This is a genomic window from Pseudomonas sp. ChxA, assembly GCF_030263855.1.
Taxonomy (GTDB): Bacteria; Pseudomonadota; Gammaproteobacteria; order Pseudomonadales; family Pseudomonadaceae; genus Aquipseudomonas; species Aquipseudomonas fluorescens_CB.
The window spans coordinates 285,228-512,744 of sequence record NZ_JARPMK010000002.1 but is presented as its reverse complement, the minus strand read 5'-3'; the positions used below and the strand labels follow the sequence as shown (position 1 = coordinate 512,744).

The 227,517-nt window shown below is 60.4% G+C and carries 208 protein-coding genes, 1 other RNA gene, 2 pseudogenes and 1 riboswitch (1 of these 212 cut by a window edge); of the genes and pseudogenes, 113 read left to right on the top strand and 98 right to left on the bottom strand.

Annotated elements, in window-relative coordinates; genetic code table 11:
* The 8 genes from ptsN to P5706_RS28010 form a co-directional block, all read right to left on the bottom strand.
* Positions 1-125: the start of a PTS IIA-like nitrogen regulatory protein PtsN gene (gene ptsN, locus P5706_RS28045; protein WP_200430804.1), read on the bottom strand. Its footprint begins 340 nt before the window's first position; only the first 125 of its 465 coding nucleotides appear in the window; the start codon lies at positions 123-125; its stop codon lies beyond the left edge, outside the window.
* 9 nt (positions 126-134) lie between these two features.
* On the bottom strand, positions 135-440 hold the full coding sequence (hpf, locus tag P5706_RS28040; protein WP_056859024.1) for a ribosome hibernation-promoting factor, HPF/YfiA family: 306 nt from the start codon (positions 438-440) through the stop codon (positions 135-137).
* Positions 441-515: 75 nt separating this feature from the next.
* The gene (locus tag P5706_RS28035; RefSeq protein WP_138816831.1) at positions 516-2,009 is read right to left on the bottom strand and encodes an RNA polymerase factor sigma-54; all 1,494 of its coding nucleotides are present in this window, start codon (positions 2,007-2,009) and stop codon (positions 516-518) included.
* Positions 2,010-2,193: 184 nt separating this feature from the next.
* Positions 2,194-2,919, bottom strand: a complete 726-nt coding sequence (gene lptB, locus P5706_RS28030; RefSeq protein WP_016974288.1) for an LPS export ABC transporter ATP-binding protein — start codon at positions 2,917-2,919, stop codon at positions 2,194-2,196.
* Positions 2,919-3,491 (bottom strand): lipopolysaccharide transport periplasmic protein LptA, encoded by a 573-nt coding sequence (gene lptA / locus P5706_RS28025; RefSeq protein ID WP_099548390.1) that lies wholly within the window; start codon positions 3,489-3,491, stop codon positions 2,919-2,921. Before lptA ends, lptB begins: the two co-directional genes overlap by 1 nt.
* The gene (lptC, locus tag P5706_RS28020; RefSeq protein WP_200430805.1) at positions 3,478-4,050 is read right to left on the bottom strand and encodes an LPS export ABC transporter periplasmic protein LptC; all 573 of its coding nucleotides are present in this window, start codon (positions 4,048-4,050) and stop codon (positions 3,478-3,480) included. Before lptC ends, lptA begins: the two co-directional genes overlap by 14 nt.
* 8 nt (positions 4,051-4,058) lie before the next feature.
* Positions 4,059-4,583 carry a KdsC family phosphatase gene (locus tag P5706_RS28015; RefSeq protein ID WP_200430806.1) on the bottom strand — a complete coding sequence of 175 codons (525 nt, stop codon included), beginning with the start codon at positions 4,581-4,583 and terminating at the stop codon, positions 4,059-4,061.
* Positions 4,584-5,558, bottom strand: coding sequence for a KpsF/GutQ family sugar-phosphate isomerase (locus P5706_RS28010; RefSeq protein ID WP_285683404.1), 975 nt, complete (start codon positions 5,556-5,558; stop codon positions 4,584-4,586). It lies immediately after the preceding gene.
* A gap of 287 nt (positions 5,559-5,845) precedes the next feature.
* Between P5706_RS28010 and P5706_RS28005 the strand changes: the two genes are divergently transcribed.
* The 11 genes and pseudogenes from P5706_RS28005 (at position 5,846) to hisC (ending at position 13,898) form a co-directional block, all read left to right on the top strand.
* Positions 5,846-6,655: an ATP-binding cassette domain-containing protein gene (locus tag P5706_RS28005; RefSeq protein ID WP_005784851.1), complete on the top strand. Its 810-nt coding sequence runs from the start codon at positions 5,846-5,848 to the stop codon at positions 6,653-6,655.
* Positions 6,655-7,452 carry a lipid asymmetry maintenance ABC transporter permease subunit MlaE gene (gene mlaE / locus P5706_RS28000; protein ID WP_017138231.1) on the top strand — a complete coding sequence of 266 codons (798 nt, stop codon included), beginning with the start codon at positions 6,655-6,657 and terminating at the stop codon, positions 7,450-7,452. The genes P5706_RS28005 and mlaE overlap by 1 nt, the downstream gene beginning before the upstream one ends.
* Entirely contained in the window at positions 7,452-7,919 is a 468-nt protein-coding gene (gene mlaD / locus P5706_RS27995; RefSeq protein ID WP_005784855.1) for an outer membrane lipid asymmetry maintenance protein MlaD, read from the top strand. The genes mlaE and mlaD overlap by 1 nt, the downstream gene beginning before the upstream one ends.
* An 11-nt stretch (positions 7,920-7,930) precedes the next feature.
* Positions 7,931-8,578 (top strand): MlaC/ttg2D family ABC transporter substrate-binding protein, encoded by a 648-nt coding sequence (locus tag P5706_RS27990; RefSeq protein WP_138816826.1) that lies wholly within the window; start codon positions 7,931-7,933, stop codon positions 8,576-8,578.
* Positions 8,575-8,880, top strand: a complete 306-nt coding sequence (locus P5706_RS27985; RefSeq protein WP_285683398.1) for an STAS domain-containing protein — start codon at positions 8,575-8,577, stop codon at positions 8,878-8,880. Before P5706_RS27990 ends, P5706_RS27985 begins: the two co-directional genes overlap by 4 nt.
* A gap of 114 nt (positions 8,881-8,994) precedes the next feature.
* On the top strand, positions 8,995-9,234 hold the full coding sequence (locus P5706_RS27980) for a BolA family protein (RefSeq protein WP_285683395.1): 240 nt from the start codon (positions 8,995-8,997) through the stop codon (positions 9,232-9,234).
* A 23-nt stretch (positions 9,235-9,257) separates the two neighbouring features.
* The gene (murA, locus tag P5706_RS27975) at positions 9,258-10,523 is read left to right on the top strand and encodes a UDP-N-acetylglucosamine 1-carboxyvinyltransferase (protein WP_017138227.1); all 1,266 of its coding nucleotides are present in this window, start codon (positions 9,258-9,260) and stop codon (positions 10,521-10,523) included.
* A gap of 25 nt (positions 10,524-10,548) precedes the next feature.
* A pseudogene (locus P5706_RS37290) lies at positions 10,549-10,647 on the top strand (N-acetyltransferase); the annotation flags it as partial.
* Between the two features lie 112 nt (positions 10,648-10,759).
* Entirely contained in the window at positions 10,760-11,395 is a 636-nt protein-coding gene (gene hisG, locus P5706_RS27970) for an ATP phosphoribosyltransferase (RefSeq protein WP_003188599.1), read from the top strand.
* A gap of 127 nt (positions 11,396-11,522) precedes the next feature.
* Entirely contained in the window at positions 11,523-12,842 is a 1,320-nt protein-coding gene (hisD, locus tag P5706_RS27965) for a histidinol dehydrogenase (RefSeq protein ID WP_200430809.1), read from the top strand.
* A gap of 3 nt (positions 12,843-12,845) precedes the next feature.
* A complete protein-coding gene (hisC, locus tag P5706_RS27960) occupies positions 12,846-13,898 on the top strand; it encodes a histidinol-phosphate transaminase (RefSeq protein ID WP_200430810.1) in 1,053 nt (350 codons plus the stop codon).
* Positions 13,899-14,029: 131 nt separating this feature from the next.
* Here the strand turns inward: hisC and P5706_RS27955 are convergent, their stop codons facing one another.
* On the bottom strand, positions 14,030-15,304 hold the full coding sequence (locus P5706_RS27955; RefSeq protein ID WP_285683390.1) for a uracil-xanthine permease family protein: 1,275 nt from the start codon (positions 15,302-15,304) through the stop codon (positions 14,030-14,032).
* A gap of 2 nt (positions 15,305-15,306) precedes the next feature.
* Positions 15,307-15,945, bottom strand: coding sequence for a uracil phosphoribosyltransferase (gene upp / locus P5706_RS27950; protein ID WP_017138223.1), 639 nt, complete (start codon positions 15,943-15,945; stop codon positions 15,307-15,309).
* A 164-nt stretch (positions 15,946-16,109) separates the two neighbouring features.
* Between upp and P5706_RS27945 the strand changes: the two genes are divergently transcribed.
* The 4 genes from P5706_RS27945 (at position 16,110) to P5706_RS27930 (ending at position 18,137) form a co-directional block, all read left to right on the top strand.
* Entirely contained in the window at positions 16,110-16,667 is a 558-nt protein-coding gene (locus P5706_RS27945) for a hypoxanthine-guanine phosphoribosyltransferase (protein WP_003216150.1), read from the top strand.
* Between the two features lie 3 nt (positions 16,668-16,670).
* On the top strand, positions 16,671-17,138 hold the full coding sequence (locus tag P5706_RS27940; RefSeq protein WP_285683386.1) for a WbuC family cupin fold metalloprotein: 468 nt from the start codon (positions 16,671-16,673) through the stop codon (positions 17,136-17,138).
* Between the two features lie 35 nt (positions 17,139-17,173).
* Positions 17,174-17,659, top strand: coding sequence for a hypothetical protein (locus P5706_RS27935; RefSeq protein ID WP_285683384.1), 486 nt, complete (start codon positions 17,174-17,176; stop codon positions 17,657-17,659).
* Positions 17,660-17,849: 190 nt separating this feature from the next.
* Positions 17,850-18,137, top strand: coding sequence for a PA4642 family protein (locus P5706_RS27930; protein WP_065930292.1), 288 nt, complete (start codon positions 17,850-17,852; stop codon positions 18,135-18,137).
* A 92-nt stretch (positions 18,138-18,229) separates the two neighbouring features.
* Here the strand turns inward: P5706_RS27930 and mqo are convergent, their stop codons facing one another.
* Both mqo and P5706_RS27920 read right to left on the bottom strand, forming a co-directional pair.
* Complete coding sequence (gene mqo / locus P5706_RS27925; RefSeq protein ID WP_285683381.1) at positions 18,230-19,738, bottom strand: malate dehydrogenase (quinone); 1,509 nt, start codon at positions 19,736-19,738, stop codon at positions 18,230-18,232.
* A gap of 722 nt (positions 19,739-20,460) precedes the next feature.
* Positions 20,461-20,694: a hypothetical protein gene (locus P5706_RS27920; RefSeq protein WP_200430814.1), complete on the bottom strand. Its 234-nt coding sequence runs from the start codon at positions 20,692-20,694 to the stop codon at positions 20,461-20,463.
* Between the two features lie 182 nt (positions 20,695-20,876).
* On the opposite strand from P5706_RS27920, the gene P5706_RS27915 reads away from it, so the two are divergent.
* Positions 20,877-21,461, top strand: coding sequence for a YajG family lipoprotein (locus P5706_RS27915; RefSeq protein WP_159954279.1), 585 nt, complete (start codon positions 20,877-20,879; stop codon positions 21,459-21,461).
* A 102-nt stretch (positions 21,462-21,563) separates the two neighbouring features.
* Here P5706_RS27915 and P5706_RS27910 read toward each other — a convergent pair whose 3' ends face one another.
* Entirely contained in the window at positions 21,564-21,773 is a 210-nt protein-coding gene (locus tag P5706_RS27910; RefSeq protein ID WP_017138216.1) for a hypothetical protein, read from the bottom strand.
* Between the two features lie 182 nt (positions 21,774-21,955).
* Here P5706_RS27910 and P5706_RS27905 point away from each other — a divergent pair, with 182 nt between their 5' ends.
* The gene (locus P5706_RS27905) at positions 21,956-22,213 is read left to right on the top strand and encodes a hypothetical protein (RefSeq protein WP_200430815.1); all 258 of its coding nucleotides are present in this window, start codon (positions 21,956-21,958) and stop codon (positions 22,211-22,213) included.
* 169 nt (positions 22,214-22,382) lie between these two features.
* Here P5706_RS27905 and P5706_RS27900 read toward each other — a convergent pair whose 3' ends face one another.
* Positions 22,383-23,546, bottom strand: coding sequence for a 1-acyl-sn-glycerol-3-phosphate acyltransferase (locus P5706_RS27900; RefSeq protein WP_200430816.1), 1,164 nt, complete (start codon positions 23,544-23,546; stop codon positions 22,383-22,385).
* A 131-nt stretch (positions 23,547-23,677) separates the two neighbouring features.
* On the opposite strand from P5706_RS27900, the gene P5706_RS27895 reads away from it, so the two are divergent.
* From P5706_RS27895 to P5706_RS27885, 3 genes are read left to right on the top strand one after another with little or no spacing between them, the layout of a single operon-like run.
* Positions 23,678-23,860, top strand: coding sequence for a CPXCG motif-containing cysteine-rich protein (locus P5706_RS27895; RefSeq protein ID WP_200430817.1), 183 nt, complete (start codon positions 23,678-23,680; stop codon positions 23,858-23,860).
* Positions 23,861-23,872: 12 nt separating this feature from the next.
* Positions 23,873-24,133, top strand: coding sequence for a putative signal transducing protein (locus P5706_RS27890; protein WP_017138212.1), 261 nt, complete (start codon positions 23,873-23,875; stop codon positions 24,131-24,133).
* Between the two features lie 37 nt (positions 24,134-24,170).
* Positions 24,171-24,791: an SOS response-associated peptidase gene (locus tag P5706_RS27885; RefSeq protein WP_285683372.1), complete on the top strand. Its 621-nt coding sequence runs from the start codon at positions 24,171-24,173 to the stop codon at positions 24,789-24,791.
* Between the two features lie 113 nt (positions 24,792-24,904).
* Here the strand turns inward: P5706_RS27885 and P5706_RS37285 are convergent, their stop codons facing one another.
* On the bottom strand, positions 24,905-25,648 hold the full coding sequence (locus P5706_RS37285) for a methyl-accepting chemotaxis protein (RefSeq protein WP_502945540.1): 744 nt from the start codon (positions 25,646-25,648) through the stop codon (positions 24,905-24,907).
* A 114-nt stretch (positions 25,649-25,762) separates the two neighbouring features.
* Positions 25,763-25,957: pseudogene (locus tag P5706_RS37280) on the bottom strand (HAMP domain-containing protein); the annotation flags it as partial.
* Between the two features lie 1,312 nt (positions 25,958-27,269).
* On the opposite strand from P5706_RS37280, the gene P5706_RS27875 reads away from it, so the two are divergent.
* Positions 27,270-28,088, top strand: a complete 819-nt coding sequence (locus P5706_RS27875) for a M48 family metallopeptidase (RefSeq protein ID WP_056859003.1) — start codon at positions 27,270-27,272, stop codon at positions 28,086-28,088.
* Positions 28,089-28,205: 117 nt separating this feature from the next.
* Here the strand turns inward: P5706_RS27875 and P5706_RS27870 are convergent, their stop codons facing one another.
* The 3 genes from P5706_RS27870 to P5706_RS27860 all read right to left on the bottom strand — a co-directional run bounded on the left by P5706_RS27870 (position 28,206) and on the right by P5706_RS27860 (position 31,042).
* Positions 28,206-28,790, bottom strand: coding sequence for a TMEM165/GDT1 family protein (locus P5706_RS27870; protein ID WP_101266603.1), 585 nt, complete (start codon positions 28,788-28,790; stop codon positions 28,206-28,208).
* Positions 28,791-28,878: 88 nt separating this feature from the next.
* Positions 28,879-29,000: riboswitch (yybP-ykoY riboswitch) on the bottom strand.
* Between the two features lie 50 nt (positions 29,001-29,050).
* A complete protein-coding gene (locus P5706_RS27865; protein ID WP_285683363.1) occupies positions 29,051-30,049 on the bottom strand; it encodes a methyltransferase in 999 nt (332 codons plus the stop codon).
* Between the two features lie 30 nt (positions 30,050-30,079).
* Positions 30,080-31,042, bottom strand: a complete 963-nt coding sequence (locus P5706_RS27860; protein WP_285683361.1) for a 2-hydroxyacid dehydrogenase — start codon at positions 31,040-31,042, stop codon at positions 30,080-30,082.
* Between the two features lie 87 nt (positions 31,043-31,129).
* On the opposite strand from P5706_RS27860, the gene P5706_RS27855 reads away from it, so the two are divergent.
* The 5 genes from P5706_RS27855 to P5706_RS27835 all read left to right on the top strand — a co-directional run bounded on the left by P5706_RS27855 (position 31,130) and on the right by P5706_RS27835 (position 40,221).
* Positions 31,130-31,762 (top strand): LysE family translocator, encoded by a 633-nt coding sequence (locus tag P5706_RS27855; RefSeq protein WP_056859000.1) that lies wholly within the window; start codon positions 31,130-31,132, stop codon positions 31,760-31,762.
* 258 nt (positions 31,763-32,020) lie between these two features.
* Positions 32,021-33,703, top strand: coding sequence for a fatty acid--CoA ligase (locus P5706_RS27850; RefSeq protein WP_200430821.1), 1,683 nt, complete (start codon positions 32,021-32,023; stop codon positions 33,701-33,703).
* Between the two features lie 333 nt (positions 33,704-34,036).
* Positions 34,037-35,896: a DUF1302 domain-containing protein gene (locus tag P5706_RS27845; protein WP_285683357.1), complete on the top strand. Its 1,860-nt coding sequence runs from the start codon at positions 34,037-34,039 to the stop codon at positions 35,894-35,896.
* Between the two features lie 43 nt (positions 35,897-35,939).
* Entirely contained in the window at positions 35,940-37,304 is a 1,365-nt protein-coding gene (locus P5706_RS27840; protein WP_200430823.1) for a DUF1329 domain-containing protein, read from the top strand.
* 187 nt (positions 37,305-37,491) lie between these two features.
* Positions 37,492-40,221 carry a winged helix-turn-helix domain-containing protein gene (locus P5706_RS27835; protein ID WP_285683354.1) on the top strand — a complete coding sequence of 910 codons (2,730 nt, stop codon included), beginning with the start codon at positions 37,492-37,494 and terminating at the stop codon, positions 40,219-40,221.
* A gap of 153 nt (positions 40,222-40,374) precedes the next feature.
* On the opposite strand, the gene P5706_RS27830 is transcribed toward P5706_RS27835, so the two are convergent.
* From P5706_RS27830 to P5706_RS27815, 4 genes are read right to left on the bottom strand one after another with little or no spacing between them, the layout of a single operon-like run.
* Positions 40,375-40,935 (bottom strand): PqiC family protein, encoded by a 561-nt coding sequence (locus P5706_RS27830; RefSeq protein WP_285683352.1) that lies wholly within the window; start codon positions 40,933-40,935, stop codon positions 40,375-40,377.
* Positions 40,936-40,949: 14 nt separating this feature from the next.
* A complete protein-coding gene (locus P5706_RS27825; RefSeq protein WP_285683351.1) occupies positions 40,950-42,599 on the bottom strand; it encodes a PqiB family protein in 1,650 nt (549 codons plus the stop codon).
* On the bottom strand, positions 42,580-43,224 hold the full coding sequence (locus tag P5706_RS27820; protein WP_138816799.1) for a paraquat-inducible protein A: 645 nt from the start codon (positions 43,222-43,224) through the stop codon (positions 42,580-42,582). The genes P5706_RS27825 and P5706_RS27820 overlap by 20 nt, the downstream gene beginning before the upstream one ends.
* Positions 43,221-43,811 (bottom strand): paraquat-inducible protein A, encoded by a 591-nt coding sequence (locus tag P5706_RS27815; protein WP_285683348.1) that lies wholly within the window; start codon positions 43,809-43,811, stop codon positions 43,221-43,223. The genes P5706_RS27820 and P5706_RS27815 overlap by 4 nt, the downstream gene beginning before the upstream one ends.
* A 136-nt stretch (positions 43,812-43,947) precedes the next feature.
* Here P5706_RS27815 and P5706_RS27810 point away from each other — a divergent pair, with 136 nt between their 5' ends.
* Positions 43,948-44,592, top strand: a complete 645-nt coding sequence (locus tag P5706_RS27810; RefSeq protein ID WP_200430828.1) for an MBL fold metallo-hydrolase — start codon at positions 43,948-43,950, stop codon at positions 44,590-44,592.
* Positions 44,593-44,826: 234 nt separating this feature from the next.
* A complete protein-coding gene (locus P5706_RS27805; protein ID WP_200430829.1) occupies positions 44,827-45,609 on the top strand; it encodes a YiaD family glycine zipper/OmpA-like lipoprotein in 783 nt (260 codons plus the stop codon).
* A 68-nt stretch (positions 45,610-45,677) separates the two neighbouring features.
* Here the strand turns inward: P5706_RS27805 and P5706_RS27800 are convergent, their stop codons facing one another.
* The 4 genes from P5706_RS27800 to P5706_RS27785 all read right to left on the bottom strand — a co-directional run bounded on the left by P5706_RS27800 (position 45,678) and on the right by P5706_RS27785 (position 49,124).
* A complete protein-coding gene (locus P5706_RS27800) occupies positions 45,678-46,259 on the bottom strand; it encodes a BON domain-containing protein (RefSeq protein WP_017138196.1) in 582 nt (193 codons plus the stop codon).
* Positions 46,256-46,849 (bottom strand): phosphoheptose isomerase, encoded by a 594-nt coding sequence (locus P5706_RS27795; RefSeq protein ID WP_007904374.1) that lies wholly within the window; start codon positions 46,847-46,849, stop codon positions 46,256-46,258. The genes P5706_RS27800 and P5706_RS27795 overlap by 4 nt, the downstream gene beginning before the upstream one ends.
* 92 nt (positions 46,850-46,941) lie before the next feature.
* Positions 46,942-47,313 (bottom strand): YraN family protein, encoded by a 372-nt coding sequence (locus P5706_RS27790; protein ID WP_200430830.1) that lies wholly within the window; start codon positions 47,311-47,313, stop codon positions 46,942-46,944.
* Entirely contained in the window at positions 47,313-49,124 is a 1,812-nt protein-coding gene (locus P5706_RS27785) for a penicillin-binding protein activator (RefSeq protein ID WP_285683344.1), read from the bottom strand. Before P5706_RS27785 ends, P5706_RS27790 begins: the two co-directional genes overlap by 1 nt.
* A 165-nt stretch (positions 49,125-49,289) precedes the next feature.
* Here P5706_RS27785 and rsmI point away from each other — a divergent pair, with 165 nt between their 5' ends.
* The 18 genes from rsmI to lpxC all read left to right on the top strand — a co-directional run bounded on the left by rsmI (position 49,290) and on the right by lpxC (position 68,809).
* Positions 49,290-50,195 carry a 16S rRNA (cytidine(1402)-2'-O)-methyltransferase gene (rsmI, locus tag P5706_RS27780; protein ID WP_200430832.1) on the top strand — a complete coding sequence of 302 codons (906 nt, stop codon included), beginning with the start codon at positions 49,290-49,292 and terminating at the stop codon, positions 50,193-50,195.
* Between the two features lie 96 nt (positions 50,196-50,291).
* Positions 50,292-50,645, top strand: an RNA gene (gene rnpB, locus P5706_RS27775) — RNase P RNA component class A.
* A 355-nt stretch (positions 50,646-51,000) separates the two neighbouring features.
* A complete protein-coding gene (mraZ, locus tag P5706_RS27770; RefSeq protein ID WP_003171868.1) occupies positions 51,001-51,456 on the top strand; it encodes a division/cell wall cluster transcriptional repressor MraZ in 456 nt (151 codons plus the stop codon).
* On the top strand, positions 51,453-52,400 hold the full coding sequence (rsmH, locus tag P5706_RS27765; protein WP_017138192.1) for a 16S rRNA (cytosine(1402)-N(4))-methyltransferase RsmH: 948 nt from the start codon (positions 51,453-51,455) through the stop codon (positions 52,398-52,400). The genes mraZ and rsmH overlap by 4 nt, the downstream gene beginning before the upstream one ends.
* Positions 52,397-52,690, top strand: coding sequence for a cell division protein FtsL (gene ftsL, locus P5706_RS27760; protein WP_016974244.1), 294 nt, complete (start codon positions 52,397-52,399; stop codon positions 52,688-52,690). Before rsmH ends, ftsL begins: the two co-directional genes overlap by 4 nt.
* Entirely contained in the window at positions 52,690-54,432 is a 1,743-nt protein-coding gene (locus P5706_RS27755; RefSeq protein WP_285684906.1) for a peptidoglycan D,D-transpeptidase FtsI family protein, read from the top strand. Before ftsL ends, P5706_RS27755 begins: the two co-directional genes overlap by 1 nt.
* Positions 54,432-55,895 (top strand): UDP-N-acetylmuramoyl-L-alanyl-D-glutamate--2,6-diaminopimelate ligase, encoded by a 1,464-nt coding sequence (locus P5706_RS27750; RefSeq protein ID WP_285683340.1) that lies wholly within the window; start codon positions 54,432-54,434, stop codon positions 55,893-55,895. Before P5706_RS27755 ends, P5706_RS27750 begins: the two co-directional genes overlap by 1 nt.
* Positions 55,888-57,258, top strand: a complete 1,371-nt coding sequence (locus P5706_RS27745) for a UDP-N-acetylmuramoyl-tripeptide--D-alanyl-D-alanine ligase (protein ID WP_285683339.1) — start codon at positions 55,888-55,890, stop codon at positions 57,256-57,258. Before P5706_RS27750 ends, P5706_RS27745 begins: the two co-directional genes overlap by 8 nt.
* The gene (gene mraY / locus P5706_RS27740; RefSeq protein ID WP_017138188.1) at positions 57,258-58,340 is read left to right on the top strand and encodes a phospho-N-acetylmuramoyl-pentapeptide-transferase; all 1,083 of its coding nucleotides are present in this window, start codon (positions 57,258-57,260) and stop codon (positions 58,338-58,340) included. The genes P5706_RS27745 and mraY overlap by 1 nt, the downstream gene beginning before the upstream one ends.
* Positions 58,341-58,346: 6 nt before the next feature.
* A complete protein-coding gene (gene murD, locus P5706_RS27735; protein ID WP_285683338.1) occupies positions 58,347-59,693 on the top strand; it encodes a UDP-N-acetylmuramoyl-L-alanine--D-glutamate ligase in 1,347 nt (448 codons plus the stop codon).
* Positions 59,690-60,907, top strand: coding sequence for a putative lipid II flippase FtsW (ftsW, locus tag P5706_RS27730; protein WP_285683337.1), 1,218 nt, complete (start codon positions 59,690-59,692; stop codon positions 60,905-60,907). Before murD ends, ftsW begins: the two co-directional genes overlap by 4 nt.
* Positions 60,897-61,967, top strand: a complete 1,071-nt coding sequence (gene murG / locus P5706_RS27725; protein WP_285683336.1) for an undecaprenyldiphospho-muramoylpentapeptide beta-N-acetylglucosaminyltransferase — start codon at positions 60,897-60,899, stop codon at positions 61,965-61,967. Before ftsW ends, murG begins: the two co-directional genes overlap by 11 nt.
* Positions 61,960-63,405, top strand: coding sequence for a UDP-N-acetylmuramate--L-alanine ligase (gene murC, locus P5706_RS27720; protein ID WP_285683334.1), 1,446 nt, complete (start codon positions 61,960-61,962; stop codon positions 63,403-63,405). Before murG ends, murC begins: the two co-directional genes overlap by 8 nt.
* Positions 63,402-64,358 (top strand): D-alanine--D-alanine ligase, encoded by a 957-nt coding sequence (locus P5706_RS27715; RefSeq protein WP_138816786.1) that lies wholly within the window; start codon positions 63,402-63,404, stop codon positions 64,356-64,358. Before murC ends, P5706_RS27715 begins: the two co-directional genes overlap by 4 nt.
* 4 nt (positions 64,359-64,362) lie before the next feature.
* A complete protein-coding gene (locus tag P5706_RS27710; RefSeq protein WP_017138182.1) occupies positions 64,363-65,232 on the top strand; it encodes a cell division protein FtsQ/DivIB in 870 nt (289 codons plus the stop codon).
* Between the two features lie 15 nt (positions 65,233-65,247).
* Positions 65,248-66,513 carry a cell division protein FtsA gene (gene ftsA / locus P5706_RS27705; protein ID WP_017138181.1) on the top strand — a complete coding sequence of 422 codons (1,266 nt, stop codon included), beginning with the start codon at positions 65,248-65,250 and terminating at the stop codon, positions 66,511-66,513.
* Between the two features lie 66 nt (positions 66,514-66,579).
* Positions 66,580-67,785: a cell division protein FtsZ gene (ftsZ, locus tag P5706_RS27700; protein WP_056858975.1), complete on the top strand. Its 1,206-nt coding sequence runs from the start codon at positions 66,580-66,582 to the stop codon at positions 67,783-67,785.
* A 112-nt stretch (positions 67,786-67,897) separates the two neighbouring features.
* On the top strand, positions 67,898-68,809 hold the full coding sequence (lpxC, locus tag P5706_RS27695) for a UDP-3-O-acyl-N-acetylglucosamine deacetylase (protein WP_003171886.1): 912 nt from the start codon (positions 67,898-67,900) through the stop codon (positions 68,807-68,809).
* A 199-nt stretch (positions 68,810-69,008) separates the two neighbouring features.
* Here lpxC and P5706_RS27690 read toward each other — a convergent pair whose 3' ends face one another.
* The 6 genes from P5706_RS27690 to P5706_RS27665 form a co-directional block, all read right to left on the bottom strand.
* On the bottom strand, positions 69,009-70,499 hold the full coding sequence (locus tag P5706_RS27690; protein WP_285683327.1) for a diguanylate cyclase: 1,491 nt from the start codon (positions 70,497-70,499) through the stop codon (positions 69,009-69,011).
* Positions 70,500-70,703: 204 nt separating this feature from the next.
* Complete coding sequence (locus P5706_RS27685; RefSeq protein WP_200430839.1) at positions 70,704-72,026, bottom strand: OprD family porin; 1,323 nt, start codon at positions 72,024-72,026, stop codon at positions 70,704-70,706.
* A gap of 472 nt (positions 72,027-72,498) precedes the next feature.
* On the bottom strand, positions 72,499-73,863 hold the full coding sequence (locus P5706_RS27680) for a heavy metal sensor histidine kinase (protein ID WP_285683324.1): 1,365 nt from the start codon (positions 73,861-73,863) through the stop codon (positions 72,499-72,501).
* On the bottom strand, positions 73,853-74,530 hold the full coding sequence (locus tag P5706_RS27675; protein WP_017138176.1) for a heavy metal response regulator transcription factor: 678 nt from the start codon (positions 74,528-74,530) through the stop codon (positions 73,853-73,855). Before P5706_RS27675 ends, P5706_RS27680 begins: the two co-directional genes overlap by 11 nt.
* 10 nt (positions 74,531-74,540) lie before the next feature.
* Positions 74,541-77,636 (bottom strand): multidrug efflux RND transporter permease subunit, encoded by a 3,096-nt coding sequence (locus P5706_RS27670; RefSeq protein WP_200430841.1) that lies wholly within the window; start codon positions 77,634-77,636, stop codon positions 74,541-74,543.
* On the bottom strand, positions 77,633-78,799 hold the full coding sequence (locus tag P5706_RS27665; protein ID WP_138816780.1) for an efflux RND transporter periplasmic adaptor subunit: 1,167 nt from the start codon (positions 78,797-78,799) through the stop codon (positions 77,633-77,635). The genes P5706_RS27670 and P5706_RS27665 overlap by 4 nt, the downstream gene beginning before the upstream one ends.
* Before the next feature lie 215 nt (positions 78,800-79,014).
* Between P5706_RS27665 and P5706_RS27660 the strand changes: the two genes are divergently transcribed.
* From P5706_RS27660 to P5706_RS27650, 3 genes are all read left to right on the top strand, one after another.
* A complete protein-coding gene (locus P5706_RS27660; RefSeq protein ID WP_056858969.1) occupies positions 79,015-79,248 on the top strand; it encodes a hypothetical protein in 234 nt (77 codons plus the stop codon).
* A gap of 167 nt (positions 79,249-79,415) precedes the next feature.
* A complete protein-coding gene (locus P5706_RS27655; protein ID WP_200430842.1) occupies positions 79,416-80,198 on the top strand; it encodes a transporter substrate-binding domain-containing protein in 783 nt (260 codons plus the stop codon).
* Positions 80,199-80,530: 332 nt separating this feature from the next.
* Positions 80,531-81,694 (top strand): transporter substrate-binding domain-containing protein, encoded by a 1,164-nt coding sequence (locus P5706_RS27650; RefSeq protein WP_200430843.1) that lies wholly within the window; start codon positions 80,531-80,533, stop codon positions 81,692-81,694.
* A 10-nt stretch (positions 81,695-81,704) separates the two neighbouring features.
* Here the strand turns inward: P5706_RS27650 and P5706_RS27645 are convergent, their stop codons facing one another.
* The 5 genes from P5706_RS27645 to P5706_RS27625 all read right to left on the bottom strand — a co-directional run bounded on the left by P5706_RS27645 (position 81,705) and on the right by P5706_RS27625 (position 86,228).
* A complete protein-coding gene (locus P5706_RS27645; RefSeq protein ID WP_200430844.1) occupies positions 81,705-82,448 on the bottom strand; it encodes a YkgJ family cysteine cluster protein in 744 nt (247 codons plus the stop codon).
* A 108-nt stretch (positions 82,449-82,556) separates the two neighbouring features.
* Positions 82,557-83,039: a GNAT family N-acetyltransferase gene (locus tag P5706_RS27640; protein WP_200430845.1), complete on the bottom strand. Its 483-nt coding sequence runs from the start codon at positions 83,037-83,039 to the stop codon at positions 82,557-82,559.
* Positions 83,040-83,042: 3 nt separating this feature from the next.
* On the bottom strand, positions 83,043-83,945 hold the full coding sequence (locus tag P5706_RS27635) for a chemotaxis protein CheV (RefSeq protein ID WP_285683318.1): 903 nt from the start codon (positions 83,943-83,945) through the stop codon (positions 83,043-83,045).
* 197 nt (positions 83,946-84,142) lie between these two features.
* Positions 84,143-85,117 carry a 2-hydroxyacid dehydrogenase gene (locus P5706_RS27630; protein WP_200430847.1) on the bottom strand — a complete coding sequence of 325 codons (975 nt, stop codon included), beginning with the start codon at positions 85,115-85,117 and terminating at the stop codon, positions 84,143-84,145.
* A 142-nt stretch (positions 85,118-85,259) separates the two neighbouring features.
* Positions 85,260-86,228 (bottom strand): LysR family transcriptional regulator, encoded by a 969-nt coding sequence (locus tag P5706_RS27625; protein ID WP_017138167.1) that lies wholly within the window; start codon positions 86,226-86,228, stop codon positions 85,260-85,262.
* Between the two features lie 182 nt (positions 86,229-86,410).
* Here P5706_RS27625 and P5706_RS27620 point away from each other — a divergent pair, with 182 nt between their 5' ends.
* The 4 genes from P5706_RS27620 to P5706_RS27605 are packed head-to-tail and all read left to right on the top strand — an operon-like array spanning position 86,411 to position 91,180.
* Positions 86,411-87,922 (top strand): efflux transporter outer membrane subunit, encoded by a 1,512-nt coding sequence (locus P5706_RS27620; RefSeq protein WP_285683315.1) that lies wholly within the window; start codon positions 86,411-86,413, stop codon positions 87,920-87,922.
* Between the two features lie 10 nt (positions 87,923-87,932).
* A complete protein-coding gene (locus P5706_RS27615; protein WP_285683312.1) occupies positions 87,933-90,110 on the top strand; it encodes an FUSC family protein in 2,178 nt (725 codons plus the stop codon).
* Complete coding sequence (locus P5706_RS27610; protein WP_003171907.1) at positions 90,100-90,300, top strand: DUF1656 domain-containing protein; 201 nt, start codon at positions 90,100-90,102, stop codon at positions 90,298-90,300. The genes P5706_RS27615 and P5706_RS27610 overlap by 11 nt, the downstream gene beginning before the upstream one ends.
* 10 nt (positions 90,301-90,310) lie before the next feature.
* The gene (locus P5706_RS27605) at positions 90,311-91,180 is read left to right on the top strand and encodes an efflux RND transporter periplasmic adaptor subunit (RefSeq protein WP_285683310.1); all 870 of its coding nucleotides are present in this window, start codon (positions 90,311-90,313) and stop codon (positions 91,178-91,180) included.
* On the opposite strand, the gene P5706_RS27600 is transcribed toward P5706_RS27605, so the two are convergent.
* The 6 genes from P5706_RS27600 to P5706_RS27575 all read right to left on the bottom strand — a co-directional run bounded on the left by P5706_RS27600 (position 91,177) and on the right by P5706_RS27575 (position 95,787).
* Positions 91,177-91,635, bottom strand: a complete 459-nt coding sequence (locus P5706_RS27600; RefSeq protein ID WP_200430851.1) for a hypothetical protein — start codon at positions 91,633-91,635, stop codon at positions 91,177-91,179. The two genes, P5706_RS27605 and P5706_RS27600, sit on opposite strands and share 4 nt — an antisense overlap.
* Positions 91,636-91,639: 4 nt before the next feature.
* Positions 91,640-92,551 (bottom strand): Ssp4 family T6SS effector, encoded by a 912-nt coding sequence (ssp4, locus tag P5706_RS27595; RefSeq protein WP_200430852.1) that lies wholly within the window; start codon positions 92,549-92,551, stop codon positions 91,640-91,642.
* 173 nt (positions 92,552-92,724) lie between these two features.
* Positions 92,725-93,183, bottom strand: a complete 459-nt coding sequence (locus P5706_RS27590) for a hypothetical protein (protein ID WP_244657757.1) — start codon at positions 93,181-93,183, stop codon at positions 92,725-92,727.
* Complete coding sequence (gene ssp4 / locus P5706_RS27585; protein WP_200430853.1) at positions 93,173-94,099, bottom strand: Ssp4 family T6SS effector; 927 nt, start codon at positions 94,097-94,099, stop codon at positions 93,173-93,175. The genes P5706_RS27590 and ssp4 (P5706_RS27585) overlap by 11 nt, the downstream gene beginning before the upstream one ends.
* A 96-nt stretch (positions 94,100-94,195) precedes the next feature.
* Positions 94,196-94,606 carry a DUF4440 domain-containing protein gene (locus P5706_RS27580; protein WP_285683305.1) on the bottom strand — a complete coding sequence of 137 codons (411 nt, stop codon included), beginning with the start codon at positions 94,604-94,606 and terminating at the stop codon, positions 94,196-94,198.
* Positions 94,603-95,787: an MFS transporter gene (locus P5706_RS27575; protein ID WP_285683303.1), complete on the bottom strand. Its 1,185-nt coding sequence runs from the start codon at positions 95,785-95,787 to the stop codon at positions 94,603-94,605. Before P5706_RS27575 ends, P5706_RS27580 begins: the two co-directional genes overlap by 4 nt.
* Positions 95,788-95,898: 111 nt before the next feature.
* Between P5706_RS27575 and P5706_RS27570 the strand changes: the two genes are divergently transcribed.
* Positions 95,899-96,756, top strand: coding sequence for a LysR family transcriptional regulator (locus P5706_RS27570; RefSeq protein WP_200430856.1), 858 nt, complete (start codon positions 95,899-95,901; stop codon positions 96,754-96,756).
* Here the strand turns inward: P5706_RS27570 and P5706_RS27565 are convergent.
* The 3 genes from P5706_RS27565 to P5706_RS27555 all read right to left on the bottom strand — a co-directional run bounded on the left by P5706_RS27565 (position 96,753) and on the right by P5706_RS27555 (position 98,481).
* Complete coding sequence (locus P5706_RS27565; protein WP_285683301.1) at positions 96,753-97,565, bottom strand: SDR family oxidoreductase; 813 nt, start codon at positions 97,563-97,565, stop codon at positions 96,753-96,755. The genes P5706_RS27570 and P5706_RS27565 overlap by 4 nt on opposite strands.
* Before the next feature lie 14 nt (positions 97,566-97,579).
* Positions 97,580-98,044, bottom strand: a complete 465-nt coding sequence (locus tag P5706_RS27560; RefSeq protein ID WP_069786112.1) for a multidrug transporter — start codon at positions 98,042-98,044, stop codon at positions 97,580-97,582.
* 161 nt (positions 98,045-98,205) lie between these two features.
* The gene (locus P5706_RS27555) at positions 98,206-98,481 is read right to left on the bottom strand and encodes a DUF3077 domain-containing protein (protein ID WP_285683298.1); all 276 of its coding nucleotides are present in this window, start codon (positions 98,479-98,481) and stop codon (positions 98,206-98,208) included.
* A gap of 578 nt (positions 98,482-99,059) precedes the next feature.
* Here P5706_RS27555 and P5706_RS27550 point away from each other — a divergent pair.
* Positions 99,060-102,593 (top strand): hypothetical protein, encoded by a 3,534-nt coding sequence (locus P5706_RS27550; protein WP_285683296.1) that lies wholly within the window; start codon positions 99,060-99,062, stop codon positions 102,591-102,593.
* A 201-nt stretch (positions 102,594-102,794) separates the two neighbouring features.
* Here P5706_RS27550 and P5706_RS27545 read toward each other — a convergent pair whose 3' ends face one another.
* The 12 genes from P5706_RS27545 to P5706_RS27490 all read right to left on the bottom strand — a co-directional run bounded on the left by P5706_RS27545 (position 102,795) and on the right by P5706_RS27490 (position 119,333).
* Positions 102,795-104,246, bottom strand: a complete 1,452-nt coding sequence (locus tag P5706_RS27545; RefSeq protein WP_285683294.1) for a mannose-1-phosphate guanylyltransferase/mannose-6-phosphate isomerase — start codon at positions 104,244-104,246, stop codon at positions 102,795-102,797.
* Positions 104,247-104,473: 227 nt separating this feature from the next.
* The gene (locus P5706_RS27540) at positions 104,474-105,130 is read right to left on the bottom strand and encodes an alginate O-acetyltransferase AlgF (RefSeq protein ID WP_017135222.1); all 657 of its coding nucleotides are present in this window, start codon (positions 105,128-105,130) and stop codon (positions 104,474-104,476) included.
* Positions 105,131-105,146: 16 nt separating this feature from the next.
* Entirely contained in the window at positions 105,147-106,322 is a 1,176-nt protein-coding gene (locus P5706_RS27535; protein ID WP_285683291.1) for an alginate O-acetyltransferase, read from the bottom strand.
* Between the two features lie 11 nt (positions 106,323-106,333).
* Entirely contained in the window at positions 106,334-107,866 is a 1,533-nt protein-coding gene (locus P5706_RS27530) for an MBOAT family O-acyltransferase (RefSeq protein WP_285683289.1), read from the bottom strand.
* 219 nt (positions 107,867-108,085) lie between these two features.
* Positions 108,086-109,195, bottom strand: coding sequence for a mannuronate-specific alginate lyase (locus tag P5706_RS27525; protein ID WP_285683288.1), 1,110 nt, complete (start codon positions 109,193-109,195; stop codon positions 108,086-108,088).
* An 8-nt stretch (positions 109,196-109,203) separates the two neighbouring features.
* Complete coding sequence (locus tag P5706_RS27520) at positions 109,204-110,652, bottom strand: alginate O-acetyltransferase (protein WP_285683286.1); 1,449 nt, start codon at positions 110,650-110,652, stop codon at positions 109,204-109,206.
* A gap of 11 nt (positions 110,653-110,663) precedes the next feature.
* Positions 110,664-112,232, bottom strand: a complete 1,569-nt coding sequence (gene algG, locus P5706_RS27515; RefSeq protein ID WP_285683284.1) for a mannuronan 5-epimerase AlgG — start codon at positions 112,230-112,232, stop codon at positions 110,664-110,666.
* The gene (locus P5706_RS27510; RefSeq protein ID WP_285683282.1) at positions 112,232-113,719 is read right to left on the bottom strand and encodes an alginate export family protein; all 1,488 of its coding nucleotides are present in this window, start codon (positions 113,717-113,719) and stop codon (positions 112,232-112,234) included. The genes algG and P5706_RS27510 overlap by 1 nt, the downstream gene beginning before the upstream one ends.
* Positions 113,716-115,230, bottom strand: a complete 1,515-nt coding sequence (gene algK, locus P5706_RS27505) for an alginate biosynthesis TPR repeat lipoprotein AlgK (protein WP_502945513.1) — start codon at positions 115,228-115,230, stop codon at positions 113,716-113,718. The genes P5706_RS27510 and algK overlap by 4 nt, the downstream gene beginning before the upstream one ends.
* Before the next feature lie 18 nt (positions 115,231-115,248).
* Positions 115,249-116,415: an alginate biosynthesis protein Alg44 gene (locus P5706_RS27500; RefSeq protein ID WP_065912574.1), complete on the bottom strand. Its 1,167-nt coding sequence runs from the start codon at positions 116,413-116,415 to the stop codon at positions 115,249-115,251.
* Between the two features lie 36 nt (positions 116,416-116,451).
* Complete coding sequence (alg8, locus tag P5706_RS27495) at positions 116,452-117,933, bottom strand: mannuronan synthase (protein ID WP_200430869.1); 1,482 nt, start codon at positions 117,931-117,933, stop codon at positions 116,452-116,454.
* An 83-nt stretch (positions 117,934-118,016) separates the two neighbouring features.
* Positions 118,017-119,333, bottom strand: coding sequence for a nucleotide sugar dehydrogenase (locus tag P5706_RS27490; RefSeq protein WP_099548423.1), 1,317 nt, complete (start codon positions 119,331-119,333; stop codon positions 118,017-118,019).
* 1,015 nt (positions 119,334-120,348) lie between these two features.
* Between P5706_RS27490 and P5706_RS27485 the strand changes: the two genes are divergently transcribed.
* Complete coding sequence (locus P5706_RS27485) at positions 120,349-121,680, top strand: IS110 family RNA-guided transposase (protein ID WP_285679304.1); 1,332 nt, start codon at positions 120,349-120,351, stop codon at positions 121,678-121,680.
* Between the two features lie 161 nt (positions 121,681-121,841).
* On the opposite strand, the gene yaaA is transcribed toward P5706_RS27485, so the two are convergent.
* Positions 121,842-122,621: a peroxide stress protein YaaA gene (gene yaaA / locus P5706_RS27480; RefSeq protein WP_285683274.1), complete on the bottom strand. Its 780-nt coding sequence runs from the start codon at positions 122,619-122,621 to the stop codon at positions 121,842-121,844.
* Positions 122,622-122,741: 120 nt separating this feature from the next.
* On the opposite strand from yaaA, the gene P5706_RS27475 reads away from it, so the two are divergent.
* The 6 genes from P5706_RS27475 to moaE all read left to right on the top strand — a co-directional run bounded on the left by P5706_RS27475 (position 122,742) and on the right by moaE (position 131,026).
* A complete protein-coding gene (locus tag P5706_RS27475) occupies positions 122,742-123,866 on the top strand; it encodes a polysaccharide deacetylase family protein (RefSeq protein WP_200430871.1) in 1,125 nt (374 codons plus the stop codon).
* Between the two features lie 339 nt (positions 123,867-124,205).
* Positions 124,206-125,600 (top strand): PhoH family protein, encoded by a 1,395-nt coding sequence (locus tag P5706_RS27470; protein WP_012722339.1) that lies wholly within the window; start codon positions 124,206-124,208, stop codon positions 125,598-125,600.
* 308 nt (positions 125,601-125,908) lie between these two features.
* Positions 125,909-129,643 carry an autotransporter domain-containing protein gene (locus P5706_RS27465; protein ID WP_285683270.1) on the top strand — a complete coding sequence of 1,245 codons (3,735 nt, stop codon included), beginning with the start codon at positions 125,909-125,911 and terminating at the stop codon, positions 129,641-129,643.
* Positions 129,644-129,861: 218 nt separating this feature from the next.
* The gene (moaC, locus tag P5706_RS27460; RefSeq protein ID WP_017135207.1) at positions 129,862-130,335 is read left to right on the top strand and encodes a cyclic pyranopterin monophosphate synthase MoaC; all 474 of its coding nucleotides are present in this window, start codon (positions 129,862-129,864) and stop codon (positions 130,333-130,335) included.
* A complete protein-coding gene (moaD, locus tag P5706_RS27455) occupies positions 130,332-130,574 on the top strand; it encodes a molybdopterin converting factor subunit 1 (RefSeq protein ID WP_065912578.1) in 243 nt (80 codons plus the stop codon). The genes moaC and moaD overlap by 4 nt, the downstream gene beginning before the upstream one ends.
* A 2-nt stretch (positions 130,575-130,576) precedes the next feature.
* Positions 130,577-131,026: a molybdopterin synthase catalytic subunit MoaE gene (gene moaE / locus P5706_RS27450; RefSeq protein ID WP_285683265.1), complete on the top strand. Its 450-nt coding sequence runs from the start codon at positions 130,577-130,579 to the stop codon at positions 131,024-131,026.
* 121 nt (positions 131,027-131,147) lie between these two features.
* Here the strand turns inward: moaE and rhlB are convergent, their stop codons facing one another.
* Together rhlB and P5706_RS27440 are read right to left on the bottom strand one after the other, a co-directional pair.
* Complete coding sequence (gene rhlB, locus P5706_RS27445) at positions 131,148-132,611, bottom strand: ATP-dependent RNA helicase RhlB (RefSeq protein WP_425540560.1); 1,464 nt, start codon at positions 132,609-132,611, stop codon at positions 131,148-131,150.
* 101 nt (positions 132,612-132,712) lie between these two features.
* Positions 132,713-133,369, bottom strand: a complete 657-nt coding sequence (locus P5706_RS27440; protein WP_200430874.1) for an alpha/beta hydrolase — start codon at positions 133,367-133,369, stop codon at positions 132,713-132,715.
* Positions 133,370-133,714: 345 nt separating this feature from the next.
* Here P5706_RS27440 and P5706_RS27435 point away from each other — a divergent pair, with 345 nt between their 5' ends.
* From P5706_RS27435 to P5706_RS27420, 4 genes are all read left to right on the top strand, one after another.
* Positions 133,715-134,746, top strand: coding sequence for an amino acid ABC transporter substrate-binding protein (locus P5706_RS27435; RefSeq protein WP_017135202.1), 1,032 nt, complete (start codon positions 133,715-133,717; stop codon positions 134,744-134,746).
* 72 nt (positions 134,747-134,818) lie between these two features.
* The gene (locus tag P5706_RS27430) at positions 134,819-136,000 is read left to right on the top strand and encodes an amino acid ABC transporter permease (protein ID WP_285683263.1); all 1,182 of its coding nucleotides are present in this window, start codon (positions 134,819-134,821) and stop codon (positions 135,998-136,000) included.
* Positions 136,001-136,010: 10 nt separating this feature from the next.
* A complete protein-coding gene (locus P5706_RS27425) occupies positions 136,011-137,108 on the top strand; it encodes an amino acid ABC transporter permease (RefSeq protein ID WP_017135200.1) in 1,098 nt (365 codons plus the stop codon).
* Between the two features lie 11 nt (positions 137,109-137,119).
* Complete coding sequence (locus P5706_RS27420) at positions 137,120-137,884, top strand: amino acid ABC transporter ATP-binding protein (protein WP_003171943.1); 765 nt, start codon at positions 137,120-137,122, stop codon at positions 137,882-137,884.
* Between the two features lie 52 nt (positions 137,885-137,936).
* Here the strand turns inward: P5706_RS27420 and P5706_RS27415 are convergent, their stop codons facing one another.
* Positions 137,937-138,425: a type II toxin-antitoxin system MqsA family antitoxin gene (locus tag P5706_RS27415; protein ID WP_285683260.1), complete on the bottom strand. Its 489-nt coding sequence runs from the start codon at positions 138,423-138,425 to the stop codon at positions 137,937-137,939.
* Entirely contained in the window at positions 138,422-138,733 is a 312-nt protein-coding gene (locus P5706_RS27410; protein ID WP_285683258.1) for a type II toxin-antitoxin system MqsR family toxin, read from the bottom strand. The genes P5706_RS27415 and P5706_RS27410 overlap by 4 nt, the downstream gene beginning before the upstream one ends.
* Positions 138,734-138,892: 159 nt before the next feature.
* Here P5706_RS27410 and P5706_RS27405 point away from each other — a divergent pair, with 159 nt between their 5' ends.
* Positions 138,893-139,552 carry a FadR/GntR family transcriptional regulator gene (locus tag P5706_RS27405; protein WP_200430877.1) on the top strand — a complete coding sequence of 220 codons (660 nt, stop codon included), beginning with the start codon at positions 138,893-138,895 and terminating at the stop codon, positions 139,550-139,552.
* Entirely contained in the window at positions 139,542-140,807 is a 1,266-nt protein-coding gene (locus tag P5706_RS27400; RefSeq protein WP_285683255.1) for a CynX/NimT family MFS transporter, read from the top strand. The genes P5706_RS27405 and P5706_RS27400 overlap by 11 nt, the downstream gene beginning before the upstream one ends.
* Before the next feature lie 19 nt (positions 140,808-140,826).
* Here P5706_RS27400 and P5706_RS27395 read toward each other — a convergent pair whose 3' ends face one another.
* The 10 genes from P5706_RS27395 to P5706_RS27350 form a co-directional block, all read right to left on the bottom strand.
* Positions 140,827-141,453, bottom strand: a complete 627-nt coding sequence (locus P5706_RS27395) for a DUF1120 domain-containing protein (RefSeq protein ID WP_285683253.1) — start codon at positions 141,451-141,453, stop codon at positions 140,827-140,829.
* Between the two features lie 31 nt (positions 141,454-141,484).
* The gene (locus P5706_RS27390; protein ID WP_285683251.1) at positions 141,485-142,135 is read right to left on the bottom strand and encodes a DUF1120 domain-containing protein; all 651 of its coding nucleotides are present in this window, start codon (positions 142,133-142,135) and stop codon (positions 141,485-141,487) included.
* Between the two features lie 9 nt (positions 142,136-142,144).
* The gene (locus P5706_RS27385) at positions 142,145-143,275 is read right to left on the bottom strand and encodes a DUF1120 domain-containing protein (RefSeq protein WP_200430881.1); all 1,131 of its coding nucleotides are present in this window, start codon (positions 143,273-143,275) and stop codon (positions 142,145-142,147) included.
* An 11-nt stretch (positions 143,276-143,286) separates the two neighbouring features.
* On the bottom strand, positions 143,287-145,755 hold the full coding sequence (locus tag P5706_RS27380) for a fimbria/pilus outer membrane usher protein (RefSeq protein WP_285683248.1): 2,469 nt from the start codon (positions 145,753-145,755) through the stop codon (positions 143,287-143,289).
* Positions 145,756-145,816: 61 nt separating this feature from the next.
* Positions 145,817-146,560: a fimbria/pilus chaperone family protein gene (locus tag P5706_RS27375; RefSeq protein WP_200430883.1), complete on the bottom strand. Its 744-nt coding sequence runs from the start codon at positions 146,558-146,560 to the stop codon at positions 145,817-145,819.
* Positions 146,561-146,562: 2 nt separating this feature from the next.
* Positions 146,563-147,192, bottom strand: coding sequence for a DUF1120 domain-containing protein (locus tag P5706_RS27370; RefSeq protein WP_200430884.1), 630 nt, complete (start codon positions 147,190-147,192; stop codon positions 146,563-146,565).
* Positions 147,193-147,277: 85 nt separating this feature from the next.
* A complete protein-coding gene (locus P5706_RS27365) occupies positions 147,278-147,901 on the bottom strand; it encodes a DUF1120 domain-containing protein (RefSeq protein WP_200430885.1) in 624 nt (207 codons plus the stop codon).
* 36 nt (positions 147,902-147,937) lie between these two features.
* Positions 147,938-148,561: a DUF1120 domain-containing protein gene (locus tag P5706_RS27360; protein WP_200430886.1), complete on the bottom strand. Its 624-nt coding sequence runs from the start codon at positions 148,559-148,561 to the stop codon at positions 147,938-147,940.
* A gap of 28 nt (positions 148,562-148,589) precedes the next feature.
* Positions 148,590-149,222, bottom strand: coding sequence for a DUF1120 domain-containing protein (locus P5706_RS27355; RefSeq protein ID WP_285683244.1), 633 nt, complete (start codon positions 149,220-149,222; stop codon positions 148,590-148,592).
* 41 nt (positions 149,223-149,263) lie between these two features.
* Positions 149,264-149,902 carry a DUF1120 domain-containing protein gene (locus tag P5706_RS27350; protein WP_285683242.1) on the bottom strand — a complete coding sequence of 213 codons (639 nt, stop codon included), beginning with the start codon at positions 149,900-149,902 and terminating at the stop codon, positions 149,264-149,266.
* Between the two features lie 404 nt (positions 149,903-150,306).
* Between P5706_RS27350 and P5706_RS27345 the strand changes: the two genes are divergently transcribed.
* From P5706_RS27345 to dacB, 8 genes are all read left to right on the top strand, one after another.
* Entirely contained in the window at positions 150,307-151,125 is an 819-nt protein-coding gene (locus P5706_RS27345) for a response regulator (RefSeq protein ID WP_285683240.1), read from the top strand.
* Between the two features lie 199 nt (positions 151,126-151,324).
* A complete protein-coding gene (locus P5706_RS27340; RefSeq protein WP_200430890.1) occupies positions 151,325-151,960 on the top strand; it encodes a response regulator in 636 nt (211 codons plus the stop codon).
* A 166-nt stretch (positions 151,961-152,126) separates the two neighbouring features.
* A complete protein-coding gene (locus P5706_RS27335) occupies positions 152,127-152,840 on the top strand; it encodes a DUF1120 domain-containing protein (RefSeq protein WP_285683239.1) in 714 nt (237 codons plus the stop codon).
* Between the two features lie 99 nt (positions 152,841-152,939).
* Positions 152,940-153,410, top strand: coding sequence for a nuclear transport factor 2 family protein (locus tag P5706_RS27330; protein WP_200430892.1), 471 nt, complete (start codon positions 152,940-152,942; stop codon positions 153,408-153,410).
* A gap of 36 nt (positions 153,411-153,446) precedes the next feature.
* On the top strand, positions 153,447-153,722 hold the full coding sequence (locus P5706_RS27325) for a GIY-YIG nuclease family protein (protein WP_025855645.1): 276 nt from the start codon (positions 153,447-153,449) through the stop codon (positions 153,720-153,722).
* Positions 153,723-153,797: 75 nt separating this feature from the next.
* Positions 153,798-154,733: a glutathione S-transferase family protein gene (locus P5706_RS27320; protein ID WP_236446487.1), complete on the top strand. Its 936-nt coding sequence runs from the start codon at positions 153,798-153,800 to the stop codon at positions 154,731-154,733.
* 109 nt (positions 154,734-154,842) lie between these two features.
* Positions 154,843-157,257, top strand: coding sequence for a TonB-dependent siderophore receptor (locus P5706_RS27315; RefSeq protein ID WP_285683233.1), 2,415 nt, complete (start codon positions 154,843-154,845; stop codon positions 157,255-157,257).
* Between the two features lie 228 nt (positions 157,258-157,485).
* Positions 157,486-158,943 (top strand): D-alanyl-D-alanine carboxypeptidase/D-alanyl-D-alanine endopeptidase, encoded by a 1,458-nt coding sequence (dacB, locus tag P5706_RS27310; protein ID WP_285683231.1) that lies wholly within the window; start codon positions 157,486-157,488, stop codon positions 158,941-158,943.
* A 1-nt stretch (position 158,944) separates the two neighbouring features.
* On the opposite strand, the gene P5706_RS27305 is transcribed toward dacB, so the two are convergent.
* Positions 158,945-159,724, bottom strand: coding sequence for an IclR family transcriptional regulator (locus P5706_RS27305; protein ID WP_200430896.1), 780 nt, complete (start codon positions 159,722-159,724; stop codon positions 158,945-158,947).
* A gap of 120 nt (positions 159,725-159,844) precedes the next feature.
* On the opposite strand from P5706_RS27305, the gene hmgA reads away from it, so the two are divergent.
* The 4 genes from hmgA to P5706_RS27285 all read left to right on the top strand — a co-directional run bounded on the left by hmgA (position 159,845) and on the right by P5706_RS27285 (position 164,573).
* Positions 159,845-161,128: a homogentisate 1,2-dioxygenase gene (gene hmgA / locus P5706_RS27300; protein WP_285683229.1), complete on the top strand. Its 1,284-nt coding sequence runs from the start codon at positions 159,845-159,847 to the stop codon at positions 161,126-161,128.
* A gap of 3 nt (positions 161,129-161,131) precedes the next feature.
* Positions 161,132-162,418 carry a fumarylacetoacetase gene (gene fahA / locus P5706_RS27295; RefSeq protein ID WP_285683227.1) on the top strand — a complete coding sequence of 429 codons (1,287 nt, stop codon included), beginning with the start codon at positions 161,132-161,134 and terminating at the stop codon, positions 162,416-162,418.
* A 12-nt stretch (positions 162,419-162,430) separates the two neighbouring features.
* On the top strand, positions 162,431-163,066 hold the full coding sequence (gene maiA / locus P5706_RS27290) for a maleylacetoacetate isomerase (protein WP_285683225.1): 636 nt from the start codon (positions 162,431-162,433) through the stop codon (positions 163,064-163,066).
* 136 nt (positions 163,067-163,202) lie between these two features.
* Positions 163,203-164,573, top strand: a complete 1,371-nt coding sequence (locus P5706_RS27285) for an MFS transporter (RefSeq protein ID WP_285683223.1) — start codon at positions 163,203-163,205, stop codon at positions 164,571-164,573.
* Positions 164,574-164,769: 196 nt separating this feature from the next.
* Here the strand turns inward: P5706_RS27285 and P5706_RS27280 are convergent, their stop codons facing one another.
* Positions 164,770-165,573 (bottom strand): SirB1 family protein, encoded by an 804-nt coding sequence (locus P5706_RS27280; protein WP_200430901.1) that lies wholly within the window; start codon positions 165,571-165,573, stop codon positions 164,770-164,772.
* A 187-nt stretch (positions 165,574-165,760) separates the two neighbouring features.
* Here P5706_RS27280 and P5706_RS27275 point away from each other — a divergent pair, with 187 nt between their 5' ends.
* Complete coding sequence (locus P5706_RS27275; RefSeq protein ID WP_200430902.1) at positions 165,761-166,780, top strand: Glu/Leu/Phe/Val dehydrogenase family protein; 1,020 nt, start codon at positions 165,761-165,763, stop codon at positions 166,778-166,780.
* Between the two features lie 56 nt (positions 166,781-166,836).
* Here the strand turns inward: P5706_RS27275 and P5706_RS27270 are convergent, their stop codons facing one another.
* Positions 166,837-167,097, bottom strand: coding sequence for a YebG family protein (locus P5706_RS27270; RefSeq protein ID WP_200430903.1), 261 nt, complete (start codon positions 167,095-167,097; stop codon positions 166,837-166,839).
* 391 nt (positions 167,098-167,488) lie between these two features.
* On the opposite strand from P5706_RS27270, the gene P5706_RS27265 reads away from it, so the two are divergent.
* Positions 167,489-167,977, top strand: a complete 489-nt coding sequence (locus tag P5706_RS27265) for a phosphate-starvation-inducible protein PsiE (RefSeq protein WP_017135172.1) — start codon at positions 167,489-167,491, stop codon at positions 167,975-167,977.
* Here the strand turns inward: P5706_RS27265 and P5706_RS27260 are convergent.
* From P5706_RS27260 to P5706_RS27250, 3 genes are all read right to left on the bottom strand, one after another.
* On the bottom strand, positions 167,974-168,291 hold the full coding sequence (locus tag P5706_RS27260; protein ID WP_099548463.1) for a DUF3509 domain-containing protein: 318 nt from the start codon (positions 168,289-168,291) through the stop codon (positions 167,974-167,976). The two genes, P5706_RS27265 and P5706_RS27260, sit on opposite strands and share 4 nt — an antisense overlap.
* A 286-nt stretch (positions 168,292-168,577) precedes the next feature.
* Positions 168,578-169,882 (bottom strand): serine/threonine transporter, encoded by a 1,305-nt coding sequence (locus P5706_RS27255; RefSeq protein ID WP_285683217.1) that lies wholly within the window; start codon positions 169,880-169,882, stop codon positions 168,578-168,580.
* Between the two features lie 62 nt (positions 169,883-169,944).
* Positions 169,945-171,321, bottom strand: a complete 1,377-nt coding sequence (locus tag P5706_RS27250) for an L-serine ammonia-lyase (protein WP_285683215.1) — start codon at positions 171,319-171,321, stop codon at positions 169,945-169,947.
* 137 nt (positions 171,322-171,458) lie between these two features.
* Here P5706_RS27250 and P5706_RS27245 point away from each other — a divergent pair, with 137 nt between their 5' ends.
* Both P5706_RS27245 and P5706_RS27240 read left to right on the top strand, forming a co-directional pair.
* Positions 171,459-172,406, top strand: coding sequence for a LysR substrate-binding domain-containing protein (locus tag P5706_RS27245; RefSeq protein WP_285683212.1), 948 nt, complete (start codon positions 171,459-171,461; stop codon positions 172,404-172,406).
* 213 nt (positions 172,407-172,619) lie between these two features.
* Entirely contained in the window at positions 172,620-173,030 is a 411-nt protein-coding gene (locus P5706_RS27240; protein WP_017135168.1) for an HPF/RaiA family ribosome-associated protein, read from the top strand.
* 59 nt (positions 173,031-173,089) lie between these two features.
* Here P5706_RS27240 and P5706_RS27235 read toward each other — a convergent pair whose 3' ends face one another.
* Positions 173,090-174,601: an MFS transporter gene (locus P5706_RS27235; protein ID WP_285683207.1), complete on the bottom strand. Its 1,512-nt coding sequence runs from the start codon at positions 174,599-174,601 to the stop codon at positions 173,090-173,092.
* 106 nt (positions 174,602-174,707) lie between these two features.
* Between P5706_RS27235 and P5706_RS27230 the strand changes: the two genes are divergently transcribed.
* On the top strand, positions 174,708-175,580 hold the full coding sequence (locus tag P5706_RS27230) for a LysR family transcriptional regulator (RefSeq protein ID WP_200430910.1): 873 nt from the start codon (positions 174,708-174,710) through the stop codon (positions 175,578-175,580).
* Here the strand turns inward: P5706_RS27230 and fecA are convergent.
* The 3 genes from fecA to P5706_RS27215 form a co-directional block, all read right to left on the bottom strand.
* Complete coding sequence (gene fecA, locus P5706_RS27225; RefSeq protein WP_285683205.1) at positions 175,577-177,913, bottom strand: TonB-dependent Fe(3+) dicitrate receptor FecA; 2,337 nt, start codon at positions 177,911-177,913, stop codon at positions 175,577-175,579. The genes P5706_RS27230 and fecA overlap by 4 nt on opposite strands.
* Positions 177,914-178,006: 93 nt before the next feature.
* Positions 178,007-178,948: a FecR domain-containing protein gene (locus P5706_RS27220; RefSeq protein WP_200430912.1), complete on the bottom strand. Its 942-nt coding sequence runs from the start codon at positions 178,946-178,948 to the stop codon at positions 178,007-178,009.
* On the bottom strand, positions 178,945-179,433 hold the full coding sequence (locus tag P5706_RS27215; protein ID WP_200430934.1) for a sigma-70 family RNA polymerase sigma factor: 489 nt from the start codon (positions 179,431-179,433) through the stop codon (positions 178,945-178,947). Before P5706_RS27215 ends, P5706_RS27220 begins: the two co-directional genes overlap by 4 nt.
* Positions 179,434-179,604: 171 nt before the next feature.
* Here P5706_RS27215 and P5706_RS27210 point away from each other — a divergent pair, with 171 nt between their 5' ends.
* The 6 genes from P5706_RS27210 (at position 179,605) to P5706_RS27185 (ending at position 185,875) form a co-directional block, all read left to right on the top strand.
* Positions 179,605-179,907 carry a DUF3649 domain-containing protein gene (locus P5706_RS27210; RefSeq protein WP_200430913.1) on the top strand — a complete coding sequence of 101 codons (303 nt, stop codon included), beginning with the start codon at positions 179,605-179,607 and terminating at the stop codon, positions 179,905-179,907.
* Positions 179,904-181,472 carry a PepSY-associated TM helix domain-containing protein gene (locus P5706_RS27205; RefSeq protein ID WP_285683202.1) on the top strand — a complete coding sequence of 523 codons (1,569 nt, stop codon included), beginning with the start codon at positions 179,904-179,906 and terminating at the stop codon, positions 181,470-181,472. The genes P5706_RS27210 and P5706_RS27205 overlap by 4 nt, the downstream gene beginning before the upstream one ends.
* Positions 181,473-181,799, top strand: coding sequence for a DUF3325 domain-containing protein (locus tag P5706_RS27200; protein ID WP_169986968.1), 327 nt, complete (start codon positions 181,473-181,475; stop codon positions 181,797-181,799).
* A gap of 7 nt (positions 181,800-181,806) precedes the next feature.
* Positions 181,807-182,385 carry an RNA polymerase sigma factor gene (locus P5706_RS27195; RefSeq protein WP_169986970.1) on the top strand — a complete coding sequence of 193 codons (579 nt, stop codon included), beginning with the start codon at positions 181,807-181,809 and terminating at the stop codon, positions 182,383-182,385.
* Positions 182,382-183,359 (top strand): FecR family protein, encoded by a 978-nt coding sequence (locus P5706_RS27190; RefSeq protein WP_200430916.1) that lies wholly within the window; start codon positions 182,382-182,384, stop codon positions 183,357-183,359. Before P5706_RS27195 ends, P5706_RS27190 begins: the two co-directional genes overlap by 4 nt.
* 275 nt (positions 183,360-183,634) lie before the next feature.
* Entirely contained in the window at positions 183,635-185,875 is a 2,241-nt protein-coding gene (locus tag P5706_RS27185; protein WP_285683197.1) for a TonB-dependent receptor, read from the top strand.
* Positions 185,876-186,070: 195 nt separating this feature from the next.
* Here P5706_RS27185 and P5706_RS27180 read toward each other — a convergent pair whose 3' ends face one another.
* Positions 186,071-186,421 carry a glutaredoxin family protein gene (locus P5706_RS27180; RefSeq protein WP_200430920.1) on the bottom strand — a complete coding sequence of 117 codons (351 nt, stop codon included), beginning with the start codon at positions 186,419-186,421 and terminating at the stop codon, positions 186,071-186,073.
* Positions 186,421-187,425, bottom strand: a complete 1,005-nt coding sequence (gene yejK, locus P5706_RS27175) for a nucleoid-associated protein YejK (RefSeq protein ID WP_003171997.1) — start codon at positions 187,423-187,425, stop codon at positions 186,421-186,423. Before yejK ends, P5706_RS27180 begins: the two co-directional genes overlap by 1 nt.
* 396 nt (positions 187,426-187,821) lie before the next feature.
* Here yejK and P5706_RS27170 point away from each other — a divergent pair, with 396 nt between their 5' ends.
* On the top strand, positions 187,822-188,103 hold the full coding sequence (locus tag P5706_RS27170) for an HU family DNA-binding protein (protein ID WP_200430921.1): 282 nt from the start codon (positions 187,822-187,824) through the stop codon (positions 188,101-188,103).
* 196 nt (positions 188,104-188,299) lie between these two features.
* Here P5706_RS27170 and rlmF read toward each other — a convergent pair whose 3' ends face one another.
* On the bottom strand, positions 188,300-189,319 hold the full coding sequence (gene rlmF, locus P5706_RS27165; protein WP_285683192.1) for a 23S rRNA (adenine(1618)-N(6))-methyltransferase RlmF: 1,020 nt from the start codon (positions 189,317-189,319) through the stop codon (positions 188,300-188,302).
* Positions 189,320-189,559: 240 nt separating this feature from the next.
* Between rlmF and P5706_RS27160 the strand changes: the two genes are divergently transcribed.
* The gene (locus P5706_RS27160; RefSeq protein WP_285683189.1) at positions 189,560-189,988 is read left to right on the top strand and encodes a hypothetical protein; all 429 of its coding nucleotides are present in this window, start codon (positions 189,560-189,562) and stop codon (positions 189,986-189,988) included.
* Positions 189,989-190,109: 121 nt separating this feature from the next.
* On the opposite strand, the gene P5706_RS27155 is transcribed toward P5706_RS27160, so the two are convergent.
* From P5706_RS27155 to P5706_RS27140, 4 genes are all read right to left on the bottom strand, one after another.
* The gene (locus tag P5706_RS27155; RefSeq protein WP_285683187.1) at positions 190,110-192,956 is read right to left on the bottom strand and encodes a valine--tRNA ligase; all 2,847 of its coding nucleotides are present in this window, start codon (positions 192,954-192,956) and stop codon (positions 190,110-190,112) included.
* A gap of 150 nt (positions 192,957-193,106) precedes the next feature.
* Positions 193,107-193,493, bottom strand: coding sequence for a DNA polymerase III subunit chi (locus P5706_RS27150; protein WP_285683185.1), 387 nt, complete (start codon positions 193,491-193,493; stop codon positions 193,107-193,109).
* 7 nt (positions 193,494-193,500) lie between these two features.
* On the bottom strand, positions 193,501-193,929 hold the full coding sequence (locus P5706_RS27145) for a DNA polymerase III subunit chi (protein WP_138816703.1): 429 nt from the start codon (positions 193,927-193,929) through the stop codon (positions 193,501-193,503).
* A gap of 51 nt (positions 193,930-193,980) precedes the next feature.
* On the bottom strand, positions 193,981-195,471 hold the full coding sequence (locus P5706_RS27140) for a leucyl aminopeptidase (RefSeq protein WP_285683182.1): 1,491 nt from the start codon (positions 195,469-195,471) through the stop codon (positions 193,981-193,983).
* A 284-nt stretch (positions 195,472-195,755) separates the two neighbouring features.
* Between P5706_RS27140 and lptF the strand changes: the two genes are divergently transcribed.
* From lptF to tadA, 10 genes are all read left to right on the top strand, one after another.
* Positions 195,756-196,874, top strand: a complete 1,119-nt coding sequence (gene lptF, locus P5706_RS27135; protein ID WP_200434374.1) for an LPS export ABC transporter permease LptF — start codon at positions 195,756-195,758, stop codon at positions 196,872-196,874.
* The gene (gene lptG / locus P5706_RS27130) at positions 196,867-197,946 is read left to right on the top strand and encodes an LPS export ABC transporter permease LptG (RefSeq protein ID WP_200434373.1); all 1,080 of its coding nucleotides are present in this window, start codon (positions 196,867-196,869) and stop codon (positions 197,944-197,946) included. The genes lptF and lptG overlap by 8 nt, the downstream gene beginning before the upstream one ends.
* A 151-nt stretch (positions 197,947-198,097) precedes the next feature.
* On the top strand, positions 198,098-199,897 hold the full coding sequence (gene lepA / locus P5706_RS27125) for a translation elongation factor 4 (protein WP_138816700.1): 1,800 nt from the start codon (positions 198,098-198,100) through the stop codon (positions 199,895-199,897).
* A gap of 5 nt (positions 199,898-199,902) precedes the next feature.
* Positions 199,903-200,757 carry a signal peptidase I gene (gene lepB / locus P5706_RS27120; protein WP_017136294.1) on the top strand — a complete coding sequence of 285 codons (855 nt, stop codon included), beginning with the start codon at positions 199,903-199,905 and terminating at the stop codon, positions 200,755-200,757.
* A 152-nt stretch (positions 200,758-200,909) separates the two neighbouring features.
* The gene (gene rnc, locus P5706_RS27115) at positions 200,910-201,599 is read left to right on the top strand and encodes a ribonuclease III (RefSeq protein ID WP_017136295.1); all 690 of its coding nucleotides are present in this window, start codon (positions 200,910-200,912) and stop codon (positions 201,597-201,599) included.
* Positions 201,592-202,494 carry a GTPase Era gene (era, locus tag P5706_RS27110; protein ID WP_034102340.1) on the top strand — a complete coding sequence of 301 codons (903 nt, stop codon included), beginning with the start codon at positions 201,592-201,594 and terminating at the stop codon, positions 202,492-202,494. The genes rnc and era overlap by 8 nt, the downstream gene beginning before the upstream one ends.
* A 194-nt stretch (positions 202,495-202,688) precedes the next feature.
* Positions 202,689-203,378 (top strand): DNA repair protein RecO, encoded by a 690-nt coding sequence (recO, locus tag P5706_RS27105; protein WP_099486068.1) that lies wholly within the window; start codon positions 202,689-202,691, stop codon positions 203,376-203,378.
* A gap of 51 nt (positions 203,379-203,429) precedes the next feature.
* Complete coding sequence (pdxJ, locus tag P5706_RS27100; RefSeq protein WP_017136297.1) at positions 203,430-204,173, top strand: pyridoxine 5'-phosphate synthase; 744 nt, start codon at positions 203,430-203,432, stop codon at positions 204,171-204,173.
* Positions 204,174-204,456: 283 nt separating this feature from the next.
* Positions 204,457-205,833, top strand: a complete 1,377-nt coding sequence (locus P5706_RS27095; protein ID WP_200434372.1) for a multicopper oxidase family protein — start codon at positions 204,457-204,459, stop codon at positions 205,831-205,833.
* A complete protein-coding gene (tadA, locus tag P5706_RS27090; protein ID WP_200434371.1) occupies positions 205,833-206,330 on the top strand; it encodes a tRNA adenosine(34) deaminase TadA in 498 nt (165 codons plus the stop codon). The genes P5706_RS27095 and tadA overlap by 1 nt, the downstream gene beginning before the upstream one ends.
* A 140-nt stretch (positions 206,331-206,470) precedes the next feature.
* Here the strand turns inward: tadA and cmoB are convergent, their stop codons facing one another.
* From cmoB to lon, 5 genes are all read right to left on the bottom strand, one after another.
* Positions 206,471-207,427, bottom strand: coding sequence for a tRNA 5-methoxyuridine(34)/uridine 5-oxyacetic acid(34) synthase CmoB (gene cmoB, locus P5706_RS27085; RefSeq protein ID WP_200434370.1), 957 nt, complete (start codon positions 207,425-207,427; stop codon positions 206,471-206,473).
* On the bottom strand, positions 207,424-208,167 hold the full coding sequence (cmoA, locus tag P5706_RS27080; protein ID WP_285683169.1) for a carboxy-S-adenosyl-L-methionine synthase CmoA: 744 nt from the start codon (positions 208,165-208,167) through the stop codon (positions 207,424-207,426). The genes cmoB and cmoA overlap by 4 nt, the downstream gene beginning before the upstream one ends.
* 36 nt (positions 208,168-208,203) lie before the next feature.
* Entirely contained in the window at positions 208,204-208,860 is a 657-nt protein-coding gene (locus P5706_RS27075; protein WP_285683167.1) for a lysoplasmalogenase, read from the bottom strand.
* Between the two features lies 1 nt (position 208,861).
* Positions 208,862-209,251, bottom strand: coding sequence for a protease inhibitor I42 family protein (locus P5706_RS27070; protein WP_200434367.1), 390 nt, complete (start codon positions 209,249-209,251; stop codon positions 208,862-208,864).
* 194 nt (positions 209,252-209,445) lie between these two features.
* Entirely contained in the window at positions 209,446-211,869 is a 2,424-nt protein-coding gene (gene lon / locus P5706_RS27065; protein WP_244657910.1) for an endopeptidase La, read from the bottom strand.
* Positions 211,870-212,327: 458 nt separating this feature from the next.
* Between lon and P5706_RS27060 the strand changes: the two genes are divergently transcribed.
* A complete protein-coding gene (locus tag P5706_RS27060) occupies positions 212,328-212,591 on the top strand; it encodes a hypothetical protein (RefSeq protein WP_285683164.1) in 264 nt (87 codons plus the stop codon).
* A 365-nt stretch (positions 212,592-212,956) separates the two neighbouring features.
* Here P5706_RS27060 and P5706_RS27055 read toward each other — a convergent pair whose 3' ends face one another.
* Positions 212,957-213,946 carry a GntR family transcriptional regulator gene (locus P5706_RS27055; RefSeq protein WP_285683162.1) on the bottom strand — a complete coding sequence of 330 codons (990 nt, stop codon included), beginning with the start codon at positions 213,944-213,946 and terminating at the stop codon, positions 212,957-212,959.
* Between the two features lie 335 nt (positions 213,947-214,281).
* Here P5706_RS27055 and P5706_RS27050 point away from each other — a divergent pair, with 335 nt between their 5' ends.
* The 9 genes from P5706_RS27050 to P5706_RS27010 all read left to right on the top strand — a co-directional run bounded on the left by P5706_RS27050 (position 214,282) and on the right by P5706_RS27010 (position 224,725).
* Positions 214,282-215,613, top strand: coding sequence for an amidase (locus P5706_RS27050; RefSeq protein WP_285683160.1), 1,332 nt, complete (start codon positions 214,282-214,284; stop codon positions 215,611-215,613).
* 11 nt (positions 215,614-215,624) lie between these two features.
* Positions 215,625-216,503: a polysaccharide deacetylase family protein gene (locus P5706_RS27045; protein ID WP_003234086.1), complete on the top strand. Its 879-nt coding sequence runs from the start codon at positions 215,625-215,627 to the stop codon at positions 216,501-216,503.
* Positions 216,504-216,672: 169 nt separating this feature from the next.
* Complete coding sequence (locus tag P5706_RS27040) at positions 216,673-218,013, top strand: MFS transporter (protein WP_285683157.1); 1,341 nt, start codon at positions 216,673-216,675, stop codon at positions 218,011-218,013.
* Between the two features lie 10 nt (positions 218,014-218,023).
* The gene (locus P5706_RS27035; RefSeq protein ID WP_200434649.1) at positions 218,024-218,785 is read left to right on the top strand and encodes an SDR family NAD(P)-dependent oxidoreductase; all 762 of its coding nucleotides are present in this window, start codon (positions 218,024-218,026) and stop codon (positions 218,783-218,785) included.
* A 138-nt stretch (positions 218,786-218,923) separates the two neighbouring features.
* Positions 218,924-219,673 carry an SDR family NAD(P)-dependent oxidoreductase gene (locus P5706_RS27030; protein ID WP_285683155.1) on the top strand — a complete coding sequence of 250 codons (750 nt, stop codon included), beginning with the start codon at positions 218,924-218,926 and terminating at the stop codon, positions 219,671-219,673.
* 13 nt (positions 219,674-219,686) lie between these two features.
* Complete coding sequence (locus P5706_RS27025) at positions 219,687-219,983, top strand: hypothetical protein (RefSeq protein ID WP_017136312.1); 297 nt, start codon at positions 219,687-219,689, stop codon at positions 219,981-219,983.
* Positions 219,980-220,954: a CobW family GTP-binding protein gene (locus tag P5706_RS27020; RefSeq protein ID WP_200434651.1), complete on the top strand. Its 975-nt coding sequence runs from the start codon at positions 219,980-219,982 to the stop codon at positions 220,952-220,954. The genes P5706_RS27025 and P5706_RS27020 overlap by 4 nt, the downstream gene beginning before the upstream one ends.
* Complete coding sequence (locus P5706_RS27015) at positions 220,951-222,126, top strand: ABC transporter substrate-binding protein (protein WP_285683152.1); 1,176 nt, start codon at positions 220,951-220,953, stop codon at positions 222,124-222,126. The genes P5706_RS27020 and P5706_RS27015 overlap by 4 nt, the downstream gene beginning before the upstream one ends.
* Positions 222,127-222,388: 262 nt before the next feature.
* Positions 222,389-224,725 carry a putative bifunctional diguanylate cyclase/phosphodiesterase gene (locus P5706_RS27010; protein ID WP_285683150.1) on the top strand — a complete coding sequence of 779 codons (2,337 nt, stop codon included), beginning with the start codon at positions 222,389-222,391 and terminating at the stop codon, positions 224,723-224,725.
* A 173-nt stretch (positions 224,726-224,898) separates the two neighbouring features.
* On the opposite strand, the gene P5706_RS27005 is transcribed toward P5706_RS27010, so the two are convergent.
* Positions 224,899-227,316 carry a glucose/quinate/shikimate family membrane-bound PQQ-dependent dehydrogenase gene (locus P5706_RS27005; RefSeq protein ID WP_200434654.1) on the bottom strand — a complete coding sequence of 806 codons (2,418 nt, stop codon included), beginning with the start codon at positions 227,314-227,316 and terminating at the stop codon, positions 224,899-224,901.
* Between the last annotated feature and the right edge of the window lie 201 nt (positions 227,317-227,517).

Below are 227,517 nucleotides of genomic sequence, written 5' to 3'. Positions count from 1 at the left end.
TCATCCAGCTCAGGCACTTCACGGCTGATCAGGTTGGCGATGTGTTCGAGGGCTTTCTTCTTACTGCCGCCCGGCGCGTTCACGAGGGAACGGCCGGGGGTCAGGATGGTTTCAAGTTGGATCATGGGGGAGAGTTAACGACCTGTACCTTGCATCAGGTGCAGATTCTTTTCCTTATGCTTTAAGAGTTGGCGGTCAAGCTTGTCGGTGAGCAAGTCGATCGATGCATACATGTCTTCATGCTCGGCCTTGGCCTGCACTTCACCACCTGGAATCTGGAGGGTCGCTTCAATTTTCTGCTGAAGCTTGTCGACCTTCATGATGACCTCCGCGTTGGTGATCTTGTCAAAATGGCCCTCAAGCTTCTTCAGCTTCTGCACGACATAGTCGCGAAGTGGTGGGGTGACTTCCACATGTTGTCCACTGATGTTGACTTGCATACAGCTTCTCCTTCGTTGCCAGTGCATAAAGCGGTGGGTAGGAATACCCACCACTGGAACGCTATGGCCCGCCCGTCACATCAAACGCTTACGCTCGCTGGAAGGCGCGATCCCGAGGGACTCGCGGTACTTGGCGACGGTTCGACGGGCGACCTGAATGCCTTGTGCCTCCAGTAAACCAGCGATCTTACTGTCACTCAATGGCTTTTTCTGATTTTCCGCCGCAACCAGTTTTTTGATGATCGCGCGGATCGCCGTGGACGAGCATTCGCCGCCTTCGGAGGTGCTGACGTGGCTGGAGAAAAAGTATTTCAGTTCATAAATACCCCGTGGGGTATGCATGAATTTCTGCGTGGTCACCCGTGAAATCGTCGATTCATGCATACCTACCGCTTCGGCAATGTCATGCAGAACCAGTGGCTTCATCGCCTCATCGCCATATTCCAGGAAGCCGCGCTGGTGCTCGACGATCTGGGTGGCCACTTTCATCAGGGTTTCGTTACGGCTTTGCAGGCTCTTGATGAACCAGCGCGCTTCCTGCAATTGGTTGCGCATGAAGGTGTTGTCGGCGCTGGTGTCGGCGCGGCGTACAAAGCCTGCATATTGTGGGTTGACCCGCAGGCGTGGCACCGATTCCTGGTTCAACTCCACGAGCCAGCGTTCGTTGTCTTTGCGCACGATCACGTCGGGCACGACATATTCGGCTTCGCTGGACTCGATCTGCGAGCCCGGACGCGGGTTGAGGCTCTGCACCAGCTCGATGACCTGGCGCAGGTCGTCTTCCTTGAGCTTCATGCGGCGCATCAATTGGCTGTAGTCGCGGCTGCCCAGCAAGTCGATGTAGTCGGTGACCAGGCGCTGGGCTTCGGCGAGCCAAGGGGTCTTGGCCGGTAGTTGGCGCAGTTGCAGCAACAAGCATTCGCTCAAGGTGCGAGCGCCAATGCCGGCAGGCTCGAACTGTTGGATGCGATGCAGGACGGCTTCGATTTCGTCCAGCTCGATGTCCAGTTCCGGGTCGAACGCTTCCAGAATCTCGTCGAGCGTCTCGTCCAGGTAGCCCTGGTTGTTGATGCAGTCGATCAGGGTTACGGCGATCAGGCGATCGGTGTCGGACATCGGCGCCAGGTTCAGTTGCCACAGCAAATGGCTCTGCAGGCTTTCACCTGCGGACGTGCGGGTGGTGAAGTCCCACTCGTCGTCGTCATTGCTGGGCAGGCTGCTGGCGCTGGTCTGGTACACGTCTTCCCAGGCGGTGTCGACGGGAAGCTCGTTGGGAATGCGTTCGTTCCATTCGCCTTCCTCAAGGTTATCCACCGTAGGGGCGGTTTCCTGATAGGAAGGTTCCTGCACGTCGGCGTTGGGTTTTTGCTCGATGTTATCGGCCAGCGGGTCTGCATTATCGAAGTCGTCGCCTTCTTCCTGGCGTTCGAGCATCGGATTGGACTCCAGGGCCTCCTGGATTTCCTGTTGCAGGTCCAGGGTCGACAATTGGAGCAGGCGGATGGCCTGTTGCAGCTGCGGTGTCATCGTCAGCTGCTGGCCCATTCTCAGGACTAGCGATGGTTTCATGGCAGGGGCTTAACACCTTATTCGCCGGCGCAATGCGCCATCCACGACAGGGCGCGTGAGCGCCAAACATAAGCAAATTATATGCCTGATATCAGGGGCTTTGCCTAGAGCGCGGTAACAATAAAAAAACTGAGGTTTTTATTGACTTGCGCGCGCCCCGGGCAACGGCCTGATACCACCGTGATTACAGGCGGAACTCGTGACCCAGGTACACTTCCTTCACCAGTTCATTGGCCAGGATAGTCGCGGAGTCACCTTCTGCAATCAGTTGCCCATCGTTGACGATATAGGCGGTCTCGCAGATATCGAGGGTCTCACGCACGTTGTGGTCGGTGATCAATACACCGATGCCCTTGGCCTTGAGGTGATGGATGATCTGCTTGATATCGCCGACCGAGATCGGGTCGACACCGGCAAAAGGTTCGTCCAGCAGGATGAACTTCGGCGCGGTAGCCAGTGCGCGGGCGATTTCCACGCGGCGACGCTCACCACCGGACAAGCTCATGCCGAGGTTGTCGCGAATGTGGTTGATATGGAACTCCTGCAACAGGCTTTCCAGCTCTTTGCGACGGCCGTCACGGTCGAGTTCCTTGCGGGTCTCGAGGATCGCCATGATGTTGTCGGACACCGACAGTTTGCGGAAGATCGATGCTTCCTGGGGAAGATAGCCGATACCTGCGCGTGCACGACCGTGCATGGGCTGGTGGCTTACGTCCAGGTCGTCAATCAATACACGGCCCTGATCCGCCTGGACCAGGCCAACAATCATATAGAAGCAGGTGGTCTTGCCGGCGCCGTTGGGGCCGAGCAAGCCGACGATCTGGCCGCTGTCGATCGACAGGCTGACGTCGCGTACGACCTGACGGCTTTTATAAGCTTTGGCCAGATGCTGGGCTTTCAGGGTTGCCATCAGTTCGTCTTCTTCGCAGCGGGTTTTGGCGCAGGGGCGGCAGCGTCTTTCTGCTTCGGCTGGATAACCATGTCGATGCGCGGCTTCGGTGTGCCGATTTTTGTGCCATTGGCGCGACCGGCGGTAGCGATCTGCTTGACGGTGTCGTAGGTGATTTTTTCACCTTCGGTGGTATTGCCGTCAGTACTGACAACCCGTGCCTGGTCAATCAGGATAATGCGGTTCTGCTGGGCGTGATACTGGATGGTCTTGCCGTAGCCCTTCATCGGTGCTGGGTCAGCCGCCGCCTGCTTCTGTTCGAAGTAAGCCAGGTTGCCCACCGAAGTCACCACGTCGATGTCGCCAGCCGGGGTGCGAGTCAGCGTTACCGTGTTGCCGGTAATCTTCATCGAGCCTTGGGTGATGATCACGCCACCGGTGTAGGTCGCGACGCCTTGTTTATCATCCAACTGCGCATCGTCAGCCGAGATATGGATCGGTTGCTGGCTATCGTTCGGCAGAGCCCAGGCGCTCACGCTTCCCAGTGCTGCGCCCAGACCGAGCAAAATAGGGAGGGTTTTAACGAGCCTCATACTGTCCTCTTACGTTCGATAGCAGGTGTATCCTGCTTTCTTTCAAATACGCTTTCATTCCCTTGCCAGTCGATACACCGCCAGCGCCGTCAATTCTAACGTCTTGCTCGGTCTGCGCATATTGCTGTTGTGGGAAAACGGTCATGCGACTGCTGGTGATGATGGTGTCACGCTTCTGTTCATCGGTGCGCGCAACGCGTACCGAGTCGATCAACTCAACCTGGGTGCCGTCCGCGTTAACCTCGCCACGTTTGCTGGTGACGTGCCACGGAAAGTCGGTGCCGCGGAACAGGTTCAGGTCCGGGTTGGTCAGCAGGCTGACGTCGGAGGCTTTGACGTGCTCCACCTTGTCGGAGGTCATCTCGTATTGGACCTTGCCGTCAGGCATGAACTGCACCGTATAGGCATTGGTGGCGAAATTGTCGATCAGGCTCTCGTCAACCTGTGCTACAGGCTTGTCGAGAAAGCGCTCCGGGCTGATATTCCAGTAGCCCACCGCCAGGAACAGCGCGGCGATGACCCCGAATAACAGGAAGTTGCGAATCTTTTTGCTCAGCATAAAACGCTCTATAAGTAGGCGGCGTGGGCCGCTTCAAGACTGCCCTGGGCACGCAGGATCAATTCGCAGAACTCGCGGGCGGCACCTTCGCCGCCACGTGCGGCAGTGATGCCATGGGCGTGTTCACGAACAAATGCCGCCGCATTGGCGACGGCCATGCCCAGGCCGACTCGGCGAATGACCGGCAGGTCAGGCAGATCATCACCCAGGTACGCAACCTGCTCATAGCTTAGGTTGAGTTGGCCAAGAAGCTCGTCCAGAACCACCAGTTTATCCTCACGGCCTTGATACAGGTGAGGAATCCCCAGGTTTTGTGCGCGGCGTTCCACAACCGGTGTCTTTCGACCACTGATAATCGCCGTTTGCACACCGGCGGCCATCAACATTTTGATGCCCTGGCCGTCGAGGGTGTTGAAAGTCTTGAATTCGCTGCCATCTTCGAGGAAGTACAGACGGCCATCGGTCAGCACACCGTCGACGTCAAAAATCGCCAGTTTGATGTTTTTACCGCGTTGCAGCAGGTCGCCGGTCATTTACATCACTCCCGCACGCAACAAGTCGTGCATGTTCAGGGCGCCGATCGGGCGGTCGTCATTATTGACCACCACCAGCGCGCCAATCTTATGGTCTTCCATGATCTTCAGCGCTTCGGCTGCAAGCATCTCGGGGCGGGCGGTCTTGCCGTGGGGCGTCATCACCGCGTCAATGGTCGCAGTGTGGATATCGATGGTGCGGTCCAGGGTGCGGCGCAGGTCGCCGTCGGTGAAGACTCCGGCCAGGCGCCCGTCGGCTTCCAGGATCACGGTCATGCCCAGGCCCTTGCGGGTCATTTCCATCAGCGCATCTTTGAGCAGGGTGCCGCGTTGCACGTGGGGCAGTTCATCGCCCGAGTGCATGACGTTTTCCACTTTGAGCAGCAGGCGACGACCCAGCGCGCCGCCCGGGTGTGAAAACGCGAAGTCTTCTGCGGTAAAACCACGGGCTTCCAGCAACGCCACGGCCAGGGCGTCGCCCATGACCAGGGCGGCGGTGGTGGAAGAGGTCGGTGCCAGGTTGAGTGGGCAGGCTTCGTGGGCCACATGCACGTTCAAATTGACTTCGGCAGCCTTGGCCAGCGTGGATTCCGGGTTACCCGTGAGGCTGATCATCTTGATGCCCAGGCGCTTGATCAAGGGCAGCAAGGTCACGATTTCGTTGGTGGTGCCGGAGTTCGACAGCGCCAGGATAATGTCATCCTTGGTGATCATGCCCATGTCACCATGGCTGGCTTCGGCCGGGTGCACGAAGAACGCCGTGGTCCCGGTGCTGGCCAGCGTGGCGGCGATCTTGTTGCCGACGTGGCCGGATTTGCCCATGCCGACCACCACAACGCGGCCCGTGCTGGCCAGAATCATCTCGCAGGCGCGCACGAAATCTGCGTCGATATGGGCCAGTAAACCTTCTACGGCTTCAAGCTCGAGGCGGATGGTGCGTTGTGCGGATTGAATAAGGTCGCTGGATTGGCTCATGTCTGAAATCGTATAGCCTGACGAAAAGTCGGCGATTATAGCGGTAATGATCAAATCCCTCACGCTAGTTATTCTGCAGGTGCCTGGGATTTATGCTCAGTCACGTGTTTTCCCTGTCCCGAATCTGAACAAGGGCAGTTCCGGCCTTGGGGGCTCTGTACCAGCAGTGATATAGTTCGCCGCCAGTTCGGTCGGCCCAACCCATGCCGCTAACTTTTGTGCATCTGTTGCAAACGAAAGTCGCAAGCATGGTGTCTGAGTGAAAGGCTGCATCCCAAGGAGATTAGATGAGTGCCGATAACGCCTACGCGGTCGAGCTGAAGGGTCTTACCTTCAAGCGCGGTTCGCGCAGCATCTTCAATAACGTCGATATTCGCATTCCCCGCGGTAAAGTCACGGGCATCATGGGGCCTTCCGGTTGCGGCAAGACCACTCTGTTGCGCCTGATGGGCATGCAATTGCGGCCCAGCGCCGGTGAAGTGTGGGTCAACGGCCAGAACCTGCCGACGCTGTCGCGCAGCGATCTGTTCGATGCGCGCAAGCATATGGGCGTGTTGTTCCAGAGCGGTGCCCTGTTCACCGACCTCGACGTTTTCGAAAACGTAGCGTTTCCGCTGCGGGTGCATACCCAGCTGTCCGATGAAATGATTCGTGACATTGTGCTGCTCAAGCTGCAAGCCGTTGGCCTGCGCGGTGCCATCGACCTGATGCCCGACGAGTTGTCCGGTGGCATGAAGCGTCGTGTTGCGCTGGCGCGGGCTATTGCTCTCGATCCGCAGATCCTCATGTATGACGAGCCGTTCGTAGGCCAGGACCCTATCGCCATGGGCGTGCTGGTGCGCCTGATCCGCTTGCTCAACGATGCACTGGGGATCACCAGCATCGTGGTCTCCCACGACCTGGCCGAAACCGCGAGCATTGCTGACTACCTTTATGTGGTCGGCGATGGCCAGGTGCTGGGGCAGGGTACGCCTGAAGAACTGATGAACGCTGATAACCCGCGCATTCGCCAATTCATGACCGGCGATCCCGATGGCCCGGTGCCTTTTCATTTTCCGGCAGCGGACTACCGCTCAGATCTTCTGGGGAAGCGCTGATGCGCAAGACATCTTTACTCGAGAAGGTTCGCCTTTTCGGCCGCTCCGGCATCGACTTGGTCGAGGTCCTGGGGCGTTCGACAATTTTCCTGTTTCACGCACTGCTCGGGCGTGGCGGCATTGGCGGCGGTTTTGGTCTGTTGTTGAGGCAGCTGCATTCGGTGGGCGTGATGTCCCTGGTCATCATCGTGGTGTCCGGGATATTCATCGGCATGGTGCTGGCGTTGCAGGGGTTCAATATCCTCTCCAGCTACGGTTCGGAGCAAGCGGTAGGGCAGATGGTTGCGCTGACGCTGCTGCGTGAACTGGGGCCGGTGGTCACTGCCTTGCTGTTCGCCGGGCGCGCGGGTTCTGCATTGACCGCCGAAATCGGCAACATGAAGTCCACCGAGCAGTTGTCCAGCCTGGAAATGATCGGCGTGGACCCGCTCAAATATATTGTTGCCCCGCGCCTGTGGGCCGGCTTCATATCCCTGCCGCTGCTGGCGATGATTTTCAGCGTGGTGGGCATCTGGGGTGGTTCGTGGGTGGCGGTTGACTGGTTGGGCGTCTATGACGGCTCGTACTGGGGCAACATGCAAAACAGCGTGACCTTCAGCGGCGACGTGCTCAATGGCATCATCAAAAGCATCGTTTTCGCCTTTGTAGTGACCTGGATCGCCGTATTCCAAGGCTATGACTGTGAGCCCACTTCAGAAGGGATCAGTCGCGCCACCACCAAGACCGTTGTGTACGCCTCGCTGGCGGTACTGGGCCTTGACTTCATTTTGACCGCCTTGATGTTTGGAGATTTCTGATGCAAAACCGCACTGTGGAAATCGGTGTCGGCCTTTTCTTGCTGGCTGGCATCCTGGCTTTACTGTTGCTGGCCCTGCGGGTCAGTGGCCTTTCGGCCAGCCCCACCGCCGATACTTATAAACTTTACGCGTACTTCGACAATATCGCCGGTTTGACGGTCAGAGCTAAAGTGACCATGGCCGGTGTAACCATCGGCAAGGTCACGGCAATCGATCTGGATCGCGACAGCTTCACTGGCCGGGTGACCATGCAAGTCGACAAGAAGGTAGATAATCTGCCGACTGACTCTACTGCATCTATCCTCACTGCTGGGCTGCTGGGCGAAAAGTACATCGGCGTCAGCGTGGGTGGGGAAACAGCCCTGCTCAAGGATGGTTCGACAATCCACGACACACAGTCGTCGTTGGTGCTTGAAGACTTGATCGGTAAATTCCTGCTCAATACGGTCAATAAAGACGCCAAATGAGGAATCTGTTCATGATCTCTACCTTGCGACGTGGCCTGCTGGTGCTGCTGGCAGCACTGCCGCTGATGGCCAATGCGGCGGGTTCTGCGCACGATCTGGTGCAGGACACGACCAACAAGATGTTGGCTGACCTGACTGCTAACAAAGAGCAGTACAAGCAAGACCCAACCAAGTTTTACGACGCGCTCAATACCATCGTGGGGCCTGTGGTCGATGCCGAAGGCATTTCCCGCAGCATCATGACGGTCAAGTATTCGCGCAAGGCCACGCCTGCGCAGATGCAGACCTTCCAGGAAAACTTCAAGAAGGGCCTGTTCCAGTTCTATGGCAATGCCCTGCTTGAGTACAACAACCAAGGCATTACCGTTGCTCCTGCCGGGGATGAGTCGGGTGACCGCACCAGCGTCAACATGACCGTCAAAGGCAACAACGGCGCGGTTTACCCGGTTCAGTACACGCTGGAGAAGGTCAACGGCGAGTGGAAACTGCGCAACGTGATCATCAATGGCATCAACATTGGCAAGCTGTTCCGCGATCAGTTTGCTGATGCGATGCAGCGTAATGGCAATAACCTGGACAAAACCATCAATGGTTGGGCCGGTGAAGTCGCCAAGGCCAAGGAAGAAACCGACAAACAAGCCGGGAAGCCTGCGCAATGACCGAGTCGGCTGTTCGTCTTGGCGACGCCGGCGAGTTGTTCCTCAGCGGCGTGCTGGACTACCGCACCGGGCCTGAGCTGCGCAAGCAGGGCCAGGCGCTGATCAACGGCAGTAATGCGCCAGCGCTGGTGCTTGATTGCTCGGCGGTTACCAAGTCCAGCAGCGTTGGTCTGTCGTTGTTGCTGTGCTTCATGCGTGATGCGCAAGCGGTCAAAAAGCCGGTCAGCATCCGCTCACTGCCCGAAGACATGCGTGAAATCGCTCAGGTTTCCGGTATTGCCGAGCTGTTGGCGCACCCTTAATACACATTATTAAAGAAGCCCCCCGTCAGAGTCCTGCTATGCGGGGTTCGCAGGCGCGGGGCTTTTTTGTATGATGTGCGACCCGTGCGCACTGGGCGCCGATAGAGGTTGAGCATGCAGGCCCTAGAAGTTAAAAGCTTCCTTGAAGGAAAGCTGCCGGAAACGATCGTAGAAGTTGAAGGCGAAGGCTGCAATTTCCAGCTGAACGTGATTAGCGATGAACTGGTGGCATTGAGCCCGGTCAAGCGTCAGCGGCAGGTCTATGACCATTTGAGCCCGTGGATTACCGATGGCAGCATCCATGCGGTCACTATGAAATTTTTCAGCCGCGCGGCCTGGGCCGAGCGTACCTGAGCCCCCAAGGCGTCGAGATTCTTATGGATAAATTGATTATTACCGGTGGTGCCCGCCTTGATGGCGAGATCCGCATTTCCGGTGCAAAAAACTCCGCCTTGCCGATCCTGGCAGCGACCCTGCTGTGTGATGGCCCGGTAACCGTGGCCAACTTGCCGCACCTGCACGACATCACCACCATGATCGAGCTGTTCGGTCGCATGGGCATCGAGCCGGTGATCGACGAGAAGCTGTCTGTCGAAATCGACCCGCGCACCATCAAGACCCTGATCGCTCCGTACGAACTGGTGAAAACCATGCGTGCCTCGATCCTGGTGCTGGGCCCGATGGTTGCCCGTTTCGGCGAAGCTGAAGTAGCACTGCCTGGCGGTTGCGCCATTGGTTCGCGCCCTGTCGACCTGCACATCCGTGGCCTTGAAGCCATGGGCGCGGTCATCGACGTCGAAGGCGGCTACATCAAGGCCAAGGCGCCGGAAGGCGGTTTGCGCGGTGCCAACTTCTTCTTTGATACCGTCAGTGTTACCGGTACCGAGAACATCATGATGGCTGCCGCCCTGGCGAACGGTCGCAGTGTGCTGCAAAACGCTGCGCGCGAACCTGAAGTGGTCGACCTGGCCAACTTCCTGATCGCCATGGGTGCCAACATCACCGGCGCCGGCACTGACACCATCACTATCGACGGTGTGAAGCGTCTGCACTCGGCCACCTACAAAGTGATGCCGGACCGTATCGAGACCGGCACCTACCTGGTTGCCGCTGCCGTTACCGGTGGCCGCGTCAAGGTCAAGGACACCGATCCGACCATCCTGGAAGCCGTGCTGGAAAAACTCAAGGAAGCCGGTGCTGAAATCACTACCGGTGAAGACTGGATCGAGCTGAACATGCACGGCAAGCGGCCAAAAGCCGTGAACGTGCGTACGGCTCCTTATCCGGCGTTCCCGACCGACATGCAGGCGCAGTTCATTTCCTTGAACGCGATTGCCGAAGGCACTGGCGCAGTGATCGAGACCATCTTCGAAAACCGCTTCATGCACGTGTATGAACTGCACCGCATGGGCGCCAAGATCCAGGTCGAAGGCAACACTGCCATCGTTACCGGCATCGATAAGCTCAAGGGCGCGCCAGTCATGGCAACCGACCTGCGTGCCTCGGCCAGCCTGGTGATTTCGGCGTTGTGCGCAGACGGCGACACCCTGATCGACCGCATCTACCACATCGACCGTGGTTACGAGTGCATCGAAGAAAAACTGCAGATGCTCGGCGCTAAAATCCGCCGCGTACCGGGCTAGCTCCTGGAATTGTAAACACCGTCACCTGTGGCGAGGGAGCTTGCTCCCGCTGGGCCGTGAAGCGGCCCCCAACAACGGGACTGCTGCGCAGTCCAGCGGGAGCAAGCTCCCTCGCCACAGGTCTGTGTTTGCTGTTAGCTGAATTTGTTTCAAATCGAGGCTGTAATGGCCTCGATCTGTGTCTGGCGCCGTTTGCGACCGGGCAGCAATAGCCTGATGAAGGACTGACGTTTCCCATGTTGACCATCGCACTGTCCAAGGGCCGCATCCTTGACGACACTTTGCCGCTTCTGGCTGAAGCGGGCATCGTGCCGACCGAGAATCCGGACAAGAGCCGCAAGCTGATCATCCCCACGACCCAGGACGATGTGCGCCTGTTGATCGTGCGGGCTACCGACGTGCCAACCTACGTTGAACATGGCGCCGCCGACCTCGGTGTTGCCGGTAAAGACGTGCTGATGGAATACGGTGGCCAGGGCCTGTACGAGCCGTTGGACCTGCGTATTGCCCTGTGCAAGCTGATGACCGCCGGCCGTGTCGGTGACGTCGAGCCTAAAGGCCGCCTGCGCGTGGCCACCAAGTTCGTCAACGTCGCCAAGCGCTACTATGCCGAGCAAGGCCGTCAGGTCGACATCATCAAGCTCTACGGCTCGATGGAGCTGGCGCCGCTGATCGGCCTGGCCGACAAAATCATCGACGTGGTCGACACCGGCAACACCCTGCGTGCCAACGGCCTCGAACCCCAGGATTTCATTGCCGACATCAGCTCTCGCCTGATCGTCAACAAGGCTTCGATGAAGATGCAACACGCCCGTATCCAGGCGTTGATCGACACCCTGCGCAAGGCAGTGGAGTCTCGACACCGCGGTTGACTCACCCGCGCGGCCTTAGGTCGCGCCCGTCTATCCGCCTCATAGCCAGAATTCTCAGGTGCCCAAGCGGATCGACTGCTAACTTTCGGCGCTTGAGTATTTTTGCCATTCCTATGAGGCCCTCGCTATGACCACGTCCACTGCAATTGCCCGACTCAACGCTGCCGACCCGGATTTCGCCCATCATCTGGATCATCTGCTGAGCTGGGAAAGCGTGTCCGACGACTCGGTCAACCAGCGAGTGCTGGACATCATCAAGGCCGTGCGCGAGCGCGGTGATGCGGCGCTGGTGGACTTCACCCGCCAGTTCGATGGCCTTGACGTGGCGTCCATGTCGGACCTCATCCTGCCCCGTGAACGCCTGGAACTGGCCCTGACGCGTATCACCGCGCCTCAGCGAGAAGCCCTGGAAATTGCGGCGGCACGTGTACGCAGCTACCACGAAAAACAGAAACAGGACTCCTGGAGCTATACCGAAGCCGACGGCACTGTGCTTGGCCAAAAGGTCACGCCACTCGACCGCGCCGGTCTGTACGTGCCGGGCGGTAAGGCTTCGTATCCGTCATCGGTGTTGATGAACGCCATCCCGGCCAAAGTGGCAGGCGTGACCGAAGTGGTCATGGTGGTGCCGACGCCCCGTGGTGAAATCAACGAGCTGGTGCTGGCCGCTGCCTGCATCGCCGGTGTTGACCGCGTGTTCACCATTGGTGGCGCGCAAGCCGTTGCGGCCTTGGCCTACGGCACCGAAAGCGTGCCGAAGGTCGACAAGGTGGTTGGCCCTGGCAACATCTATGTCGCCACCGCCAAGCGCCACGTGTTTGGCCAGGTCGGCATCGACATGATCGCCGGCCCTTCGGAAATTCTCGTGGTGTGTGATGGCCAGACCGACCCGGACTGGATCGCCATGGACCTGTTCTCCCAGGCCGAACACGACGAGGACGCCCAGGCAATTTTGGTCAGCCCCGACGCCGAGTTCCTCGACAAGGTTGCTGCCAGCATCAACAAGCTGCTGCCGACCATGGAGCGCGCCGAGATCATCGAGAAGTCGATCAATGGCCGTGGTGCATTGATTCTGGTGCGCGACATGGAGCAAGCCATCGAAGTGGCCAACCGCATTGCGCCGGAGCACTTGGAATTGTCCGTAGCCGACCCACAAGCGTGGCTGCCGTCGATCCGCCACGCTGGTGCGATCTTCATGGGGCGTCACACCAGTGAAGCCCTGGGCGACTACTGCGCGGGCCCCAACCACGTGCTGCCGACGTCCGGCACCGCGCGTTTCTCGTCGCCGCTGGGGGTGTATGACTTCCAGAAGCGTTCGTCGATTATCTTCTGCTCGCCACAAGGCGCCTCCGAACTGGGCAAGACTGCCTCGGTGCTGGCTCGTGGTGAATCGCTGAGTGCCCACGCACGCAGCGCCGAATATCGCATCCTTGAAGAGGGGAAATAAGGCATGAGCAAATTCTGGAGCCCCTTCGTCAAGGACCTCGTGCCTTACGTACCTGGTGAACAACCGAAGCTGACCAAACTGGTCAAGCTCAACACCAATGAAAACCCCTACGGGCCTTCGCCCAAGGCGCTGGCGGCGATGCAGGCCGAGTTGAATGACAACCTGCGTTTGTACCCGGACCCCAACAGCGACCTGCTCAAGCAGGCGGTGGCCAAGTATTACGCGATCGATGCCAGCAAGGTGTTCCTCGGCAACGGTTCCGACGAAGTGCTGGCGCACATCTTCCACGGCCTGTTCCAACACGACTTGCCGCTGCTGTTCCCGGACATCAGCTACAGCTTCTACCCGGTGTACTGCGGCCTGTATGGCATCAAGTCCGCCCCGGTGCCATTGGACGAGCAATTCCAGATTCGCGTAGCCGACTACGCCAAGCCCAATGGCGGGATCATCTTCCCCAACCCGAACGCACCGACCGGCTGCGTACTGGCACTGGACGCGGTGGAGCAGATCCTCAAGGCCAGCCCGGATTCAGTGGTGGTGGTGGATGAGGCCTATATCGACTTCGGCGGCGAAACCGCCATCAGCCTGGTGGATCGTTACCCGAACCTGCTGGTGACCCAGACCCTGTCCAAATCGCGCTCACTGGCCGGTTTGCGTGTGGGCCTGGCCGTGGGCCACCCGGACCTGATCGAGGCGCTGGAGCGGGTCAAGAACAGCTTCAACTCCTACCCGCTGGATCGCCTGGCGATTGTCGGGGCGGCGGCGGCTTTTGAGGACCGTGAGCATTTCGAGAAGACTTGCCAGTGGGTGATCGACAGCCGCAACACGGTGGTTGCGCAGTTGGAGGGCAAGGGCTTTGAAGTGTTGCCGTCAGCAGCCAACTTCATCTTCGCGCGTCACCCACGGCACGACGCTGCCGGTTTGGCCGCAAAGCTGCGTGAGCAAGGGGTGATTGTGCGGCACTTCAAGCAGGAGCGGATTGCCCAGTTCCTGCGGATCAGCATCGGTACGCCAGAGCAGAACCAGGCGCTGATCGATGGCCTCGGTGAGCTTTAAGCCACACTGAAGAGCAAAAAATGTGGGAGCTGGCTTGCCTGCGATAGCGGTGTATCAAACGACGGATATGTCGACTGTTACACCGTTATCGCAGGCAAGCCAGCTCCCACACTTATTTTACGCTGGGCCAGTTAGATCAACGGCTCATCCGGCTTCTTGTTCTTCCAGCCATCATTGCCCGGCAGCAGCAGGTTCAAACCAATCGCTACCACCGCACACAGGGCGATGCCCTTGAGGCCAAAGTCATCCGGGCCGGTGCCGGTGCCGACCAGTACACCGCCAATCCCGAATACCAGGGTCACCGACACAATCACCAGATTGCGCGCCTCGCCCAGGTCGATCTTGTGGCGGATCAGCGTGTTCATGCCCACCGCCGCAATTGAGCCGAACAGCAGGCACAGAATCCCGCCCATCACCGGTACCGGGATGCTTTGCAGCAGCGCGCCGAACTTGCCGATAAACGCCAGGCTGATGGCAAACACCGCCGCCCAGGTCATGATTTTCGGGTTGTAGTTCTTGGTCAGCATCACTGCGCCCGTCACTTCGGCGTAAGTGGTATTTGGCGGGCCACCGAACAGGCCGGCAGCGGTGGTGGCAATCCCGTCACCCAGCAAGGTGCGGTGCAGGCCGGGCTTTTTCAGGTAATCGCGACCGGTCACGCTGCCTACCGCAATCACACCGCCGATATGTTCGATCGCCGGGGCCAGGGCCACCGGGACGATAAACAGGATGGCCTGCCAGTTGAACTCCGGCGCGGTGAAGTGGGGCAGGGCGAACCACGGCGCGGCGGCGATCTTCGCCGTGTCGACCACACGAAAGTAGAACGACATGGCAAAGCCGACCAGTACGCCGGAGATAATCGGCACCAAGCGGAAAATGCCTTTGCCGAATACCGCCACGATCAGGGTGGTCAGCAGCGCCGGCATCGAAATCAGCATTGCTGTCTGGTAGTGGATCAGTTCACTGCCATCACCGGCTTTGCCCATCGCCATATTGGCGGCAATCGGCGCCATGGCCAGGCCGATGGAAATGATCACCGGGCCAATCACCACTGGCGGCAGCAAGCGGTCGATGAACCCAGTGCCTTTGACCTTCACGGCCAGGCCCAAAAAGGTATAAACGAAACCGGCCGCCATCACCCCGCCCATGGTCGCCGCAAGGCCGAACTGGCCCTTGGCGAGAATGATCGGGGTGATAAACGCAAAGCTCGATGCCAGGAATACCGGCACCTGCCGCCCTGTCACCACCTGGAACAGCAATGTGCCCAGGCCTGCGGTGAACAGTGCGACGTTTGGATCAAGACCTGTGATCAGCGGCATCAACACCAGCGCGCCAAATGCTACAAAAAGCATCTGTGCGCCAGACAGGATCTGGCGCCAAAGCGGGTCGTTGAATTCATCCTGCATGCTTACGCGTCCTTCTGCTTGGTGCCGAAGATCTTGTCACCGGCATCGCCCAGGCCTGGGATGATGTAGCCATGTTCGTTCAAGCGCTCGTCGATGGAGGCGGTGTAGATCTGCACGTCCGGGTGAGCCTTTTCGACGGCAGCGATGCCTTCGGGCGCGGCCACCAGCACCATGGCGCGGATGTCTTTGCAGCCGGCTTTTTTCAGCAGGTCGATGGTGGCAACCATGGAGCTGCCGGTGGCGAGCATCGGGTCGATGATCATTGCCAGGCGCTCGTTGATTTCCGGGACGAGTTTTTCCAGGTAGGTGTGCGCCTGCAAGGTTTCTTCATTGCGGGCCACGCCCACGGCGCTGACTTTGGCGCCCGGGATCAGGCTGAGCACGCCTTCGAGCATGCCGATACCGGCGCGCAGGATAGGCACTACGGTGATTTTCTTACCGGCGATTTTCTCCACTTGTACGGGACCGGCCCAACCGGGGATCTCGTAGGTTTCCAGCGGCAAATCCTTGGTCGCTTCATAAGTCAGCAGCGCTCCGACTTCCTGAGCAAGCTCACGGAAATTCTTCGTGCTAATGTCGGCACGGCGCATAAGGCCGAGTTTGTGTCGGATCAGCGGGTGGCGGATCTCGCGAGTGGGCATGGGAAAGGCTCCGGCGGCGGGCAAAAAAACCGGCCTAGATTAATCTATCCGAGGGTGTTGTCCTATAGACATCTAGTACGTTAGTCCATTAAGGCTTGATCGTTGCGCCTCACATGCGTACCTTTGCCCGCTTTTCTTGCCACAGCACCCCCTTGGAGAGCGCCATGTCCGCTGATCTCGAGCATATCCGTCAAATCATGCGCGAGGCTGACTGCCTGTACACCGAAGCGCAAGTCGAAGAAGCGATCGCCAAGGTCGGCGCACACATCAGCCGCGAAATGGCCGACACCAACCCGGTGGTCTTCTGCGTGATGAACGGCGGCCTGATTTTCGCCGGCAAATTGCTGACTCATCTGCAATTCCCGCTGGAAGCCTCCTACCTGCACGCCACCCGTTATCGCAACGAGACCAGCGGCGGCGACCTGTTCTGGAAAGCCAAGCCGGAAGTGTCGTTCATCGACCGCGACGTGCTGATCATCGACGACATCCTCGATGAAGGTCACACCCTGGGCGCGATCATCGACTTCTGCAAACACGCCGGTGCGCGCAAAGTGCACACCGCGGTGCTGATCGACAAAGACCACGACCGCAAAGCCCGCCCGGACCTCAAAGCCGATTACGTCGGCCTGCCGTGCATCGATCGTTATATTTTCGGCTACGGCATGGACTACAAAGGCTACTGGCGTAACGCCAATGGCATCTACGCGGTTAAAGGGATGTAAGCCATGGCGCGCTTTCTTGATCAGACATTGTTCGCTGAATTGGCCGAGAAAGCGGCCGCCAGCCCCCGTGGCCGGCACCATCACAACTTCCATCAGATGGAAGAACCTTGCCATCGCCTGGCCGTAGGCCTGCAACCTGACACCTATGTGCCGCCGCATCGACACCTGAGCGCCGACAAGGCGGAAACCCTGTTGGTGCTCAAGGGCAGCCTCGGCGTACTGGTGTTCAGCGACACCGGTGAGGTGATTGCCAAGCGCATTTTGCAGGCGGGCGGCGAGTGCGCAGGCGTCGATCTGCCGCCAGGCGTGTTTCATGGCCTGGTGGTGCTCGAGCCCGACAGCGTGATGTTTGAATGCAAGGCCGGGCCGTATCGACCGATAGGCGAGGGCGAGTCACCCGACTGGGCGCCGCGCGAAGGCGAGGCCGGCGTGGCCGAATACCAACGCTGGATGCTCGCCCAGTTCGATTGAGCTACAGTGCTCGGCCATCCTCTACGGAGCGGCCCATGAGCCTGTTGACACGCACCTGCGCCGCCCTGGCGTTGACTCTCAGTTTGCCACTGGCTGCCGCGCCCGCGCCGATGCACAGCCAGTTCCTGCCGCCCGATGACCTGACCCTGCGCGCCGAAACGCCCGACCAGCAGCAACTGCTGCAAATCACCGAATATGCGGTGGTGGTGGGAAATCAGCGGCAGTCGACGCAACAACCCATCCCGGTGACCTCGCCGTTGATGATCCGCCTCAAGGGCAAACCCTTGAACAAAGGCGCAACCATCGCCCAGGTGGTGCTCAATTTTGACGCCGAAAGCAAAAGCCTGAAAAAGCCGGTGTTCGATGACGCCAGCAAAACGCTCACGCTGTCCTATCCGGTGGCCCAGTACCGCGTGATTGTCGACCTTCTGCGCAATGACACGGTGTATGTGCAGTTCCTCAGTTATGCCAATGGGCATATCTGGGCGGACCTGCATACCGGTGCCGTTCGCGCAAAGTAATTAAGCCGAATGCAGTCAATGTGGGAGTTGGCTTGCCTGCGATGGCGGCGGTTCAGTTGGCCCAACGGTCACTGATGCGCCGCCATCGCAGGCAAGCCAGCTCCCACATGTGTGTTTGGTTGTTTTCGAAGTCGGTGTCTGGCAGGTAGACTTCCTCTCCCGTGTAAATGTCTGCAGGCTGGAGTCGGTAATGCGTAAAGATAAGAAACAGGTGATTGGTGACGAGATCGGCGACGACCAGATCAAGTTGTTCCTGGATTTTGAGCCGGTTGACGCGACTTCACCGTCCCTGCACAAGCTGATCAAGGCCTACCGTGGCCTGCGTATCGACGACTTCGAGCGCTTCCTGGGCTTTTTCAAGGAAGCAGGCCTGGACCTGGACGGCAAGGACGAGCATGGCCAGACCTTCGTCGAGCTGATCAAGGACCAGCGCAACGCACCTGAGTACATCGAGCTGATCGAAAACGCTCGCGGCTGATTATTCCGGCCACAAAAAAACGCCCCGAGGGGCGTTTGATCGTTCCCACGCTCTGCGTGGGAATGCCTCCACTGACGCTCCGCGTCAAGACCTCAAGCGAAGCTTTCTGCCTCGTTGCTTTGCTCAACCAGTTCCAGGCTGATGTTGTTCTGCGCATTGATCTTGCGATACAGCTCAGCATCCGTCTCCAGCACTTTTTCCCGGGCCGGGAAGATCTCGTGCAGCTTGGCGGCCCACTCACCGGCAGCCTTGGCCGGGAAGCAACGCTCGATCAGTTCCAGCATGATCGAAACCGTCACCGAAGCGCCTGGGGACGCGCCCAACAGGGCGGCCAGCGAGCCGTCTTTGGCCGCGACCAGCTCGGTGCCAAATTGCAGCACGCCACCTTTTTTCGGGTCTTTCTTGATGATCTGCACCCGTTGGCCGGCCACTTCCAGGCGCCAGTCTTCGGCTTTGGCTTCCGGGTAGAAGCGGCGCAGGGATTCCAGGCGCTGCTCCATGGACTGCATCACTTCGCTGACCAGGTACTTGGTCAGGTCCATGTTGTCGCGAGCGACCGCCAGCATCGGGCCGATATTACCGGCGCGAACCGACAGCGGCAGGTCGAGGAACGAGCCGTGCTTGAGGAACTTGGTGGTAAAGCCGGCGTATGGCCCGAACAGCAGGGATTTCTTGCCGTCGACCACGCGGGTGTCCAAGTGCGGCACCGACATCGGCGGCGAGCCCACGGCGGCCTGGCTGTAGACCTTGGCCTGGTGGTGCTTGACCACTTCCGGGTTGTCGCAACGCAGCCACTGGCCACTGACCGGGAAGCCACCAAAGCCTTTGCTCTCTTCGATGCCCGAAGCTTGCAGCAGCGGCAGGGCTGCGCCACCGGCGCCGAGGAACACGAACTTGGCCTCGACTTCGCGGCTGTTGCCGCTGTTGACGTCCTTGATGCTCACGGTCCAGCCTGCGCCATTGCGCTTGAGGCCGGTAACACGCTTGCTGTACTTGACCTGGGCATCCGGTGCGCTGGTCAGGTGCGACAGCAGTTGATTGGTCAGGGCGCCGAAATTGACGTCGGTGCCGTTCATCACGCGGGTGGCTGCGATTTTTTCGTCGAGCGGGCGGCCCGGCATCATCAGCGGCATCCACTCGGCCATCTCATTGCGGTCTTCGGTGTAATGCATGTCCGAAAACGCGTGATGCTGGCTGAGGGTTTCAAAGCGCTTCTTGAGGAACGACACGCCTTTGTCGCCTTGCACGAAGCTCAGGTGCGGCACCGGGCTGATAAAGGACTTGGACGAGCCAAAGGTGCCCTTTTTGGTCAGGTACGCCCAGAACTGCTTCGACACCTCGAACTGGGTATTGATGTGCACGGCTTTCTTGATGTCGATGGAGCCGTCGCCGGCCTGCGGCGTGTAGTTCAGCTCACACAGCCCGGCGTGGCCGGTGCCGGCGTTGTTCCACGGGTTGGAACTCTCCGCGGCACCCGAATCCATCAGCTCAACGACTTCCAGCTTGAGGCCGGGGTCGAGCTCTTTGAGCAATACGGCCAGGGTGGCACTCATGATGCCGGCCCCTACCAGTACTACGTCGACTGCTTCGTTATGCGCCATTTAACGCGTCTCCAAAATCTGCAGCACCAAATTGACGGCATGGCTGCCAGGAGTGACGGGGCGGTTCACGTGTTGCCCCAGGTTACCCATGGCCAGGATCGCCATGTCCGTTTCGCAATTCTTTGCAACTTCAGCACACGCTTCCTGCCGGGCTAATCTGCCTATGAACGCATTCATGGGCGCCTGTGGCAATTCGACTTATGGTCAAAGCGTGCGATTCGTGCAGTCAATCCGTAGCGGACAGGCTCAAGCTCCGGTGTTTGAGGAGTACTCGGTCCTGTGTGGTTGGGCTGTTCCAGACGCTGATGGTGCTTGTACAAACGCCAAACTATTCATTTGCTCGCCACACTCTTGTGAAGTTGTGAAAACCCGTTTTTTCACGCTCTTTTGAAGACGTGAACCTCAAAAAAGGGCTGCCCCAGCCTGGCACCTGGCCCGTAAACCCCCGCCGACACGCGGCAAGACGGGCAAACAACTCAAGTGGCCGAGCGCAATGGCAGCTCTGGCAGATTCGGTAAAGAGAGGTGGTTTGCAAAGAAAACAGCAAGCGCGCCAGCTTCACTCGATCTGTGTGGGCGGCTCTCTGTGGGCGATTGGGGGGTTAATACCGAGGCATTAACGATGCTGCGAGGCCCGATCAGGAGACGTCCTTATAATCGGGGGGAGATTGTAGCGAAGAACGCCAGGGAAATGGGCGTGTTTTATGACTTTTATTAGGGCGTTCAGGAAGCCAGTGCGTGCCGCGAGTGCGTGTGGACAACCTGCGGGCTGATTCGAGCGCTCATCGGCAGTGGGCGGTGCATCCAGCCCAGATGGGGTTCCGAGACCTCCACCCAGCCGTCGCCCACGGGTGGCAGGCTGCACTGCTTGAACGCCACGCAATGGCCATTGGCATCCAGCCGTGCGTAGTGGCGATGACGGGGGTGGGACATGAACAATGATTTAAGAAGGCGCATGGCTTTGTACCTGTTACGTTACATGCTTGAAGGTTGCCAGTGTGCCATGACAGTGGAGTGACGAAATTACGCGAAATTGTAATTTGAACCCGCCTTCAGCTGCCGTTCAGGATGGCTGGTGAGTGGCACGCATGCGCCGTTATACTGGCGGCCTGTTTGCACCCAGTCCTGGAGAAATGAGTATGTTGCAACGCCTGTTGTTCGGTTTGATCACTGTGACCAGTTTGACCCTGGTTGGCTGCGCCAACAGCCCGCAACAACTCAGCCCGCAACCTAAAGTCACGGCGCAACTGGCGCCTGTCGGCCATGGCCAGCCGGTGTCGGTGCGCGTGGTAGATGGTCGTCCTTCGCCCACCCTGGGTTCCCGTGGTGGCCTGTACCCTGAGACTGCGCTGATTTCGGTACAAGGCCAGGACGTGCTGCCCAAGCTGCAAGCCCAGGCTGAAGCCGCCGTGCGCCTGCTGGGCTTCACCCCGGCTAACTCGCCGGGCGCGCCGCAGTTGACCATCACCCTGGCTGAGCTGAAGTACCAGTCGCCCAAAGAAGGCCTGTATGTGACGGAAGCCTCCATCGGCGCAACCTTCAAGTCCGACGTCAGTGCCGGTACACGCCGCTACAGTGGCCGCTACGGTGCGTCCCTGAACCAGCGCTTCGGTATGTCGCCGAACCAGGAAACCAACACCAAGCTGGTCAGCGACGTGTTGAGTGATGCCCTGACGCGCTTGTTCAAAGACCCAAGCATCGGTTCGCTTCTCAGCTCGCAGTAACTGTCAGGCGGGCGCGGAGCGCCCCGATCGCCGTTACCACGCAGCGCGTGGGAACGATCACCGGGCTCAGCAATGAGCCCGGTTTTTTTATGCCTGCAGCCTTCATGCAGCCGTTTCGACATAAAAGTCCAGCACACTCACGCCAGTGAGCAGGTCCAGCTCCGGCAGGTCGGCATGCTGGTGCCCGCCGAGGGCGCAATACACCAGCCAGTGACGGTCCTGAACGTTGAACGCAAGGCCGCCGACCAGCGCTTCCTGTTCATCGTTCTGGGCGATCAGGTACAGCCGATCCTGGTTTTGTGCGTGCAGCATGACAAGCTCCTAAGCGTCGAAGGGCAACAGAGTGGCTTGTTAAGGTGACGTTCAGGTGACGCTGTAAATTACTGGATACATTAACCGTACATGGGGGACGGAACGTTTCAGCGGCAGGAGGCCAATATCATTCAGGTTTGTATCTGAATAGATACCAAGACACTCGTCTACCGAGGTTTGCGATGGCGCTGCCCGCACTGCTGATCAATGCTGTGGCTTTATTGGTGGCCTGCCCGGGTGCAGCGCTGCTGTTCATTACCCGCCTGCGCGAGCAGCGAGCGCTGGCCGATCTGACCGCCCAAAGCGAAGACCGGGCAATCGACCAACCGATGTTGTTTCTGGATGTGCGAACCGAACGGTCGCATCGCCTGGCTTACCGCGTCGGGTTTGCCTGCCTCGCCCTGGCGCTGGCCGTCTCCTGGCTCAGTACGCACCTCTAAAACCACCGCAAAACCAAAATGTGGGAGCTGGCTTGTTGTGGCGAGGGAGCTTGCTCCCGCTGGGCAGCGAAGCGGCCCCAAAAAGATGGGAGCGCTACGCACTGGAGCGCCAGCCCGGTCCAGCGGGAGCAAGCTCCCTCGCCACAGATGCCCCACACCTTGGTGGTGTTTAGAGGGGAATTCCGGCTTTGACCCGGTATTGATTCCTCACCGGCGTCGCATACTGCACCACCAAAAACGGTCGGTGTTCCACCGGGCATTCATTCAAACGCCGTTCCCACTCCGCTTTGGCCTTGGCCAACTCATCGGCCGGGAACACCTCGGCTGCCGTCGGCACCTGCAATTGCGGGTCGGCGTCGCTCCACTGCGCATACGCCAGGTAGTGCACCGGGAACAGGCGATAACCGCCGAGAATCTGCCGGTCCATTTCCACGGCCAGCAGCTTGGTGTCTTCAAAACGCTCGGTAATCGGCGGTGCGAAGTTCACGTGAACGCGGCCCTTGTAGCCGGTAATGCCCAGCGCAATGCTCACATCGTCTTCGCCCGGCGCCTTGGTGTAGGTGCCGGTGGTGGCGCGGATGTACAGCTCGCGGGCCTTGGCGCTGTCGCATGGGTCGTATTCATAGCTGATCGACACCGGCGTCAGGTTCAATGACTGGATCACCTCGGCAAACGGCTCGTCTTTGCGGCTGACGTGGAACATCTTGAGGATCGCCGATTCGGTGCGATCATCGCCATCCTTCGCCCGGCCTTCGGCCTGGGCGATCCAGATCGACTGGCAGTCGTTGCGGATCGAATGGTTGATATAGGCTGACAGCAGGTTATACGCGGCCATCTTCTCCTTTCGCCCGGTGATCGAGCGGTGCACGATGAAGCTCTTGTTCAGGCGCATCAGGTCGCTGACAAACGGCTTTTGCAGCAGGTTGTCGCCGATGGCGATACGTGGTGTCGGCAGGCCGGCGTGGTACACGGCATAGTTGACGAAGGCCGGGTCCATCACGATATCGCGGTGGTTGGCCAGAAACAGGTAGGCTGTGCCGGATTTGAGCTGCTCGACACCGGTATAGGTCACGCCGTCGGTCGCGCGATCAATGGTGTGATCGACGTAATACTCGACTTTGTCCTGCAGCGTGGCCACGGTGGTGACGCCGGCAAATTCACGGCGCAGTTTGCGGGCGATCATCGGCTTGAGCAGCCAGCCCAGGGCGCCGGCAAAGCGCGGGAAGCGGAAGTGGGTCAGGATGTCCAGAAAGGCCTTGTCACTGAACAGACGCGCCAGCACGGCCGGGACTTCGCTGTCGTTGTAAGGTCGGATGGTATCGAATTCGCCCATCATGCTCTCTTGTTAGAAACGGCTAGGGTAAGTAAAGGAAACATCAGGGTGCGGCCGCAATAGTGGCGCTGCCGTGAATAGCCCTGTAAATAGACCGGCGATTATACGCACAAGTCACCTGGGAGACCGCGATGCTGGAAACCGAGTCGTACGATTGTCCTTATTGTGGTGAACCGGCTGAGGCGGTTCTGGACCTTTCCGGCGGCGATCAGTCATACATTGAAGACTGTCCGGTATGTTGCCGGCCGATTATTTTCGACCTGCAAGTGCACGATGACGAATGGATGCTGAACGTGCGCAGCGAGAACGAGTAACAGGTACACGCAATGCAGCGAATCTACGAACCGGAAAACCTGATGGAAGGCGAGCTGCTGCAACAGATGCTCGCCAGCGAAGGCATCGAGGCGCACCTGGTGGGGCGCCATTTGCTCGGAGGCACTGGCGAATTGCCGATCTTCGGCCTGCTGGGCCTGGAAGTGGACAACGACCAGGCCGCCTACGCCCGTGAATTGATAACGGCCTATAACGGCGCGCAACCCATGCCCGGCGATGAACCCGACAGCTTCCCTGACGTGTTGGTCTGTTAGGCTGTCGGTCGGTTTACCCCAAGAGTCGTGTTGCCCCATGTGTGGACGTTATGCCCTGTTTCGCTGGAACCCTTCCTTTGCTGCCTTGCCGGGCTTCCCGGCCGACCAGCAGGCCCAGTGGAATATTTCCCCGAATGATTCGGTGCTGATCCAGCGCCTGAGCGAAGGCCAGCGCACCCTGGCACGTGCGCGCTGGGGCCTCACGCCACCGTGGCTCACCGACCTTTCGCGCACGCCTGCCCATGCCCGCGCCGAAACCCTGGCCGAACAACCGATGTTTCGCGAAGCCTTGCGCCGGCGCCGATGCTTGCTGCCGGCCAATGGTTTTTACGAATGGCGTGGCACCCAGCGCAAGCGCCCCTACTGGCTGACGCCGGGTGAAGGCTCGACGCTGTTTTTTGCGGCGATTTGGGAAGCGTATCCGGTGCAGGAGCAGGTGTGGCTGAGTACCGCGGTGGTGACCCAAGCCGCGCAGAGTCAGCGGCGGCCGTTGATTCTGGATGCGGCGGGGCAGGAGGCATGGCTGAATCCTGAGACGCCGCTGCACGTTTTGCAGGGCTTGTTGGCCAGCGAGCCTGCGGCGTTGCGCGAGCGGGTGCTGGCGAATATGGTCAATGATCCCAAGTTGAATGGGCCGGAGTGCCTGACTCCGGGTTGAGGTTGGCTTTGCTGGCCTCATCGCAGGCAAGCCAGCTCCCACATTTGACGGTGTTCACAAATCAAAATGTGGGAGCTGGCTTGTCGGGTCGCCGCATCGCTGCGATAGCGGTCTCAGACCTTGAACTGATTGATCAACCGCCGCTGCTGCTCCGCCAACTTGGTCAAATCCGCACTCGCTGCACTGGACTCATCCGCACCACCCGCCACCTCATTGGCCACCTGGCCGATATTGATCACATTGCGATTGATGTCCTCGGCCACCGCGCTCTGCTCCTCGGCCGCGCTGGCAATCTGCGTGTTCATGTCGTTGATCACCGACACCGCCTGGGTAATCGTCTCCAGCGCTTCGGCCGCTTTCGCTGCGTGCTGCACACTTTCGTCGGTGCGGTGCTGGCTGTCCTCCATCACCCGCACCACATCCCGCGTGCCTTGTTGCAACTGCTGAATCATGGTCTGGATTTCTTCGGTGGCTTTCTGGGTTTTTTGCGCCAGGTTGCGCACTTCATCCGCGACCACGGCGAAACCTCTGCCTTGTTCACCGGCGCGGGCCGCTTCGATGGCGGCGTTGAGCGCCAGCAGGTTGGTCTGCTCGGCAATCCCGCGAATCGCCGTGAGGATCGCGTTGATGTTCTCGCTGTCCTTGGCAAGGGTTTGCACCACGCCGACGGCCTTGCCGATTTCTTCGGCCAGCGCGCCGATGGAGGTGGAGGTATCGCGCACAATGCGCATGCCTTGGCTGGCGGCCTGGTCGGCATGGTTGGCGGCTTGCGCGGCCTGGGTGGCGTTACGCGCCACGTCTTGCGCGGTAGCGGTCATTTCGTGCACGGCGGTGGCCACCTGGTCGATCTCGACCATCTGTTTATGCACGCCCTGGTTGGTACGAATCGCGATGTCGGCGGTGTGTTCCGATGAGTCGCTGACCTTCTGCACCGAACTCACGACCTGAGTGATCATGCCCTGCAACTTGATCAGGAAGGTATTGAAGCCGTTGGCAATCGCGCCCAGCTCATCGGCGCGATCACTGGTGAGGCGGCGGGTAAGGTCGCCTTCGCCCTGGGCGATATCGTTGAGCATCGCCACCATTTGCTTGAGCGGGCGGGCAATGCCATGGCCCACCAGCCAGATCACCAGCAAACCGATACCGGCGATTAACAGGCCGACCATGGCCATGCCGAAGGTGTCAGTCTTGCGTTGGGCTTGCAGGTCGCTTTGCAGCTTTTGCGAGTCGGCCATCACCGCGCTCAACGGCAACTGCAGCATCAGCGTCCAGCGCGCTTCGGCCTGGCCGATGTTGAAGGGCAGGAACAGCTCGATATGCCCGTGTTGCTTGTCGATGTCGTAGCGCACTTCGCCGACTTTCAACTGGCCCAGGTTGGCCAGTTCGTTGCTGTCGAGCAGGTCGCTGGCTTTTTCGCCGAGCTTGCTGGCGTCTTTGGTGTAGGCCACCAGGCGACCGTTACTGGAGATCAGCGCCAGTTCGCCCGCGCCGTTGTACAGGTTCTGGTCGGCGCGGGTGAGCATGTCCTGGATGAAGTTCACCGACAGGTCGGCACCGACGATGCCCTGAAACGCCCCGTCGACCATGATGGGTTCGATAAACGAGGCGAGCATCACCATCGCGTTGCCGACTTTATAAGGCGCCGGGTCGATGGCGCAGGGCTTCTTGCTCTCTTTGGAGCACAGGTAGTACTCACTGGCGCGCACGCCGGTGGACAGGATGTTCTGGTCGTTGACGTCGGCGAGTTTATCCAGGCCCAGGCTGCCATCGGCATTGCGGTACCACCACGGCAGGAAACGGCCGTCGGCGGCCATACCGACAATCGCGGTATTTACGTAGGCAGCGTCGTTATGGTCGATGGCATTGGGTTCCCAGCCAATGTAGGCGCCGAGGATTTTCGGGTTGCGCACCACGGTTTCATGCAACAGGTTGATCAACTGCTCACGGCCGACCTGCAGCGCGGGTTCGCCCTTGGCGTCTTTCATCGCCAGCAGCGCATTGGCGGTGGCCAGGCCTTTGGCGGTCACCAGTGGTGCCTCCAGTTCGCGCTGAATCAGCGTGGCCTGGGTTTGCGCCAGAGCGGTGAGGCGCTGCTCGATGATCTGCTCAAATTGCGTTTGGGTTCGCTCCTGCACCAGTTCCTGGGTGCGGGCACCGGCGAACACTGCATAGAGCACCAGCACTGCAACCACACTCAGCACGATGGCCCCGGTCAATGCGGCGACAGAAAACTGAATCGATTTGAATTTCATGGAGGCTCCAGGCGCAGGGCAGGTGGGCTGCCTTGTTGTATCGGCCATCGGCTCTGGAGGCTTAAGGCTTGGCGGGCAAAATAGTGCGAGATGTCGCAAACGGGCTGTTCGCCGCCGCTGTGGGTGTGTGGGATGTATCTGAAAGTTAGCGGTTACACGTCGTGTGTATCTGGCGTTGATACAAATGACCGCCTACGATACGCGCCAGGTTTTCAGGGAGAGCATCATGAAAAAGTCATTGGCAGTAAGCGTACTCAGTGCAGCGATGCTGCTGGCAGGTTGCCAGTCGGTTAACACCACCAGCGGCGGCGCCGTGGGCGTGGAGCGCAAGCAGTACATGTTCAGCATGCTGTCGAGCCAGGAAGTCGACCAGATGTATGCCCAGTCCTACCAGCAGACGCTGGGCGAGGCGAGTGGCAAGGGCATGCTCGACAAGACCAGCGCCAACGCCAAGCGCGTGCAGGCCATCGCCAACCGCCTGATCGCCCAGGCGCCGACCTTCCGCCCGGACGCGGCGCAGTGGAAGTGGGAAGTCAATCTGATCAAAAGCGATGAGATGAACGCCAACTGTGGGCCTGGCGGCAAGATCTTCGTGTACAGCGGGTTGATCGACAAGCTCAAGCTCACCGACGACGAACTGGCTGCCGTTATGGGGCATGAAATTGCCCACGCCTTGCGTGAACACGGGCGTGAGGCCATGTCCAAGGCGTATGGCATCCAGATGGCCAAGCAGGGCGCTGGTGCGTTGTTCGGTCTGGGCCAGGACAGCCTGGCATTGGCCGATACCGTGGCCAACTACGGTATGACGTTGCCTAACAGCCGTGCCAATGAAAACGAAGCCGACCTGATCGGCCTGGAGCTTTCGGCCCGCGCCGGTTACAACCCGAATGCCGCGATCACCTTGTGGAACAAGATGGCCAAGGCTTCTGAAGGCGCGCCACCGGAGTTCATGAGCACTCACCCGGCGTCCGACAGCCGAATCGCTTCGTTGCAGGCGGCGATTCCGAAGGTGATGCCGCTTTACCAACAGGCCAAAAAATCCTGAGTTAACGCGGTCCAGTGTGGGAGCCGGGCTTGCCCGCGATGCAGGCGACTCGGTTTGTAAGGTGTACCGAGGTGATGCCATCGCAGGCAAGCCAGCTCCCACAGGTTTACATCGGGTTTAGATCCAGCCGCTGCTTTGCATGGCCTTGTACACCGCCACCACTGCCAGGATGAAAAACGCCGTGGCCGCCAGTCGACGAATCAAGGTCAGCGGCAGTTTTTCCGCGGCAAAATTGCCCGCCAATACCACCGGCACGTTGGCAATCAGCATGCCCAGCGTGGTGCCGATAATCACCAGCCACAACTCCGGGTACTGCGCCGCCAGCATCACCGTGGCGATCTGGGTCTTGTCACCGATTTCGGCGAGGAAGAACGCAATCAGCGTGGTCAGGAACGGCCCGAACTTGCGCGTGGTACTGGCTTCGTCATCGTCGAGTTTGTCCGGCACCAGGGTCCACAGCGCCGTGGCACAGAAGCTCGCTGCGAGGATCCAGTGCAACACCGCATCCGAGAAGAAACTGCCGAACCAGGCCCCCACGGCACCGGCGGCCGCATGGTTGGCCAGGGTCGCGGCGACAATGCCGGCGATAATCGGCCAGGGTTTGCGAAAGCGTGCGGCAAGGATGAGCGCGAGCAGTTGCGTCTTGTCGCCGATTTCGGCCAAGGCAACGATTGCGGTAGGTACGAGTAATGAATCCAGCATCAGGTAAGTTTCCAGGGGCGGGTCGACACGGCTATGACACGTACAGCCTTCCCGCCCCGGGTAAGGTGTGCGTGTCATAGGTCTTGTCAAACCCCGGTCCGTCTGTGCGGACTCCTGGGTCGCATACGCCATGGTCTGTTGACCAAGTATGTTGACGTATGCCGGACGAGCATGGCGCTCGTGGGAGACTACTCCCCTAGGACGGAGCGGATTCTGCCTAGGCAAAATCCATTCGGCAAGCGTTCTTTTTCAAATCGCCATTAGCCGCGTTTGGCACGGTAAATGCGAAAACCATTGCCTTCAGCCTTGATCGCACACACGCCCAGGTGCTCTTCGATCAGCGGTTGATACTTGAGGAAGCTGTTGGCAACCAGTCGAAGTTCGCCGCCTTTTGCCAGGTGTTTCGCTGCTTTTCGCAGCAAGTTCTCCGTGGCGAAATAATCCGTGTGCACGCCTACATGGAACGGCGGGTTGCTCAAAATCGCGTTCAAACCCATCGGCGCGGCGTCGATGCCATCACCGGTCAACACCTCGGCTTGCAGGCCGTTGGCTGCGAGGGTCAGGCGGCTGCTGGCGGCGGCGAAGGCGTCCACGTCGAGCATCGTCACGCTGTTATGCGGGTAGCGGCGTTTGACCGCCGCCCCAAGCACGCCGGCGCCGCAACCAAAGTCGAGCAAATGCCCGCTTGGCAGCTTGTCCAGATGCTCCAACAGCAGCTCGGTGCCGCGATCCAGGCGGCCGTGGCTGAACACGCCGGGCAGGCTCACCACCTTAAGCGGCCCTTCGGCCAGTGGCACTTCGAAGACTTGCGCCAGGCTTTCCAGCTCGACCGCTTGTGGGGCAGTGGCCACGGTGACTTGCCACAGTTGGCAATGCCGCGCGTTGTCGAGCTTGCGCGGCTTGCCGAACGGGATCATCTGCTTGGCGGCACTTTCGATGCCGCCCTTTTTCTCCCCAACCAGAAACAGCTCGGCACCGGGCAAGCGTGCGGCCACGGCGTTGAGCAGGTAGTCGGTGAGGTCTTTGGATTTTGGAAGGAAAATCACCGCCGCATCAAATCCGCGTTCGGGCACGTTCACGCCGAACTGGCTGCGCTCGGGGAAGCGCGCATCCAGTGCCGCCTGATCGCCGGCGTGCCAACTCCAGCCGTGGGCATTGGGCAGGCGGCCGAGCAAGTCGTCGGCGGGCAAACCTACCAGCAGCAGGTTGCCTTGAAAAAGTTCGGCCTGACGAAGCAGTACTTCACTGCGCGGATCCATAGTCTGCTCCTTGAAAAGGGGCGCAGTTTATCAACTGACGACACGCAGCGGGGCGCCGCTGAAAAAGCCTTGGGCGTTTTCAGCCAGTTGGCCGACGATACGCTGGCGCGCTTCGCGACTGCCCCAGGCATTGTGGGGTGTGACGATCAAACGAGGAATGTCGCCGGCCAGCAGCGGGTTGCCATTCACGGGTGGTTCCACGCTCAGCACGTCGGTGGCCGCGCCGCCCAAATGGCCGCTACGCAAGGCATCCGCCAGCGCCTGTTCGTTGATCAAACCGCCGCGCGCGGTGTTGACGATAAACGCGCCCGGTTTGAGCAACGCCAGTTCGCGGGCACCGATGAAGTCGCGCGTGTGTTCATTGAGCGGGCAGTGCAAGGTCAGCGCGTCGACCTGTGCGAGCAACTCATCCAGCGGCACGCGGTCGGCGCGGGCAGGGCGCCCGGGAATGGCGCCGAGCACCACGCGCATGCCGAAGGCTTCGGCCAGGCGTGCCACCGCGCCACCCAGTTCACCATGGCCGAGCAGGCCGAGGGTTTTGCCTTCCAGCTCGACAATCGGGTAGTCCAGCAGGCAGAACTGCTTGGCCTGTTGCCATTTGCCGGCCGCCACATCCTGTTGATAGTCCTTCAGACGCGTCGCCAGGTTGAGCAGCAGCATGATCGTGTGCTGCGCCACCGAAGGCGTGCCGTAGCCGTGGCAATTGCTCACGGTAATGCCGTGCGCGCGGGCGGCGTCGAGGTCGATGTTGTTGGTGCCGGTGGCCGACACCAGGATCAGCTTGAGCTCGGGGCAGGCCGCCAGGGTTTGCGCGTTAAGGGCGATCTTGTTACTGATCACCACCTGGGCGCCGTGTACACGTTCAAGCACATTCTGTGGCGAGGTGTCGGTGAACAGCTCAAGGTCACTGAAGCTGTTGCGCAGCTCGCTGAGGTCGAGGTCGCCCAGGTCCAGGGACGGGTGATCAAGGAAGACGGCGCGGCGATTGTTCATTCTCAACTGTACCTTTTGCGACGAGGTTCGAAGGCGTAATCTGCCGAGCCTATCAGATGAAATAATCAGTTACTTAATGGAGTGAACATGTACGTCGCCGAGTTTTTGACCGTAGCCCTGATTCACTTGTTGGCGGTGGCCAGCCCCGGCCCGGATTTCGCCGTGGTGGTGCGCGAAAGTGTTACCCATGGCCGTCGCGCCGGCACCTGGACTGCGCTGGGCGTGGGCTCGGCGATTTTCCTGCACGTGGGTTACTCGCTGCTGGGCATCGGCTTGATCGTGTCGCAGTCCATTGTGCTGTTCAACGCGCTGAAGTGGGCCGCCGCTGCGTACCTGCTGTACATCGGCTTCAAGGCCCTGCGCGCGCAACCGGCAAAGCCGCCGGCCGAGGGCGAGTTGCACCGCGAAGTGGGCGAGCGCACCCCACGCGGGGCGTTTACCGCAGGTTTTGTCACCAATGGCTTGAACCCGAAGGCCACGCTGTTCTTCCTGTCGCTGTTCACTGTGGTGATCAACCCGCACACGCCGCTGGCGATCCAGGCCGGTTACGGTGTGTACCTGGCGGTGGCGACGGCGTTGTGGTTTTGCCTGGTGGCCATGCTGTTCAGCCAGCAGCGCGTACGCGCCGGGTTTGCGCGGATGGGCCATTGGTTTGATCGGACCATGGGCGCGGTGCTGATTGCCATTGGTGTGAAGTTGGCGTTTACCAGCATGAAATAACGCCACACGGGTAACACACGGTCCCTGTGGGAGCCGGGCTTGCCCGCGATGCAGGCGCCTCGATGTATCAGTTGCACCGAGGCGACGCTATCGCAGGCAAGCCAGCTCCCACAGGGAATCGCTATAAGGCTCCAGTAATGGCGCAAAGCTAGCATTCATTGGCCGCTGCAAATCATTCCTTTGGCTGATTTGGCTGAAACATTAGCGCTCTACAGTGCAGGTCTTAGCCAAGACCGTGCAGTCAGATAAGGGATTCGTATGTTGCAGACCCGTGTTATCCCGCCCGCCGAAGGCGCTTACCAATACCCGCTGTTGATCAAACGCCTGTTGATGTCCGGGGCGCGTTACGAGAAGACCCGGGAAATCATCTACCGCGACAAGCTGCGCTACACCTACCCAACCCTGATCGAGCGGGTCGCGCGCCTGGCCAATGTGCTCACCGAGGCCGGGGTCAAGGCCGGGGACACCGTGGCCGTAATGGACTGGGACAGCCACCGTTACCTGGAGTGCATGTTCGCTATCCCGATGATCGGCGCGGTGATCCACACCATCAACGTGCGCCTGTCGCCGGAACAGATTCTCTACACCATGAACCACGCCGAGGACCGCTTTGTGCTGGTCAACAGCGAGTTCGTGGGGCTCTACCAGGCGATTGCCGGGCATCTGACCACCGTCGACAAGACCCTGCTGCTCACCGACGCCGACGCCAAGACTGCCGATTTGCCCAACCTGGTCGGCGAGTACGAAACCTTGCTGGCGGCCGCCAGCCCCAAGTACGACTTCCAGGACTTCGACGAAAACTCCGTCGCCACCACCTTCTACACCACCGGCACCACCGGCAACCCCAAAGGCGTGTACTTCACCCATCGCCAATTGGTGCTGCACACCATGGGCGTGGCGACCATCATGGGCAGTGTCGACAGCGTGCGCCTGCTGGGCACCAACGACGTGTACATGCCGATTACGCCGATGTTCCACGTGCATGCCTGGGGCCTGCCGTATGTGGCGACCATGCTCGGTTTGAAGCAGGTTTACCCTGGCCGTTACGACCCGGAATACCTGGTGGAGTTGTGGCGCAAAGAAAAGGTCACCTTCTCCCACTGTGTGCCGACCATCCTGCAAATGGTGCTCAACGCAAAGGCCGCCCAGGACGTGGATTTTGGCGGCTGGAAAATCGTCATCGGCGGCAGCGCGCTTAACCGCACGTTGTATGAAGCGTCCAAGGCGCGGGGCATTCAGCTGACGGCCGCGTATGGCATGTCCGAAACCGGGCCGCTGGTGTCCTGCGCTCACCTCAACGAAGAGTTGATGGCGGGTACCGAGGACGAGCGCACCACCTACCGCATCAAGGCCGGCGTGCCCGGGCCGTTGGTGGAAGCGGCGATTGTCGACGGCGACGGCAACTTCTTGCCTGCCGACGGCGAGTCTCAGGGCGAACTGGTGCTGCGTGCGCCGTGGCTCAGCGAAGGTTATTTCAACGAGCCGCAAAAGGGCGCCGAGCTGTGGGAGGGCGGCTGGATGCACACCGGTGACGTGGCCACCCTGGACGCGTTTGGCGTGATCGATATTCGCGACCGCATCAAGGACGTGATCAAGACCGGCGGCGAGTGGATTTCGTCATTGGCCCTCGAAGATCTGGTCAGCCGTCACCCGGCGGTACGCGAAGTAGCGGTGGTGGGCATCGCCGACCCACAGTGGGGCGAGCGCCCGTTTGCGTTGCTGGTGGTGCGTGATGGCCATGTGATAGGTGCCCGCGAGCTCAAGGAGCACCTCAAGCCGTTCGTGGAGTTGGGCCACTTGAGCAAGTGGGCGATCCCAAGCCAGATCGCCGTTGTTACTGAAATTCCCAAGACCAGTGTCGGCAAACTCGACAAAAAACGTATCCGCGTTGACATTATCGAGTGGCAGGCCAACAACAGCACGTTCCTGTCCACGCTCTGACCCCCTTCGCCGCGCCCGTTCGGGCGCGGCAATGCTCTAACTCGCGGCTTCACTTGTGATTTCAGGATTTTCAGCCATCCTTCCCACGCCGACCGTTGTCGGCGTGGCGAAAGGGTTGTGGCAGACAGGTTGGTGATGCAAATCACACTTTAGAGGGATCAAGCGCTACCCCCTGCTGGCTATAGTCCATCTCAGAGTTTTTCACGGATGTTGCGCTGCGGGCCATGGGGGCCCGGTTGCCGTTCGGCATTGGAATCGTTGTATTCCGGCCGTTACATGCATCCAGAAGAAAGAACTCACTGCCATAACAATAATGCACATGGAGTAGCGTCGATGACCTCAGTAAACCAGTTCTGGCGCCGGGCAAGACTGCCCCTGGCCGTCAGTCTCGCTTCTACGCTCGCCGGGCCTGCATTCGGCGTCAGTTTCAACATCGGTGAAATCGAAGGCAGCTTCGACTCATCCCTGTCGGTGGGGGCGAGCTGGTCGACTGCCGGTCGCAATAAAGACCTGATCGGTGCCAACAACGGTGGCAGAGGGCTGTCGCAGACCTCCGATGACGGCCACTTGAACTTCGACAAGGGCGATTCCTTCTCGAAGATCTTCAAGGGTATCCATGACCTTGAGTTGAAATACGGCGACACCGGCATCTTCGTGCGTGGCAAGTACTGGTATGACTTCGCGCTGCAAAACGAAGACCTGGACTTCAAGAACGTCAGCAACAACAACCGCAAAGAGGGCGCCAAGTCTTCCGGCGGGCAGATCCTCGATGCCTTCATCTACCACAACTACACCATCGCCGATCAGCCGGGTAACGTGCGGTTTGGCAAGCAGGTAGTGAGCTGGGGTGAAAGTACCTTCATTGGTGGCGGTATCAACTCCATCAACCCGATCGACGTGTCCGCGTTCCGTCGTCCGGGCGCCGAAATCAAGGAAGGCTTGATTCCGGTCAACATGTTCTACGTGTCGCAGACCCTGACCGATAACCTCTCGGCCGAAGCGTTTTATCAGCTGGAATGGGACCAGACCGTCACCGATAACTGCGGTACATTCTTCTCCCAGCCGGACGTCATCTCGGATGGTTGCAGCAATAACCTTCGGGTGCTGAACAAGCGCTCCACCATCCCTGGCGCGGCCTTGCCGACCCTTAATGCCCTGGGCGTGGATGTAAACAACGAAGGTGTGCTGGTACGTCGCGGCGGTGACCGTGATGCACGCGACAGCGGCCAGTTCGGCGTGGCCATGCACTACAACTTCGAGCCACTGGACACGGAGTTCGGTGCGTACTTCATGAACTACCACAGCCGTGCGCCGATCTTCAGCGCCACCGGCGCGCCAAACTCGGCCTACACCCGTCCGCTGGGGCCGCTGGCGGCCTTGCGTCCATTGATCGTGGCAGGCAGCTCCCAGTACTTCGTTGAGTACCCGGAAGATATCCGCCTCTACGGCTTGAGCTTCTCCACCACGCTGCCTACCGGCACTGCCTGGAGTGGTGAACTGAGCTACCGGCCAAACGCGCCGGTACAACTGAGCACCACCGATATCCTGTACGCGGGCGTCACGCCGATTCCGGGCTTTGGCAATGCATCGGTGCTCAAGGGCACACCGGGCCAGGACCTGCATGGCTACAACCGTAAGGAAGTGACCCAGTTCCAGACCACCTTCACGCACTTCTTCGACCAAGTCATGGGCGCTACTCGCCTGACCACCGTGGGCGAAATCGGCGTGACTCATGTGGGCGGCCTCGAGAGCAAAAACCAGGCACGTTATGGCCGTGATCCGGTCTTCGGCCCTGGCACGCTGCCTGGCGGCTTCTGCAATGCGCTTAACAATTCGACAGCCAACGGCGCAGGCCTGCCGAATGCGTCCGGCCTGAACACCAACTGCAACAACGACGGCTACACCACCGCCACGTCCTGGGGTTATCGCGCCCGGGCCATCTGGGAATACCCGGATGTGTTTGCCGGTGTAAACCTCAAGCCCAACGTGGCCTGGTCCCATGACGTCAAAGGCTATTCGCCTGGCCCTGGAGGCAACTTTGAAGAAGGTCGCAAGGCCGTCAGCCTGGGTGTGGATGCCGAGTACCAGAACACCTACACCGTCAGCCTGAATTACACCAACTTCTTTGGTGGCAAGTTCACCACCGTGGATGACCGTGACTTCATCGCGCTGAGCGCCGGCGTGAACTTCTAAGCACAACCTCTTTAAGCAGTCTGTTTTCAGGAAGAACCAGAACATGAAAATAACTAAAAGTCTGTTGCACGTGGGTGTGCTTGGGCTGTCGATCCTGGCGAGCAACGTCATGGCGGCAGTCTCGGCGGATGAAGCCGCCAAGTTGGGCACGACCCTGACGCCGATGGGCGCCGAAATGGCCGGTAACGCGGCCGGCACCATTCCTAAATGGTCGCCGCTGCCTACCAATGCCGGCGCCGTTGATGCCCGTGGCTTCCTGGCCAACCCGTATGCCAGCGAACAGCCGCAGTTCACTATCACCGCGCAGAACGTCGAGCAGTACAAAGACAAGCTGGCGCCGGGGCAGTACGCGATGTTCAAGCGCTACCCGGACACCTTCAAGATGCCGGTCTACCCGACCCATCGCGGCGCTACCGTGCCGGCCGAGGTGTTTGCCTCGATCAAGAAGAACGCCACCAGCACCAACCTGGTGTCTGGCGGCAACGGCCTGGAAAACTTCGAAACCGCGGTTCCGTTCCCGATTCCGAAAAGCGGCGTGGAAGTTATCTGGAACCACATCACCCGCTATCGCGGTGGCAGCGTGACCCGCCTGGTAACCCAGGCCACGCCGCAAACCAACGGCTCGTTCAGCCTGGTGTACTTCCGCGATCAGTTCGTGTTCCGCGACAAGATGAAGGACTACGATCCGAAAAACCCCGGCAACGTGCTGTTCTACTTCAAGCAGCAAGTCACCGCACCGGCGCGTCTGGCCGGTGGTGTGCTGCTGGTGCACGAAACCCTGGACCAGGTTAAAGAGCCGCGTTCGGCGTGGGTCTACAACGCCGGCCAGCGCCGTGTGCGCCGGGCGCCGCAAGTGTCCTATGACGGGCCGGGTACCGCTGCCGATGGCCTGCGTACCTCCGACAACCTCGACATGTACAACGGCGCACCGGACCGCTACGACTGGAAGCTTGAAGGCAAGAAAGAAATCTACATCGCCTCCAACAGCTACAAGATCGACGATCCGAAGCTCAAATATGCCGACATCATCAAGGCCGGCCACATCAACCAGGACCTGGCCCGCTACGAGCTGCGCCGCGTCTGGCACGTGGTTGCGACCCTGAAGGAAGGCCAGCGTCACATCTATGCCAAGCGTGACTTCTTCATCGACGAAGACACCTGGCAAGCAGCGGTTATCGACCACTACGACGGTCGCGGCCAACTGTGGCGCGTCGCCGAAGCCCATGCCGAGAACTACTACGACAAGCAAGTGCCGTGGTACGCCATCGAAACCCTCTACGACCTGCAGTCCGGCCGCTACCTGGCCCTGGGCATGAAGAACGAAGAGAAGCAGGCGTATGACTTCGGTTTCACCGCCTCCACCGCAGACTTCTCCCCGGCGGCCCTGCGCCAGGATGGGGTTCGCTAAGCTGCTTTAACTGAGGCCGCATCCTCAGCGTTAAGCCCCGACTGGTTCGGGGCTTTTTTATGCGGGGATATTTTTTGTCGCAGTTCTTTTTCAGGCAAATGTCGCAAAGATCTACAAACCCGCCGCTTTTACCGCTAGTCTGCGGACATCTGCAATGCCGACAACAGCCTTCTACAAGAGCCCGGCGATGACTGATCTGTCCCGAATCCAAGGCCCTGCAAGCGCGGTGATTCCGACCCTGGAAGCGCGTTTCTACAGGCCGCCTTTGCCTGATGGCTATGTGCTGCGCCCGCGCCTGTGCGAACGCTTGAGCGCGGGTCTTGCAGGGCGACTGTTGCTGGTGAGTGCCCCGGCCGGGTTCGGCAAAAGTTCGTTGGCGGTGGAGTTTTGTCAGAGCCTGCCGGCGCATTGGCAAAGCCTGTGGCTGGGCCTGAGCCCGCGAGATAACGACCCCGGCCGTTTCCTTGAGCGCTTGCTCGACGGCTTGCAGCAATATTTCCCGCAACTCGGCGCCCAATCCCTGGGTTTGCTGAAAATGCGTCAGCGTCACCAACCCTTTGCCTTTGAAGAATGGCTCGACGGCTTGCTCGACGAGCTGACGCTGCACCTGTCCACGCGCGCGCCCTTGCTGCTGGTGCTGGATGACTACCATCTGGCCCAGGGCCCGGTGCTGGACCGCTGCCTGCAATTTTTCCTCAATCATTTACCCGATGGGCTGCTGGTTTTGGTCACCAGCCGCCAGCGCCCGGACTGGCACCTGGCGCGGCTGCGACTCTCGCGCCACCTGCTGGAGCTGCACGAACAAGACCTGCGCCTGACCCACGACGAATCGCTGGCCGTACTCGACAGGCACAGCAGCTCGTTGCGCGGCGAAGCCCTGGACAACCTGATCCGTCGCAGCGAGGGCTGGGTGGCTGGCCTGCGCTTCTGGCTGCTGGCCCTCTCCGAAGCTGGCAATGAAGCCGCGTTGCCGCAACATTTGCACGGTGGCGAAGGGCTGATCCGCGACTATCTGCTCGAAGAAGTCATTGATTGCCTGCCGGCAGAGGTGCAAGCCTTCCTTTACGACACCGCCCCGCAGGATCGTTTTTGCAGCGATTTGTGCGACGCCGTGCGCGAAGCCCACGACAGCGCGCACATCCTCGGTTATTTGCAGGCCCACCAAGTGTTTCTGGTGCCGCTCGATGAGCAGGGCCACTGGTATCGCTATCACCATCTGTTTTCCGACCTGTTGCGTACTCGACGTGCGAGCAGTTCCACCGTGCCGATTGCCAGCCTGCACCTGCGTGCCTGCCGCTGGTTCAACACCCAGGGCTTGATCGATGAAGCAGTGGAGCAGGCATTGCGCGCCGGCCATCTGGATGTGGCGGCGAACCTGGTGCAGAACCTGTCGGAGGAGCAACTGCTGGCCGAGCAGAATGTCGGCATGCTGCTGCGCTGGAAGATGGACTTGCCCGACAGCCTGCTGATCAGCACGCCGCGTTTGATCGTGCTCTACAGCTGGGCATTGGGCCTGGCCTGCCAACTGGATGCGGCCGAAGAACTCTCCGGTTACCTCAGCCGCTTCCTGCCGGCGCCATCGGCCACTGCGCAAAAGTCGATGCTGGCCCAATGGTTGGCGCTGAGCGGGATTATCGCCCGTGGCCGAGGCGATCGTGAGTCGACCCTGCGCTACTGCAGCGAGGCGTTGGAAAGCTTGCCGCAAAAACGTTATGGCCAGCGCCTGATGTGCCTGTCGACCTTGTCCAACCTGGCCATCGTCGATGCCGACTTGTGGCGTGCCCGTGGCCTGAATCGCGAATCCCTGGAGCTGGCGCAGCGCGTCGGTAACCCGCTGTTCGAGGCGTTGGCCCATTACGATCGCGCGCGGGTGCTGCAGGCGCGCGGCGAAATCCTGCGATCCCTGGACGAAGTGCGTCAGGGCCTGCAACGCCTGCACGGCTTGGCGCCGCAGCGGCTGTACGCGGTGCGCGCGCGGTTGTCGCTTTACGAGGGCTACTTATTGCTGGTGCGCTATCAGCCCGAGGCCGGCCTTGTCCGTTTACGCGCGGGTCTGAACGAAGCCCGTGCTTGCCGGGATATCAGCGTGCTGATCGGGCATTGTGTGATTGCCAGCTTTGAAGGGCGCCGGGGGGATTTTCCCACGGCGTTTGCCGAGCTTGCCGAAGCTGAGCGCTTGATGCACATCTGGGATGTGCCGCCGATCTACTACTTGGCAATGATCACCCTGATCAAATGCGAGCTGTGGCTGGCTCAAGGCCGCACTGACTTGGCCGAGGCCTGGTTGACCCGGCTGGGGCAAACCTACAACGGTGAACACGCCGCCGCCGCGCCGGAGTTCCACCCGCACTTGCCGCAACATATCGGGCTGCAACAGGCTGCGTTGGACGCCACCCGTCATCAGCCGGCCTCCGCGTTGCAACGCCTCGAGGAGCTGGCGCAGCAGGCGCACAACAGTGGGCGGCAAATGATTGCCCTGATGGCCCTGACCCAGCAGGCGCAGTTGCTGCTGGAGTGCGGGCAGCAAGACCAAGCCCGGCAAGTATTGGCCCGCGCCCTTGAGGCGGGCGCCGGTGGGGCGTTGCAACCCTTTCAGCGGTTGCTGGAGAGTTATCCGGATTGGATGCGTGAACAGCTTGGCCGGGAGGCTCATGGTTTGCTGAACCAGAGTTTGTTGGCGCTGTTGCCGGTGGCTGCGATCGTTGAGGCATCACCGAATCATGAAACCTTGAGCGCACGTGAACTGGCGGTGCTGAAGTTGATTGCCCAAGGGTGTTCCAACCAGGAAATCAGCAATCAGTTGTTTATTTCCCTGCACACCGTGAAAACCCACGCCAGCCATATCAACAGCAAGCTGGGTGTAGAGCGCCGGACTCAAGCAGTGGCACGGGCCAAGTCGATGGGGCTGCTGGCCTGATAATGCGGCAACTTTCCCGTGGGAGCTGATATGTGTGAGAGCTGGCTTATGTGGGAGCTGGCTTGCCTGCGATGCAGGCACCTCGGTCTACCAGTCAAACTGAGGTGATGCTATCGCAGGCAAGCCAGCTCCCACACTGGTCTGACTGTCTCGCTACGGCGCAGTCGGGCAGGCTTTCAGCGACGTGTCGGCGGTTTTGCTGACCAGCGCGGCGAAGCGCTTGAGGTTGTTCTGATGCGCCGCTACCAAGTCGTCAATACTCGGGCCTGCGGGTGTCTGCAAGGTGGTGCGGCAGGTCAGCGGTGCGGCATCTGCGCCGCTTGCGGGCCGCAGGCGCCAGCGCACATCGAGCAGTGCGTATTGGCCCGGCACCGAGTCAAATCGCTGCACTTCAAGGCGCAACGACAGGCGCTGCCGGGAGTGACTGTTGGCCAGTTGGTCCACCAGCGCGCTTTTCAGTTCATCCGCCAGGGTAGCGGCCCACCATTGGGTTTCAAGGATCGCCACACCACTGTCGCCCTGGCGAATCACGATCTGCGCGCGGTCGACCTGAGGCGGCACGCTGATGCTTTCAATGCGGATATCGCTGGCCTGTGCTTGTGTGCTGTTATTCCAGTGCGCCGGGGTAAGCGTGTGGAACGCAATCGGCTCACTGCGACACGCCGCGAGCAGCGCCAGCGCGGCGACCAAGGTGAGTTTCAAGGGGAAGGTCATGGCGGCTCCAATGGTCATTTGCGCGGTGGCCCTTGCAGGTCTGTTGGCGCGGCGCTGTCAGGGCGACCGCGAATCAGCGATTCCGGATGCCGGCCCAGGTAGTCCGACAGCTCACGCAAAGAGCGCGACATGCGCGCCAGTTCATCCAGGGTCTGGGTCAGTTGTTCACGCTGCGGTGAGTCTTCGGCCAGGGTTGAGTTGGCCGACTGCAAGGTCTTGCTCACGTCGCCCAGGGTGGTCTGCACGCCGGGCAGGGTCTTGGCGTTGAACTGGGCAAGGCTTTTGCGCAGCTCGACCAGGCTGCCGTCGAGGTTGCCGGCGATGCGCTCGATCGGCAGTTGGTTGACCTTGTTGACGATACCTTCGAGTTTCTCCTGCAATTGTTCAAGGTTGCCGGGGATGGTCGGAATGTTGACCGGGCGCAGGTTCGGGTCAAACACGACTTTGTCGGCTTTCGGGAAGAAATCCAGGGCGATGTACAGCTGGCCGGTCAGCAAGTTGCCGCTGCGGGCCTGAGCGCGCAGGCCGTTTTCGATAAAGGTGCCGATCAGGCGCACGCCGCCCGCTTCATCGTTGGGGTCATGGTTGGTAGCCTTGAGCAGCTTGGTGTTGGCTTCGCCGAGCAACTGCGGGTAAATCACGATGCCGACGTTGATCGGGAAACTGCGTTTCTTGGCATCGAAGTCCAGGTTGATCGACACCACTTTGCCGAACTCGACCCCAAGGAACTCCACCGGCGCGCCGACCTTGAGCCCGCGCAGTGCCTGATCAAAACGCAGGGCCATGTATTGCCCTTGACCGTTGGGCGGGGCGAGGGCGCTTTGCTGGTCGTCGAACAGCTCATAGGTGTGATCTTCGCTGGCCGATTTGTCGTTGGGGCTGTAGGGCGGCGCCTGGAACGCGATGCCGCCGGCCAACATCGATGACAAGGACTCGGTTTTCAGAGCGAAACCATTCGCGCCGACGCTCAGGTCGATGCCGCTGGCATTCCAGAAGCGGGTATTTTCGGTGACGTACACATCATTGGGCGCATGCACGAAGACCTCGATCTTCACGCCCTTGCCATCGTCATCCAGCTCATAGGCCACGACCTGGCCCACCGGGATCTTGCGGTAGTACACCGGCGAGCCGATATCCAGTGAGCCGAGGCCCTGGGTATGCAACGTGAAACGTTTGCCCGGTTCGCCATAGGTAATGGGTGGCGGGTTTTCCAGGCCTTTGAACTGTTTGGCGCGGGTGTCGGATTGGCCGATATCGGCGCCGATATAGTCACCGGACAGCAAGGTATCGATGCCGGACACGCCCCCGGCGCCGATGCGCGGGCGCACCACCCAGAATTTGGAGTCTTCACGGGTGAAGCTTTCCGCCTGCTTGGCCAACTTGATGGTGGCGTTGACGCTTTTCTGGTCATCGCTCAAGGCCACATCCGAGACTTGGCCGATCACCACGTTGCGGTATTTGACCTCGGTTTTATTCGCGACCAGGCCGTTGCCGGTCTTGAAGTTGAGGACGATCACCGGCCCCTGTTGCAGCACGTTGTGTACCACCAGCGAGATGCCCACCAGCACTGCCACAATCGGCACGATCCACACCAGCGAAACGCTGAAGCGCCGCGTCTTGATCGCCGGTGAGCCGGCAGGCGTGTCAGTGTTGTGTGAACTCATCCGAGATCTCCTCGTTGTGTGGGTTTTCCCAGATCAGGCGCGGGTCGAAACTCATGGCCGCGAGCATGGTAAACACCACCACAAGGCCAAAAAACAAAATACCCAGGCGCGGCTCGATGGTGCCCAGCGCCTGGAACTTCACCAACGCGGCCACCAGCGCGACCACAATTACGTCGAGCATGGACCAGTAGCCGATCAGTTCGACGAACCGAAACAGCTTCGAGCGCTCTTTGCGCGCCCACTGGCTGTTGCGCTGCACGGTGACCAGCAGCAGTGTCAGCGAGACAAACTTGATGCCCGGGACCGCAATGCTGGCAATGAAAATGATCAGGGCAATGTCCCAGGCGCCATGCTGCCAGAACTCCAGCACGCCGCTCATGATGGTGCTGTCTGCGCCGGAACCGAGCATGGTGGTGTTCATCACCGGCAGTAAATTCGCCGGGATATAAAATGCCAGTGCCGTGAGCATGTAGGCCCAGGTGCGGGTCAGCGAATGGAGTTTGCGCCGATGCAGCGGCGCGCCGCAGCGCTCGCACTCGCTGGGTTCGTCGCGCATGTCGCACGGCTGGCCGCAGGTGTGGCACAGGCACAGGTTGAGTTCGCGCGCGGTCGGTGGTGAGTTCATACGGCGTCCCACAAGTCGCGTACATCACGCCCGGCGATGCGAATCAGCAGCAAGGCGAGGGCGGCGAGGGCAAACAGGCCGGTGCCGGGGATCACGTCGAGCATGCCGGCCAACTTGAACACCGCGACCATCGCGCCCAACAGGCAGACTTCGAGCATGCTCCATGGCCGCAGCGCTTCAAGCCAGCGCATGCACACTTTGAACGCTGGCGAGCGCTTGCCGGTCAAGGCGAAACTCAGCACCCACAACAGCAATAGCAGTTGAAACACCGGAGCGATGATGATCGAGATCGCCGCCACCAGCGCAATAAAGGTGATCGGCCCCAGGCTCAGCGCCACCACCGAGTCCCACAAGGTCGCGCTGTTTTTAAGGCCTTGCAGGCTGATGCTCATCACCGGATAGAAATTGGCAAAGGTCCACAACACCGCTGCGGTGATGGTAAGCGCGAGGCGCTGTTGCACCGACAACCCGTTGTAGCGCTGCAACACGCCTGCGCAACGGGTGCACAGGGCTTTTTGATGTTTGGCGAGCGTGACCTTGTCGTACACGCAATCGCAGTGTTCACAGATGATCCGTTGATTGGCCATAAGCCTTGCTCCAAACGCGACGCTGCGGTGCGGGTTCCATGGCGCTCGAGTAGCTTAGCAGCTGATGCCCTTCGATTCCGGGGCAAGCTCCACCATACTGCGTCTGGAATGTGCCATAGAGCTTGCAGGAACGCCCATGAATATCGAAAAACCCGCGCTGATCCGCGAAACCTTCCCCGTCGGCCCTTTGCAGTGCAACTGCACCATCATCGGCGACCCGATCAGCAAAAAAGCCATTGTGGTCGACCCGGGCGGCAATCACGAACTGATCCTGGCGCGTCTGGATGCGCTGGGCCTCAAGGTGGTGAGCATTATCCATACCCACGCCCACTTGGATCACTTCCTGGCGTCCGGCCAGCTCAAAGAGAAGACCGGCGCCACGCTGCACTTGCACAAAGAAGATCAATTTCTTTGGGATAACCTGGAAATGCAATGCCAGATGTTTCGCGTGCCCTACACACCGGTACCGTCGCCGGATCGCTGGCTGGAGGACGACGAGGAGTTGGCCTGTGGCTGCGGGGTTGCGTTGCATACGCCGGGGCACACGCCGGGTTCGATGAGCTTCTGGTTTGCCGATGCCAAGTTGCTGATCGCCGGCGACACCTTGTTCAAGCGCGGCGTGGGACGTACCGACCTGTGGGGTGGCGACCAGGCGACTATCGTGCGTTCGATCAAGCAGCGTTTGTACACCTTGGACGAGGGCGCGACGGTGGTTACGGGGCACGGCCCGGATACCTGCTTGGGCGATGAGATGCGCGAGAACCCGTTCGTGCGGGCGTAACAGGCGCGGAGGGAATATTTGCGCGGGCGAGGCTGTTCTTCAGAAAGAATCGTCTTGGCAGGTCGCGTTCAGACTTGGCCTGCTACGGTTTATCTAGCGGGGATACTGTTCAATGTTTTGTTACAGGTGGGAAAGTGGCCACGGAATTTTTACCGTTTGTCGCGATCCAAACTCGGCACAGGCCCATTGCCAATGTCCTTTGCACCACAGAATGCAAAAGTAGGAGCTCCCTTCATGTTTACTCCGCGTCGTCTTCTTGTTGTTGCCACCGCCGTAGCCCTGTTGTCCGGCTGCGCTTCACCCAATCCTTATGACGGCAGCCAGGGACAGGCCAGCAATGGTTCCGAAGGGGGCATCAGCAAAACCGCCAAATACGGCGGCCTGGGTGCTTTGGCCGGTGCGCTGGCGGGTGCTGCCATTGACCATAACAACCGTGGCAAGGGCGCACTGATCGGTGGTGCCATTGCAGGCCTGGGCGCCGCCGGTTATGGCTACTACGCCGACCAGCAGGAAAAGAAACTGCGTGAAAGCATGGCCAACACCGGTGTTGAGGTGCAGCGCCAAGGCGACCAGATCAAGTTGATCATGCCGGGCAACATCACCTTCGCGACCAACTCCGACGCCATTGCCAGCAGTTTTTACCAGCCGCTCAATAACCTGGCCAACTCCCTCAAGCAGTTCAACCAGAACACCATCCAGATCGTCGGCTACACCGACAGCACGGGTAGCCGCCAGTTGAACATGGACCTGTCCCAGCGTCGTGCCCAGAGCGTGGCCAACTACCTGACCTCTCAAGGCGTGAGCCCGACCAACCTGAGTGCCCGTGGCGCCGGCCCGGATAACCCGATTGCCAGCAACGCCGACGTGAATGGCCGTGCCCAGAACCGTCGCGTTGAGGTCAACCTCGGCCCGATCCCTGGCCAGCAATACGGCCAGCCTGGTCAACAGCAGCAGCAACAACAGGCGCCGCAGCAGAACAACCAGTTCCAGGGCAACCCGTACCAGCAGTACCAGTAAACCCTGGGCATTAAAAAGGGCGCCGTGCAGTCAATGCACGGCGCCCTTTTTTGTGGCTGGCGATTACATCAGTCGATGTATTCGAACACCTTCACGATCTTCTGCACACCGGACACACCCTGGACCAGGTTGGCCGCACGGGTGGCTTCCGCCTGGGTCAGCAGGCCCATCATGTAGACGATGCCATTATCGGTGACGATCTTGATGCGCGAGCCGGGTACACCGCTGTCGGTGAGCATCTGCGCCTTGATCTTGGTGGTCAGCAACGCATCGTTGCTGATGGCCAGCAGCGTGATCGGGTCCATGACCTGCAGCTCGTTGTGGACCTTCTTGACCCGCTGAACCGTCGAGGCGGCTTGTTCGGCCTGGGCCTTGAGATCAGCTCGCGGCGTCTGCCCGGCCAGCAGCACCACGCCGTTGAAGCTGGTGACCACAATGCGCGAGGCACCGTTGCCCAGGTCGGTAGCGGCCTTGGCGACGTTGACCTTGACCTTGGTTTCGATCAGCGAGTCGTCGATGGTGCTGCCGAAAGTGCGTGTGCCCCGGTCATCCTGAATGGGTGTGTCACGTGTCGCAGTGATTGCCGTGCTGCAGCCGCTGATGGCGAGGCACAGCGTAATGGCCAAAAGGCTGAGGCGGTTAACGGTCATTCTTCACTCCCGAACAGTTGGCTGTCGATCAGATCGCACAGGCAGTGGATCGCCAGCAGGTGGACTTCTTGAATGCGTGCAGTGACGTTGGCTGGGACACGGATCTCCACGTCCTCAGGCAATAACAGCGAGGCCATGCCGCCGCCGTCGCGCCCGGTCAAGGCTACGACAATCATTTCGCGGTCATGTGCGGCCTGGATCGCTTGAATAATGTTCGCCGAGTTGCCGCTGGTGGAAATCGCCAGCAACACATCGCCGGGTTGGCCCAGGGCGCGGATCTGCTTGGAGAAGATTTCGTTGTAACTGTAGTCGTTGGCGATCGAGGTGATCGTCGACGAATCGGTGGTCAGGGCGATGGCCGGCAGGCTCGGGCGCTCGCGCTCGAAGCGGTTGAGCAGCTCGGAGGAAAAGTGCTGGGCATCACCGGCCGAACCGCCGTTGCCGCACGAAAGCATTTTGCCCTCGTTGAGCAAGGCATTGACCATGACCTGACTGGCTTGCTCGATGTGCGGTGCAAGTACGTCCATCGCCTGTTGCTTGGTGTCGATACTGGCCTGGAAAAGCTGGCGAATTCGGGATTGCATGTCCATCTGTGTGACCTTAAGTAGCGCGGCTGTTCGGCACAGAAATGTGCAGCCCGCAAAGCAAAGAGCAAAAGTGTGTGGTGAAGATATCCGGGGAATCAGCTGTCGAAGGCATTCTTGAGCCAGTTCAAATCAGCTGGGCCTGCCGGTGTGCTTTCCATGGCAACCACATCGAAACGGCAGGGGCTGTCAGCCCAGCGATGCTCTTTTTGCAGGAAAAACTGCGCGGCGAGTATCAGCTTCTGACGCTTGCGCCCGTCGATACTGGCGAGCGCGCCACCCCATTGTGCGTGTTTTCTGTAGCGGACTTCGACGAATACTACTGTATCGCCGTCAAGCATGACCAGATCAAGCTCACCGCGTTTACATAACCAGTTCTGCGCCAGAAGGCGCAGACCTTGTTGTTGCAGGTAATGGAGAGCTTGCAGTTCGGCGTCCTTGCCGCTTTGTGCGCTGGACCGCTCGGGCATCAGCGCGGGGTGTCCGGCAGGCGTTGAATCTCGCCACCGACGAACTTCGCCCATGGCATCTGGCGGTCGACACGCTGGTAGGCGCCGATGCCCAGGTTGCCCGACAGGCCGTCAACGCGGGTGTCCGGCAGTGCCTTGAGTTGGCCCAGGCGCGGCGCCAGGCGGTAGGCATCCACACCCATCGCATACAGGCGGCCAAGGCTGCCATTGGCCTGTGGCCATTGCGCGGCAACCTGGTTGCGCAGCGGGTCGGTGGTGTTAAGCAGCCATGGGGTTTCGCAGAACATCACGTTGGTCATGTCCAGGTACTGGTTTTTGTCGCCGCTGGCGCTGAACACATGGGACGTCGCATACACAGGCACATCACCGGCGTACTGGAAGTTCAGGGTCGGTTTGATCTGCTGGGCCAGTTGCGGGGTCACAGCCAGGAAGATGAACTCGATGTCCTGGCGGCGCGAAGGTTGCGCGGCGACGTCGGTGCCGACCGTGCTTTGCAGGCTCTTGGCGCGGCCTTCGCTTTTACGCAGTTGGAACAGGTCGGCAATCTGCTGGGCGAGGGCAACCGGCTGATCGACGTACTCGACACCCACCACGGTGCCGCCATTGGCTTCCCAGTCCTGACGGAAGGCTTTATAGACACGCTCGCCCCATTCGCCACGCGGCACCATGGCGGCGGCGCGGTGCAGGCCGTCGGCACGGGCGCGGCGCGAGACTTCGCGGGCTTCGTCTTCAGCGGCCAGGCCGAACTGGAACAGTTGCGGCGGGTTTTCGTTAAGTTCGCTGTAGTTGAGGCCCAGGGTGGTGATCGGCAATTGCCCGCGGGAAGCGAGCTGCTTGACCAGCGGTTTCTCCAGCGGGCCGACCACCAGTTGCACGCCGGCGGCCTGGGCCTTGGCGTAGAAGTCGTCGAGGGAGGTCAGGCGCGAGCTGTCATAGAACTCGATGACCGGGGGTTTCTGCCCGGCTTGTTCGGCCTGGAAGTGCGCGGCCATGAAGCCTTCACGCAGTGCCTTGCCGACCGCCGCCAAAGGGCCTTCCTGCGGCAGCAGCAACGCGATTTTGGTCAATGGCTGGCTGGCCAGCTCCTTGAGCTTGGTCAGTGGGGTCGGCAGGTCGACTGCCGCCGGGTGGCCTGGGTTCTGCGCGCGCCAGGTATCAATGGCGGCTTGCTGTTGTTCCAGGGTACCGGCGCCCTTGATCGCCTGGGCCAGGGTGATCCAGCCGTCGAGGGTCGGGTTGCCGCTGGCTTGCAGTTGCTCAGCAGGCAGCGCGGCGACCAGCGCCCAGATGGCTTCGTGGTTGTTCTTGGCGGCATCACCCGTCAGCAGGGGGGCCATGGCAACTCGCTCACGCGCGGCAGCCAGGGTCTGGCCATCGGCTTCATAGGCGCGGGCATGCACGGTGCCGGTGCGCACCTGCTGGTCAGTCGGCAGTTCCTTCAGGCTTTGCAGGCTGGGGTGGTTCAGGGCAGCCAGCGCAGCTTTGGGCTGGTTGCGCGCCATGGCCAGTTCCGCGGACAGGGTGCTGGCAAACACTTGTGCGGCCGGCTTCAGGACATCCAGGGGCACCTGCGCAAGAATCTGCGCCGAGCGGCCAGGGTTGTTCTGGTGGTAGGCCAGGTCTGCCGCACTCAGGCGCAACATCGCGGCCTTTTCTGGCGTACTGGCGTTGGTGGCCTGTTCGAGCAGTTGCTCGATACTGGCATCCGGGGTCCGAGGGAGGTCGCCAAGGCTGGACGAGGGCGAGCTGGCGCACGCGGCCAGTAAGGCAGCGAGGCAGAGGGCGGAGAGCAGCCGCAGGCAAGCGATCATGTAAGTGTTCCTGATACCGATCAAATTAGCGTGGAATTGTACCCAAGCACTGGCCCAGGCGCGATGTTACTGGCGTGAAACCATCGATTTAGGTCGTGTAAATGTTACGAGCCGGCATCGATGGCCGAACCCGAGGGCATATTATCGAGGCGCCTACGCGCTACAATGCGACTTTTCCTAACCATCGAGGTGTGCGTTTTGACTGCTCCAGGTCCTTTGAATTCCACTGCAGGCTCGCTTTTTGTCGTGGCGACGCCCATTGGCAACCTGGACGACATCAGTGCTCGGGCGCTGAAAGTGTTGCGCGACGTAAAATTGGTCGCGGCGGAAGACACGCGGCACTCCCAGCGTTTGATGCAGCATTTTGGTATCAGCACGCCATTAGCTGCGTGCCATGAGCATAACGAGCGCGAGGAAGGCAGCCGTTTCATCACGCGCTTGCTGGCGGGCGACGATGTGGCGTTGATCTCGGATGCCGGTACCCCGTTGATTTCCGATCCTGGCTACCACCTGGTTCGCCAGGCGCGTGCCGCTGGTATCAATGTAGTGCCAGTTCCGGGAGCGTGCGCGCTGATTGCGGCATTATCGGCTGCCGGCTTGCCGTCGGACCGTTTTATCTTTGAAGGTTTCCTGCCCGCCAAGGCGGTTGGGCGCCGTGCGCGCCTGCAAGCCTTAAAGGAAGAGCCGCGCACCTTGATCTTTTACGAAGCACCGCACCGCATCCTGGAATGCCTGCAAGACATGGAGTTGGTGTTCGGCGGTGAGCGTCTGGCGCTGTTGGCTCGGGAGCTGACCAAGACCTTCGAAACCCTCAAGGGCTTGCCGCTGGAAGAGCTGCGGGCGTTCGTCGAGGGCGACAGTAACCAGCAGCGCGGTGAGTGTGTGGTGCTAGTGGCTGGCTGGACCGCGCCGGAAAATGAAGATGCGGTGGGCAGCGAGGCGATGCGCATCCTCGATCTGCTGCTTAAGGAAATGCCGCTTAAGCGTGCGGCAGCCCTGGCGGCTGAAATTACCGGCTTGCGCAAGAATGTGTTGTATCAAGTTGCGCTGGATAAGCAGAAGGCCGAATAGTTCCGGGGTTAAACCGGTCTTCCGTCTGAACGTGATGGCATTGCTGCACTTTTAATACTTGTCCTGAAGCCGCCGTGCCGTTAACCTGCGCGGCGGAGAGTCGATTGGACAGTCGCTGCCCTCTATGAAAATTAGGGGGGGGAGGAAAGTCCGGGCTCCATAGGGCGAAGTGCCAGGTAATGCCTGGGAGGCGTGAGCCTACGGAAAGTGCCACAGAAAATAACCGCCTAAGCACTTCGGTGCCGGTAAGGGTGAAAAGGTGCGGTAAGAGCGCACCGCACGTCTGGCAACAGTTCGTGGCTAGGTAAACCCCACTTGGAGCAAGACCAAATAGGGTCCCAAGGCGTGGCCCGCGCTGGGACCGGGTAGGTTGCTAAAGATGTCCAGTGATGGCCATCGTAGACGAATGACTGTTCAAGACAGAACCCGGCTTACAGATCGACTCTCCACCTTTTTTCCTTCTGTCCGAATCTCGTACAGAAACCTGGTAGTAACGCAAGAATCCCTCCCTGCCAAATCATTGGCAGATGCATCTTCGTAATACCAAAAAAATCTTACTCTTAATAAATCACTTTAACTTTAAGCCATAGCTCCATGAGCTATTTGCGGTTGTTGAGTCAAAAACATCGCTGAACTCGCGTTTCTCCTCCTTTTACGTTCCTAAATCTCCGTTCTGTAAGGCTTTTCCTTGAATCCGCGCCTTGACGGTGTGGTGGGCGCATTCCTATAGTGTGCGCAAGTGGCGGAAAGTGGCACAAAGTGGGTTTTTTGAACGTAAAACGCTAAAATTTGGAGAAACGCATCTGTGTTTCGCGGAGCTAACGCTATCAGTCTCGATGCAAAAGGCCGTCTCGCCATGCCGAGCCGGTATCGTGACGAGCTCATTTCGCGAAGTTCAGGCCAGTTAATCATCACGATTGACGCCGTTGACCCTTGTTTGTGTGTTTACCCCCTCGATGAGTGGGAGTTGATCGAAACCAAGTTGCGCGCTCTGCCTTCATTGCGTGAAGAAAACCGCCGCCTGCAGCGTCTGCTGATTGGTAATGCCGTCGACCTTGAACTCGATGGCAGTGGTCGTTTCCTGGTGCCGCCGCGCTTGCGCGAGTACGCCAAGCTGGATAAGCGCGCAATGCTGGTGGGCCAACTGAACAAGTTCCAATTGTGGGACGAAGATGCCTGGGATGCTGTTTCTGCAGCAGACCTGGCTGCTATTCAACAACCGGGCGCTATGCCTGATGAACTGCGTGATTTGATCCTGTGACTATTGATAGCGGCTTTAACCACATCACCGTACTGCTTGACGAAGCCGTTGAGGCTCTCGCCGTACGCGCGGATGGCTGCTATGTGGATGGCACCTTCGGCAGGGGCGGACATAGCCGGTTGATACTCAGCCAGCTCGGCTCCGACGGTAAACTCCTCGGGTTCGACAAAGACCCTCAAGCGATTGCCACCGGGCAAGCGCTAGCGGCCGAAGACGGCCGCTTTGTCGTTGTGCAGCGCAGCTTTGCCGAGCTGGGTGCCGAAGTCGCCGAGCGCGGCATGGCAGGCAAGGTGGCTGGGGTTTTGCTCGATCTGGGCGTGTCCTCGCCACAGCTTGACGACCCCGAGCGCGGCTTCAGTTTCATGAACGACGGCCCGCTCGACATGCGCATGGACCCGACCCGTGGCATCAGCGCTGCGCAGTTCATCGCCACTGCGCCCCATGAAGAAATCACCCGCGTGTTCAAGGAATACGGTGAAGAACGCTTCGCCGGCCGCATGGCTCGTGCCGTGGTTGAGCGCCGTGAAATCCAGCCGTTCGAGCGCACCGCCGACCTGGCCGAAGTGCTTAAAGTCGCCAACCCTGCGTGGGAAAAGGGCAAGAACCCGGCAACCCGCGCGTTCCAAGGCCTGCGTATTCACGTCAATAACGAATTGGGTGATCTGGAAGCCGGCCTCGAAGCCGCTCTGGACGCCCTGGAAGTGGGCGGTCGCCTGGTGGTGATCAGCTTCCACTCCCTGGAAGACCGCATCGTCAAACTGTTCATGCGGCGTCTGGTCAAGGGCGAGTCCGACAACCTGCCGCGCAACCTGCCGGTGCGTTTCGAAGCCTTTGTGCCGAAAATCAAAATCCATGGCAAAGCGCAGTTCGCTTCCGAAGCCGAACTCAAGGCCAACCCACGTTCCCGTAGCGCCGTCATGCGCGTCGCGGAGAAGCTGCGGTGAGCAAGCTTTTCGCCAAGCCCCTCCCGGGCGGCAGCTTCTTTATGTTGCTGCTGTTTATCGGCGTGCTGGTGTCCGCGATTGCGGTGTCTTACAGCGCCCACTACAACCGCCAATTGCTCAACACCCTGTACGGGGAATTGAGCGTGCGTGATAAAGCGCAGGCGGAATGGGGCCGGTTGATCCTTGAGCAAAGCACCTGGACGGCCCATAGCCGCATCGAAGTGCTGGCCACCGAACAGCTGAAAATGCACATTCCTGGTGCGGCCGAAGTGCGGATGGTGGCGCCATGATGAAACTTGAAGGTGCACTTTACCCGTGGCGCTTTCGCCTGATGCTCGGCATCTTGGCTTTGATGGCTGGCGCGATTGCATGGCGGATTATCGACCTGCAAGTGATCGACCGCGACTTCCTGATCGGCGAGGGTAATGCCCGTAGCCTGCGGCATATCCCGATTCCTGCGCACCGCGGCCTGATCACCGACCGTAACGGCGAGCCTCTGGCCGTGAGTACGCCGGTGACCACCCTGTGGGCCAATGCCAAGGAGCTGCAAACCGCTAAGGACAAATGGCCTGAGCTGGCTGCCGCGCTGGGCCAGGACCCTAAAGCCTTGAGCGAGCGTCTGGAAGCCCAGGCCAACAAGGAATTCATCTATCTGGTGCGTGGGCTGACGCCTGAGCAGGGCCAGCAAGTGCTCGACCTTAAAGTCCCCGGTGTCTATGGCATCGAGGAGTTTCGTCGTTTCTACCCGGCGGGTGAAACCACTGCGCATATGGTTGGCTTTACCGACATCGATGACCACGGCCGTGAAGGTGTGGAGTTGGCCTACGACGAATGGCTGGCCGGGGTGCCCGGCAAACGGCAGGTCATCAAGGATCGGCGCGGCAGACTGATCAAAGATGTCCAAGTGACCAAAAACGCCAAGGCCGGTAAGCCCTTGGCGTTGTCGATTGACCTGCGCCTGCAGTACCTGGCCAACCGCGAGCTGCGTAACGCGATCATCGAGAACGGCGCCAAGGCCGGCAGCCTGGTGATCATGGACGTCAAGACCGGCGAGATCCTCGCCATGGTCAACCAGCCGACCTACAACCCGAACAACCGTCGCAACCTGCAGCCAGCGATGATGCGTAACCGCGCAATGATCGACGTGTTCGAGCCGGGTTCGACCATGAAGGCCGTCTCCATGAGTGCCGCCCTGGAAACCGGGCGCTGGAAACCCAGCGACAAAGTCGAGGTTTACCCAGGCACCTTGCAGTTGGGTAAATACACCATTCGTGACGTGTCGCGCAGCGAAGGTCCGGTGCTGGATTTGACAGGTATCCTGATCAACTCCAGTAACGTGGGCATGAGTAAGGTCGCCTTCGATATCGGTGGTGAAGCCATCTACCAGCTCGCGCAAAAAATCGGTTTGGGCCAGCCTACGGGCCTGGACTTCCCGGGCGAGCGCGTCGGCAACCTGCCGAATTATCGTGACTGGAAAAAGGCTGAAACCGCCACGCTTTCCTACGGCTATGGCCTGTCGGTGACCGCGATCCAATTGGCTCACGCTTTCTCTGTATTGGCCAATAATGGCCGGATGGTTCCACTGAGCCTGATCCACTTGGATGCCGCGCCGCCGGCCACTCAAGTTATCCCTGAAAACGTCGCCAAGACCATGCAGGGCATGCTGCAACAAGTGATCGAAGCACCGCGTGGCGTATTCCGTGCCCAGGTGCCGGCGTACCACGTGGCAGGCAAGTCCGGTACTGCGCGTAAGACGGCGGTGGGCACCAAGGGCTACGCCGAAAACTCTTACCGCTCGCTGTTCGCCGGCTTCGGCCCGATGAGCGACCCGCGCTACGCCATCGTCGTAGTGATTGATGAACCCAGCAAAGCCGGCTACTTCGGTGGCCTGGTATCGGCGCCGGTGTTCAGCAAAGTGATGTCCGGCACCCTGCGCCTGATGAACATCACGCCGGACAACCTGCCGCCGACTCAACAAGCGAACGCCGGACCACCGGCCGCAGCTGTCAAAGCCAATGGAGGGCGCGGCTGATGTCTCTGAGCCTGAACAAGATTTTTGCCCACGCCGGACGCGATCTGCTGATTCGTGAACTGAGCCTGGACAGCCGTAATGTACGCGCCGGTGACCTGTTCCTGGCGGTGCCTGGTGGCAAGCTCGATGGCCGTGCGCACATCGCTGATGCCCTGCAACGTGGCGCGGCCGCTGTCGCCTATGAAGTCGAAGGCGCCACCGTGCTGCCGATCACCGATGTGCCGTTGATTCCGGTCAAGTCACTGGCTGCGCAACTGTCGGATATCGCCGGGCGTTTTTATGGCGACCCGAGCCGTCAGTTGAACCTGATCGGCGTGACCGGCACCAACGGCAAGACCAGCGTGACCCAGTTGGTCGCGCAGGCACTCGACCTGCTGGGCCAGCATTGCGGCATAGTCGGCACCCTGGGCACCGGTTTTTACGGCGCGCTGCAAAGCGGCCTGCACACCACGCCGAACCCGATCGCCGTGCAAGCGACCCTGGCCGACCTGAAAAAGGCCGGAGCCAAGGCGGTTGCCATGGAAGTCTCATCCCACGGCCTCGACCAGGGCCGCGTGACGGCCTTGGCGTTTGACGTGGCGGTGATGACCAACCTGTCCCGCGATCACCTCGACTACCACGGCACCATGGAGGCGTACGCCGCCGCCAAGGCCAAGCTGTTTGCCTGGAATGACCTGAAGTGCCGGGTGGTCAACCTGGATGACGCATTCGGACGCCAACTGGCCGCCGAAGACAGCGAAGCGCGCCTGATCACTTACAGCCTGGAAGACTCCAGCGCGTATCTGTATTGCCGCGAAGCCCAATTTAATGACGAAGGCGTGCTCGCTACGCTGGTCACGCCCCAGGGCGAACACCACTTGCGCAGCACCTTGCTCGGGCGTTTCAACCTGAGCAACGTGCTGGCGGCTGTTGGCGCATTACTGGGCCTGGATTACGCCCTGGACGAAATCCTGCGGGTACTGCCCAAGCTCGAAGGCCCGGCCGGTCGCATGCAGCGTTTGGGGGGCGGCTCACAGCCGCTGGTGGTGGTCGATTACGCCCACACCCCGGACGCGCTGGAAAAAGTCCTCGAAGCCCTGCGCCCCCATGCCAAGGGCAAATTGCTCTGCCTGTTCGGCTGCGGCGGTGACCGTGATCGTGGCAAGCGCCCGCTGATGGCGGAGATCGTCGAGCGCCTGGCCGATGGCGTGCTCGTCACCGACGACAACCCGCGCAGCGAAGACCCGCGCCAGATTTTCGACGACATCCGTGTCGGCTTTAAAGACGCCTCCAAGGTCACCTTTGTTGCTGGTCGCGGCGCCGCCATAGCCCAACTGATCGCCAGCGCCAGTGCTGACGACGTGGTGGTGCTGGCCGGTAAAGGTCATGAGGACTACCAGGAAATCAACGGCAAACGCCATGCCTTCTCCGATCTGGTCGAGGCTGATCACGCCCTGACTGCCTGGGAGGTCGCCCATGCTTAAGGCGATGAAGTTCAGCGAGCTGACCCAGGCCTTGTCGGCCCGTGTAGTGTCGAGCGATTGCCGCTTCGACGGCGTCAGTATCGACAGTCGCAACATCCAGCCGGGGCAGCTGTTTGTTGCACTGGCGGGCCCGCGTTTCGACGGGCACGACTACCTGAACGAAGTCGCCGCCAAAGGTGCCGTAGGTGCCTTGGTGCAGCGAGAAGTGGCGGACTCCACTTTGCCGCAGTTGCTGGTCGCCGATACCCGCCTGGCCCTTGGTCAGTTGGGCGCGCTGAACCGCGCCGCATTTGATAAGCCGGTTGCCGCCATCACCGGCTCCAGCGGTAAAACCACGGTCAAGGAACTGCTCGCTGGCGTGTTGCGCACGCGCGGGCCGGTACTCGCCACCCGTGGCAACCTGAACAATGATTTCGGTGCGCCGCTGACCCTGCTCGAACTGGCCCCGGAACACACGGCGGCGGTGATCGAACTGGGCGCTTCGCGCGTCGGCGAAATCGCTTACACCGTGGCGCTGACCAAGCCCCACGTTGCAATCATCAACAATGCCGGCACCGCCCACGTCGGCGAGTTCGGTGGCCCGGAAAAAATCGTCGAGGCCAAGGGCGAAATCCTGGAAGGCCTGGATGCCTCGGGCACGGCTGTATTGAACCTCGACGACAAGGCCTTCGAGACTTGGCGTGTACGCGCTGCCGGGCGCAAGGTGCTGACGTTTGCCGTGCTCAACGCGGCCGCTGATTTCCACGCTGCCGACATCACCGTCGATGCCCGTGGCTGCCCGTCCTTTACCTTGCACACACCGCAAGGCAGCGAGCACGTGCAACTGAACCTGCTGGGCAACCATAACGTCGCCAATGCCTTGGCCGCCGCCGCTGCCGCATCGGCGTTGGGTGTGTCGCTGTTCGGTATCGCCACCGGCTTGGGCGCGGTACAGCCCGTCAAGGGTCGCACCGTGGCGCAACTGGCGACCAACGGCATGCGTGTGATTGATGATACCTACAACGCCAACCAGTCCTCGGTCTGCGCCGCTATCGACCTGCTCAAAAGCTTCGCTGGGCGCAAGGTGCTGGTGCTCGGCGATATCGCTGAACTGGGCGACTGGGCCGAGCAGTCCCACCGCGAAGTCGGTGCCTACGCGAGTGGCAAAGTCGACGCGCTCTATGCCGTCGGCCCGAATATGGCCCACGCCGTCGACGCCTTCGGCCTCGGTGCGCGGCATTTCGCTACCCAGGCCGAGCTGATCCAGGTGTTGGTGGCGGCTGAACACGACAAACAAACAACCATTTTGATCAAGGGATCGCGCAGCGCGGTGATGGAAAACGTCGTCGCGGCCTTGTGTGGCTCAAGTACGGAGAAACATTAATGCTGCTGCTGCTGGCTGAGTATCTGCAACAGTTCCACAAAGGCTTCGCGGTCTTTCAGTACCTGACCCTGCGCGGGATCCTGGGTGTGCTGACTGCGCTGTCTTTGTCGCTGTTCCTGGGGCCGTGGATGATCCGCACCCTGCAGAACCTGCAAATTGGTCAATCGGTTCGTAATGACGGCCCGCAGTCGCACCTGTCCAAATCCGGCACCCCGACCATGGGCGGCGCGCTGATCCTGTCTTCCATCGGCATCAGCACCTTGCTGTGGGCTGACCTGCACAACCGCTACGTGTGGACAGTGCTGCTGGTGACCCTGTTGTTCGGCGCGATCGGCTGGGTCGACGACTACCGCAAAGTGATCGAGAAAAACTCCAAGGGGCTGCCAAGCCGCTGGAAGTACTTCTGGCAGTCAGTGTTTGGCCTTGGTGCCGCGATCTTCCTTTACATGACCGCGCCAAGCGCCGTGGAAACCACCTTGATCATTCCGATGCTCAAGGACGCCAGCATTCCACTGGGCGTTGGCTTTGTGGTGCTGACCTACTTCGTGATCGTCGGCTCCAGCAACGCGGTGAACCTGACTGACGGTCTCGACGGTCTGGCGATCATGCCGACGGTGATGGTGGGCGGTGCGCTCGGCATCTTCTGCTACCTGTCGGGTAACGTGAAATTCGCTGAATACCTGCTGATCCCGTATGTGCCGGGCGCGGGTGAATTGATTGTGTTCTGCGGCGCGCTGATCGGTGCAGGCCTCGGCTTCCTGTGGTTCAACACCTACCCGGCACAAGTCTTTATGGGCGACGTCGGCGCGCTGGCGCTGGGCGCAGCCTTGGGCACCATCGCGGTGATCGTCCGCCAGGAAATCGTGTTGTTCATCATGGGCGGTGTGTTCGTGATGGAAACCCTGTCGGTGGTCATCCAGGTGGCTTCCTTCAAATTGACCGGGCGTCGTGTGTTCCGCATGGCGCCGATTCATCACCACTTTGAACTCAAGGGCTGGCCCGAGCCACGCGTGATTGTCCGTTTCTGGATTATCACCGTGATTCTGGTACTGGTCGGCCTTGCCACCCTGAAACTGAGGTAGAAACGAGTGTCCCTGATCGCTTCAGACCACTTCCGCATCGTTGTCGGCCTCGGCAAGAGCGGCATGTCCCTGGTTCGCTTCCTGGCGAACCGGGGCACGTCGTTTGCCGTGGCCGACACGCGGGAAAATCCACCGGAGCTGGTCACGCTGCGCCGTGACTACCCGCACGTGGAAGTGCGTTGTGGCGAGCTGGATGTCGAGTTTCTGTGCCGTGCCGATGAGCTTTACGTGAGCCCCGGCCTGGCCTTGGCGACACCGGCCCTGCAAGCCGCTGCGGCACGTGGCGTGAAGCTGTCCGGCGACATCGACCTGTTCGCGCGTAACGCGAAAGCGCCGATCGTGGCCATCAGTGGCTCCAACGCAAAAAGCACCGTGACCACCCTGGTCGGCGAGATGGCAGCTGCGGCCGGCAAACGCGTGGCCGTGGGCGGTAACCTCGGCACGCCAGCGCTGGACCTGCTCAGCGACGACAACGAGTTGTACGTGATGGAACTGTCGAGCTTCCAGCTCGAAACCACCCACGACCTGGGGGCTGAAGTCGCCACCGTGTTGAACGTGAGTGAAGACCACATGGACCGCTACAGCGGCCTGCCGGCGTACCACTTGGCCAAGCACCGGATTTTCCGCGGTGCCAGGCAATTTGTGGTCAACCGCCAGGATGCCCTGAGCCGTCCGCTGATGGGCGAAGGCATGCCCTGCTGGACCTTTGGCCTGGGCAAACCTGATTTCAAAGCCTTCGGGATTCGCGAAGAGAACGGCGAGAAATACCTGGCCTTCGAATTCCAGAACCTGATGCCGGTGCGTGAGCTGAAAATCCGTGGCGCGCACAACCAATCCAATGCCCTGGCGGCCTTGGCGTTGGGTCACGCCGTCGGCCTGCCATTTGATGCAATGTTGTCGAGCCTGCGCACTTTTGCTGGCCTGGAGCATCGCTGCCAGTGGGTACGCGACCTCAATGGCGTGAGCTACTACAACGATTCCAAGGCCACCAACGTGGGCGCCGCACTGGCCGCCATCGAAGGGCTCGGCGCTGATATCGACGGCAAGCTCGTGCTGATCGCCGGTGGCGACGGCAAGGGTGCCGACTTTAAAGACCTTAAAGGTCCGGTAGCTGCACATTGCCGCGCCGTCGTGCTGATCGGCCGTGACTCGGACTTGATCGCCGCCGCGCTGGGCGACGCTGTACCGCAGGTACGCGCCACCTCGCTGGACGATGCTATTGCCCAATGCAAAGCCCTGGCCCAGCCGGGCGATGCGGTGTTGCTGTCGCCGGCGTGCGCCAGTTTCGACATGTTCAAGAACTACGAAGAGCGTGGCCAGCTGTTCGCTCGCGCCGTGGAGGCCTTGGCATGAATTTCCGAAATATTATCAAGCCGTACCCATCGCCGATCATCACGGGCCGTGGCGTCGACCTCGACTTCCCAATGCTCGCCGGCTGCCTGGCGCTGCTGGGCCTGGGGTTGGTCATGATTACCTCGGCATCCTCGGAAGTCGCCGCCGTGCAGTCGGGCAACACCCTGTACATGATGATCCGTCACTTGGTGTACCTGGTGATTGGCCTCGGCGCCTGCATCGTCACCATGATGATCCCCATCGCCACCTGGCAGCGCCTGGGTTGGCTGATGCTGATCGGCGCGTTTGGTTTGCTGATCATGGTGATCCTGCCCGGCATCGGCCGCGAGGTGAACGGTTCGATGCGCTGGATCGGCTTCGGCGCGTTTAACGTGCAGCCGTCGGAAATCGCCAAGGTGTTCGTGGTGATCTACCTCGCCGGTTACCTGGTGCGTCGCCAAAAAGAAGTGCGCGAAAGCTGGATGGGCTTCTTCAAGCCGTTCATCGTGCTGCTGCCGATGGCTGGCCTGCTGCTGATGGAACCCGACTTCGGTGCCACCGTCGTTATGATGGGGGCGGCGGCGGCGATGCTGTTTCTCGGCGGTGTGGGCTTGTTCCGGTTCGCCATGATGGTGGTGCTGGCGGTGGTCGCGGTTTACCTGCTGGTGGAAGCACAACCGTACCGTATGGCGCGCCTGATTACCTTTACCGACCCCTGGTCCGATCAGTTCGGCTCCGGCTACCAGTTGACCCAGGCGCTGATCGCCTTTGGTCGTGGCGGATGGCTGGGTGTTGGGCTGGGCAATAGCGTGCAGAAGCAGTTTTACCTGCCGGAAGCGCATACCGACTTCGTGTTCTCCGTGCTGGCCGAAGAACTCGGTGCCGTGGGTTCCCTGTGCACCGTTGCACTGTTCATGTTCGTCTGCGTACGGGCGCTTTACATCGGTCTTTGGGCCGAGAAAGCCAAGCAGTTTTTCGCAGCTTATGTCGCCTACGGCTTGGCGTTTTTGTGGATTGGTCAGGTGCTGATCAACATCGGGGTAAACATCGGTCGCTTGCCGACCAAGGGTTTGACCCTGCCGTTTCTCAGCTACGGCGGCAGCTCGTTGGTTATCTGCTGCGTGTGCCTGGGCTTGCTGCTGCGCATCGAGTGGGAGAGTCGCACCCACCTGGGCAGCGAAGAGATGGAATTCAGCGAGAGCGATTTTGCCGAGGAGCCGAACCATGGGCGCTAACGTGCTGATCATGGCGGGCGGCACCGGGGGCCATGTGTTCCCGGCCTTGGCGTGTGCGCGTGAATTCCAGAACCGTGGCTACACCGTGCATTGGCTCGGTACGCCGCGCGGCATCGAAAATGAATTGGTACCGAATGCCGGTTTGCCGCTGCATTTGATCAACGTCACCGGCTTGCGCGGCAAGGGCAAATTGTCCCTGCTCAAGGCACCGTTTGTGTTGCTCAAAGCCGTGTGGCAAGCGCGCAAAGTCATCCGTGAATTGCAGCCGGTGTGCGTGCTCGGTTTCGGTGGTTATGTGACCGGCCCAGGCGGTGTTGCCGCCAAGCTCGCTGGCGTGCCGGTGATCGTGCACGAACAGAATGCCGTTGCCGGTACGGCCAACCGCCTGCTGGTGCCGTTGGCCAGCCGCGTGTGCGAGGCGTTCCCGAAGACCTTCGGCGCTTCGGACAAATTGCGCACTACCGGTAACCCGGTGCGCACCGAACTGTTCATGGCCATTGCTCGCCAGGCCCTGGAAGGGCGCAAGCCGCACTTGCTGATCCTGGGCGGAAGCCTGGGTGCCGAGCCGCTGAATAAATTGCTGCCCGAAGCCTTGGCGCTGCTGCCCGTGGACCTGCGTCCCGAGGTGTTCCACCAGGCCGGTAAAAACCACGATGAAATCACCGCTACCCGCTATCGCGAGGCCGGTGTCGAGGCGAACGTACAGCCTTTTATCAAAGACATGGCCCATGCCTATGGCTGGGCCGACCTGGTGGTCTGTCGCGCTGGTGCGCTGACCGTCAGTGAACTGGCCGCCGCCGGTCTGCCGTCCTTGCTGGTGCCTTTGCCCCACGCCATCGACGATCACCAGACCCGCAACGCCGAATATTTGGCCGGGGAGGGCGCTGCCTTCCTGCTGCCGCAAAGAACGACTGGCGCCGCCGATTTGGCCGCACGCCTGACCGAGGTTTTGATGCAACCGGAACGACTCAACAGCATGGCGAGCACCGCAAGCCGCCTGGCCAAACCTGACGCAACCCGCACCGTGGTCGATATCTGCCTGGAGGTGGCCCATGGTTGAGAATCAGAAAGCCATGCCGCAGCCGGAAATGCGCCGCATCCGTCGTATCCACTTCGTCGGCATCGGCGGTGTGGGTATGTGCGGGATTGCCGAAGTACTGCTGAACCTGGGTTATCAGGTGTCCGGCTCGGACTTGAAAGAGTCGCCGGTGACCGATCGCCTGAAAACCTTCGGCGCACAGATCTTTATCGGCCACCGCGCCGAGAACGCCGCCGAGGCTGACGTGCTGGTAGTGTCCAGCGCCGTGAACACCTCCAACCCGGAAGTGGCCACCGCCCTTGAGCGCCGTATTCCAGTGGTGCCACGTGCCGAGATGCTGGCCGAGTTGATGCGCTATCGCCACGGCATCGCCGTGGCCGGTACGCACGGCAAAACCACCACCACCAGCCTGATTGCCTCGGTGTTCGCCGCCGGTGGCCTGGACCCGACCTTCGTGATTGGTGGCCGCCTGAATGCAGCCGGCACCAATGCCCAGCTCGGCACCAGCCGTTACCTGATCGCCGAAGCCGATGAAAGTGATGCGAGCTTCCTGCACCTGCAACCGCTGGTCGCTGTGGTTACCAACATCGACGAAGACCACATGGCCACCTACGACGGTGACTTCAACAAGTTGAAGAAAACCTTCGTCGAATTCCTGCACAACCTGCCGTTCTACGGTTTGGCGGTGGTGTGCCTGGACGATCCGGTGGTGCGTGAAATCCTGCCATCGGTCAAACGCCCAACCGTCACCTACGGCTTCAGCGAAGACGCCGACGTGCGCGCGATCAATGTGCGCCAGGAAGGCATGCAAACCTTCTTCACCGTGCTGCGCCCTGACCGCGAGCCGTTGGACGTGTCGGTGAACATGCCGGGCAACCACAACGTGCTCAACTCGCTGGCGACCATCTGCATTGCTTCCGATGAGGGCGTCAGCGATGAAGCCATCGTCGAAGGCCTGTCGCGCTTTGCTGGTGTGGGTCGGCGCTTCCAGGTCTACGGCCAACTGCCGGTAGACGGCGGCGACGTGATGCTGGTGGACGACTACGGTCACCACCCGACCGAAGTGGCCGCGGTGATCAAAGCCGTGCGTGGTGGCTGGCCGGAGCGCCGTCTGGTGATGGTTTACCAGCCGCACCGCTACAGCCGCACCCGCGACCTGTACGACGACTTCGTGAATGTATTGGCCGATGCCAACGTGCTGCTGCTGATGGAAGTTTACCCGGCCGGTGAAGAGCCGATTCCGGGCGCCGACAGCCGCAAGCTGTGCAACAGCATCCGTCAGCGTGGCCAGTTGGACCCGATCTACATCGAGCGCGGTGTGGACCTGGCGCCGATCGTCAAACCGCTGCTGCGTGCCGGTGACATTCTGCTGTGCCAGGGCGCCGGTGATATCGGTGGCCTTGCGCCCAAGCTGCTCGCCAGCCCGCTGTTTGCGGCGGCAAAGGGGAGGTCGAAATGATCACTGACTACGCCTCCCTGTTCTCGACCATCACGCCCGCCGACTTCGGCCGCGTGGCCGTGTTGTTCGGCGGTAAAAGCGCTGAGCGCGAAGTCTCGCTCAAGTCCGGCAATGCCGTGCTCGAAGCGCTGCAAAGCGCCGGCGTAAATGCATTCGGCATCGATGTGGGCGATGACTTCCTCGCCCGCTTGCAAGCCGAGAAGATCGACCGTGCCTTCATCATCCTGCACGGCCGTGGCGGTGAAGACGGCAGCATGCAGGGCTTGCTGGAGTGCCTGGGCATTCCTTATACCGGCAGCGGCATCCTCGCGTCGGCACTGGCCATGGACAAGTTGCGCACCAAGCAGGTGTGGCACAGCCTGGGTATTCCAACCCCGCGTCACAGCGTGCTGTGCAGCGAAGACGATTGTATTTCTGCAGCCAAGGAACTGGGCCTGCCTTTGATCGTCAAACCTGCCCATGAAGGCTCCAGTATCGGCATGGCCAAAGTGAACTCGGCCGCCGAATTGATCGACGCATGGAAAGCGGCAAGTACCTATGATTCGCAAGTGTTGGTGGAACAGTGGATCCAAGGTCCCGAGTACACCATCGCCACCCTGCGTGGCCAGGTATTGCCGCCTATCGCATTGGGCACGCCCCACACCTTTTACGACTACGACGCCAAGTACGTGGCTTCCGATACTCAGTACCGGATCCCGTGTGGCCTCGACGCAACCAAGGAACAGGAATTGATGGACCTCACGGCGAAAGCCTGTGAGGCACTGGGTATCGCCGGTTGGGCGCGGGCAGACGTGATGCAGGATGACCAAGGGAATTTCTGGTTCCTTGAAGTCAACACCGCTCCGGGCATGACCGATCACAGCCTGGTACCTATGGCAGCCCGTGCCGCCGGTCTGGACTTCCAGCAGTTAGTGCTGGCGATCCTGGCCGCAAGCATTGAGCCAAGAGGCTAACCCCATGAACGGCGCATCGCTTCGTCATCAGCAACCTCCAGTGCCCAGCCGCAAGCCGGTGCCCCGAGGTGCCAGCCGAATGGTGGCTAAAGAGCCGATGTCGGCGCGCCTGCCGAAAGCCAACTTTGGTTTTCTCAAAGCGCTGTTCTGGCCGGTGTTGCTGGTGGCGTTGGGCTTCGGCACTTACGAGGGCGCACAACGCCTGTTGCCGTATGCCGACCGGCCGATCACCAAAATCAGCGTGCAGGGCGACTTGAGCTACATCAGCCAGCAAGCGGTACAGCAGCGCATCGGCCCGTACCTGGCGGCGAGCTTTTTTACCATCGACCTGGCCGGTATGCGCGCAGAGCTGGAACAGATGCCGTGGATCGCTCACGCCGAAGTCCGCCGTGTATGGCCGGACCAGGTGACGATCCGCCTGGAAGAACAACTGCCCGTGGCCCGTTGGGGCGATGGCGCGCTGTTGAACAACCAGGGCCAGGCGTTTGCGCCGCGTGAAGTAGCCAACTATGAGCACCTGCCGCAGCTGTTCGGGCCGCAGCGGGCGCAGCAACAAGTGATGCAGCAGTACCAGGCGCTGAGCCAGATGCTGCGGCCATTGGGTTTCTCCATCGCACGCCTGGAATTGCGTGAGCGGGGCAGCTGGTTTTTGACGACCGGGGCAGGCAGTTCCGGCCCGGGCATCGAGTTGTTGCTGGGACGCGACCGCTTGGTGGAAAAGATGCGCCGCTTTATTGCCATCTACGACAAGACCTTGAAAGAACAGATTACGAACATTGCGAGCGTCGACCTGCGTTACGCCAACGGCCTGGCCGTCGGCTGGCGTGAACCAGCTGCGCCGACGACAGCCAAACCCGCTGTCGCGAAGAATTAAGAAGAGGCAGGACCCATGGCAAACGTGCAAAGCGGAAAAATGATCGTCGGTCTCGATATCGGCACCTCCAAAGTGGTGGCGCTGGTCGGCGAGGTCGGGGAAGACGGTGTGATCGAAATCGTCGGTATCGGCACGCATCCGTCCCGGGGCCTGAAGAAGGGCGTGGTGGTGAACATCGAGTCCACCGTGCAGTCGATCCAGCGCGCCATTGAAGAAGCGCAGCTGATGGCCGGTTGCCGGATTCACTCGGCGTTCGTCGGCGTGGCCGGCAACCATATCCGCAGCCTGAACTCCCACGGCATCGTGGCGATCCGCGACCGTGAAGTCAGCTCGGCCGACCTTGAGCGCGTACTCGACGCCGCCCAGGCCGTGGCGATCCCGGCTGACCAGCGCGTGCTGCACACCCTGCCGCAGGACTACGTGATCGACAACCAGGAAGGCGTACGTGAGCCGCTGGGCATGTCGGGCGTGCGCCTGGAAGCCAAGGTCCATGTGGTGACCTGCGCCGTCAACGCTGCACAGAACATTGAAAAATGCGTGCGCCGCTGCGGCCTGGAAATCGACGACATCATTCTCGAGCAGTTGGCTTCGGCCTACTCGGTACTCACCGACGACGAAAAAGAGCTGGGCGTGTGCCTGGTCGACATCGGCGGCGGCACCACCGACATCGCGATCTTCACCGAGGGTGCGATCCGTCACACCGCCGTGATCCCGATTGCCGGCGACCAGGTCACCAACGACATCGCCATGGCGCTGCGTACACCGACCCAGTACGCCGAAGAAATCAAGATTCGCTACGCCTGTGCCCTGGCCAAACTGGCCGGTGCCGGTGAAACCATCAAGGTGCCAAGCGTGGGCGACCGTCCACCGCGCGAGCTGTCGCGCCAGGCCCTGGCCGAAGTGGTCGAACCACGCTACGACGAGCTGTTCACCCTGATCCAGGCTGAACTGCGCCGCAGCGGTTACGAAGATTTGATCCCGGCCGGCATCGTGCTGACCGGTGGCACCTCGAAGATGGAAGGCGCGGTCGAACTGGCCGAGGAAATCTTCCATATGCCGGTGCGCCTGGGCGTGCCCCATGGCGTCAAAGGCCTGGGCGACGTGGTGCGCAACCCGATTTATTCCACCGGTGTGGGCTTGCTGTTGTACGGGCTGCAAAAGCAGACCGACGGCATTTCCCTGTCGGGCCCGAGCATCCGTGACAGCTACCGTGGCGGCGACGATGAAGCCAAAGCGCCGTTGTTCGAGCGGTTACAGGCTTGGGTAAAAGGCAATTTCTAAAGATTTACCGCAACACCGCAGTAAGTAGTAGGCGAAAAAACTAGAGAAAACGAAAGGAGAGGGAACATGTTCGAACTCGTAGACAACATCCCCGCAAGCCCGGTTATCAAAGTAATCGGTGTTGGCGGTGGCGGCGGCAACGCTGTCAATCACATGGTCAAGAGCAACATTGAAGGCGTTGAATTCATCTGCGCCAACACTGATGCCCAAGCGCTGAAAAGCATCGGCGCGCGGACCATCCTGCAATTGGGCACAGCCGTGACCAAGGGCCTCGGCGCTGGCGCCAACCCGGAAGTCGGCCGTCAAGCCGCGCTGGAAGACCGCGAGCGTATTGCTGAAGTGCTGCAAGGCACCAACATGGTGTTCATCACCACCGGCATGGGCGGCGGTACCGGTACCGGTGCTGCTCCGATCATTGCCGAAGTGGCCAAGGAAATGGGGATTCTGACCGTTGCTGTCGTGACGCGCCCGTTCCCGTTCGAAGGTCGCAAGCGTATGCAGATCGCCGACGAAGGTATCCGTCTGCTGTCTGAAAGCGTCGACTCGTTGATCACCATTCCCAACGAGAAGCTGCTGACCATCCTGGGCAAGGACGCCAGCCTGCTGTCGGCTTTCGCCAAGGCTGACGATGTACTGGCCGGTGCCGTTCGCGGTATCTCCGACATCATCAAGCGTCCAGGCATGATCAACGTCGACTTTGCCGACGTGCGTACCGTGATGAGCGAAATGGGCATGGCGATGATGGGCACTGGCTGCGCCAGCGGTCCGAACCGTGCACGCGAAGCCACTGAAGCGGCGATCCGCAACCCATTGCTCGAAGACGTGAACCTGCAAGGTGCACGCGGCATCCTGGTGAACATCACCGCCGGCCCTGACCTGTCCCTGGGTGAGTACTCCGACGTGGGTAGCATCATCGAAGCCTTCGCTTCCGAGCACGCGATGGTCAAGGTCGGTACCGTTATTGATCCGGACATGCGCGATGAACTGCACGTGACCGTGGTTGCTACCGGCCTGGGCGCAAAAATCGAGAAGCCTGTGAAGGTCATCGACAATACCGTTCATACCAGCCACAACAGCCACGCCAGCCAGCAAGCTGCCGCTCCAGCGCCTGCGCGCCAGGAACTGCCGTCTGTGAACTATCGTGACCTGGACCGTCCGACCGTGATGCGCAACCAGGCTCAGGCCGGTGCTGCGGCGTCCCGTAGCCTGAATCCGCAAGATGATCTGGACTATCTGGACATCCCGGCATTCTTGCGTCGTCAGGCCGATTAATGGAATGTATCAGGGCTATGAAGGTGATTGGTGTTCAGCAAAGGTCTGGTCTGTTATTATCGCCAGCCTTTGTTGATACCAGTTCGCAATTTGCGCTGAAGCGGTCCAAGCCATGATTAAACAACGCACCCTGAAGAATATTATCCGTGCCACAGGTGTAGGTCTGCACTCCGGGGAGAAGGTATACCTGACCCTCAAGCCCGCACCTGTCGACACCGGCATCGTGTTTGTTCGTGCCGACCTGGACCCTGTGGTGCAGATTCCTGCTCGCGCGGAAAATGTTGGCGAAACCACGATGTCGACCACGTTGGTCAACGGTGACGTCAAAGTGGACACGGTGGAGCACTTGCTCTCGGCCATGGCTGGCCTGGGCATCGATAACGCCTACGTCGAGCTCTCCGCGTCCGAAGTCCCCATCATGGATGGCAGCGCTGGACCCTTCGTATTCTTGATTCAATCTGCCGGCCTGGAAGAACAGGACGCAGCCAAGAAGTTCATTCGCATTCTGCGGGAAGTGACAGTAGAAGACGGCGACAAGCGCGCCACCTTCGTCCCGTTCGAAGGCTTTAAGGTGAGCTTTGAGATCGATTTCGATCACCCGGTATTCCGTGACCGCACCCAAAGTGCAAGCGTGGATTTTTCCAGCACTTCGTTCGTAAAAGAAGTCAGCCGCGCCCGTACCTTTGGTTTCATGAGTGACATCGAGTACCTGCGCAAGCACAACCTCGCACTCGGCGGCAGCGTTGAAAACGCCATTGTGGTCGACGCGGATGGTGTACTGAACGAAGACGGCCTTCGCTATGAAGACGAATTCGTGAAGCACAAGATCCTCGATGCAATCGGTGACCTCTACCTGCTGGGCAATAGCCTGATAGGCGAGTTCAAAGGCTTCAAGTCGGGCCACGCCCTTAACAACCAGCTGCTGCGCAAGTTGATTGAGCAGACAGACGCTTGGGAAGTCGTGACCTTCGAAGATGCCAGCACCGCACCGATCTCTTACATGCGTCCCGTTGCGGCGGTGTAAGTAACAACTCTCTTTCTTTAGTTTTGAAAGGCCACCTTCGGGTGGCCTTTTTTTATGCCGATCGTTCCGATCGTTCCCACGCTCCGCGCCGATCGTTCCCACGCTCCGCGTGGGAATACAGCCCTGGACGCTCCGCGTCCCGAAGCCAGACGCAGAGCGTCAGAAGAGGCATTCCCACGCGGAGCGTGGGAACGATCACCTAGCGGGCCGCAGCCTCCACAATCCGATTGCGCCCGGTGTGCTTGGCCTCATACAGCGCCTGATCGGCATTGAGCAGCAAATCCTCAAGGGACATGCGGCTGCGTTTTTGCCAGGTGCTCATGCCGATACTCACTGTAATAGGCTCTTCGGCAGCGGCCACTCGTGGCAAATGCTCGACACTGCTGCGGATGTGTTCGGCAATCAACCAGGCGCCTTTGGCGTCGGTATGTGGCAGCACCACCGCAAACTCTTCGCCACCGTAGCGCGCCGCCAGGTCAGCCGGGCGGCGGATGTTGTCTTCGATCACTTGGGCAACCGCGCGCAATGCCTCATCGCCGCCGTGATGGCCATGCAAGTCGTTGAAGGCCTTGAAGTGGTCCACGTCGATCATCAGCAGGCTCAGCGGCTCGGTCGAGCGTTGTGCGCGGTCCCATTCCAGGCGCAGGCGCTGGTCCAGAGTGCGGCGGTTGGCGAGGCCGGTGAGGGCGTCGGTGGCTGCCAGTTCTGACAGCACTTGCTCGGCGCGGTGGCGGCGGCGCAGCTCCTTGCTCAGCATCCAGGTCAGCCACAACAGGCCGATGCACAACACGCCCGTGGCCATGCTGACCAGCCACGCTGCACGCCGCCATGGGGCAAAGACCTCATCGCTGGACAACGCCACCGCGACAATTAACGGCAAGGTGCCCACATTCGAAAAACTATAAAGCCGTGGCTGGTTGTCGACGCTGGAGACGCCACGAAAGCTGCCATCGCGTTCACGCAGCATGCGCGCGACATTGGGGCGTTGGCTCAAGTCCTTGTCGATCATGTCCACTTCCAGCAGCGGTTGTTGCGCCAGCAGGATGCCTTGGTGGTTGATCAGGTTGATGGTGCCGTTGCCGCCGATGTTCAGGCTGCTGAACAGCTGTTGGAAGTACGACAGGCGCATCGAGGCCACCGCCACGCCTAGGAAGCGCCCGTCCGGCGATGACACGCGACGGCTGAATGCGATGCGCCACTGGTCATCACACACGCAACGGGCCAGGAATGGGCGGCTGATATACAGCCCCAGGTCGGGGTTTTTGCGGTGTACCTGAAAATAATCGCGATCGGCGAAGTTGCCGGTCTTGGGTGTGAGCAGCGAGGAGTCGGCGATCACTTCACCACTGGGGTCCAGCAACAGAATGTCGCCCTTGAAGGGGGCAGCGGCAGAGCGATCGAACAGCACCAGGTGGCGGATATTGGCGGACACACCCTGTAGGTCGCTGCGTTCGGTGGCGGCGATCAGGCCCTTGAGAGCCATGTCATAGAGTTCGACATTGCGCAGCACGTCGGCGTCGATCAGTTGAGTGATGTTATTGGCGGTGCGCTTGGCGGCCTGCAAGGTATTGGCGTGTTCACGAATCAGCAGCGCGGTGACGATCGCCACGATCAGGAAGACCGTGAGGCAACTGCCCAGGATCAGCAAGCGTTCCGGGCGACGGGTGGGTCGGTAGAGACTTGGGCTCATCGGGCGTACTTCCGCTTCGAGGATGCCAATAGCGTAGTAGGCAAACGCAGGTTTGGTGTGGGAGCTGGCTTGCCCGCGATGCAGGCACCTCGGTACATCTGCAACACCGCAGCGATGCTATCGCAGGCAAGCCAGCTCCCACACAAGCCAGCTCCCACACAAGCCCGCTCCCACATTAGCTATTTATCGTCAGGCAGATTTTGCTCAGAACACGTTAATCGGGTAATCCACGATCACACGGTATTCATCCACATCCCGGTCCACCGCCGAGTAGCCGTTGCCACCGCGGTTGGTTGCCCACTGCAGGCGCACGGCCAAGTCCTTGGCTTTGCCGCCTTGCACCACGTACTTCACGTCGATGTCACGTTCCCAGTGCTTGGCGTCTTTGCCGTCGGCGCTGTACCAGGCGCTGTAGCCACGGCTGTTGGGGTCGACCTTGGTCAGGTCGGTCTTGCCGCTGATATAGGACACGGCGGACGTCAGCCCAGGCACGCCGAGGCCTGCAAAGTCGTAGGCGTACTTGAGCTTCCACGAGCGCTCGTTGGGGCCGTTGAAGTCGGAGTATTGCTGGGAGTTGTCCAGGTACACGCTGTCGCCCTGGGTGATGTAGTCGAACGGCGTGTTGCCGTTGACCCGCTGGTACGCGGCAGTGACGCTGTGGTTGCCCACGCCCACGGTGAAATGCAGGCTGTAGGTGTTGTTGTCGATGCTGCCGAGCAACGACTGGCCGGTGTCCTGGGTGTGGTAGTAGTGCAGGCCCGGGTTGAGGCTGACCAAATCGTTCAGTGCGTAGGTGTAGTCCAGGTCGTAGTAATACTGGTGCCACACGTCCTTGAGTTCGGCAGCGTACAGGTTGCTGGTCAGGCCCGGGATGCCGCTGAAGGACACGCCGGCCCAGTTCAGATGCTGGCTGTCGGCGTTGGCGGGCAACGTACCGTAGCTGGTGCCGATACGCCGGTGACCGCTCTGGTTATAGAGCTTGGTAAAGCTGGCTTGGCCGCCTTCGAACATCCAGCCGTCGACGCTGTGGTTGGCCAGGCTCACGCCACGAAAAGTCTGCGGCAACATGCGGGTCATGCCGCCAGCGATCACCGGGTTGTTGAGAAACAGGTCGCCAGCTTTGAGTTCGGTGTCGAAGGCGCGCATTTTCAAGGTGCCGCCTGCGGTAGAGAACGAGCCGGGCGCTTTGCCGTTGCCGCTGCCGTAAGGCAGGATGCTGGAGCCGTCAGTGCCGCCGCCGCCATCGAGCTTGAGGCCGAGCATGGCATTGAGGTCCAGGCCAAAGCCGATGGTGCCCTGGGTATAGCCGGATTCAAATGTGCCGATGAAACCCTGGCCCCATTCTTTGCTGTCATCGGTGTGAATGTCGCGGCGGTCGCGGTTCATGTAGTAGTTGCGGGTGTTGATTTTGAGGCTAGAGCCTTCGACAAAACCGTCAGCGGGGGTCGAGTCTGCCGCGTGGGCAAAGGGGACGATCGTTGCTGCAATCGCGAGGAATAACGGGGTGAACGTCAGCGAGTTCTTCACCGGTGTAGCTCCTTTGGTCAATCGAAAACGGCCAATGTCGTGGGGGTGTGCCTGGCCTTTTTTTACGGCAAAAAAAAGCCGCTGAAGTCAGCGGCTTTAAACAGATTCCCAGTGTAGAGCCCTGGAAATAAGTCGAGGGAAATTCGGGTGAGCGGGAAGCTGCCTTGCCGTCGCGCTCATCGGTGCGTCAAAGTAACGCAGGTGAGCGGTGCGATATAGAGTGTAACAAGATAATGACTGTTGCCCAAACCGCAACAGTCAGGACGCTGGAGATCCAGTGTGGTAGCTGGCTTATGTAGTAGCTGGCTTATGTGGGATATGGCTTATGTGGGATATGGCTTGTGTGGGAGCTGGCTTGCCTGCGATAGCATCGCTGCGGTGTTGCAGATGTACCGAGGTGTCTGCATCGCAGGCAAGCCAGCTCCCACACAAGCCCGCTTGTGTCTTGAATTGTGATTAGGCTGAGGGTGAGTTAGACCGGCAGGGTAATGCCAAAAGTATTGCCACCGCCCTCACTGCGCACAAACACATCACCGCCGTGCATCAATGCAATCGCCTTGACGATCGCCAGCCCCAGCCCGTGATTTGCGCCGCTGTTACTGCGCGACGCGTCCACCCGGTAGAAGCGTTCAAACAAGCGTGGCAAATGTTCACGGGCGATCTCGTCGCCGGGGTTGGTCACTCCGATCGCCACCCACTGCTCCTGCACCTCAATGCTCACTTCGATGATCTGCCCCGGCGCAGTGTGCTGCACCGCATTGCTCAGCAAATTGATCAGCGCGCGGCGCAGGTGGGCTTTTTCGATGTGCACCATGGCATCGCCGCGCACGCGCACGTTGACTTGGGCGTCTTCGAGGATGAAGTCCAGGTAGTCGAGGGTGGTGGCGACTTCATCGGCCAGGGAGCTTTCGATCAGTTTGGTGGCCTTGCTGCCTTGGTCGGCGCTGGCCAGGAACAGCATGTCATTGATGATCGAGCGCAGGCGTTCCAACTCTTCGAGGTTCGATTGCAGCACCTCGAAGTAATGCTCGGCCGAACGACCACGGGTGAGTGCCACTTGGGTCTGGCCGATCAGGTTGGTCAGCGGCGAGCGCAGTTCATGGGCCACGTCGGCATTGAACGACTCCAGGCGCGAATATGCCTGTTCGACCCGATCCAGCGTGGAGTTGAACGAGTTGACGAACTGGCTCAGCTCCGGCGGCAAGGGCGACAACTGCAGGCGCCCGGAGAGTTTGGGCGGTGCGAGTTTTTGCGCTTCATCCGAGAGCTTGCCTAGCGGCTTGAGGCCGATACGCGAGACCCAAAAGCCCAACAGCGCCGCCAGCGCCACGCCGACACAGGCCAGGCCGATCAAGGCCATCAACAGATGGTGCTGAGTGGCGCGGAAGTTCTCGGTGTCGATGGCGATCATAAAACGTAGCGGCGGGCGTTGATCCTTGGCCGCGAACTGGCTGAGCAACACCTTGAACGGGTATTCATGCCCAGGCAGGCGCAAGTCGCGTTTGCCGGTCGGCCCTTGAGCGAATGCGCGGATCTGCGCGTCGGGGTTGCCGTATTCGTAGCTCGGGTCGCTGCTCACCACCCAAAAGCGGATACGTGGGTCTTCTTCGCCGAGCAACTTCAACTTGGCGGTGATTTTTGCCCAGTGGTCCGGTGTGCCAAAGCGGTTCACCGAGGATTCCAGCACGCTGTAGCGCGCATCCAGTTCGGCGCCCGGCAACAGGCCCAGGCCGCGATCCACTTGCTGGTACAGCGCGCCGCCGATCAACACGAAGATCAGCAGCGCCACCAGGGTGAACATGCCGCTCAGGCGCAGGGCGATGGAGTTAGCCGACACTTCTGCTCTCCAGCACATACCCCATGCCACGAATGGTGTGCAGCAACTTGTGTTCGAACGGCCCGTCGAGCTTGGCGCGCAGACGCTTGATCGCCACTTCCACCACATTCGCGTCGCTGTCGAAATTGATGTCCCAGACCATTTCCGCAATCGCGGTCTTGGACAGGATTTCACCCTGGCGCCGCGCCAGCACGCTGAGCAATGAGAACTCCTTGGCGGTCAGGTCCAGGCGCAGGCCGTTGCGGCTGGCCTTGCGGCTGATCAGGTCGATCCACAGGTCGGCCACGGTGACTTGCACCGGCTCATGCCCGCCGCTGCGGCGGGTCAGCGCTTGCAGGCGCGCCACCAGTTCGAGGAACGAAAACGGTTTGCCCAGATAATCATCGGCGCCTTCACGCAGGCCGCGAATGCGGTCTTCCACACGCTCGCGGGCGGTGAGCATGATCACCGGCGTCTGCTTGCGTGCCCGCAGTGCGCGCAACACACCAAAGCCGTCGAGGCCGGGCAGCATCACGTCGAGCACGATTACCGCGTAATCGTTCTCCAGCGCCAGGTGCAAACCCTCGACGCCTTCGCGGGCCACATCCACGGTGTAGCCTTGTTCGGTCAGACCACGGTGCAAGTAGTCTGCGGTTTTTTCTTCATCTTCAATAATCAGGACGCGCATGACCCCGCCTTTAGTGTGTGGTCGCCAGCGCCGGCGCTGGTTTGGGCCTGTGGAAAAACTTCTCAAGGTACAAGTATATGACCGGTGTGGTGAACAGCGTCAGCGCCTGGCTCACCAACAAGCCGCCGACTACCGCGATCCCCAGCGGCTGGCGCAATTCCGCGCCTGGCCCGGAACCCAGCATCAACGGCACTGCGCCGAGCAGGGCGGCGAGGGTGGTCATGATGATCGGCCGGAACCGTGTGACGCAGGCTTCATAAATCGCCTCTTCAGGTGGCAGCCCGCGCACGCGCTGGGCCTCCAGGGCAAAGTCGATCATCAGGATGCCGTTTTTCTTGACGATACCGATCAGCAGCACCAGCCCGATCAAGGCCATGATCGAAAAATCCTGGCCCAGCAGCCACAGCATGATCAACGCGCCCAAGCCCGCCGACGGCAAGGTGGAGATGATGGTCAGCGGGTGTACGAAGCTCTCATACAGCACACCCAGAATAATATAGACCGCCACCAGCGCCGCCAGGATCAGCCACGGTTGGCTGGCCAGCGAACTCTGGAACGCCTGGGCGGCACCCTGGAAGGTGCCGATCATGGTGGTCGGCATTCCGATCTCGTTCTTGGCCTGGTTGAGCATGATCACCGCATCGCCCAATGCCACGCCGGGTGCCAGGTTGAACGACAGGTTGGCCGCCGGGAACATGCCGTCATGGCTGATGGACAACGGCCCCACGCTGGGCGGGTCGACCTTGGCCAGTGCCGACAGCGGCACCATCTCGTTGGTCAACGGTGAGCGCAGGTAAAAGTAGTTCAGGCTTTCGGCCTTGCCGCGCTGTTGAGTATCGAGTTCCAGCACCACTTGGTACTGGTTGATCTCGGTCTGGAATTCGTTGATCTGGCGCTGGCCGAACGCGTCATACAGCGCCTGGTCGACATCTGTGGCGGTGAGGCCAAAGCGTGCCGCCGCCTGCCGATCGATGCTGATATGGGTGATGCTGCCGCCCAGTTGCAGGTCGTTGGAAAGGTCGCGAAAGGCCGGGTTGGCGCGCAGTTTTTCGGTCAGGCGTTGGGTCCAGGTATTGAGCGTCGGGCCGTCGTTGCTCTTGAGCACATATTGATACTGGGCGCGGCTTGGGCCGGAACTCAAGTTGATGTCCTGGCCGGCGCGCAGGTACAAGACGATGCCTGGCACCTTGGCCAGTTTGGGGCGGATGCGGTCGATGAACTGGCTGGCGGACACATCGCGATCACCGCGGTCCTTCAAGGCGATCCAGAAACGCCCGTTGGCGATGGTCTGGTTGCTGCCGGTCACGCCCACCGAGTGGGAAAACGCTTCGACTGCCGGGTCGTCCTTGACGATCTCGGCCAGGGCCTTGTGCTTGGCGACCATGTCCGGGTACGACACGTCGGCCGCCGCCTCGCTGGTGCCGAGTACAAAGCCGGTGTCTTGCACCGGGAAGAACCCCTTGGGGATAAACACGTAGCCGACCACGGCCAACGCCAGGGTCACCATGAAGATCGCCGCCATGCTGCGTTGATGCGCCAGCGCGCGGCGCAGGTTGCGCGCGTAGCCGGCGAGCAGGCGCTCGCTGAAACCCGGTTTGTCATGGGCATGATGAGTCGGCGCGCGCATGAACAGCGCGGCCAATGTCGGCGCCAATGTCAGCGAAACCACCACCGAAATCAGGATGGTCGAGGTGGCCGTCAGCGCAAACTCCTTGAACAGCCGCCCGACCACGCCGCCCATGAATAGCAGCGGAATAAACGCCGCCACCAGCGAGAAGCTGATGGACACCACGGTAAAACCGATCTCGCCGGAGCCCTTGATCGCCGCCTCGCGTTTATCCAGGCCCGCCTCCAGGTGACGGTGAATGTTCTCCACCACCACGATGGCATCGTCGACCACAAAGCCTACCGCGATCACGATCGCCACCAGCGTGAGGTTGTTCAAGCTGAAGCCGAGCACATACATCAGCGCGAAGCTGGCGATCAGCGACACGCCGAGCACGCTGGACACAATCAGCGTGGCTGACAATTGGCGCAGGAACAGCGCCATCACCGCCACCACCAGCAAGATAGCGATCAGCAGCGTCACTTCCACTTCATGCAAGGACGCGCGGATGGTCTTGGTGCGGTCGGTCAACACGCTGACCTGCACCGAGGCCGGCAGCATGCCTTCCAGGCGCGGCAGCTCGGCTTGAATGCGGTCCACGGTCTCGACAATGTTGGCGCCGGGCTGGCGCGAAATCACCAGGTTGACCCCGGGCGTATCACCGGACCAGGCCTGTACGTAGGCGTTTTCCGAACCGTTGACGACTTTGGCAATGTCACGCAGTTGCACCGGCGCGCCGTTCTTGTAGGAAACGATCAGTTGGCCGTATTCCTCCGGGTGAAACAGCTGGTCATTGGTCGATAACGTCGACACGCTGTTCTCGCCGTAAATCGCACCTTTGGCCAGGTTCAGGCTTGACTGCTGGATCGCCAGGCGCACGTCGGCGAGGGTCAGGCCGATGGCCGCGAGTTTGTCCGGTGAAGCTTGTACGCGAATCGCCGGGCGTTGCTGGCCGGTGATGTTGATCTGGCCGACGCCGTCAATCTGGCTGATCTGGCGCGCCAGCAGGGTTTCTACATAGTCGCTCAACTCGGTGCTGGGCATGCTGTCGGAACTGACGCTGAGGATCAGCACCGGGCTGTCCGCCGGGTTGACCTTCTTCCAGGTCGGCAGGCTCGGCATGTCACTGGGCAGTTTGCCGGAGGCGGTGTTGATCGCCGCCTGCACTTCCTGCGCGGCGGTGTCGATGCTTTTGTTCAGGGTGAACTGCAGGGTCAGCAGGCTTGAGCCCAAGGCGCTGCTGGAGGTCATCTGGGTCATGCCGGGGATGGCGCTGAATTGCACCTCCAAAGGCGTGGCCACGGATGAGGCCATGGTGTCCGGGCTGGCGCCGGGCAAGGTGGCGCTGACCTGGATGGTCGGGAATTCCGCTTCCGGCAGCGGCGCCACGGCCAGGCGCGGGAAGGCAATCAGCCCCAACAGCACCAGGGCAAAGGTCAGCAGCAGGGTGGCAACCGGGTGGTCGACGCACCAGGCGGACGGCGAACGGCTGCCGCTCATGGTTGCACCTTGGCTTGGGCGGTCTGGATCACTTGCGGTGGCTCTTTGAGCACTTCGATCTGCGCACCGGCCTTGAGCCGCGACTGGCCATCGCTGACCAGCACATCACCGGCTTGCACGCCTTTGATGATGTTCACGTCGCTGTCCTGATACGCCACCTGCACCGGCACGATCTCAACCTTGTCACCGTTGACGCGGTACACAAAATGCGCGTCGAGCCCACGTTGCACCACGGTCGGCGGCACCACCAGCGCATTTTTGTCGAGGGCGGTCTGGATCTTGATCGTCACCAGTTGCCCCGGCCACAGGCGCTGCGAAGCGTTGTTGAATTCAGCCTTGGCGCGCAGGGTGCCGGTGGTGGAGCTGATCTGGTTGTCGATCAGGCTCAGGTGGCCTTCACCGAGCAGGTCGCCGGTCTGGCCGTCGGTGTCGGCGCCCATGTAGGCATCGACGCTGGCTTGGGTAGGCGCGGCGATCAAGCCTTGCAGGGTTGGCAGCATTTGTTGCGGCAGCGAGAACTCCACGGCGATCGGATCGATTTGCGTCACCGAGAACAAGCCTTGGGTATCACTCATACGCAGGAAGTTGCCTTCATCCACGGTGCGAATCCCGACACGGCCGGTGACCGGCGAGCGAATCTGAGTGTAGGAAAGCTGTACCTGGGCCGAATCAATCGCAGCCTGATTACCTTGCGCCGTGGCCTTGAGCTGGTTGACCAGCGCTTGTTGCTGGTCATAGGTCTGCTTGGACACGCCGTCGTCGACGCTCAGCTCTTTGTAGCGTTTGAGGTTCACCAACGCCACTTGCAGTTGTGCCTGGCTTTCGCCCAGTTGTGCCTTGGCCTGGTCGAGGCTGGCGCGGATCGAGCGGTCGTCGATGGTCGCCAGCAGGTCACCGGCCTTGACCAGTTGGCCTTCCTTGACCAGCAGCTTGGTGAGGATGCCGTCGATTTGCGGGCGGATTACCACGCTGTGCAATGACAGCACCGAGCCGATACCGCTGACAAATCGAGGAATGTCCTGCTGTGTGACGCTCACCACCCGCACCGGGATGGCAGTGGACACCGCCAGTTTGGTTTTGGCCGGTCGGTTGAAGGCCCAGGCTGCAATTGCCACGACCACCAGGGCACCCACGATCAGGGCGGTTTTTCGTTGAATGTGCATGGGGTGGGGCGCCGGGGCAAAGGGTTGGGAGAGTGATCGTTCTTTATAGCCCGCCAACCCGGTCAGCACGGTGACTGCTAACTGACAGCGCTGTCAGTAAAGTCCGACCATTCGTAACGGCGGTGGTTAAAGATCAGAGGCGCGCAGGTATACTGCGCGCCAGCGTGGCCCGCAAGTCGGCCACTGCCTCATTTTATGTACGCCCCGGAGCTTCCATGACTTCCCCGACACAACCCCCTGTTGAAGCGGCCGACCTCGTCGATCCGGCCGACGCTCAAAGCGTTGAAAAAGCCGAGATCCCGGCGTTCAAGTTTCCGTTCAAACCGGGTGAACTGGCCGGGGCCAAAAATGCCGCCCAGCCTTGGTACAAGAATGGCGCCAAGAACGGCCACACCAAGTCGCCAGGCATGGCGCCGCCGGGCACTCGCCGCTCGATGGGTAAACGCTGAGAATAGAACGACAAGCGTTTTATCAGTCGTGGCCTACAACCCCTGCTGATATTTCTGATTGAAGACCCACGACCGTTTCTAGAAAGCTTGCACAGCCTTGATTCCATCCCGACCGTTCAGATCGGGCGGGTGGCCAAGGCTGGTCTTTCTGGAAAAGGATGTTTCCCGTGGCTCTGATACCCCTGTGTGCAGCACTTGCCCTATTGCTGTCGATCGACGCCGTGGCCGACGATGATCAACCCCGGCGCGAAATCCGCTTCGCCGTTGCCGCGCAGTTCCCGCCCTTTCAGAGTCGTAGCCCGCAAGGTCAACTGGTGGGCTTGAACATCGACTTGGGCAATGCCCTGTGTACACAGTTGAATGTGCGCTGTACCTGGGTCGATCAGGTGTTTGTGGAAAATTTCCCGGCCCTTGAAGCCCGGCAGTTCGACGCAATCATGGGCATGGCCGCCACCTCGGGGCGCCGCCGGTGGGTGGGGTTCACCGATAGCCTCTACCCCTTTACCACGCGTCTGGTGGCCCACAAAGACTCCGGTTTGTTACCCGACCCACGCTCGCTCAAGGGTAAGCGCGTCGGTGTCCTGCTGGGCAGCAACCGCGAAGCCTTTGCGCGGTCGCAGTGGGCACCGGCGGGCGTCATCATCAAGAGTTTCTGGCTCAATGACGAACTGGCCCGCAGCCTGGTGGCCGGCAGCATCGATGCGACGCTGCAAGGCACTGTGGAGATTCGCAGGGCGCTGCTCGACACCCCGGATGGCCAGGATTTCGACTTCATGGGGCCGGCCTTGTCCGGCGAACTGTTGGGCAACGGCATTGCCATTGCCGTGCGCAAGTTTGATTCCAGCTTGCGCAACGACCTCAATCATGCCCTTGAACAGCTGATGCACAACGGTGAATACCAGCGGATTCTGGCGCCTTATCAATTGGATGAGCCGCCCTCCAATCAATGATGGGCAATTAATTGTGCGGGCACTGCCGACTCTTCCAATCGTGCGGCTATCGCCGTAAAGAACTGCTGAGGGTGCCGCATAACCTGCTGCGCCATCCGGATATACCATCGGCCGCGTTTGCGCAGACTCGCCAGTTGGCGCAGGCGTTCCGGGGTCGACGGCGTTAGCGGAAAAGATTCGGCTACTATGAGTTTGGGATTATTCCTACTCAACAAACAGGCGTGTCGTAGTGATAGACCGGTTAGTGCTTGTTAGAACGTCTTGCGCGTCAGGGTCGCAAACCATGATTGAGCCCTGAGCGCCGCACGCCACTATTTGCACAGGACAGGTTTATGACTACGGTAGGACGAATACTAGCGCTTGCTCTGATTACGTTGGCCGGGAGCGGATGTGCTGTCGCGCCGTCACCCGAAAACCCATGGAAGGAGATACGTTTTGGGGTTGAGGCGGATGTAAAACCCTTTGAATACCGCAATGCACAAGGCGAGCTTGTGGGGCTGGATATCGAGTTGGGCAACGCGCTTTGCGCGGAACTCAATGCGCGCTGTGTATGGGTTGATCAGCCTTATGCAACCAATATTACGGCGCTGCAAGCCAACCGTTTCGATGCAATCATGCCGATGACGCCCACACCGGCGCGGCGTGAAATAATCGACTTTACAGACATTCTCTATCCCCTCGAAAGCCGCTTGGTAGCCCGCAGCGGCTCTGACCTGCTGCCCAATCCCAGCTCGCTCAAAGGCAAGCGTGTCGGCGTTTTGGCAGGCACCAGCCGTGAAGCCTTCGCCAGGGCACGCTGGGCTCCTCAAGGCGTGACGGTGCGCAGCTTCAACCTCAATGGTGAGTTGATCACCAGCTTGTTGGCGGGTGAACTTGATGCGACCTTGCAGAACACCATCGAAATCAACGAAGCGCTGCTGAACACCCCCCAGGGCGCAGCGTTTGCCTTCGCCGGGCCAACGGTGGTTGATGAGATGCTCGGTGGCGGTGTCGCCATCGCCACTCGCAAGGCCACGCCTGATCTGACAGCAGCGCTGAACAAGGCCCTGCAGCGCTTGAAAGACAACGGCAAGTACCTGGCGATCACTCAGCCTTATCTGGCGCCCGCCGCCGGAAGCACTGAACCGGCCAAGATGATTTACACGCCGGCCGAGGGTGGCTTGCCATTTTCACAAACCGTGCAAGTAGGCAAAACGCTCTACCTCTCAGGGCTGCTAGGGCTCGATAAAAACGGCAAACTGGTGCGCGGAGGCATTCGCACAGAAACTGCCCAGGCTCTGGAAACCCTGCGTAGCACGCTGAAGGGCAAGGGGTTGGGAATGGACAGAGTGGCCAAGTGCACGGTGATTCTTGCCGATATCAAAGACTTTTCAGCGATGAACACCGTCTATGCCAGCTACTTCCCCGCCGACCGTCTGCCTGCCCGCACAACCTTTGCGGCGGGCAAACTGTTGAACAATGCGCGGATAGAAATCGAGTGCCTGGCCAGCCTCTGACGTTGCCGGTCTAGGAGGCCTGCAACGAAATAAACGCGTAGTTGGCCGGCACCTGGGTTGCGATCTGGGCGCCGGCATCCAGCAGTTGTTCGGCGATGTCCATTCCGGAGACATGAAAGACCCACTCACTGGCCATGGTTGGCTGGCCCGCCGCCAATTCGATCGCCTGGGCAAACGCGCCCATATCCGGCAAATACGCGGTAAACCCATCGCCCTTGAGCGCCGTGGTACGAATACCCAGCAAGGCGCACACGGCCTCCTTGGTCTGTACATCGTCACGGTCGGCCTGGCGTGAGCGGCGGATCAGCTCAGCCAGCTCTGCATCCATCAACTCACCGCCGACGATCAGCGCCGGCCCCTGTTCCCAGGACTCCGGCGGGCATTCCTTGGCAGCGGGGTTCAAGGGAATGTGCGGGTTGATTTCCATCGGGTAGATGCGACACACCAAGGGGCGACGCTCATAGATGCCACACCGGTTGTCTTCGTCAAGATTCCGGCAACGCCCGGCGTTGTAGGCGGCAAAGGTGATTGCCACAAACGCCTCGGTATTGCCGCTCGGCACTACCACTGAACGGCGTTCGGCATGCTCGCGTTGTTGCACCGGCAAGCCCAGGCCGCTGCCGAGAAAACCTTCCACCAGCACGATGACATTACCGCCGTCAGCCGCCCAACTGCGGGCTTCTTCGAGGGTCAGAGGAACATGATGGTCGCTGCAGCATTTGCCGCAACCCACGCAGGAAAAGTGAGTGTTCATGGAGGATCTGTCACCAGGCAAGGTCAGAGGGCACTCTTGAACGGTGACGGGTTTTTGCCTCTATTCACTGTTCAGGCTCAGTGGAAGCAAGTTATGCGCCAGTGCCTGTCAGTCTTTGGGCACCTGGTCGCGCAGCACAAACACCATGCCGGCACTTTCGTACAACTGTCGGGCGCGTTGGTTGCTTTCCAGTACCTTCAGGTCCACATAGGGCTCGCCGCGTTGCTTGAACACGTGGAAGGTGTGCAGCAACAAGGCACGCCCCAGCCCTTGGCCTTGGGCGCAGGGATGGATCGAGAGGTTCTTGATAAACGCGCTGGTCCAGCACTGGGCCACGCCAAGAATGCCGTCTGCGTTACTGGCTACCAGGCATAGCGTGGGGTCGAATTCTGCGTCGGTGATGAACTGCCGACGCCATTCTTCCAGGCTGGCGACACGGCCGCCGCCCTGTTCCTGGGTCATGCGCAATACGGCATGGATGGCTGGGGCCAGCTCATCGCGGTAATGATCCAGCCGGGTATTGGCCGGCCACAGCGGTGCAGGCAGGCTGGCGGTAAGGTCACGGCGCAGCAGTTGAAAATATTCCGCCACCGCTTACAGACCCTTTTGCGCCACAGTGTGCGCGGCAACCACCAGGCATTTGGTCAGCTCGGGCGACGAGAACTTGGTGAGCACCGCGTCGGCACCCGCCAGGCGGGCTTTTTCGCTGTTCATCGCGCTGTCCAACGAGGTGTGCAGCAGCACGTAAAGCTCCTGGAAGTCCGGGGTTTCGCGCAGGGTGCGGGTGAGGGCGTAACCGTCCATTTCGGACATCTCGATGTCCGACACCACCACATTGATCTGCTCGCCCGTGCCTTGCAGCTCCAGCAGCACATCAATGGCTTCCTTGGCACTGCGCGCGGTGTGGCACGTCAGGCCGAGGTTGCGCAGGGTGTGTACCGATTGCTGCAGCGCCACCTGGCTGTCGTCCACCACCAGGATTCGCGCATTGCCGAGTACTTCGGCTTCTTCCATGGTCAAGTCGGTCGGCGCCGCTTCAATCGGTGCCGGGGCAATGCCGTGGATGACCTTTTCGATGTCCAGCACCTGCACCAGGCCGCCTTCGACCTGGGTCACGCCGGTGATAAACGAGCGATTGCCGCCGGAGCCATAGGGTGGCGGGCGGATGTCGGTGGTCAGGCAGTGCACGATCTTGCTCACTGCCTGCACATGCAGGCCCTGCTTGGAACGGCTGACGTCGGTGACGATCAGGCAGCCACCGTTCGGGTCTTGCAGCGGCATTTCGCCAAGGGCGCGGCTCAAGTCGATCACCGACAGCGAGGCACCGCGCAGGGTGGCGATGCCTTTGACGTGAGGGTGCGACTCCGGCAGCTTGGTCAGCGGCGGGCAGGGGATGATTTCACTGACTTTGAGCAGGTTGATGGCCATCAGCTTGCCGCTGCGCAAGGTAAAGAGCAGAAGCGAGAGTGAATCTGCGCGGGCTTTGGTGGTGGACATAAAAACCTTCTGTGGATCAGGGATGACGATCTATAGAGGGTTATCGACTCAGACCCTGGAAACTGTAGGGTGGACGCTTGTGGCGAGGGAGCTTGCTCCCGCTGGGCAGCGCAGCGGCCCCAAAAGCCTGGGAGCGCTGCGCACTCCAGCGCGAGCAAGCTCGCTCGCCACAATAGTTCGTTCCTGCCGTGGTGGGATCAGCCCTTCCAGACTTGTGGGTTGACCAGATCCTGCGGGCGCTGCCCCAGCAAGGCGCTGCGCAGGTTGTCCAGAGCGCGATTGGCCATGGCTTCACGGGTTTCATGCGTGGCCGAGCCAATATGCGGCAGGGTCACGGCATTGCTCAGTTGGAACAGCGGCGATTCGGCCAGTGGCTCTTGTTCATACACATCCAGCCCGGCGCCACGGATTTTTTGGGTTTGCAGCGCTTCAATCAGCGCCGGTTCATCCACCACAGGCCCACGGGAAATATTGATCAGGATCGCGCTGGGCTTCATCAGCCCCAATTCGCGCGTGCTGATCAAGTGGCGGGTCTTGTCGCTCAACGGCACCACCAGGCAGACAAAATCCGCCTCGGCCAGCAACTGGTCCAGGCTGCGAAACTGCGCGCCCAACTCCTGCTCCAGCTGGGTCTTGCGGCTGTTGCCGCTGTACACAATCGGCATATTGAAGCCCAGACGCCCGCGCCGCGCGACGGCTGCGCCGATATTGCCCATGCCGACGATGCCAAGGGTCTTGCCGTGTACATCGCAGCCGAACAGCGGCGCGCCAACGCTGGCTTTCCACTGGCCGGCCTTGGTCCAGGCATCCAGCTCGGCCACGCGGCGCGCACTGCTCATCAGCAGCGCGAAGGCCAGGTCGGCGGTGCTTTCGGTGAGCACGTCCGGGGTATTGGTGAGCATGATTCCGCGCTCGTTGAAGTACGGCACGTCGTAGTTGTCGTAGCCGACCGACACGCTGGACACCACTTCGAGTTTGCTCGCGCCTTCCAGCTGCGCACGGCCCAGCTTGCGGCCTACGCCGATCAAACCGTGGGCGTGGGGCAGGGCTTCGTTGAATTGAGCATTGATGTCACCCAGCTTGGGGTTCGGCGCGATCACCTCGAAGTCCTGTTGCAGGCGTTCGATCATTTCCGGGGTGACGCGGCTGAAGGCGAGGACAGTCTTTTTCATTGCAAAACTCCGCTCAAAATGTGGGAGCTGGCTTGCCTGCGATGCTGGCGCTTCGGTGTATCAGCAGTACCGAGGCGATGCTATGGCAGGCAAGCCAGTTCCCACAGTAAATGGATGGTGTTTGTGGGGCCGTATTCCAAAGTCAGTTCGCCAGGCGTGTGCCGCCGAGGCTGCCGCTCAACTCATACGCCACCAACTCCGCCTGATGCGCCGCCAGAATCTCCGGCAACGAACCGCGCAGGTATTCCACCCAGGTCTTGATCTTCGCATCCAGGTACTGGCGCGACGGGTAGATGGCGTACAGGTTCAGCTCCTGCGAGCGGTAATTGGGCATCACCCGCACCAGCGTGCCGTTGCGCAAACCCTCAATAGCCGCATACACCGGCAGCAGGCCGACGCCCATGCCGCTGGTGATCGCGGTTTTCATTGCATCGGCCGAGTTGACCAGGAACGGCGATGTATTGATCGCTACGCTTTCCTGGCCTTCGGGGCCGTTGAAGGTCCATTTGTCCAGCTGGATCACCGGGCTCACCAGGCGCAGGCAGGCGTGGTTGAGCAAGTCCTGTGGCCGTTGCGCGCAGCCTTTGGCCTTGACGTAATCCGGCGAGGCACACGCGATGCTGTAGGTAATGCCCAGGCGCTGGGACACAAAGCCCGAATCCGGCAGCTCGCTGGCCAGCACGATGGACACGTCATAACCCTCGTCGAGCAAGTCCGGCACGCGGTTGGCCAGGGTCAGGTCGAAGGTCACGTCGGGGTGGGTACGCCGGTAACGAGCAATCGCATCAATCACGAAATGCTGGCCGATACCGGTCATGGTGTGCACTTTCAGCTGCCCGGCGGGGCGTGCGTGAGCGTCGCTGGCTTCCGCCTCGGCTTCCTCGACGTAGGCAAGGATTTGCTCGCAACGCAGTAAGTAGCGCTTGCCGGCCTCGGTCAGCGCGATGCGGCGAGTGGTGCGGTTGAGCAAGCGGGTTTGCAGATGGGCCTCAAGGTTGGAGACCGCGCGCGAGACGTTGGCGGTGGTGGTGTCCAGTTGCACGGCGGCGGCGGTGAAGCTGCCGGCCTCGGCCACGCAACTGAAGGCGCGCATATTTTGCAAAGTGTCCATGGAGTGTTCTCAAGGGAGATAGCAAATTGTGACAGAAAGTTACGCCGTCCAGTGATCCCTACCAACGGATTATCGCCTGAACGGTAACAAAGATTCACAGGAATGCCAGCTTATCGTTCCCCATGGCGCCCCCTAGAATTGCGCCACCTTCCCCGCCTCACCACCTCAGGAATTCGTTCGCCGTGCCGCGTCGCATCAGCAGAGAGCTGAAGGCTCTCAGTGTTTTGGCCTTATCGTTAGCAATCAGCGGCTGCATCGGAACCGGAGGAATCGCCCCCCAAGGCCAGGCCCTCAACGCCAATACCCTGGCCACCGACGCCGCCATCCAGAGCGCCGCGCAGGACGCCCATTGGCCCACCACACAATGGTGGCAAGCCTACGGCGACGCGCAGCTCAACCGCTGGGTCGACCTCGCCACGCAAAACAGCCCGAGCATGGCCATGGCCGCCGCGCGGGTGCGGGAAGCGCGGGCCATGGCCGGGATTGCCGAGGCGGCCGAGTCGTTGCAGATCAACAGTGACACCACCCTCAAGCGCCACAGCTGGCCGAAAGATCAGTTCTACGGGCCGGGCGAGCTCAGCGGTGCCAATACCTGGGACAACACCTCGTCCCTGGGCCTGAGCTACGCCCTCGACCTGTGGGGCCGCGAAAGCAATGCCAGCGAACGCGCCGTCGACCTGGCGCATATGAGCGCCGCCGAAGCGCGTCAGGCCCAGCTCGAATTGCAGAACAATGTGGTGCGCGCCTATATCCAGCTGTCGTTGCACTTCGCTAACCGCGATATCGTCGCCGCCACCCTGGCCCAGCAACAGCAGATTCTGGACCTGGCCAACAAACGCCTGAACGCCGGGATCGGCACACATTTCGACGTGAGCCAGGCCGAAACGCCGCTGCCGGAAACCCATCGCCAACTCGACGCCCTCGACGAAGAAATCGCCCTGAGCCGCAACCAGCTCGCGGCATTGGCCGGTAAAGGCCCAGGCGCAGGCGCGCAACTGCAACGCCCGAGTTTGTCCTTGGCTGCGCCGCTGAAGCTGCCCTCGAGCCTGCCCGCGCAATTGCTCGGCCAACGCCCGGATGTGGTCGCCAGCCGCTGGCAGGTCGCCGCCCAGGCACGCGGCATTGACGTGGCGCATGCCGGGTTTTATCCCAACGTCGATCTGGTCGGCAGCCTGGGCTATGTGGCCACCGGCGGTACGATGCTGGGGTTTCTCAGCGGGCAGAAATTCAACTACACCGTCGGCCCGGCGATCAGCTTGCCGATCTTCGACGGCGGTCGTTTGCGTGGGCAATTGGGCGAAGCCAGCGCCGGTTATGACATCGCCGTGGCCAAGTACAACCAGACGCTGGTCAACGCGCTCAAGGGCATCAGCGACCAGTTGATCCGTCGCGAATCCATGGACAAGCAAGCCACCTTTGCCGCGCAGTCGGTGGCTTCGGCGCAGAAAACCTACGACATCGCCATGATCGCCTACCAGCGCGGCCTCACCGATTACCTCAATGTGCTCAACGCCCAGACCCTGCTGTTCCGCCAGCAACAGGTTGAGCAACAAGTGCAGGCCGCGCGGCTGAGTGCGCATGCTGAATTGGTCACGGCACTGGGTGGCGGGCTCGGCGCCGGTAACGACGTGCCGCAAGAGACTAAGACGCGCCCAGGTAAAACCCCGGCGGCGCTCGCCGTGTTTGATCACTGAGTAGATTGCAATGACTCCCTTGCCCGCACCGCTGCGCTGGTTGCACTCCCTTGAGTGGCGCCGTGGTTTTTTCGACTGGGCACGCAGCGATGGCGTGACCTGGGTGTATATCTTCAAGGTGCTGATCGCCGCGTTCCTCACGTTGTGGCTGGCCATGCGCCTGGAGTTGCCGCAACCGCGCACGGCGATGATCACCGTATTTATCGTGATGCAACCGCAGAGCGGCCAGGTGTTTGCCAAAAGCTTTTATCGCTTCCTCGGCACGTTGGCGGGCTCGGCGGTGATGGTGTTGTTGATTGCCTTGTTTGCGCAGAACACCGAGTTGTTCCTGGGTGCGCTGGCGATCTGGGTGGGCCTCTGCACGGCGGGTGCGACGCGTAATCGCAACTTTCGCGCCTATGGTTTTGTGCTGGCCGGTTATACGGCGGCGATGGTTGGTTTACCGGCGTTGGCGAATCCGGACGGCGCATTTATGGCAGCGGTATGGCGTGTGCTGGAAATCTCCCTGGGGATTATCTGCTCCACCGTGGTCAGCGCCGCGATCCTGCCGCAAACCTCCAGCGCGGCGATGCGCAACGCCTTGTATCAACGCTTTGGCGTATTTGCGCTGTTCGTCACCGATGGCCTGCGCGGGCGCAGCCAGCGCGAAGGTTTCGAGGCCAGCAACGTGCGTTTTATCGCTGAAGCGGTGGGCTTGGAAGGGCTGCGCAGCGTCACCGTGTTTGAAGACCCGCACATGCGTCGACGCAATGGTCGGCTCAGCCGCCTCAACAGCGAATTCATGAGCATCACCACGCGCTTCAACGCCCTGCACCAGTTGCTCGAACGGCTGCGTGCCGATGCGGCCGATCACGTGGTTGCGGCGATCAAGCCCGGCCTGCAGGACCTTGCCGAAGTGCTCGACGGCTTCTCCGGCCGGGCGCTGACCAGCCCCGACGCCGCACGGCTGGCCAACCAACTCAGCGCCTACAAAGACCAGCTTCCCGCCACGGTGCGTGTCCTGCGGGCAAGCTTTCAGGAAGCCAACCCAAGCGAAGCCGAACAGCTGGATTTTCATACCGCCTATGAGCTGCTTTATCGCTTTGTCGATGACTTGCACAACTACGCGCTGACCCACGCTTCCCTGGCCGACCACAGCCATGAGCGCGAACAGTGGAACGAGACCTTTATCCCCAAGACCAACTGGCTGGCCTGCGCGGCTTCGGGGATTCGTGCGGCGTTCATCCTCATTGTGCTCGGCAGCTACTGGGTGGCCACCGCCTGGCCCAGCGGCGCAACCATGACGCTGATTGCCGCCGCCACCGTCGGCCTGTCCGCCGCCACGCCCAACCCCAAGCGCATGGCCTTTCAAATGGCCTGCGGCACCTTGATCGGCGCACTGGTTGGCTTTGTCGAAATGTTCTTCGTGTTCCCCTGGATCGACGGCTTCCCGCTGCTGTGCGTCATGCTCGCGCCGGTGATCATCTTCGGCTCGTTCCTGGCCTCACGCCCGCAATACGCCGGGGTCGGTGTGGGCCTGTTGATCTTTTTCAGCACCGGCTCGGTGCCGGACAACCTCACGGTCTACAACCCCTACACCTTTATCAACGACTACATCGCCATGATCATCGGCATGCTGGTGTGCGCGGCGGCGGGCGCGATCATCCTGCCGCCCAACAGCCGTTGGTTGTGGCGCCGTTTGGAGCAGGACCTGCGCGAGCAAGTGGTCTACGCGATCAGCGGCAAACTCAAGGGCCTCGCCTCGAGTTTTGAAAGCCGCACCCGCGACCTGTTGCACCAGGCCTATGGCCTCGCCGTCGGCCAACCGCACGTGCAGCGCGACCTGCTGCGCTGGATGTTCGTCGTGCTGGAAGTCGGCCACGCGATCATCGAGCTGCGCAAGGAACAGGCGATTTTGCCGGTGCACCCGGCGTATGCCGAATCCCAGCCGTGGCGCCAGGCGATCCGCGTGATGGGCCGCTCGCTGGTACGGCTGTTCCTGCAGCCCAGCAGCAGCAACCTGGAGCGCGGCCTGGTGGCTGTCGACCACGCGATCAGCCGCGTACAGGCCACCGACGAACCCTTCGCCCCGCATTTTGACACCTCGGCCCTGCGTCGGGTGAAGAGCTACCTGCACTTTATCCGCACCTCGTTGCTCGACCCGCAATCGCCACTGGCGGCCCTGAAAGGAGCCCCGCATGCCCCGTGAAATCGCCTTCCATGGCCTGTACATGCCGACCATGACCCTGATGTTTTTGATTGCGGCCGTACTGGCCTGGGCGCTGGACCGCTTCCTGGCCGGGTTCGACCTGTACCGTTTTTTCTGGCACCCGGCGTTGTTGCGCCTGAGCCTGTTCGTTTGCCTGTTCGGCGCCTTGGCGCTGAGCGTCTACCGTTGAGAATGCCCCGATGAAAAAGTTTTTCAGCCTGCTCGCGACCTTGCTGGTACTGGCTTTGGCGATCTGGATTGGCCGCACGCTGTGGGTGCATTACATGCAAACGCCATGGACCCGCGACGGCCGCGTGCGCGCCGACATTATCAATGTGGCGGCTGACGTCACGGGTGAAGTAGTCGACGTGCCGGTGCGTGATAACCAGTTGGTGAAGAAGGGCGACCTGCTCATGCAGATCGACCCTGAGCACTACCGCATTGCGGTCAAGCAGGCGCAGTCGCTGGTGGCTTCACGCAAAGCCACCTGGGAGATGCGCAAGGTCAACGCCCATCGCCGCGCCGACCTCGACGCCTTGGTGATCTCCAAGGAAAACCGCGACGACGCCAGCAACATCGCCGACTCGGCCCTGGCCGATTACCAGCACGCGCTGGCGCAACTGGAAGCCGCCGAGCTGAATTTGAAACGCACACAAGTGGTGGCGGCAGTGGACGGCTATGTCACCAACCTCAATGTGCATCGCGGCGACTACGCGGGCATTGGCGAGGCCAAAATGGCCGTGGTGGATATGAACTCGTTCTGGGTCTACGGCTTCTTCGAGGAGACCAAGCTGCCGCACGTCAAAGTCGGCGACAAAGCCGATATGCAACTGATGAGCGGCGAGACGTTAAAGGGCCACGTGGAAAGCATCTCGCGGGGTATCTACGACCGTGACAACCCCGAGAGCCGTGAGCTGATAGCGGATGTGAACCCTACTTTCAACTGGGTGCGCCTGGCCCAGCGGGTGCCGGTGCGGATTCATATTGATGAGGTGCCGGAGGGTGTGTTGTTGGCAGCTGGCATCACCTGCACCGTCGTGGTCATGCCATCACTCAGTGCCGGCGGCTAGAGAGCGGCGGTGTTGGTTCTGAGTTTACGTCGGCGTTTTACACGCAATATGCTGACGTAGCGGCGATGGTTTTTTGAGTTGAGCGTCAGGATGTAAAGCAGCGCGGAGAATAGCGGCAGTAGGTTGAGTAATGTTGGTGAGTGGTTAGCCAAGTAGCCTGTCGCTAGAAGAATATTCACGATCGCCACGAATACGAGGACTCGCTGGGCGTGCAGGGATCCTTCACACAACAGTGTTTGACCTATGAAAAAAATCAAACAGAGTGTCGCGCCGGTTACGAAAGCATACTCAGTGGGTAGGTGATGAATTTTTGCGTAAGACGCAAGGCCATGGGCCATGTTGCCGGCGATGCTGTTCAAGCAAAGCAGTAGGGCACCGCCGAATGAAGGTAGAAATCTGTACGCATAACGCCGCCACATTCGATACTCTCGCAAGGGATCGACGTTATGAGACATGAATTTAGAACTCCTCATACAATGCAATGACCACTTGGTTAATGTTTCCGGACAGTGTGCTGCCCCCAACGGCTAGAATTGCTCCAACTTGATCTTTGATTTGAGTGAGGATACCTAGACGTAACTGGGGATTGCTGAAGCGTTTGGGGATTTGTCCAGACAACTGCTGCAGACGAAGTATGTCCAGTGGACGGCGCGGGTTTTTTAACAACAGTACTTCAGTTGTTAATTTCACGCGTTCCTGTCGGCTCATATGCCTCAAGATGTCTGACATATTTCGCCCTGTCGAACGCTTGATAGCCGTTACTGTTTTTACCATGGCAAAGGTAGTTGTTCCCGCACCCACCAGTGAGATGCCGTCTAAGGCGGCGGTCATCGTTTGATACCAATTCAAGGAGTCGTAATAATCATTCACGGCAGGGTTGGAAAACTCATTATAAGTTCGCCATAAACCGTTCAGACATTGCACACCACTGGCAGCTGATCCCGCATAGGCAATGTAGGACAACGCAAGACTTGTGCCTGCGCTAAAAGGTGCTATTGCGATTCCAACCTTGGCAACGAGGATGCCAATAACAGCCCCTGCGCAGGCGCTGGCCACCCCCGATGCCTCCCTCCATAGCTGCGACTCTCGCGGTGAACTCGCCGCCAGCTCGGCATACTCATCGGCCGTCATCGTCCGACCAGCCACTTCCCGCAAAATCACGCGCTTGGGGTTGATACTGCACAGCTGCACGAACTCTCGAAGCACCGTCACCTGATAATCGCTGCCGATATGCACCACCCCGGCCCCGACAATGGCCGGGTCGGCGTCAATGGTTCGATAGAGCCTGGGCAGGTCAAGCAGACTGATCAGTTGCTGGCGAGTCGTGGTGTGCGCATCCGGTACACCGCTTCTCAGGAAATCGCTTGGCATCCTTTCACCTATGAGCAAACAGAGGTGAAAGAGCCTGAGAGGTCGTGCCTTGTAAAGATGTCAGGCGGTTCGCGTTTTTTTGTAGGAGCTGGCTAATTAATTACTTTATGGCGTTATAAAAATTTCATGCAAGTGTCGCCATCACTGCGCGTCACACCTCTGTGTATAGGCGGCTAGAGAGCGGCGGTTGTGGTGCTGAGTTTACGTCGGCGTTTTACACGCAATATGCTGACGTAGCGGCGATGGTTTTTTGTGTGGAGGAGAAAAAGCCCTAACAGTGATTGCAATAAAGGAAACACTGCAAACATCGTCACTCGGTGGTTTCCCAGGTAGTCGGCCGCAAGCAAAGCGTTCAACGACGCAACACCTACCAGTAACGCGAAACCAAAACGAGACCCCGCCGCCACCAGGGTCATGCCAATACACAAGACCAGCAGCATGGCCAGAGCCGCCACCACGGCATATTCGCTTGGCAAGTAATTTATACGAGCGTAGTACAACAGGCTATGTGACAAGTTGCCGGAAATACTGACCAGGCTCATGGATACTGCCATGCCCACCGTGAATGCAAAGCGTCGGGTGTAATAACGTAAAGTTTGGGGGCCCTGCTTACTCACAATGTCAGTGTTCATGGTTGCTAAACGCCTCATAGATACCGATAGCGACAGAGTTGATATTGCCGGACAGACCGCTGCCTGTAACGGCCAGCGCGGCACCCACTTGATCAGCTAATTGAATAAGTACGTCCTGGCGTAGTTGGACATTGTTGAAGCGTTTGGGGAGTGTTCCGGCTAACTGCTTTAACCGAATTATTTCGCGAGGGTGACGAGGGTTTTGCAGGCGCAGCACTTCATTCGTGAGCTTTGCGCGTTCCTGGCGGCTCATACGCCTCAAGATGTCGGTCACGTCGCGGCCTGTTGTATTTTTGATGGTTATGACGGTCTTTACCGTGGCGAAGGTCGTGCTGCCCGCACCCACCAGTGAAATGCCGTCCAGGGCGACGGTCATTGCCTGATACCAACTCAGACTGTCGTAATACGTGTTCTCAGCAGGGTTGGTGAGTTCTTTGTAGGTTCGCCATATACCGTTGCCGCATTGCAAAGCACTGGCGGCTGCGGCGGTATAAGCTATGTAGGTCACAGCAAGACTCGAACCGGCGCTTAGAGGGGCTGACGCGATGCCTGCCTTGGCAACGATAAACCCAATCACAGCCCCTCCGCATGCCAGGGTCATTCCCACGGCTTCCCTCAATAGCTGCGATTCTCGCGGCGAACTCGCCGCCAGCTCGGCATACTCATTGGCCGTCATCGTCCGCCCAGCCACTTCCCGCAAAATCACGCGCTTGGGGTTGATACTGCACAGCTGCACGAACTCTCGAAGCACCGTCACCTGATAATCGCTGCCGATATGCACCACCCCGGCCCCGACAATGGCCGGGTCGGCGTCAATGGTTCGATAAAGCCTGGGCAGGTCAAGCAGACTGATCAGTTGCTGGCGAGTCGTGGTGTGCGCATCCGGTACACCGCTTCTCAGGAAATCGCTTGGCATCCTTTCACCTTTGAGCAAACAGAGGTGAAAGAGCCTGAGGAGTCGTGCCTTTTAAAGCTGTCAGGCGGTTCGCGGTTTTTTGTAGGAACCAGCCAGTTAATTACTTTGTGACGCTATAAAAGTCTCATGCAAATGCCGCCACAACAGCGCGCCACTCGCCTGCTTCTCGAACACCACGGTTGCGCGTCGATCAGTCTGAGTGCCGCTGTCATCCACCTGATGTTCACGGTATGTCACCGTGGCGCCGCGCGCATTCCGGTCGATCCCGGTCATCTCGCTCAGGGTGATCTTCAGCCCTGGGCGCATGCCACCCAGGCGGGTGAACAGCGCATTCACTCCGGCCGCATTGACCCGTGCGCCAGTGGCAGGCGCCACCATGCTGAACTCAGGCGAAAACCGCGCGAGCAAGTTCTGCAACGTGCCTTGCGGCGCAACCCCGGCAAACCATTGTTCGATCTCGACGTGGGTCTGGAGCACTTCTTCAAAAAAATCGCTGTAATCAATCATTGTTGTGGCTCGCTGGCTGGGTGAAGCAGTGTCCGTACTCTGGAAGCATCCAGGCGCAGCACCGCGAAAAGGGGCAGCAGTGTCAGGGCTGCGGCTATCGTGAAGGTTGTGGCGAAGGAATCCAAGGCCGACAACAGCGCGCTGAGTAGCGCTGCGCCGAGGCAAAAACTCACTTGCCGGTTGATGTTCCACAGGGCGCTGGCGTGGCCCATGCGTTCGCTGCCAATGTCGAGAAACGCCAGGGTTTGCGCGGTGCTGCTGCACAGACTGCCGCCCAGGCCCATCAACGCGTACGCGGGAATCACCCACGTTGGTTGGTTCAATAACAAGATGCCCAGGCATTGCAGAGCCATGCCTGTCAGCAGCAGCGGTTTTGGACCGCAGCGGTTGAACAGTTTTTTACTCAGGTAAATCGCCAGCGCCGATGCCACTGCCCACGGCAGCATCAGCGCACCGGTCTGTGTGGCGTCATAACCGAGGCCGCGCAGATAGAGAATGGCAATCAGGCTGGTGCCAATAAATACGCCAGGGATGCACAGGTAGACCAGCATCGCCACGCGCAGCATCGGGCTGCGGATTTGCCTGAAGATACTCCCCACATCCAGGGCCGGGCGCACCGTTACAGGGGCATCAGGTTTTATCCACAGCAGTGCCAGCAATAGGGTGGTCAACGCCAGCGGCAGGTTGGCGTAGAAGATCCAGCGCCAGGACACGCTGTCGACGATCATCCCGCCCAAAGCCGGTGACAGTGCCGGTACCAGCAGCGCTACCGACATCACTCTGGCTGTTAATTGGCTGCGTTCTGCCGCTGGATAGTGCCGGTAAGCCATGGCCTGGCCCACGGGAATCAGCAAGCCACCGCCCAAACCTTGCAGCGCCCGCCAGCCAATCAGTGTTTCGATGGAACCCGCCTGGCCAACCATCATTGAAGCACCCGCGAACAGCAGCAGGCTCGCCGCAATCAGCGTTCGTTCACCCATGATCGCCGCCAGCCACACGCTCAACGGAATGATCACGGTCAACCCGAGCATGTAGGCGTTGCTGACCCAGGCCAATTGCGTGACCGAGGCGTGCAGTTCCAGGGCGATATCCGGGTAGGCGACGGTGGCGACAAACATGTTCACCAGGTCCAGGGCAAAGCCCAGTAGAAAGATCCAGGCGACTTTCGAGCGGTAGGTCATAAACGCGATCCTGCGAGTGAAGCGGGCAGGGTAGGCGTGATGCAGGGTTTGGGATACGTCGGTTTGCCTGTTAGTTTGTCAAAATTATTTTGACAAAGGAACGTGAGGCTTATGGTCAGCCTGGACCGATTCGACACCTTCAAAGCCGTGGTCGAGGCTGGCTCGCTCACTGCCGCCGCCGATCGGTTGGGTCAGACCCGCGCTGTGGTCAGTTTCAACCTCAAGCGCCTTGAGGCAGAACTGGGCGTGACCCTGTTGACCCGCAACACCCGCCAGTTGGCGCTGACGGATGCCGGCGAACGTTTTTACCTGCGTTGCACGCGCATGCTCGAAGAAGCCCGGCTGGCGGTGGAAGAAGCTCGCTCTGAACATGCGCAGCTCAAAGGCACCTTACGCATCACCACCACGGTGGAATACGCGCTGGCAGTCGTCGCCCCGGCGGTAGAGGCATTTCGGCGCCTGCACCCGGACTTGAACATTCACTTATCCACATCCTCAACCCATGCCGATTTGATCTCCGAGCGCTTTGACGTGGCGATTCGGCTGGGGCGACTGCTCGACTCCAATCACCGGGCAGTGCAGCTGTCGACCTTTGAGGTGTTTGCCGTAGCTGCGCCTGAGTTTGCCGAGGTGCAAACCCTGGATGCGTTGGAACGCGTGCCCAAGCTAGGCCATGGCCGCTTGACGGAGCTGAACCTGACCGACCCGGCCGGCGGCGAGCATCAATACCGTTCCGGCCCTGCTGCGCTGGTGGCCGACAGCGCATCTGTACTCCAGGCTTTCGCCGTGCGTGGGCATGGTGTGGCGGTGCTGCCGCAATGGCTGGTGCAGGGCGATCTGGACGCGGGGCGGTTGGTGCGCTTACTGGCGGATCATCGCTTTGCCCCGCAAGGCATTTACGCCATGTACCCGGATACGCGGCATTTACCGCTGAAGGTGCGGGCGTTTATTGATTTTATGAAGGGTTAGAGTGAGCCCGAGAGTCCAAAGCGCTTCTTCAGCACTTTCTCCAGCAATCCTTTTGGCAACAACGCCGCCATCAACGGCAGCGCTCGGCTGCCATTGCCCGCACGCAACATCCGTGGCGGTGTTGGTTGTTGCACAGCCTTAAGCACTTGAGCTGCAAACTGCTCGGCCGAAGTCGGGTTGCCCTGCGAGGCCTGGGAGCGTGCACGAATACCGTCGCGTAACGGCCACCATGGCGATTTTTCGTTGATCAGCAGTTCGGCCTGGGCGCCGGCGTTTTTCGCGAAGCTTGTGTTGATGGCTCCCGGCTGCACTTCCAGCACCCGAATAGCAAAGGGTGCCAGTTCCATGCGCAAGGCATCGCTCAAGGCATGCACCGCGGCTTTCGAGGCGCAGTACGCACCGGCAAACGGCGTGACCAGCACACCCGAAACGCTGCCGATATTCACCACCAAACCTTTACTGCGCCGCAGCGCGGGAAACAGCGCCTGGGTAACGCCGACGATGGAAAATACATTGGTCTCGAACTGGCGCTGCATGGCTTCGGTGCCGCCGTCGAGCAGCGGGCCCATGGCGCCGTAGCCGGCATTGTTGATCAACACATCCAGTTCATCGAGTTGTTCGGCCAGGCGCTGCAAGGCCGCGCTGTCGTTGACGTCCAGTAGCACGGCATTGAAGCCAGCAGCCGCGAGGCTGGCGACGTCTGCTTCGCGGCGGGCGCTGGCCCACACGTTGAAGCCGGCGGATTTGAAGGCGTCAGCGAGGGCGCGGCCAATGCCACTGGAACAACCGGTGATGAGTACGTTGGGCATGGATCAATCCTTTGTCAGTCCGAGAAACTGCCTTGCAGGTGCTCGGCGCGAAATTCCAGGGTTTGCGGTCGGTAGCCGGGGCGCAGCGGCGGCGTGGGTAAACAGTCGTCCCAGGTGGCGCCGGCCTGTAATTCGCCGGGGCCGCGATAGCGCGGGGCAGCATAAACGTTATCGGCCAGGTTCACCGTGTCGCCCGGTGCATAGGCTGCGAGGCGCCAGCGCAATTCGGTGAGCGGCACGTCGTTGCCGTTGATCAGCACCAGTTTCAACGGGCGGTCGGCCGGGCATTCCTGCGGCGCGTAGCTGATGCGCAGTTCCAGGCGTGCCAGTTGCGAGGCTTCGCGGCTGTCCAGCCACACCACCCAGATCGCCACAAAGCCCAGGCCGACGGCGGCGGCCAGCGATACCGGTAGAGCCTTGGCGGGGTAGCGCAACAGCAGGATCAGCCAGGTGATGATCAGTAGTACGCCGAAGAACATGGAGACCACCTCGAATAGGGAACCAGCATCCTAACTTAAGCGTAGGTGGGATTGGGTAGCTTGAGATAAGTGTTGATTGGTCGGGCGCCATCGCAGGCAAGCCAGCTCCCACAGTTGGAAAGCATTCCCCTGTGGGAGCTGGCTTGCCTGCGAAGACTTACTTACTGAGTAGAAGAGTCTGCCTGCAAGCCCTCGATGGAAGCCTCAACTAAAGCCAGTCCTGTTTCAGCCAATTGCAGGCTGGCCCAGTTCAGATAGCTCTGGTGTTCGGTGCACAGGTCTTGAGCTGCCAAGGTGAGCACGCGCGCGGTGCCTAAAACATAGCTGGCATGTTCCAGTGCATGTTCGATGGGAATGCCGGGTTGTACGCAAAAAAGGGGGGCTTCACTGCGGTCGCTGGGGCCGAAGGGGGTGGGGCGGGTGGTTTGTTTGGACATGGTGAAACTCCTATGAAAATCGGAGCTGCCACGCTTCGCCGTCAAACGAATGGGTGGCAACTGTACGCAGGTTGACGGACCGGTCATAGGAACCCGGCGCGCTCGAAAGCGCCCCACGCACAGTCGCCATAACGCTGTGCTTGGTCCTATGAGTATCGGAGGCCGTCAAACCTCATCACGAATGAGTCGTGACAGGCGCGAGGATAGGCAGGATGGGGGCAGGGGTCAATGCCGGCGGGGTGCTTTGTCGATCGTTCCGACGCTCTGCGTGGGAACGATCAGCCCCCGCCCAATCCACTGCGGATAGGGGACGCAATGGGCTGGGTGAGGGCTTCTTTTTACGACTGTTTTACTGCGCGATAGTTTTCACCGACACGCCACGTTGAGTCCTACCCGCGGCGAGGTTGGATTGACTATCGGATGGCCGTGACGGGGTATTGGACTGTTTATGGGACATATCTCCAAATAACTTTGTTATCGCGTTTTTTGCACAAATCGACACTCACCAACTGCTGAGTCCTTAGTAATGAATAACCCGGCAAGTCCGATTACGGTCCTTTTTGTGTGAGATGACGCCAATGATCAATAACCTCCCCGGTCCATCCATTGTGCAGACGCCTGCGTCGTTTACGACACCAGCCGTTTTGCCGCCCGAACAACCTGCGGTGGCCAATGATCTGGCTGAACCCGCTTCGGCGTCTGGCACGCGCGGCTCGCCGCGCATGCGCCATAGCCTCCAATTGCCAAGCCCGTCTGCCGGCGGCGAACCGACGCGGGTTGAGATGACGCTCAGAGAGCGCCAAGAGCTGGGCGGGAACATACACAACAGTTTTTGCCTGATCAGGGCGTTGGAGGAGGTCCAGGCGGCTATCGCCCAGGACCCAAGCCAGGATGTTGCCGCGTTGCTGCAAAGCAAGCAGTTCCCTGCCCATGCGTTTTCAACATTTGGCCGCGCTTACGGCATTGCGCTGGGTGAGCAGGTGTCGGTGGCGTGGTTTTTGCGGGAAAACCAAATGCTGGTGTCCGAAGATTCCGGGCAATTGGCTAACCTCATTGCTGTGTGCAAGGAGCCGTTGCCCGAGCCCGTTGAGCATGGAAATTACTGGGGACTGTTGTCCCAGTCAGGCAAATTTGACGGTGAGAAACGCACGAAACTCAGGGAAATGGCGACGGCCGAATTGGCCCAGGTTTCGCCCGGCAAAGGCATTTTCAGTACTTTTCATGAGAAGCATGGTGCGTCGATCCAGGGCATGAACGCTGCGCAAGTCCTCGAATACATGATGGGCAGTGCAGATGTCAGAGGGTTGGGCAACACGCTGGAAACGGCATTAAATGACAGTGAGCCGCCGCTGTCCCCTAAGGCTATTGATTGGGTCATGGCAGCAATGGTGCTGGAGCTGGATCCGCAGGCCGGCAAGCAGCGCGGCGTGGTGGCCGGTTATGACCTTTATCAGCCGGCCAACCGGGATGTGCATCCTTCGGTGGTGGTGTCGCGCTTTGAAAAGCATCTGCAGGGCCAGGGCAAGGTGCCGGATGCGATGATACCGGCCGCTGCCCGATTGCTGCTGGCGGGGGCTGAACCGGCGTTTGTCGTCGATGGCATCCTCAGCAACGTAGTGGTCAAATCAGCGGCTTTTACCAGGTTGTCCGCGGTGGTGCAGGCGCAAGAGTATTGGTCGCCGGGAATAGCCACCCATACCGATTTTGAAACATTCACCCGCTTGGCCGAACAAAACCCTGTCACGCACGCCGAAGCCGTGGTCGTGGCCAAGACTCAAGCCAATGCATTGATTCAGTGGGGCATTGCTCAGGGCAAAATTGTGGCAAAAGCCGATGATGCCTATACGCCACAGGAGGTGGCCGATCTGCGCGAGGCCTTTAACGTGCAGCTCAATGCGTTGGCTAAGGCCCACGAACAGCTGAGTGCGCCCATGCCGAACCGGCTCGACATGGCGCGCAAGGAACTGCAAAAGGCCTATGGCGCCAAGGACCCATTTGATCGGCGCAACATCACGATCACCAATATCGACGCCAGCGAGAGCGAGCCCCACTCGATAGAGGAGATTTACGCGGCAGGTAAAACAGATCGCATACCCAGAAAGGATCGCTACCATTTTGAGCTAGGCAACCGTCTGGTGGGGCTTGCGGCGCTGCCTGACATCAACCAGGCGTTCAACAGCAGTTTTGACAGCTACTTCAATAACCTGAAAGAAGGTGTGACGACCGCCACCAAGCATCAGTTGTCGCAGCTGCCGTTGGAAGACCGGCAAACCATCGCGTCGGGCAAGGTCGAGTTTTTTTCGTTGCGCAAAGCCAGTGTCGCTGAGGCTGAGGGTACGGAGTCGCCGGCCGAAGCGAAAGCCTCCAAAGGGCGTTTCGGATTGTTGATGCGGGTCGAGAGCAAAATCGACAAGAACGGCAGTGACCGGGACCCTACAAACCTGCGTTATGTTTACTACGAAACGTTCCCGCTGCTGGGAACCATCCGCCGTCGCGACGACCTGCCCCGGTATCTGCCAAATCCCCCACCCCGGGTGGCCAACGCGCAAACCTACGCCACGACCCAAGCCAGGGGCGTCAATGTTGCGGTTGATTTCGACGCTTACGAAAACGGTACTTTGCCTCAGCACGGCAAGGTTTCGCCAGGGCTTCTGACCGAGAAAATCAACGCGCCTTACCTACCAGAGCCGCGACCAGGGCGAGACACGACTGCGACGATGGATGCCCGGTTCGACGCGATTGCCGGCGTGGTGGCCGGCCACCTGCTGCATGACCGTGAGGCCATGCAGGCAGGTGCCAGGGGCGTGACCAAGGTGGAAGAGGAAGAGGCAGATATCAAGGCCGCGCTTGATTTTGCGGCAGGGCTGATTCCGTTCAAGAACGCGATCGAAAACGCCGTCAAAGGTAATACCGGCGCGGCAATTGCGGGTTTTGCACTGGATATTTTCGGCTTCATCGTGCCATTTGCCAAAGGCGTCGGGCAGGCGGGCAAAGCCTTGAGCAAGTTGGGTGAAAAGCTTGGCACGCGAGTGTTCAAGGCCTCCGATAGTATTTTGCGTGCGGTTGTTGCTGGCGCTAACCCTGGCGATGGCGTGGCAGACCTTGCAGAGGGGCTGGCAAAGGCCGGCAAGTCGGTATTGAAAAGTAGTTACAAGGAGTTGAAGCAGGTATTACATGAGCAAACCCACCAGTTGAGTGCTTATGCCAAGGTATCGAACGCGGCCGCGGATACCGTAGGCACCCACCGCCCGCTGCCCGATTTCAGCGCCCACTCGCACCCTGACAGCCTATTTGATGGCCACCACATAAAAGGAGACGGCACGTATCAAATCGGCGATCAGCACTATGTGCGTTTCACCGATGGCACCGGCACCCCTAAGGCCTTTGAAATCAGCCGGGTCTACAAAGTCGCGGGCGGGCACGTGCGCGTCATTGATTCTGTCTCCAAAAAAACGGTGATGTTCCTGGAGCCGGCAGGCCAGGGCGAATGGCGATTGAACCGCCTGCTGGGAGGCGTACGGCATGATGGCGTGGCGCCGGGCTCGACGGGTATCGATATCATCCGGTCCCAGGCACAAAGGCGCCCTGCCGGGCAAGGCAGCTCAGCTTCCTCTTCATCCACGGCAGCGGGAGCCTCTGCCGGGCCATCGGCCCCCAAGCGCCCCAGGACTATCGAGGCCTTTGCGGGTGAAAAAGCACAGTTGGACGTGCCCGTAAAAGGCGTAAACAAGTTTTATCACTACACCGGGGAAAAGGCCTTCCAATCCATCGGTAAAGATTGGCATCTGCAGTCTTCGGTACATGACGTGGCCGGTAAACCGTTGCCCAGAGGCCAAGGCAGGCATTACTTCACGGACCTGGCGCCGGATGACAAGGCTACCGCAGATATTTCCAGGACCATTTTCGGACGCCGTCGATTTGGCAATGCATTGGATAAGATGACGCATTTCTATGAGGTCAATACCTCGGGTTTGAAGATCATGAAAACCGATAACCCGCATATTTTTTATGTCGATACGAGTTTCGCCATTCCCTTGAAATACAGAGTCGATTCGGAGCTGACCGATCGCATCATTTCTTACGGCGAGACGCCCTTTACGCAGAAGCTTTAATGGGCGTGCGGCGCGCAAACCGACTCGGCGCGCCGGGCCCCACTTTTTTTCCACGTGCCTCTTCAGGAACAGGGTCGAGCGTGGGGGCTTGCCCGCGCAGAGGCTCTTACGGTCACTGCAAAAGCAAACAAAAAGCCCCCACCCAACCCGCTGCGGATAGGGGACGCAACGGGCTGGATGAGGGCTTCTTGTACGACCCTGTTACTGCGCGATAGTTTTCACCGACACGCCACGTTCGACCGGCGTCGAGCGACCGTAGATATCTTCGAAGCGTTCGATATCGTCCTCGCCCAGGTAGCTGCCCGATTGCACTTCGATAATTTCCAACGGGATCTTGCCCGGGTTACGCAGGCGGTGCACCGAGGCGATCGGGATGTAGGTGGACTGGTTCTCGCAGAGCAGGAACACGTTCTCGTCACAGGTGACTTCAGCCGTGCCGCTCACCACGATCCAGTGTTCGGCGCGGTGGTGGTGCATCTGCAGCGACAGGCACGCGCCCGGCTTGACCGAGATGTGCTTGACCTGGAAGCGCCCGCCCATGTCCACCGAGTCGTAGGAGCCCCACGGGCGGTAGACTTCACAGTGGTTCTGGGTTTCGCTGCGGCCCTGGTCGTTGAGGGTGCTGACCATCTGCTTGACGCCCTGGACCTTGTCCTTGTGGGCAATCATCATCGCGTCCTTGGTTTCCACCACCACGATATTGTCCAGGCCGATCACAGAGACCAGCTTGCCGTTGCCGTGGATCATGCAGTTGCGGCTGTCCTGGATCACCACGTCGCCTTTGCTGACGTTGCCGTTGACGTCTTTGTCGTTGACCGCCCACAACGAGGCCCAGCAACCCACGTCACTCCAACCGGCACTCAGCGGCACCACGCAGGCGCGTTGGGTTTTTTCCATCACGGCGTAGTCGATGGAGTTGTCCGGGCAGCAGGCGAAGGTAGCTTCGTCGAAGGTCACGGTGTCGGCATCTTGCTCGCTGCGTTCCAGGGTCAGCACACAGGTGTCGTAGATGTCCGGGTCGTGTTTTTTCAGCTCTTCGAGGAAGCGGCTGGCGCGGAACAGGAACATGCCGCTGTTCCAGAAGTAACCGCCGCTTTTGACGAACTCGACGGCGCGTTTTTCATCGGGTTTTTCCACGAACTGTTGCACGCGGCTGACGCCTTCGGGCAGCAGCGAATCGTTGCTGGACTTGATGTAGCCATAACCGGTTTCCGGGCGGGTTGCCGGGACGCCGAACAGCACCATCTCGCCACGCTCAGCCGCTACGGTTGCCAGGGCCAGGGCGCGTTGCAGGGCTTTCTGATCGTCGATCACGTGGTCGGCGGGCAGCACCAGCATCAACTCGTCGCGGCCTTCGTTGACCAGCATCATCGCGGTCAGGGCCACGGCCGGCGCGGTGTTGCGGCCAAAGGGTTCCATCAGGATGCGCTGGCACTCCAGGTTACGCGTACTCAGCTGCTCGTTGACGATAAAACGGTGGTCCTTGTTGCAGACCACGATCGGCGCGTCCATGCCTTCGAACACCAGGCGCTCCAGGGTTTGCTGGAACAGCGTGTGCTCGCCGGTCAGGGCCAGGAATTGCTTGGGGAACTGTTTGCGGGAAAGCGGCCAAAGACGTGAGCCGCTACCACCGGAAAGGATTACTGGGATCATGGGTGTTTCTCCTTGAATCGATTGGGTCAGAGCTACGAAGGTTTGTCGTTTCACTCTTGTTTTTATCTCGGCCCGAATTGACTCCAGGGCCCTTGTTGGAACTGGGCTTGTGTGGGAGCTGGCTTGCCTGCGATAGCGGTGTTGGATTCACCACCGCCATCGCGGGCAAGCCCGGCTCCCACAGGGCCCTGTTTCCACAAGGGGAGTGGGTCAATTCGAGAAATTAATCAGCGGGTCGACACGGGGCGCTTGACCCACACTGGCGAAATGCTCGAACCCGAGCCGGTCACGTACAGCACCGCCGCTTCACCACGTTCCAAAGCCACCGGCTTCACATCGCCGACTTTCTTGTCACCGTCGTACAACGCCAGGCTCACTTTCACCGGGTTGATCTCACGCTCGCCACGGCCCTTGGCAGCCACCGACTTGACCACGTCGGTCTTGCCGTCGGCGGTCTTCAGGGTCAGGGCCTTGTCGCTGAGGTTCTGCACACGCACCAAGGATTTTTGCTTGTTCTTGAACGGTGGCTCTTCGATCAGTTGCGGCTGGCCGCTGCCGCTGTTAACCAGGGTGTAGTAGTGATCTGCAGCAAGTTTGACCGGTACGGTCTGGCTGCCGACCTTGGCGCTGTAGTCGCCGCCCGGCATGAAGCTGAAGTCACTGCTGGCCAGCGGCGCAACATCGCTCAAATTGGTCGCGCCGACGGTAGCGCTGACTTCCTGGTTCGACGCGTTGTAGATCCGCACGAAGCTGGAGCCTTTCGGTGCAGTCGGGCCGTACAGCGCGGCGTCGCCGCCGGCGAAGGCGGACATTGATACAAAGCTCAAGCCGGCTGCAATGGCCAGGGTCTTGGCGAGACGACGAGGAGTTGTAGTGAAAGTCATATGAGTTACCTCTCTTTCAGTTTTGCGCCCGATCGGGCGTCTCGGATTTTTTGAAGGTGTTGATTGCCATGTTCTGTTGGCGCGAACCGGCTTGTTTAAGCTGCGCAACCCACTGCGGGTCGGCATCACCGATTTCGTTGTTGACGGGTAGATAACGTTCCGGAAACTCCCAGATCAGCACCTGTGGCGGGCTGTTCTTGAAGTCATCGCTTTTCAGGTAGCTGAGCATCGGCAGGATCGGGCCGTGGCCGTCTTCGGAGTAGTTGATGACGTCACTGTGCAAGGCCTGCTTGAGTGCGCCGACGAAGTTCCAGTTGGGGTTGGCGCTGTAGCTGGTGCCCACCAGTGCCACTGGGGTTTCGCTGTCGGCAAACAGCGCGTCGTCGCCTTTGTTTTCCGCCAGGTGCGTGACGCGTTTTTGCAGCGGCTCTTTAGGTGGCATCAGGTTTTCGAACAGCGGGTCCAGCGGTAGGAACAGGCGCAGGTCGCCTTTGTGCGGTTCGGTCTTCTCGGCTTCAGTGACAAAACGCTGCGGCTCGCCGCTCAACGGCGTCTTGTCGGCAATGGTCTTGGCCAATTGCTTGGCGGCAATTTCAGCGCCGTCCGGAGTCCAGTGGGTATCGGTGCGCAGGAACACTTGCGTACCGCCGAGCTTGGCCTGTTGCAGCGGGCCAAGCAGGTCTGGCGCGATGATCTTGTCGGCCGCCACACGGGCGTGGAAGTCCTCATACAGATTGGCGTGGATGCTCGCCGGTTTCACTTCACCCACGTGTTCCGGGTACAGGCGCACCTTGGCCGGCACAATCGCCATCACCAGTTGGATGCCCTGGGCCTTGAGCTTTTGGCGCACGCCTTCGACCAGCGCGTAGTTGCCTTGCAGGTTCTGGTCTTCGTTGACGATGGGGTTGAATTCCTCGTCGCTGTACAACCAATGGTCGCGACCCAGTACCACACCGGGGCGGCCCTCATTGAACAGCTTGTAGTCCAGCGCCGCCCAGAGGTTGGTGCCCAGGCGCTTGATCGGGAACTCATCGTCGTAGTGCGTCTCGACGGCCTTGGTCCAGCGGCCGTTGAGCACGGTGGCGTCGGCGTTGGTGCTGAAGCCGAAGAAGCTGCGCGTCGACCAGGCGCCCAGGGCCAGCAGCACCAGCAGGAACAGCGTGATATAGAGGACGCGAAATGAACGGGTCATGGTCGGCTCCCTCAAAATTGGAAGTAAAGGAACGGCGAGAAACTCTGCGCCGACAGTTTCAGAATCGACGCCACGAACAGCAGCAGCACGGTGGCGCGCATGGCGTAGCGCGGCCAGTCAGCGGTCCAGTAGGCCGGTTGCACGGCGGCGTCCTGGCCCACGCTGAAGCCGGGCTGGTGGATGCTGCCTGGGTTGTCGCCTGGTACTGCCTTGATCAGGCTTGGGTCGGCGGGTTTGGCTTTTTCGGCAGGGCGATTGTTATAGAAGTCGCGCAGGCCAAAGAACGCCAATGTTGCATAGGCCACCACCAGCGTCGCCACTTGCAGGCCAGTGAGGCTCGCGCGGTTGAGCTCCGACAGCGACCACTCGCCAAAGCTGAACATTGCGCCGTACATGCGCACGGCGACGTGCAGGTTTTCGGCGCGGAAGATCACCCAGCCCATGACTACCAGCAGGAAGGTGAAGGCCCAGCGCAGCAGATTGAAACTGCGTGGCGCGGTATTCAGGCCGATGGCTTTTTCAATCGCCAGCCACATGCCGTGCCAGGCGCCCCACACGATGTAGGTGATGTTCGCACCGTGCCAGAGGCCGCCGAGCAGCATGGTCAGGAACAGGTTGCGGTAGGTGATCAGCGTGCCCTTACGGTTGCCGCCCAGGGTGATGTACAGGTAGTCACGCAGCCAGGTCGACAGGCTGATGTGCCAGCGCCGCCAGAATTCGGTGATCGACTGGCTGATGTAGGGCTGCTTGAAGTTTTCCATGAAGCGGAAACCCATCATCAAGCCCAGGCCGATGGCCATGTCGCTGTAGCCGGAGAAGTCGAAGTACAGCTGCGCGGTGTAAGCCAGCGCGCCGAGCCAGGCGTCGCCCGTGGTGGGGTTTTGCAGGGCGAAGCAGTGGTCGGCCACCACGGCCAGGGTGTCGGCGATGAAGACTTTCTTGATGAACCCCTGCATAAACCGCGTGCAGCCCTCGGAGAACTTGTCGAGGGTGTGGGTGCGGTTGTTGAACTGGTCGGCCAGGTCGCGAAAGCGCAACACCGGGCCGGCAATCAGGTGCGGAAAGATCGCCACGAACGCTGCAAAGTCGATGAGGTTGCGCGTGGCCGGGGTGTCGCCACGGTACACGTCGATGATGTAGCTGATGGACTCGAAGATGTAGAACGAGATACCAATCGGCAACAGCACGTGGGTGAGGATAAACGGCTCCAGGCCCGCCGACTTCATCATCACATTGATGCTGTCGACGCCGAAGTTGGCGTATTTGAAGTAGCCGAGGATGCACAGGTCGATGGCCACGCCGAGCAACAGCCAGCGCTGGGCCGGTTTGGTGCGCACACCAGCCGCACCGACCTTGAGGCCGATCCAGTAATTCCACAGTGTCACGGCGGCGAACAGTGCCAGGAAGTCCACTCGCCACCAGGCGTAGAACACGTAGCTGGCAATCAGCAGCAGCAGATTGCGATAGCGTTGCCCGCTCAAGTAGTACAAGCCGAGAAAGATCGGCAAGAACAAAAACAGGAACACATTGGACGAGAAAACCATCCCGATCTCTCCATGTTTAACCAACAGTCAAGGGCCAACGGCCCCCCCAAACCCCCCACCCAATTTGGGGGAGGGCTGTATTGCAATTTCACTGAAGGAACCTGGTTAATTGTGGGAGCTGGCTTGCCTGCGATTGCTTTGTGTCAGTCGACATCAATGTTGAATGTCAGACCGCTATCGCAGGCAAGCCAGCTCCCACACTTGGACCGAGTCCAACCATCAGGAACCTTTGTTGCCTTTTTCATGCGACGGGTCGTAGACCTTGGTCAGGTCACCACCGAGGCGGAAGGTCTTGAACGGCTGCATCCCGTGCTTGCGCTCGACCACCTCCGGCGCGCAGGTGTAGAGCGTGCAGAAGGGCTCAAGCCAGGCGAATTTCATGTCCTGTTTCAAGTCCTTCATGTCCTGTTCTTTGCCGTTCTTCTGCTCGAAGATGTCCGGGTCTTTAACCCCGGCCAGCACCTTGTCGCCCAGGCGTTTGAGCGCGCCGTTATTTTCCTGGCGCAGGTCCACACCGTTGACCAGCGCAAAGCTGGCGATCATCGACAGCGGCGGCAGCGCGTAGTTGTGGTACGCCAAGGCGCGTTGCTGACGCTTCAGTTCGTTGGGCAAAAAGCCCTGGGCATCCACCTGGTTGGCGCCGACCTTGTATTCCTTTACCGCCCAATCAAACAGGTCTCGACGGTTGGTGGCTATGGACGTTGCCATCACCGACCACGCGGCCCAGTAGGAGTGGTTGTTGGTTTTATCCAACGGCAGGTTGTCCCAGTCGCTGACGACTTGATCCGCCAGCTTGTTGAACCAGGCTTCGATCAACTGCGATTCCTGCTGATGGTTGGCCAGCGGGTGCGAGTCGGAGAACTTCAGACGTACATAGGCCGACGCCATGCTGCCCAGCGCCCATTTGCGCATGGACTTGCCGGTGTGGTTGAAGTCCTTGGACATCAACGCATCCGCCTTGGCCCAGCTCGTAAGCCAGTTGAGTGTGCATTCCAGCTGCTCAGGGCGGCCGTCGCGCATAAACTGCATCACGCGTTTGCTGGTGTCTTTTTCCAGCTTGGTGATGTCGGCGGTGCTGTCGCGGAAGGCTTTTTCCGATTGCACATTCAGGGTGGCGCGGGCCTTGTCCGAGCCTTCGTACTTGCTGCGAAATTGCAGCGAGCCGGTGTACGGCGCCGGCATGGCGTCGCAGTCATTCTTGAAGTCGCCGGTCTTGAATGCTTCCACCGGGGCGAAATAGCCCTGGGGTGGGCGCAGTGGCGCGGCGGCGTTGACTGTACCTGCGAACATCGCCAGGCCCAGCAGCGTTGGAATCAATAATTTCTGCATAAGTAACCTCACTTCCCAAGCTGGGCGGTCTGTTGACCACTCGCCGGGAACACGTTGCGTGTGCAAATTTTCGCTTCGACTTTCTGCGCGGCAGTGCCCGCTTCGGGGCCTTGCACTTCCACGGCCAGCAAGTTCTGCGAGGCCCAGTCTTCATCGGTGCGCAGTTCAAAGGCGAAACGCCCGTCTGTATCGGATGTTTCGGGTTTCTCGATCTTGATGTCCTCGTGGCGCCCGTTCATGTACCAGAGGGTGGCTTGCAGGGTTTTCACCGACGGGTCGGCGAAGCGGATATCGACCTGATGGTTGGCGTTGCGCAGGTCCTTGTTCGAGCTGTTGACCATCAACTCGTTCTTGCCGGGTTTGAGCGTGGTGCTGGCGCTCATTTGCGCAGGCTTGCCTTCGCAGCCGTTGTCGAGCAGCGCCATCATCTGGCGGTAGATGGTTTCCTGGTCGAGGCGGTACAACGGCGAGAACTCCCAGATAAGGATTTTCGGCGGCGTCTTCTGGAACTCGTCGCTGCCCAGGTACTGGATCATCGAGCCTTCCAGACCGCCGCCGGGGAAGGCGACGTTAAGGATGTCGGCACCGATTTCCTGCTCCAGGAAGCCGGCGAAGTTGTAGTTCTTGCCACTGTGGCTGGTGCCCACCAGGGTGATCTGCGGGTTGCCCGAATCGCCGAACAGGTCGCCGTCACCGGCTTCGCCTTTAGGCTCGGTGGTGAACTGGTCCATGTATTGGATCGCGTAGCTGGTGCCGCACAGTTGCCCGGCCATGTTGTGCAGAGTGCCGGTCTTGCCCATGCGCCCGGAGCGTTTGGTTTCGAATTCGCGCTTGGGAATATCGGCAAACTCGGGCATGGCACGCACTTTGGCGCCGACGATTTTTGCCGTGCGCTGGGCGCCGTATGGGGTCCAGTGCTGGTCACCACGGAAGTAGAAATCGTGGGCCGGCAGTTCGTCCGGCAGTTGCTCGTTGGTCAACGGCGACAGGTCCGGCACCACATAACCCATCTTGGCGAAACGGCCGAGCATGGTTTTGTAATTGCCCAGCGCCTTGTCGAAATCGAACTTTGCTTTCTCTTCAGGGTTAAGCTTGTTGCGGTTCACCAGGCCTCGGGTCGGCTGATAGACCACCACCAGTTCCACGCCCTTGGCCTTGAACGCATCGTGCAGTTGCTGCATGCGTTTGTAGCCGGCGGGGCTGGTGTCGAATTCGGTGCGCAAATCTTCCTGGGTACGGAACAGCCAGTCGCCCTGGGCTTGCACCAGGGTGGTGAAGTTCTGCTGGTAGCGCGTGGTGTAGTTCTTTGCGTCATGGGCGGCCGGGCACAGGCTGCAGCACGGTTCGGCGGTAAAGGTCGGTGCCTTGATTTCGTCGGCGCGCACGCCCTGGCTGGCCGCCAGCAGGCCGAGGGTCAGACCCGAGAGGCTCAGCAGTTTGATCATGTGTGGGTGCATAAGGGTCATCCTCAGTCCTGCATTTCGGTCTGGCGTTCGACAGGGTCGATCAGCACGGCTTTCTGCTGGCGCACCAGCAGGTCGAGAATCTCTTCCTGGCGATCGCCCAGCACACCGGCAAAGCTGATGCCGCTGGATTTGGTCGGCGCCAGCATCGACACGCGGTACAGCTCAATGCTCAACGGCGAATCAATCGACAGCGGCCCGCTGCCATTGCCGGCCAGCTCGCCGCCGACCACGATCAGCGAGACTTTCGCGTCAAACGGGTCGAGGGCGATGTCGCGGTCGGTGTCGGTCAAATCCTTGATGTGCCCGTACACGCCGGTCAGCCCGTTGGCCATGGCGGAGTTCTCGTACAGGCGAATGTTCACGCTGTTACGCACGCGGATGCCGTGGCGACGGTTGGCGATGACCTTGTTGCCCCACAACAGGTTGTCGCCGCTCTCATAGAGGGTGATGCCGTCGGTGTGGTTGCGGTAGATCTCGTTGTCGGCGATCAGGTTGTTGACGCTGTTACGGTCGATCACCAGGCCCGAGAGCTTGTTGTCGTAGCTGCGGTTGTTGAAGATGAAGCTGTCGTTGACCTCACGGGAAATAATGATCCCGTGCTTTTTCTGGGTGCCGTAGACGGTGTTGTCGGCAATGATCAGACCGTGGGAACGGTCGTGCGGGTCGATGCCGTAGACGATGTTGTCTTTGTAGGTGTTGCCCTTGATCACAAAGCCGGTGGTCTCGTAGCAGTAGAAGCCGTACCACATGTCGGAGAACTCGGAATCGATGATCCAGCCGGTCGGTTCCGCACGCTTGAGCACCTTGGCCATGTTCGGCGTGTACTGGGAAATACTCACGCCGTAAGACTTACTGTTGGCGTAGCCAAAGCTGGCCATCTTGGTCTTGGAGATATAGGTTTCGGTGCCGCCCCAGGCCAGCAGGAACGGGCGAAATTCCTTGGGCGACTTGAACAGCGCCGGGCCGTTGGCCTTTTCGTCCCAGCCGGTGATTTTGGTGTCACGTACAAACAGCTGGCCGTCGTTGATCAGGAACGAGCCCGCTTGCTGTGACAGGCGCAGCTCCTGAGTCTTCTTGTCGATGTCGAGGATGCCTTTGCGCCCGACCACAATCGGCAGCTTGGCCAGAAACACACCCGGCGAGGTTTCGCTGAGGTACTGCTTGGGCACTTTGCCAAGCAGGTCCTTGAGGTTCAGGTAGCCGTCGTCGACAAAGATCGCCTGGGGAATGCCGTGCTGGCGCACCACCCATTCGGCCATCTTGTTATCGCCGCCGATAAAGTCCTTGAGCGCGTCTTCTTGCATCATGCGGCGGATGCTGACTTTGCCTGGTTTGCTGCGCACGATCTTCTTTTCCATCGCCGCAGCGGTGTAGCCAGTCAGGTCCGGCAGCGCAGGTTTGGGCAGTTCCAGCGGCGCGGTGGGCGGGCTGGAAATGGTGTAGGTCTTGGCCTGTTGCAGTTCCTTGGCGATGGTCGGCGCCTTGGCTGCCGTATCGGCAAAGGCTGTGGCGCTGGCCATCAGCATTGCCGCGACGAGTAGGCTTTGAGCATTCATTGCGCAGGCTCCCATCAGAATTTCCAGATCACGTCGACAAACGCGCGGTGCATGTACGAGTCGACCTGGCTGCCATAGGCATCACCCGGTTTGAACACGCCCGCACGGAAACGCACAAGGGCCGAGGGTTCGTCGATTGACTGGCTGAGGGCCGCCGGCAACAGGCCCTTTTTGAAGTACTTGGTGACCACCAGGTCCATCTCCTGACCCAGGTCTTTTTTGCCGTCCTCCAGCGGTAACGAGGTGCTGGACAGGATCGCGCCGGTCACGTCGTCGGTGTTGTTCTGCACCGCATCGATGCCGTTGCTGCCCACCGGCTTGTTGCCGTCCACGCGCCAGAACTTGTGATAGACCAGGCTGGCGTCGTAGTCCTCGCGCAGCTGCCAGGAACCGAACAGGCTCATGGACTGCATGTTGTTCATCTCGCCGCGAAACGCTTCGCCAAAGCGATGCACGCGTGACTGGGTGCCGGTCCAGTTCGAACGGTTGCTTTGCAAGCCGTTCTGCTCGTACTCGGCGCTGGCACGGGAATAGGCCGCACCGACCTGCCACTGCGGGTCGAGGCGCAGGCGCACGCCGATGTCAGTGGCCCAGCCATTCACGTCGTCGCTGCGCTTGGCCTGGGTTGGGCGGGTGCCGTCGGCGTTGAGGGCGTTGACCGTGTCGCGGTTGCCTTTCATGCCGGTGACGCTGGCCCAGTAGTTAACCGTGTTGGTGTTGCGCCAGTTATAGGCGTCGCTGTTGGCTTCGATGCCGAGCCAGGTCAGGTCGCCGTTTTCGCGCTTGTCCAACGAGTCGGTCGCCACGCCCGGTTCCGGGTAGTCGAGCTTACCGTTGTCATGAGTGTGGTGGGCGCGCAAGCCGATCCACTGGCCTGGGGTCCACTGGTAGGCGGCGTCGGCGTAGAGGTGCTGGCGGTCCTTGTCCTTGGGCGACAGTTCCTTGAGGTCGGTGCGGTATTCGCTGAAGCGTTCGGCGACGCCGACATTGGCCTTGAGCAGGGTGGTATCGAAGGTCCAGTTCAGCGCTTCGATATTGGTGTCGCGCCATTGGCCGTCGTCATTGCGCAGGCGCTGGCGACCGAACTTGAGAATCTCGCCGGGGTAGGGCGTAAAACCGCTGTAGCCGACCCAGAACTCGCGCAGGGCCAGGTAGTTCTTCTTGGCCTTGCGGTCATCGTTGCTCGATTGTTCGGTAGTGTCATCGGCCGATTGTTGCAGGGTGTCGGTCTCGATGATGTCGCTGGAGGTCACGGCCTGGCCCATGGCGTAGGCGCTCCACGCGCCGCTTTCGCCGTAGACCCACGGGCGCAGATCGAGGCCGATGCCGTTGACGTCACCGCCTTTTTGCGTGCCAAGGTCGCGGTCATCTTCGGACTGTGCGGTGGCTTTGACTTCCAGGCCGAAGTTCTTGGCTTCGGTCAGCGCGGCCAGGGTCGGGCACGACCACAGCAGGGCGAAGGTCAGGCCGATACCGGCCTTGACGAATGGGTTGAGCTTCATAGGGATTCCTCGCCGTCTTCTTCTTGCAGGGCGTGCAGTTGCAGCGTGCTCTGGGCCAGGGTGCCGCGTGCGGCCAGCTCCTGTTGCACCAGGCGTTGGCCTTCGGCGCGTTGCTCAGGTGTGAGCGGGGCTTCGAGCTGCGTGGCCAGGTCATTGGCCTCTGGCGTGTCCTGGGCTTTGGCCAATTGGCTGAAGACATAGGCGTTCAATGGGTCGGGCTTGGTGCCCTTGCCCTGGGAAAACAATTGCGCGATGGCGAAGTCGGCGCTGTTCTGGCCGTTGCGTGCAGCGGTCAGCAAGTGGTCGAGGGCTTTTTGCGAGTAGACCTTGCCCAGGTAGCCACGGCGATAGATCTGGCCGAGGTAGTAATCGGCGGCGACTTCACGGCCCACGGCTTTTTCGAAATGCGCTTCGGCAGCCTTGGCGTCTGCCGGCACCCACTTGCCTTCGTAGTAGAGCTTGCCCAGCAACAGCTCGGCGCGCGGTTGGTCGGCGGCGCGGCCGTTGTCCAGGTACTTCATCATCTGGTCGACGTCGCCCAGTTCGGGGAAGTCGTAGAGCAGTTGCGCCAGGCTGACCCAGGAGGCCGGGTAGCCAGGGGCGATTTTTTCCAGCAGGGCCTGGGCGGTTTTTTCATCCGGCTGGCCGAGGGTCGCGTCACCCAATACGCGGGCTACGCTGTCGACGCGCTGGGCGGTGACGGTGCCACGGGCGTAGCCTGCTTCCAGCTGCTTGAGCAACTCGGCTTGTTTTTCCGGCTCGGCTTTTTTCTGGTAGACCGTGGCCAGTTCGACGTAGCAGATATCGGTGGTGTTCAGCGCCGCCTTGCAGATGCGCTCTACATCATCCAGATGCTGGTCGTAGGTGCCCTGGGTGCGATACAGCAGCACTTGGGCCAGACCCGCTTCCGGGTAACCGGCTGCCTGCCATTTGCTGATCTGTTGCTGGGCGTTCACGTTAGGGAAGCTGTGCGGGTATTGCAGGTACAGCATCGCCAGCGGGATCAGGGTGTTGCCTTCGCCATTGGCAAAGGCCTTTTTCAACAGGCCTTCGGCTTCGTGTTGTTCGGCTTCGGTAGCGCCGGGCTTGGCCACCAGCAGGCGGCCCAGACGGGCCTGGGCACGCGGCGAGGTGTCGGCGGCGGCGCGGTAAGTGGCTTCGGCCTGGCGGATCTGCTCGGGATCGCGGGTGGTGACCTGGATGTCGGCGAGGCCGACTTGGGCTTCGCTGTAACCGAGGTCTGCCAACTGCTGGTAGTTCTGTTGGGCGGTGACCGTGTCGCCGCGCTTCAACGCTTCGTTGGCCAGGCGTTGGTCGGGCAGGCCGGCGCAACCGGCCAGAGAGACCGCCAATGCCAGTGCGCAGAATGCAGAGGCTGAGTGAAATCTGCTCTGTGTGGGAGCTGGCTTGCCTGCGATGGCAGTGGTGGATTCGCCGCCGCCATCGCGGGCAAGCCCGGCTCCCACAGAAGAGCATTCCCACAGGGGCAGCGGTGTATTTGAGAGAGTCATCACAGGCATGTCCTCCGCTTACAGACCGTGAGCCATGGCTTTATCGATCAGCCAGTTCAGCGAAGGGCCACGGTCGCTGGTGACTTCCACCGGGCGGCCTGCGTAGGTGCTGTCCAGCGGCGCATCCGGCTTGATCTGCACGCGAATGTCGGAAGACAGGTCGGCGCTGTTCAGGCTGGTGCTGCTGACGATGGTGCCGGTGCGCAGCTGTTCTTCGTCGGCGACCTGAAAGCTCACCTGTGTACCTGGGCGTACGTCACCGAACTGGCGATAGGTAAAGCGCGCTTCCACATTGGCCTGGCTGCCGCGTGGCACCAGTTGGAAGATCACATCGCCTTTGCTGGCGTACTGGCCGTCGGCGACCAATTGCTGGGCGACCACGCAATCGCACGGCGAGGTGAGGGTGCCGGTCATTTGCTTGCCGAACAGCTCTTCAACCTTGGCCGGTTGCAGTTGGTCTTCGTCCAGATGGCCCTTGAGCACATCGAGCATGCTGGTGCTGAACGTCGCCAATGGCGCGCCTTTGGCCGCTACCGCGTCACCTTTGAGCAGGCTTTGCACGGTGCCGTCGCGCGGCATGGTCACGTTCATGCCGGGCACACTGACGAGGCCGGCCTGGGCGTGGCTGACGAAGTACATGCCATAGACCGACTTGAACACAAAACCGAACGCGGCGAGGCCGACAATGAAGATCCCGGCGCTGAACACCACGGCGCGCAGGCGACCGAAAGCGCTCATGCCGCTGCCGCCGTCCTTGACCTTGCGTGCCTTGGTGAAGTTGTCGCGTTGCAGCGTGGCCAGCACGTCGCCCATGGTCACGATGTCGCCGGACAGGTGCGAAGTGATCAGGTGACGCAAGGTGGAAATATCCTGGGCGTCTAGGTTCTGGAACTGGCAACCGGTGCGGCCGCTCTGGCGGTCGTAGGAGCGAATTTGCAACTCCACGTCCATCGCCAAACCGAGGTTATCGATCACGAACTGCAAGCGGCCCTTGTGCACTTCACCGACGGTCAGCGGCTGGGTTGCGGTGAACGCCAGGCCACCGGCGGACAGGTCGATCACCCGTGCTTCGGTCTGGGTGCGGTCGGTGTTGAAGAACCGCAGCTTGGCCGGGATTTTGACCCGGGCATGTTGGCGCTGGGCTTCGGATTCGTGGACAACGTTGGCGTTTACTGGGCTGTTCATATGTTCGATTTCCTAGTTAATTCAGGCTTGGCTGGGTCAGACCATCATCAGCAACACGGCGACGAAAATGCTGCCGGCGGAGAAGGTCATGGTCCGAGACGACCAGGTGTTGAACCAACGTTGAAAGCTGGCCAAATCGCGGGTCAGTTTGGTGTCCTGGCGGGTCCAGGACTGTTGATCAAGGCGGAAGAACACGTAGATCTTCACCAGCGCGCCCATGATCTGGTTGTAATAGAGAATCACCGGGTAAGCCGGGCCGATCTTGTGGCCGGAGCACGATAGCAACAGGGTCAGAATCAGGCGGGTGATGCCGATCCACAGCAGGTACGCGAGGATGAACGCGCCGCCGTATTTGAACGTGGCGATGATCGCCACGGTCAGGCCGAGCAAGGAGGTCCACATCGACACGCGCTGGTCGAACAGCACCACGCTGGTGAACAGGCCCAGGCGGCGAACGCCGAGGCCGAGCGCGCGGGAGTTCTGGCGCAGGTTGTTGCCGTACCAGCGGAACATCAGCTTGCGGCTGGCCTTGATAAAGCTTTTTTCTGGCGGGTGTTCCACCGTATTGATCGCGGCGTCCGGCACGTAGAAGGTGTCGTAGCCCAAGCGCATCAGGCTGAACCAGCTGGACTTGTCATCGCCGGTCAAAAACTTGAAGCGGCCCAGGCGCCAGTGTTGCAGCGAGTCGCTTTCCACGTCGGCGATAAAGCCCGGGTCGGTAACCACGCTGGCACGGAATACGGACATACGCCCGGTCATGGTCAGCACGCGCTTGGACAGGGCCATGGAACACATGTTGATGTGGCGCTGGGCGAAGCGCAGCTTGTGCCACTCGCTCATGATGTAGCCGCCGCGTACTTCACAAAATTCGTTGGTGGTCAGGCCACCGACATTGCCGAACAGCTGGAACCACGGCACGGTCTTGCGCACTACACCTTCGGCGAGCACGGTGTCGCCATCGATCACGGCCACCACGGCGCGGTCGTCCGGCAAGTGGCGCGAGATAGCGCGGAAACCAAAGGCCAGGCCATCGCGTTTGCCGGTGCCGGCGATGCGCACGAAGTCGAGCTTCACGCGTTCCGGTGGGTTCATGCGCTCCCACAGGCTTTTCACCAGCAGCTCATCGGACATTTCCACCAGCGAGCACACCACGGTGGTGGGGAAACCGCATTCGATAGCTTCGCGAATCACCGAGCTGTAGACCTGCGCGGTGGTCAGCGCGTCGATACGAAAACTGGTGACCATCAGGAACACATGGGACGGGTCGGCGGCCTTGCCCAGCTTGCGCACCTTGCGGCGCAAGTGCGGGTAGACCACGTACAGGAACAGCATGCCGCGAAAGAAATGCGTAGCACCCATCGAGTAGCGCCAGATACCGACGGCGCCAATCAGGAAAATAAAATTCTTCGACTGCGAGTCGAACGTACTCGCCGGCAACAGCAGGGCGAGACCCATCAGCAGGCTGAGGAAGAACAGCCAACCGGCCGATTGCAGTAATACATGTTTTAACTTGGACATAAGCGTCATCCGGAAGGGAAGGAGGCTTCAGGCTGCACGCGCTGGGGATAAAGACACGTGCAACCCGAAACTTGCCGTCGCTGTTACCAGCAAATGCCTTCGGTACGGCCACTGACACTGGTGGCCTGGGACATGAAGCCCACCAAGTCGATCACCTGTTTGCCGTGAGGTGCGTTGTGCGCCAGGGCACGGAATTTCTCGTCACGGTTGCCGAGGATGATCACGTCGGAGTTGTTGATCACGTCGTCGAAGTCGGAATTGAGCAGCGACGACACATGCGGGATCTTGCCTTCGATGTAGTCCTTGTTCGCGCCGTGGACACGGGCGTACTCGACGTTGCTGTCGTAGATGCTCAGGTCAAAGCCCTTGCCGATCAGCATTTCCGCGAGTTCCACCAGCGGGCTTTCGCGCAGGTCGTCGGTGCCGGCCTTGAAGCTCAGGCCCAGCAGGGCAACTTTGCGTTTGTCGTGGCCGGCGACGATATCGAAGGCGTTCTGCACCTGGGATTCGTTGCTGCGCATCAGCGAGTTGAGCAACGGCGCTTCCACGTCCAGCGAGCTGGCGCGGTAGGTGAGGGCGCGCACGTCTTTGGGCAGGCACGAACCGCCGAACGCAAAGCCTGGGCGCATGTAGTACTGGGACAGGTTGAGCGTCTTGTCCTGGCACACCACTTCCATCACTTCGCGACCATCGACGCCGACGGCCTTGGCAATGTTGCCGATCTCGTTGGCGAAGGTGACCTTGGTGGCGTGCCACACGTTGCAGGTGTACTTGATCATCTCGGCGACGGCGATGTCCTTGCGGATGATCGGAGCGTCGAGTTCTTCGTACAGCGATTGCAGGACATCGCCGGAGGCTTTGTCGAACTCACCGATGACGGTCATCGGCGGCAGGTCGTAGTCGGCGATGGCAGTGGATTCACGCAGGAACTCAGGGTTCACTGCAACACCGAAGTCGACACCGGCTTTTTTGCCCGAGCAGTCTTCCAGGATTGGGATCACCACATTGGCCACGGTGCCCGGCAATACGGTGCTGCGCACCACGATGGTGTGACGGGTGGTTTTGTCACGCAGGACAAAACCGATCTCGCGGCATACCGCTTCGATGTAGTTGAGCTCCAGGTCGCCGTTCTTCTTGCTCGGCGTGCCCACGCAAATCATCGACAGGTCGGTGTCGCGGATGGCGTCGGCGAAGTTGGTGGTGCCACGCAGTCGACCGTTTGCGATGCCTTGGCTCAACAGTTCGCCCAGACCCGGTTCAACGATCGGCGATTTACCCGCGTTGATCAGGTCGATCTTATCCTTGGAGATGTCTACACCGACCACTTCGTGGCCACGGGCAGACAGGCAACCGGCACAGACTGCGCCAACGTAACCCAAACCAAATATGCTGATGCGCATCGCAATTACCTCGTTGTTTAATACAGGCCATTAGATGGCTGGAGTTCATGTTTGCAAGCGTCACTGATGCCACGAAAGTTGGGCGAATAGACGCCGACTTACCGCGTGCAGGCATGTTTAATGACGAGTGACTAATAAGTGCACTCAAGATGTGCGCAACGTGGCCTTGTTATTGAGGCTTGCCCTGAAATGCAGCCGGCCTTCCTGGGAGAAGGGCCTGGCGTCAGTGCCGCAGGGCTATGATAGAGGCTGATAGCCTTTAAATATCAGTGCCTTGGGTTGTCTCACTGACCCATTAGGGGAAGCTCGGCCTTGGCCTTATAGTGCGTGGCAATTCATCCTTGTCGCCGCTATCAATTAATCAATTAGTGATATGACTCCTGAGTCAAAGTTGAATTATGACAACTTTGCTACTTCCGTGGGTTGGTCATGTAAGTCATCTCTTACAGCAACAGAGAATTTCGTTACCGGTGGTATGAGCGGTGCTTTAGGGTGAAGTTCCTGGCCGCTCATCCTGTTTCCGGAAATTTCTTGAAATATTAGAAAAGATGGCACTGGTACTATATTGATAGCACTTGCTATTTGGGCGAGTGGTTATGGGGAGTTGAAGAGCGGGGATAGTTTTGTGCCACTAGTGTTCGAAAAAAGTGGTGCCACTACGAAAAAAAATGACGAATGTCGAGTGAAAGATTCGTTAGGAATTTGCTTGATGGTTTATTGGCGCCAAATAAATGGCTTTTATGGCATGGAATGCAGACAAAAATGTGGGAGGCCCCGCCACCTCTTCGATGTAGCGCTGTCGCGCATCAAACTGGTTCATCGTAAGGTTGAAGAACGCGGGCGGGGCAAAGGCCGTAACCAGCACTGGTGTGACAGCACCCGAGTGGGAGAGTGGCCTGCACGGTATCGGCGTGGAGTCATTGTCGGCACAGCTAGCTGTGACCACGTATAAGAGAGTGAATCCGCTCGCCACCGTGTACCCCGCCCGCGTCATTCAATCCTGCGAGGAATTGTCATGACGCGCAAGAACCAAAAACGGTTTGAAGTTATTCACCCTGACTGCGCTGCCGTTGATGTTGGCGGCGGTGAACATTTGGCTGCCGTTGATCCGACGAAATGCGATGACCCGGTTAAAAGGTTTTCAACCTTCACCGACGATTTGCACGCCATGGCCGATTGGTTTGAGTCCATGGGCGTCAAGATGGTGGCGATGGAGGCGACCGGCGTTTATTGGATCCCACTTTTCGAGATACTGGATAGACGAGGTTTTGAGGTCTATCTCGTTAACTCCCGCGCGACTCGACAAATTACCGGACGAAAGTCCGATGTACTGGATTGCCAGTGGATTCTTCAGCTCATGACGCACGGCCTGTTGAGAGGCGCTTTTCGGCCCTCGGACGAAGTGTGCTCACTGCGCTCACTGGTCCGTCAGCGTGGCAATAAGGTGCGTGACCAAGCCAAAGCGCTTAATCGGATGCAAAAGGCGCTGGTCCAAATGAACATCCAGCTGGCTCAGGTCATCAGCAACATTGCCGGGGTGACGGGCATGAGCATTTTGCGAGCAATCGTTAAAGGCGAACGGGACCCCGAAGTACTCGCCATGCTCAGAGACAAGCGCGTCAAAGCAGACCAGGCCACTGTCGCCCGCAGCTTGCGCGGTAATTGGCGAGCCGAGCATTTGCATGCGCTGAGTCAGGAGTTGGCAGCTTATGATTTTCTGGAAAAACAGATTGGCGAGTGTGATCAAGCCATTGCGCAGGCACTGGAGCGACTACCCGTTCTTCAGGCGGATGTTGTTCCGCCCAGCAAAACACTGCGCAACCCACACCGCTCAAATGAGCAGCAACTGATTTTGCATCGCGCGCTGAACAAGGTCATGGGCGTGGATTTGACCGCAATCCCAACCATCGGAATCGACACGGCGTTGGTTTTGGCCAGTGAATTGGGGGCGGATTTATCACGCTTTCCGACTTCGCAGCACTTCTGTTCGTGGCTAGGCCTTGCACCGCCGACGAGAATTTCGGGAGGAAAACCCCTTCCTGGAAAGACGGTGAAAGTGATTAATCGAGCTGCGCAAGCGCTGAAGCAAGCTGCCTCTATTGCACGCAACGATAAAAGTTTTATCGGTGCCAGCCACCGAGCGCGCCTGACCCGGATGGACACCTGTTGTGCCATCAAGGCGACAGCTCATCAACTGGCACGGCTGATCTACGCGATGCTGACCAAAGGTCAGCCTTATGTTGAGAAGGGAATGGAGGAATTTGAAGAACGTAGCCGAGACCGACAACTGCGCGCCCTGGAACGCAAGGCGCGAAAGTTGGGGTTGCAGCTGATTGAAGCGGCTTAATTTTTAAGAGCAAAAACAATGAGTTATTTTTTGTTTGATAAGAGCTGGCTTGCCTGCGATCGCGGTGTATCAGTCAGAGTATCTGTTACTGACAAACCGCATTCGCGAGCAAGCCCGCTCCCACATTGGATCTTTAGCGTTGGTGAGGACGTATCAGGGCGCTATTGCGGTGCGTGATCGCGCAGGAACACCAAATTATCCGGCTTGGACTGCTCGGCATTGAAGCGATAACCCTGCACATCAAACTGCTTCAGCTTGGCTGGGTCGTTGATGCGTTCTTCAATCACAAAACGGCTCATCATGCCCCGCGCCTTTTTGGCGTAGAAGCTGATGATCTTGTACTGGCCGTTCTTCAGGTCCTTGAACTCGGTGTTGATAATCCGTGCGTTCAGGGCCGTGCGCTTGACCGCCGAGAAGTACTCGTTGGAGGCCAGGTTGAGCAGTACGTCGTCGCCTTGTTCGGCCAGTGCTTCATTCAACCATTCGCTGATGCGCGTGCCCCAGAACGTGTAGAGGTCTTTGCCACGGGCGTTGGGCAGTTTGGTGCCCATCTCCAGGCGGTACGGCATCATCAGGTCCAGCGGGCGCAGCAGGCCGTAGAGGCCCGAGAGCATGCGCAGGTGGTCCTGGGCGTAACTGAAGTCGGCATCGCTGAAGGTTTCGGCATTCAGGCCGGTATAGACGTCGCCCTTGAACGCCAACAGCGCCTGCTTGGCGTTGGCCGGCGTGAAGGCCGGGGTCCAACTGCCGAAGCGGGCGGCGTTGAGGCCGCCGATTTTGTCGGAGACGTGCATCAACTCGCTGATTTGCGCCGGGCTCAGTTCGCGCAATTGTTCGATCAGCTCCTGGGAGTGATCGAGGTATTGCGGCTGGGTGAAGCGTGGGGTGACCGGCTTTGACTCGAAGTCGAGGGTTTTGGCGGGGGAAATCACCATCAGCATGAAGTTGGCTCCTGTAATCGTGGCAGGGATTCTAGGGGGTTGAGTGGTTTGACTCCACCTATGATGGCGATAGGCACGATCCGCTATGATGGGCGGTAACTCTGGAGAGGGAGACCCTGCGTGCGCCTAGCACTTTTATTGTCAGCCTGCTTACTGTGCCTGAACGCCAACGCCGCGCCGGTGGATGTCGCCAGCCTGGACCGTGGCACCTGGCCGGAAAAGCTCAGCAGCCCGGCACTGTTCGATGTCGCCTCACGCGCCGAAATCCTGATGTTCTCCCATAGCCTGCTGGCCAGCGAAAACCAGGATGAGACCGCCCTCAAACAACGTCTTGGCCTGAAGATCATCAACCTGGCCGCCATCGACGACCTGCGTCGCCAGCTCTGGCAGCGCTTGCTGGAAAACTACACGGCCGCCCAGCAAAGCTGCGAAGAGGACGCCTCGTTCTGTTACCTGGTGGAAAACATGGACGACCTGCGCGAGCAGGCCGGCAAGTTTCAGGTCAGCGATAACTCCTTCTATATAGGCTGGGCCGGGCCTAGCCATAACTTCCATGAGCGTTACCTGGACGAACTGTTGCGCAAAGCCGCGCTGTTCCCGCAGATCAGCAGCGAGGTTCTGCGCTTTGGTGACCACGAACGCAATGGCGATGAGTTCAACGACCGCCTGTTCCTGCTGACCTTCGACGGCGGCCCCGCGCCGGTCAGCGGTAATACCGACTGGCTCACTGATTACCTGCGCAAGCAGAAGATGAACGCTATGTTCTTTGCGCTCGGCAGCAGCCTGCAAACCCGTGTGGAGCGCAGTTCCGCCAGTGACGTGCAGGCGTTGTACCAAGGCCAGTGCGTAGGCACCCAGGGTTGGCAATACCGCTCCCATAGCCATTGGGTCGAGTGGCAAAGCTCGATTACGCGCAGCGCTGCGCTGGTGCAGAACCTGATGCCGGAAAACTATGTGCCGCTGTTTCGCCCGCCCTATGGCCAGCGCCGTGCCGACAGCCAGGGCTTTTTCCAATCTCAGGGGTTGCAGGTGGCGTTGTGGGACATCGACTCCCAGGACGAACCGGGCAAACTCAAGGCCGATGAGTCGGCGCAACGGGTGCTGACGCTGATGTTGCTGTGGCGCAAAGGCGTGATTGTGTTTCACGACACCCAGGACAAGGCGCGGGTAGCATTGCCGATGTTATTGCAGGCAACCGGGCAAAGTGGCTTGGGTTGGCAGGACTGCCGGGAGGCGTTTCGCTGAAGTGCCCGGCCCTGTTGGGGATGGGGGATTTCAGGGGTGATTTTGTGCGACATTTCGATGCAGGCCGACTTCCGACTTTAACGGGGTCACTGGCACTCGGCTAGTGCTATTCGTCATCCTGAAAAATAAACTTCAAAAAAGCGTCAAAGTGCTTTTTCCTGTCATGGGTTTTGCGGTATTACGAAGTCAGATCGCCGAACCCTGCAACACAGGTGGCGTCTTCCAAGACTCCTCATGTGGGCACTGCACTTGACGTCACTCAGGTGCAGTCGGTGGTCGAATCGAGGCGCAGCACCGCCCAGGTATTGCGTCGAATGGCTCCCACAAAGGTGACCGAGTATGGATGATCATGGACGTAACCCTTCTTCCGACCAGCCAATCCTTTATGTGCTTGATACCAACGTATTGATCCACGATCCAAACGCACTGCTTAACTTCGAAGAACACCACGTCGCCATCCCGATGATCGTGCTTGAGGAGCTCGACAAACTCAAAAGCGGGCACCACAGCGTGGCCGCCGAATGCCGCCAGGCGATCCGCCTGATCGACAAAACCCTGGGTGAAGCCTCGCCCGAGGACGTTGAGGTCGGCGTGCCGATCCAGCGTGGCAAAAGCGGGCCGAAGGGCTTGCTGTCGATTCTGATGAGCAAGCGCAGCGAGCCCAACAGCCTGCTGCCGGAAAACCTCAACGACAACAAAATCATCAACCAATTGATCGACCTGCACGCGCGCGACAAGGACCTGCGCCTGGTGCTGGTGACCAAAGACATCAATATGCGCCTCAAGGCACGAGCGTGTGGGATCGCTGCCGAGGACTACAGTACCGACCAACTTGTCGACGACGTGTCGATGCTGTCGCGGGGTTATCACACCGTGACCGGCTCCTTCTGGGACTTGGTCAGCAAGGTCGAAACCCGTCAGGACCATGGCCGCACCTGGCATCAGGTACAGCTGATCGACAACCTGCCGGCCGTTCACATCAACGAATTCATCATCGACGAGCAGGGGTTTGTGGGCTGGATCAAAGAGATCCAGGTCGACAAGTTGCTGATCCTCGACCTGCATCAGGAACCCCTGTTGCACCAGGAAGCCTGGGGCCTGAAACCGCGTGATATCTACCAGAGCCTGGCGCTGTATGCGCTGCTCGACCCGGACATTCACCTGGTCAACCTGACCGGCGCCGCAGGCTCGGGGAAAACCATCCTCGCCCTGGCGGCCGCCATCGAGCAGACCATGGTGACCAAGCGTTATCGCCGCATCATTGCTACCCGCAGCGTGCAGGGCCTGGACCAGGAGATCGGCTTTCTGCCCGGCACCGAAGCGGAAAAAATGGAGCCGTGGCTGGGGGCGATCACCGACAACCTCGAAGCCTTGCACATGGATGACGAAAACACCCATGGCAGCGTCGATTACATCCTCAGCAAAGTGCCGTTGCAGTTCAAATCCCTCAACTACATCCGAGGTCGCAGCTTCCAGCAAAGCCTGATTCTGATCGATGAATGCCAGAACCTCACACCGCACCAGATGAAAACCATCATCACCCGTGCCGGCGCCGGTTCCAAAGTGGTGTGCCTGGGCAACCTGGCACAGATCGACACCCCTTACCTGTCCGCGACCAGCTCCGGGCTGACCTACCTGACGGAACGCTTCAAAGACTTCCCGAACGGCGTACATATCGCGCTGCAAGGGGTACCACGTTCGATTCTGGCCGAGTACGCCGAATCCCACCTGTAATCGCCCATGCTGTAGTTAGTGGCTAAATGCCACAAAAAACCCCGAATTTCTCGCGAAATTCGGGGTTTTTGCTGTGGGCGACATTTGTCTTCGTTAATGCGTCCTGGGTGCTTGTCGCCTTTGTAATTATTTTGTTACATTTTTTATCGCCGAAAACTATAAGAAAACTGCGTAACCCGTCGGAACAAGACCGCTTGGATTCGATGATTAATTGAGGACCCGGCGTTGGTCTTCCGCGTGATCCTGCCTATTACAAAAAGCCCGATACATCGCTCATTGACGAAGCACATATCCAAAGGGAAAGGAAAATGGACGCAGCAGGTAATGGCTTCACTTTGTCGCAAAAACGCAAGCGCGCTACAGACTCCAAATCGATACCCCTTACACCCATCGCACTCGGCTTGGCCCTGTGGCTGGGCCAGGGTTCCATGGCCTGGGCGGATGACGCCAACCCCTACACGTCGCCAGTGCTGGAGTCGGCCTTCAGGAAAGCCGTTGCCTCCTTTGACCCCAACACCGATGTGTATAAAAACCTGCGGTTTGCCTACGCCGATATCGTCGACCTGGCCGCCAAGGACTTTGCCGCACAGTCCGGCAAGTTCGATTCGGCTCTCAAGCAAAACTACGAACTGCAACCGGAAAACCTCACCATCGGCGCCATGCTCGGCGATACCAAACGGCCGCTGGACTACGCCTCACGCCTGGATTACTACCGCAGCCGGCTGTTCAGCAACAGCGGGCGCTATACCACCAATATTCTCGACTTCTCCAAGGCCATTATCGCCAACCTGCCGGCGGCCAAGCCCTACACCTATGTAGAGCCGGGTGTGAGCAGCAACCTCAACGCGCAACTGAATGCCGGCCAATCCTGGGCTGGCGCCACCCGTGACTGGAGCGCCAACGCGCAGACCTGGAAAACCCCCGAAGCCCAGGTCAACTCCGGCCTGGATCGCACCAACGCGTACTACGCCTATGCCTTGGGCATGACCGGCAAGGGCGTAAACGTCGGCGTGCTTGACTCGGGCATCCTCACTGAACACTTTGAGTTCCAGGGCAAGAATGCCCAGGGCCAGGACCGTGTGCAGGCCGTGACCTCCACCGGCGAGTACTACGCCACCCACCCGCGTTACATTCATGACACGCCGGACGGCGAGTTCCAGAAGGGCGAGCACTTCAGTATTTCCGGCGAGTACGACCCGAAGATCAATGACGGCCACGGCACCGAGATGTCCGGTGTACTGGGCGCCAGCCGCAACGGCACCGGCATGCATGGCATTGCGTTTGACGCGAATATCTTTGTCGCCAATACCGGAGGCACTGACGACAACCGTTTCCAGGGCTCCAACGACTTGGACTACAACGCTTTCATGGCCAGCTACAACGCGCTGGCGGCGAAGAACGTCTCGATCGTCAACCAGAGCTGGGGCCAGAATTCGCGCAATGACGTAGAAAACCACTTCGGCAACGTAGGCGACAGCGCAGCCGATAACTTGCGCGACATGACCGCTGCCTATCGCCCGTTCTGGGACAAGGCTCACGCCGGGCAAAAGACCTGGATGGACGCGATGGCTGACGCCGCGCGGCAAAACACCTTCATCCAGATTATCTCGGCCGGCAACGACAGCCACGGTGCCAACCCGGACACCAACGCCAACCTGCCGTTTTTCAAGCCTGATATCGAGAGCAAATTCCTCTCGATCACCGGCTACGACGAGACCAGTGCCCAGGTCTATAACCGCTGCGGCACGTCGAAGTGGTGGTGTGTGATGGGCGTTTCCGGCATTCCGTCTACCGGGCCTGAAGGGGAAATCATCCCTAACGCCAACGGCACCTCTGCCGCTGCGCCGAGCGTCTCCGGTGCCTTGGCCCTGGTGATTCAACGCTTCCCTTACATGACTGCCAGCCAGGCCCGGGATGTATTGTTGACCACCTCCAGCCTGCAAGCGCCGGACGGTCCCGATACGCCTGTGGGCGACCTCACCGGTGGCCGCACCTACGACAACCTGCAGCCGGTGCACGACGCCGCGCCGGGCACGCCGCAAGTGCCGGGCGTAGTCAGCGGTTGGGGCTTGCCCAACCTGCAAAAAGCCATGCAAGGGCCGGGGCAGTTCCTCGGTTCGGTGGCGGTGGCCTTGCCAGGTGGCACGCGTGATATCTGGGCCAACCCGATTTCCGATGAGGCCATCCGTGCCCGCCGTGTAGAAGACACCGCCGAACAAGCCACCTGGGCCGCCACCAAGCAACAGAAAGGCTGGGTCAACGGTTTGCCCGCCAATGCCTCTGACGATGACCAGTTTGAATATGAAATCGGCCACGCCCGGGAGCAGGCGACGCTGGCACGCGGCAAGGATCTGCTCACCGGCACGACCTACGTCGGCAGCCTGGCCAAGTCCGGCGACGGCGAACTGGTGCTCGAAGGCCAGAACACCTATTCGGGCAGCACCTGGGTACGCGGCGGCAAGCTGTCGGTAGACGGCTCGTTGACCTCCGCCGTGACCGTGGATGGCAGTGCGGTGGGCACCCGCAATGCAGATAACGGCGTGATGACCACGTTGGGCGGCACACTGGCCGGTAACGGCACGGTGGGCGCCTTGACCGTAAACACCGGCGGGCGCGTGGCACCGGGCCATTCGATCGGCACGCTGCACACCGGCGACGTGACCTTCAACCCTGGCTCGGTGTATGCCGTGGAAGTCGGCCCGAACGGGCGAAGCGATCAAATCCAGAGCAGCGGTGTCGCCACCCTCAACGGTGGTGTGGTGACCGTGTCCCTGGAAAACAGCCCGAACCTGCTGTCTGCCACTGAGGCCCGCAGCCTGGTGGGCCAGCAGTTCAACATCTTGACGGCCAGCCAGGGCATCAACGGCCAGTTTGCAGCGATCACGCCCAACTACCTGTTTATCGGCACGCAGTTGAGCTATCAGCCGAACCAACTGAGCCTGGCGGTGGCGCGTAACCAGACGACCTTTGCCAGCATTGCGCAAACCCGCAACGAACGCGCCGTAGCGACGGCGGCCGAAGCCTTGGGCGCGGGCAGCCCGGTGTATGAAAGCCTGCTGGCCTCAGACTCGGCGGCGCAGGCGCAGGCTGCATTCAAGCAACTCTCGGGGCAACTGCACTCGGACGTGGCCGCAGCGCAAATGGCCGACAGCCGTTACATTCGTGAAGCGGTCAACGGCCGTCTGCAACAGGCGCAGGCGCTGGATTCCAGCGCGCAGATCGACACTCACGACAACGGCGGCTGGGTACAGCTACTGGGCGGTCGCAATAACGTCAGCGGTGACAACAACGCCAGCGGCTACTCCTCGTCCACCAGTGGCGTGCTGCTGGGCCTCGACACCGAAGTCGGCGACGGCTGGCGCGTGGGTGCCGCCACCGGCTACACCCAGAGCCATCTCAATGGCGAGTCGGCATCGGCAGACAGCGACAACTATCACCTGTCGATCTACGGCGGCAAACGCTTCGACACGATCGCCCTGCGCATGGGCGGCGCCACCACCTGGCACCGTATCGACAGCTCGCGCCGCGTGGCTTACGCCAACCAGTCGGATTACGACAAAGCTGACTACAACGCGCGCACCGACCAAGTGTTTGCCGAGATCGGTTACACCCAATGGAACCAGTTCGAACCCTTCGCCAACCTGACCTACCTGAACTACCAGAGCGATTCGTTCAAGGAAAAAGGCGGCGCCGCAGCCTTGCATGCCAGCAAGCAAAGCCAGGACGCGACGCTTTCCACCTTGGGCCTGCGCGCACATACCCAACTGCCGGTCAGCGCGACCTCGGCGGTGACGTTGCGCGGAGAGTTGGGCTGGGAGCATCAGTTTGGTGACACCGATCGCGACGCCTCGCTGAAGTTTGCCGGCAGCGACAACGCGTTTGCGGTCAACAGCGTGCCTGTGGCCCGCGATGGCGCGGTGATCAAGGCCAGTGCGGAAATGGCCCTGACCAAGGACACACTGGTGTCGTTGAACTACAGCGGTTTGCTCTCCAACCGGGGTAACAACAACGGGATCAACGCCGGCTTTACCTTCCGGTTCTAACGGCCGATACCCTGTGGCGAGGGAGCTTGCTCCCGCTGGACTGCGAAGCAGTCCCATGCTCTTAAAGCAAAGAGCAGGGGCTGCTTCGCACTGGAGCGCCAGCCCGGCCCAGCGGGAGCAAGCTCCCTCGCCACAGATGTTCTTCTTCAAGGATAAACAGCCCTGCGCAAAATTGACTCACAGGTTTACAATTGCCGCTCCTGATCAGGAGTATCCCTGTGCTGACTCATCTCGATTCCCAAGGTCGCGCCCACATGGTCGACGTCACTGACAAAGCCGTGACGTTTCGTGAAGCGGTGGCCGAAGCGCGGGTGCGCATGCTGCCCGAAACCCTGAAAATGATTGTCGACGGCGCTCACCCCAAGGGCGACGTGTTTGCCGTGGCCCGCATCGCCGGGATCCAGGCGGCGAAAAAAACCAGTGACCTGATCCCGCTGTGCCATCCGCTGATGCTGACCGGCGTCAAGGTTGAACTGCGCGCCGACGGTGTGGACGCTGTGCATATCCTCGCGCGCTGCAAACTCAGCGGCCAGACTGGCGTAGAGATGGAAGCGCTGACCGCCGCCAGTGTCGCCGCGCTGACGATCTACGACATGTGCAAAGCCGTGGACCGTGGCATGACCATCGAAAGTATTCGCCTGCTGGAAAAGCTTGGCGGCAAAAGCGGGCATTTCAAGGCGGACCAGGCATGAGCATCAACGTATTGTTTTTTGCGCGTTACGCCGAAGCGACAGGCTTTGACTCGCTGGAGATGGAGGGCGAGTTCGCTACCGTCGATGCGGTGCGCCTGGCCTTGGCGGCAGACCCTGAGTTTGCGGTGCTCAACGAGAGCAGCCTGATGTGTGCGCGTAACGAGGAGCTGTGCGGCCTCGACGAGCCGGTGCAAGCCGGTGACGAAGTGGCGTTTTTCCCGCCCGTGACCGGAGGCTGAGCATGGCCATTCGCGTACAGGCCGAGGCATTTGACCCCGGCGCAGAGGTCAACGCCATGCACGCCGCCAATGTCGGCGTGGGCGCGGTGGTGAGTTTTGTCGGCTATGTACGCGACTTCAATGAGGGCCGCGATGTGTCCGGGATGTTTCTTGAACACTACCCCGGCATGACCGAAAAAGCCCTGGCCAAGATCACCGTGGAGGCCGAGCAGCGCTGGCCGTTGCTCAAGCTTGAAGTGCTGCACCGCATTGGCGCGCTGGAGCCGGGCGAGCCTATCGTGTTTGTCGCGGCGGCCAGCGCCCATCGCCAGGCGGCGTTCGATGCCTGTGCGTTTGTGATGGATTACTTGAAGACGCGGGCGCCGTTCTGGAAGAAAGAGAACACACCCGAGGGGCCACGCTGGGTGGAAGGGCGCGGCAGTGATCACGCGGCGGCGGATCGCTGGAAGTAAACACCTGCTAAAGATCGATAGAGATCCAAATGTGGGAGCGGGCTTGCTCGCGAATGCGGTCTGTCAGTTAAAGATGTACTGACTGATTCACCGCATTCGCGAGCAAGCCCGCTCCCACATTTTAAGGGCGTTTGCGCTCTACAGCCCGCAGCAGGTGCGTCGGCGGCGTCTCGCAGCTGATCTTGCGCCCCAGCAACGTCTCGATCGACGGCAACTGATACGAATCATCCTCGCCCGCAAAACTGATCGACACACCCGCCGCCCCGGCACGGCCAGTACGGCCAATGCGGTGCACGTAGTCGTCCGGCACTTCCGGCAACGTGAAGTTGATCACGTGGCTGATGCCGTCGATGTGAATGCCGCGCCCGGCCACGTCGGTGGCCACCAGCACGCGGATCTTGCCTTCGCGGAAACCTTCCAGGGTCTTGATACGCTTGTGCTGCGGCACATCGCCAGACAGTTGCGCGGCGTTGACGCCATCACGCACCAGGCGTTCTTCGATGCGGCGCACTTCGTCCTTGCGGTTGGCGAACACCATCACGCGCTCCCAACCGTTGTCATTGATCAGGTTGTAAAGCAGCTTGTACTTGTCGGCCCCGGCCACGGCATAGATGTGTTGCTCAACGTTTTCGCTGGCAACGTTCAGCGCTTCGATTTCGACGATGGACGGGTCGGTGGTCCACTGCTTGGCGAGGTTCATCACGTCTTCGGTGAAGGTCGCGGAGAACAGCAGGGTCTGGCGCTCGTTTTTCGGCGGGGTCTGGCGAATGATCTGGCGTACTTGCGGGATAAAGCCCATGTCGAGCATGCGGTCGGCTTCGTCCAGCACCATCACTTCAACCATGTCCAAATGCACGTCGCCGCGCTGGTTGAAGTCGAGCAAGCGGCCCGGCGTGGCCACCAGGATGTCGCAGTGACGCGCTTCGAGGTGCTTGAGCTGTTTGTCGAAGTCCATGCCACCCACAAACGTCATGACGTTGAGGCCGGTGTACTTGGTCAGGTCGGCGGCGTCCTTGGCGATCTGCACCACCAGCTCGCGGGTCGGGGCGATGATCAGTGCGCGCGGCTCACCCATGTAGCGTTCTTTGGGCGGCGGCGTTTGCAGCAACTGGGTGATGATCGAGATCAGGAACGCGGCGGTCTTGCCGGTACCGGTCTGCGCGCGGCCAATGGCGTCTTTGCCGGCGAGGGTGAAGCCCAGCACCTGCGCCTGGATCGGCGTGCAGTACGGGAAGCCCAGGTCCTGGATGGCATGCATCAGTTCCGGGGCCAGTTTGAAGTCATGGAAGCGGGTCTTGCCTTCCTGGGGTTCAACCACGAAGTCTTCGAGTTTCCACGGGGTCACGGGCGGCTTCGGTGCACGTTCACGACGGGGCGCTTTCGGCGCCGGCGCGGGGGTTGCCTCGACAGGTTGGGCCTGTTCGGGCGGGGTCACCTTTGGCTTCTGCGGCTGTGCGGCAGGTGCGGTCCGGCCGGGCTGTTGGCCGTCATTGCGGCTGCCGGAGGAGGGCACAGGAGCACTGGGAACTGGCGCGAGCGGCTCCGCCTCGCTTTTGCCGAACATCTTCTTAAGTGCTTTGAGCACGGTGATCTCATTAATTGGTTAAGGAATGTACGCCGGCCAGTGTAATGCAAGAAACGGGCGCGGCGTAGTGCGTCTGTCATACGGCTACATAAACGGGGGTGTCAGCCCAGGCGAGCGGCCAGCCAGGCGCCGATATCGCGAATCTCTTCGGGTAACACTTCGTGACCCATTGGGTATTCCTGCCATGTCACGGTGACACCACGGCTGTTCAAGTGCTCGTAGGCGCTGCGGCCCATGGCGTTCTGCACCACGTCGTCGTATTGGCCGTGCAGGCACAGCGTTGGAATGCGCTGCTGGCTGGCGGACAACTCCAGCTCATCGCCGAAGGTCGGAGCATAAGTCGAGAGGGCGATCACGCCACCCAGCGGTCCCTGCCATTTAAGGAACGCGGTATGGAAAACCACGGCGCCGCCTTGGGAAAAACCCGCGAGGAAAATTCGCGAAGCGTCTATTCCGGTTCTCTTCTGCGCTTCGATCAAGTCGGTGACCATGCTGGAAGATTCTTCCAACTCTTCCAGGCTGATCGATCGGGCCGGGCTCATCGCCTTGATGTCGTACCAACTCGGCATCTCGTAACCGCCATTAATGGTTACCGGGCGTGTCGGTGCCTGGGGCAAAACGAAGCGGGTGCTCAGCAGGCTTTCCTGCAACGCTTCGGCCACCGGCAAAAAATCGTAGCGATCGGCACCCAGGCCATGCAACCAGATAACGCAGGCGTCTGCGGGCTTGGCGGGCTGAAGAATCAAGGGTTCGGTCATATCTGCTCCATATATGTGCGTGCGCTCCGATTGGGTGCGTCGGAACGGTGCGCGACGGGTTGATCTGTTAAGAGAATGTCGCAACGTTGAATGTTTTGCTATTGACCATGGGCTGAAACGGCTCAGCCACCACTCTGGTACGCGCCTTGCTATGTGTAGGTCGATGTCAGAACTATCTTGTGACGGTAACACTATCAGTGACTGCCGCTTGTGGGATAGCAACTGGAATTACCGCGAAAACCTCATGCCGCTTGACCCCAAAAAAAGCCAACACGGGTCGATATCGCCTCATAAGGGTGCGCTGGGGTTCTAGCTCCGACACAACAAGAGCAACTGGAGGTTTGAATGAAGGTATTGAAATCCACCCTGGCCATCGTTTCCGCGGCCGCTGTATTGGGTGTCAGTGGTTTTGCCCAAGCTGGCGCCACCCTGGACGCCGTGCAGAAGAAAGGCTTTGTGCAATGTGGCGTGAGTGATGGCTTGCCGGGTTTCTCGGTGCCGGATGCCAGCGGCAAGATCCTCGGGATCGACGCTGACGTTTGCCGCGCTGTGGCCGCTGCCGTGTTCGGTGACGCAACCAAGGTCAAATTCAGCCAGTTGAACGCCAAGGAGCGTTTCACCGCGCTGCAGTCCGGCGAAGTCGACGTACTGTCGCGCAACACCACCATGACCAGTTCGCGCGATGCGGGCATGGGCCTGAAATTCCCAGGCTTCATCACCTACTACGACGGTGTTGGCTTCCTGGTGAACAACAAGCTGGGCGTTAAAAGCGCCAAGGAACTGGACGGTGCAACCATCTGCATCCAGGCCGGTACCACCACTGAGCTGAACGTTTCCGACTACTTCCGCGCCAACAACCTCAAGTACACCCCGATCACCTTCGACACCTCCGATGAAAGCGCCAAGTCGCTGGAATCCGGTCGTTGCGACGTGCTGACCTCGGACAAATCCCAGCTCTACGCACAGCGCAGCAAACTGGCTTCGCCGAAGGACTACGTAGTTCTGCCGGAAACCATCTCCAAAGAACCACTGGGCCCAGTCGTGCGTAACGGCGACGACGAGTGGCTGGCCATCGTGCGCTGGGTTGGCTACGCCATGCTCAACGCTGAAGAAGCCGGCATCACCTCGAAAAACGTTGAAGCTGAAGCCAAGTCCACCAAGAACCCGGACGTTGCTCGTCTGCTCGGTTCTGACGGCGAATACGGCAAAGACCTGAAAGTGAAAAAAGATTGGGTTGTACAGATCGTCAAGCAGGTCGGTAACTACGGTGAAGTGTTCGAGCGCAACCTGGGCAAGAGCACCCCACTGGAAATCGACCGTGGCCTGAACGCACTGTGGACTAACGGTGGCATTCAATACGCACCACCTGTGCGCTGATCGCTGATGGTTCTATCACCCGGTGGGCCAACCACCGGGTGATGTTCTGTTCCATTCTTTCCGGGGCACTTCATGCAAAATCAAATCGGCGCACCCAAGCAGAAGCTCAGCTTCAGCGATCCCAAAGTGCGTGCGTGGCTCTTCCAGATCATCACGATTGTGGCGGTGGTCGCGCTGGGCTGGTACTTGTTCAATAACACCCAGACCAACCTGCAACACCGGGGTATCACCTCGGGTTTCGACTTTCTTGAGCGCAGTGCCGGCTTCGGCATCGCTCAGCATCTGATCGACTACACCGAATCGGACAGCTATGCCCGCGTCTTTGTAATCGGGCTGCTTAACACTTTGCTGGTGACTGTGATCGGTGTGGTCCTGGCGACCATCCTGGGCTTCATCATTGGCGTGGCGCGCTTGTCGCCCAACTGGATGATCAACAAGCTGGCGACGGTGTATGTGGAAGTGTTCCGCAACATTCCGCCGCTGCTGCAAATCCTGTTCTGGTACTTCGCGGTATTCCTGACCATGCCGGGGCCGCGCAACAGCCATAATTTCGGTGACACTTTCTTCGTCAGCAGCCGTGGCTTGAACATGCCGGCGGCGATTGCTGCCGATGGGTTCTGGCCATTTGTGGTCAGTGTGGTGGTTGCCATTCTGGCAATCGTGCTGATGGCACGCTGGGCCAACAAGCGCTTTGAGGCCACCGGCGTACCGTTCCACAAGTTCTGGGCGGGCCTGGCGCTGCTCATTGCGATCCCGGCATTGTGTGCCTTGGTTTTCGGCGCACCGCTGCACTGGGAAATGCCCAAGCTGCAAGGCTTCAACTTTGTCGGCGGCTGGGTACTGATCCCTGAACTGCTGGCGCTGACCCTGGCGCTGACTGTGTACACGGCGGCGTTTATTGCCGAGATCGTTCGCTCTGGCATCAAGTCCGTCAGCCACGGCCAGACCGAAGCCGCACGTTCCCTGGGCCTGCGCCCTGGGCCAACGCTGCGCAAGGTCATCATCCCGCAAGCCCTACGGGTGATCATTCCGCCGCTGACCAGCCAATACCTGAACCTGGCGAAAAACTCGTCGTTGGCCGCGGGTATCGGTTACCCGGAAATGGTTTCGCTGTTTGCCGGCACGGTGCTCAACCAGACCGGCCAGGCCATCGAAGTCATTGCCATCACCATGAGCGTGTACCTGGCGATCAGCATCAGCATTTCCCTGCTGATGAACTGGTACAACAAGCGCATTGCGCTGATCGAGCGGTGAGGAAACGCACATGAGTTCGCATACTTTCAAACCCGATATGCCGCCGCCGAACAAAGTCTTCGGACCGATGGCCTGGATGCGCGCCAACCTGTTTTCCAGCTGGCTCAACACCTTGCTGACGCTGTTGGCGTTCTACCTGATTTACCTGATCGTGCCGCCCATCCTGCACTGGGCCATCCTTGACGCCAACTGGGTCGGGACCACGCGCGCCGATTGCACCAAAGAGGGCGCTTGCTGGGTGTTTATCCAACAGCGCTTCGGGCAGTTCATGTATGGCTACTACCCCGGCGACTTGCGCTGGCGCGTGGACCTGACCGTGTGGCTGGCTATCGTTGGCGTGGCGCCGTTGTTCATCTCGCGGTTTCAACGCAAGGCGGTCTATGGCCTGGGTTTCCTGGTGCTGTACCCGATCATCGCCTACTGCCTGCTGCACGGTGGGGTTCTGGGCCTGACCAACGTGGCTACCAGCCAATGGGGCGGCTTGATGCTGACCCTGGTGATCGCCACCGTCGGTATCGCTGGCGCCTTGCCATTGGGCATTGTGCTGGCGCTGGGGCGACGCTCGAACATGCCGGCGATTCGGGTGGTCTGCGTGACCTTCATCGAGTTCTGGCGCGGCGTGCCGTTGATCACCGTGCTGTTTATGTCCTCGGTGATGCTGCCGCTGTTCCTGCCCGAAGGCATGGGCATCGACAAGCTGCTGCGTGCATTGATCGGTGTGATCCTGTTCCAGTCGGCCTACGTGGCTGAAGTGGTGCGCGGTGGCTTGCAGGCAATTCCCAAAGGTCAGTACGAAGCGGCCGCGGCGATGGGCCTGGGTTACTGGCGCAGCATGGGCCTGGTGATTCTGCCGCAAGCCCTGAAGCTGGTAATCCCCGGCATCGTCAACACGTTTATCGCGCTGTTCAAGGACACCAGCCTGGTGATCATCATCGGCCTGTTCGACCTGCTCAACAGCGTCAAGCAAGCCGCTGCCGACCCTAAATGGTTGGGCATGGCCACTGAAGGCTACGTGTTCGCCGCCCTGGTGTTCTGGATTTTCTGTTTTGGTATGTCGCGCTATTCCATTCATTTGGAACACAAGCTCGACACTGGCCACAAGCGTTAGGAGTTGTTGTTATGAGCGAAGCAATCAAACAGCCTGTGAGCCCTGAAGGCATTATCCAGATGCAGGGCGTCAACAAGTGGTACGGCCAGTTCCACGTGTTGAAAGACATCAACCTCAACGTCAAGCAGGGCGAGCGTATCGTGCTGTGCGGCCCGTCGGGTTCGGGCAAGTCCACCACCATCCGCTGCCTCAACCGCCTGGAAGAGCACCAGCAGGGCCGCATTGTGGTCGATGGCGTGGAGCTGACCAACGACCTCAAGCAGATCGAAGCGATCCGCCGTGAAGTCGGCATGGTGTTTCAGCACTTCAACCTGTTCCCGCACCTGACCATCCTGCAGAACTGCACGCTGGCGCCGATGTGGGTGCGCAAGATGCCCAAGCGTAAGGCCGAAGAAATTGCCATGCACTACCTGGAGCGCGTGCGTATTCCAGAACAGGCGCACAAGTTTCCGGGGCAATTGTCCGGCGGTCAGCAACAGCGTGTGGCGATCGCCCGTGCCTTGTGCATGAAGCCTAAAATCATGCTGTTCGACGAGCCGACCTCGGCACTCGACCCGGAAATGGTCAAAGAGGTGTTGGACACCATGATCGGCCTGGCCGAAGACGGCATGACCATGTTGTGCGTTACCCACGAAATGGGCTTTGCGCGCACCGTGGCCAACCGCGTGATCTTCATGGACAAGGGCGAGATCGTGGAGCAGGCGGCGCCGAATGACTTCTTCGACAACCCGCAGAATGATCGGACCAAGTTGTTCTTGAGCCAGATTTTGCATTGATCGAAGCTTGAAACAATAAACCCGGCCTGGTGCCGGGTTTATTTTTGCCTGTTCAGGAGGCCTTGAGTGCTTCTTGTTTTTCGTGGTTGACGGTGCAGGTGAAGGCGTTGCGCAGGTCTGCGCCTTCGGCCAGTTCTTTGGCGTCGGCGAGCAAGTGTGGGTAACGGTCCAACAGGCGCATCAGCACCATCAACGGTTTGGGTGGCGTTATTTCGCCGCGTTCGTAGCGTGAAAATGCGTTGTGCCCGCCACCGGACAGCCGTTCCACGGTTTCTTTTTGCGTGAGCTGCAGTTTGCGGCGGATACGCTTGAGTTCGGCACCGACCATCCGCCGGGCGGCGTGAAGCAACTCATCACCTGCTTTGGCATGGCGCTCGGAGCCGTCAGGGTCATACATGCCGTCCTCGCACAGTTGGCACTCCCAGCCTGAAAGATCATCAATACGTCGCTCCAGGCCTTTGATGCGCAGGGTCTCACTGCGGCCCTCAAAGCGCACCATGGCGTCGGGTGCGCCGCAGATAAAGCAATGTTGGGTTTTCATAAGTTCATCCCTTTGAAGGAGATCACCGGTGGGTTGCTGCCGGAGCAGTAAGTGACCTTGATGTAAATCTCCAGACCGTGTGAATGGATGTGGTAGACGTCCTGCCACACGCGGTGATCCGCATAGGTGGTCATCGACTTGTACAACATCCTGTTTTGTAGTTTGAAAACGACCGCTTGCATCTCGCTGATGTCGAGGTCGAGATTCTTTCCCGCCTCCTTGGCTGCACGGGTTAATGTCTTTGCACCCAGTCGCCTGACATCCGCCTTGATCACCGCCAGATCGTAATGAGGTGTGTACTTTTCCATAAGACACCTGAGTCCAATAATTACCCTAAAAGGGTAATATTACCAATCGAAAATACTGCTCCGTTTGCTGCCTCGGGACACTAGTGCGTTGCCTTTGTAGGCAAGTCCGAATAGGCTGTGGGAAAATTCATCCTATGATTGGACGAAAGTGCAAAACCCATGACAGATATCGCCCCACTGATCAAACGCTCCCTGGTCGATCAAGCGTTGGAGCAACTGCGCTGGCGTATTGCCGAAGGCAAATGGGCCATCGGTGAGCGCCTGCCCACCGAGCCTGAGCTATCCGCCGAACTGGGCATCAGCCGCAATACCATGCGTGAGGCCATGCGCGTGTTGGCGTTCTCGGGTTTGATTGAAATCCGCCAGGGCGATGGCAGTTACCTGCGCTCGATGACCGACCCACTGGGCACGATGCGCGCGTTGTCCCACTGCACGCTCGAGCAAGCGCAGGAGACGCGGCAGATTCTCGAAGTGGAGGCCATCGGCCTGGCGGCGCTGCGCCGTACCGAGGAAGACCTCAAAGGGCTGCGTGAAGCGCTTAAGGTCAGCGCCGAGCTATACCACGGTGACTTGGAGGCCTATATCAGCGCCGACTTGGTGTTCCACACACGTTTGGTGGATGCGGCGCGTAACCCGGCCCTGAGCGAGCTGTACCAGTATTTCTCCAGCATCGTCGGCGCCCAACTACGCCAGACGTTGAACATCTCACCGCGTCGCCAGGCCGTTTTCGATCTGCATACAGCCCTGCTCGAAGCCGTCGAACGCCAGGACGCGGACCGCGCCAAATCCCTCTGCCGGCAGTTGATCAATGAACCTTGAAGCCAAACGTACGACTGAACTCGAAGAGCTGTTGATCGACGCCGAAGCCGATGACGATGTGGTGCAGCACACCCCGCCGGTTGTCGCGCGGCCGTGGCTGTTATTGCTGGGCCTGATTCTGGTGGCACTGAACTTGCGCCCGGCACTGTCGAGCATGTCGCCGCTGCTGGCTGAAGTCTCCGGCAGCCTGGGCTTGTCGGCCGCTAAAGCGGGTTTGCTGACCACCTTGCCGGTGCTGTGCCTGGGGCTGTTCGCACCCATGGCGCCGATTCTGGCGCGACGGTTTGGCGCCGAGCGGGTGGTGCTGGGGATCTTGCTGACACTGGCAGCCGGGATCATTCTGCGCAGTTCATTCGGTGAGGTCGGCCTGTTCGCCGGCAGCCTGATTGCCGGTGCGAGTATCGGCATCATCGGCGTGTTGCTGCCAGGTATCGTCAAACGCGACTTCGCCAAGCAGGCCGGCACCATGACCGGCGTATACACCATGGCGCTGTGCCTGGGAGCCGCATTGGCTGCCGGCGCGACAGTGCCGCTGAGCAAGTATTTTGGCGACAGCTGGAGCATCGGCCTGGGTTTCTGGATTCTGCCTGCGCTGGTGGCAGCCTTGTTCTGGTTACCGCAAGTCGGGCAAAAGCACGGTGCCCACCAGGCTGCCTATCGCGTGAAAGGTTTGCTGCGTGACCCGCTGGCGTGGCAGGTAACCTTGTACATGGGCCTGCAGTCATCCCTGGCCTATATCGTGTTCGGTTGGTTGCCCTCCATTCTGATCGGCCGAGGCCTCACGGCGACGCAGGCCGGGCTGGTGTTGTCCGGCTCGGTGATCGTTCAGTTGGCCAGTTCGCTCGCCGCACCGTGGCTGGCCACCCGTGGCAAAGACCAGCGCCTGGCCATTGTCGTGGTGATGCTGCTGACCCTCGGCGGCCTGTTCGGTTGCCTGTATGCACCGCTCGATGGGTTGTGGGGCTGGGCGATTCTGCTGGGCCTGGGGCAGGGCGGCACCTTCAGCCTGGCACTGACGTTGATCGTGCTGCGTTCGCGTGATTCCCATGTGGCCGCGAACCTGTCGAGCATGGCCCAAGGCATCGGTTACACCCTGGCCTCCATGGGCCCGTTTGCCGTCGGCCTGGTACATGACTGGACGGGCGGCTGGGGCGCGACGGGCTGGATCTTCGCGCTGATCGGCCTGGGCGCGATCATCGCCGGCCTGGGCGCCGGGCGTGCCCTGTATGTGGGTGTCAGCAGCGAAAAAGTCTAGCTCTGCAAGTACTCGATGGTCACAGGTACTTCATGGTCAGCGTCACGGAGCCGTCGATGGCGGCTTCGTCAGCCAATGGCAGCGTGTTAGCCGGGGCGATGGTGGGCGAGATGCGTACCTGCGCGGTCAACCGTTGGATCGGCGCCGGGTTCAGCGCCGTAGGGTCGGCGCTGAACGACGTGAAGAAGGCGTGCGACAGTAGGCTTGTCGGCGCCCAGGTCGAGGAGTCGGCCGAAGCGATGGGATACATTTGCGCGCCATCGGCCAAGATCGACGCCAGATGCAATTGGAGATAGCCGAGCTTTTTATCGGCATCAATCAGCCCCAGGCCGAAACGGGTTGTCTGCCCATCACCATAGGCGGAACCAGGCCGGTTATCCCTGGGTTCCAGCGCCAGCAGTGTCGGCGCCTCGCAGGTAATCGCCAGTTGCAGGTTATGCACCGGCAATGGGGTCGGCTGGTCGGTGTTCAAGTCCTTGGCGGCAATTTTGCCCACATCATACAGGCCGCCATTGGACAGGCTGGGGTTGCAGGCGCTTGGGGTGATCAGGCCCGTGACGTTCAGGTCGATGCTGGACGCGGCAAGCACTTGGCCTGCGCCCGTCAGCATCAGGGTGGCGATCAGTGGGTTGATAAACTTGGTCATGGACGGCTCATGTGGTGAGGGGAAAGTGTGGTTACAGGTAGACCACTTCAAGCGTGGCGGAACCATCCATGGGTGTCTCCACACTCAGGTCCAGGTTCTGCTTGGCGTTGATGACGGCTTCCAGGGTCAGGGTGCTGGTCAGGGTCTGTATCGCCGACGGCCCGGCAGTGCTGCCCACCACCTCGGTAAAGCCCAGCAGGCTCCGGGAACCGATGTCGATGGCGTTACTGTTGGAGGTGCGCCAGGCCATACCGCCGGTGGTGGATTCGGTGCCGTAGACCACTGGCAAGGCATCGGCCACGGTCTGGGTGGGGTCAAAATTCACCGAATACACCCCCAGCTTGTTGCCCGCACTGTCCAGCCCTAACCCGTAAAAGATCTCGCTGTTGACGTGGGCGGTGCCGTCGCGGTTGTCGCGCATACGCAGCGCGAAGCGGCCGGGAGCGTTGCAACTGACAGTCAGGGTCAGCGACTTCAGTGGCAAGCGCGTACCCGTGGCCTGGTTGAGGTCCTTCTGGGAGATCTTGCCAAAGTCGATCAGCCCACCGGCGGACAGCACCGGAGTACAGGCCATGGGGGTGATCAGCCCGCCGACCGTCAGCTCGGCGGTGGAGGCGGCCTGGGCTGCGGGCAGGCTGGCCAGCGAGGCAAAGGTGAGCGTAGAAATCAGTAGCTTTTTCATGCTGTGCACCTACAAGTAGTGAATTTCGAGGGTGCCCGAACCATCCAGGCGCACCTCGCTGCTTAAGTCCAACGAACCCAGCGGCGCGATAACCGCTTCCAGGTTCAGTGTGGCGTTAAGGTTCTGAATGGCGCCTGGGCCGCTGGTGCTGCCGGACGTCGCGCTGAAACCGAGGTAGCGATTGGCGTCGACCGCAACGACGCCGCTGCTGGCGCTGCTCCAAGGCAGCCCGCCGGTGGCGGAGTCGGTGTGGAAGACCTGGGCGAAACTGTCGGCAGTGATGTGCGCCGGGTCGAACAACAGGCGATAGCGGCCGATTTTCTGTTGGCGGTTGTCCAGGCCCAGTCCATAGGTGTTGCCAGCGCTGATGCCAGTGGCCGAGCCCTCGCGGTTGTCTTGCATGCGCACGGCGAAGGCGGTTGGCCCATCGCAGGTCACACTCAGAGACAAAGCGCGTGGCGTCAGGACGGTGTCTTTATCCAGGTTCAAGTCGCTGACCGACAGCTTGCCCAGCTCCACATGGCCACCGTTGGACAGCGTGGGCGTACAGGCGGCCGGGGCAAAGTGCGCTTGCAGGCGCAGTTCTCGCGAGCGCCCGGCGGCCAGGGCGTCGAACAACCCGGCGGCGTCCCAGGTCACGGCATCGCGCACTTTTGCGGCGTCCTCGCTGGCCCAGGCGCTGGCATCGATTTGTAAAGACAGGCTGCGCCCGGCCAACGCGACGCCTGCGCGCATCGGCACGATCCCGTGGCCGGGTTGCCAGGAAAGTTGGCTGCTGACGGCGGACGGCGGTTGTCCCTGGCCTGCAATCAAACCCAACTCCACTGCTTGGCCGTCCAGCACTGCACCGCTGACGCGCAGGCCATAGCTGCCCCTTTCGGTGAAACGAAAGCGCTCCTGCCCCGCGCCCAGCCCGCGATAAAACACGCTCATGTCGATGGGCTGCGGGCAATTCAGCGTCAGGCTCAAACGTCGTTCGCCCAACAGCCGCTCGGGCGCCGGGGCCAACGCCACGGCGCGGTTCATCAGGCCGAAGTCCAACTGCGTCTGGCTCAGGTTCAGCTGGCATTCTTCGGCGCCCCAGGCTGTGCTGTTCAGCAGCACAACACCCAAGAGGCACAACAGGTATTTCTGGCCCATGGTGAAACTCCTCATGGCTGGCTGCACCGGGCCGGTGCGGTTTCAAAATACACATCGGGATCGGCGTTTTTCGGCAGTTCAAAGCTCAGGCGGCAACGTGGCTGCCCGGCTGGCTTGACCCACAGGGCGCGCTGTTCGAGCACATCGGGCAGGAACACCTGGCTGCCTTCCTGCACCAAGGTGATGAACTCGCCATCGACGGTGCTCACCGTTGCGCCTCGAGGCAATGGCTGGCCGTTGTCGGTGGTCACGTTGAGCAACGCCCGACGGGTGAGGGCTACACCGAATTGCACCTTGTCGACCGCACCGCGCCCGGCGGCGATCACGGCCAGGCCGTTGTGGATATCGGCGTTGCGCGGCAGCGAGCGCGGTTGCACTTCCACCGGGCTGCGGCCGTAGGCGCTGAGTTGCGACACCACTGCCTGGCCCTGCCAATCGGTCCATACCGGGCCGCTTGGGGTGCTGACCTTGACCCCCGCCATTTCACCCACCGACACCAGCGCAAAGGTGTCGCGCACCGGGTACGGCGAGAAGGTCACGCCGTCCTCATGCAACACCACGCCACCACGTGCGCCGCCTTGATAGCTGGCGCGCTCGTCGTCGCTGCGGGTGTAATTGAAGTCCAGCTGGCTGTACCACGGCAGCGCCGACACGCCGAGCGACGACTCCACTTCGCGGTCGCGGCTGTCGCGTTCCACGCCGACTCGGTAGCTCAGTTGATCGTTGAGTTGCTCACTCACACCCATGCCGAGGCGATGCTCGCCACCGGTGTTACGCACCCAGGCACGACCGCGGCGGCTTTCACCCAGGGGCACACTGATATTCAGGTAAATGCTGTCGTCGTTCTGCTGGCGCCCGCCCACCTGCCACTCGGCACTGGCCGACACCGACACCCGGCCAAAACTGGTGCCCCAGGACGCCAGCGCGCGGCTGCTGCTTTCACCGTTGTACGACGCCGTGCGCGACACGCCCGTGCTGAATGCACCCAATGCCGGGTGTGTCCAGGAGGCGGTCAAGCTTTGCTGATCGCGGTAGCGCGTACGCTGTTGATCATCGCTATTGCCGACGTAGGTTGAATCCTCAAGGTCGCGGTAGCCCTGGGAACGCCAGGAACCCGCGGTGCTTACCGACCAACTGTCGCTCAAGCGCTGGGACCAGGACAGGTCGGTTTGTATGCCGCGTTCTGTGCCCTCGCGCTTGGGGCTGGCTTGTGCCGCCTGCGCGGAAAACTGCAGTTGGCTGTCTATCCAGGGCAGCCATCCCAGGCTTGCGCCTGCTGAGCGGTAGGCATCCGCCATCAGTGCGCCGGCGCTGACGCTGACTTGTGGGTGCAATGGGCCACTCCAGCCCGCGCTGACCACCCAGGGTTCGCGGCCATCGCTGTCGCCGATTTGCCGCACGCGCCCGGCCGCCACCGAATAGCCCGGCGCCGGCAGGCCGAGGCCGAGCATGGCGGCGGGTACGGTAAAGCGGCGTTCTTCGCCAGTGGTTTCCTTGACGGTGACTTCTACATCCGAGCGGCTGTTCAAGCGGCGTACATCGCTGAGGGCAAACGGCCCGGCTGGTACCACGGTGGAGTGGATCAACGCGCCGTTCTGACGGATTTCCACCTGGGCCGGGCTGTTGGCTATACCGGTGATGGTCGCGCCTTGGTTCTGGTCTTGCAGCGCGGTTTCGGTCAGCACCTGGGCGCCGGTAATTTGTGTGCCGGCCAGCACTGGGTTGTAGAGGCTGATTTGCCCGGCTTGCAGCACAGCCTGTTGCTCGGCGAAGGTGCGTTGGGCGTAAGCGTCCAGGTGGGTCGTGCGCGAGCGGCTGTCTTGCCAGGTCTTGACCTGCCGGCTGCGCACGATCCAGTCGCCGGCGTTGAAGCCGACTTCGGTGTTGGCTGAACCGAAGCGGCTGGTGGTGTCGCCGAACTCGTTGTAGAGGCCGGTCAAGTCGTAGTTGAGCAACAAGGCTTTGCCGCCGGTCTGGTAGCCGGAAATATCCTGCTGGGCGGGACGCAGCGCATCGGTTGACACCACCAGGCTCAGGCCCAGGCCCGCCGGGTCTTGCTCGATCACGGTTTGCGGGTAGCGTTCGATAAAACGATGGCAGGTCGTGGTCCCATCGTCATCGGGCACGTTCAGGTTGCCGGCGTCCAGCAGGGCACGGCTGAAACACAAGCTGCCCTGGCGGTCGAATTCCACGTCTACCCGGCCACGGCGCTGGCCGTTGACGCTGAGGTTGACGGCGTGTCGGCCTGCCGCAAAACGTGGGGCTTGCAGCAGTAGCTTGGCCAGTTCGGGGTCGATGCCGCGTCTGGAGAGCGTCTGGGCGTCGAAGGAATCTGCGATTAGAGGCTCGCTCGCCAGCGTGGCCGTGCACGGCAGTGCGCCGCCCAGGGTCAGCGCCAGGCTGGTCAGTATTCTGCGTGCCCGGTAGGGTGAAACGTCGGGCACGGCTCTGCCGTCGCGATCAGTTATTGCTGTGCTCACAGGGTGGTACTCAGTGTTGGGTGGCTTTGGCAAGCCACTCTTTTTTATAGGGTGATGGTTTTTACAGGGTGATCGATGCTTCGTAAGGCGCCACGGCAAAGCCGTACACCGTGGCCGGTTGCAGTTTCACGCGGTTTGCCCCGGCGCCTGTGCCGGTAACCGCCACGTTCAGGGTTTCACCCGGCAGCACATAGGTGCGCGGCAACAAGGCCGAACCGCTACCGGGCAGCAGTTGCAGTTCCTGAGCCAGGCGCACCACATAAGGGCTCGGGTTGTGCACACTCAATTGGTCGCGTTTCAAGCGCCACTCCAACCCGGTCCAGGGCGTACGATTGGGCGCCAGGCCCTTGGGGTGCAGGATCACCGGCAGGTTCTGGCGCACCGTCACGCCCACCTGTGCGTGCCCGGCCTGAGCCGTCGCGCGGCCTTGGGGCATGCCTTCGAAGATCACCCGTTTCAAGCGTTGGGTGGTCAAGGGTTCAGGCGATTGCAGGATGAAACGAATGAGCTGGCTCTTGCCCGGTTCAACCCTGGCCAACGGCGGGGTTACAAACAACAGGGTTGCCGCGTCTTCGGGAATGTCCTCAAGGGTCACGTGCAGCAGCGCCAGCTTGTCGTCAGTGTTGGTCACGGTCACCGAGGCTTCGCCGTCAGCTTCGTTGACGATCACCACCGAGGTGTCGGGCACCATGCCATCGGCCAGTACCCACTCAGGAACTCCGATCGCCAGTATCAACGCACCGAGGTAGATACCGGTGATGCGGGTGAAGGTGAAGGCACGGGTGAAAAAGGGCTGCGCAGTCATGGTCACAAATACCTCAGGTCAAGCACGATGGAACCGTCCAGCGGCACTTCCTGATCGAGCGTCAAATAGGCCGCAGCGTTGATGGACGTGTTGATTTGCAGGGTGGCATTCACCAAGCGATGAGGCTCCGGCACCAGCGTCCCTGGATGAGCGAACCCCATGTAGTTGTTCGGGAACGCATTGGATTCGGGGAACCAGGTCTCCCCTTTGTTGCTGGAAGCCAGCACCAGTACGCGCTGGCCATCACCCATGGCTTCGCGAAAGGCCAGGGAAACGGTGCCCAACCGCTCGGTGGGTACATGGGTATTGGTGCCCAGCCCGTAATAAAACCCTGGCCCGAGGGATGAGTTGGCGCGGTTGTCCACACCCACCAGTACGAACAGCACTGATTCGTTGCAGCTCACGTTCAGGTCCAGTTCTTGAGTCGGCAGGGAGGTGAACTCGTACTGGTTCAGGCTGCGAGCGGGCACTCTGCCGTGATCGACAATGCCGCTGGCCGACAACGTCGTGGTGCAGGCACTGGGGGTGACCAGGCCAGTGACGTTCAGTTCAGTGCTGGACGCCGCCAGCGTCAGCGAGCTGGCGCCGAGCAGGTAAAGCATGGCAAGAAGGCGTGAAGAAGTGTGCGTCATGGGGAGACCGGTTACCTGGTATTCATCGGTTGTGTGCCTGACAAGGGCAGGCGCGAAGGCCTGCCTTTGCTCAAGTCGGATGCAATTACAAGTAGCGCACGGTGAGGGTCACCGAGCCGTCGATGGCGACTTCGTTGGTGAGGGTCAGCCCGCTGGTTTTGGCAATAAAGGGCTGCACCCTCAGGTCCGCGTTCCATGCCTGGACCGGGATCGGCGCATTAACGCCAGCCACGGCTGGTGCGATAAGGTTGCCGCGCATCAGAGCGAGTTCGTAGCCCCAGGTTTTCCCATCGTCGTAGGAACCGACAGTGCTGACCGGTACACCATCGGCAACCGAACTCACCAGTCTTAGCTGCATGCCACCGAGTTTCTCCGTGCCGTTGATCAGGCCCAGGCCAAACTCCATGGAATCGTTGTTCGAATCAGACCCTTCGCGGTTGTCTTTGGCTTCCATGGCTACCAGGGTTGCGGCGTCACAGGTGACGGTGAATTGCAGGGTTTGCATGGGCAAATCGGTAGACTGATCGGCGTTCAGATCCTTAGCTGAAATCTTGCCGTAGTCGATTGTCCCGCCGCCGGACAGTGCCGGCGTGCAGGCGCTCGGGGTAATCAGGCCCTTGACCGTCAGGTCGACGCTGGATGCGGCAAACACATTGGCACTGCCAAGCAGCAGTGCGGCGGCAGTAAGGGATTTAAAGGCGCTGTTCATGGTGTGGCTCCTGAATGGGGATACGAGAAGAAGGGCTTACCAGTACTTGAGTTGCATCACGGCCAGGCCGTCGATTGGCACCTCGTCGAGCAACGTCAGGTCGCTGGCGGGCACAATCGTGGTGAACGCTCGCAGGCGAGCGCTCAAGGTTTGCAGCGCCATCGGCGCGTAGGGGCCGCTCGGCGGGGCGAATGAGGTCAAGGCGGAGTGGCCCAGGTAGGCAGAAGGGGACCAAGTGGCGCCGCCATCACGTGACAAAATGGCCTGCGCCGGCACGTTGTCGGCCAGTGGGTCGAACAGCCCGAATGCCACGTTGCCGAGTTTCTGGTCATCGTTGACCATGCCCAGCCCGTGGTGCGCCGGGTTAAGCGCAGCGCTGCCGGCGCGACTGTCCACGGTGCTCAGCGTGAAAAACGTCGGCCCCTCACACTGCACCTGCAGGCTCATTTCGCCCACTTGCAGGCTGGTGGGTTTGTCCGGGTTCAAGTCCCTGGCGGTCAGCTTGCCGTGGTCGACGACGCCGCCGTCGGACAAGGTGGGCGTACACGAGGCCGGCGTGATAATGCCGCTGACGCTCAAGTCCGTGTCGCTGGCGGCCCATACAGGGCCGGCACCGGTCAGCATCAATGCTGCGGCGAGGGTGGTAAGGGATCTAGCCATGGGTCACATCCTGTGGGTGAGCGGTGGTTTACAGGTATCTCACTTCAACGGTGGCGGAGCCGTTGATGGGGGTCTCATTGGTCAGGTCCATCCCGGCGGTGGGGGCGATCATGGTTTCGATGCGGATGTCTGCCGTGACCTGCTTGATTGGGGTGGGCGCCCAACTGCCGGTGGATTGGTCGCCAAACGAGGCGAGGTAAGAGACTGGCCAGATGTCTGACGGGTAATTTTCCCGCCAAGTGATGCCGTTATCACGAGACTCAAGCACGGAGATTGCCGCGCCGTCGGCGATTGGGTTGCTGAATACCAGCACGTAATCGCCCAATTTTTTGCCGCTGACCATTCCCAAGCCATAACTGTTCGCTGGGTCGTAGGAGCTACTGCTCTGGTTATCGATGCTTCGCAGGGCCAGCAGGGTTGGCGCATCGCAGTTGATCGCCAGTTGCAGCGTGCGATTTTCAAGTACATTCCAGCGGTCCGGGTTCAAATCCTTGGCCGCTATTTTTCCGTGGTCAATGACTCCGCCGCTCGAAAAGCTGGGTGAGCAGGCGCTGGGGGTGATAACCCCGGTAACGCTCAAGTCGGTGCTGCTGGCAGCAAATACGCCGGGGGCACAGGCGGCTAGCAGAAGGGTTAGGGCGGTGGGCGTGAATCTTTTCATGGGAGCAGGGGCCTCGTGAGCACAGCAGTCAAGTCGGTGGCTTACAGGTAGCGCAATTCCAGGGTGGCTGAGCCGTCGATCGGCTGTTCCTGGGTCAGGGTCAGGTCACTGGAGGGAGCGATGTAGGGGTGGATCCTCAGGTCGCTGTTCAGTGTCGTGATTGCGATGGGTGCCCAAGTGCCACTTGAATTGTTGCCGAAGGCGGCGAGCCAGCCGGGCAGCCAAATAGCGTCCTCACTGTTCTCCATCCAACTGGCGCCGTTGTTCCTCGATACCAGCTTGGTCACCGGCAGGCTGTCTGCCAGATAGTTGGTGAGAATGATCATGAAGCTGCCAAGCCGCTGCGTATCATTGATGAACCCCAGGCCATAGGCTGAGCCGTCGATACTGGTGGACGAACCCGGGCGGTTATCGACGCCGTTGAATGCAAACAGCGTGGCGGCTTCACAGCTCACGTTCAGTTGCAGCGTGGTGCTCGGCAAGGGCGTAGGTTGGTTTTCTTGCAGGTCTCTGGCCGCGAGCTTTCCATAGTCGGCAACGCCGCCCTGGCTGAGGGTCGGGGTACAGGCGCTGGGTGTGATCAACCCTTTGACGCTCAGGTCGACGCTGCTGGCGGCAAACGCCGGTGAAAGCATGGCGAGCAGCAGGGCGCTGCTTAACAGGGATACAGGGGCCTTCATTTTAATTGTTCCATTGCAAGCTGGCAGATAGAGAGGCGTGCAGGGGCACCTCCGATCCCGTGCGGGTGGACGGCCGAGCAGCGGTCTCGTTGTTTATTTGGTCGTTGCCAGGGAGTGGCAAGCCGTCCCTCTTTTGGGGTGGGCACAATTTAGCCAGGCGGGGGCAGGGGGGAAATACAACTATTACGACATTGGCCTGGCGCAAACAAGATCGAGTTGGAGAAGCGGATGCGCGGGTGCTTTTCGTAGTTGTTGTATGGGCTTTAATTAACTCAAAAGGTTATTTGTTTTTGGCCGATAGCATTCGCAAGAGTGTTTCGACCATTGCTGCATGTTAGGCCTCAATGGCTATTGCACCAGTGCCGCGGATTGCTGCCGGATCAATAGTCACGAAAGAGGTACTGATGAGGTCGCTGGTAGGTTCAAGCGCAGGAGCGAACCGCACACCGAAGCAACCTGCTGCCCCCGCGCTTCACTGGCAGCAGTTGAATGTACTGGTGGTGGAGGACCACTCAGCCTACCGACTGTTACTGGGTTGGTTGCTGCAAAAACTGGGGTTGGGATACGAATTGGCCGCCGACGGCTATCTCGGGTTGGTGGCCTTTGTCAGTCGGCCCTTCGACATGGTGATCAGCGATTGCCAGATGCCTTTTATCGACGGTTACAGCATGGCCCGCGCCATTCGACTGCATGAGTTCGATAACGGGCTGAGGCGAGTGCCGATCATTGCCCTCACCGCGAACCTGCAAAACGACAGCCCACAGCGGTGCCGCGATGCGGGCATGGATGCCTGGCTGCTCAAGCCATTAACCTTGGAACAGCTGCACGCCGTGCTGGCGCGCTGGCTGCCGGGCGTCGATAACGGGCCAAGGGGGCAGGAGGCTGCTGCGCCGTCTGCGAGCTGGCCCACCCGTGCCACCTTGCTCGCCACGTTTGGCAGTGACGGGGTTGTCAACCAGTTGCTGGAAACCCTGTTGGTCGAAGCGTGGGAAGACCAACGTGTATTGCGCCATGCGTGCGCGACATTGAACGCCTCACTGACCGCTGAGCGTCTGCATCGTTTGGTTGGCAGCCTGGTGTTTTTGGGCGGTACGGGCCTTGAGTCGGGTGCCGTGAGACTGATCGAGCAGGTCCAATCCGAGGGCGTTGCTGCGCAGAAGACGCAATTGGAGTTGTTCCTGGCGCGGTTGGTCGTCTATCTCGAGTACCTGGCCAATGTCTGAAGGCAACTGTTTGCAGACAATATTTGCAATCCGGCAATCTCGTTTTGGCTGTAGGCGATTTCCTATTGTTTTGTAGGCAAAAAAATGTGAACTACTGAACATTGGGCTCGGCTGCAAACAGCTCCTTGTTAGCGGTTGTTGATGAGCGCTGGCGGGGGTATTTTGCGCGGATTCAAGTTGCCATCATTCGTGGGTACTTATGCTTCGAGTAATTATTGCTGACGATCACCCTATTGTTCGTATCGGGCAGAAAGTCGTGATTGAGGCGCATGGCAGGTGCAAAGTGGTCGGCGAGGCCGACGGCCCCGATCAGTTGCTTGGCGTGTTAAGTACGACGCCGTGCGACGTGATCATCACGGATTTCGCCATGCCGGGCGGTCAGCAGGCTGATGGCTACGGCTTGTTGAGCCTGTTGAACCGCCAGTACCCGCATTTGCCAGTGATTCTGGTGACCATGTTCGCCAGCGTTGCCACCTTGCGTGCCTCTTTCGCTCATGGTGCCAAGGCAGTGGTGGCTAAAAGTGCGTCGGCCAAGGAGTTGCCCTTGGCGATCAAGGCCGTTTGCGCGGGCCAGACCTTTGCCAGTGAATCTTTGCGGGTGCAAATGGTGGAGGCTGGCACAGGGGATCAGTCCCAGGAGCCGCAATTGTCCGGCAAGGAGCGCGAGGTGGTGCGCATGTTGGCCAGCGGCATGACGGTCAGCGAGATTGCGGCACAGGTCAATCGCAGTATTTCCACGATCAGTAAGCAGAAAAGTAGCGCGATGAGCCGGCTGTGTATTTCCACGGATGTGGATTTGTTCGCGTATGCGCGTGCGGCGGGCATGGTGCCTTAGAAGGTTAAAGTTATCGAACGGCTATGAACTAAGAATGCACCGGCGGGGTTTCGTATTACTTGTATTTTGTTTGAGCTATTAATCTTCTAATTTGTGGCGGTGCTCCGGTCACTGTGGTGGTGGGGCGCACTCTTTATAATCTAATTAATTGAGTCGAAGTCACAGATTGGCGGCGCGCCTGTGCGCGTCGGATTATCTGCTTGATGAACGACCGAAAGTGAGCATTGATATGCAACCGTCCCGTGCACTTGTTACCGCCGCGTTTCTGCTGGCGGGTGTTTCCAATGTAATGGCCGCGTCCAGCGTCGATTTAGCGGTCACCGGTATTATTACACCGTCTGCGTGTACGCCGACCTTGTCCAATAATGGCGTGGTGGATTACGGGAAAATCTCGATTCAGGAATTTCCTGATCAGGGCTATATGGTATTGCCACAGGCAATTGTTCAACTGGAGGTTAACTGTAATGCGCCGATGTTGATGGCGGTCAAGATTACGGATAACCGTGTGGGTACTGCCATTCCTCAATATTCGGGCGACCCCGGGTTTTCCCGTTTTGGTTTGGGCATGGCGAGTGGCGATGTAAAGATTGGGTGGTACCAACTTAAAATGGCCAATGCTACCGCCGACGGCGTACCGGGAAGCTCGATCGAAGCCGTGAGGCCGGCGGGGCCTTGGCTCGATGCCTACAATGCGGTTTGGCAGCAAGGCTGGCTGCGCACCATCAAGGACGCAAGTAGCGCAGACGTGACGCCGTTGCCAATGACGACCTTCGCGGTACAGGTGCTGATTGACACATCCCTTGGGTTAAAAAAGGACCTGCCTGTTACAGAGGAAATACTGATAGACGGCAGCGCAACAATGGAAGTCATCTACATCTGACCCCTTGGGCATCACTCATTCCCGTGGCGAATAGCCATGGCATTCCCGTGCAGCGCGGACTATCGTTCAGCATCCCTGACTACCGTGCGAAACCTGCCCATGAGTGATGCCCATAACGCCCTGATCACCGAGTTCTACAGCGCCTTCCAACGCCTGGACGCCGAAGCCATGGCCGCGTGCTACACCGACGACGTAGTGTTCAGCGACCCGGCGTTCGGCCAATTGCGTGGCCGTGACGCCGGGGACATGTGGCGCATGCTCACTACGCGAGCCAAAGATTTTTCCCTCACGTTCGACCACGTGCGCAGTGACGAAACCACCGGCAGTGCGCACTGGGTGGCCACGTATTTGTTCAGCGCCACCGGCAACACAGTGGTCAACGATATCGGCGCGCGCTTTGTGTTTCGCGATGGCAAGATCTGCGAGCACCATGACCATTTCGACCTGTGGCGTTGGTCGCGTCAGGCCCTGGGTGTGAAAGGTCTGCTGCTGGGCTGGTCGCCCGCGTTGAAAAACGCCGTGCGCGCCCAGGCGCTTAAAGGCTTGAAGGCATTTCAGGCCGGTCGTTGATAAGATTGGCGCTCCTCTGGTTTGCCGAAATGACCTGTGACCGATCTTCCTGAACCCAAACCCTGGTTCGTCTACCTGGTGCGTGCCGCCAATGGCTCGCTGTATTGCGGCATCAGCAATGACCCGGTGCGCCGGTTTGCTTCTCACCAGAGTGGCAAGGGCGCACGGTTCTTTCTGTCCAGCCCCGCCGTGGCGCTGGTGTATACCGAACAGTGTGCGAGCAAGGGCGAGGCGTTGCGCCAGGAGCGGTTGATCAAAAAGCTCAAGAAGAGCGCCAAGGAATGCCTGGCGGCGAGTGGCTCATTGATTTGACTGATGGGTTCCCATCGTCCCCACGCACGGTTTTGCAGGCTATGCTGGCGGCTCATCCATCGAGCGGAGCCTGGCATGTCTGAGTTGATCCTGCACCACTACCCGACCTCACCCTTTGCAGAAAAGGCTCGGCTGCTGCTGGGTTTCAAGGGGTTGTCCTGGCACTCCGTACACATATCACCCGTCATGCCCAAACCCGACTTGACAGCCTTGACCGGCGGCTACCGGAAAACCCCGGTACTGCAAGTCGGCGCCGATATCTATTGCGACACTGCCCTGATCGCCCGTCGCCTTGAACAGGAAACGTCCTCGCCGGCGCTGTTCCCGTTGGGCCAGGAAATGATCACGCAGACGTTCGCCACCTGGGCCGACAGCGTTGTGTTCGCCCATGCCGTCAGCCTGGTATTCCAGCCGGAGTCAGTGGCGGTGCGCTTTGGCAAATTGCCGCCGGAAGCGATCAAAGCGTTTATCGCTGACCGTGCCGCGTTGTTCAGTGGCGGCACGGCCAGCAAGCTCCCTGCTGAGCTGGCCAAGCACCAATGGCCGGCGATCATGGCGCGTCTGGAGTTCCAGCTGCAGCACGCGCCGGGAGACTTTCTGTTCGGTGAACCGTCGATTGCCGACTTTGCCTTGGCCCACCCGATGTGGTTCCTCAAAGCCACTCCTGTGACCGCTCCATTGGTGGATGCTTATCCGGCCGTCTTGGCTTGGCTGGCGCGTGTGCTGGGTTTTGGTCACGGCAGCGCGAGTCAGATGACGGCGGAGCAGGCATTGGCGATCGCCCGTAATGCCACGCCTGCGGCATTGCCGGATGACGAGTTCGAGGACTTGAATGGTTTCAAGGCGGGCCAGTCGGTAACGATTGCGGCCATTGATTACGGGGTTGATCCAGTTGCCGGTGAGCTGCTGTTTGCTGGCCGTGAAGAGCTGATCCTGCGCCGTACCGACGAACGGGCGGGCACCGTGCATGTGCACTTCCCGCGCATGGGGTTTCGCATTCAGGCGCAATAAATAAAAATATTTGCAAACAAAGGTGAGGTAAATCGCCCGCCCATTCGTGTAGTGCTTGAAACTGCGATCTATTCGCATTAACAGCGTTTTCTACACGGGTTCTCACAGCATGAAATCGACGGCGGGCGGTTGGGTAAAACAGTGGCTGGGAGCCTCGGTCTTGGCGGTGTCGGGGCTGGCGTTGCTGCCCCTGGCGATTGCGCAGGCGCAGGAGCAACAAAGCGCCCAGTTCACTTTTGCCCTGGCAGCCAAACCGCTGCCCCAGGCGCTGAGCGATTTCAGCCGGGTCACCGGCATCAGTGTGATCTACACCGATGAAGCACCCTATGGCCTCAGCGCGCCGGCGGTCAGTGGGCAGATGAGTGCCACCCAGGCCCTGCAACGCCTGCTCGGCAACTCAGGCTTTACCTTCCGCCAGATCGATGCCCGCACCCTGGCCCTGGAACCTGTGCCCACCGACGGCGCCGTCAACCTGGGCGCCACCACTATCAGCGGCGCAAGCCAAGCCCAGGACACCACCAGCTACCAGCCGCCGCCCACCAGCTCGGTGATGCGCTCCCATGGCCTGCTGCTGGAAACCCCGCAAACCGTCAACGTCGTGCCCGCCCAAGTGCTGCGCGACCAACAGCCGCGCAACCTGGACGACGCCCTGGGCAATATCAGCGGTATCACCCAGGCCAATACCCTGGGCAGCACCCAGGACGCAGTGATGTTGCGCGGTTTTGGTGACAACCGTAACGGCTCGATCATGCAGGATGGCATGCCCGTGGTGCAGGGCCGCGCGCTGAACTCCACGGCCGAGCGTGTTGAAGTGCTCAAAGGCCCGTCGTCGTTGTTGTACGGCATTCAAGATCCGGGTGGCGTGGTCAATATCGTCAGCAAAAAGCCCGAACTGGTACAGTCCACTTCCCTGACAGCACGCGGCTCGAGCTTCGGTGACGGCAAGAACGGCAGTGGCGGCAACCTCGACACCACCGGCCCGATTGGTGACAGCGGCCTGGCCTATCGGCTGATCGTCGACCATGAAGACGAAGATTACTGGCGCAACTTCGGCACCCATCGCGAGACATTGGTGGCGCCGTCCCTGGCCTGGTACGGCGACACCACCAAAGTGGTGTTCGCCTATGAGCACCGCGAGTTTCTTTCGCCGTTCGACCGTGGCACTGCCATCGACCCCAAGACCAACCACCCGTTGAGCATCCCTGCGACCCGTCGGCTGGATGAGCCGTTCAATAATATGGAAGGCCGTTCCGACCTGTATCGCCTGGAAGTCGACCATGACTTGAACGACGACTGGAAAGCCCACTTCGGTTACAGCTGGAACCGCGAGACCTACGACGCCAGCCAGGTGCGCGTAGTCAAGGTCAACACCAACGGTACCCTGACCCGCAGCATGGACGGCACCCAAGGTGCGCTGACCACCGACCGCTTTGCCACCACCAGCCTGGAAGGCAAGGTCAATGTCGGCGGCATGCAGCACGACCTGGTGTTCGGGCTGGATGACGAGTACCGCAAGATCTACCGTGCCGACCTGATTCGCCAGGCGCCGCGTGGCCCGTTCAACTACAACAACCCGGTGTACGGCAACGAAGTCGCGGGCACCACCGTCAGCGCGCCAGACAGCAACCAGACCGACCTGCTGCGCAGCGATTCGCTGTTCTTCCAGGACGCCATCCACCTCAATGACCAGTGGATTCTGGTCGGCGGTGCGCGCTACCAGATGTACGACCAATACGCGGGCAAAGGCGTGCCGTTCACCGCCAACACCGATGGCAACGGCCAGAAGTGGGTGCCGCGTGCCGGCCTGGTGTATCGCTACACCGATCAATTGTCGTTCTACGGCAGCTACACCGAGTCGTTCAAGCCCAACTCCACCATCGCGCCGTTGGCCAACAAAAGCGTGCTGGACGGCAGCCTGGAACCGGAGCAGTCCAAGGCCTGGGAGCTGGGCACCAAACTCGACATACCGGGGCGCATCACCGCCAGCGCTGCGCTGTTCAATATCGAAAAACGCAACGTACTGGTGCAGGTCGGCGACGGTTTGGCGGCGGTCTACAGCGTGGCCGGCAAGGTGCGTTCCCGTGGCCTGGAGCTGGACGCCAGCGGCCAGTTGACCGACAACTGGAGCCTGATCGGCAGTTACGCCTACACCGATGCCGAGGTGACTGAAGACCCCACGCTCAAAGGCAACCGCCTGCAAAACGTGGCGAAAAACACCGCGTCGTTGTCGGCCGTGTATGACTTCGGCAGCATTCTCGGCGGCGACCAACTGCGTGTGGGCGCCGGTGCCCGTTACGTGGGCGAGCGGGCCGGGGACGCGGCCAACAGCTTCGAACTGCCGAGCTACACCGTGGCCGATGCGTTTGCCAGCTATGACACCAAAATCGACGGGCAGAAGGTCAAGTTCCAGCTCAACGTGAAGAACCTGTTCGATCGCACCTACTACACCTCGTCAGTGAACACGCAGTTTGTGTCCATCGGCGATGCGCGGCAGGTGTCGGTCTCCAGCACCCTACAGTTCTAAGACCAGCGACCTCTTGTGGCGAGGGAGCTTGCTCCCGCTGGGTTGCGAAGCAGCCCCGCTCTTTGCTTTAAGAGCATGGGACTGCTACGCAGTCCAACGGGAGCAAGCTCCCTCGCCACAACAGCCCCGCTCCCACAACGGGCCCGATCCCACAGCAGCCCGCTCGCCACAACGGCATTGAACTGGTAGCGTTGCCGCCACTGAATACTTTGCGGGAAAACGGTACTGATGCAGTTGGGTCGATGGATACACACCAGCGCGATGCTGGTGGGCTTGAGTTTGTTACTGGGCGGTTGCGCCACGCCTTCCAAGACGGCCACCGGGCACAGCCTCGACCAGTTGCTGGCCGATCCGGCGCTGCACGGTGCCTCGGTCTCGCTGATGGTGCGGGACGCCAACAGTGGCGCCACGCTGTATCAGCACAACCCGCGCACTCGGCTGGTGCCGGCTTCCAACCTAAAATTGCTGACCACGGCTGCGGCCATGGACGTGCTCGGGCCGCAATACCGGTTCTCTACGCAACTGCTGAGCAATGGCATTCGCCAGGGCGACCGCCTGACCGGCAACCTGTACTTGCGTGGGCTGGGTGACCCGACCATGCAGTTCGCCGATTACCAGGCGTTGGCGGCGCAACTGGCCAGCCAGGGTGTACGACAGGTGCAGGGCGACCTGGTGTTCGACGACACCTGGTTTGACGCCGAGCGGCTGGGCGTCGACTGGTCTCACGACGACGAAACCACCTACTACGGCGCGCAGATTTCGGCGTTGACCGTGTCACCCAATTCCGATTTCGATGCCGGTAGCGTGCTGGTCACCGCCAAGGCGCCGACGCGGGCCGGGCAGCCAGTGAGTGTCGATATCTTCCCGCCGACCAACTACCTGCAACTGAGCAACCGCGCTGTCAGTGGACCGGGCAACAGCTACGGGATCAACCGCCGCCATGGCACCAACCTGCTGCAGCTCAGCGGCGCCGTGGCGCCTGGGCGTCAGAGCGAGCAACTGGTAAGTGTCTGGGAGCCAACGCAACTGGTGGCCAACCTGTTCGAGCAAGCACTGGCGCAGCAAGGAATTACCGTGCAGGGCCGTCGATTGATGGGCGCTGCCAGCCCGGCTGCGGTGACGGTGATGGCCGAGCACAAATCGGCGCCGTTGCAGGAATTGATTACGCCGCTGCTCAAGCTCTCGAACAACAACATGTCCGAAGCCTTGCTCAAGGCCATGGGCCGCCAGACCGCCAACAGCGGCACGGCGGCAGCGGGTGCAGTGGCGGTGGCCGGGTTTCTCAAGCGCCAGGGGCTGGATACGGCGACGTTGAGCCAGGTCGACGGCTCGGGGCTGTCGCGACGTAATCTGGTGTCGTCGCAAAACCTCACCGACCTGCTGCTGGCCGCGAGCAAACAACCGTGGTTCAACGCCTGGTACAACGCGCTGCCGATTGCCGGCAACACCGACCGCATGACCGGCGGCAGCCTGCGTTATCGCCTGCGCGGCACCCCGGCCGAGAACAACCTGCATGCCAAGACCGGTTCCATGGGCGGCGTGTCGTCCTTGAGCGGTTACATCACCGATACCAAAGGGCGCAAGCTGGTGTTCTCGATGCTGAGCAACAATTACGTGGTGGGCGGCGCGCAGGTCAAAGCCGTGGAAAACCGCGTGGTGCTGGCTCTGTCACGCTGGGACGAGTGATTCAGGGCTGATAGCCCATGCGCCAACTCACGGCCCGGGTCGCCGCCAGTAACCGCTGCGCCGCCGGGCCATCTTCATCGGCATGGAACAGTGAGGTGGGGCCGACCACGGTCATCACCGCCGCCACGTGCCCGACCGCATTGAACACCGGCGCCGACAACGCATCGACGCCGGGCATCAGCAAGCCATGCACAAAGTGCAGGCCTCGGCTGCGAATCTGTTCACAGGCGCTGGCGTAAGCCTCGTCGTCCGCCAGGGCATGGGCAATTCCGGCCTGAATCTCGCGTTCGCGCAATTCCACGGTTTCCCGCGAGGGCAGGTAAGCGCTGAACACCAGCCCGGTGGACGAACTGAGCAGCGGCAGCACCGAACCCAACTGCGTCACCACAGTGACGGCGCGCACCGCCGGTTCGATCTGCACCACGGTCGCGCCCTGGTTGCCCCACACCGCCAAAAAGCAGGTTTCATTCAATTCATCGCGCAGCTCTGCCAACGGCATCGCACCGACTTTCAACACATCCATGCTGCCCAGTGCCGCCAAACCTACGCGCAATGCTTCGCGGCCCAGGCCGTAATGGTTGGTGGCGGTGTTCTGTTCGGCAAAGCCAGAGGCGATCAGTGCCTGCAAATAGCGGTGGACCTTGCTCGCCGGCATTTGCACGTGTTCGGCCAGGCGCGACAGCGAAGTAGCCGGGGACAGTTCGGCCAGCGCCTTGAGGATATCGGTGCCCACTTCGGCCGAGCGGACTTTCTGTTTACCGGTGTCGCGGGGCTTTTCCATGGAAGGGCGAGAATCCGAGAGATGAATGGGCGTCTTTATAGCTTGACGGTCGATAGTGATCAAATTACGTTATGCGTAACTGGATTACGATAAAAACAACTTCCGCACAGAGGATGATCCATGAACCTCGAATACCTGTCGGGCTTCGGCAATGAATTCGCCAGTGAAGCCCTGCCTGGCGCGCTGCCCGTCGGCCAGAACTCCCCGCAAAAAGCCCCCTACGGCCTGTACACCGAGCTGTTTTCCGGCACCGCCTTTACCATGCTGCGCAGCGAAGCCCGCCGCACCTGGCTGTACCGCATTCAGCCGTCGGCCAACCACCCGGCGTTTATCAAGCTGGAACGGCAATTGGCCGGTGGGCCGTTGGGCGCGGTGACGCCGAATCGGCTGCGCTGGAACCCGTTGGATATTCCGAGTGAACCGACCGACTTTGTCGACGGCCTGGTCGGCATGGTCGCCAACTCCGGGTCGGAAAAACCCCCAGGCATCAGCATCTACAACTACCGCGCCAACCGTTCGATGGAACGGGTGTTTTTCAATGCCGACGGCGAACTGCTGATCGTCCCCGAGCAAGGCCGCCTGCGCATCGCCACCGAGCTGGGTGTGCTGGACGTCGAGCCGCTGGAAATCGTGGTGCTGCCCCGTGGCCTGAAGTTTCGCATTGAACTGCTGGATGCCCAGGCACGCGGCTATGTTGCGGAAAACCACGGCGCGCCACTGCGCCTGCCAGACCTTGGGCCTATCGGCAGCAACGGCCTGGCTAACCCGCGTGATTTTCTTACACCGGTTGCCCACTACGAAGACAGTAAAAAGCCTACAACTCTGGTACAGAAATTCCTCGGCGAACTGTGGGCCTGCGAGCTGGACCATTCGCCGTTGAACGTGGTCGCCTGGCACGGCAATAACGTGCCGTACAAATACGACCTGCGCCGCTTCAACACCATCGGCACGGTGAGTTTCGATCACCCGGACCCGTCGATTTTCACCGTATTGACCTCGCCCACCAGCGTGCACGGCCTGGCCAACCTCGACTTCGTGATCTTCCCGCCGCGCTGGATGGTGGCCGAGAACACCTTCCGTCCGCCGTGGTTCCACCGCAACCTGATGAACGAATACATGGGCCTGATCCAGGGCGCCTACGATGCCAAGGCCGAAGGCTTCCTGCCCGGTGGCGCGTCGCTGCACAGCTGCATGAGCGCCCACGGCCCGGACGGCGAGACCTGCACCAAAGCCATCAACGCGGACCTGGCGCCGCACAAGATCGATAACACCATGGCCTTCATGTTCGAGACCAGCCAGGTGCTGCGCCCTACGCAGTTCGCCCTTGAGTGCCCACAACTGCAACCTTCCTACGACGCGTGCTGGGCTTCGCTGCCCGCCACCTTCAACCCGAACCGGAGATAACCGATGACTCAGCCAACCTTTACCCGCAGCTGGGTAGCCTCCGCCAACGGCCACCGCGATTTCCCCTTGCAGAACCTGCCGCTGGGCGTGTTCAGCATCAATGGCTCGGCGCCGCGCAGTGGCGTGGCGATTGGCGATTCGATTCTCGACCTGCACGCCGCGCTGGATGAGTTCGAAGGTGAAGCACGGCGTGCCGTTGAAGCCACTGCCGGTGGCCAACTGAACGCCTTTTTCGAACTCGGCCGTGGCCCGCGCGTAGCCTTGCGTGAGCGCCTGCTGGAGCTGCTCGCCGAAGGCAGCAAGCTGCAAACCCGTGAGGCGCAGGTGCTGCACCGCGCGGCTGATTGCCAGATGCATCTGCCAGCAAAAATCAGTGATTACACCGACTTTTATGTGGGCATCGAACACGCGCAAAACGTCGGAAAACTGTTCCGTCCCGACAACCCGTTGCTGCCCAACTACAAGTACGTGCCGATTGGCTATCACGGCCGCGCCTCGACCATTCGCCCGTCGGGCACGGACGTACGTCGGCCTAACGGCCAGACGCTGCCGGCCGGCCAGACCGAGCCAACCTTTGGCCCGTGCGCGCGCCTGGATTATGAGTTGGAACTGGGCATCTGGATCGGCCAAGGCAATGCCATGGGTGACTCGATTGCCATTGGCGACGCCGCCGAGCATATCGCCGGTTTCTGCCTGCTAAACGACTGGTCGGCGCGAGACATCCAGGCTTGGGAGTACCAGCCGCTTGGCCCGTTCCTGTCGAAAAGCTTCATCACCAGCGTCTCGCCGTGGGTGGTCACCGCCGAAGCCCTGGAGCCGTTTCGCAAAGCCCAACCGGCGCGCCCTGAAGATGACCCGCAGCCGCTGCCGTACCTGCTGGACACGCGTGACCAGGCCGCTGGCGGTTTCGACATCGAGCTGGAAGTGCTGCTGACCACCGCCGTGATGCGCGAGCAAAACCTGCCGGAACACCGCCTGACCCTGAGCAACACCCAGCATATGTACTGGACCGTAGCGCAGATGGTTGCGCACCACAGCGTCAACGGCTGCCAGTTGCAGGCTGGTGACCTGTTTGGTTCGGGCACGTTGTCCGGGCCGCAGCCGGGGCAATTCGGCAGCCTGCTGGAGATCACCGAAGGCGGTAAAAAGCCGATCGAACTGGCCTCCGGCGAGGTGCGCAAGTTCCTTGAAGATGGCGACGAAATCATCCTGCGCGCCCGTTGCAGCCGTGAAGGTTTTGCCTCCATCGGTTTCGGCGAATGCCGTGGCACCGTGATCGCAGCACGCTAAGAGGGCACGGCGATGCAACTCTATACCTACTACCGTTCTACTTCGTCATACCGGGTGCGTATCGCCCTGGCGCTCAAGGGGCTGGACGTTACCGCCGTGCCGGTGAACCTGCTGGTGCCGCCGGGTGGTGCGAATCGCCAGCCCGCATACCTGGCGATTAACCCGCAGGGCCGTGTACCGGCGCTGCGTACCGAGGATGGCGAGCTGTTGATTCAATCACCGGCAATCATCGAGTACCTGGAAGAGCGTTATCCACAGGCGCCGCTGCTCTCCAAGGACTTGGCGACCCGCGCCCATGAGCGCGCTGTGGCGTCGATCATCGGCTGCGATATCCATCCGCTGCACAACTCCAGCACGCAAAACCTGCTGCGCAAATGGGGGCATGACGAGGCGCAAGTGCTCGAGTGGGTCGGACATTGGATCAGCCAGGGCCTGGGCGCGGTGGAGCAGTTGATTGGCGATGAAGGCTTTTGTTTTGGTGAGCAGCCGGGGATCGCCGATGCGTTTCTGATCCCGCAGTTGTACGCGGCTGAGCGCTTCAAGGTGCCGTTGGGCGCGTACCCGCGCATTGGACGTGTGGCGGCGCTGGCGGCGCAGCATCCGGCGTTTGTGCAAGCACATCCGGCCAACCAACCCGACACCCCCTAAATCAATGTGGGAGCTGGCTTGCCTGCGATAGCGGTCTATCAGTTGATCATTCGCTGGCTGACACACCGTCATCGCAGGCAAGCCAGCTCCCACAGTTTGATCCGCGTCATCCTTATAAAAAAACAGGTAACTTGCGATGCACAATCAGATTGCTAGCTTTCGCGCGGCACTCGACGTCCGTCCGGTGTCGCGCTACCAGTGGTTGATTCTGCTGTTGCTGGCGCTGCTGCTGGTAACCGACGGCTATGACGCCCAGGTGCTGGGTTACGTAGTGCCGGCATTGGCCAAGGATTGGGGGCTGGAAAAAGCCGCGTTCGGCCCGGTATTCAGCGCCAACCTGTTGGGCCTGACCTTGGGCTCATTGCTGGTAACGCCGCTGGCCGACCGCTTCGGCGTGCGCCGTATCCTGCTGGCCTGCGTGCTGATCTACGCGAGCCTCACCGTGCTGATGGTGTTCGCCAACTCGCTGACCACCCTGATGGCCGCGCGGTTTATCTGCGGCATTGGCATGGGCGGCGCGATGCCCAGCGCCATGGCACTGATGTCGGAATATTCCCCCCCACGCATGCGCACCTTGATGGTGACACTGGCCGCCTGCGGCTTCTCGTTTGGCGGTGCGGCGGGTGGGTTTGTGGCAGCGGGGTTTATCGAAGGCTACGGCTGGCAGGCGGTCTTCCTGGCGGGCGGGGTGACGCCGTTGCTGTTGTTCCCCTTCCTGGTGTGGCTGTTGCCGGAATCGTTGCCACGCCTGTTACGTGATGCGCCACCGTATACGCGGCTGCAAAAGGTCACGGCGCGCATGCTGCCCGACTGGCAGCCGCCGCTGGCGAGTGAAGCAGACAACCTTCAAGTGCAGGGCAACAAACTCACGGTGCTGGAGCTGTTTCGCAACGGCTATGCGCGTCCGACCGTGCTGATTTGGGCAACTTTTTTTGTCAGCCTGATCCTGCTGTATTTCATGATCAGCTGGCTGCCGACGCTGCTGCTGGAAAGCGGCCTGGCGTTGAAACAAGCAAACTTTGTGACCTCAATGTTCCTGTTCGCCGGCACCTTGGGCGCCATCGGCATGGCCTGGTTTGCCGACCGCCTTAAAAGCAAAGTGCGGTTGTTGTCCGGCGTGTTGGCGGCGGCTGCGGTGTGCACGATTTTGCTCGGGCTGAACCATGACAACCCGCGTTATCTGGTTGCCTGTGTGTTCGCGGCCGGGTTCTGCATCATTGGTGGGCAACTGACCCTCAACGCCTTCGCCAGCAACTTCTATCCGGCACATGTGCGTGCCACCGGCACCGGCTGGGCGTTGGGTGTGGGGCGCTTCGGTTCAATCCTGGGACCGTTGTTTGGCAGCATGTTGCTGGCGATGCATATTCCGGTTGAGCAGATTTTCTTCTTCTGCGCGATTCCGGCGGTGATTGCGGCGCTGCTGATCATTCAAGTGCGCTCGCCTGGCTCCAACGCGCCGCAGGGCCCGTTGCACAGCGATATTCTCAAGGCACCCGCCAATCATTGATTCAACGCAGATCAAATGTGGGAGCTGGCTTGTTGTGGCGAGCGGGCTTGCCCCGCGTTGGGCTGCGAAGCGGCCCCAAAACCTGCCACTGCGGTGTGTCTGGAGAAATGCGGTGACTGTATTGGGGCTGCTACGCAGCCCAACGCGGGGCAAGCCCGCTCGCCACAAAAATTTCTGCATGCCAAAAATAAGTAGTTCAATGCACCACAGTGTTGGGCGGCAAATGCCCCAGCCGCTCGGTCAGGCGCAGGCGCTGGATCGGGTCTTCGCTGAGCAGCAGGGCATGTTCCAGGTCAAAGCGCTCGGCGCTCGGGCAGTCCAGGCGCTGGTAAAGGCTGGCCCGTGCCAGGTAATCCGCAGCGCTGGCGTTACCCAATTCCAGCACGCGCTCGGCATCGATCAGGGCCGATAGCGGGTGGTCATTGGCCAAGTGCAGTTGGCGCAGGTTACGTGACAGCCGTTGCAGGATCGCGCGCGGTTCGGCGGTGTGCAGGTGCTCGGCCTGCAACTTGAGGTTTGGCCCGTACTGGCGATGCAGCAACTCGCGGCAGTCGTTGGGGTACAGGCGCCGGCCGCCGCAGGGGTCCAAGAGGTGGTCGGCGCCGGGCACCCGCAGCAGGAAATGGCCGGGGAAGTTAACGCCCACCATGGGGATTTCCAGGCGCCGCGCCATCTCCAGCGCGATCAGGCCCATGGCCAAGGGTTGGCCGCGTTTGCGCTGCAGCACCTTGTCGAGCAGCGCGGCGGCGGGGCGTAGTGGCGTCGAATCATCCTGGGCAAACCCCAGGTCATTCATACGCCGCAGCAGCGGCTGGCCGAGTTCATCCGCCGGCAGCATGGGCATGCCGACGCTGACCTGTTGTTGCAGCAAGGTCAGGTCTTGCAGGATCAGCAGGGGTTGCACGCTCGGATCATGTTCAGCCGCTATCCACAGCGCGGCTTCAAACAGCGCAGGCGGTGAGCGGTCCAGGCAGGCGAAAAAGGCTTTGCGGGGATTCATTGCATTCTCCGGCGTATGCCCACGTTTTAGCCTTGCTGTGAATTTTCGTCCAGTAACTTAAGAAATGTCCTGCGTGCTTATGTCGTGATGCCTACGAAACCTGGCGGCTTATTCCAGCGTGATTCAGCAGTTTTCTACCGCAAGCCTATACTGGGGCCTCTACCAGAAGTGATTCGGGAGCCTGACGATGTTTGCGCTTATGCACAGCACCCGCCTTGAATCGCTGCACCTGAGCGTCGACCCGGTCACCGGGTTGAAGGCCGTCATCGCCATCCACAACAGCCGCCTCGGCCCTGCCTTGGGCGGTTGCCGTTATCTTGCTTACCCCGACGATGAAAGTGCCGTAGCCGATGCTGCGCGCCTGGCCCAAGGCATGAGCTACAAAGCTGCCCTGGCCGGCTTGCCGGTGGGCGGTGGTACGGCGGTGATTATCCGCCCCGTGCACGTGGAAAGCCGCGCGGCGTTGTTTGAAGCGTTTGGTCGCTGCATCGAAAAACTCGACGGCCGTTTTGTCACCTCGATCGACAGCGGTACATCTGTCGCCGATATGGACTGCATCGCCCAACACACTCGCTTCGTTACCAGCACTACAGCCGCCGGCGACCCGGCGCCGCATGCCGCCATGGGCGTGTTCACCGGTATCCGCACCACCGCCATGGCGCGCCTGGGCAGTGACAACCTCGAAGGCCTGCGCGTCGCGATCCAGGGCCTGGGCAACGTCGGTTTTGCCCTGGCCGAACAACTGCACGCGGCGGGCGCCGAGCTGTTGGTCAGCGACATCGACCACGGCAAGGTGCAACTGGCCATGGAACAGTTGGGCGCACACCCTATCGCCAACGATGCCTTGCTCAGCACACCCTGTGACATCCTGGCGCCCTGCGGTGTGGGTGCGGTGTTCAACCGTCACACGGTCGGCCAACTGCGCTGCGCCGCCGTGGCCGGCTCCGCCAGCGCGCAATTGACCACCTTGGACATTGCCGACCAACTGGAAGGGCGCGGCATTCTTTACGCTCCGGACTACGTGATCAACTCCGGCGGCCTGATCTACGTTGCCCTCAAACACGCCGGCACCGAGTTGCCCGCCATCACCGCGCACCTGTCGAACATCGGCACGCGCCTCACCGAAATATTCGCCCACGCCCAAGCCGAAAAACGCTCCCCCGCACGGGTAGCGGACGAGCTGGCCGAACGCCTGCTCTACAAGTAGCCCAGGCATTAAAAAGGCCCTGAATCAATGATTCAGGGCCTGTTCAATTCGGGCATTTACTCGTCTACCGAGTTCAGCAACTCGGACAACGCATCCGGCTGGCTCTTGAACGCCTTGGCAAAGACATCGCGATTTTTCGCCATGTAGATCCCGGCTTCCTCCACCTGCTGCTCGCTCAGGGACGGCACGGCTTTTTGCAACACTTCTGCCAGCAACTCAGCGAGTTCAAGCATCTTGTCATGACGATCAGCTTCGGCTTTATCCATGAACAAACGCTCCAGATCTCGGCTGCTGCGGTATACCACTTCGACGGCCATTCACCACCTCACATGCCTTCACGATAGTTGTCTTTTGCGACTACTGTATTTATATACAGCTAAAAGGGTAAGCCAAACCACGGGTTTTGGGTAGCAGTTTTTTAATGTAGCCGGTAAATACAGGTTTGGCGTGCGATCGTTCCCACGCTTTGCGTGGGAATGCCGCCTGGGACGCTCTGCGTCCCGCTGTCGACGAAGGTGCTCGTGTGACGCGCAGCGTCACCGGATGCATTCCCACGCAGAGCGTGGGAACGATCTATAGCTCGGCCGTGTGCCTCATAACCTGCAGCTATCTTCTCACTTTCCTGCCGCTGGCCTTTTTTCTGCATGCAGAACAACCGTCACGTCCACCCCGCATTATCCGGTCGAGTCGACCTAAGGAAGCATCATCGTGAAAATCAACTGGGCCGAAAAGCTGCGTCAACAAGTCCACGGGCTGGCCGAGTCGCTGGGCAATCTGTTCGTCGAGACGTTCCACTACCTGGCGCTGTTTGCCATTGGTGCGGTGACCGCCTGGGCGGCGGTGATGGAGTTTTTGGGGATGCTGGAGACGGGGCACATCAAGATCGATGACATCTTGCTGCTGTTCATCTACCTGGAATTGGGCGCAATGGTCGGGATTTATTTCAAGACCAACCACATGCCCGTGCGCTTCCTGATCTACGTGGCGATCACCGCGCTGACGCGCCTGCTGATCTCCAACGTGTCGCACCACAACCCGCCGGACATCGGCATCATCTACCTGTGCGGCGGCATTCTGTTGCTGGCGTTCTCAATCCTGGTGGTGCGCTACGCCTCGTCGGCGTTCCCGTCGGTGAAGGTCGAAGGCCCGCGTCGCAAGGGCGAGGCGAGCCTGGAAACCGAGAAAGGCGAGCTTTAAAGCCCGACGCTGAAGGGCAGGGTGCGGGCGGGCGGTGGCTGCAATAATTTGTGGCTGTCGCCGTCCGTCATCACCGCCAAAATCTCCATGGCGCTGTGGCCCTGTTCGATGGCGATGCCGAATTGAATGCTCTGCACTAAGCGCTTGAGACGTTGCGGGTCGTTGCGTTGTTCGGCGCTGATCATGCGTTTGGCGACCACGCCCGTCTCATCCGAGAGGGTGAGCATGATGCTGCCATCGAGCCGTTGGATGCTCAGGTTGACGCGGTAGGTGGGCGTGAAGGTGTCAGTGATGATCTGAAAAGGATTGTCCATGGTGCGTTACCGCCTGATAAGAACATGCAGTCATTGACGACCGGTGTCTGGTTTAGTTCGCATTGCCTGACCACCGGCCACTCCGTCGCTGAGGTTTCACAAGGTCCGTTTGCCTCGTTAGCTGTACAGCAAAGGGCGTGCCGTATAGCGCTCTACCAGACGCTGCAATACCGGTGTGGGAGCGGGCTTGCCCGCGATTGCGGTGTATCAGCTAAATAATTTCTGACTGACAGACCGTTATCGCGGGCAAGCCCGCTCCCACAGGGGGTGTGGGTTGTGTTCGATTTCAGGGCAAAACCGAAAAAACGATCGCAGACAGCGCAATCAGCCCGATCAGCACCACAAACACATTCGACACCTGGCCCGAATACTGGCGCAGAGAGGGCACACGGCGGATCGCGTACATCGGCATCAGGAACAGCAGGCACGCAATGATCGGCCCGCCCAGGGTTTCGATCATGCCGAGGATACTTGGGTTGAAGGTCGCCACAGCCCAGCAGGTCAGCACCATGAACAGCGCGGTGCAGCGCTCCAGCCCCTTGGATGACATCGAGCGGTTGCGCCCACGCAGGGATTTGACGATCAACCCCTGGAAGCCTTCGCTGGCGCCGATGTAGTGGCCGAGAAAGGACTTGGTGATGGCCACCAGCGCGATCAACGGCGCGGCGTAAGCAATCACTGGCGTCTGGAAGTGGTTGGCCAAGTACGACAGGATCGAAATGTTCTGCGCCTTGGCAGCCGCCAGGTCAGCCGGCGACAGGGCCAGCACGCAGCTGAAGCAGAAGAACATCACCGTCAGCACCATCATGCCGTGGGCGGTGGCGAGGATGCCGCTGCTTTTGCGTTCGGCGTGTGGGCCGTAGACGCGCTTCTGGTCAACGGCAAAGGCGGAAATGATCGGCGAATGGTTGAAGGAGAACACCATCACCGGGATCGCCAGCCACAGGGTCTTGAAGAACAGCGGCAACGGCATGCCTTCGCTGGCGGAAGCGAAGAACGCGCCGTTCCAGTTGGGGACCAGGCTTACGGCCAGCAACAGCAAGGCGGCGACGAAAGGGTACACCAGCACGCTCATGGCTTTGACGATCACGCCCTGGCCGCAGCGCACAATGACCATCAGGCCGAGGATCAGCACCAGCGACAGAATCGCCCGAGGCGGCGGGGCCATGTGCAGTTGGTGTTCCATGAAGCTGCTGAGGGTGTTGGTCAGCGCCACGCTGTACACCAGCAGGATCGGGAAAATCGCGAAAAAGTACAGCAGCGTAATTAACTTGCCCGCGCCCACGCCGAAGTGTTCTTCGACCACTTCGGTGATATCACCGGATTTGCCCGACAGCACAAAGCGCGTCAGCCCACGGTGAGCGAAGAAGGTCATCGGGAAGGCCAGCAATGCCAGCACGATCAGTGGCCAGAAACCGCCAACGCCGGCGTTGATCGGCAGGAACAAGGTGCCAGCACCAATGGCGGTGCCGTAGAGGCCGAGCATCCAGGTGGTGTCGTGTTTGGTCCAGCCGGTGGTGACGGTGTTTTCTAAAACGTTATCTACAGCAACAGCAGGGTTTTCAGCGGCAGGTGTACGTACATCAGTCATCGATATTGCCTCGTTATTATTTTTGCGCGGGCTCACGTAGGGGGCGGGTAGCAGTGCTCCGATCAGCACTCCACCCAGCTGACCGCCAGGCCGCCCCGTGAAGTTTCTTTGTATTTGTCATGCATATCGGCGCCGGTATCGCGCATGGTGCGGATGACCCGGTCCAGGGAAATAAAGTGTTTGCCGTCACCGCGCAGGGCCATTTGCGTGGCGTTGATGGCCTTGACCGCCGCGATGGCGTTGCGCTCGATGCACGGCACTTGTACCAGGCCGCCGACCGGGTCGCAGGTCAGGCCGAGGTTGTGTTCCAGGCCGATTTCGGCAGCGTTTTCCAATTGCTCCGGTGTGGCGCCGAGGATGTCGGCCAAGCCGGCAGCGGCCATGGCGCAGGCCGAGCCGACTTCGCCCTGGCAGCCGACTTCGGCACCGGAGATCGAAGCGTTCTTCTTGCAGAGAATGCCCACGGCAGCGGCTGCCAGGAAGAAATTGACCACATCGTCATCCGACGCATCGGCGTTGAACTTCATGTAGTAATGCAGCACGGCCGGGATGATCCCCGCCGCGCCATTGGTGGGCGCGGTGACCATGCGCCCGCCGGCGGCGTTTTCTTCGTTGACGGCGAGGGCGAACAGGTTGACCCATTCCATCGCCGACAAAGTGGAGGTGATCACATTGGGTTTGCCGATTTCCAGCAGGCTGCGATGCAATTTCGCCGCACGGCGTGGCACGTCGAGGCCGCCTGGCAAGATGCCTTCATCGCGCAAGCCTTGCTCCACGCACTCGCGCATCACCGACCAGATATGCAGCAGGCCGCTGCGGATTTCTTCGTCACTGCGCCACGCGCGTTCATTGGCCATCATCAGCTCGGAAACCCGCAGGCCGTGCTTGTTGCACAAGGCCAGCAGTTCGACGGCGCTGGAAAAGTCGTAGGGCAATTCAACGTCGCTGGTAGGCGCGATGCCCGAGGCGGCTTCGGCCGCTTCGATGATGAAACCGCCGCCTACCGAGTAATAGGTTTGTTCGCTCAGCAGGCCGTTTTCGCCATAGGCGTGCAGGGACATGGCGTTGGGGTGGTAGGGCAGGCTTTCGTCGAGCAGCAGGAGGTCGGTATGCCAGTTGAAGGCAATGTCCTGCGAGCCTGCGAGCAGCAATCGGCCGGATTCGCGCAATTGCTGAATACGCGCATTGATCGAGGTGGGGTCGACCTTGTCTGGCCATTCGCCCATCAGCCCCATCACGGTGGCGCGGTCGGTGGCATGGCCCACGCCAGTGGCGGACAGCGAGCCGTACAGGCGCACTTCGATACGTCGCGTATCGGCCAGTAATTGCTGGTCGGTCAGGGCTTGGGCGAAGGTCGCCGCTGCGCGCATCGGGCCGACGGTATGGGAGCTGGATGGGCCGATGCCCACTTTGAATAGATCGAAAACACTGATAGCCATGCTAAAGCCTTACAAGCAATGGAGTAGAAATCGCTGCCATGTTTTGTAGAGCAGGCGGAATTGGCGCGATACTGAGCCTCTGGGTCGGCACTGACCAACGAATTATCCTAAGACACCCTTTAGCAGGACTAAACGCTATGACTCGCCCCCTTCATGGCCAGACGTATGTCTGGTTGCACGTGTTTTCCTGCGCCGCGCGGCATTTGTCGTTCACCCGCTGCGCCGAAGAACTGCACATCACGCCGGGGGCGGTGAGCCAGCAAATCCGTCAGTTGGAAGAGCGCTTGGGCTTTCGGCTGTTTCATCGGCGCGCCCGTGGCGTGGAGCTGAGTGCCGAAGGGCAAAGGCTGGCGGCGACCGTAGGCGAGGCCTACGGCAGCATCGATGCGGAATTGCAGCGGCTGGACGCGGGGATGATCAGCGGCACCTTGCGCTTGCGCTCGATCCCCTCGTTTCTCGGCAAGTGGCTGACCCCGCGTTTGCCGCGTTTGCAGCAGCGCTTCCCGGATATCCAACTGCGCATGGTCGCCGAAGACAGCAGCATCGCCCTGCACGAGGGCGACTTCGACCTGGCCATCGACTTGAACGACGGCAGCTACCCCGGCCTGTTATCCACAGCCCTGCTCGATGAACAGATCTTTCCGGTGTGCGCGCCGAGCCTGCTGCGCGGAAGGCCACCGCTGCATGGCCCTGCGGACCTGGTGCATTTCCCGCTGTTGCACGACATCACCGCCTGGCGTGGGAGTTATGAATACGCCGAGTGGGAGTTCTACCTGAATGCTATCGGCTACCACGCCGCCGACGTGCGACGCGGCCACACCTTCAACCGCAACCACTTGACCATCGAGGCCGCCATCGCCGGTATGGGCGTAGCGATTGCACGGCGTACCTTGCTTAACGATGAACTCGAGCGCGGCACCTTGATCGTGCCTTTCGGCCTGGCCGTGCCCAACCATAAACGTTATGTGCTGCTGTATGCGCCGGGCGCGTTGAGCCATCCGGGCGTGCGTGCGGTGCATGACTGGCTGGTAGAGGAAGCGGGGATTTTTCGCGGATTGCACCCGTTGGGAGAGGGGCAATTATGAGGTTCGCTGTGGCGTAAGAAGATGTAACTAACTCCCCACCCTACCAGCGTTTTTGCTCGTCGTCAGGGTTAATTTGTAATGTGGGATTTATCTTTGCAAAGGGGTTGAAATGTTCTGCGCAGTGCTCAATTGTGTAATCAAGAGGTCATGGTTTCACCGCCCCGGTGTCGCAGTTGTGACCTCTCGCGAGCTAGCTGAAATAAGGGAAGAACTATGCAAATCCAAGTCAATAGCGATAACCATATTGAAAGCAGCATCCGACTGGAGGAGTGGGTACGAACTACCATTGAGAGCACGCTCGAACGTTATGAAGAAGACCTGACCCGTGTTGAGGTCTACCTGAAGGATGAGAACGGCGATAAGCCCGGCCCCCACGATCTGAGTTGCCGTCTGGAAGCACGGCCAAAGGGCCATCAACCACTGTCGGTCCTGCACAAGGCCGATACGCTGGAACAGGCGATCGATGGCGCGGCCACCAAGCTTGAGCATGCGCTGGAACATCTGTACGGAAAATTGCGCGGCAAACCACGCGCCGCAGGGCAGAGCCTGCCTGATACCAAGGCCGACGAGGCCGAGCTGGAAGAGGAATTTCTGGAAAACGAACAGGCTGCGCTTAACAGCTGATAGCTGAGTGTTTTTTCAACCCCAATAAAACGGGCCTGCATACGCAGGCCCGTTTTCGTTCAGCGCCGCTGCTGGAAGAAGTACCGGCTCAAGCTCGCCAGCCCACACGCACCCACGCCCGCAAACAGCATGGCCCAGCCGGCGCCGTGGCGCAGTGCGGCCTGGGCATCTGCAGGCGCCAGCACCAGCGCGTCCAGCTTGCCGGCCGCAATACTCTGGCTGATGGCGGGCCAATCCAGCGCCGTAGTGGCAGGCAGCAGACTGGAGAGGTGATGGCCTATGCCGAGCAGTAGCACCAACCCCATCAGCGCGATATTGAGCGCCAGGGTGATCAACCGCGCGCTGAGGTCGATACCCGAAGCCATGCCCGCGCGGTCAGCCGACACGGCGCCGGTGGTGGTGTTGGTGGTCGGTGAGTTGGTCAGCGCCAGTCCCACGCCCGCTAACACACAACTGAACAGTACCCATACGATACTCGGCTGCTGCGCGGCATTGACCGCCGCCATGCTGATAAACCCTGCACCCATTAAACCCAGGCCCAGCGGGATAATACGTTCGGCGCCGTAGCGCAGGGCCAGGCGTTCCGCCAGCGGCGGCACCAGCAAGGTCGGCAGCGTATAGGCCAGCAAGGCCGCGCCGGTGGTCAGCGTGTCGTAACCCAGGCCCGCCTGGAAGTAGAGCGGCAGGTAGATCATGAAGGGCCAGAAACTGAAGTTCATGCCAATCGAACCCATCAGCGCGCCATTGAAGCGCTGGAGGCGGAACACTGAAAAATCGAACATCGGGTGGGCGCTGCGCCGCTCAACAAAGATGAACAGCAGCAGCCCGACCAGCGACAAAGCGGCCCAGCCAAGCATCGCCGGGGTGCCGAAGCCGTTTTCGCTGCCCTGAGTAATGAAGTACACCAAGGCGAACACCGTCAGCGTCAAGGTCAGCATGCCGGCGATATCCAGCCGATGGCCCGCCGGGTCGCGGGATTCCTGCACGCTGATGCGCAGCAGCACCAAGGTCAGCAGTGTGAGCGGCACATGCACCAGGAACACCCAGCGCCAGTCCGCGACCGCCAGAATCAACGCGCCGACCATCGGCCCGAAGCCCAGGCCCACGCCCGCGATTACGCCCCATATCGCAAAGGCGCGTGCCCGAGCAGCGGGTTCACGAAACTGGTGCGACAGAATCGCAAACTGACAGATCATCATCGCCCCGGCGCCCACGCCCTGAACGAAGCGCGCCGCGATCAAGGTGGCGGCATCATTGGCCAGCCCGCAGGCCAGTGAAGCCAATCCAAACAGCCACAAACACAGCACCAGCATGCGCCGCCGTCCAAAGCGGTCGGCCAACGTACCCGCCGCCATCAAAACGCTGGTGCAGGCCAGGGTGTAGGCGTTCATGATCCATTGCGCATCCTGGAAACCGCTGCCCAGTTGCTGTTCCAGGGTTGGCAGAATGACCGGCACGCTGGAGATCTCCAGGCCGAACATCAGTGCCACAAGGCACACGGCGGTGAGCGCTAGGCCATCTCTGGCAGTGCGCGGGGCACTGACGGCCGATACGGCGGCGGCGGGTGGCATGGGATAGTCCTTTCGTTTAGGTGAGAGCGCTATTCTCGCGGGAACTGAATTCTTTATTCGTGATAAGTTTTCCTTTAATAAGGGATAAAGAGGCGACAATAAGCTCATGGCCACTCCGCGTTTTGATGGCGTTGAACTGTTTTTGCAAATCGTCGAGAGCGGCAACCTGACCGAGGCCGCCGAACGGCTGAACCTCACGCGCTCCGCCGTGGGCAAAGGGCTGGCGCGCCTGGAAGCCCGCTTGGGCACCCGCCTGTTGCAGCGTTCTACCCGTCGCCAGCGGCTGACCGAGGATGGGCAGGCGTATTACGAACATTGTGTGCGTGCATTGGCAGAGCTGGAGGCTGCCGAATCGGTGCTGGAGAGCGGCCGGCAACAGCCGCGCGGGCGTTTAAGGGCGAGCTTGCCTTTGGCTTTCGGCCATCATTATGCGGCGCCGGCGTTGTGGGGCTTGATGGACCGTTACCCGGCGTTGGAGCTCGAGATTTCGTTCTCTGACCGGTTGATCGATCTCGCACAGGAAGGCTTCGACGTGGCCGTGCGGATTGGTCCGTTGCCGGACACCGACCGCCTGAGTGCGCGTCGCTTGGGCGAACAATCGGTTGGCCTGGCTGCTTCGCCGGCCTATTTGCAGCGTGTCGGGCCTATCGAATCTATCGATGACCTAGCCGCACACCGAGGCATTGCCTACCGTTGCAATACCTCGCAGCGCCCCGGTGTGCCTTCGCTGTTGATGCTCGACGACCTCCAGGCTGTGGCCGATGCCGCGATTGCGGGCGTGGGCCTGGCCTGGTTGCCGAGTTGGTTGATTGCACACTACGTGCTGCGCGGGCAGCTGGAAGCGGTACTGCCGAGCCACCGCGACCAGCCGGCGCCGATCCACGTGATCTGGCCGACGGCCGCACACATGCCGGCCAAGACGCGCTGCGCCATCGACGCCTTGGTGGCCGGCACGCCGAGTTGCCTGGCAGGCAGTTAGAACGCGATGGAGGTTTGCACGTACACCGTGCGCGGCTCGCCCACATATTTGCCCTTGTTGTTGTCGTCGAACGAGCGCGTGAAGTACTGCTTGTTGAAGATGTTTTTCACACCGACCGCCACATTCAAGTCTTGCAGTTGCGGGCCGAAGTCATACGCCGCGCGGCTGCTGAACAGCATGTAACCGGGGATACGCCCGTTGGCGCCATCGGCGGTTTCGGCCTGGGTGTTGGCGTTGTCGGCGAACTGGCTGCTCTGGTAGCTGCTGTCCACATTGAGTTTCCAGCGGCCTTCGGTGTAACCCACGCCCAGCGTGCCTTTGTGCTTGGACGAGAAGGGCACGCGGTTGCCTTTGTTCGGGCCGTCTTCGCGGATAGTTGCGTCCACATAGGCGTAGGTGGCGTACACGTCAAAGCCCGCGAGCGCCGGGCTCAAGCCGTCGAGGGCGTAGTTGATGCTCGACTCGATGCCCTGGTGGCGCGTTTCGCCACGGGCGATCACCGTATCGTTGGTCTGGTTGCTGTCGTACTGGTTGTCGAAGTTGATCAGGAACGCGCCGATTTCCGCACGCAGGCTGCCGTTGTCGTAGCGCGTGCCGAGTTCCCAGGTGCGGGCTTTTTCCGGTTTCACCTCGCCGCTGCTCACGCGGTTAGGCATCTGGCTGTACTGCACGCTGCCGAACGAACCTTCGGTGTTGGCGTAGAGATTCCAGTCTTCGGTGAGGTGGTAGAGCACGTTCAACGCCGGCAGCGCGGTGTTGTAGTCGCCCTTGTATTTGACGTTGCTCAGGTTGTTGGTCTGCTGGGACTCGATCATCTCGTAGCACACGCCCGGGGTGATGGTCCACTTGCCGATATCAATGCGGTCATCGATGAAGAACGCATTGGCTTCGGTGGCGCCACGCGTGTCGCGGTCGTTGCGGCTGTTGGTATTGGGCAGTTGCTGGTTGGCGCTGATCGGCGTGCGGTAGCGCATCTCATGGCCGGCTTCGCTGATATAGCGGTAACCAACGCCCACTTCATGGCTGGTAGGGCCGAGATCGAAGCCTTGGGCGAAGCGTGTTTCCAGGCCGCGCACCCAGTATTCGCGGGGGGACAGCGACAGGAAGCTGCCCTGGTCCAGGTAGCCATTACGCAAGGTGGTGGTGAAGAAGGTGTTGGCGGTGAATTCGCGGCGGTCTTCTTGGTAACGGTAACCGGCGTTGAACATCGTGCGGCGGCCCCAGAATTTGTCATAGGGGCGGGTGGACTGGTACGGGTCCGCCTTGTAGTCCTTTACGTTCAAGCCGCCGGGCATATCGGCCTGGCCCTCGTAGTACTGCGCCATGGCGTTGAAGCTGTTGGCGTCATCCAACTGGTATTTGCCCTTGAGGATCAGGTCGTCGATGCGCGTATTGCTGTTTTCGCGCCAGTCGCCGCCACGGGTGCCGGAGTACAGGATTGCGCCACCCAGGCCGTTGTCGGCAGTGCCGCCAGCCAGCAGGTTGCCGGTGGTCTTGAAACCGTCATGGCTGGAGGACGGGCTGGTCTCGGTCTGCAAGCCGCCTTTGACGGTTGGCGCATCGGGGATTGCGCGGGTCACGAAGTTGACGATGCCGCCCACGTTCTGCGGGCCGTAGCGCACGGCACCGCCACCGCGAACCACGTCTACTGCATCCATGTTGCCCATGCTGATCGGCGCGAAAGACAACTGCGGCTGGCCATAGGGCGCGAACGGCACCGGAATGCCATCCATCAGCACGGTGGAGCGCGAGGCCAGGCGTGGGTTGAGGCCACGAATACCAAAGTTCAGCGCCATGTCATGGCTGCCGGTGCCGTTGTTTTCCGGGGCGTTGACGCCGGGGATGCGGTTGAGCACATCGCGGGCCTGGGTGGCGCCTTGGCGTTCGAATTCTTCGCGGCGGATCACGTCACGGGCGCCGGGGTGCTCGAACACATTGGTTTGCGCTGCGTCACCCAGCCAGTCGCCGACCACGCTGGAGGTTTGCAGCTCCACGGTCGCAGGCGCACTGGCCGGTTGCAGGCTATAGGCCTTGTCGCCCTCGGCGCGGGCTTGCAGGCCGGTGCCTTCGAGCAGTTTTTGCAGGCCTTCGTCGGCGCTGTAATTGCCCGACAAACCGCGGCTTTGCATGCCGGCCGTGACTTGCGAACCGAACGAAATCAGCACGCCAGCTTCGCGACCAAATTGATTCAGCGCGGCTTCCAGCGATGCCGGTGCGATGTGATACGGCTTGGCCTCGGCCGCCATTACCTGAGGCAGTACGGTGAAACTGAGGCTGGCGCCGAGTAACAGTTGGCGCATGGTGCGGGCGAGAAGGGTCGGCTGCTGGGGCATGACGTGCGGTCCTGAGAAGGAAGGATCAAGGTGGCTTTCCTTCTCTGTCACGCGAGGTGTGGAAAACGGCTCACTGTTATTGAAAATAATTTTTCAGGCGCGGGCCTGAACGGTCACCCAGTAGCGGGTAAAACGCCGCACTTTGACCGGCAGGCTGACTTCCAGCAGGTCGAGAATGCGTTCGCTGTCGTCCAATGGATAACTGCCGGACAACAGCAGGTTGGCCACTTGCGGGTCGCAGTTGAGCTGGCCCCGGCGATAACGGCCAAGCTCAGCGAGGAAATCTTCCAGGCGCATATGCGCCGCCACCAGCATGCCGTCGGCCCAGGCGCCGCTATTGGCATCGGTCTGGCGCGGTGTGTCCCAGCCTTTGCGGGTGAAATTGACTTGGCGCGCGGCCTCGACCGTCAGCGGCAAGCCGCTGTAGCTGTTGGGCATCACTTCGACATGGCCGTCAAACACCGCCAGTTGGGTATGGTCGTTGAACTGGCGCACGTTCAGCCGGGCCGCCTGGCTGCTGAGCAAACCCTGGCCGGTGAGTACGCGCAGCGGCGTATCGCCTGCGCGTGCCGTCAGCAATATCTCGCCTTCAAGCACGCGGATCAGGCGCTGCTGCCGATCAAAATGCACATCCACTGCACTGCCGGTATTGAGCTGCAACTGGCTGCCATCGGCCAATTGCACCTTGCGCCGTTGGCCGACGGGGCTACGGTAGTCGGCGGTCAAGGGCGGCAAAATATGCTGCTGGCGCAGGCCCCAGGCAGCGGCCGAACCCGCACCGAGAATCAGCAACAGCTTCAGCGCTTGGCGTCGGCTGCTCGATTGCGGCGCGTTCAGCGCTGCATGAGCCAGAGGCGAGGGCATGCCGCGCAGGCGCTGGTTGACGCGTTGGATGTGGTCCCACGCGCGCTGATGTTCACTGTGGGCATTCAGCCAGTGCTGCCACGCCGCTTGCTGGCGCGGGTTAAGCGCGCCTTGCTGCATTTCCATCAGCCAGTGCACGGCCTGTTCGGCCACTTGCGTGGAAAAGTTCATAGGGCGAAGTAGCAGCGCATCGCTGCTTTATTCAGGTGACGCTTGACCGTGGCGATGGAGATGCCCAGTTCGGCGCCGATTTGTGCATAGGTCAGGCCGTCGAGCTGGGCCAGCAGGAAGGCGCGCTTGACCTGCACGGGCAGGCCGTCGAGCAGTTGATCCAGTTCCACCAGCGTTTGCAGGATGATGGCGCGGTCTTCTTCTGAGGGCGCTACGTGTTCGGGCATCTGCGCGAGGGCGTCGAGGTAAGCGCGTTCCAGGTCCTGGCGGCGGTAGAAGTTGAACAGCACACGCTTGGCTATGGTGGTGAGGAAGGCGCGTGGCTCGATCAGCGTGGGCGTTTCGCGGGCGGTGAGCACGCGGATAAAGGTGTCTTGCGCCAGGTCCGCCGCGCTTTGCGGGCAGCCGAGCTTGCGTCGCAACCAGCCGGTGAGCCAGAGGTGATGGTCGTGGTACAGGACTTCGACGGTGTTGGACGGCTGCAACGCGTTCACTCCGAAAGTATCAATGTACTTTAGAGAACAAGAATTGTTCGCATTGTAAGGGGCGTGATACGTATTCGGCAATCCATGCGGGCAGGTGATTCATCCGTTCTCTTTTGCTTATGAGAATATTTATCATTAATATTGCGGGCTGATGAATCTGGCGTCTCCCGCATGAAAAGCAAACCCTCACTGCCCGTCACCTACCGCCTCGCCGTCACTTCGCGCGCGCTGGCTGCCGTGGTCGGCGGCTATCTGATGGCGTCCCTGGCCGCCGTGTGTATGGCGCTGTGGATGCCCACCTCGCGCGCCGATGCGGTGATCACCGGGATGATGAGTTCGTTTGTGTTCTATCTGCTGGCCGTTATCTGGTGCTTCGCCTGCCGTACAGCATCGCGCGCCTGGTTTGGCGTGATGCTGCCCAGCGCATTGTTTGCCACCCTGGCGGGCGTGGGTTTTTGGATGGCACGCACATGAAAGAGGGTTTTCGCCAGGCGATGGCCTGGTTGCACACCTGGGCCGGCCTGATCTTCGGCTGGCTGCTGTTTGCGATTTTTCTGACCGGCACCCTGGCGTATTTCAAGGATGAAATTACCCATTGGATGCAGCCCGAAGTGCAGGCGTATCCCTTGGACGAAGCGCGCAGCCTTGCCGCTGCGCAAACCTATCTGCAGCAACAGGCGCCCAACGCCGCGCGCTGGTTTATTACCCTGCCCAACAGCCGTGACCCTGGCCTGTCGGTGATGTGGCAAGATCAAGTCGACCCCGGCAAACGCGGCAACTTCATCCAGAAAGTCCTTGATCCTGTCAGCGCTCAACCGGTCCAGGCCCGCGAAAGCATGGGCGGCGATTTCTTCTACCGCTTCCACTTCCAGCTGCAAATGCCTTACCCATGGGGCCGCTGGCTGTCGACCATCGCCGCGATGGTGATGTTCGTCGCGCTGATCACCGGGATCATCACTCACAAGAAAATCTTCAAGGACTTCTTCACCTTCCGCCCGCGCAAGGGCCAGCGTTCGTGGCTCGACGGGCATAACGCAGTGGGCGTGCTGGTGCTGCCGTTTCACTTGATGATCACCTACAGCAGCCTGGTGATCTTCATGAACATGGTGATGCCCGCGCCGATCATCGCCTCGTATGGCAACGACAGCCGCGCGTTCTTTAACGAAGTGTTCCCCAATACCAACAATGCGCCGGCGCTCGGCCAACCGGGCAAGTTGCTGCCGTTATGGCCCATGTACGAGCAGGCGCGCACGCAATGGGCCGGTGGGCATGTGGGCCGTTTGGTGGTCAACAACCCTGGCGATGTGAACGCGTCGGTCAATGTGGTGCGTGCCGGCTCCGACCGTGTGGTGCATGATTTTGGCAGTAGCGTGTCATTCAACGGCAGCACCGGCGAGTTGCTGCGGGTCAGTGGCGAGCAATCGCTGCCGGCGGCGATTGGCGGCAGTTTCTATGGCCTGCACATGGGCCATTTCGCTGGCCCGGTGCTGCGCTGGCTGTACTTTATCTGCGGCCTGGCGGGTACGGCGATGATCGGCACCGGCCTGGTGATCTGGCTGGGCAAGCGCCAGCTCAAGCACGCTAAAACCGGGGTTATGCCGTTTGAACTGCGGCTGGTGGAAGTGCTCAACATCGCCAGCATGTCTGGCTTGATGATCGCCATCGCGGCGTTTTTCTGGGCCAACCGCCTGTTGCCGGTCAGCTTCGCCGAGCGTTCCGACTGGGAAATACAAACCTTCTTTATCGCCTGGGGCCTGAGCCTGCTGCACGCCGTATTGCGCCGTGGTCGTCAGGCTTGGGTTGAGCAACTGAGCTTCGCTGCGCTGCTGTTTGTGGCGATCCCTCTGCTCAACGCACTGACCACCTCGCAGCACTTGGGTACGTCATTGGCCAAGGGTGACTGGGCCATGGCCGGCTTCGACCTGACCTGCCTGGCCAGTGGCCTGTTCCTCACCTGGGCGGCGTGGAAGATGCAGCACCGCACGCAACCCAAGGCCGAACGCGTGCGGGCAATGGCGCTCAAGCAGGAGGCGCACTGAATGCTGCTCGCCCTGTTGATGTGCTACGCCGGGTTTACCGCGTTGTGCCTGGCCACCGACCGCCATCACGGCGAGTTACTGCACAGCAAGCCATCGCCCGCGCGGCGCTCAAGCCTGCGCATGGCCGGTTGGTTGTTGCTGGCCGTGTCGATCTGGCCCGCCGTCGCCGCTTCAGGTTGGGCCCAAGGGTTGGTGGAGTGGTGCGCGGTGTTGATGCTCAGCGCGCTGCTGCTGGTATTGCTGTTGCCGTATCGGCCAAGGCTGGCCTTGACCCTGGCGGGCGTGGGCCTGCTGGCCAGCCCTGTTGCGGCCTTCGCCTTATTCTGAGCCTGTGATGATGATCAGCACGCCACCCGAATCCCAAGACCGCCCGCACACCGATGCGGCAGGTGGGCGTGCGCATTTTTTGCAGGTGTTTTTGTCCCAGCGTTCGCAAATGGAAGCCCTGGTCAGCCGCCGTGTGGGCTGCCGTGCCACGGCGGCTGATTTGGTACAGGATTTATTCCTGCGCTTCTGGCGCCGCCCGTTGGTGCAGGTCGAAGAGCTCAGCACTTACCTGCTGCGCTGTGCCGGCAACATTGCCATCGACCATTTGCGCAGCGAAGGCGCCCGCGTGCGCAGCAACGAAGGCTGGTTGCCGGAACAACAGGGCAACCAGGGCTGCGAACCACAGGCAGCGCTCGAAGCGGGCAATGACCTGCGCCATGTCGAAGCTGCCTTGCGCAGTCTGCCGGAGCGCACCCGGCAGATTTTCCTGCTTAACCGCATCCATGGCCGCAAGTACGCAGAAATCGCCAAGGCCATGGGGTTGTCCCAAAGCGCCGTGGAAAAACATATGATGCGTGCCCTCGAAGCCTGCAAGGCCAGCCTTCGCGAACCATTGCCCCCACGCACGCCAGGGAAAGCACCGTGAACGTAACCCCCACGCCCGCCCAGGAACAGGCCGCACTCGACTGGCTGAGCCTGTTGCACGACCAGCCCAGCAGTGGCGACCAGGCCACTTTCAGTCGCTGGTTGCGGGCCGATCCTGCCCACGTCGAGGCCTATTCCCAGGCCCAGGTGCTGTGGGAGCTGAGCGAAGTACCGGCGCGCACACTGGCGGACGAAGACGCCCTGGCCCTGCAGGGCTACCTCAATGCGATGAACACCTCGAAACGTTCGCGCACCCTGCGCTGGTCCGGCGCCTTGGCCATGGCCGCTTGCCTGCTGGTGATGGTGTCGATGGGCGCCGGGTGGCAGCCGTCGCGCTGGGTGGATGACTTCGGCGCCGATTACGTGACCGCGCCGGGTGAGGTCAAGACCGTGACCCTGGCCGACCAGTCCCAAGTGACCCTGGATGCCGACAGCGCCATTGCCGTGGATTTCAGCCACGGTGAGCGGCATATCCAGCTGCGTCGCGGTGCCGGATTTTTCAGCGTGACCCACACCGGCCAGTCCTTTGTGGTCGAGGCCGGCAGTGGCGAAGCGCGGGTGTTGGGCACACAGTTCGAAGTGCGCCTGCAACCGGCCGGCGCGCAGGTGACGGTGTTGTCCGGCCGGGTTGGCGTGACACCGTCCAGGCAAGGCCAGCAGCAGGTGCTGACGGCAGGCCAACAGGTGGCTTACGCCGACGGTGTGGCCGAAGCGATGCACGCGGTCGACAGCGAATCACGCCTGGCTTGGCGTGACGGTTGGCTCAATTACTACAAGGCGCCGTTGGCCGATGTGGTCAAGGACCTGAGCCGTTATTATCCGGGGCGCATTCTGTTGCTGAACGACGAGATGGGCGCCAAGCGTGTCAGTGGCAGTTTCCCGAGCAACGACCCAGTGGCGGTTTTGAATGCCCTGCAGGCGGTGCTGGGGTTTGAACAGCACACGGTTTTAGGCCGCATGATTGTGTTGCGCTAGACACGAACGGTTTGCAGGCCAGCTTCTTTTACAACTATTTTCCTCGCGATCATTTCCTGCCGGCAGTTACACGCCAGGTATCACGCTGCCTGTAGATCCTTCACTTAACCTTCATCCTAATTGCCAAAACCTGTCACCAAACCGTTACACGCGCCAAGGATCATCCTCGGATTCCTGAGCAGGTGGTCAGGAAGACTGGCGTCGCCGTTCACCCGGTTCTGACAGCCGGTACCGCCCTCCATAACAACAGATAGATGCACGTAAGGGATCTACTTGTGAAGATCAACACACTCTCTGCCCTGCTTTTTGCATCGGGCCTAGGAAGCTTTGCGCCATTGGTTTTGGCAGACACCACGCAGGACGTCGGCTCGGTGGACATCGCCGGCAAACAGACCCTGGGCAACGGCCACATGATCCGCGAAGAAAGTGCCAAGGCGCGCTCGACGGTGACCAAGGAAGCCATGGACCAGATGTCGTCGACCGCCAACGCCATCGACAAGCTCAAATACACACCGGGCATCAACGTTTCCAGTGATGACGCCAGTGGCACCAGCGGCACCAACTTCACCATGCGCGGCATGAACTCCGACCAGATCGGGGTTTCCGTCGACGGTGTGCCGATCAACGATTCGGGCAACTACAGCGTCTACTCCAACCAATTGGGCGACCCGGAAAACCTCGCGGAAGTGTTTGCCACCCAAGGCTCTTCTGAAGCTGACGGCCCGCACATCGGTTCCAGCGGCGGCAACATCGGCATGATCACTATTCGGCCGACTAAAGAAGCTGGGGTGTTTGCCAAGCAGATCGTCGGCGCCAACGACTTGCGCAAGACCTTCGTGCGGGTCAATACCGGCGATTTCGGCGGCCTCAAGACCTGGGTCTCGGCCTCGCACCTGGAAGGCGACAAGTGGCGCGGCAAAGGCACGCTGCGCAGCGACAAGGTAGAGTGGAGCAGCCTGTTTGAAGACGGCAGCGGCAACTCCACGCTGGCCACGATCAAGTACAACAACCAGGAAAACTACAACTACAACTCCTTGAGCAAGTCGCAGTTCGACACCGACGGGCGGCGCAAGGATTACTCGGAAACCCCGGTGTACAAGTCGGGTTTGCTGTCGTCGTCCTACAAGCTCAACCGCAACCCGTTCGAAAGCGTTAACGCCACGCTCACTCAGCGCTGGCAGCTGCAGGACAACCTGGCGCTGACGGTCACGCCGTATTACTACTGGGCCAACGGCGGCAGCTTCAGCGGCCAGACCGCGTCGAACCTGGGGCCGAAATCCGACAAGGCCGGCAACTACGACCTGAGCAACCTCAAATCGCTCAACTACTACCGCCCTTCGTGGACCGAAACCTGGCGCCCGGGCGTCACCGCCAAAATGAAGTGGGACATCAACGAAGAACACAGCCTGGACTACGGCTACTGGTATGAACGCGCACGCCAGCGCCAGACCCAGCCGTTTATCGGCATCAACGGCGAAGGCGCACCCGATGATGTGTGGGGCGACTACAACGGTGGTGGCCAGGTGGTCGACAAGAACGGCGCGACGGTTCAAGGCCGTCATTACTACACCATCACACCGTCGCAAAAGCTCTGGGTGCAGGACAGCTGGCAAGCCACGCCAGACCTGAGTTTTGTCGGCGGTGTGGCCTACCAGTACGTCGAGCGTGACGGCAACAACCTGGGCAGCCTCTACGACAAACCGGAAAAACGTAACACCCGTTACCACCAGTTTCTGCCGAGCTTCAGCGCCAAGTACCAGGTCGACGAGAGCAACCAGGCGTTCTACAACGTCACCCGCAACATGCGCACTCCGCCGAACTACGTGCTCTACAACAAGGGCGACTCCGTAAGCCTAAAGCCTGAATTAAGTTGGAACCAGGAACTGGGCTGGCGCTTCACCGAAGACGATGTGGCGCTGAGCGCGACGCTGTTCTACATCAGCTTCAAAGACCGCCAGTTGTCGACCACCGACCTCAACGGCGACTACGCGGTGATCAACGTCGGTAAGGTCGACAACAAAGGCCTGGAGCTGGAGTGGAGCGGGCTGTTGCCGCATCACTTCAACTACTACGCGTCCTACACCTACACCCAGTCTGAACAGAAAGACAATCTGCTCAGCAAGAACGTGTTATTGCCTACCGCCGGCAAGCAACTGGCCAACGTGCCGGAAAACATGTTCAACCTGGTGTTTGGCTACGACGACTCGCGTTTCTACGGCAACGTTGCGGGCAAATACGTCGGCAGTTTCTACGGCGATTTGACCAACGACGAAAAAATCTCCGGGCGCACGGTGGTGGACCTGAATGCCGGTATCTATTTGCCGGTGGACAAAAAGGTGATCAAGTCTGCGACCTTGCGGCTGTCGATGCTTAACGTCTTCGACAAGGAATACCTGAGCTCGGCACGCACCGTGTCGTTCAACTCGGCGCCGGTAAACGGCCTGGCGCCGAGTACGGCGTATTACAACGTCGGTGAGGAGCGTACGGCGATGGTGTCGCTGGAAGCCAACTTCTAAAGGCGCAGCAGAATTGAATGTGGGAGCTCGCTTATGTGGGAGCTGGCTTTTTGTGGGAGCTGGCTTGCCTGCGATGCAGGCAACTCGGTCTGTCAGTTACTGCGCGCTGATGCTATCGCAGGCAAGCCAGCTCCCACAAAAGCCAGCTCTCCTACAAACCAGCCCCCACACAAGCGGGATGCCGCTACGGTGGGGTTATTTCAAAGCAGCCATGATCGCATCCGGGTTGTAGTCGCGAATGAGCGTGCCATTCACCTCCACAAACGGAATCCCGCCGCCGCCCAGCGCCTCATACACCTTGCGCGCCTGGGCATCCTTCTCGATATCGAACGCCTGGTACGGCACACCTTTCTGGTCCAGAAAGCGCCGGATCTGCTTGCAGTAGCCGCACCACTCGGTGGAGTAGAGCACCACGCGCGCCGAGGCGCGTACCTGCTCCGAAACCACCTGCGAGGGGTTGAACAGCCGCTCGATCTTGCCCCAGTGTTGAATCACCACCACCACCAGCAATACCAACAGGACTTTCTTGAACACCCCGCCCAGCATCAGTTACGGCGCTTGAGCTGGTCGGTCAGTTGGGTTGGCAGGCCCTTGATGATCAGGGTGCCGGCCGCTTCGTCGTATTCGATCTTGTCGCCCAGCAGGTGCGCCTCAAAGCTGATGGACAAGCCTTCGGCGCGGCCGGTAAAGCGGCGGAACTGGTTGAGCGTGCGTTTGTCGGCCGGAATTTCCGGCGACAGGCCGTAGTCCTTGTTGCGGATGTGGTCGTAGAACGCTTTTGGCCGATCTTCATCGATCAGGCCCGACAGCTCTTCAAGGCCCATCGGCTCGCCGAGCTTGGCCTGGCTGCTGGCGTAGTCCACCAGGGTTTTGGTTTTTTCGCGGGCGGATTCGTCCGGCAGGTCTTCGCTTTCAACAAAGTCGCTGAACGCCTTGAGCAAGGTGCGGGTCTCGCCCGGGCCGTCGACGCCTTCCTGGCAGCCGATAAAGTCGCGGAAGTATTCCGAGACCTTCTTGCCGTTCTTGCCTTTGATAAACGAGATGTATTGCTTGGACTGCTTGTTGTTCTGCCACTCGGAGACGTTGATACGCGCCGCCAGGTGCAGTTGGCCCAGGTCCAGGTGGCGCGACGGGGTCACGTCCAGCTCATCGGTCACCGCCACGCCTTCGCTATGGTGCAGCAGGGCGATGGCCAGGTAATCGGTCATGCCTTGTTGATAGTGGGCAAACAGCACGTGGCCACCGGTGGAGAGGTTGGACTCCTCCATCAGCTTTTGCAGGTGCTCGACCGCCGTGCGGCTGAAGGTGGTGAAATCCTGGCCACCGTCGAAATACTCCTTCAACCAGCCGCTGAACGGGTGCGCGCCGGACTCGGCATGGAAGAAACCCCATGCCTTGCCTTGTTTGGCGTTGTAGCTCTCGTTGAGGTCGGCCAGCATGTTCTCGATGGCGGCTGATTCGGACAGCTCCGAATCGCGGGCATGCAGAACTGCAGGTGTGCCGTCGGGTTTTTTGTCGATCAGGTGAACAATGCAATGACGGATCGGCATAGGCTTCTCGGCTGGTTGAAGGGGAGCGGTGGGCCTCCCCAAAAAGTCGCCCAGTGTACCGCACCCATTGGCCAAGACGCGCCTGCAAGGCGGTTTTGGGTGGCCTCCGACGGTCCATATGCCTTTTTTTCACGGTTTAGAGCGATAAAGCTGACCAAATGGGTATGTTGAGGCGGATATTTCCCCGTCTCTGTGCTAGTTTTGCCCCGTCTTACGCCAAGTCTCGGCGTTAAGCGTGCATTCAGCATCTGTCAGGTCGAACCAATCCCCGTTTCAAGCATCTATAACCCCGATCTCCGTGGTTATGGCCGGGGGTGCCAGGCCATGACGGTCGGGCTCGACGGCTGACACTGCACTCTGCAATCCATATGAATTTGATAGGGAAGGAACACCACAATGGCTATTACTAAAGACCAACTGATCGCTGACCTGGCTGAAGCAGTAGACGCACCGAAAACTACCGTGCGTGCTCTGCTGGACCAACTGAGCCAAGTTGTTGCTGATCAGCTGGAAAACGGCGGCGAAATCACTCTGCCAGGCGTTGGCAAACTGAAAGTGACCGAGCGTCCAGCCCGTACTGGCCGTAACCCTTCGACTGGCGCTGCCATCGAAATCGCTGCCAAGAAAGTTATCAAGCTGGTTGTGGCCAAAGCCCTGACCGACGCTGTTAACAAGTAAGACGCAGCAAAAAAAACCGTGCCTCGGAGCGATCCGGGCACGGTTTTTTGTTGCCTGCTATTTACTGTGGTAGCTGGCTTCTGTGGCGAGGGAGCTTGCTCCCGCTGGGCTGCGCAGCGGCCCCAAAATCCTGGAAGCGCTTCGCACTAGAGCACCAGCCCGGTCCAGCTGGAGCAAGCTCCCTCACCACAATTATTCAGTCGCGAACCCAGCGCTGGCGCCAGATCTGCTGCTCATTCTTGGTTTGGAAGGTCCATGCCACAAAACGGCTTTGCTTCTGGCCCTGGGACATCTCCACCACCTGGCTTTCCAGCACGCCGGCTTTTTTCAAGGCAGTCTCGATCGCGGGCAAGTTCGACGCTTTTGACACCAGTGTGCTGAACCACAGCACCTTGTGAGCAAAATGCGCGCTCTCGGCGATCAGTTGCGTCACAAAGCGTGCTTCGCCGCCTTCACACCACAATTCCGCCGACTGGCCGCCGAAGTTCAAGACCGGCAACTTGCGCTTAGGGTCTGCCTTGCCCAGGGCGCGCCATTTACGCTCGCTGCCCTTGGTGGCTTCGTCCATGGACGCGTGGAAGGGCGGGTTGCACATGGTCAGGTCAAAGCGCTCACCCGGCTCCAGCAAGCCCAGCAGGATCTGCTTGGGGTTGGGTTGCTGGCGCAACTGGATGACCTTGCTCAGGTCATTGGACTGCACGATAGCCTTGGCGGCGGCCACGGCGATAGGGTCGACCTCGGAGCCGAGGAAATTCCAGCGGTATTCCATATAGCCGATCAGCGGGTAGACGCAATTGGCGCCCATGCCGATGTCCAGCACCTTGACGATAGAGCCGCGCGGAATCTTGCCGTCGTTGACGTTGGCCAGCAGGTCGGCGAGGAAGTGCACGTAGTCGGCACGCCCTGGCACCGGCGGGCACAGGTAATCCTGTGGAATATCCCAATGCTGGATGCCGTAGAACGATTTGAGCAGTGCCCGGTTGAACACCCGCACCGCGTCCGGGCTGGCGAAGTCGATACTCTCTTTGCCATACGGGTTGAGGATCACGAATTTCGCCAGTTCCGGCGTGGTCTTGATCAGCGCCGGGAAGTCGTAACGGCCTGTGTGGCGGTTGCGCGGGTGCAAGGTAGCCTCTTTGCGCGGCGCGACGGGCTTGGCCGGGGCTGCGGTTTTAGGCTTCTTGCGCGGTGGTTTGGGTGTGCTGGGGGCGGTCATGTTGATTCTGGTGTTGGCTCAAAGTGGTGGGCATTGTCACACATTCTTGACTGAAAACAGGAATATCTAGCTTTGGGGGAGAAACTAGAATGCGCGTGTAATCGGAATTATAACCTGATGGGTTATTCTTTAATGATTAGCTGACCTGTTATTTCTGACAGTAGATTGCTGGTTTTTCAGTGTGTTAGTTTTTTATTGAAATACACAGGTTGGCCTCAATCTACTTAAGGTGATAACACTATGAATAAGTACTTTTCTGTAATGTTAGTTGGGGCGATGTTGCTGGCGATGAATGCGTGGGCGGACAGGGAGTCCCCTATGGATAATAAGCAGGTTGGTCAACCCCCCGGGACCATTGTTGTAGAGCCAGCAGGCTCATCTGTGTTTAGGGTCGATGATAAAGACTTTGAAGATTCGCTCACCATTGGGAAAAATGCGTCTTCACTTAGAGAGGGTAAAAGACTCCAGATCCAAAATAGAAGTAGTTCAAGGGCGACTGAGATTAACGTCCAGAACACGAACCTTGCTTCTCCGCTGATTCTTCCAGCGAACTCAAATGTCGAGTTTATTTTTACCTCGGGGACATGGGTTTCCAGGGAGGTCCAACAGAATGGGAAGCCGGGCGATCCGGGTACAGGCCAGGTAATTGTTCCGCCTGTATCGAAATAAGTCTACACCCCTCCAGCTGCCGCTCGCTCGTGGCAAGTTGATAGTTGCCATATTGATCAAAAAGCGCCCAAAAAAAAGAGACCCGAAGGTCTCTTTTTTTACACGGTTTCCGGCTTACAGCTTACAGACTGGAGATCCGCGCATGTTGCTCGGCCAGCTTGCCCAAAGCCTGTTCCGCTTCGGCCAACTTGGCGCGTTCTTTCTCGATCACTTCGGCCGGCGCCTTGTCGACGAACGCCGCGTTGGACAGCTTGCCGCCCACTCGCTGCACTTCGCCTTGCAGGCGTGCGATTTCCTTGTCGAGACGGGCCAGTTCCGCGCCCTTGTCGATCAGGCCGGCCATCGGCACCAGCACTTCCATGTCGCCGACCAATGCAGTCGCCGACAAAGGCGCATCTTCGCCAGCCGCCAAAACAGTGATTGACTCCAGCTTCGCCAGCTTCTTGAGCAGTGCGTCGTTCTCAGTGAGGCGACGCTGATCTTCGCTGCTGGCGTTCTTCACAAACACCGCCAACGGCTTGCCCGGCCCGATGTTCATCTCGGCACGGATGTTACGCGTGCCCATCATCAGGGTCTTGAGCCATTCGATATCGCTTTCGGCGGCCTCATCAATGCGCGCTTCATTGGCCACCGGCCAAGGTTGCAGCATGATGGTCTTGCCTTCGATACCGGCCAGCGGCGCGATGCGCTGCCAGATCTCTTCGGTGATGAACGGCATGAACGGGTGCGCCAGGCGCAGTGCCACTTCGAGTACGCGCACCAGGGTGCGACGGGTGCCGCGCTGGCGCTCGATCGGCGAGTTTTCGTCCCACAGCACGGGCTTGGACAGTTCCAGGTACCAGTCGCAATACTGGTTCCAGATGAACTCGTACAAAGCCTGGGCGGCCAGGTCGAAGCGGAACTGGTCGAGCTGGCGGGTCACTTCGGCTTCGGTGCGTTGCAGCTGCGAGATGATCCAGCGATCGGCCAGGCTCAGTTCGACTGCTTCGCCGTTCTGGCCGCAGTCTTCGCCTTTATCCAGCACGTAACGAGCGGCGTTCCAGATCTTGTTGCAGAAGTTGCGATAGCCTTCGACGCGGCCCATGTCGAACTTGATGTCGCGGCCGGTGGACGCCAGCGAGCAGAAGGTGAAACGCAGGGCATCGGTGCCGTAGCTGGCAATGCCATCGGCGAACTCGTCGCGGGTCTGCTTCTCGATCTTCTTCGCCAGTTTCGGCTGCATCAGGCCCGAGGTGCGTTTCTGCACCAGAGTTTCCAGGTCGATGCCGTCGATGATGTCCAGCGGGTCGAGGACGTTGCCCTTGGACTTGGACATCTTCTGGCCCTGGCCATCCCGCACCAGGCCATGCACGTACACGGTCTTGAACGGCACCTGCGGCGTACCGTCTTCGTTCTTCACCAAGTGCATGGTGAGCATGATCATCCGGGCAACCCAGAAGAAAATGATGTCGAAGCCGGTAACCAGCACGTCGGTGGAGTGGAATTTTTTCAGGAACTCAGTCTGCTGTGGCCAGCCCAGGGTCGAGAAGGTCCACAGGCCCGAGCTGAACCAGGTGTCCAGTACGTCGTTGTCCTGCTGCAGGGCGATGTCCGCGCCGAGGTTGTGCTTGGCACGCACTTCGGCTTCGTCGCGGCCTACATACACCTTGCCCGACTCGTCGTACCAGGCCGGGATGCGGTGGCCCCACCACAGTTGACGGCTGATGCACCAATCCTGGATGTCACGCATCCATGAGAAGTACATGTTTTCATACTGTTTAGGCACGAACTGGATGCGGCCGTCTTCCACGGCAGCAATCGCAGGCTCGGCCAACGGTTTGGTGGAGACGTACCACTGGTCGGTCAGCCATGGCTCGATGATGGTGCCGGAACGGTCGCCCTTCGGCACTTTCAGGCCGTGGTCGTCAACGCTCACCAGCAGACCGGCAGCGTCAAAGGCCGCCACGATCTGCTTGCGTGCTTCAAAGCGGTCGAGGCCGGCGTATTCCGCCGGGATCTTGCCGTCGATGCTCTCGTTCAGCGTGCCGTCCAGGTTGAACACCTGGCAGGCCGGCAGTACGGCGGCGTTCTTGTCGAAGATGTTCAGCAACGGCAGGTTGTGGCGCTTGCCGACTTCATAGTCGTTGAAATCGTGGGCCGGAGTGATTTTCACGCAGCCGGTGCCGAATTCAGGGTCGCAGTAGTCGTCCGCGATGATCGGGATACGACGGCCAACCAATGGCAGCTCGACAAACTTGCCGATTAGCGCCTGGTAGCGTTCATCGTTCGGGTTAACCGCCACGGCGGCGTCGCCGAGCATGGTTTCCGGACGCGTGGTGGCGACGATCAGGTAGTCGTTGCCGTCAGCGGTCTTGGCGCCATCGGCCAGCGGGTACTTGAGGTTCCACAGGAAACCTTTCTCGTCGTGGTTTTCCACTTCGAGGTCGGAAATTGCCGTGTGCAACTTGGTGTCCCAGTTGACTAGGCGCTTGCCGCGGTAGATCAGGCCGTCTTCGTGCAGGCGCACGAAGGCTTCTTTCACCGATTCCGACAGGCCATCGTCCATGGTGAAGCGCTCGCGGCTCCAGTCCACAGACGAACCCAGGCGACGGATCTGACGGCTGATATTGCCGCCGGATTGATCCTTCCATTCCCAGATCTTCTCCAGGAATTTTTCGCGACCCAGGTCGTGACGGTTTTGGCCGGTGGCTTCGAGCTGGCGTTCCACCAGCATCTGTGTGGCGATACCGGCGTGGTCGGTGCCCGGTTGCCACAGGGTATTACGGCCCTGCATGCGGCGGAAACGGATCAACGCATCCATGATCGCATTGTTGAAGCCATGGCCCATGTGCAGGCTGCCAGTGACGTTCGGTGGCGGAATCATGATGGTGTAGGACTCGCCGGCACCTTGTGGGGCGAAATAATTCTCGGACTCCCAGGTGTTGTACCAGGAAGTTTCAATGGCGTGCGGCTGGTAGGTCTTATCCATGCGCGGCGGGACCCTAGTTGGCATTAATTCAGGAAAGCCGACAAGTATAACGGGGGATAAGGCGCAGGGCGAGGCGAAGACGGGCTAGAGATGTATGTTGAGCAAGTGTGGGAGCAGGCAAGCCAGCTCCCACAGGGATCTAAGTAAGGCTCAGGACTGGTATTGGCTTAATAGCCGCTCCATCCGCGCATCCATCCGCCGTTTGATCTCGGCTTCGATATGCGGGGCAAAGTCGTCGATCACATCCTGCATGATCAATTGCGCAGCGGCACGCAGTTCGTTGTCCAGGTGCAGCAACAAAGCGTCGGGGGCTTTTTCTGCGACAGGTGCCGGTTCGGCAGCGGGGGCCGGTGTGACAGGTTCAGGTGCGGCAGGCTTGCCACCGACCATGTCGAACAACAGCGGAATCTGTACCTCACCCTCGACCGATTCGGTCAGCAGCGGCGGTTGCAATTCATCATCACCGAGCAATTGACGGATCGACTCCAGGTCGTCCAGCAAGTGGTCGTCTTTTTTTATCGGGTTTGGAGTGTCCATCGTGTGCTCAGAGTCGTTGTAGCCGGTGATCTTGCAGAGGATAGCCCTGTTCGCGGTAGAAACGGAAACTCTCCCGCGCGGCCTGACGAATTGCCGGGTCTTCGACCACCACTTCCGCCACGCGGGCAAAAGCTTTGGCAAAGGCCGGTACTTTCAGGTCCAGGTTAACCAGCAAGTCATGATGATCGCCGCAGCTGTCGCCCAAACCCAGCACAATCAGGCCTTCGGGTTCGGACTCGGCAGGGCCGTGGGGCACGAAGCTTTCGCCCTTGAAGCGCCACAGGCGGGCGTCGAGGTCTTCACGCTGAGCGGCATCGCTGCAATGCAGGTAGATGCGGTGGCCCATGCGCCAGGCTTTTTCGGTGAGTTTGCAGGCAAAGTCCAGGCGCGCAGAGGGATCGGCGCTGGGCAATATATAGAAGTCGACTTGGGTCATTGCGGTTCCTGAGACCGGGGCGCCATGCAGGCCACCCCGGAATCTTCAGTTTCAGGCTTTGGCGCGATCCAGCAGGTACTGGGTCAACAGAGGAACCGGACGGCCACTGGCGCCCTTGTCCTTGCCGCCGCTGGTCCAGGCCGTACCGGCGATGTCCAGGTGCGCCCAGTTGAAGTTCTTGGCGAAGCGCGACAGGAAGCAGGCAGCGGTGATGGTGCCGGCTTTAGGGCCGCCAATGTTGGCGATGTCGGCGAACGGGCTGTCCAGTTGTTCCTGGTACTCGTCGAACAGCGGCAGTTGCCAGGCGCGGTCGTCGGCAGCCTTGCCGGCGCTGAGCAGTTGCTCGATCAACTCGTCGTTGTTACCCAGCAGACCCGAGGTGTGAGCGCCCAGGGCGACCACGCAGGCACCGGTCAGGGTGGCAATGTCGATCACGGCCTGTGGCTTGAAGCGTTCGGCGTAGGTGAGGGCGTCGCACAGCACCAGACGGCCTTCGGCGTCGGTGTTGAGGATCTCGACGGTCTGGCCGCTCATGGTCGTGACGATGTCGCCCGGGCGTGCAGCACCACCGCTCGGCATGTTCTCGGCGCAAGCCAGGATGCACACCAGGTTGATCGGCAGCTTGAGTTCCAGCACGGCACGCAGTGTGCCGAACACGCTGGCGGCGCCGCCCATGTCGTACTTCATTTCGTCCATGCCGGCACCCGGCTTGAGGCTGATGCCGCCGGTGTCGAAGGTGATGCCTTTGCCGACCAGCGCGTAAGGCTTCTCGGACTTCTTACCGCCGTTGTATTGCATCACGATCAGGCGTGGCGGCTGGTCGCTGCCTTGGCCCACGGCATAGAACGAGCCCATGCCCAGTTCCTTGATCTTCTTCTCATCCAGCACTTCAACCTTCAGGCCCTTGAACTCCTTGCCCAGCGCCTTGGCTTGTTCGCCCAGGTAGGTGGGATGGCAGATGTTCGGCGGCAGGTTGCCCAGGTCGCGGGTAAACGACATGCCGTTGGCGATGGCAGTGGCGTGGGTGACGGCGCGCTCGACTTCAGCCTGGGCGGCCTTGATGGTCAGCAGGGTGATTTTCTTGATGGCGCGCGGCTCGGCCTTCTGGCTCTTGAACTGGTCGAAGACGTAACCGCCGTCCACCAGGCTTTCGGCCAGCAGGCGGGTCTTGCCGTAGCTGTCGCGACCTTTTACTACGATTTCATCGAGGGCCAGTGCCGCATCGGTACCGCCCAGGCTTTTAAGGGTGGCGAGGATACCGCTGATGATCTTGCGGAACGGGCGGTCGCCCAGTTCGGCGTCCTTGCCCACGCCCACCAGCAATACGCGGTCGGCTTTAAGGTTGGGCAGGCTTTGCAGCAGCAGGCTTTGACCGACTTTGCCGGCCAGGTCGCCACGCTTGAGGACCGCGCTGATGGCGCCGCCGCTCAGTTCGTCCAGTTGCTTGGCGGCGACGCCGAGCTTGCGCCCTTCGCCGACGGCGACCACGAGGGTGGCGGTTTTCAACGTTTCGGGGCTAACGCTTTTTACAACCAATTCCATTTTCGGGTCCCTTATTTAAGGTCTGTGAGCCTGGCGTCTGTACGCAGGCTTTGATGCTCGGCAGCTTTGTAAACCGCCCGCGACAAAGGCCGCAGTTTGAACCTCGCCAGAGCAGCCTGACAACCCTTGCAGCACGCTTTGTGCACGCGCATGAGCAAGCACCGTGACAGGCGCGGATAATCACAGGATAATGCGCAATCTTTTTAGCCGGCCCGTGCATGCGGGCCGACTCGGTATGCTTGCTTGTTTGGCCGCCTTAGCCTGACAACCCTGGAGTGTCTGGTTTGATCGTCTTCCGTTATCTGTCCCGCGAAGTCCTGTTGACCCTGAGTGCCGTGAGTGCGGTATTGCTGGTCATCACCATGAGTGGTCGTTTCGTCAAATTCCTCGCCCAGGCGGCCTCGGGCGCCCTGGATCCAGGCTCGTTGTTCCTGATCATGGGCTTTCGCCTGCCGGGTTTTTTGCAGCTGATCCTGCCGCTTGGCCTGTTTCTCGGCATCCTGTTGGCCTATGGCCGGCTTTACCTTGAAAGTGAAATGACCGTGCTTTCGGCCACCGGCATGAGCCAGCAGCGCCTGCTGGCCATGACCATGGTGCCGGCCACTGGCGTTGCCCTGGTGGTGGCCTGGTTGAGCATGAGCCTGGCGCCCCAGGGGGCCATGCAGTTCCAACTGCTGCTGAACAAGCAGGATGCGATGACCGAGTTCGATACCCTGGAGCCCGGCCGCTTCCAGGCGCTCAACGACGGCACGCGGGTGACCTATACGGAAACCATGACCGACGACCGCTCTAACCTGGGCGGCGTGTTCATCTCGCAGAAAAACCTCGGGCTGAACCAGAAAGACCGGGGTATTTCGATTCTTGTAGCCAACAGCGGGCGCCAGGAAATACGTGCTGACGGCAACCGCTACCTGATCCTCGAAAATGGCTATCGCTACGACGGCAGCCCTGGGCTGGCGGAATATCGGGCGGTCAAATACGACACTTATGGCGTAATGCTGGCCAAACCGGACATCAGTGAAGAGGTCACCGACCGTGACGCACTGCCGACGCTATCGCTGATCGGCAATCCCGAGTTGCGCTCCGTGGCCGAGCTGCAATGGCGAATCTCGCTGCCGTTGCTGGTGTTTATCGTGACCTTGATGGCCGTGCCGCTGTCGCGCGTCAACCCGCGCCAGGGCCGCTTCCTCAAGCTATTGCCGGCGATCCTTTTGTACATGGCCTACCTGACCATCCTGATTTCCGCCCGTGGCTCCCTGGAGAAGGGCAAGTTGTCGCCAACCCTGGGCCTGTGGTGGGTGCATGGGATCTTCCTGGTGATCGGCCTGGGGCTGCTCTATTGGGAACCTATCCGTTTGAAAATGAAGAGCCGTCGTGGCCTGAAGGAGTTGGCTCGTGGCTAAGCTCGACCGCTACATTGGTAGCAGCGTACTGATCGCCATCCTGGCGGTATTGGGCATCATCCTTGGCCTGGCTTGCCTGTTTGCCTTTATTGATGAAGTAGGCAGCGTCACCGACACCTATACCGTCACCAACGTATTGAGCTACGTGGCGCTGACTGCACCGCGTCGTCTCTACGACATGATGCCGATGGCGGCTCTCATCGGCTGCCTGATCGGCCTGGGTAGCCTGGCCAGCAGCAGTGAGCTGACCATCATGCGAGCGGCGGGCGTTTCCATCGGCCGGATCGTCTGGGCCGTCATGAAACCCATGCTGTTGCTGATGGCGTGCAGTGTGTTGATCGGCGAGTACGTAGCGCCACCGACCGAAGCCACGGCCCAGGCCAATCGCGCCCTGGCCCAGGGTTCGGGGGATGCGCAGAGCGCCAGGCATGGCCTGTGGCACCGCCAGGGTGATGAGTTTATCCACATCAACGCCGTGCAGCCGGGCGGTTTGTTGGTGGGCGTGACGCGTTATACGTTCGACAAAGAGCGGCATATGCTGACCTCCAGTTTCTCCAAGCGCGCGCAGTACGACGAGGGCAAATGGGAGCTGTACGACGTCACCACGACGTATTTCCGTAATGTGGGGCAGGGCATCAAGGCCTACACCGAAGTGATCAATGTGCCGTCTGAACAGTGGGACATTGCCCTGAAGCCGGAACTGCTCAATACCGTGGTCATGATCCCGGAAAGCCTGCCGATCTCCGGTTTGTGGAGTTATATCCACTACCTCAAGGATCAGGGCCTGAACAACGGCCGTTACTGGCTGGCATTTTGGGTCAAGGTGTTGCAACCGTTGGTCACCGCCGCGCTGGTGCTGATGGCTATTTCGTTCATCTTCGGTCCGCTGCGTTCGGTAACACTCGGCCAGCGGGTGTTTACCGGCGTGCTGGTGGGCTTTACCTTCCGCATCGCCCAGGACCTGCTTGGGCCGTCGAGCCTGGTATTCGGTTTCTCGCCGCTGTTTGCGGTGCTGGTACCGACGGCTATCTGCGCCGTGGCCGGGTTCTGGCTGTTGCGCCGGGCCGGTTGATACCGCGCTTATGCACAAAAAATGCCCCGCTCCTATGAGCGGGGCATTTTTGTTCTGGTCAGCAAAGATGACGCCCGGCCCGAGCATCAGGTACAATTCCCGGCTATTTTTCAGCGGGCAATCTGCCTGCAGCCTTTTTGAGTGTTGATCCGTGAGTGATTTGAGTCATATCCGCAATTTCTCCATCATCGCCCACATTGACCATGGTAAGTCGACGCTGGCCGATCGATTCATCCAGATGTGCGGCGGCCTTGCCGAGCGTGAAATGGAAGCCCAGGTCCTGGACTCCATGGACCTCGAGCGCGAGCGCGGCATCACCATCAAGGCCCACAGCGTTACCCTGTACTACACCGCAAAAGACGGTATCAAGTACCAGCTGAACTTCATTGACACCCCCGGCCACGTTGACTTCACCTACGAAGTCAGCCGCTCGCTGGCCGCCTGTGAAGGCGCCTTGCTGGTGGTCGATGCCGGCCAGGGCGTTGAAGCCCAGTCGGTAGCCAACTGCTATACCGCGATCGAGCAGGGCCTTGAGGTCATGCCGGTACTGAACAAGATCGATTTGCCGCAGGCCGATCCAGACCGCGTTAAAGAAGAAATCGAAAAAATCATCGGCATTGACGCCACCGACGCCGTCGAGTGCAGCGCCAAGACCGGCCTGGGCGTTGACGAGGTGCTCGAGCGCCTGGTCAAGACCATTCCTGCGCCTACCGGCAACTACGAAGATCCGCTGCAAGCGTTGATCATCGACTCCTGGTTCGACAACTACCTGGGCGTTGTTTCCCTGGTACGTGTGCGCCACGGCCGTGTGAAGAAGGGCGACAAGATCCTGGTCAAATCCACCGGCAAGATCCACCTGGTGGACAGCGTCGGTGTTTTCAACCCGAAACACACTGCTACCACCGACCTCAAAGCCGGTGAAGTAGGCTTCATCATCGCCGGTATCAAGGACATTCACGGTGCACCGGTCGGTGACACCCTGACCTTGAGCTCCACCCCTGACGTCGACGTGCTGCCGGGCTTCAAACGCATCCAGCCGCAGGTTTACGCCGGCCTGTTCCCGGTCAGCTCCGACGACTTCGAAGATTTCCGCGAAGCGCTGCAAAAGCTCACCCTCAACGACTCGTCGTTGCAGTACACCCCGGAAAGCTCCGACGCCCTGGGCTTCGGCTTCCGTTGCGGGTTCCTGGGCATGCTGCACATGGAGATCATCCAGGAGCGCCTGGAGCGCGAATACGACCTGGACCTGATCACCACGGCGCCAACGGTTATTTTTGAGCTGGCGCTGAAAACCGGTGAAACGATTTACGTAGACAACCCGTCCAAGCTTCCGGATCTGTCCACTATCGAAGACATGCGCGAGCCGATCGTGCGGGCCAATATCCTGGTTCCGCAAGAGCACTTGGGCAACGTGATTACCCTGTGTATCGAAAAACGTGGCGTGCAGCACGACATGTTGTTCCTCGGTACCCAGGTGCAAGTGACCTACGATTTGCCGATGAACGAAGTGGTTTTGGACTTCTTCGACCGTCTCAAATCCACCAGTCGCGGCTATGCTTCGCTGGATTACCATTTCGACCGTTACCAATCGGCTAATCTGGTGAAACTGGATGTGCTGATCAACGGCGACAAGGTGGATGCACTGGCACTGATCGTGCACAAGGACAACGCGCACTACAAAGGTCGCCAGTTGACCGAAAAGATGAAAGAACTGATTCCGCGCCAGATGTTCGACGTCGCGATCCAGGCCGCCATTGGCGGGCAGATCATTGCACGGACCTCCGTCAAGGCACTCAGAAAGAACGTACTGGCCAAATGCTACGGCGGTGACGTAAGCCGTAAGCGCAAGCTGCTTGAGAAGCAAAAGGCCGGTAAAAAACGCATGAAGCAAGTGGGCAACGTGGAAATTCCACAAGAAGCCTTCCTTGCAGTGCTCAGGTTGGATAGTTAGGTCCTATGTCACTAAATTTCCCGCTGTTGCTGGTCATCGCCGTTGCCGTTTGCGGTCTCCTGGCGTTGCTCGATCTGGTGTTCTTCGCCCCGCGTCGGCGGGCGGCTATCGCCTCGTATCAGGGCAGCGTCAGCCAGCCCGATGCGGTGGCGATCGAGAAACTGAACAAAGAGCCTTTGCTGGTTGAATACGGCAAGTCGTTCTTCCCGGTGTTGTTCATCGTGCTGGTGCTGCGCTCGTTCCTGGTGGAGCCGTTTCAGATCCCTTCGGGTTCGATGAAACCTACCCTGGACGTTGGCGACTTTATCCTGGTGAACAAGTTTTCCTACGGGATCCGCCTGCCAGTGCTCGACAAGAAAGTCATCCCGGTCGGTGACCCGCAGCGCGGCGATGTGATGGTGTTCCGCTACCCAAGCGACCCGAACGTCAACTACATCAAGCGTGTCGTGGGCCTGCCGGGCGACGTGATTCGCTACACCAGCGACAAGCGCCTGTTCGTCAATGGTGAGTCGGTAGCCGAGAAGTTGATCGGCACCGAGCCGAATACCCTGGGCAGCGCTGAGCTGTATCAGGAAAAACTCGGCGCAGTAGAGCACCAGATCCGCAAGGAAATGAGCCGCTACCGCTCGCCGCCCGACACCGAATGGAAAGTGCCGGCCGGGCACTACTTCATGATGGGCGACAACCGTGACAACTCCAACGACAGCCGGTATTGGGATGACCCTAATATTCCCAAGGACCTGCTGGGCATGGTTCCCGACGAGAACATTGTCGGCAAGGCCTTTGCGGTCTGGATGAGCTGGCCGGAACCCAAGCTCAGCCACCTGCCGAACTTCTCGCGGGTCGGGCTGATCAAGTAATACAGGCGGCGCTGTGAACACAGCGCCGAATGCTTTTCTGGGGTTGGGACAATCATTGGCCCAACCCCTTGCTGTACCAATCAGGATTTGAATTTGAACACTGCGTCAATCGTCGATGGCCGCCGGTGCCACCAAACAGATATGGGTAAACCGTGAGCGTTTCTCTAAGCCGTCTCGAGCGCCAGCTCGGCTACACCTTCAAGGACCAGGAATTGATGGTCCTTGCCCTCACACACCGCAGCTTTGCAGGGCGCAATAACGAGCGCCTGGAATTCCTCGGTGATGCCATCCTTAACTTTGCCGCCGGTGAGGCGCTGTTCGAGCGTTTCCCGCAAGCGCGCGAAGGTCAGCTGTCACGTCTGCGTGCACGCCTGGTCAAAGGCGAGACCCTGGCTGTGCTGGCCCGTGGTTTCGGCCTGGGCGAGTACCTGCGCTTGGGTTCGGGTGAGCTGAAAAGCGGTGGTTTCCGCCGCGAGTCGATCCTGGCCGACGCCCTCGAAGCGTTGATCGGTGCGATCTACCTCGATGCTGGCATGGAGACCGCCAAGGAGCGCGTAGTCGCCTGGCTGGCTTCGGAGATCGAGAGCCTGACGCTGGTCGACACTAACAAAGATCCCAAGACCCGCCTGCAGGAATACCTGCAGTCGCGTGGTTGCGAACTGCCACGCTACGAAGTGGTGGATATCCAGGGTGAACCCCATTGCCGCGTGTTTTTCGTGGAATGTGAAATCACCTTATTGAATGAAAAAAGCCGAGGTCAGGGTGTGAGCCGTCGTATTGCCGAACAGGTAGCGGCCGCTGCAGCACTGATTGCCCTGGGCGTGGAGAATGGCCATGACTGATTCAACCGCAACACGCTGTGGCTATGTTGCCATCGTCGGCCGCCCGAACGTGGGCAAGTCCACGCTGCTGAACCACATCCTCGGCCAGAAGCTGGCGATCACCTCGCGCAAGCCGCAGACCACCCGCCACAACATGCTGGGCATCAAGACCGAAGGCACCGTGCAAGCGGTGTATGTCGACACCCCGGGCATGCACAAAGGTGGCGAGAAGGCGTTGAACCGCTACATGAACAAGACCGCTTCGGCGGCGTTGAAAGACGTCGACGTGGTGATCTTCGTGGTCGACCGCACCAAGTGGACCGACGAAGACCAGATGGTTCTGGAGCGCGTGCAGTACGTCACTGGCCCGTTGATCGTCGCGCTGAACAAGACCGACCGCATCGAAGACAAAGCCGAGCTGATGCCACACCTGAGCTGGCTGCAGGAACAACTGCCGAACGCCCAGATCATGCCGATTTCGGCCCAGCACGGCCACAATCTGGACGCCCTGGAACGCGTGATCGCCGAGCACCTGCCGGAGAACGAGCACTTCTTCCCGGAAGACCAGATCACCGACCGCAGCAGCCGCTTCCTGGCCGCCGAACTGGTACGCGAAAAAATCATGCGCCAGATGGGCGCCGAGCTGCCGTACCAGATCACTGTCGAAATCGAAGAGTTCAAGCAGCAGGGCAAAACCCTGCATATCCACGCGTTGATCCTCGTTGAACGTGACGGCCAGAAGAAAATCATCATTGGCGACAAGGGCGAGCGCATCAAGCGCATCGGTACCGAAGCGCGCAAGGACATGGAATTGCTGTTTGATTCCAAGATCATGCTTAACCTGTGGGTGAAGGTTAAAGGTGGTTGGTCCGACGATGAGCGCGCGCTGCGCTCTCTGGGCTACGGCGACCTGTAACCCTTCGCCTGATGGCGGACGGGCGTGTTGTGGCGAGGGAGCTTGCTCCCGCTGGGCCGCGAAGCGGCCCCAACAAGGCCGGCGAGTTTTTTCAGCTATAACTCGATGGCTGGTATAGGGGCTGCTTCGCAGCCCAGCGGGAGCAAGCTCCCTCGCCACAAAAGCGCTCTCCTTTTTTAGAGATTCCCCGTCTCATGTCCCAATCCCCACCTCCCAGCCAACTCGCCTACGTCCTGCACAGCCGCGCCTACCGCGAGACCAGCGCTTTGGTGGATTTCCTCACGCCCCAAGGCCGCTTGCGCGCGGTGTTGCGCAGTGCGCGGGGCAAGGCGGGTACGCTGGCACGGCCGTTTGTGGCGCTGGACGTGGAGTTTCGTGGCAAGGGTGAGCTGAAAAACGTTGGCCGCCTGGAAAGCGTCGGCACCTCGGCCTGGCTCAATGGCGAAGCGCTGTTCAGCGGGCTTTACCTTAACGAGCTGCTGATCCGCCTGCTGCCCGCCGAAGACCCGCACCCCGCAGTCTTCGATCACTATGCCGCCACGCTTGTGGCCCTGGCCGAAGGTCGCCCGCTGGAACCACTGCTGCGCGCCTTCGAATGGCGGCTGCTCGATGACTTGGGCTACGGCTTCGAACTGAGCAATGACCTGCACGGCGACCCCATCGCCGCCGACGGTATGTACCGCCTGCAAGTCGACGCTGGCCTTGAGCGCGTGTACCTGCTGCAACCGGGCCTGTTCCAGGGCACCGAGCTGTTGGCCATGAGCGAGGCCGACTGGAGCGCCCCTGGCGCCTTGTCCGCCGCCAAACGCTTGATGCGCCAGGCGCTGGCCGTGCATTTGGGCGGGCGCCCGCTGGTCAGTCGCGAGTTGTTTCGAAAGCCCTGACAAGCCCGTGTATGCTGTGCAGCGTTTCTTTCCCTTTTCAGGAGCGCTTCCGTGACCACCAGCAATCGCATTCTTCTTGGCGTCAACATCGACCACGTCGCCACCCTGCGCCAGGCCCGGGGCACCCGTTACCCCGACCCGGTCAAGGCCGCGCTGGACGCCGAAGAAGCGGGCGCCGACGGTATTACCGTGCACCTGCGCGAAGATCGCCGCCACATCCAGGAGCGTGATGTACTGGTGCTCAAGGATGTGCTGCAAACCCGCATGAACTTCGAGATGGGCGTCACCGAAGAAATGATGGCGTTCGCCGAGCGCATCCGCCCGGCGCATATCTGCCTGGTGCCGGAAACCCGCCAGGAGCTGACCACCGAAGGCGGCCTCGACGTGGCCGGCCAGGAAGCGCGGATCAAGGCTGCAGTGGAGCGCCTGTCGAAGATCGGCAGCGAAGTGTCGCTGTTCATCGACGCCGACGAGCGCCAGATCGAAGCCTCGCGTCGCGTCGGCGCGCCGGCTATCGAACTGCACACCGGTCGTTACGCCGATGCCACCACGCCCACCGAAGTGGCTGAGGAACTGCAGCGCATCATCGACGGCGTCAAGTGCGGCCTCAACGAAGGCCTGATCGTCAACGCCGGCCACGGCCTGCACTACCACAACGTTGAAGCCGTGGCCGCTATCAAGGGCATCAACGAACTGAACATCGGCCATGCGCTGGTCGCGCATGCGCTGTTCGTCGGTTTCAAAGGCGCGGTCGCCGAAATGAAAGCCCTGATTCTGGCGGCTGCCAAGCACTGATCAGACACTGGAAATCTCCTGTGGAGCGGGCTTGTGTGGGAGCTGGCTTGTGTGGGAGCCGGGCTTGCCCGCGATGCAGGCGCCTCGGTTTTTCAGTTTTACCGAGGTGATGCTATCGCAGGCAAGCCAGCTCCCACACAAGCCAGCTCCCACAGGAAACCTTCAGAGTCTTCATCGGCGTTTTCGCCATGCGGCAATGCGAAGCCTTACTGTTTAGCCAATGCAGGTGTATCGTATCTGCCCTTTGCGGGCCTCTGGCCTGCGGCCGATACGTGAGGTTGTTGTGTCCCGATCCTTTTCCCGTCGACAAATCCTGGGTGGCCTGGCAGGCCTGGCCGTCGTGGGCGTCGGTGCCGGTGGCGGCTATCGCTACTGGCTGGGGAAAGTCGCCGAGGCCAACGCGGGCCACGATTATGAGCTGATCGCCGCACCGTTGGACGTGGAGCTGGTGCCCGGCCACAAGACCGAAGCCTGGGCATTTGGCCCCTCGGCGCCAGGCACCGAGTTGCGGGTGCGTCAGGGCGAGTGGCTGCGGGTACGTTTTATCAACCACCTGCCGGTCGCCACCACCATCCACTGGCACGGCATTCGCCTGCCGCTGGAAATGGATGGCGTGCCCTACGTTTCACAACTGCCGGTACTGCCCGGCGAATACTTCGACTACAAATTCCGCGTGCCTGACGCTGGCAGCTACTGGTATCACCCGCACGTGAACAGCAGCGAAGAACTCGGCCGTGGCTTGGTCGGCCCGCTGATTGTCGAAGAGCGTGAACCCACCGGTTTCAAACACGAACGCACCTTGAGCCTGAAAAGCTGGCACGTGGATGAAGAGGGCGCGTTTGTCGCCTTCAGCGTGCCCCGTGAAGCGGCGCGTGGTGGCACGGCCGGGCGGTTGTCGACCATCAATGGCGTGCCCCAGGCGGTGATTGACCTGCCTGCCGGGCAGATCACCCGCGTGCGCTTGCTCAACCTCGACAACACCCTGACGTATCGCCTCAATATCCCCGACGTTGAAGCGCAGATCTATGCACTGGACGGCAACCCCATCGAACCGCGCCCGTTGGGCAAGGAATATTGGCTGGGGCCAGGCATGCGTATCTGCCTGGCGATCAAGGCACCGCCGGCGGGTGAAGAACTGTCGATCCGTAACGGCCCGGTGCGCCTGGGCACTTTCCGTTCAGTGGCCACTACCGACGCGTCGAGCGAGTGGCCGCCAGCTCTGCCCGCCAACCCAATTGCCGAGCCGGACCTGGCCAATGCCGAGAAACTCAACTTCAATTTCGAGTGGGTCGGCAGCGTGTCGGTGGATGACGGCAAACCGCCGAGCCTGTGGCAGATCAACGGCAAGGCCTGGGACATCACCGACAAGACCTGCGCCGACCGCCCGATTGCCAAGCTTGAGAAGGGCAAGAGCTACATTTTCGAATTGAAGAACATGACCCAGTACCAGCACCCGATCCACCTGCATGGCATGAGCTTCAAGGTGATCGCCTCGAACCGCCACAAGGTGATCCCGTATTTCACCGACACCTACCTGCTGGGCAAAAACGAGCGTGCGCGCGTGGCGTTGGTGGCCGATAACCCAGGCGTGTGGATGTTTCACTGCCACGTGATAGACCATATGGAAACCGGCCTGATGGCCGCTATCGAGGTGGCGTGATGCGCCAGATTCGCCCCGCTGCGATCATCGACCGCAGCCGTGACCAGCACTTCATGCGCGAAGCCCTGGCCCTTGCCGCCCAAGGCGCCGCGCTGGGCGAAGTGCCTGTGGGCGCGGTGCTGGTGCAGGACGGTGAAATCATCGGCCGTGGTTTTAACTGCCCGATCAGCGGCAACGACCCCAGCGCCCATGCCGAAATGGTCGCCATCCGCGCCGCCGCGCAGGCGATCAGCAACTACCGCCTGGTGGGCAGCACGCTGTACGTGACGCTGGAACCGTGCAGCATGTGCGCTGGTTTGATTGTGCATTCGCGCATCGCGCGGGTGGTGTACGGCGCGCTGGAGCCGAAGGCCGGGATTGTGCAAAGCCAGGGGCAGTTTTTTACCCAGGGCTTTCTCAACCATCGGGTGCTGTATGAAGGTGGGGTGTTGGCCGAGGAATGCGGCACGGTACTGAGTGAATTCTTCAAGGCCCGCAGAGCCAAGCCCACACTCTAAAGAACACCGAGGAGCCAATGTGGGAGCTGGCTTGCCTGCGATAGCGGTGCATCAGTCACTGATGAGTTGTCGGGCTGGCCGCCATCGCAGGCAAGCCAGCTCCCACATTTCGATCCCCATTTAGTCAGGGAAATCAGTGTTTATTTCTTGGCGATAATCACCGCCCGCATCGGCGCCGGCAGCCCTTCGATGGTCTTGCTGTGATCATCCGGGTCCAGGAAATCACTCAGCGACTGATACTTCATCCACTCGGTGCCGCGTTGTTCTTCAACCGTGGTCACGCTTACATCCACACAACGCACCTCACTGAAACCCGCGCGGCGCAGCCACAGCATCAGTGCCGGCACCGACGGCAGGAACCACACGTTGCGCATTTGCGCGTAGCGGTCTTCCGGCACCAGCACTTGCTGCTGATCGCCGTCCACGACCAAGGTTTCCAGCACCAACTCGCCACCTTTGACCAGTGTGTCCTTGAGCGCCAGCAGATGCTCGATCGGCGAGCGGCGGTGATAGAACACGCCCATGGAAAACACCGTATCGAAGCCCTCCAGGTTCGACGGCAGGTCCTCAAACGGGAACGGCAAGTGCCAGGCCTTTGGCTCGGACAAGTAGCGCTGCACCGCCTGGAATTGGCAGAAAAACAGCCAGTTCGGGTCCACGCCAATCACGCTGTCGGCGCCCGCGCCGAGCATGCGCCACATGTAGTAGCCGTTGCCGCAGCCCACATCGAGGATTCGCTTGCCCTTCAAATCCAGGTGCGGCGCCACCCGCGACCACTTCCAGTCCGAACGCCATTCGGTGTCCACGTGCACGCCGAACAGGTTGAACGGGCCTTTGCGCCACGGGCTCAGGCCCATCAACGCAGTGTGCATTTGTGCGCGGGTGGCGTCGTCGCAAGCGGTATCCAGCGTCAGGCCATTGAGCAAATCGACTTCGCTGGGCTGGATCTGCGGCAGTGCGTCCAGCGCACTTTGCCAGCGCTCCAGGTCGCCGTGACCCTTTTCCATTTTGCTGTCGAGCTGCGCTTGCAGGCCCTGGGCCCACACGGCCAGAGGAGTGCCGACCAAGTGGCGGGCGAGGGGGGACAAATCAATCATGGCAAGGCAATCAACGAGGCAAAGTTAAGACACTGGAACCACGGCACGACTTTCGAGAACCCAGCCGCCAGCAGGCGTTCGCGGTGTTCTTCGAGGCTGTCGGGCTTCATGACGTTTTCGATGGCGCTGCGCTTCTGGGCAATTTCCAGTTCGCTGTAGCCGTTGGCGCGTTTGAACGCGATATGCAGGTCGGTGAGCAGCGCGTGTTCTTCGGGATCGTTGAACCGCAGCTTTTCCGAGAGGATCAACGCACCGCCTGGCAGCAGCGCCTGGCGGATGCGCCCGAGCAACGCCAGGCGTTGGTCAGGCGCGATAAATTGCAGGGTGAAGTTCAACGCCACCACCGAAGCGGGCTGGAATTGCAGCGCGAGAATGTCGCCCTCAATCACCTCAACCGGCAGCAACTCCTGGAACATCGAGTCCTGGCCGTTGAGGTATTCGCGGCAACGCTCGACCATCGCTGCGGAGTTATCCACCGCAATCACTCGGCAGCCGTCGGTGCGCACATGGCGACGCAAGGCTTGGGTCACTGCGCCAAGGGACGAACCGAGGTCGTAGAGCACGCTGCCCGGCTGGGCAAATTGCGCCGCGAGCACGCCGAGGTTCTCGACGATGGTCGGGTAACCCGGCACCGAGCGCTTGATCATGTCCGGGAACACCCGCACCACGTCCTCGTTAAAGGCGAAGTCCGGCACCTGGGGCAGGGGCTGGGCGAATAGGCGATCGGGTTCTTTGCTCACGGTTGTTCCGGCGACGAGGGGGGAAAGGCCGGCATTTTAGCCAAGTTGGCCCTCGTGTGCGCGGGTTGTCTGATGGAAAGCCGAGGCCGTGATGCCCCACTGGCCGAGCCAGTAGGTGATGATCAGCAAATACGGCGCCGCATCGAAAGCCAGCACAAACCGATTGATGCCGATCAGCGTGTCGGAAAACACAAACGACACCGCCCCCGCTGCTGCAAGCCAGGCCGAGCGTCTCGGCACCTCACTGCCCAGCCGCGCCAATGCGCGCCAGAGCATGGCACTGATCACCAGCGCGTAGACCACCACCGGGACCAGCAAATCGCCCAGGCCGTGGGAAATCAGGATGCTCAACAAAATCGCGCCGACCGCCAGCGCCAATACCAAGGGCAACACCGCCAGGCGGCGGCAATCGCTGAAATAGGCTTTCAAATACGCGAGATGCGCAAACAGGAACGCGCCGAGGCCAAAGATAAACAGATCGCCCGGCCAAGCAAGCAGCACATCACCGACCAGGGAAAAAATCAGCCCCAGGCTGATCCAGCGTCGATAGTCGGTGGGCGGCGCATCATGCAGCCAGCCCAGCAGTGCCAGCACCGGCAGCGGTTTGACCAGCAGGCACAACAGGGTTGCGTGGGTGGTCAGGCCATAGATAAAGGTGCCGGCGCCCATCAGCGCAAGAATCAGCCATGGCATATCAGTTCACCGTAATGGCGCAGTCGAAGGTTTCGGCCGGTTCAGCTTCCGGCTCCCACGGTTGCTGGGACGTAAGCCGCAAACGGCCTTGGCCGGCTGCGAAGGCCTGGAAGCGCCAGGTCGACTGGCCGCCGCCCCCGATCACACCGGATTCGCTGCTGCTGTAGACCTCCGGGCTCAATGCGCGCAACACGCCGCCGGCAGAATCCTGGATCGCCCAGCGGTAGCCGGTGGTGGGGTTGCTCGGCAGGGTGAGGATCAGGTTTTGTCCGGTTTTAAGCTGGAGCGGGCAGGCGCTCTGGTTATCCACGCTGACGTTTTGCTTGGGGGCACTGGCGCATGCGGCCAGCAGGGCAAGGCTCAAGGGGAGAAACAGGCGGGCAGCGGTCATGGGGGCTCCGTTCATTCACGACGAAGGGCGAGCATAACCGAAGATGAGACAAGGTGTGACAAGCAGAAAGTGGTAGAAACCTTTGTGGCGAGGGAGCTTGCTCCCGCTGGGCCGCGAAGCGGCCCCGGCTTTTTTGGGACTGCTGCGCATTCCAGCGGGAGCAAGCTCCCTCGCCACAGGGTTGGAGTGAATTTTTAGAAGAGCACCTTCGCCACATCCGCAAAGCGCTTGGCAAAGTGCACCGTCATGCCTTCCTTCAGGTACTCGGGCAACTCCTCAAAGCTGCCACGGTTCGGCTCTGGCAAAATCAGCTCATGAATCTTCTGGCGCCGCGCCGCAATCACCTTCTCGCGTACCCCGCCAATCGGCAGCACATGCCCGGTCAAGGTCAGTTCGCCGGTCATGGCCACGCCTTTTTTCGGCGGCTGGTTGCGCGCCAGCGACAGCAACGCACTGGCCATGGTCACACCCGCGCTCGGGCCGTCTTTGGGTGTCGCACCTTCCGGCACGTGCAGGTGCACGAACGCTTCATCGAAGAACTTCGGATCGCCGCCAAACGACTTCAGATTCGAGCTGATGTAGCTGTAGGCGATCTCGGCGGACTCTTTCATCACTTCGCCCAATTGCCCGGTGAGTTTGAAGCCGCGATTGAGTGTGTGGATGCGCGTCGCCTCAATCGGCAAGGTCGCGCCGCCCATGCTGGTCCAGGCCAGGCCAGTGATCACACCGGTGCCGGACAGCACTTGCTCGTTGCGGAACACCGGCATGCCCAATGAGCTTTCCAGGTCCTTGTTGCCGATCTTGATCACCGAGTTCGGCTCATCCAGCAACTTGACCACGGCCTTGCGCACCAGTTTGCCCAGCTGTTTCTCCAACTGGCGCACACCGGCTTCTCGCGCATAACCGTCGATCAACGCACGCAGGGCGCCGTCGCTGATGGTCAGGCTGGTTTTCGCCACGCCGGCTTTTTCCAGCTGCTTGGGCCACAGGTGACGCTTGGCGATGGCGACTTTTTCTTCGGTGATATAGCCCGACAGGCGAATCACTTCCATACGGTCCAGCAACGGGCCGGGGATCGAGTCCAGGGTGTTGGCGGTACACACGAACAGCACTTTGGACAGGTCCAGGCGCAGGTCCAGGTAGTGATCGAGGAATTCGACGTTCTGCTCAGGGTCCAGGGTTTCCAGCAACGCAGATGCTGGGTCGCCCTGGAAGCTCTGGCCCATCTTGTCGATCTCGTCGAGCATGATCACCGGGTTCATCACTTCCACATCTTTAAGCGCCTGCACCAACTTGCCCGGCAGGGCGCCGATGTAGGTGCGGCGATGGCCCTTGATCTCGGCTTCGTCGCGCATGCCGCCGACGCTGAAGCGGTAGAACGGCCGCCCCAGGGACTCGGCGATGGATTTACCCACACTGGTTTTGCCCACGCCCGGCGGGCCGACCAGCAGCACGATGGAACCGGCTACTTCGCCTTTATAGGCACCCACCGCGAGGAACTCGAGGATGCGGCTCTTGATATCGTCAAGGCCCGCATGGTGCTTATCCAGCACCTTGCGTGCGTGTTTGAGGTCGAGTTTGTCCTCGCCATACACGCCCCACGGCACGGAAGTGGCCCAGTCCAAGTAGTTGCGCGTGACCGCGTATTCCGGCGAACCGGTTTCCAGGATCGACAGTTTGTTCATTTCTTCGCTGATGCGCTTTTGCGCCTGGGTCGGCAACACTTTGCCCACCAGCCGCTGTTCGAACTGTTCGACGTCGGCGCTGCGGTCGTCCTTGGTCAAGCCCAGCTCTTGCTGGATGACCTTGAGTTGTTCCTTGAGGAAGAACTCGCGCTGATGCTCACCGATCTTGCGGTTCACCTCGGCGGAAATCTCTTTTTGCAGGCGCGCAACTTCAACTTCCTTGCGCAGCATCGGCAGCACTTTTTCCATGCGCTTGAGCATGGGTACGCAGTCCAGCACTTCCTGCAACTCGTTACCGGTGGCCGAGGTGAGCGCGGCGGCGAAGTCGGTGAGCGGCGACGGGTCGTTGGGGCTGAAGCGGTTGAGGTAGTTCTTCAGCTCTTCGCTGTACAGCGGGTTGAGCGGCAGCAGTTCTTTGATCGCGTTGATCAACGCCATGCCGTAGGCCTTGACCTCATCGGTCGGCTCGGTGGGCTGGTGCGGGTATTCGACTTCCACCAGGTATGGCGGGCGATGGTGCTTTAGCCATGTCTTGATGCGTACGCGGGTCAGGCCCTGGGCGACGAACTGCAGCTTGCCGTTTTCGCGGCTGGCGTGGTGCACCTTCACCAGCGTGCCGTACAGCGGCAGGCTGGACGTGTCGAAGTGGCGCGGGTCTTCGGGTGGCGTGTCCATGAAAAACAGCGCGAGCGAGTGGTGGTCGGATTTGCTCACCAGCTCCAGGGTTTCGGCCCACGGCTCTTCGTTGACGATGACCGGCAATACCTGCGCCGGGAAGAACGGCCGGTTGTGGATCGGGATGATATAGACCTTGTCCGGCAGGTTTTGCCCCGGCAGGGCCAGGCCAGTGTTGGACGAGGTTTCGTGTTCAGCGTTTTCGGGGTCGGCGTAATCGTTCAGGTCGATGTCCGGGAATTCTTGCTGGTCGCTCATGGGGCACCTGCATAAGGAAGTATGCAGGTTAGATGGGGCGGGGTGGCGGTGGTTTCAATGGGGGGCGTGAGATAGCAACATATTGCATGAAATTTCCGCCGGCAATCGCTGAACCCTGTGGGAGTTGGCTTGCCTGCTGTGGCGGTTTGTCGGAGTACATATCCGTTGCTGCGGTAACGGCTTCTATTGGTTCCGCTCTTACAGCGGGTCACTTTTGGCAAACGCCCCAAAAGTAACCAAAAGGTCTGTGCCCCACCACTCGGTGCCTCGCTCCGGCTTGAATCCGTGGGCCGCCGCGATGGGCCATCCTTGGCCCAGCGCGGCTAACCCGGCGTCCTGCCGGGTTACCCACGGATTCAAGCCTGCGTTCGGCCATCGTGGTTAACGGGGCGTCTGAGATCAAAAGCAGATCAAGATCAAGATCTACAGCACGGCGGCCTGAAAGCCGACCTGAGTGGTTGAAGCAAGAGCCAGATCAAGTGCGAAGCAAAAACCTATCTGAATACACTGAAGAACTGCTTTTCTGTGGGAGCTGGCTTGCCTGCGATGCAGACACCTCGGTACATCAGGCACACCGAGTTGATGCCATCGCAGGCAAGCCAGCTCCCACAGTTGCCGAGTATGGCTCTGCTGTTGCTTTGCTGTTGCTGTTGCTGTTGCTGTTGCTGTTGCTGTTGCTGTTGCTGTTGCTGTTGCTCTGGCCCTTACATCCTTTTCGATGACGAAGTCAGCGGTCTTTTGATCTGCGCTTTTGATCTTGATCTGAAATCGCCCCGTCAAACACGATGGCCGCAATTCGACAGGGATTTGGGGGGTAAACCGGCAGGGATGCCGGTTTAGCCGCGCTGGGCCAAGGATGGCCCATCGCGGCGGCCCCCCAAATCACTGGCGGATTGCGGGCATGCCGAGCCATAGCGAGGCACCGAGTGTTGGGGCGAAGACTTTTTGGTTACTTTTGTGTCTTTACAAAAGTGACCCGCTGTAAGAGCGGAACCAATAGCAGCCGTTACCGCAGCAACGGATATGTACACCACCAAAAGCCCGCCATCGCAGACAAGCCAGCTCCCACATTTCAGACCAAGTGGCGTCAGCTGATTTTGTGCAGGTAGGCCGGCAGCGGCTGTTCTGGTAACACCGACAGCACCTTAAGGCGCTGCAACATCCGCTGCCGCGCCCGCTGCAAGTGCTCACGCAAATTCAGCGCGGCCGCATCAAATGCCCCATGCAGCAACAACTCCAGAATCAAGCGATGTTCGGCGAGCATGGCAGGATCTGCACCGATCCCCAGCAAACGGTAAAAAATACGGCTGATGATCATCGGGCTCTGGCCCTGGCGGATCAGCGCGGCGATCTTGCGGTTTTGCAGGCCGGCCAGGCAGCGCTGGTGCAAGTCTTCTTCGATCTGCTCGATGGCTTCCAGGCTGCAGTGCGGGCTTTGCTCGGCGTCCAGCACGCGTTGCAACATCGCTTCGAGCATCTCGCGGTCCAGGTTTGGCGCGCTCTGGCGCAACGCTTCGGGTTCCAGGCAGGCGCGCAGTTCGTAGTCTTCGGTGACTTCCCGCGCGGTCAACGGCCCGGCCAGCCACTGGGAATAGGGTTCTTTTTCCACCAGGCCACGGTCGCGCAGGCGCATCAGCGCTTCACGCACCACGGCGCGGCTGACGCTGTAGTGGTCGGCGGCGGCTTGCTCGTCGAGCCGGTAATGACCAAAAGCAATGCACGTGGACAGCGCCGCGCCGATTTCCTCGACGATCCGCTCACCCAGCGGCCGCGTATCCACCAACTCAGCGTCGCCATTAAGGCCCAGGTGCGCATGGCTCAGGGGCAAGCGCAGCGGCTCCATGGCCAGGCCTTTGGGGTTTATCAAATAGCCCCGGCCATTGAAGCGGCAAATCAGGCCCTCGTCATGCAGCAGGTCCAAAGCCTTGCGGACTGGAACGCGGCTGGTGCCGAACAGTTCCGCCAGCGGCGCTTCCAGCAACACCAACCCGTGGCGCGCAGTGCCGTTAACGATCGCATCACGCAACAGCTGGTGAATCATCGCGTAACGGGAGGCCGAGGCGGACACTGCTTTCATCGTGTTCTCTTTGGCGTGTAGGAAAGTGGCCGGGGATTCTCTCATAGATGCGCCTGTCACTCTGCGCCACAGCGGTGGCACTTTTTTGGGGCCGGCAAGGAGAAAACGTTACTTTTTGCACCAAAATGTATTTATTAATAAAAGATACATTATTTCAATTTCCGATAGCCTCATCACTCGCGTGGCTTTATTTCGCATACCCTAAAACCATCTATCCCGCCGTTGTTGGCGATAAACCTTATGAGCACAACAACAGCCTTAAAGAGACTGGCACGAAATCTGCCTTTGTAAAATGTACATTTTATTAATATGTACGTTTTGTGAGGGTCATCTTGATGTCAGACGCCACCTCAATGGCCCAAGCGTTCGCCAGCGGTCGCAACGATCCGGTGCAGGCGCTGGAACAGGCACTCGCCCACGCGAGCACGGCGCCCAGTGTGTTTATTTCCCTGACCGCCGCGCGCGCACGCCGTGAGGCCGAGGCGGCCGCCGCGCGCTGGCGTGCCGGCCAGCCTTTGAGCGTGTTCGACGGCGTGCCACTGGCCTGGAAAGATCTGTTCGACGTGGCGGGCAGCGTCACCACCGCAGGCGCCGCCTATCGCCGCAACGCTGCGCCGGCCCTGATCGATGCGCCCAGTGTCGGGCTGTTATGCCGCGCTGGGATGGTCAGCATCGGCAAGACCAACCTCAGCGAACTGGCGTATTCCGGCCTGGGCCTGAACCCGCATTTCGGCACGCCCCATAACCCCACAGGCAGTGATCAACCGCGTATCCCCGGCGGCTCGTCGTCGGGCTCGGCGGTTGCGGTGGCGGCTGGGATTGTGCCCATCGCCATGGGCACCGACACCGCCGGCTCGATCCGCATTCCCGCAGCGCTTAATGGTGTGGTGGGCTATCGCAGCAGCTGTCGGCGCTACAGCCGCGACGGCGTATTCCCGCTGGCGCACACCCTCGACAGCCTCGGCCCGCTGACCCGCAGCGTGCGCGATGCGCTGGCCATCGACGACCTGCTCAACGGCCGCACGCAACAGCACGTCGCCCGCAGCCTCAAGGGCCAGCACTTCGTCCTGGAGCAGGGCACGTTGGAAGACATCGAACCCGCCGTGCGCAATAACCTGCTGCGCGCGGTGGACCAGCTCAAGGCTGCCGGCGCGTTGATCGAGGTGCGCGCATCAGCCACCTTCCAGGCCACCCTCAACCTGATCAAGCAGGACGGCTGGCTCGGCTCATTCGAGGCCTTCGCCTTGCACGAAAACCTGTTGGACAGTCGCGATGCCGAGCAACTCGACCCGCGTGTACGTCGCCGCCTGGAGGCCGCGCGTGAATTGCCCGCCAGCCAATTGCTGCACCTGATCGACGCGCGTCGCCGCTTGCAACTGCAACTGGTGGATGAGCTCGACGGTGCATTTCTAATTACCCCGACGGTCGCCCATGTCGCCCCGGCGCTGGCACCGCTGCAAGCCGATGACGAGCTGTTCGTCAAAACCAACCTCGCCACCCTGCGCCTGACCATGCCCGGCAGTTTGCTCGACATGCCTGGCGTCAGCCTGCCCAGCGGCCGTGATGCCCTGGGTTTACCCACCGGCCTGCTGCTCAGCGCTCCGAGCGGCGAAGACGCACGCCTGCTCAGGGCCGCGCTGTCGGTCGAAAACACCCTGAATTTTTAAGGAGACACACCATGGCTAAAGACATTCTCTGTGCATTTGGCGTCGACGTAGACGCCGTCGCCGGCTGGCTCGGCTCCTACGGCGGTGAAGACTCGCCGGACGACATCTCCCGCGGCCTGTTCGCGGGTGAAATTGGCGCGCCGCGCCTGCTCAAACTGTTCGAGCGCTACGGCCTGCGCACCACTTGGTTTATCCCCGGCCACTCGATGGAAACCTTCCCCGAGCAGATGAAGGCGGTGGCCGACGCCGGCCACGAAATCGGCGTGCACGGCTACAGCCACGAAAACCCGATTGCGATGACCGCCGAGCAGGAAGAAATCGTCCTCGATAAGTCGATCGAATTGATCACCCAGGTCACCGGCAAGCGGCCGACCGGTTATGTCGCGCCATGGTGGGAGTTCAGCAAGGTCACCAACGAGCTGCTGCTGAAAAAAGGCATCAAGTACGACCACAGCCTGATGCACAACGACTTCCACCCGTACTACGTGCGCAAGGGCGACAGCTGGACCAAGATCGATTACAGCCAGCACCCGGACACCTGGATGAAACCTTTGGTGCGCGGCGAAGAAACCGACCTGGTGGAAATTCCGGCCAACTGGTACCTCGACGACCTGCCGCCAATGATGTTCATCAAAAAAGCCCCCAACAGCCACGGCTTCGTCAACCCGCGTCACCTGGAAGAAATGTGGCGCGACCAGTTCGACTGGGTCTACCGCGAACACGAACACGCGGTGTTCACCATGACCATCCACCCCGACGTGTCCGGTCGCCCGCAAGTGCTGTTGATGCTCGAGCGCCTGATCGAACACATCCAGAGCCATGCCGGCGTGCGCTTCGTCACCTTCGACGAAATCGCCGACGACTTTATCCGCCGCCAACCGCGTACCTGATCTGAGTCATCCGTTACCTGTGGCGAGGGAGCCTGCTCCCGCTGGACTGCGGAGCAGTCCCATTTTTTAGGGCCCCTTCGGGCCCCAGCGGGAGCAAGCTCCCTCGCCACAGGTTCAGGTTCCACCTTAGCTAGTCGGCATTTGCCCCCAACCCTGCGAGGCGCGATTTATGTCCATCTACAACAAGCTTGACCTGACTGGCTGGAAACCCCGGCAACTGACGTCCCAGGAGGTGCGCTTTGCTACCTGGATCGCGTTTTTCGCCTGGGTGTTTGCGGTGTATGACTTCATCCTGTTCGGCACCTTGCTGCCGGAGATCGGCCGGCACTTTGGCTGGGGTGAAGTGGAGCAAGCTGAAATCGCAACGTGGGTAGCGGTGGGCACGGCGGTGGTTGCCTTTGCGATTGGCCCGGTTGTGGACAAGTTGGGCCGGCGCAAAGGCATTATTTTTACCGTGGCAGGTTCCGCGCTGTGCTCGGCACTTACCGCGATTGGCGGTGCGTGGGGCAAGTCGCCGCTGATTCTGATTCGTTCGCTGGGCGGGCTTGGATATGCCGAGGAAACCGTCAACGCCACGTACCTGAGCGAGTTGTACGGTGCCTCGCAAGACCCACGACTGACCAAGCGCCGTGGGTTTATCTACAGCCTGGTGCAGGGCGGCTGGCCGGTGGGCGCGTTGATCGCGGCCGGGTTGACCGCGCTGTTGCTGCCGATTATCGGCTGGCAGGGGTGTTTCATCTTTGCAGCGATCCCGGCCGTCGTGATCGCGATCATGGCGCGCAAGCTCAAGGAGAGCCCGCAGTTCCAGATCCATCAGCGCATCAGTGAGCTGCGTAAAAGTGGTGCGGTAAAAGAAGCGCAAAACGTCGCCGTGACTTACGGCGTCGACTACGACGAACACAGCAAGGCTGGCCTTAAAGCCGCCTTCCGTGGCCCGGCCCGGCGCGCCACGCTGGTGATCGGCGCCGCGCTGTTGCTCAACTGGGCGGCCATCCAGGTGTTCAGCGTGCTCGGCACCTCGGTGATCGTCAGCGTGCACCATATTTCGTTCGAGAATTCGCTGATCATCCTCGTGCTCTCCAACCTGGTGGGCTACTGCGGTTACCTGACCCACGGCTGGATGGGCGACAAGATCGGCCGCCGTAACGTTATCAGCCTGGGCTGGATGCTCGGCGGCCTGGCGTTTGCCGGGATGCTGTTTGGCCCGAGCAATATGCCGATGGTGGTCGGGCTGTACAGCCTGGGACTGTTCTTCCTGATCGGGCCGTACTCGGCGGCGTTGTTCTTTATCAGCGAGAGTTTCCCGACCAGCATCCGTGCCACCGGCGGCGCGATCATCCATGCCATGGGGCCGATTGGTGCAGTGGTCGCAGGGTTTGGCGCCACCCAGGTGTTGTCCGCCGGCAGTGACTGGCAGACCGCCGCGCTGTGGTTCGGCGCGCTGCCGTGCTTCTTGTCCGGTGCGCTGATGTTTGCCGCACGCCATGTGCGCCCGGAAACCGTTCAGTAAGGAGTGTTAGATGAGCCGTAAAGTCGCCTTGATTACCGGTGCCGCCAGCGGCATCGGCCAAGCCCTTGCCGTGGCGTATGCGCGCAGCGGCGTGGCGGTGGTTGGCGGGTATTTCCCGGCCGATCCGCATGACCCGCATACCACCGTGGCCCTGGTGAAAGACGCCGGCGGCGAATGCCTGATGTTGCCGCTGGACGTGGGCAATAGTGCCTCGGTCGACGCCCTGGCCGAGGCCGCCGTGCAGCACTTCGGCCGCCTCGATTACGCCGTGGCCAACGCCGGTTTGCTGCGTCGCGCGCCGTTGCTGGAGATGACCGATGAACTGTGGGACGAGATGCTCAATGTCGACCTGACGGGGGTGATGCGCACCTTCCGCGCTGCCAGCCGGCACATGAAAGAGGGCGGCGCGCTGGTGGCGATTTCATCGATTGCCGGCGGTGTGTATGGCTGGCAGGAACACAGCCATTACGCAGCCGCAAAAGCCGGTGTGCCGGGCTTGTGCCGTTCGCTGGCGGTGGAGTTGGCGGCACTGGGGATTCGCTGCAATGCGGTGATTCCGGGGTTGATCGAGACGCCGCAGTCGTTGGATGCGAAGAATTCTTTGGGGCCGGAAGGCTTGGCCAAGGCCGCCCGGGCGATTCCGTTGGGCCGGGTAGGGCGGGCGGATGAGGTGGCGTCGCTGGTGCAGTTTTTGACCAGTGAGGCGTCGAGCTATTTGACTGGCCAAAGCATCGTCATCGACGGTGGTTTAACCGTGCGCTGGCCCGACTGACTGTACTCGATCTAAACATGTGGGAGCTGGCTTGCCTGCGATAGCGGTGGGTCAGCAACACATGTATCGACTGATCCACCGCTATCGCAGGCAAGCCAGCTCCCACAGGAGACCGTGTTTGCCTTAGGAGATTTGTGAATGTCTCAATTGAACAACCGTCGTGCCGTAATCACCGGCGCAGGCAGCGGCATCGGTGCCGCCATCGCCCGTGCCTACGCCGCCGAAGGCGCGCGCTTGCTGCTGGCCGACCGCAACGCCGCCAGCCTCGCCGAAACTGCTATCACTTGCCGCAACCTTGGCGCCGAGGTGGTCGAGTGCCTGGCCGATGTCGGCAGCGTTGAAGGCGCCCAGGCCAGTGTCGACAGCTGCGTCGAGCACTTTGGCGGCATCGATATTCTGGTCAACAATGCCGGCATGCTCACCCAGGCACGCTGCGTCGACCTCTCCATCGAGATGTGGAACGACATGCTGCGCGTCGACCTCACCAGTGTGTTTGTCGCCAGTCAGCGCGCCTTGCCGCACATGCTGGCGCAGCGTTGGGGCCGCATCATCAATGTGGCCTCGCAACTGGGCATCAAGGGCGGTGCCGAGTTGACCCACTATGCCGCGGCCAAGGCTGGAGTGATCGGCTTCACCAAATCCCTGGCGCTGGAAGTGGCCAAAGACAACGTGCTGGTCAACGCCATCGCCCCCGGCCCGATCGAGACGCCGTTGGTGGGCGGCATCAGCGCAGACTGGAAGCGCGCCAAAGCCGCCGAGTTGCCCTTGGGCCGCTTTGGCCTGGCCGATGAAGTGGCGCCGACTGCCGTACTGCTCGCCAGCGAGCCGGGTGGCAACCTGTTTGTCGGCCAGACGCTCGGCCCGAACTCCGGCGATGTCATGCCATGAGTGAGGTGTAAGCATGTGCGGACTCTGCGGCTTGCTCGGTGAAGACCTGCACTGGAGCGACCCCTTGGGCGATGAGCTGCCCAGGCGCCGCGAGCGCCTGCGCCGGATTGCGGCGATCAATCAGGTGCTGGCGGTGTTCCGGCTCAAGGTCGAAGACTTCCAGGGTGCGTCCTACCTGTTGTTGGGCGCTACCGGCAAACAGGCGCTGGCGAGTGGCCTGGATCAACTCTGGCAGGCGGCGGAGACCATGCTAGGTCGCCCGTTGGACCCGCTTGACCCACGATTGCTCGATCATCTGGAGTCGTCATGAGCATCGCCCTTAATGTCATCACCGGCTTCCTCGGCAGTGGCAAAACCACCTTGCTCAAGCGTTTGCTGCAAGGCGAAAGCCTCGGTGACACAGCCCTGTTGATCAATGAATTCGGCGATATCGGCATCGACCATCTGTTGGTGGAAGAGGTCGCGCCAGACACCGTGTTGCTGCCCAGCGGCTGCGTGTGCTGCTCGATTCGCGGCGAGTTGAAAGACGCGCTGCTCGGCCTGTTGCAACGCCGTGAGCGCGGTGAGATCCCGGCCTTCAAACGCGTGATCCTGGAAACCACTGGCCTGGCCGACCCGGCGCCGATCCTTGCCACCCTGAATAACGATGTGCAACTGCGTGGGCGTTTTCACATTGGCCTGGTGATCACCTTGGTCGATGCCAGCCACGCCGAGCTACAGGAGCGCTTGCACCCTGAATGGTTGGCCCAGGTGGCGGCGGCAGACAGGCTGCTGCTGAGCAAGACTGATCTGGCTGGCGACAGCGATTCACTGCGCACGCATTTACAGGCGCTTAACGCTGGCACTCCAATCCTCAATACTCATGAGATCCACAGCGGCGACCAGTTGCTGCTCGGTGAGGGGTTACGCAGCGCCGAGCCCGCGGTTGAAGTCAGCCGCTGGCAACTGCACCGCACCACCACGGCGAGCCACGGAGCTGCCCAGGTCTGCTGCCTGACCTTTGAGCAGCCACTCGATTGGGTGGGCTTCGGGGTGTGGTTGTCGATGCTGTTAAGATGCCACGGCGAACGAATCCTTCGCGTCAAAGGACTGCTTAACGTGAACGCCAGCTCGGCCCCTATCGTTATTCATGGCGTGCAGCATTGCCTGCATGCCCCGGTGCATTTGCCTGCATGGCCCGGCACCGACCGCCAGTCACGCCTGGTGTTTATCCTGCGTGGCCTCGACCCGGCGCTGTTACGACGCTCCTTTGAGGTGTTCTCTCGGCGGTTTGCGGCATGATCACACTGCGTGTCCTTGGTACTTCCGTGACCTTGCTGGAATGCCTGCGTGTGCGTGCCGAACAAGAGCTGGGTATTCGCTTGGTTTACCAGGTGCACGATGTGGCGCAGGCCCAGCGCATTGCGGTGATGCAACCCGAAAGTTACGACCTGTACGACCAGTGGTTTCACAACGTTGACTTCGTGTGGCCGGCGCGGGCGATCCAGCCCATCGACACGCGGCGTATTGCGTTGTGGCATGAAATCAATGACCTGCCCAAGCGCGGCCGGCTGTCGGCCAGCGACCGCCTGGGCAGCGGCAGCGTGCCCAGTGAGCGCCTGTTCGTGCAGCACGACGGCAGCCTGTGCAGCACGGTGACCGAGCGCATCAGCATGCTGCCGCTGACCCACAACGCCGATAGTTTTGCCTACCGCCCCGAGCGTTTGCCCGACGGCTTCAGCCACGGCAATGAAAGCTGGGGCTGGCTGCTCGACCCGGCCTGGCGCGCGCGTACTGCGTTGCAAAGTGACGCGGCGATTGGCGCGCTGGATGCGGCGTTGGCCGTGCAGGGCGCAGGGCTGGCGCAGTTCAAGGACATCGGCAACATGAGCATCGAAGAGATCGATGTGCTGGCCGACATCCTGGTGCGCAAGCAGAAGGAAGGGCACTTCGCCGCGTTCTGGTCCGATGATGAAGAAGCCGCGCAGCTGATGCTCAGCCCGAGTATCGATATCCAGAGCCTGTGGTCGCCGACCTTGATGCGCCTGCACCGTGCGGGTGTGAAGTACCGGTTGGCGGTGCCGCGTGAAGGCTATCGCGCCTGGTTCGGCGGCTTGTCATTGTCGCGCCATGCCCAAGGCCCGGTGTTGGATGCGGCGTATGCCTATCTCAATTGGTGGCTGTCGGGTTGGCCGGGTGCGGTGATGGCACGCCAGGGTTACTACATCGGCAACCCGGCGCGCACCCGCGACCATTTGAGCAGCGCCGAATGGGATTACTGGTACGCCGGCCTGCCGGCCCGCGAGGAGTTACTGGGCAGTGATGGGTTGCCGTTGATCGACATCGGTGACGTGCGCGATGGCGGCTCCTACGAGCAACGCATGGGGCACATCGCGGTGTGGAACTTGGTGATGGATGAGCACAACTACCTGGTGCGGCGTTGGGGCGACTTTATGCGCGCGCGCAGCGTTTAAGCCGATCGTTCCCACGCACCGCGTGGGAATGCAACCCCGGACGCTCCGCATTCCACGCTTGATGCGGCTGTTCCGCCAATAAAATGACATAAAAGTCCCCGTCCCAATTGGGTGTACTTATCCCAACTCCCAGCTAATCTGCTAAAACCAATTATTCAATTTAAATGGATGTTTTTTTGACGCCAGATCAGCCTCGTCAGGGATGCGTATGACCAAGGGACCCAGTGGCACAGAGAGGCGAACGCGGCCGCAGGGTTCGGCCATGCAGTGGCGCCACACGTTCCAGACCCGCATCGCCGGGGTGCTGGCGCTGTTGTTGCTGGTGGTGGTGGCGGCCACATACTTTGCGGTCAAGGCCGCCACCACTCGCGCCGTGGAAAACCAGGCTCAGGTTCAGCTCGACACCGGCATCCAAGTCTTTGAACGCCTGTTGGACCTGCGCGGGCGCCGCCTGCAATATGGATTGGACTGGCTGACCGTGGACGGTCCTTTCAAACAAGCGGTGATCGACGCCAAAGCCGATTCGATCCTGACCGCATTGCGCCGGCATGGCACCGGTATCCACTCCACCGAGGTGTTTGTCCTCGGCCTGGATGGCAAGGTGATGGTCAGCACCTTGCCGGTGTTGGTACAGGGCGCGGTGTTTCCTTATGCACAGGCCCTGCGTCATGCGCGGCGTAGTGGCCAGCAAATGCTCATCGTCGCTATGGACGGGCAGCCGTATTTGCTGGTGCAGGATGAAGTACTCGACCCGCAGCCCATCGCCCGCGTGGTCATGGGTTTTCCCATGGACAAGCTGTTCGCCAATGAATTGCGCTCCATGAGCAACCTTGAAGTGTCGTTCCTCAGTGAGCAGGACGGCCGCGTCGGCCAGTTGTTCAGCACTCAGCCTGAGGCCTATCAAGACACCGTCATCAGCCTGATGCGCGACAGCCACCCCAACCCTGAAGCGCAGATCAATGTGTTTCACGGGCAACGTGCACTGAGCCAGGTGCTGCCGCTGGCCAACACTGGCGATGGCGATCAAGTGCGCGTGTTGCTGCAAAGCCCGCTGGACCATGCGCTGGAATCCTTTGCGCCGCTGGACCGGCAGTTCCTCGGAATTGCCCTGGCGGTGCTGCTGGTGTCGCTGGTGGCCGCATTGTTTTTGGCGCGGCGTGTATCGCGCCCGCTCAATGCCTTGGTCGAGGCTGCTGAACGCATTGGTGCCGGTGACTACCGCACGCCGGTGCGGGTGCGCAGCCACGACGAATTCGGCTTGCTGGCCCGCGCCTTCAACGCCATGCAAAGCGGTATCGCTGTGCGCGAGCGGCAACTGGCGCATAACGCCTTGCATGATCCGCTCACCGGCTTGCCCAACCGCGCCCTGGCCATGGAGCGCCTGGGCAGTGCGATCAGTGCGCGGCGGCCGGTGGTGTTGCTGTACGTGGGGATCGAAAACTACCGGGTGATCAACGAAGGGTTTGGCCCTCAGGGCGTCGAAGAAATGCTGCGTGAAGCCAGCCGGTGTTTGTCCATGAGCCTGTTGGCCAGCGACACCGCGGCGCGCATCGCCGGCAGTGAGTTTCTGCTGTTGCTGGAGAACACCGAGATCGACCGCGCCGTGGCCCGCGCCGACCGCCTTTACGGGCTGCTCACCGAACCCCAGCGCATCGGCAATGATGAGGTGCGCCATGAGGTCAGCATCGGCATCGCCGCGTACCCCACCGACGGCCAGCAGGTCGAAGAGTTGATCAGCCGCGCGGCCATTGCCCGGCATGATGCGGCGAGCCTGCCTGGGCATTTGCAGATCTATCAACAGGACCGTGACTTGGCGCACCAGCGCCAGATCACCTTGATTCGCGACTTGCGCCGGGCGGTGGTCGAGGGTGAATTATTCCTGTGTTATCAGCCTAAACTGGACCTCAAGCACGGCCATGTGCGCCAGGCGGAAGCCTTGTTGCGCTGGCAGCATCCGACCCTTGGGCAGGTGTCGCCCACCGAATTCATTCCGCTGGCCGAGCGCACTGGCAGCATGGGCAGCCTGACTTTGTGGGCGATAGAGGAGGCGATCCGGCAAATGGCCGAGTGGGCGCAACGGGGTTTGCACCTGCAACTCTCGGTGAATATCTCGGTGGATGATTTAGCGGATGATGACTTGGCCATCCGCGTCACCGCCTTGTTGATGCAGTACAAGGTCTCGGCCGAGCAACTGATTTTCGAGATCACCGAAAGCGCGATCATGCATAACCCGCAACAGGCCCTCGTGGTGCTGGAGCAACTGCGTGGCTGCGGCATCAGCCTGTCGGTGGATGACTTCGGCACGGGCTATTCATCGCTGGCCCAATTGCAGCGTTTGCCGGTGCAGGAATTGAAGATCGACCAGTCGTTTATCCGCAACCTCGACAGCGCCAGTGGCGACGGCGTGATCGTGCGTTCGACCATTGAAATGAGCCACAACCTGGGACTCAAGGTAGTGGCGGAGGGCGTGGAATTCGAGCCCAGTCTGAAGTTGCTCAGGCAGTGGAAGTGCGACACGGCGCAGGGGTACTTGATCAGTCGACCACTGAATGCCATGGCGTTTGAGATGTGGATGCGGCGCGAAAGAGTCGTGTTGTAAACCTTGATCTCCAGACATTCCTGTGGGAGCTGGCTTGCCTGCGAATACGGTGTGTCAGTCACCTGATGCATTAACTGAAAGATCGCATTCGAGCTCCCACATTGGATCCTCATAGGGCATAAAAAAGGCGGCTACCCATCAGGTAGCCGCCTTTGTTTTACCGCCGCTTCAGCTTAATCCGGCAGTTTGAACGCCATCACATAGTCACCCTGCTTGGTGCCCAGCGAGCCGTGACCGCCGGCCATGACCAGCACGTATTGCTTGCCGTCCTTGCCGGTGTAGGTCATCGGCGTGGTCTGCGCGCCTGCAGGCAGGCGGCCTTCCCACAGTTGCTTGCCGTTTTTCACGTCATAGGCACGCAGGTACTGGTCGAGGGTGCCGCTGAGGAATGCGACGCCGCCAGCGGTGGTGAACGTACCGCCCAGGCTAGGCACGCCCATGGTCAGCGGGATTGGAACCGGCGAGCTGTCGCGCACGGTGCCGTTCTTGTGCATCCAGATGGTCTGGTGGTTGGTCAGATCGACCGCCGCCACGTAACCCCACGCCGGCGCCTGGCACGGCAGGCCCAGAGGCGACAGCAGTGCTTCGAGGATCACGCCATACGGCGCGCCTTTGTTCGGCTGCACACCTTCGGTTTCGCTGACGCGTGGGCCTTGCTTGGCAATGTCGGCCGCCGGGATCAGTTTCGATTTGAACGCCATGTAGCTCGGGTTCACGAAAGCAATCTGGCGAACCGGGTCGACGGAAATGCCGCCCCAGTCGAACACGCCGAAGTTGCCTGGGTAAACGATCGAACCTTGCAGCGATGGCGGGGTGAACGGACCGTCGTAGCGCATGGATTTGAAATCAATCCGGCACAGCATTTGGTCGAACGGGGTCACGCCCCACATGTCGCGTTCTTTCAACGGCGGCGGCATGAAGTTCAGGTCGGACTTCGGTTGAGTCGGCGAAGTGTGATCACCGGCCACTGCGCCTTGCGGCACAGGGATTTCGTTGATCGGCACCACCGGCTTGCCGTTGCTGCGGTCCAGCACGTAGATGCTGCCTTGCTTGGTCGAAGCCATTACCGCTTGCTTGACGCCGTCAGCGGTCTTGATATCGATCAGCGAAGGCTGGCCGCCCACGTCCATGTCCCACAGGTCATGGTGAGTGAACTGGAAGGTCCACTTCACGTGGCCGCTGTCGATATCCAGAGCGGTCAGGCCGGCGCTGTATTTTTCCGAGTCTTCGGTACGGTCGCCGCCGTATTGGTCAGGCATCTGGTTGCCCATCGGCAGGTAGAGCATGCCGAGTTTTTCATCGACGCTGAACATGGACCACATGTTCGGCGAGTTGCGGGTGTAGGTCTTGCCCTCGGCCAACGGGGTGGTGTCGTCCGGGTTGCCGCTGTCCCAGTTCCACACCAGCTTGCCGGTGTGTACGTCGAACGCGCGGATGACGCCGCTAGGCTCGTCGGTGGAGACGTTGTCGGTCACGTGACCGCCGATCACGACCAGGTTCTTGGTCACGGCCGGTGGCGAGGTGGAGTAGTAACCGCCTGGGGCGAAGCTGCCGATGTTGGCACGCAGGTCGACCTGGCCTTTGTCACCGAAGTCTTCGCACATCTTGCCGGTGTCGGCGTTCAGGGCGATCAGACGGGTGTCGGCAGTCGGTACGAAAATGCGTTTCGGGCACACGGCGCTGACGGGTGCAGTGCTGGCGGTGCCGGTCGGGCTTTGTTCGGAAGCGTACACCGCGTCATCGTGATACGACACGCCACGGCAGGTCATGTGCGCCCAACCCTTGAAGTTCGCGGCACCTTCGGTGCTGATCTTCGGGTCGAAACGCCAGATTTCCTTGCCGGTGTCCGGGTCCAGGGCAATCACCTGGCTGTGCGGCGTGCACACGTAGAGCATGCCGTTGACTTTCAGCGGGGTGTTTTCTGCGGTGGTTTCACCGGGATCGCCTGGGCCAGGGATATCACCGGTACGGAAGGTCCACGCCGGCACCAGCTTGTGGGCGTTTTCCGGGGTGATCTGCGCCAGTGGCGAGTAACGATCACCGAAGGCCGAGCGGCCATAGGAGTTCCAGTCGCCATCGGCCTGGGCCGGTGCGGCGCTGGCCATGCCTGGCGCCGCGTCGCGGTCCAGTTGGCCGGTCTTGACCATCTCGCCCGGGTTGGTGAATTGGCTGGCCAGGGCGGCAGCGCCCGCCAGCACCACGGCTACGCTCAGCGCGCCAGTGCCCAGCGGCGCGGGTTGGCCGCGCAGCAACGGACGGCGAAACCACGGCAGCAGCAAGACGATGCCCAAGGCGAACAGCAGTGCCAGGCGCGGCACCAATTGCCACCAGTCCAGGCCGACTTCCCACAGTGCCCACACGGTACTGGCGAACAGCACCAGTGCGTACAGGCCCAGCGCTGCGCGGCGGGTGGCCAGCAGCAACACGCCGGTGAGGGCGATGCCGATACCGGCCAGCAGGTAGTACAGCGACCCGCCGAGCATGCTCAGCTTGACGCCGCCAGCCAGCAAGGCCAGCCCCATGATCAGCAGCAAGACGCCTAGCAGCCTGGGCAGCAGGCGGCTTGGGCTTGAAGCACCATCAGTGCTCATAGTGTGTTTCTCCGTGACGTTGGAATTATGTAACCCCGTGCTTCACTGTAGATGACGATTCGGCGCGGGCTTGGTTCAGCGTTAAATTGGGTTTTTTCTGGGGATAAGTCGGTTATCCACAGGCGGGCGATTGAATCCCACGCGCGGGTCGGTTTAAGACAGCGCTGTCTTTTAGGCAGGGAATATTCGGCAAGATGGGAT

Excerpts from the sequence above, each read along its gene's own strand:
- P5706_RS27465 (WP_285683270.1), top strand. The coding sequence starts at position 125,909 with ATGGACGCAGCAGGTAATGGCTTCACTTTGTCGCAAAAACGCAAGCGC.
- P5706_RS27670 (WP_200430841.1), bottom strand. The coding sequence starts at position 77,636 with ATGAGCGGCAGCCGTTCGCCGTCCGCCTGGTGCGTCGACCACCCGGTT.
- P5706_RS27565 (WP_285683301.1), bottom strand. The coding sequence starts at position 97,565 with ATGCCCAACGTACTCATCACCGGTTGTTCCAGTGGCATTGGCCGCGCC.
- P5706_RS27820 (WP_138816799.1), bottom strand. The coding sequence starts at position 43,224 with ATGAACTCACCACCGACCGCGCGCGAACTCAACCTGTGCCTGTGCCAC.
- lptA (WP_099548390.1), bottom strand. The coding sequence starts at position 3,491 with ATGAGGCTCGTTAAAACCCTCCCTATTTTGCTCGGTCTGGGCGCAGCA.
- algG (WP_285683284.1), bottom strand. The coding sequence starts at position 112,232 with ATGGGAGCCTGCGCAATGAATGCTCAAAGCCTACTCGTCGCGGCAATG.
- ftsW (WP_285683337.1), top strand. The coding sequence starts at position 59,690 with ATGAATTTCCGAAATATTATCAAGCCGTACCCATCGCCGATCATCACG.
- P5706_RS27675 (WP_017138176.1), bottom strand. The coding sequence starts at position 74,530 with ATGCGCGTCCTGATTATTGAAGATGAAGAAAAAACCGCAGACTACTTG.
- fecA (WP_285683205.1), bottom strand. The coding sequence starts at position 177,913 with ATGCCCCAGCAGCCGACCCTTCTCGCCCGCACCATGCGCCAACTGTTA.
- P5706_RS27900 (WP_200430816.1), bottom strand. The coding sequence starts at position 23,546 with ATGGGCGAATTCGATACCATCCGACCTTACAACGACAGCGAAGTCCCG.
- P5706_RS27350 (WP_285683242.1), bottom strand. The coding sequence starts at position 149,902 with ATGAAGGCCCCTGTATCCCTGTTAAGCAGCGCCCTGCTGCTCGCCATG.
- P5706_RS27590 (WP_244657757.1), bottom strand. The coding sequence starts at position 93,183 with ATGAACACTGACATTGTGAGTAAGCAGGGCCCCCAAACTTTACGTTAT.
- P5706_RS27005 (WP_200434654.1), bottom strand. The coding sequence starts at position 227,316 with ATGAGCACTGATGGTGCTTCAAGCCCAAGCCGCCTGCTGCCCAGGCTG.
- P5706_RS27255 (WP_285683217.1), bottom strand. The coding sequence starts at position 169,882 with ATGACTGATGTACGTACACCTGCCGCTGAAAACCCTGCTGTTGCTGTA.
- P5706_RS28035 (WP_138816831.1), bottom strand. The coding sequence starts at position 2,009 with ATGAAACCATCGCTAGTCCTGAGAATGGGCCAGCAGCTGACGATGACA.
- P5706_RS27305 (WP_200430896.1), bottom strand. The coding sequence starts at position 159,724 with ATGGAAAAGCCCCGCGACACCGGTAAACAGAAAGTCCGCTCGGCCGAA.
- cmoB (WP_200434370.1), bottom strand. The coding sequence starts at position 207,427 with ATGATTGATTTGTCCCCCCTCGCCCGCCACTTGGTCGGCACTCCTCTG.
- P5706_RS27245 (WP_285683212.1), top strand. The coding sequence starts at position 171,459 with ATGACTCGCCCCCTTCATGGCCAGACGTATGTCTGGTTGCACGTGTTT.
- P5706_RS27840 (WP_200430823.1), top strand. The coding sequence starts at position 35,940 with ATGAAAATAACTAAAAGTCTGTTGCACGTGGGTGTGCTTGGGCTGTCG.
- P5706_RS27500 (WP_065912574.1), bottom strand. The coding sequence starts at position 116,415 with ATGAACAGCCCAGTAAACGCCAACGTTGTCCACGAATCCGAAGCCCAG.
- mlaD (WP_005784855.1), top strand. The coding sequence starts at position 7,452 with ATGCAAAACCGCACTGTGGAAATCGGTGTCGGCCTTTTCTTGCTGGCT.
- P5706_RS27785 (WP_285683344.1), bottom strand. The coding sequence starts at position 49,124 with ATGATCGCTTGCCTGCGGCTGCTCTCCGCCCTCTGCCTCGCTGCCTTA.
- P5706_RS27575 (WP_285683303.1), bottom strand. The coding sequence starts at position 95,787 with ATGACCTACCGCTCGAAAGTCGCCTGGATCTTTCTACTGGGCTTTGCC.
- hpf (WP_056859024.1), bottom strand. The coding sequence starts at position 440 with ATGCAAGTCAACATCAGTGGACAACATGTGGAAGTCACCCCACCACTT.
- P5706_RS27375 (WP_200430883.1), bottom strand. The coding sequence starts at position 146,560 with ATGACTGCGCAGCCCTTTTTCACCCGTGCCTTCACCTTCACCCGCATC.
- P5706_RS27140 (WP_285683182.1), bottom strand. The coding sequence starts at position 195,471 with ATGGAATTGGTTGTAAAAAGCGTTAGCCCCGAAACGTTGAAAACCGCC.
- P5706_RS27550 (WP_285683296.1), top strand. The coding sequence starts at position 99,060 with ATGATCAATAACCTCCCCGGTCCATCCATTGTGCAGACGCCTGCGTCG.
- P5706_RS27275 (WP_200430902.1), top strand. The coding sequence starts at position 165,761 with ATGTTTGCGCTTATGCACAGCACCCGCCTTGAATCGCTGCACCTGAGC.
- P5706_RS27155 (WP_285683187.1), bottom strand. The coding sequence starts at position 192,956 with ATGGATAAGACCTACCAGCCGCACGCCATTGAAACTTCCTGGTACAAC.
- lon (WP_244657910.1), bottom strand. The coding sequence starts at position 211,869 with ATGAGCGACCAGCAAGAATTCCCGGACATCGACCTGAACGATTACGCC.
- P5706_RS27440 (WP_200430874.1), bottom strand. The coding sequence starts at position 133,369 with ATGACCGAACCCTTGATTCTTCAGCCCGCCAAGCCCGCAGACGCCTGC.
- P5706_RS27235 (WP_285683207.1), bottom strand. The coding sequence starts at position 174,601 with ATGCCACCCGCCGCCGCCGTATCGGCCGTCAGTGCCCCGCGCACTGCC.
- maiA (WP_285683225.1), top strand. The coding sequence starts at position 162,431 with ATGCAACTCTATACCTACTACCGTTCTACTTCGTCATACCGGGTGCGT.
- moaD (WP_065912578.1), top strand. The coding sequence starts at position 130,332 with ATGAGCATCAACGTATTGTTTTTTGCGCGTTACGCCGAAGCGACAGGC.
- P5706_RS27200 (WP_169986968.1), top strand. The coding sequence starts at position 181,473 with ATGCTGCTCGCCCTGTTGATGTGCTACGCCGGGTTTACCGCGTTGTGC.
- P5706_RS27205 (WP_285683202.1), top strand. The coding sequence starts at position 179,904 with ATGAAAGAGGGTTTTCGCCAGGCGATGGCCTGGTTGCACACCTGGGCC.
- alg8 (WP_200430869.1), bottom strand. The coding sequence starts at position 117,933 with ATGTCCAAGTTAAAACATGTATTACTGCAATCGGCCGGTTGGCTGTTC.
- P5706_RS27690 (WP_285683327.1), bottom strand. The coding sequence starts at position 70,499 with ATGAGCCCAAGTCTCTACCGACCCACCCGTCGCCCGGAACGCTTGCTG.
- P5706_RS27890 (WP_017138212.1), top strand. The coding sequence starts at position 23,873 with ATGCAGCGAATCTACGAACCGGAAAACCTGATGGAAGGCGAGCTGCTG.
- lepB (WP_017136294.1), top strand. The coding sequence starts at position 199,903 with ATGTCACTAAATTTCCCGCTGTTGCTGGTCATCGCCGTTGCCGTTTGC.
- P5706_RS27745 (WP_285683339.1), top strand. The coding sequence starts at position 55,888 with ATGCTTAAGGCGATGAAGTTCAGCGAGCTGACCCAGGCCTTGTCGGCC.
- P5706_RS27850 (WP_200430821.1), top strand. The coding sequence starts at position 32,021 with ATGTTGCAGACCCGTGTTATCCCGCCCGCCGAAGGCGCTTACCAATAC.
- P5706_RS27160 (WP_285683189.1), top strand. The coding sequence starts at position 189,560 with ATGAATAAGTACTTTTCTGTAATGTTAGTTGGGGCGATGTTGCTGGCG.
- P5706_RS27525 (WP_285683288.1), bottom strand. The coding sequence starts at position 109,195 with ATGCAGAAATTATTGATTCCAACGCTGCTGGGCCTGGCGATGTTCGCA.
- P5706_RS27345 (WP_285683240.1), top strand. The coding sequence starts at position 150,307 with ATGAGGTCGCTGGTAGGTTCAAGCGCAGGAGCGAACCGCACACCGAAG.
- yejK (WP_003171997.1), bottom strand. The coding sequence starts at position 187,425 with ATGCCGATCCGTCATTGCATTGTTCACCTGATCGACAAAAAACCCGAC.
- hisC (WP_200430810.1), top strand. The coding sequence starts at position 12,846 with ATGAGCAAATTCTGGAGCCCCTTCGTCAAGGACCTCGTGCCTTACGTA.
- P5706_RS27360 (WP_200430886.1), bottom strand. The coding sequence starts at position 148,561 with ATGGCTAGATCCCTTACCACCCTCGCCGCAGCATTGATGCTGACCGGT.
- P5706_RS27985 (WP_285683398.1), top strand. The coding sequence starts at position 8,575 with ATGACCGAGTCGGCTGTTCGTCTTGGCGACGCCGGCGAGTTGTTCCTC.
- lptC (WP_200430805.1), bottom strand. The coding sequence starts at position 4,050 with ATGCTGAGCAAAAAGATTCGCAACTTCCTGTTATTCGGGGTCATCGCC.
- P5706_RS27320 (WP_236446487.1), top strand. The coding sequence starts at position 153,798 with ATGTCTGAGTTGATCCTGCACCACTACCCGACCTCACCCTTTGCAGAA.
- P5706_RS27535 (WP_285683291.1), bottom strand. The coding sequence starts at position 106,322 with ATGACCCGTTCATTTCGCGTCCTCTATATCACGCTGTTCCTGCTGGTG.
- P5706_RS27040 (WP_285683157.1), top strand. The coding sequence starts at position 216,673 with ATGTCCATCTACAACAAGCTTGACCTGACTGGCTGGAAACCCCGGCAA.
- P5706_RS27050 (WP_285683160.1), top strand. The coding sequence starts at position 214,282 with ATGTCAGACGCCACCTCAATGGCCCAAGCGTTCGCCAGCGGTCGCAAC.
- upp (WP_017138223.1), bottom strand. The coding sequence starts at position 15,945 with ATGCCCACTCGCGAGATCCGCCACCCGCTGATCCGACACAAACTCGGC.
- P5706_RS27355 (WP_285683244.1), bottom strand. The coding sequence starts at position 149,222 with ATGAAAAGATTCACGCCCACCGCCCTAACCCTTCTGCTAGCCGCCTGT.
- P5706_RS27710 (WP_017138182.1), top strand. The coding sequence starts at position 64,363 with ATGAACGGCGCATCGCTTCGTCATCAGCAACCTCCAGTGCCCAGCCGC.
- P5706_RS28010 (WP_285683404.1), bottom strand. The coding sequence starts at position 5,558 with ATGAGCCAATCCAGCGACCTTATTCAATCCGCACAACGCACCATCCGC.
- P5706_RS27980 (WP_285683395.1), top strand. The coding sequence starts at position 8,995 with ATGCAGGCCCTAGAAGTTAAAAGCTTCCTTGAAGGAAAGCTGCCGGAA.
- P5706_RS27365 (WP_200430885.1), bottom strand. The coding sequence starts at position 147,901 with ATGAACAGCGCCTTTAAATCCCTTACTGCCGCCGCACTGCTGCTTGGC.
- P5706_RS27070 (WP_200434367.1), bottom strand. The coding sequence starts at position 209,251 with ATGACCGCTGCCCGCCTGTTTCTCCCCTTGAGCCTTGCCCTGCTGGCC.
- lptB (WP_016974288.1), bottom strand. The coding sequence starts at position 2,919 with ATGGCAACCCTGAAAGCCCAGCATCTGGCCAAAGCTTATAAAAGCCGT.
- P5706_RS27385 (WP_200430881.1), bottom strand. The coding sequence starts at position 143,275 with ATGGGCCAGAAATACCTGTTGTGCCTCTTGGGTGTTGTGCTGCTGAAC.
- P5706_RS27420 (WP_003171943.1), top strand. The coding sequence starts at position 137,120 with ATGAGCGAAGCAATCAAACAGCCTGTGAGCCCTGAAGGCATTATCCAG.
- P5706_RS27940 (WP_285683386.1), top strand. The coding sequence starts at position 16,671 with ATGGCGCGCTTTCTTGATCAGACATTGTTCGCTGAATTGGCCGAGAAA.
- P5706_RS27230 (WP_200430910.1), top strand. The coding sequence starts at position 174,708 with ATGGCCACTCCGCGTTTTGATGGCGTTGAACTGTTTTTGCAAATCGTC.
- P5706_RS27180 (WP_200430920.1), bottom strand. The coding sequence starts at position 186,421 with ATGCTGGGCGGGGTGTTCAAGAAAGTCCTGTTGGTATTGCTGGTGGTG.
- mqo (WP_285683381.1), bottom strand. The coding sequence starts at position 19,738 with ATGGCGCATAACGAAGCAGTCGACGTAGTACTGGTAGGGGCCGGCATC.
- P5706_RS27260 (WP_099548463.1), bottom strand. The coding sequence starts at position 168,291 with ATGGACAATCCTTTTCAGATCATCACTGACACCTTCACGCCCACCTAC.
- hisG (WP_003188599.1), top strand. The coding sequence starts at position 10,760 with ATGTTGACCATCGCACTGTCCAAGGGCCGCATCCTTGACGACACTTTG.
- P5706_RS27905 (WP_200430815.1), top strand. The coding sequence starts at position 21,956 with ATGGCGCTGCCCGCACTGCTGATCAATGCTGTGGCTTTATTGGTGGCC.
- P5706_RS27030 (WP_285683155.1), top strand. The coding sequence starts at position 218,924 with ATGTCTCAATTGAACAACCGTCGTGCCGTAATCACCGGCGCAGGCAGC.
- era (WP_034102340.1), top strand. The coding sequence starts at position 201,592 with ATGACTGATTCAACCGCAACACGCTGTGGCTATGTTGCCATCGTCGGC.
- P5706_RS27370 (WP_200430884.1), bottom strand. The coding sequence starts at position 147,192 with ATGACGCACACTTCTTCACGCCTTCTTGCCATGCTTTACCTGCTCGGC.
- P5706_RS27195 (WP_169986970.1), top strand. The coding sequence starts at position 181,807 with ATGATGATCAGCACGCCACCCGAATCCCAAGACCGCCCGCACACCGAT.
- P5706_RS27845 (WP_285683357.1), top strand. The coding sequence starts at position 34,037 with ATGACCTCAGTAAACCAGTTCTGGCGCCGGGCAAGACTGCCCCTGGCC.
- P5706_RS27935 (WP_285683384.1), top strand. The coding sequence starts at position 17,174 with ATGAGCCTGTTGACACGCACCTGCGCCGCCCTGGCGTTGACTCTCAGT.
- P5706_RS27810 (WP_200430828.1), top strand. The coding sequence starts at position 43,948 with ATGAATATCGAAAAACCCGCGCTGATCCGCGAAACCTTCCCCGTCGGC.
- P5706_RS27075 (WP_285683167.1), bottom strand. The coding sequence starts at position 208,860 with ATGCCATGGCTGATTCTTGCGCTGATGGGCGCCGGCACCTTTATCTAT.
- P5706_RS27635 (WP_285683318.1), bottom strand. The coding sequence starts at position 83,945 with ATGTCCACCACCAAAGCCCGCGCAGATTCACTCTCGCTTCTGCTCTTT.
- P5706_RS27390 (WP_285683251.1), bottom strand. The coding sequence starts at position 142,135 with ATGAAAAAGCTACTGATTTCTACGCTCACCTTTGCCTCGCTGGCCAGC.
- P5706_RS27580 (WP_285683305.1), bottom strand. The coding sequence starts at position 94,606 with ATGATTGATTACAGCGATTTTTTTGAAGAAGTGCTCCAGACCCACGTC.
- P5706_RS27865 (WP_285683363.1), bottom strand. The coding sequence starts at position 30,049 with ATGGATCCGCGCAGTGAAGTACTGCTTCGTCAGGCCGAACTTTTTCAA.
- fahA (WP_285683227.1), top strand. The coding sequence starts at position 161,132 with ATGACTCAGCCAACCTTTACCCGCAGCTGGGTAGCCTCCGCCAACGGC.
- moaE (WP_285683265.1), top strand. The coding sequence starts at position 130,577 with ATGGCCATTCGCGTACAGGCCGAGGCATTTGACCCCGGCGCAGAGGTC.
- P5706_RS27600 (WP_200430851.1), bottom strand. The coding sequence starts at position 91,635 with ATGTCTCATAACGTCGATCCCTTGCGAGAGTATCGAATGTGGCGGCGT.
- mraY (WP_017138188.1), top strand. The coding sequence starts at position 57,258 with ATGCTGCTGCTGCTGGCTGAGTATCTGCAACAGTTCCACAAAGGCTTC.
- P5706_RS27405 (WP_200430877.1), top strand. The coding sequence starts at position 138,893 with ATGACAGATATCGCCCCACTGATCAAACGCTCCCTGGTCGATCAAGCG.
- P5706_RS27555 (WP_285683298.1), bottom strand. The coding sequence starts at position 98,481 with ATGTCCAAACAAACCACCCGCCCCACCCCCTTCGGCCCCAGCGACCGC.
- P5706_RS27570 (WP_200430856.1), top strand. The coding sequence starts at position 95,899 with ATGGTCAGCCTGGACCGATTCGACACCTTCAAAGCCGTGGTCGAGGCT.
- P5706_RS27830 (WP_285683352.1), bottom strand. The coding sequence starts at position 40,935 with ATGACCTTCCCCTTGAAACTCACCTTGGTCGCCGCGCTGGCGCTGCTC.
- ftsZ (WP_056858975.1), top strand. The coding sequence starts at position 66,580 with ATGTTCGAACTCGTAGACAACATCCCCGCAAGCCCGGTTATCAAAGTA.
- P5706_RS27895 (WP_200430817.1), top strand. The coding sequence starts at position 23,678 with ATGCTGGAAACCGAGTCGTACGATTGTCCTTATTGTGGTGAACCGGCT.
- P5706_RS27790 (WP_200430830.1), bottom strand. The coding sequence starts at position 47,313 with ATGCCCGAGCGGTCCAGCGCACAAAGCGGCAAGGACGCCGAACTGCAA.
- P5706_RS27250 (WP_285683215.1), bottom strand. The coding sequence starts at position 171,321 with ATGGCTATCAGTGTTTTCGATCTATTCAAAGTGGGCATCGGCCCATCC.
- hmgA (WP_285683229.1), top strand. The coding sequence starts at position 159,845 with ATGAACCTCGAATACCTGTCGGGCTTCGGCAATGAATTCGCCAGTGAA.
- P5706_RS27045 (WP_003234086.1), top strand. The coding sequence starts at position 215,625 with ATGGCTAAAGACATTCTCTGTGCATTTGGCGTCGACGTAGACGCCGTC.
- P5706_RS27395 (WP_285683253.1), bottom strand. The coding sequence starts at position 141,453 with ATGACCAAGTTTATCAACCCACTGATCGCCACCCTGATGCTGACGGGC.
- P5706_RS27145 (WP_138816703.1), bottom strand. The coding sequence starts at position 193,929 with ATGACCCAAGTCGACTTCTATATATTGCCCAGCGCCGATCCCTCTGCG.
- P5706_RS27605 (WP_285683310.1), top strand. The coding sequence starts at position 90,311 with ATGAAAAAGTTTTTCAGCCTGCTCGCGACCTTGCTGGTACTGGCTTTG.
- murG (WP_285683336.1), top strand. The coding sequence starts at position 60,897 with ATGGGCGCTAACGTGCTGATCATGGCGGGCGGCACCGGGGGCCATGTG.
- P5706_RS27835 (WP_285683354.1), top strand. The coding sequence starts at position 37,492 with ATGACTGATCTGTCCCGAATCCAAGGCCCTGCAAGCGCGGTGATTCCG.
- P5706_RS27020 (WP_200434651.1), top strand. The coding sequence starts at position 219,980 with ATGAGCATCGCCCTTAATGTCATCACCGGCTTCCTCGGCAGTGGCAAA.
- P5706_RS27315 (WP_285683233.1), top strand. The coding sequence starts at position 154,843 with ATGAAATCGACGGCGGGCGGTTGGGTAAAACAGTGGCTGGGAGCCTCG.
- P5706_RS27875 (WP_056859003.1), top strand. The coding sequence starts at position 27,270 with ATGAAAAAGTCATTGGCAGTAAGCGTACTCAGTGCAGCGATGCTGCTG.
- P5706_RS27915 (WP_159954279.1), top strand. The coding sequence starts at position 20,877 with ATGTTGCAACGCCTGTTGTTCGGTTTGATCACTGTGACCAGTTTGACC.
- P5706_RS27825 (WP_285683351.1), bottom strand. The coding sequence starts at position 42,599 with ATGAGTTCACACAACACTGACACGCCTGCCGGCTCACCGGCGATCAAG.
- lpxC (WP_003171886.1), top strand. The coding sequence starts at position 67,898 with ATGATTAAACAACGCACCCTGAAGAATATTATCCGTGCCACAGGTGTA.
- P5706_RS27665 (WP_138816780.1), bottom strand. The coding sequence starts at position 78,799 with ATGCACATTCAACGAAAAACCGCCCTGATCGTGGGTGCCCTGGTGGTC.
- hisD (WP_200430809.1), top strand. The coding sequence starts at position 11,523 with ATGACCACGTCCACTGCAATTGCCCGACTCAACGCTGCCGACCCGGAT.
- yaaA (WP_285683274.1), bottom strand. The coding sequence starts at position 122,621 with ATGCTGATGGTGATTTCCCCCGCCAAAACCCTCGACTTCGAGTCAAAG.
- P5706_RS27410 (WP_285683258.1), bottom strand. The coding sequence starts at position 138,733 with ATGGAAAAGTACACACCTCATTACGATCTGGCGGTGATCAAGGCGGAT.
- mlaE (WP_017138231.1), top strand. The coding sequence starts at position 6,655 with ATGCGCAAGACATCTTTACTCGAGAAGGTTCGCCTTTTCGGCCGCTCC.
- P5706_RS27630 (WP_200430847.1), bottom strand. The coding sequence starts at position 85,117 with ATGAAAAAGACTGTCCTCGCCTTCAGCCGCGTCACCCCGGAAATGATC.
- P5706_RS27800 (WP_017138196.1), bottom strand. The coding sequence starts at position 46,259 with ATGACCGTTAACCGCCTCAGCCTTTTGGCCATTACGCTGTGCCTCGCC.
- P5706_RS27485 (WP_285679304.1), top strand. The coding sequence starts at position 120,349 with ATGACGCGCAAGAACCAAAAACGGTTTGAAGTTATTCACCCTGACTGC.
- P5706_RS27795 (WP_007904374.1), bottom strand. The coding sequence starts at position 46,849 with ATGGACATGCAATCCCGAATTCGCCAGCTTTTCCAGGCCAGTATCGAC.
- P5706_RS27930 (WP_065930292.1), top strand. The coding sequence starts at position 17,850 with ATGCGTAAAGATAAGAAACAGGTGATTGGTGACGAGATCGGCGACGAC.
- P5706_RS27210 (WP_200430913.1), top strand. The coding sequence starts at position 179,605 with ATGAAAAGCAAACCCTCACTGCCCGTCACCTACCGCCTCGCCGTCACT.
- P5706_RS37285 (WP_502945540.1), bottom strand. The coding sequence starts at position 25,648 with ATGGTCGAGATCGACCAGGTGGCCACCGCCGTGCACGAAATGACCGCT.
- ssp4 (WP_200430853.1), bottom strand. The coding sequence starts at position 94,099 with ATGCCAAGCGATTTCCTGAGAAGCGGTGTACCGGATGCGCACACCACG.
- P5706_RS27220 (WP_200430912.1), bottom strand. The coding sequence starts at position 178,948 with ATGAACTTTTCCACGCAAGTGGCCGAACAGGCCGTGCACTGGCTGATG.
- murA (WP_017138227.1), top strand. The coding sequence starts at position 9,258 with ATGGATAAATTGATTATTACCGGTGGTGCCCGCCTTGATGGCGAGATC.
- rsmI (WP_200430832.1), top strand. The coding sequence starts at position 49,290 with ATGCGACTTTTCCTAACCATCGAGGTGTGCGTTTTGACTGCTCCAGGT.
- P5706_RS27560 (WP_069786112.1), bottom strand. The coding sequence starts at position 98,044 with ATGTTCTTCGGCGTACTACTGATCATCACCTGGCTGATCCTGCTGTTG.
- P5706_RS27990 (WP_138816826.1), top strand. The coding sequence starts at position 7,931 with ATGATCTCTACCTTGCGACGTGGCCTGCTGGTGCTGCTGGCAGCACTG.
- recO (WP_099486068.1), top strand. The coding sequence starts at position 202,689 with ATGTCCCAATCCCCACCTCCCAGCCAACTCGCCTACGTCCTGCACAGC.
- P5706_RS27010 (WP_285683150.1), top strand. The coding sequence starts at position 222,389 with ATGCAGTGGCGCCACACGTTCCAGACCCGCATCGCCGGGGTGCTGGCG.
- ftsA (WP_017138181.1), top strand. The coding sequence starts at position 65,248 with ATGGCAAACGTGCAAAGCGGAAAAATGATCGTCGGTCTCGATATCGGC.
- P5706_RS27025 (WP_017136312.1), top strand. The coding sequence starts at position 219,687 with ATGTGCGGACTCTGCGGCTTGCTCGGTGAAGACCTGCACTGGAGCGAC.
- P5706_RS27240 (WP_017135168.1), top strand. The coding sequence starts at position 172,620 with ATGCAAATCCAAGTCAATAGCGATAACCATATTGAAAGCAGCATCCGA.
- P5706_RS27750 (WP_285683340.1), top strand. The coding sequence starts at position 54,432 with ATGTCTCTGAGCCTGAACAAGATTTTTGCCCACGCCGGACGCGATCTG.
- P5706_RS28005 (WP_005784851.1), top strand. The coding sequence starts at position 5,846 with ATGAGTGCCGATAACGCCTACGCGGTCGAGCTGAAGGGTCTTACCTTC.
- P5706_RS27610 (WP_003171907.1), top strand. The coding sequence starts at position 90,100 with ATGCCCCGTGAAATCGCCTTCCATGGCCTGTACATGCCGACCATGACC.
- P5706_RS27285 (WP_285683223.1), top strand. The coding sequence starts at position 163,203 with ATGCACAATCAGATTGCTAGCTTTCGCGCGGCACTCGACGTCCGTCCG.
- P5706_RS27945 (WP_003216150.1), top strand. The coding sequence starts at position 16,110 with ATGTCCGCTGATCTCGAGCATATCCGTCAAATCATGCGCGAGGCTGAC.
- P5706_RS27330 (WP_200430892.1), top strand. The coding sequence starts at position 152,940 with ATGAGTGATGCCCATAACGCCCTGATCACCGAGTTCTACAGCGCCTTC.
- tadA (WP_200434371.1), top strand. The coding sequence starts at position 205,833 with ATGCGCCAGATTCGCCCCGCTGCGATCATCGACCGCAGCCGTGACCAG.
- P5706_RS27425 (WP_017135200.1), top strand. The coding sequence starts at position 136,011 with ATGAGTTCGCATACTTTCAAACCCGATATGCCGCCGCCGAACAAAGTC.
- P5706_RS27490 (WP_099548423.1), bottom strand. The coding sequence starts at position 119,333 with ATGCGCATCAGCATATTTGGTTTGGGTTACGTTGGCGCAGTCTGTGCC.
- P5706_RS27815 (WP_285683348.1), bottom strand. The coding sequence starts at position 43,811 with ATGGCCAATCAACGGATCATCTGTGAACACTGCGATTGCGTGTACGAC.
- ssp4 (WP_200430852.1), bottom strand. The coding sequence starts at position 92,551 with ATGCCAAGCGATTTCCTGAGAAGCGGTGTACCGGATGCGCACACCACG.
- P5706_RS27920 (WP_200430814.1), bottom strand. The coding sequence starts at position 20,694 with ATGCGCCTTCTTAAATCATTGTTCATGTCCCACCCCCGTCATCGCCAC.
- P5706_RS27035 (WP_200434649.1), top strand. The coding sequence starts at position 218,024 with ATGAGCCGTAAAGTCGCCTTGATTACCGGTGCCGCCAGCGGCATCGGC.
- P5706_RS27615 (WP_285683312.1), top strand. The coding sequence starts at position 87,933 with ATGACTCCCTTGCCCGCACCGCTGCGCTGGTTGCACTCCCTTGAGTGG.
- P5706_RS27885 (WP_285683372.1), top strand. The coding sequence starts at position 24,171 with ATGTGTGGACGTTATGCCCTGTTTCGCTGGAACCCTTCCTTTGCTGCC.
- P5706_RS27660 (WP_056858969.1), top strand. The coding sequence starts at position 79,015 with ATGACTTCCCCGACACAACCCCCTGTTGAAGCGGCCGACCTCGTCGAT.
- P5706_RS27430 (WP_285683263.1), top strand. The coding sequence starts at position 134,819 with ATGCAAAATCAAATCGGCGCACCCAAGCAGAAGCTCAGCTTCAGCGAT.
- P5706_RS27055 (WP_285683162.1), bottom strand. The coding sequence starts at position 213,946 with ATGAAAGCAGTGTCCGCCTCGGCCTCCCGTTACGCGATGATTCACCAG.
- P5706_RS27270 (WP_200430903.1), bottom strand. The coding sequence starts at position 167,097 with ATGGCCGTCGAAGTGGTATACCGCAGCAGCCGAGATCTGGAGCGTTTG.
- P5706_RS27855 (WP_056859000.1), top strand. The coding sequence starts at position 31,130 with ATGTACGTCGCCGAGTTTTTGACCGTAGCCCTGATTCACTTGTTGGCG.
- P5706_RS27645 (WP_200430844.1), bottom strand. The coding sequence starts at position 82,448 with ATGAACACTCACTTTTCCTGCGTGGGTTGCGGCAAATGCTGCAGCGAC.
- P5706_RS27400 (WP_285683255.1), top strand. The coding sequence starts at position 139,542 with ATGAACCTTGAAGCCAAACGTACGACTGAACTCGAAGAGCTGTTGATC.
- P5706_RS27910 (WP_017138216.1), bottom strand. The coding sequence starts at position 21,773 with ATGCTGCACGCACAAAACCAGGATCGGCTGTACCTGATCGCCCAGAAC.
- P5706_RS27520 (WP_285683286.1), bottom strand. The coding sequence starts at position 110,652 with ATGCACCCACACATGATCAAACTGCTGAGCCTCTCGGGTCTGACCCTC.
- P5706_RS27435 (WP_017135202.1), top strand. The coding sequence starts at position 133,715 with ATGAAGGTATTGAAATCCACCCTGGCCATCGTTTCCGCGGCCGCTGTA.
- rlmF (WP_285683192.1), bottom strand. The coding sequence starts at position 189,319 with ATGACCGCCCCCAGCACACCCAAACCACCGCGCAAGAAGCCTAAAACC.
- P5706_RS27340 (WP_200430890.1), top strand. The coding sequence starts at position 151,325 with ATGCTTCGAGTAATTATTGCTGACGATCACCCTATTGTTCGTATCGGG.
- P5706_RS27955 (WP_285683390.1), bottom strand. The coding sequence starts at position 15,304 with ATGCAGGATGAATTCAACGACCCGCTTTGGCGCCAGATCCTGTCTGGC.
- P5706_RS27015 (WP_285683152.1), top strand. The coding sequence starts at position 220,951 with ATGATCACACTGCGTGTCCTTGGTACTTCCGTGACCTTGCTGGAATGC.
- P5706_RS27870 (WP_101266603.1), bottom strand. The coding sequence starts at position 28,790 with ATGCTGGATTCATTACTCGTACCTACCGCAATCGTTGCCTTGGCCGAA.
- P5706_RS27170 (WP_200430921.1), top strand. The coding sequence starts at position 187,822 with ATGGCTATTACTAAAGACCAACTGATCGCTGACCTGGCTGAAGCAGTA.
- P5706_RS27540 (WP_017135222.1), bottom strand. The coding sequence starts at position 105,130 with ATGACTTTCACTACAACTCCTCGTCGTCTCGCCAAGACCCTGGCCATT.
- P5706_RS27805 (WP_200430829.1), top strand. The coding sequence starts at position 44,827 with ATGTTTACTCCGCGTCGTCTTCTTGTTGTTGCCACCGCCGTAGCCCTG.
- P5706_RS27650 (WP_200430843.1), top strand. The coding sequence starts at position 80,531 with ATGACTACGGTAGGACGAATACTAGCGCTTGCTCTGATTACGTTGGCC.
- P5706_RS27860 (WP_285683361.1), bottom strand. The coding sequence starts at position 31,042 with ATGAACAATCGCCGCGCCGTCTTCCTTGATCACCCGTCCCTGGACCTG.
- P5706_RS27545 (WP_285683294.1), bottom strand. The coding sequence starts at position 104,246 with ATGATCCCAGTAATCCTTTCCGGTGGTAGCGGCTCACGTCTTTGGCCG.
- P5706_RS27510 (WP_285683282.1), bottom strand. The coding sequence starts at position 113,719 with ATGAAGCTCAACCCATTCGTCAAGGCCGGTATCGGCCTGACCTTCGCC.
- P5706_RS27415 (WP_285683260.1), bottom strand. The coding sequence starts at position 138,425 with ATGAAAACCCAACATTGCTTTATCTGCGGCGCACCCGACGCCATGGTG.
- dacB (WP_285683231.1), top strand. The coding sequence starts at position 157,486 with ATGCAGTTGGGTCGATGGATACACACCAGCGCGATGCTGGTGGGCTTG.
- P5706_RS27470 (WP_012722339.1), top strand. The coding sequence starts at position 124,206 with ATGGATGATCATGGACGTAACCCTTCTTCCGACCAGCCAATCCTTTAT.
- algK (WP_502945513.1), bottom strand. The coding sequence starts at position 115,230 with ATGACTCTCTCAAATACACCGCTGCCCCTGTGGGAATGCTCTTCTGTG.
- P5706_RS27150 (WP_285683185.1), bottom strand. The coding sequence starts at position 193,493 with ATGGACACTCCAAACCCGATAAAAAAAGACGACCACTTGCTGGACGAC.
- P5706_RS27625 (WP_017138167.1), bottom strand. The coding sequence starts at position 86,228 with ATGGACACTTTGCAAAATATGCGCGCCTTCAGTTGCGTGGCCGAGGCC.
- P5706_RS28015 (WP_200430806.1), bottom strand. The coding sequence starts at position 4,583 with ATGACCGGCGACCTGCTGCAACGCGGTAAAAACATCAAACTGGCGATT.
- P5706_RS27755 (WP_285684906.1), top strand. The coding sequence starts at position 52,690 with ATGAAACTTGAAGGTGCACTTTACCCGTGGCGCTTTCGCCTGATGCTC.
- murC (WP_285683334.1), top strand. The coding sequence starts at position 61,960 with ATGGTTGAGAATCAGAAAGCCATGCCGCAGCCGGAAATGCGCCGCATC.
- P5706_RS27530 (WP_285683289.1), bottom strand. The coding sequence starts at position 107,866 with ATGGTTTTCTCGTCCAATGTGTTCCTGTTTTTGTTCTTGCCGATCTTT.
- P5706_RS27280 (WP_200430901.1), bottom strand. The coding sequence starts at position 165,573 with ATGAATCCCCGCAAAGCCTTTTTCGCCTGCCTGGACCGCTCACCGCCT.
- P5706_RS27715 (WP_138816786.1), top strand. The coding sequence starts at position 63,402 with ATGATCACTGACTACGCCTCCCTGTTCTCGACCATCACGCCCGCCGAC.